Here is a 161,992-nt window from a genome sequence, read left to right as displayed (position 1 = left end):
ACTCTCCAATAAAGTGTTTGACTTGCTCATTTCTTAACTGACGAGAATTTGTTCAATTCTCTATTTCACCGTTCCACCGAAGTGGTCCGTTTTACTCACTCGTTGTTCAGTTTTCAAAGATCAACTTCTTCGTTCGCCGCTAACAATTCATCTCGTTAGCAACTCTTATATCTTATCACATCCGCTCGATCATCGCAAGCCTTTTTTGAATTTATTTTTCAAATTCATTTTGGCTTGTTGTCTCAAGCGTTTGTTTCGACCGTATTTCTTGGCCGGAAATATAATATACCATGGGCGGAACTAGAATACAAGTCTTTTTTTAAAAGTTTTTTTCATAGAATTGCTCTCTATCTAATATAAAGACCACTGAATATAGTATAGGCTGTGACACCCCTACAATAAAACCCACATTCTTATCGGATATACACATGTGTTCGTAATGAGCAGATGTCAATTACAGTCCCATAATGAAATAGAAAAGAAACTGAACCCTTTTTCGCTCCTGCTCTTGATGACATGTCTACTCGATGACGGAACCTTTCTATAATAATATGACTAACTTAGCCCCCAGCTTCCCAAAATCCTGTTATCTTAGTAAACAGCCGTTCATGCATTTGTAGACATGAAAAAAGCGAAAGCTCCGGATAGATACCCGAAGCCCTCGCTTTATTTGTTCATTAGAATAGAATTCCGAAACTATTCGGCACCGAGGAAAGCGTACCGGATCAAGATGATCACAAACAGGATCCACATTAGCCAGTGCACCTTGGTGTCTGTACGTCCAGTCAGCTTGCCGAATACCGCAAGAACCACATAAGCAATGATACCAGCAGAAATACCGTTAGCGATACCGCCAGTGAAAGGCATCAGGATGATAGTCAAGAATGCCGGGAATGCCTGCATGAAATCATCCCAGTCGATATCCCGTACCTGGCTCATCATCAGTACACCGACAATGACAAGCGCTGGAGCGGTAGCAGCCGAAGGAACAACCAGAGCAATCGGAGCCAAGAACAATGCCAGAATAAAGAGTATGCCCGTAGTAACAGCAGTCAAGCCTGTACGTCCACCCTCTGCAACACCGGAGGTACTTTCTACGAAAGCAGTGATTGTACTTGTTCCAAGGAATGCGCCCGCGCTTACGCCGCCGGCATCCACGAGCATCGCTTTACCAAGCTTCTTCTCGCCTTCCTCTTTGTTCTTCAGGAGTCCCGCACGGCCTGCGGTACCAACCAATGTACCGAACGTATCGAACAGTTCCACGAATGTAAAGATGAAAATAACTTCTAGAAGACCCATGCCAAGTGCGCCCTTCAAGTCCATCTGACCGACGGCCAGATTATCAAATGAAGGAATCCAGCTTGCAGTACTCAGACCTGACAGATCGGTTACTCCCATTGGAATACCAATCAGCGTTGTCAGCACGATACCGATAAGCAAAGCGCCCTTCAATTTGAGAACCATCAGGATGGCGATCAGGAACAGCCCGATTATTGCAAGCAGCGTATCTTTGTTCTGAATGAAATTCCCAAGACCTAGATTGAAGGCACCGCCTGGTACCGGATGAGTAATATCCGTTCCTGGGTTAATGGAAGCCGTCACGATGTTGCCCAGCTTAAGACCAACGATGGTAATGAACAAGCCGATACCGACCGTAATGGCAATCTTTAAATTGTTTGGAACCGCAGTCAGCAACATTTGGCGGACTTTGGTAACCGTAAGAATAATGAAGACAATACCGGAGATGAATACTGCACCGAGTGCGGCCTGCCAAGTAATCGCTCCGTTCGAGCTTAATACAACTGTCATGAAATATGCGTTCAAACCCATACCTGGTGCCAACGCAACCGGAATGTTAACGAAGAAGCCCATCGCCATCGTCACAAGGCCGGCACCTACTGCAGTAGCGAAAAATACGCCTTCCTGCGGAATACCTGCGCCATCAGGACCCAGGAACAGATTGTTGACCAGCAGGATGTAAGCCATGGTCATAAATGTCGTCAAGCCTGCGATAATCTCGGTTCTTACATTTGTTCCGTGTTCCTTTAGTTTAAAGAAACGCTCCATTGTAGAGATATCCCCCTTAAAATTAATGACCGGCAACATACAAAAAGACCCTAAGGATAAATCCCCAGGGCCGTCGCTTGAAAAAAGAGCCGCAAAACAATCTTTCGCATGCTGCCGGGCAGCATCCTTATCGAACAACCGGCTGCTGCTTTATGGAGCGCCGCTCCATAAACAGGCCGATATCTCGAATGCTGGACGAGTCCGCATCATTATATTGCCGCTCTTCTTTTCGTAGCGAGATCATTACGGTGACCTGTAGAGACTCCCGGGCCCATTCCCAGGATTATACGAAAAAGCTCGTTATTTGTAGTTGTCATGTCAGTTTCTACACATATTCTAGGACGAGAAGCCCAACCTTGTCAATAACAAAAGCGAATATTATGCTTGTAAATTTAAAGAAATGTTCGGAAATTGATACTCCGCCACCTATTGATTCTAGGACAACTGAACTACATACGACAAAATACATCATGGAATAATGCGCACATGATCACAGAAATCCGTTCGGGAGGTGTTTCATCGATGGTAGCAGAAGCGGTCGAAACCGAATTGTTTCCCACGCAGGGGGAAATTGGGATCGTGTGCTCCTTAGGAGAAACTTATTGCTATTTTACCGACGGCATGGTGGGTCTCACTTAATGCGTGGGCATCGTAGAGCCCTTTTTGCGAAAAAGGAAACGTAGCTCCCACTACTGATCTTACTTTTTTTTGCTCCAACAGGTTGGCTATTTCCTGAAGCTGCTGACCATTGGGATCCAGCCATATATTTTTGGCGGTTACGTCGTATTCTCTTACCAGCTCCTCATCAAAATCGCTGACAATCGATATGATTCGCCCGGTGTGTTTTTTCAACACTTTAAAGCTGTTCTTCTGAACGTCACCGCCCATCGTATCGAACACAACATCCACGTCCGATAATACATCTTGAAATGGGGTCGTGCGATAGTCAATTATCTGATCAGCTCCGAGTGAGGCCAGCAGTTCATGATTACGCTCACTGGCGGTCGTAATAACGTAGGCTCCCGCTTGTTTGGCAAACTGGATAGCGAACATCCCAACACCGCCTGCACCTGCGTGGATCAATACCTTCTCTCCTTTGGTCAGTTCACCATGTGTAAAAAGCGCCTGCCAAGCAGTCAGCCCTGCGAGCGGAACGGATGCGGCTTCCTCCCATGACATAGCAGGAGGCTTACGCGCCAGCAGATGATCATCCACCAAAGTATATTCGGCATAAGTGCCAAAATGAGTCGTTTCCGGACGGGCAAACACTTCGTCTCCCACTTTCCAATCCGTTACCTCGTGCCCAATTCCTGAGATTGTCCCGGCAACATCCCAACCTAAAATAATCGGAAACTCCCAATCCATCATTTGTTTTAAATAGCCTTCACGGAGCTTCCAGTCAATTGGATTTATCGAGGTGGCGGCCACCTTAACTAAGACCTGATGCGCTTGTGGTGTAGGGGTAGGTACTTCTCTTTCCTGTAGTTCCTCCTTGCCCCCGTAACGATCGATGACGATAGCTTTCATTATTTTCCCTCCTCGGTCTTGGTTCAACTTCCTTTTAGGACTTTGTTCAACCTCCTAAACGCTCGCACCTAACTTTTGCACCTTAACGTATTATTGATCTTATTACACAAAAGATGCATACAATAAAACCATGGGCATCTATCCGTCCATTGATTACAGGAAAAAGTTCGTGTGGTAAAACCACACATAAAAAAGCCTTCAATCCCACAGATGTGGATTGAAGGCTTTTGTTTTAGTACAGCAGTATAAAAACTACTCCCACTCGATCGTTGCTGGCGGTTTGGACGTCACGTCATACACGATACGGTTGACGTTCTCGACTTCGTTCACGATACGGACGGAGATCTTCTCAAGAATATCCCATGGGATTCGGGCCCAGTCCGCTGTCATGCCGTCAATGGAGGTTACGGCACGGATGCCTACGGTGTAGGAATACGTACGTGCATCACCCATTACGCCGACACTCTTCATGTTCGGAAGCGCCGTGAAATACTGCCAGATCTCGCGATCCAGTCCCGCTTTCGCGATTTCTTCGCGCAGGATGTAGTCGGAATCACGAACGATTTGCAGCTTGTCCTCCGTTACTTCACCCAATACGCGAATCGCAAGACCCGGACCAGGGAAAGGTTGACGGTGAACGATCTCATCCGGCAAACCAAGCTCCTCGCCGACTTTACGAACCTCATCCTTAAAGAGAGCTTTCAGCGGCTCGATCAGCGTGAATTTCATGTCTTCAGGCAGACCGCCGACATTGTGGTGGGATTTGATCGTATGTGCCGTGTCCGTACCGCTCTCCACGATATCGGTATACAGCGTGCCTTGAGCCAAGAATGCAAAATCATCAAACTTGCTGGACTCCTCATCGAATACGTAGATGAACTCGTTGCCGATGATTTTCCGTTTTTTCTCCGGATCGTCTACGCCTCTCAGCTTGGACAAAAAGCGTTCCTGAGCGTCAATCTTAACGACCTTCATATCAAACTTGCCGACGAAGGTTTCCATAACGCTCTCAGCCTCGCCCTTGCGCAGCAGTCCATGATCGATGAACATGCATGTCAGCTGATCGCCGATTGCCTTGTGAATCAACATGGCCACAACGGAGGAATCAACGCCGCCGCTCAGAGCGCACAGCACTTTTTGCTCGCCGACAACTTCGCGGATTTCGCGAACCTGGTCCTCGATAAAAGTCTCCATGCTCCAGTTGCCTTCACAACCACACACTTCGTACAAGAAATTCTTGATCATTTCGTTACCATGGACGGAGTGACGAACTTCCGGATGGAACTGCACGCCATACAGCTTCTTATCCTCGTTACTCATCGCAGCGATCGGAGCGGATTCCGTTCCTGCATCCAGCTTAAAGCCGGTAGGCAGCGATACCACGTGATCACCATGACTCATCCATACGGTTTGTTTTTGCTCAATCCCTTTGACAAGCGTCGAGTTCGGAGCAAATTCCAATTCGGCTTTACCGTATTCGCGCTTCGAAGCACGTTCTACTTTTCCGTCCAACTGTTGAGCCATCAGCTGCATGCCGTAGCAAATGCCGAAAATCGGCAGTCCCAGATCATAGATGGCCGGGTCCACATGCGGTGCATTCTCGGAATACACGCTGGAAGGACCTCCTGAGAAAACAATGCCGCGCGGGGAAAGTTCTTTGATTTTCTCAGCGGGCGTGTTGTATGGCAGAAGCTCACTATAAACGCCAAGATCGCGAATGCGTCGTGCTATAAGTTGGTTGTACTGTCCACCGAAGTCCAAAACGACGATGATTTCATTAGGCTTATTCATTACCGGGCCTCCCTTGATTAATGAAATTAATTATACGCAACCCGAATTCATACCGTCAAGAAAGAGGGCCTTTTGTTTTCATGCCAGTTTTTTGACAATTCGAATACATTGGCGTAAAAAGAGTACTTTTTCGGTACGGGACCACGGTTTATCATGGTATGCCGCCCGCTCCCAGCGCTGCGCAAACTGCTCCAGCTCCGCCCTGAATTCGACATCGGCAATCGACAAAGCATTGACGTATTGACGCATGGTCTGCCCTCTTTCCACATCTCCAAATCTTCGCTGGAGCTTGTCCCAAACCCACACCGAGGCCGATACGAGCCCCTCCCGCCTGCTTAACGCTATCGTTCTGGCCATCCTCATGAAGGCCAAGCTTTGGCGAACGGTCGGCATTTGATAAACAACTGCCACAAGGATGGGAAGAGCCAATAGAAGAACGCCCCCAAACATCACAGGACCGATTGCGGCTATCAGAAAGAGTACTTTAACGACGCCGTAAAGCATGGAATTCCACATGCTGTTCCAGTACTTAAGCCCGGCAGAACCGGAATCACCGGCAATCGGAGGTGTGGACATCTGCTCGATGCCAAAGCCTGGGGTCGGATCAAACATCACCCAGCCTTGTCCCGGAAAAAAAACCTCAACCCATGCATGCGCATTCTTTTGGGCCACCTCATAACGATCAACCGTACCTGCTACCCGCTCACCCGGTGCAAACCCGGTCACGTAGCGTGCGGGGATGCCTTCGGATCGGAGCAGGACGGTCATTGTCGTAGCAAAATGTACGCAGTACCCTTCCTTCGTATCAAACAAAAAGTGATCCGTAAAATCCCGGCCCTTCGGTGGCACGGATGTTTGCAGCGTATACGTATAGTTCTGCTCCAAATAGGATTCGATAGCTTTCGCCTTTTCATACCTGTTCACAGCGTCCAATGTGATCTTCTGCGCTAAATCCCTCACCCTCAGGGGCAGCTCCTCAGGAAGCTGCAGGTACATCTCCTTCATATATTCGGGATCGTTGTCATTAGCCCTGCGGAGCGATTGCTCCTCCGGCTGTCTATATAGAGTTTCTATGGTATAACCGGATACCGCCCTCTCACCTTGCAAGGATACCGTTTCGGACAGCCTGTCAACGGCAAGCCTCGGTGTACCTCTCTCTTTGGAGAAATGCATCTCCTTTACGCGGGTAATAATACCTCCGGACAGTAAAAATTGGACGGGGGTATCTTGTTCAAAAGTCAGCGACTGAACGATCGTCTCTCCAGAAGGACGCTCCCAATACGGCAGGATGCCGCTCAGATCTTCGGATAGTTTGACGGGCTTGCGGATGGAAGGATCTGCATCCCACTTCCGGCCGTCATACCGAGTATACGTCTCTCCCCGCCAATAAGTCGGTTCAGGCGATTGCGCGGTAAAATACATCGCATCGCTCAGCGTCAGCGGACCTCCCAGATCTTTTCCCTGGGAAGTGTATCCGGCAACCTGAGAGGCAGGAATCGACGGTTCCGCGTTTCCCCGGAGCCTGTCCCCCCATCCCGTCAGACGTTCCGCTAATTCGGATACCGTTAATCCCACACCTGCCGAAGGCTCGCTAAAAGCTCCTCCCACTCGGGTCATTCCGGCGATTAGACAGGAAGCAAGCACCACCACCATACTCCAGCGAAGCACAGGCAGCCCGGACAAGCGGCCGGATCGAACAGGCTCAGGAATGTCCGCTCCCCTATGGGTTCCCTCAACGGTTTCCTGCTTCAGCTTAAGAATCAGCATCATGCCCTGGGCCAGCAAAATATACAATACAGCTCGCAGCATATCACGGTATATGCTCTCCTCCATGGCGGATTCGAGCACCGCCAAATAAACCAGCGTCGAACCGCCAAACAACCACACGGTTCGGCGATACAAAGCCAGCATATGGACCGCGGACACCATGATAGCCCAGCCGACAAGCAGGATGATCGTTCTCGTCTCCTGGCTTAAGGCAGTAAACTCCCACGCATTTCCGAATATCGAAACGTCACCCGGAAGTATAGCCGAAGAATAATCGGATAACCATGCCAGCGGATCACTATATTCAAACAATCGGGCACACAGCCAGACCACCAGAACGGCGTTCAGCGGCAGCCATACCCAGCCCCGCAGCGTAAACAATCCTTGAAGCAGCAAGAATAAAGCCCAGATGAATAAGGTTTCCAGCATAAGATGGCCGCCCATATCCCCTGCATCTCGAAGCGGCAATAGCCACTCTGACAGCAGTCCCATAACCGGCAGCGTAATCAATATGCGATGAAGAAGCGTTCCGTGCGACAATCGGGAGACGAAAATATGGGGCACACTAAAGGCTCCGGAAAAACCGGTCTTCCGATAGCCTCCATCCCTAACGGGCGAGCTTCCCGGTTCGATCATGGCCGACACCTCCTATCTGCATTGGCTTCCCTTCTGTCGGCTGTTCATGCAAATAAACCAGTCTCCCGCCTTTGCTGAAAAACTCTCGTGCCCACTCCGGCTGCGCCTGATTCTCCATTGGACTATTTGGACTAACCCATGAGCTTGAATTCCCGGCCAGTTTCAAGCGATTTACACTTTGCGTACAGAAGATGGTAACCTTTCTGCTTCCTGCATTCAGCAGGTTGACCGCTGCAACAGCCGCTCCCTGATGAAAAACGCCTGTGATAATCGCCCAATCTGTATTCTTTTGTGAGGAAGAAAGAGACTTCTCGAAACTTCGGTTCCATATAGGATCCTTCCCGGTTAGCTGAACGGAGGCAAACGGTACTAACGTATCCTGGTGCGCCTTGAACACACCCTTGTATTCGATCCGCCGATCCTCCATCCCATCCTCATCCATACATAGTTGATAGGGAACTTTGTAGCGGATGAGCTGGGATACAAATCCTGCTGCAGCAGATACCGCGTCTTCAAATGCATCCTCCGGTTTCAAGGCACCAAGACCTGCATACCCTTGGAGCGATGTATCCAGTACAACTCCCTGCCTTGATCCATAGCCCTCATGCGGCATGAAGGATTGCAGGCGTCCGAGCTTCGCGGAATTCTTCCAATGAATCCGGTTCATAGGATCACCGGGAACATAGTCGCGCACACCCGATCCTCTCATTTCATTCCAAACCTTGAAGCGAACCCGTTCATCTTCCAGGTCCATATCGCTTCCATGCATGGGCACCTGGGCCTCCGGCCACGCGGCCGGCCTTGGCAGCACGATCATGCCACCCGTATCGCTTTGGACACTCCGGCTTATCCTAAACCAGCCGAACATATCGCCCCATTCCACCTCGCTATAGATCGAAGACCAGACTCCACGGGGAACCTGGTTCAGTCTGTAGGTATACTCGAGCCTTCGCTTCATGCCCGGGAACAGCAGCTTGCGATACTCCCTGCTGCCGATCCGGTCGGTTATGATAAGCCATGGCACGGGCAGAAGGGAACGATAGGTTACTTGAACCGTCATCTGAGCAGAATCACCCGCCTGTATGCACAAAGGAGAGCTTGTATGCGATATGGTGATTCGGGTTGGGCCCAGCAATCTCGTCAAAGCCCCGCCAAGCAATAGAATCGTGGATGCCCACCATACAAGCCGCAGCGATTCCCCGCCTAACCAAACATAAAGGCCCAACGAAACGGACCAGATGGCCACTCCTCTCGACCATTCCAGCAGACGGCGTCTCATGACGGATTTCCCTTACGACTTCGCTGGCGCGGCAGATCAAACCTCGTAATGATGGACTCCACCATTTCATAAGGAGTTACACCGGCAGCGCGTGCCTCATGAGACAGATGAATCCGGTGGGTCAGCACCGGTACGGCAACACGCAGGCAGTCATCCGGAATGACATACATTCGTCCTGTCAGAAACGCAGTCGCCTGTGAAGCGCGAAGCCACGCCAATGTCCCTCTCGGGCTAATCCCCAGGGTCACGCCCTGCTGTTTTCGGGAAGCATCGGCCACACTGACCATGTAACGTTTTATGGTGTCATCCACAAATACACGGGAAACCATCTGCTGCATCCGGATGAGCTCAGATCCCATCATAAGGGGCTTCAGATCGTCCAGTCTGGAACTGCCCATCCCCCGCTCCAGCAGCTCCAATTCGCCTTCTATATTGGGATATCCCAGCGATAATCTCATCAAAAAGCGGTCCAGCTGCGCCTCCGGCAGACGGCTTGTCCCTTCATATTCATAGGGATTTTGCGTTGCCAGCAGGAAGAAGGGGGCTGGCAGCGGATACGTATGGCCGTCCACGGTGACGCGCCCCTCTTCCATCGCCTCCAGCAGCGCGGATTGTGCCCGCGGCGATGCCCGGTTAATTTCATCGGCCAGCACAATATTGGACATCACGGGTCCGGGCCTAAATACGAATTCCCCCGTATGCGGATAATAGACCGATGCCCCAGTAATGTCGCCTGGCATCAAATCATACGTAAACTGAATGCGGCTGAAATCACAGCCAATTAACGCAGCCACCGACTTCACCAGCATGGTCTTCCCGACTCCCGGCACATCCTCCAGCAGCACATGTCCTCCGGCCAGTAAGGCCATCATCGTTAACGAGATTTGCTCCTCATGTCCGACAATGACACTCCCGATCCGTTTGGTAACCCTCTCCAAAAGCTCAGGTGCCCACTCCGGATGATTTGCTTCTTCAGCATGAACGGATGAACTAAACAAGAACATCAACCTCCAACCTATATTCATAGACTATTAGATAGCGGTAACTTGGAATCTTGAATCTATGAATAGGTTTTCCAAGAAAGCAAGAAGATAGACGTCATTTGCTAGAAAAGGATTGGTCTTTCCTCCATGATTTATAGCGTACGGTCCACCTAGCCTGATCGGCATCTACACGAAAAAGGCCAGCCCGTTGCTCACGGCTGGCCTCCAATTCATTCTACTTACATGCTGACTTTCATCGTTCACGTCCGATCATCATATTAACGATTCACAGCCTTAATCATTCCAATTCAAAATCCGGTCAAGGATAATCCAGTGACCCCTATCTACAGAACACAAATAACCCGTAAGCGGGTTCCTCATACAAGAAACCCCGCTTACGGGCTGCTTAAGCCCTCTTATCCCTTAATCCCGGATAAAGTAACGCCTTCAATAATATATTTCTGGCCGATGATATACACGATGAGGACCGGGATCAGCGCAATGGATGCTCCGGCCATCATGAGCGTCCAATCCGTTGAATACATGCCCCGGTACAAATTCAGCATCATCGGAACGGTAAACTTATCTGTACTGCTGAGAAAGATCAACGGGTTAAAGAAGTTGTTCCACATCCCGAGGAAGGTGAAAATCCCGAGTGCCGATAAAGCCGGTTTGATTAAAGGCAGCATAATCCGGGTGTATATCGTCCAGCGGTTCGCGCCGTCCACGATGGCCGCCTCCTCCATTTCCTTCGGAATGCCTCTGAAGAATTGCCGGAGCAGAAACACCCCGAAGGCGTTGAGAAGTGCCGAAGGAACGATAATCGCCAGATGCGTATCCAGCCATCCGATATTTTTCATGATCAGATAGAGCGGAATGATGGTCACTTGTCCCGGCACCATCATGGTAGCCAGAAACAGAATGAACAGCGGCTCCCGGAACGGGAACGTGATTTTGGCAAACGCATAGGCCGCCATGGAACAGGTAATCAGCTGTGAAACCACGACGATCATATTGATGTAGAAGCTGTTAAAATACGCGCGCCCGAAAGGCAGCGCCGTCAGCGAATCCTTGTAATTGGACCAGATGAACGGGTCCGGAATCCATTTGGGCGGCACGACGAATACTTGCGACAAATCCTTGAGCGAGCTGAGCACCATCCAGACAAACGGCAAGGCCATCATGCACGCGCCTATGATCAGCACGATATGCAGCACTACGGTGGACATCCTCAATCCCCGATGTATCATTCATTTTCCCTCCTTCCTAAAGGTTCGACCGTCAGTCTTCGTAATGCACCCACCGCTTGGACATCCTCATCTGGAACAAGGTGAGCGACAGGATCATCACGAACAGGATGACCGCCGACGCCGTGCTCTTGCCAAAGGTAAAGTCCGCGAAGGCCGTCTCATAGATGTGATAGACAAGCGTATAGCTGGCCTTCGCCGGTCCGCCGGAGGTCATGACAAACGACTGGTCAAACACCTGGAAGGAACCGATAATGGACATGATCGTTACGAAAAAGGTCGTCGGGGACAGCAGCGGAATCGTAATATGGATCAGTTGCTGCCATTTGCCGGCACCGTCAATCTCGGCCGCCTCGTAATAACTTCTCGATATGCCCTGAAGCCCGGCAAGGAACAGCACCATATTGCCACCCAGCCCCATCCAGACGCTCAGCAGGGCAATCGAAGGCATCACGTACCTGGAATCCGTCAGCCAGGAGGGGCCCGTTATCCCGAACCACTGCTGCAGGTACATGTTAATTAGGCCGAAGTCGGCGTTGAACAGCCACATAAACACGACGGCGACGGCAACGGACATCGTAATGTTCGGCATGAAGTAGATCAGCCGGTACAGAATCTTCCCGCGAACCCGGTTTAAGCCTACCGCCACCAGCATGGCCAGAACGATGCCTGTCGGTACCGAAAGAATCGTGTAATACACCGTGTTCACCAGTGCGATGTGGAACTCCTCATCCTGAAGCTGGGACACGAAATTTTGGAGACCGATAAACTTCTTGGCTCCCATGCCGTCCCAGTTCATCATGCTGATGACAAAAGCCGAGATGAGCGGGACCAATGAAAAAGCGATCAAGCCGATCATCTGGGGAAAGATAAAAAAGTAGCCCCATAAACCGTCGGACGTCTTGCTCTTCAAGGTCGTTCTCCTCTCCGGAAACCGCTCCGGAGAAGGAGCGGCGCCGGAGCTTCCTGCAGGCTGCGTGTTCATTTCATCTCACCGTTCCTCCCCAGAGCTGGATCAATTCTTGCCGCTCTTGTAATCTTGAATTTTCTTGTTGGCCATATCCTGAATGTCCTTCATCGAGCTTTCAAGATCCTGATCTTTCAGCCACAGTGCCTCGAACTTGGACGTAATATCCTGGCTAAGCCCGGGAATGCCGGCCTCGAACGGAGTCAGGGAGTACCCGATCTCACGCGCGTCCAGGAATAACTGGGCATGCTCCGGCAGATTCCCTTCCAGCACCACCTCATCCGTTCCCTGTACCGACGGGACAGCATTGCCGCCGCCCTGCAGGCGAAAGCGTTGACCCTCTTTACTCACGTACTCGGAGAAGAAGGTGTATGCCGCTTCCTTATTCTTCGATGCCTTGTTCATCACCATGTATGCGGTCGGGATACCGGCCGGCTCGATCTTATTGCCGGTATTGGTTGGCCATGTGACCACGTCATATTCAAGTCCTTGATTCTTCTTGAACAGCGGCAAGTACCAGCGGCCTGCAGCAACGAATCCAACTTGGTTGGACATAAACATGGCATCCCCGCCCTGCCCTTTGGGAAGCGTGCCGGAGAAGGTGATGTTTTTGGATTTCACGTTGTCGTACAGGAAGCGGAACGCCTCCATTGCCTTCGGATCCGAAGCCGCCACGAAGTTCCCTTCGTCGTCATACACCCGGCCGCCGTTGGAAGTAACCCAGCTGTGGTAGCTGTTCCAGGAGTTATCCAGCACGTAGCCGTACTTTTTGCTGTCCCGGATCTTGTCCGACATTTCCTTGAATTTGTCCCAGGTCCACTGTCCGCTCGCCTGAAGATCGGCCGGCATCTCGGTGATCCCTGCTTCCTTCAGCACCTTCTTGTTGTACCACAGCACCATCGGGTTACAGTCCACCGGTACCCCGAAGGTCTGATCATCCCGCACGGCTGCGCCCCACAAGCCTTCGAAATAATCCTCTTTCTTGATCACGCTTTCCGCTGCTTCCATATACGGCGTCAAATTCTCAATGCTATGATTCTCGATCAGTTTCACGACCAGGGCGTCCCCTGCATAGAAGATATCCGGGGCCGTCCCACCTGTTAATTGGGTTAATATTTTCTGATCATACTCGCCCGGAATCGGAATAAATTCGACCTCAATGTCCGAGTGATTCTTATTAAAGTCCTTCGTGAGCTCCTGAAAGCGGCTAAGCTCGCCGGGATTTCCCCAGGTCGCCCATTTAATCTTGACCTTCTCGCCGCTTCCGGGCTCCCCGCCTTCTGATGTTCCGCCGCCTCCACACGCTTGGAGTATGGATGATAGTAGAAGAATGATTGCAAGCAATGACCCTCTCACCTGTTTCCTTGTCATTTCATTTCCTCCATTCAAACCAGATTTGGACTCGCTGGCAAGCTCTTGTAAACGCTTTAATTATAAAATTTTGGCAAAAAGCTTTTGAACGGATTATGTTCCGAAAAAGTGGATTCTTTTCCGATCCTAAGAAATTCCCATTATTTTCGATGCTGTCCCTGGTACTCAGCAGGCGTCATGCCTACCAACTTCTTGAACAGCTTGCTAAAGTATTTCACGTCATTAAATCCGGAACGATCCGCCACTTCATACACTCGTAGCGATGTGGTGGAAAGCAGCTCCTTGGCCCGTTTCAGCCGCAGATCAATCACATAGTCAATGAAGTTGTGCCCCGTGACGCGCTTAAACAATTCGCTAAAATAGTTGCGGCTTACGGCCACCTCGTCCGCCACCTCCTGCAGGGAGATCGGCTCGGTGAAGTGCGCCTTAATATATTGGACGGCCTGCAGCACGATTCGCTCATGCAGCGTGGATTCCGGTACGGGGTGACGCATGGCTTCCTCCCGCAAAGTATGGAAGCCTTGGAGCACCAGCTCTTTCACTTCCTCTACCGAGCGAAGCTTGCCCACTTCCCCGATCTGCGGAAACGGCGGGCAGCCGGGAAGATGAAACATAGCGAGCAAGCTCAGAAGCTCCTCTGCTTCCCGGAGGACTGCCCGTTTCTTCATCCTTCCGGGCTGCCAGCGCAGCATAATGGACTGCAGACGCTCTTCGCTGATATCCATGTTCCCGACGGTCAGTGCGGCTCTTAGGGCATGCAACTCGGCGGCCGGCCTCTTCTGAGCCGAATCGGCCTCGGTCAGAGGGAGCTCCTCTGCCCGAAGAATCTGTTGATCTTTATGAAAGAAGAGGCCTTCCAGGCTCTCGCTAGCTTCTCGAAACGCTTCTTGCAGCTTATCCATGCCGTTATATCTCCTGCTGAGCCCCATCGCGCACCGGATCGGCAGACGGATGGCCGCTTCGTGCTCTGAAGCTGGCAGCCTTCCTGCATGCCGTAGGGGCACGTAGACTGCGATCCGATCCGTCTCCAGCCGAGCTGCCAGCGCCTCCGGCACCTGGTCATATAACTGTCCCATTAATCGCTCGATCTCGTCATGCCAATCCTTGTGCTGAACCCCGGCCGCGCCAGCCCCTGGATCAGAATTAAGCTGGAGCACGGCCAGCAGATAAGGACCGTTATGGTTCCATGCTTCCAGCTCTGCGAGCGCACCGGGCTCACCGGACAGCGCCTGAAAGAGGACTTTTTCCGCGGCCTTCTTCTGATTCAGACGCTGCTGCTGCTCATGCTCGGTCAAAATCCGCTGCATCTGCTTCTCCTCTTCCAGCTTCGAACGCATGTGATTAAGCACAGCACCCAAAGAGTCCGCATCCAGCGTCGGCTTGAGAATATAATCCGATGCGCCAAGCCTGATGCCTTCGCGCACGAACTCGAAATCGCTATGACAGCTGAGCAGCAGCACCTTCACCCAAGGACAAAGCTCCCTTGTCCGGCGGGTCAGCTCCAAACCATCCATGACCGGCATCGCGATATCCGTGATCAGAATGTCTAGATCCCCGTTCAGAATCCATTTCATGGCCCGTTGTCCATTGGAGGCCTCGCCCACAAGCCGGTAACCATATTTCTCCCAATCGAAGGTCGATCGAAGTCCTGTACGTGCGATCGCTTCGTCATCCACGAGCAGCACTCTGTACATAATCGTCACCCCTTTGCCTCGCAAATGTTATCGTGACCCGCGTTCCTCCGCCTTCCGGGCTTTCTACCCATACCCCGTAGCGACTGCCGTAATACAACTGGACCGTTTGGTGAACATGACGCAGCCCGATGTGGGTCATGCCTTGCTTGGAGTGATCCTGCTCATACGACAGCAGTGCCGCTATTCGTTCGGGCTTGATGCCGATTCCATTGTCCTCGATCCGAACCATGACATCCTGCTGGTGCGATGTTATGCGAATCGTGATAACGCCAGGATCATCAAGCGGGGCGATCCCATGAAAGATCGCATTCTCCACGATCGGCTGCAGCAGCATCCGGGGAACATAGAGATCCTCCATTTGCTCGAGGCAGTCGATCCTCAGCTCAATTTGATGGTCGTATCGGTAATTCTGGATGATCATATATTTCCGAAGCAGCTCCAGTTCATCTCCAAGGCGTATGAACACCCCATTTCGCTCCAGGCTCCCCTCCAGCAGGTGAACAAGGGCCGTAACCGATCGATCCACGTCATTCGTCCGGTTCAGCTTGGCCATCCAGCGGATCGAGTTCAGCGTATTGTAGAGAAAATGAGGGTTGATCTGATACCGCAGCGCGCGGATTTCCGCCTTTTTTTTCTCGGATTCCTCCGCGGCGATTCGCCGGATCAGCAGATCGATCTGCTCAATCATTTTGTTGAAGCTTCTGCCCAGCTGACCGATTTCACTGGGACCCACATTCTTGCTGCGGACCGATAAATCGCCTGCTTCGCTTCTGCGCATCAAGCGGCTTAAATGAACGAGCGGATTGCCGATCCTCCGCGTCATGAAATAACCGATCCCGATCGCTGCCAGAATCGATCCGAATACAATCCAGACCGTGAAACTCCGGATGCTGGCGGAATCGGCCGTCAATTCCTTAAGCGGCACCATGCCCACCACATGCCAGCCGTTGTTCAGGCGCGAAGGGATCATCAGCGTTTTGTTGTTGTTCAGGTTGTATTCCGTCAAACCCGAGGGCAGCTTGATCCGGGACGGCTTCCCGTACATGGAAGGATCGGGATGGTAAAAGTAACGATTCTCGTCATTGGCCACGTACATATACCCCGTGTCGCCGAATTGGACATGGTTTAATTCATCAATCAGGGCATCCCCCATAATCTCGATGAACATCACCCCGACGATCTCCCCCGTATCCCAGCTCCGGATTGCCCGGCCCAGCCCAAACACGGGAAATCCCATTCCCGTTTGCTTCAGGTAGGAGGTATCCGACAAGCCGAACCATACCGCCTGCCCGTTAGCCTCGAGTATCGCTCGATACCAAGGAGAATCCCACTGGTCCGGGATGGACATCAAAGAATCGGCGCTCAGGACCGAATTGTTCCGCTGCACGTCAAACACGTACACGTCCAATATCTCCGGCGAATTAATCATGATGGAGGTCAACAGATCCTTTCCCTCCTTCACCTTCAACGTCAGGTCGTATTTACTGATATCCTGATCCTCGAGGATGCCATGAACCACTTTGCTGTTCAGCACCATCATCGAGGAGTCATCCAGTTTCTTGAAGAACATATTCAGCTTGTCACTAACTTGGGTGATGGTGAGGGAAGCCACTTTACTGACCTGCTCCTCCACGATTGAGGCTGACTTGTGATACGACAGGAAACCCATGATGAGAACCGGGAGTGTGGTGCCGATGAAAAAAAACAAAAAAAGTTGAATGACAATGGAATGAAGACGTTGATATCCCCGCATACATGCTCCCTCCGTTTCATAAAATGAAAACTGCGAACCTTTTACGATAGCGCTTACATAACTGTTTAACCTTCTTTCTTCTTCCTTTTGGACTTTCACCTTTCAGTCTCTCCCTTACCTCCTTCTCTAACATCCCGCTCTGGAGCACGCGTGTGAAATCCCTTGGTATTCCTCGCTCCCGGGTGTAACCATCGTATTATGTTTTCATGTCGATGTCCCTAAGTCCATCTGCTTATGTTTGGGCTGCGAAATAAAAAAAAGATGGACCCGAAAACTCAGGGTCCATCTCTTTATATGTGAATATAATGCCGCCTTCTAGGCTTAGTAAGCCAGTGTAAACAAACCGTTGATGTGGGACAGGTAACGCATGTTACTTGCTTCTTTCATCAAGGTTGCAGGCAGACCCTTCAATTGGGTCTTGTTAGCACCAATGGTACCGATGGCATCTTTACGTCCCAAGCTGCCGAGCGTACCGGAGAATACCGGTGTGAACGAAGCTGGTACGCCGCCATTCAATTGAGCGAAGATGTTGTAGCCGATCAGCTCGCCCATTTGCCATGCCAGCTGTGCTGTTGGCGGGTATGGACGACCTTCCGGTCCCATAACAACCGCGCTGTCACCAGCAACGTATACGTCAGGGTGGGATGCGGATTGCAGGAATTCGTTAACAACCGCACGTCCACGGTTGACTTCGATGCCGCAGTTAGCCACAACGGAATTACCCTGTACGCCGCCAGTCCATATCAATGTGCTGGTTTCGATCGTGCTGCCGTCTTTCAGTTCAACGGTAGTGCCATCCATTTTGGTAATCGGCAATCCGGTCAGGAAGTTCACGCCGCGTTTTTGCAGGCTTGTTGTTGCGCGGTCAACCAGTTCTGCAGGGAAGCCTGGCAGAATGGAAGGAGCTGCTTCAACACAATAAAGCGTGATTTCTTGTGGATCGATACCGTATTTGCGAGCCAGCTCGCTTTTCATATCGGCATATTCACCAACAAGCTCAACGCCTGTCAAGCCGCCGCCGCCAACAACGATGGTAGCGTCCGCTTTGTTTTTCGTTTTGCTATATTCCGCAATGCGGGACTCCACATGAGCACGCAGACGGTTAGCATCGTTCACGGACTTCAGGATGAAGCTGTTCTCTTGCAGTCCTGGAATGCCGAAGAAGGCCGTTTCGCTGCCCAGTGCGATAACCAGGGCATCATATGTGAAGTTTCCGCCGTCATCGAGGGAAACCGAACGCTCATCCGGCTTGATTTCCTTAACGTTGCCGATGCGCAGGTCAACGTTCGCGCCGCGCAGAAGCTTATCGAGTGGCAAAGCTACTGCTTTCTCTGCGATGTTGCCTGCTGCCAGACGGTGCAATTCCGTAATGATCTGATGGGTTGGGAAACGGTTGATCAGCGTGATTTTTGCACCAGCACCAAAATGCTCGCGTGCAGAAAGCGCACTAAGCAAGCCGCCATAGCCTCCGCCCAAAATTAAAATATGTTTAGACATGACCATCCTCCGTTCTTCGTATGATTTATGGATTAACGCTTGTTTTGTTGGTCGCGCTCGTTAAGAACGTCCAAAAAAGCCTGAGCATAGCGAAGACCCTTTTGAACCTGAGGATCTTTCAGCATTTTCATCAGACCAAATACGCCAATCTGAGCTTGGTCGCCTTGAGCGTGTACACGGTCTCCGGCTTCGATAGCTGCAGATGCAACGCTTTTCGCTGCTGTCGTGACCGGCTTCGCGAATCCGCTAAGGGAAGCCATAGTGTCTTCCGCAAGCACGGGATCCGTAGCTACGGATTTACCGAAGTCATAAGCTTTAGTCATGACGGTCAGCATTTCTGCAAGTTTTGGAAGATTGTCCACGAGAGTTGTGAGGGATTCCTGAACCTCGGGCTTGAGCAGTTGTTCGAGCAGCACATCAGGACGGCTGGACGCCGCAGCTTCTTGGTTTCCTACAACATTTTCCGGAGTTTCGGACGGCTGTGGAGAAGATGTTTCTGTCATAAAGAATTGCCTCCTTTTCTTTAAGTGAATTCCCAAGATGGACTTGGCGACGATCGAACCGGTTAGCTTTAATTTTGGGGATAACCGGTATCTATTATGCATCACTTACAAAAGTGCGAACTTAAGGGTGACTCACTATCGCCAAAAATAAAGCAGGGGGAAGCTTCCCCCTCCTTTATTCTAAAACAATCTTAGGGATTGTGATAAATATCTCTAAGTACTAGTCTATAACTTGTGAAGCATAATTACAAACATAAAATGCAATTTTCGACTACAAAGTTAGAACGCGATACTCGCTTTCTTCATATGTCACTCTTGTAACAGGGCGGCCGGAAAAGTCAAGCGCTTCCCGAAGCGGAATCCAAGCGGTACCGCCGATTAAATGAACATCCGAAGACACCGGTTTGCCCCCTGTTTGCATGGGGAATAGCAAGCCGCCCACCGGGTCTGCTTCCCAGCGATTCCCTGCCAGCGTCACCTGCACGGTCTTGTTGTGAGACTTCCAGGACACGCTTCCGCCGAGCCGCTCCACCAGGGCGCGCAGCGGTACCATCAACCGGCCGTCCACCATTTTGTATTCCCCTGCCGCGAACGCAGTCTCCATTCCTCCGAATTCCACGGCCAGCGTTCGCCCAGTCTCGAATAGCGCGGCATTGGCTGCGACATGCTCCTCAATCCATTGCTTTGAAGGCTGCGAAACCTTACGTGCACTCTGCTGGGCACGAAATTGAACGGGCTGGATTTCCGGAGATAGTACATCAAAGGCATAGCCTTGCTTTTTATAATAAGAAATGATGTCCGGCAGAGCCTTTACGCTTTCGACATGCCCTCTACCGTCATGAAGAAGCACAATTGCCTCATTGCCGTTCACTTTCGTGGTTGCCCCTTTAACGATGTCTTTAACCGGGACGCCTCGATACCTGGAGTCGCCGCTGTCGACGTTCCAATCGAATACATGATAGCCCCCCTGCTTCATGAATTGAAAATAGGCTTCGTCAAAATGGCCGGCCGTTCCCCCGGGAGCTCTGACCAGCTGCGGTCGTTCCCCCGTAATTAAACGAATGATTTCCTCCGTTTTCTTAATCTGTCCCCAGAAATCCTGAAAATGCCCGTAGAGCTTGTCATAACGATGATCATATGTATGATTCCCGATCACATGGCCTTCCTCATAGATGCGGTTAATAATCTCGGGACGGGTCTCCGCTTCCTTACCCAGTACAAAAAACGTGCCTTTAATTCCTTCGCGCTTCAAAATATTGAGCACATCAAGCGTCAAATCCGATGGCCCGTCATCAAATGTCAGGTATACTGTTTTGTCACTTTGTTTCTTATATTGAACAGGTGCGGCGTTCACGGCCGATGTATTCTTGTATGCAGTCGTGACGATAGGCTTGCTTGCCTCTTCCGGCTTCACCTGTATATCCTGCCCAGTTACTGTCATGGGCGCTGCTGCCAGAGGAGCCTGTTCCATATATATGTCAGTCGGCTGCTGGATCTCAAGCCCCATACCGATCATGATGAGCACTGCCAATACGCCGAAAAATACCGCAATTGATGTTACCCGCACCATATTTTTCATAATCAACTCTACCTCCATCGTTTCTATGAGTTCGGCTTCCTGATAGATTATATGGAGGGTGTTTCAAAAAAAGACTAGGATTTGATATTTTCTTGTGCCCTTGATTTCTCTTCACATTACTAGTAAACTGAATTCAATTCCTTAATTCATTATCATGCTCAAATAGTTTTTTGGAGCTTCGCTATACGAATTACCCTCTTCACCCATTACACAATTGGAAGGGATGATAGAACATATGAATCACCCACCTCTCATCAAGCGTGATATTACGGAAGTCCAAGATGTCGTTCTTCGGCGTCACAGCCCTATCCATGCCGCGGGACCCGTCATCGAATTCGGAAACTGGAGCCAATCCGATCCGTTTCTCGGAATGATGGAAGATAAGTTCCAGGCCGGTTCATTCGACGACCACCCCCATCGGGGAATCGAGACCGTTACCTATGTTATCGATGGGACCATCGAGCATTATGACAGCGTCTCCGAGCAAGGCGGGATGCTGGGACCGGGAGACGTCCAGTGGATGACGGCCGGAAGCGGGGTCATTCACAACGAAGTGCCGTCAGAGGGGATAACGGCTCACACCCTGCAGCTCTGGATCAATCTGCCCCGCGAGCAGAAAATGACAACTCCCCGCTACCAAAACCTGAAGGGAACCGATATGCCGGTCAGACAAGAGGATGGTGCGCTCGTGCGAGTCTTCTCCGGTTCTTCCAGCGATGTCGTTTCCCCCACTAAAAATCATGTTCCGGTCACCATGGTTGAGGTGTCGATGGAATCTGGCGCTTCCATCACGCAAGACCTGCCCGGCAGTTATAACGGCTTCATCTATATCCTAGAGGGCAGCGGAACCTTTGGCAGCAACGGCGTGAACGCGGCCAAAAGCCAGGTGTTGTGGCTGGGCGCAGGAATCGATGGAGAGCTAAGCGAAATACAGGCAACGGCGACGGAGCCTCTTCGCTTTGTCCTATATGCGGGCGAACCGGTACGAGAGCCCGTAGCGGCCCGCGGTCCCTTCGTCATGAATACGGAGGAAGAAGTGAATGAAGCCTTTCGCGAGTATCGGAATGGCACGTTCTTGAAACATTAATTCATCTAGGCCGGCCTATTCCTCTGGTCTTATTTATTTAAAAAACGGTCCCTTATCATGCCTGTCCAGGCATGCTGAGGGACCGTTCTTCATATAGCTATGACAGCACGGCTGCGAGAACCGCTTCGACATGACCTTTCACTTTTACTTTCCGCCACTCGCCTTCAAGCTTTCCCTGCTCATCAATCAAGAAGGTAGAGCGTACAATACCCATATACTCGCGGCCGAACATCTTCTTCATCTGCCATACGCCAAACATTTCGCTTACGTTGTGCTCTTCATCAGACATGAGCAAATAGGGAAGGCTATGCTTATCAATGAATTTGGCATGGGATTTCAGTGGATCCGGGCTAATCCCGATCACCACTGCGCCAGCTTGCTCCAACGCACCATAGTTGTCCCGGAAGCTGCAAGCCTCCTCGGTACAGGTTGGGGTCATATTTTTCGGATAGAAGAACAGCACGACTTTACGTCCGCGAAAATCGCTTAATGCTACCTTCTCCCCGTTCGAAGCCGGAAGTGAAAAATCCGGCACCTGGCTTCCGACTGTCAACTGCGTTTGATCTACGATAAGGCTCAACTCCTACTATACGGACTTTAGTCCCGAAAATTGATTGTCTTTTCGAAAAAAATTATAATAGAATGAATGTCGAATGTTCAAATGTTCTATCGAATTTATTCATCAGCGTAATCCGAAAGGAAGAACACAATGACCAAAAAAACAAAGAAGACGATTATATGGAGTGTCAGCCTCATCCTCGCCGCTGTTATTGGTTACGGCATTTATTATGCGGCGTCGTTCTACGACGGCTTGCAAAGTCTTCAGAAATCAGGTGATTCCTCCCCTTTTCGCGAAATTGAAAAGGTAAATGCCAAGGTTCCTGCGCCACCCGAGTGGGAAGGAACGGAGACGGTTAACATTCTGCTGATGGGCGTTGATGCACGCGGTTTTGAGGAAGGCGAAATTCCTCGTTCCGACAGTATGCTTGTTGCCTCGATTGATCCGGTGAAGAAAAAAATGCACTTATTCTCTATTTTGCGCGATACTTACGTAGAAATACCCGGATATGACCGAAACCGAATCAATACGGCCATCACGCACGGCCCGAATACGGCCATGAAGGCTGTAGGCGATCTGCTGGGCATTCCGGTTCAATACTACGTCTATACGGATTTTCAGGGTTTCATGAAGCTGGTTGATTCCGTCGGCGGGGTTGATTTCTATGTTGAGAAGGACATGAATTATTCCAGTAAAGCAGACAAAAACGAATACGACATTGAATTGAAGCAAGGCATGCAGCATCTAGATGGCAACACGGCACTGCAATATGTCCGGTTCCGCTATGATGCGATGGGCGACTTTACCCGCACCGAGCGGCAGCGCGAGCTTTTGAAGGCCGTAGCCAAGAAAATGCAGACCACCACGTCCATCATGAAGCTTCCGGACATTCTGAAGTCCGTCAGCCCATATATTGATACCAATCTCGATGTCGAGGATATGTGGAAGCTTGCGAACGTTGCCTATAAGAGTAACATGAGCGGCAGCGAACAGGTTCCTCCGATGAAACTCCTGAAGGAAGAACATATCGGCGGTGCTGCCGTTCTAACGGTAGGCAATCCGGATACGCTGAAACAGTATATCCAGGACATAATAAATCCGCCAACGCCTGACACTGAGACAGAAGGCAGCGAAGGTACGGAAAACAATTCTGAGAACAGTGGTTCTGAGAATAAGGATTCTGAGAATGGTAATTCCGAAAGCTCCATAACTCCATCTGCAACAACGGATCGTAACTAATACACTTACAGCAAGCAGGACAGGACGCTACGTCATTTTAGCTTCCTGTCCTGCTTCATGAAGAAAGGAAGTTTTACTCTCATGTCAACATCAAGAAACCGTTCCGAAACTCTGTATCAAGAAGCGCTGCAGCATATCGTAGGCGGCGTAAACAGCCCCTCCCGTTCCTTTAAAGCCGTAGGCGGTGGTGCCCCCGTCTTTATGAAACGCGCAAGCGGAGCCCACTTCTGGGACGAGGACGGCAACCGTTATATCGATTACTTGGCGGCTTATGGCCCGATCATAACCGGACATGCCCATCCGCATATTACGGCTGCAATCACAACAGCAGCTCAAAACGGTACTCTTTACGGGACGCCAACAGAGCTTGAGATCACCTTGGCCAAAATGCTGAAGGCCGCCATCCCGTCCATGGATAAGGTGCGTTTTGTCAATTCCGGCACCGAGGCGGTCATGACCACGATCCGGGTCGCCCGCGCCTACACCAAGCGCAACAAAATCATCAAGTTCGCCGGCTGCTACCATGGACATTCCGATCTTGTCCTCGTGGCAGCAGGCTCCGGTCCTTCCACGCTCGGCATTCCGGACAGCGCCGGGATCCCGGCCAGCATTGCGACGGAAGTCATTACCGTTCCGTTCAACGACCTGGATGGCTTACGGGCCGCCCTCGACGCATGGGGCGATGATGTGGCTGCCGTTATGGTGGAGCCCATCGTCGGCAACTTCGGGATGGTCATGCCGAAACCGGGATTCCTCGAAGGCTTATGCCAGATGACGCACGACAACGGCTCGCTGGTCATCTATGACGAAGTCATCAGCGCTTTCCGCTTCCACTACGGATCTACCCAAACCTATGCGGGTCTGGCCAATCACGAAGCGATTCAGCCGGATCTTACGGCTCTTGGCAAAATCATCGGCGGCGGCCTGCCTATCGGCGCATATGGCGGCCGTAAACATGTGATGGAACAGGTCGCACCGCTCGGTCCTGCTTATCAGGCAGGAACGATGGCAGGTAATCCTGCCTCCATCGCCGCCGGAATCGCTTGCTTGGAGGTTCTGCAGGGTGAAGGCGTATATGAAGAAATGGAGCGCTTGACCATCAAGCTGACGGAAGGCTTGCAGGCATCCGCCGACCGCCACGGCATTCCGCTCACAATCAACCGCATCCGCGGCTCCTTCTCCACTCATTTCTGTGATCATCCGGTCACGAACTATGACGAAGCGCAGGACACCGACGGTGAAGCCTTCGCGGCATTCTTCCGCCATATGCTGGACCGCGGCGTGAACCTCGCTCCTTCCAAATACGAGGCCTGGTTCATGACCACCGCCCATACGGATGCCGACATCGAGGCTACGCTTGAGGCTGCGGAGGAATCTTTTAAGGCCATGAAGAATTAATTTAGATACATTCAAAATCGGAAAAGGAGATTTCCTCATGAAAAAGCGCTTGAACAAGTTATAACATGCTCCATATCCATGCCATGCTTCTACGGTCCGAATTCGTGGACCTCCTGACCTGTCCGATTCGAATCATCAATAATCTAAATATGAATACGGAGGCTGGATAACATGAGAAGCGAACAAGAAATGATGGATTTGGTATTGGGCTACGCAGCCCGCGACGAACGGGTTCGGGCGGTGACCCTGGAGGGCTCCCGAACGAATCCCAATGTGCCGAAGGATATTTTTCAGGATTACGATATCAGCTTTCATGTTACGGACATGGACAGCTTTATTCAGGATCCGAACTGGATTGACGTCTTCGGGGAACGGTTGATTCTGCAGACGCCGGAAGATATGGCCATGTTCCCTCCGGATCTTGGAGGCTGGTTTTCGTACCTGATGTTATTTACCGACGGCAACCGGATTGACATGACTCTGATTCCCATCGAGGAGAAGGAGAAATACTGCAAGGAAGACAAACTGATCCAGATCTTAATGGACAAAGATCAGACCTTTCCCAAGATTCCTGCCCCGTCCGACGAGGATTTCTGGGTACAGCGTCCGCCCGCAGCCTTCTTCGAGGATTGCTGCAATGAGTTCTGGTGGGTATCCACGTATGTAGCCAAGGGCTTGTGGCGGGAAGAAATACTGTATGCCCAAGACCACTTCCACAACATCATGCGGCCGATGCTGATGAAAATGCTGGAGTGGCAGGTGGGCACCCAGACCGATTTCTCGCTCAGCGTGGGCAAGAACGGCAAGTACTTGAAAAACTACCTGTCTGCGGACAGCTGGAACGAGCTGATGTCCACCTACCCTCGCGGAACCTACGAAGAGGTGTGGGAGGCGCTGTTTACGATGGGAGCGCTATTCCGCAGAACCGCGCTGGATGTCGCTGAGCAGCTGGGCTTTGAATACGATATGGGGCAGGATCGGCGTGTAACGGGCTTCCTGCAGCATGTCCGGCAGCTTCCAGCGGATGCGAAGGCGATTTATTAAGATTGCGGAAGCTGCGGTTCCCTTGATTCCAAATATGGAATCAGGCAGCCGTGCTCGAGGAGGACTGACCACGGGTCCAAATCAACTCCCGATTGCAAGGAAATGAATCAGCAAAGAGAGACGCCGCCCCGGCGTCTCTCTTTTTTGCGATGCAGAAGTCTCTCCAATCCCATCCGGGAGCGCTCCCTTACTCCAACCCGATTTTCGAATGCGCTCTCCTGCAAACAAGATTAATTGAATCGATTTGTCACATTTGTGCTCTGCCCAAGCGTAATACAAATTGTAAAGGGGTGAAACCACTTGGATGAACCAGCATTCCATCAGATCGTTGCTGATGTTTTGAAGGGAGAGATCGACAAATATGAGCTGATCATGAACCGTTGCCACAAAGCCATCTTCAACTATTGCTATCACATGCTTGGCGACTATGCCGAAGCCGAAGATTGCACCCAGGATGCTTTTTTGAAAGCTTATCGCAATCTATCTAAATTCGAATCGGACAAGCCCTTCGAAGCCTGGCTGTACCGCATCGCCTCCAACCAGTGCATCGACTACCTCCGCAAGCGAAAGCTATCCCGATACCTCCCCTTTCTGTATCAGAAGGATCAGGATAACAGGCATGTCGATCAGGTCATCGAGCACAAATACTACAATCCGTCCGTGCTCCGGGCGCTGGCCAGGCTGACCGCCGAGGAACGGAGCCTGCTCATCCTGCGCTGCGTCGAGGACAAGAGCTATCACGAGATCAGCCTTATTTTGCAACAAAGCACGACCTATCTTAGGAAAAAATTTCAGCGGGCCGCAGCCAAGTTCCGCAAACATTATGCCATGGCCGAGGGGGAAGAAACGAATGAGCATGGACAACGACCAGGACCTGAAACCACTCTTTCAAAGGGTTGAGCCGCTCGGGACGGCCCTCCAGGAACGCGTCATGAACCAAATTCGGGAAAAACATCTTAAAAGGGAGCGATTTTTCGTGAAAAACAAAGTAAGCATTCTCTTAATTACCGGCATGCTGCTTACCGCATCGACCGGTTTCGCAGCAGTAAAGTACCACTCTTTAACCAACGGCAAGGGAGAGGTTGTCTATGAGGAGAAATCGAAGGCAGAGTCGCCTTCGCCTAAGAACTATTCAAAAGAGGAACTGAACCGTATACATCTGATGAACACCATCTGGGACGAACAGATCAAGCCGGGCGAAGCCGCCATCATTTATGTCGTACCGGATAATCCGAAGCATGCCATCGACATCAAATCCACTCCACATGCCGTCAAGGATTTCGCCAAGCTGCAAAGCATGGTGAACGTGCCCGGTTTGCCGCTGGCCAAGGAGCTGTCCGGTTCGGGCACATACACGTTCAATAACGCCAGCGTGCACATGGAGCGCGAGACTGACGTGAACCCGCTGACCGAGCAGGAAAAAGCCGACATCGCCAAAAAGCTGCTTGAGAAAGCCAAAGCTTCCGGGAAAGACTACGCCCTGATGCCGGTGAAGTTCACCGATAATTTCTGGCTTTCAACGGTATATTATACCAGCGACAACAAGGAAGTCTCTCTTACCATCCTGAATAACGGGGACCACGGAAGCGTGACCTCCTACTGGGACGACAATAGTGACATGATCAACCGGAAGATCGAGATTAACGGGCAGGACGTGCTGCAAAAAACGTGGAACGGCGGAAGCTCGGCGCAGTTGGACTGGGCCTATGAAGAACCAACGACCGGGCACCACTACATGCTTAGGCTTAGCTCTTCCCAGGGAGAGATCGCTGCCGAAGAGCTGATCCGCATCGCCAATACGATCATTCCGAAGGCGGATTCCAAATAAGCAGCGTTATGTCTCTTGGCTTAAGGACATCATCATCGCCAATCATTATACCAATATGGCTCTTTTCTCGTAGAAACGCTGTAAAAATGATAGATAATACAGAAAAAGTCGCCTGTGGCGGTCTCGGGACCCGGACACAAATCTGGCGGCCATGCTTGGGAAGGGCTGACCTTTCGCCCGGCTTTAGCAACTATTACCAAGGATATGAAAAAGCAAAGAGAGACGCCGCTCCGGCGTCTCTCTTTGTTGTGCTGCCATGTTCCCCAATCCCATCCAGGCCATCCGCACCCTTACTTCTGTTCAATCTTATCGAAGAAATTCTCCTGAACCAACTTTGCCGTCTCGTCCAGCTGTTTCTTGGAATCCGTGCCTTCCTTTGAGAACGATTCCTGCACGACATTGGACATCGCAGCATAATAATCCTGCGTGCCGAATTGCGCTTCCGGTTTGCCTTCCAACAGGCTGAAGAGCTGCGGATCATATTTGTAGACGTTGTCGTACTTATCGTAGATGGCTTTCACCTTCGCGGCATACTCGGAATCATCGCTGAAATATTCCAGCGGCGTCGGTACAAAGTATTTACCTTCTGCTTTGCGAGCATTAATCGTATCTTCCACCGATTTCAGCGCATCATCCGTAAAATAATCAAACGTGATGTAACGGAATGCCATTTCCTGCTCTTCCTTCGTGGCATTCGGGTTGATGACCAAATAATTTCCGCCTAAAATGCCGTGATGCGCTCCGCCTTTCTCCATGGCAGGCATCGGATACGCAAGCACATCCTCAGGCTTCATACCGCCCTCATTCAATGCCGGCTGGATCACGTCAAATGCGCCTGCAATGACCATCGCCGTACGTCCCTGCTGGAACGAGCTGACGGCATCGCCCCAACCGAGGGCCCAGTCCTGCGGAATGGCATTCGCTTCCCATCTCAGCTTCTTGTAGAAGTCCAGCGCCTTCACGCCGGCTTCCGAGTTAAACACCGCTTTCACTTTACCGTCTTCGTTCACTTCAATGTCCCCGCCAGCTTCAAACAGGAAATTGGTCCAGTTCCAACCCGCCTCATTGCCTTTACCCATCGGCGCGATTCCGGATATACCGGCCTTCGGGTCTGCGGCGCCCTTCGCTGTGTTGTACATGTCGTCCCATGTCCAATCCATTGGCGGAACCGGTACGCCCTTCGCATCCAGCAGCTTCTTGTTCACGATCGTTGACGTGATGTATCCGTTCTGCGTAACGCCGTACACCTTGCCGTCCACGATGAATTGATCCTGCAGCACGGGATTCATGTCGTCCTTGTACTCCCAGTCGTTCCAGAACTCCGTAATGTCGGCCACCCAGCCCCGCTCCACGAGCAGCTGTGCTTCCGTAGCCCAAGTGTTATAAAACGTCGGTGCTTCGTTCGAAGCCATCTTGACCCCAATTTCGTTGACGCTGTACTGCCAGTCGTCCTTCACGATGGTCACGTTCGGATATTTCGCCTGGAAACGGGCGATTTTATCATCCTCCTGCTGACGCAGCGTCGTGTCGTCCGGCAGCGGATAGTGGATCTTAATCGTTATCTTTTGATCCGCGATATCCTCTTTTGGTTCCTCTGTCTGCGTTGTCGTCGTTCCGCCCGAATTGGCGGTCCCTCCATCTTTATTGCCGACCTCCGGCGCTGTTTTGCCGCCGCCGCATGCTGCGAGCAAGGAGCTGAACAGCATAAGGCAGATCAGTAGTGCTGAGAACTTGCGCATGGATACTCCCCTTTTCCTTTTTGAAATGATAATGTCCTTTCCTATCTCCATCATAAAATTGAAACCCCGAAAGGACGATGTGCATTCATATGACGATCATGTGCAGGGCTACGATGGTGTGGTATACAAGCTGCCCTACCCTTTAACGGCCGAGAGACTGACACTGCGCATAATGAATTTCTGGAAGACCAGAAATACGAAGATCGGCGGCACCATGACCATGAAGAGAATCGAGAATTTGATGCTGCTGTCCAGGCTCCTTGCGTTGATGACATACTTGTAGATGGCCGTAGCCAGCGTGTACTTGTCCTGCGTCTGCATAACAAGCGACGGCCAGAACCAGTCATTCCATGCCGTGGAGAAGATAAAGATCGCCAGCGTTGCGAAGATCGGAACGGACAGAGGAACGGCAATCCGCAGGAAGCTGCTCAACTCCGAAGCGCCGTCGATGCGCGCTGCCTCGAAGATTTCCGGATGAATGCCATCGAAAAAGTTTTTGATCAGCAGGAAGAAGTAAGCATTCGCTCCGGCCGGCAGCCAGAAGGCCCAATAGGAATTCAGCAACCCAAGCTCCTTCAAATTGACGAAGTTCGGAATCATGTAACTCGACGCCGGAATAAACAAGGTCATGAGAATGAAGAAATAGATGACGCGGTGATAGGGAACCCGGATACGGGAAATGCTGAAGGCCGCCAAGCCCAGTACCAGAATCGTCACCAGCAGATTGCCGCCAAAAATAAGCAGCGTATTCTTCAGAAACATCGGCAGATCGATGTATTCCCACCCCTTCGGGACGTTATCCCAATGCCATTCCGACGGGAAAAAGCGTGGCGGAAACGTGTTGATCTCCTGATTGCTCTTCAGCCCGTTAAACATCGTCATGCCGATCGGATACAGCATCGTAAAGACCATCACCGCGATGCACAGCACCATAAACCCGTATACCGCCTTGTTCCACGGTTTTCTCAAATCCGATGCGGACAGTATGCCTCTCTCTTTCATCCTAGTACTCCTCCCTGTTCATCTTGAATTGCAGGATGCCCAGCAAACTCAGCACCAGGAACATCAAAATGCCCATGGCGGTTCCTGCCCCGTAATCCAGCTGGTTAAACGCGTATTTTACGGTTAGAAGCGCATAGGTGAGCGTGGCCTTGTTCGGTCCGCCGTCCAGCATCGCAAGTTGCGACTGATACGCCTGCGAAGTGCCGATCAGCTGCAGAATCAGCATGAGCATAATCAAATTGCGCATCGAGGGGAGCGTAATGTATTTAATCCGGGCCCATACGCCCGCACCGTCGATTTCGGCGGCCTCATACCAATCCTTCGGTATGCTCAGCACGCCGGCCAGATAGATCAGCATCGCCGAGCCGAATTGCTGCCATGTCTCCATCACGACAAGCGACACCATGGAGAAACGGCTATCCGAAATAAACGATACCGATTCTGCCCCGAAGAAGCCGAACAGGGCGTTGATCGGACCTACCGGGTCATACATCCACCTCCACATACCGTAGAGCACAACGCCAGGTACGACAAACGGGAGATACGCCGCAATCCGGGCGAAGCCCTGGAACAGCTTCAGCTCCGAGATGGCGATGGAGGCGGCGATGGGTACCCAGAAGCCGATGACCAGCGTTAACAGCATGAAATATAAAGTATTTCGAACAGAAAGCAGCAGGTCCGGATTGCTCAGCACCTTGGCATAATTATCGAACCCGACGAAGGTGTTTCCTTTTACGAAATCGATATGATAAAAGCTGTAAAAGATCCCTTTAAAGATCGGCACCCACAAAAAGACGATAAAGATCGCAATGGCCGGAACGAGGAACAAATATCCCCATATGTACTTCTTCCACAGCGGCTTGCGCTTATGCTCTTTTCGGGTGGGATGACCAAGCTCTAACCGAGCCTGACCTTGCTGCATGGCCGTTTCTTCCATCTGACTCCCTCATTCCTTTATTAAATGTCCAGCTTTAATTGTAAAAAGGAAGGGAGTCTTACAACATGTCTAAAACTATGTGAAGTATAACCGTTCTTACTTCTTTAGCTCGCTTGGGCTGACACCGTAATATTTTTTGAAGATTTTGCTAAAATGCTCCGGGGATTCATAGCCGACTCGCTCGGCGATTTCGTAACGGCGGAGATCCGTGCTCAGGATCAGAGACCTGCTCTCCTCCATCCGCAGCTTTACGACATACTCCCACAGGCTGCTGCCGGTATATTTTTTGAACAGATAACTCAAATAGTTCGGACTCACGTGATTGTTCTTGGCTACCTCGTGAATCGTCAATCCCTTCTGGCGATAATGCTCATCGATATACTGCCTCGTATTCTCGACGATCCGGTTGCTCTGGCTCGAGAGCACCTCTTGCGACGTCTCCTGGGCATAGTTGTGCCAATTGAAATCCCCGTAATAAAACACGTGAAAATCATGCAGCTGCTCGCTCCACAGCATCGCTTTGTCCGCCTGACGGCTGAGCACACTCAAAAATTCAGGCCCTCTCAGTATTTGACTGATCCCCACGTTACAGCTACGTTTCAGGTACAGCTCCACATGGTGGTGCAGGCTCCGGCCAATCATCTCCAGATGGTGGATCTTGCTGCTCGCATTCTCCTCCATCTCCTGCTCGCTCCATTGGAGGATGATGTTGATATCCCGTTCCGGCGAATAGAACACGAAGGTGTGCGGCTCCTGCTCCAGCAGCTCCTTGGCGATATTCAGCGCGGCATATTGAATCAGATTTATATCTTGCCTGGAAAAAGAAGCGCTGCTGTCTTCCGTTAGGCCCAGCTTCATCTTGATGACCGCAAAATAAGGACCGATCAAGCCAAGTTCCGATTCGTCTAGACCGGCTAGGTCCGGCTGATCCGGCTCTGTGGAGAGCCGCTGGTTCAGCCGCTCTATTCGTTCAGACGGAGGCTCCTCCATCCGAAAATGCTCGTTATCGGCCATGAGAAACGACTCCACCTGAGGCACCGGTCGGTCCATCTTGAGCAGCACGCTGCGGACCGAATCCAGAAACTGCTCACTGTTCAGCGGTTTGATCAAATAATCCTTGGCTCCAAGCTGAAGCGCCCGCTGCGCATATTGAAATGTTTCATGGGCTGAAATAATGATCGTCTGAACCCACGGTTTCACAATCTTCGCCTGCTGCATCAGCTCAATGCCGTTCATCTCGCCCATCTGGATATCGGTGACCAGCAGATCGATATCCCCCATCCGTATGTAATCCAGCGCTTCCTGCCCGCTGTAAGCCGTGGTAATCCCATCGATGGCAAGGCCCGAGGACGTTAACAGCCCGGCTAAGCCCTTGCAGATCAAAGGTTCGTCATCTACCACCAAAATGTTATACATCAGGAGACCTCCTGTCCGGTTGTGGTAATGGTTGCAACTTCTGTTCGGGGAATCGTAATCGTCACACGGGTTCCCCCTTCTTCTCTTGGTTCATATTCCAGCCCATAGCAGTTTCCAAAATGCAGCCGGATCCGCTCCTGGATATTGCGAATGCCGTAGCCCAATGAAGGGTCCTGCACTTCATTATGGAGCAGTCTATGAATAGACTCGTAGTTTACGGGACGGAAGCCGTTATCTTCGATGACGATCCGGAAGCATTTATCCTCCAGATGTCCTGAAATCCGAATGATTCCGTCCTCGCCCATATTTTTAATGCCATGAATGATCGCGTTCTCCAGCAGCGGCTGCAGCGTAATCTTCGGCACATGGTTCACCAGCAAGGACTCGGGAACTTCCCAGCGGACGGTAAACTGATAGTCGTAACGGTTCAGCTGGAGATTAATATAAGCCCCCGCATGCTCGAGCTCTTCCCCAAGCGTGATGAGATCCCGACCCCGGCTGAGACTGATCTTCATTAATTTGGACAAATCCTTGATCATCTCCGCGGACTCGGTATTGCCCTCCATCGTGCTCTTCCAATAAATACTTTCCAAGGTGTTGTACAGCAGATGGGGGTTAATCTGCTGATAAAGCAGCTGCAGCTGTGCTTCCTTCTGCTTCAGATCCATATGGTATTTATAGTGGATCAGATCATTCAATCGGCGGGCCATATCATAAATCGTGGAGATGAGGACACTGACTTCATCTTTTCTGCGCCTATAGGGGGTTTCCGGCACGACGTTCCCCGGTTCGTACCTTCTCACGAAATGCGCCAGTTTCTGGAGCGGGGTCATCAGCGACTGCCAGAAGTAGAAAACGATAATGAGGCCCACGGCAAAGTAAGCGATGGAGATGACCTGAATGACGCGCTTCATTTCGCTTTGCTGGGCGAGCAGCGTTTTGACAGGCACCTTGTAGACCAACTTTTGCTGGAGCACGTAGTTATAATCGATGACATAGATAAAATCAGACGTGATCACGTCCATGACGCCGATCGTGGAATGGCCCGGATCCGCTTCGGGCGGCAATTCCAGCTTGCCCGCCATGCCCTGTACCGACGAGGTCAGAATATTATCGTTCCAATCCGTAAAATACAACTCCCCGTCCGGTATCGAAACCGTCGATAACGACTCGCCGATCCGCGCGTCCAAATTCGTGACCACCAGAACGCCGATGGTCCCGCCCCTATAAATATTGTTAACGGCCCTCACATAGCTTAAGGTCTCTTGATCCTGCCGCCCTTGTACCGGCGGGGACAGATTCGCTATCCGCTTGAGATATCCGTTCCCTTTCATCGCCACGGCCTCATCGAACCATGCCGGCTTCTCCTTCTCGTCGGAGAAAAAATACACCCCCGCTTTTCTGCGGTCAGGGTAATAGGGAGCAAAGAAGTAGCTGTTGTCCGGGTCATACACATAGAGCGAGTAATAGACTGGTTCGCGTTCATCCGTCTCTTGTGAGAAGGACAACAGCATTTTTTCCAGCTGCTCGTAGTTTTTGACGCGCGCAAGAACAGTGCCCTCCGCAAAGGGATCCAGCTGCTGGATCTGCGAGTTTTGGATGACCGTGGAGGTCACTTTGTTAACGGTTTCAATATCACGGTTAATCAGCTTGAAGTTCTGCTTGTTCAGTTCGATATAAGCATTAGTCACATGACGCTTCAGGATTTGACCGGCCATGGAATTCCCGTAGGCATTTAGCGCAAACAACGGGATGACCAGCACCAGAAACAGCAGAATCATCTGCTGTTTGATATTCATGCGGCCCAGCGGATTTTTGAAGCTGTTCTTCATCGGTCCTTGCACCTCCGGCTTTCTCAAGCATAGCAACAATCCAGCAGCACCAGCGTAGTCATTTCTACGGAAATGATGCGTATTTTTACGATGAGGCAGGAAGTTACAAATTCAACTATTAGCCTCGGGACAGGCGATTTCCTTCTTACTAAGGCTGGCCTGCCAATTGTTAACGGACTTACCATGAGCAAATTTGCCTGATAGGTAAGTACACTCCAATATGCATTATAGCCAAATAGAATAACACCCCCATGCTGGATCCTGACGGACCCAACATAGAGGTGTTCATATGCAAAATCCCTCTAGAACGGAAAGAACATCGGCAGTACCGCCATCATGACCAGGCCGATTACCAGTTGAAGCGGCAATCCAACCTTCACATAGTGACTGAATTTATAACGGCCTGCGGACATGACGAGTGCATTCGGCGGCGTAGAGAACGGAGAAGCAAAGCACATGCTTGCTCCAATGGAGACGGCGAACAGAAACGGATACGGGCTCGCCCCCATCTGAATGGCAGCCGATAGGGCAATCGGCGCAAATAATACGGCGCAGGCCGTATTGCTGATGAACATTGTCAACAGCGAGGTAGTGAAGTATACCCCTGCCAGCAGGGCAAGCGGTCCATAGCTGCCCAGTGAATGGACCAGCATATCCGAAATCAGCGTGGCAGCTCCCGTTTTCTCAATGGCAATGGACATCGGAATCATGCCGCCAATAAGCACAATGCTCTCCCAATTAACCGTCTTATAGGCCTCCTCCATGTTACGCACGCATCCAAACACAACCATCAATACCGCAGCAACCATCACGGAGGCGACCGCCGGAATCCATTCCGTCACCAGCAGGATCACCATCAAGAGCATGATCCCGGCCGCAATCGGCGCTTTATGGTCCATCGTCAATTTGCGCGACTCTTCCACTGGCTGCCCTACCACCACGACATCCGTTTGCTCGGCAGCCAGGAGGGCTATATCCTTCCAAGTGCCCTGAACGAGCAGGGCATCGCCAAAGCGCATTTTCTCTTCTTTCAGATGGTGCAGAAGATACTGTTCTTTTCGCTGGATGCCCAAAATGTTCACCCGATACTTCTCCCGGAAGCCCGAATGTTTAACGAGATGGCCAATCAGGCGCGAAGATGGAGTCAGCATCACCTCGGCAATGCCGACGTCACTCGTGGCGTACTGCGACTCTTCGGCACGTTTCCGAAGCTCGGGTGCACGCTGGTCCAGCATGATAAGCCCATACGTCTCCGCAAACTCCGCGGCCCGCTCGAACGGGCCGTTTACATACAGAATATCGTCTTCCTCAATCACAGTCTCAGGACCTGCGATCTCCTGGTTGATCGTCTTAAAGAATTGATTCTTGGCCGACATTTTACGGCGGATTTCAATGACGTTCACTTCGAACTTCGCCGGAATGTCCAGCTCTCGCAATGTCTTGGATCGAATGGAGGAATCGGCTCCAACCTGAATGCGATACAGGTTCTGGGTCAGCCGATACTGTTTGGCCAGTTCTCGAAGCGAGCGCCCGCTTTGTTTACCAGCTCCCCCTTCTTCATTGCTGGGAAGAAAACGGCGAAGAAACAGTATCGCGATGATCCCCGTTGCCAAACACACAAGTCCGATCGGCAAAAAAGCAAAGAACGACAGCCGTTCGTATCCTGCGTTGATCAGTGTCTCCTGAATCACGAGATTCGGCGGCGTACCGATTAACGTAAGCATGCCGCCCAGGCTGCTTGCAAAAGCAAGGGGCATCAGCAGCCGCCCCGGATTTATCTCGGCGCTGAACGCCAGACTGACAACGATGGGCAGCATCACCGCTACCGTGCCGGTATTGCTGACGAATCCGCCAATGAGCGACGTCACCAACATGATCATAATCAAGAGCCGGGTCTCGCTTCCGCCGCCAAGCTTCAGCAGCTTACCGCTGGCCATCTTGGCTAATCCGGTCTGAAAAATTCCACCGCCCACAACAAACAAACCGATCATCATAATGACAACCGAATTGGAAAAGCCTGAAAGGGCTTCAGACGGACTTAAAATGTCCGTTAACATAAGTACCATCAACACGCCGATCGCGACTAAATCCGACCGCACTTTTCCCGACATGAACAATGCAGATGCCACGGCCAAGACAGACAACGTAACGATCATCGGTCCATTCATTCCTTGTTCCCCCTAAAATGCCATATCTATGTTTCTTCCAAGATTCGACATTCAACAACTCTTTCCCTGCCGCTTTTACGCTTCTCCACCTTCCATCATGTCAGAATTAGGTTCAACTTCTGATCTGATGCAAACCATTCACGAAGGGAAATGATGTCGTATTGTACCACCTGCCCGGAGTTACTCATGTTAGAAACATCACACCGCTGTCAAGTACATCTCTAACCTAAATCCCAAGCATGTTGTTCGTTATCCCGCCGTCAACAAACGGGGAAGATCAACCGGTTTCTCTCATTGGCCATCACCACAATCGGTAATCACAACAAAAAAAGCTGCATCGACTCCTTCCAGCCGATGCAGCTTGCTTATGGGATTACAAGTTAATGAATGCGGTACGCAATTTGGTGCTGTATTGAACATCAAAACCAAGACCGGATGCAATCACCGCGAGCGGAACGTAAGTTTTATCTTCTTTCCCAACCTTTTGCAGGAAAGCCGGCGTATCGATCGGTACAGCCGTTCCGTTAACTTGAACGGTTTTGGCACCGATCTTCACCACCACCGTCTGATCTCCGAACGTAATCGTTGCACTGGACGTTTTATTTTCCCATGTGGTCGTCGCTCCCACTGCATTTACGATATCCTGTATCGCGACGTAATTCAGGTTATCGCGAAGGATCGGCTTATATGGCGTGTTCAGCTCCTGCCCCTTCACGATGATGCGCATCGGTTGCCCCTGTTCCTGAACAGCGGTATTCTTGTAGCTGCCCCAGATCGTCTCTGCGAACACGCCGGCCATGGTCTCGTATCCATATTGGTTCGGATGAATATCGTCTTTCAGGATATGGGTCATCGTCAGCTCGGAGCCCACGAATTTCTTCGCAACATGGGCTACCTTGATGTTTACGCCCTGAGTTGCAAAACTGTCAGCTACGCCTTCCACCAGCTTCGTGAACTCTCCAGATGCTGCAAGCAATTTGGCGTATGCGACCTCGTCAGCGACTTTGGGCACCGGATTGTACTGATCCGCCACCACGATAGAGGCATCAGGATTGATGGCATGCAAGTTGGTAATGACGGATGAGACATTATCCGTATAGGTCTTGAACAGTTCCTGCATCTTTGCTTTCAGCTCTTCGTCGCTTAATGTTTCCACGGTACTGACTAGACTCATCATGTCATTGCCGCCGATGGTAATGGTAATCAGATCCGCATTGGCGATGATCGGCTTGGCTTTCGCTGCGTCAGCGCCCATCTGCTTGGTGCGCGGATCAATGCCGCTGAGGCCTGGCTGCAGCTCCTCCGCCGTAATCGCGCGTTCATCCAAGACGGCCTTGACGTAATGGTTCAGCCCATCGGTTTTCAAGCCGCCGATCCCCAAATTCGTTACCTCGGTCCGGCCATGGAACAATCCCTGCTCATACAGCCGGTCAACAAAACCATAAGGCTTGCTGTTCAGATCCATTCCCGGCTCATACCCAACGGTCAGCGAGTCCCCCAGCGCTACAATATGATATGTATCCTTGGCTGTAACCTCATCGGCATAAGCCGGCGCAACACCCGGTCCAACCAGTGCCACCGCGAGCGTCAAGGTGCCGGTTACTGCCGCCAGCCCCTTCTTCCATTGTTTGAACATGCCTTCACTCCCTTAACGTCAATTATCTTAATACAGCCTTATTTTACCACCAGCAATCTGCGAATGGTACCGAATCAACCAAGACGATAGGGTTTCATGAGAACCCCCCCCTATGGACAAGGTCAAACCTCGTGACTCCAACTTGAGCCATCTTGAGAAAGTTTACCTTGGCTAGTGATCATAAAAAAATGGACAGCTCGCTCTATGCTGTCCATTCCTGGTTCGGGCCTTTAATAATTGGAGATGCTTCTGCTTCGTAAACATCCCTTAAAGCGCTATCAAGCTTCTTCACCTGAATCCTCAGGCTTATCCTTCTTAACTGTCTTATCCATATACTTGTCATAGCGATCATCCACTTCCTTCGCCATGCTGCGGTATTTCTGCGTCTCTTCCACGATGGGATCGAGCTGCGTCTGAATTCGGATCTCATATTTCGGAGAGAGAAGCCTGCGCTCCTCCTTCTCCCGATCCTTCTTCTCCATTTCACCGTCCGTTAACATCTCGCTGAGCTGGCGCTCCAAATCCTGATCCGACTTCTCATTCATCGTAAGCACACTCCTTTATCAAGCGGTTGTAAGTGACCTGTATTCCTCTGTTGTCCCGGGTCGTTAGCGAACCAAAGCTTCGCCCGCGTCTTTTAGTGTATCCAGAAAACGCTGATGAATCAGCCCATTGGTTGCCGCCAAATGACGCACCGACAGATCGTATGACTTTCCTTCCGTATCGGTTACTTTACCGCCGGACTCCTGAACCAATAGCGCGCCTGCGGCAACGTCCCAAACGCTCAAGCCATGCTCCCAATATCCGCTAAGCCGGCCGGCAGCCACATAAGCAAGATGAAGCGCAGCGGAGCCGCCGGCTCTTACATTGCGAACCATCGGCAGCAGCGCCTGCAGCTCAGCCATATTCAGCGGCAGGTTGACTGTGCTGTCCAGTGGGAAGCCCGTGGCCAGCAAGCTGTCCGACAATTGATCCTCCTTGGAAACATAGGTAGGGTTGCCGTGAACGTAGGCCCCTTTTCCTTTTTCCGCAACAAACAACTCGTCCCGGGAAGGATCGTAAATAACGCCGACAATGACTTCACCATGATGAGCCAGTGCAATCGACACGGAGTAAAACGGAAATCCGTGAACATAGTTCGTCGTTCCGTCCACAGGGTCGATAATCCAGAGATACTCTTCGTCCTTGGCGTCCTCGAGCGCCTTCACATAGGCATCGGTACCCGGGGCAACCCCTTCTTCTCCGAGAATTGCATGATCCGGAAAGTGCGTCAAGATCAGCTTGCGGATCATCTGCTCCGCGCCTTTGTCCACCTCGGTTACGATATCCTGTGCCGAAGACTTGGTGCTCAACTGCTTGACAGTACCGAGTTTGCTCTTAATCCACTCTCCCGCTTTGGCGGCGCAATTAATCGCAACGGCGGTGTAGCTCTTACTGCTGACAACATAAGGAATCTTTTCATTCTCGTTCAAAGCATTCACTCTACTTTCTATATCAATCTAGTGATTTTTGACAATCCCTACATCCTATTCAGTCATTGCTGTAATCGAAAGGGCAGCCACGCGAAAATTCCGCCTATTTCAATAAAAGTCCGTCCTATGCTGTGCACCTGAATGCTTGGCGAGAACGAACTTTTTATCCAATGTCATGTATTAAGGGGAATCTCTGTTTGGATACTTCCAACGTAACCCAAAATCCATCAACTTGCAAGTGTTAACAAGCTCATCTTGTCGGGTTAAGGGTTAACTTGGATGGAAGCACCGTCTAGAATGGTTATGCCCTCTTCCGTATAATCTCCCAAATCCTTCATCAGATCAAACAAGGCGCCGTCCTTCATCTTCGCTTCAATCATAACGTCCACCTTCGGCGTAGACCTCGCAATATTCCGTAAAAACGCCAGCAATGGCACAACATCCACCCCATCCGCATGACTGCGGATATCGGCCTTGCTCTTGGGACTGGATACATGAATCTTGGGCGGCAGCGGGTGCGCCCGGTCCGAATCCGCCTGCGCTAGCGGCGTCTCCCAGGTGCGAAGAATATCCGGCCACAGTTCCCAAGGTGCCTCGCCATCGTTATTGACCCACTGATGATGAATATCCAACACCATCGGCAGCCCCGTTTGCCGGCATACGGCCAGCGTTTCCTGCGCAGTAAAGGTTTTGTCGTCATTTTCAAGGGTCAGCCGTTCCTTGATATGCGGGTCAAGCCTATGAAAATGATCCACGAATCGGGCCGAGGCCGAAGGCTTGTCTCCATAAGCGCCGCCGATGTGAATGTTATTTTTCATAGAAGCAGGCAGCTCCATCGCCTGCAGCATATGGACGTGCGACTTCAGATCACGGATCGAGTTGACCAGCACCTCAGGACGCGGCGTGCTCAGCACCGTGAAATGATCCGGATGAAAAGATACCCGCATCCCGTGTTTTTTCACAAAATCCCCAATGGCCTGAAAGCCTTCTTGCAAAGCCGGGAACGGATCCCAATCCTGCATATCTTGATGTGTAGCCAGCGGAATCAGCTTGGACGAGAAGCGGTACAACTTGATATCGTGAGCCGCATTATGCTTTAGAAGCCGTAGGGTATTATGTAGATTCTCATTCGCGATCCGCTCCAGTTTGTGTATGCCGGCCTCACGGTCATTCAGCTTCATAAAGCTTTTCATGGTCATCGTCTTGGAAGGAGAAGCATTCTGCACAACCGTGGACATGGCTACATAACCGAAACGAACAATCATGCATGATCTCCAAAGAACATTTCGTGAGCGAGGGCTGTCTGTACGCGTGCCTCCTCTTCGGTCAATTTGCGGATCAGCTGCAGCTCGACCGAAGTGACCTCGCGGCCCTGGAAGTTAATCTCCGATACGCATGCGGTGATCAGAACGATTGCCACCGCCTGGTTATCCGGCGTATAAGCAATGACCTTCTGTCCTGTCGGAAATACCCGAAGCCCATCCTTCAGCATTTTACCGCGGCCGTATTCCAGCAGCTCATAGAGCTCCTGCTCACTCTTAAACTTACAAACGGAATTGAACTCGGTTTGAAATCCCATATTACGTATCTTCCTTTCATCCCAAAATATTAGAGTCAAGGGGAGCCGTAATGAATAGCGCGGACTCCCCCTGGTGTTTCATATCCTATTGTGACGGCTTACGCCTGGTTCTCATAAATTAGGGATTGCTTGCGGTTGTACCGCTCAAGACCCAGCTCGATCATCCGGTCAAGCAGCTCGCGGTAGGACACGCCCGTTTCCCGCCACAGAAGCGGGTACATGCTGTACGGTGTAAAGCCCGGCATCGTGTTCACTTCATTGATCAGAATCGCGCCGTCCGAACGGCGGACAAAGAAGTCGGCCCGAGTAATGCCGCCGCCTTCAATCGCTTTGAACGCGGTAATGGCAAGATCACGCAGACGATCAGCCGTATCCGGCTCGATCTCGGCCGGGATTTGTATCTGTGACTGTCCATCTGTATATTTGGCCGCATAGTCGTAGTATTCACTGGAAGAGACTATTTCACCCGGAACGGATGCCATCGGCTCATCATTGCCAAGCACGCTGACCTCCACTTCGCGCGCATCCACGAACTCTTCAACGATGATCTTGTCATCGAACCGGAGCGCGGATTCAATCGCCGTCTTAAGCTGCTCCCGGTTTTTTGCCTTGGATATCCCGACGCTTGAGCCTAGGTTAGCCGGCTTGACGAAGCTTGGGAATCCGAGTTTGTCCTCGATATCCTTCAGCACTTCATGCTGGCTCCGCTCCCACTGGGTACGATTGAAATAACAATACTCGCATTGCGGTAATCCCGCTTGGGCGAAGAGCTTCTTCATCACGACTTTATCCATCCCCGCAGCCGACGCAAGTACACCGGTTCCCACATAAGGAATGTCCGCCATTTCGAACAGCCCCTGAATCGTTCCGTCCTCCCCGAACGTCCCGTGAAGAAGCGGAAACATAATGTCCACCGCCTGAGTCTCTTGGCCATACAATCTGCTGAACACGGCGTTCAGCGCTGTTTGCGTGCCTTCCCCTTCAGCCAGCTTCAATTCCTCCAACTGGGCAAAAGGAGCCGACAGCTTGCTGCCGATTCTCCAGGTACCCTGCTTGGAAATATAAAACGGAACAATCTCATATTTATCATAATCAAAAGCGTTCATGACCGCGAATGCCGTGGATAGCGACACCTCATGCTCGCCGGATTTCCCCCCGTATATTAAACCAACCGTCAATTTATCCTGTCCCATGTTAACCTCTCTCTTGTCCGTATTGCAGCATGACATGCTGTCATCCTAAAAATAATCGGGGATATGGTAAAACCGGTATTCGGTGTTATCGTTCCAAGCGTAGGAATCCCGGTAGTCCCAATAGCGATGGCGGCTGGACACCGTATGTGCATTAACCAGCGGCATGCCGCCTGCGTCAAACGCCGTCACGATGGTGCTGTGCTGAAACGCACCATCACCATCCCAGTCGTACACGATGACATCCCCCAGCATCAGCTGTTCGGGACGCTCCACCCGCTCGGCCCGAAGCCCCGAGGTACTGGCGTTCAAATAATGCGCAAAGCTGTTCGATACCGCCCAGCTGTAACTCCACCATTCCCGCTTGTTTACGTACCCCTTGTACCACCATCCCGTTTCTCTTTTACCAGTATAGAGGATTGGGGCTTTGCCTGCAAAGAGGCACTGGGAGATATAATTCGTGCAATCCACGTCAAATTCCTCAAACTCCGGATTCCCGGAATCCCACCAACGATCGGCATAAGCAGCTGCGGCCTCACGCTCATACCGGCCGGACCGCGTGCTGCTGCCGGCGGCGTATACGCGGCCATTCATATAGGGGGTGGACGGCTCTCTTCCAGCCCCATCCGTGCCTGCTGCCGGGACATCGGTTCTTTGCAGGGGATGACGTTCATCCTGCAGACGTTCAATGCCAACGATCAACCAGGCATCCCCGTCTCGGATCAGCGTCAGCCGCTCCCTAAAAACCGTATCTTCCCGGTGCGTCATCCCTCTTTTTTCATAATAAAATACGCTGTGAAGCCGCACGTCCGCGACCACATCATCCTCCGTCTCCCTCAGGATGCGCAGGAGGCGGGCACGAGTCTCGCTCTTAAGCGGCGTTGCCTCCCGCTGCGCATACCACGTCTGCAGCCGAAACTGCCTTTCTCCTCTCTCTACCAGGAAATTCAGATCCGCTACAATCTGCTCTTTCAGGCCTGAAGAATAGTCCACGCGATTTTGGTTATATTGATTGACGTAAATATATAGAGCTTGCTTCCAAGGCTTCTCTGCTTGCTTCAGACTGTTCATCTACTCTCCTCCTCTAACCTTGCCTTTCACGCTGTTCCCTATCACAACTATATGAGGAAAATCTCCAGGCTATGAACTTCGGTCAAGAGAATACAGAAACACCGAGATTACACACGGCTGTATTCGGGTTAAAAACGGGCTTGTTTTCACCTTTTTGAAATACTTTTCTTCTATAAAAAATGCTTTACGCAGCGAGTTGAAAACGGTATACTTAAAGTAGATAATTTATGAAATTAGGTTTCACCTAGTGAAACCACAGAGGATTTGACTCACACTTTTATTCGATTTATGAAATGACTTAAGGAGGTTCATCAATGCCAGCAAAGGATCAATTCTCCATCTCCCGCAACCTCGAGGTGGGTGGTAAAAGTTACCGTTATTTCAGCCTGCAGGCGCTCGAAGAGCAAGGATACGGCAATGTATCCAAGCTTCCTTTCTCCATTCGGGTACTGCTGGAAGCTGCCGTACGTCAGTTCGACGGACGCGCAATTACCGAAGATCACGTAAAACTCTTGTCCAAGTGGAATGAAGGACGCGACAACAACAAGGAAATTCCGTTCATTCCTGCCCGTATCGTGTTGCAGGACTTCACCGGCGTTCCGGTTGTCGTTGACCTTGCAGCTATGCGTGACACCGTTAAAAAGTCCGGCGGCGACCCTAAACAGATCAACCCTCTCGTTCCGGTTGACCTCGTTATCGACCACTCCGTCATGGTTGACGCTTTTGGTACTGACCAAGCTCTTGAAACGAATATGAAGCTTGAATTTGAGCGTAACGAAGAGCGTTACCGCTTCCTTCGCTGGGCTCAAACGGCATTCAACAACTTCCGCGCAGTTCCTCCGGGAACGGGTATCGTTCACCAGGTTAACCTGGAATACCTTGCTTCCGTAGCAGCTACGAAGACGGTTGACGGTGAAACGCTTGTCTTCCCTGACTCCCTCGTAGGTACGGATTCCCATACAACCATGATCAACGGCCTTGGCGTTGTGGGCTGGGGCGTAGGCGGTATCGAGGCGGAAGCCGGTATGCTCGGCCAACCGCTGTATTTTGTAACACCTGAAGTTATCGGCTTCAAGCTGACAGGCAGCCTGGCGGAAGGCGCAACAGCGACCGACCTTGCCCTCACGGTAACCGAGCTTCTCCGTAAGAAAGGCGTTGTAGGCAAATTCGTAGAATTCTACGGACCGGGCCTTGCTAACATCAGCCTGGCTGACCGTGCAACGGTAGCCAACATGGCTCCAGAATACGGCGCTACCATCGGATTCTTCCCGGTTGATAGTGAAACCCTGGCTTATCTCCGCAATACGGGCCGCACCGACGAGCAGGTTGAACTCGTGGAGAGCTACTATAAAGCGCAAAACATGTTCCGTACGGCAGATACACCGGACCCTGAGTTCTCTGATGTAATCGAATTGGATCTCGCTTCGGTTGTACCAAGCTTGGCTGGACCAAAGCGTCCGCAAGACCGTATCGAGCTGACCAACATGAAACAAAACTTTAACGATATCATCCGTACGCCAATCGACAAAGGCGGATACGGCCTCAGCGATGAGAAAATCGCGGAAACCGTTAAAGTCAATCATAAAGACGGCTCTACCAGTGAAATGGGAACGGGTGCGGTTGTTATCGCAGCCATCACCAGCTGTACGAATACGTCAAACCCGAGCGTTATGCTCGGCGCAGGTCTCCTGGCGAAGAAAGCCGTTGAACGCGGCCTGACAAAGCCCGGCTATGTGAAGAGCAGCTTGACTCCAGGTTCCCTTGTCGTAACCGACTACCTCGAGAAGTCCGGTCTATTGCACTACCTTGAAGCTCTCGGCTTCTATGTTGCAGGCTATGGTTGCGCAACTTGTATCGGTAACTCCGGTCCTTTGCCGGATGAAGTGAGCGAAGCGATTACCGACAACGACATGACGGTAGCCGCCGTATTGTCGGGTAACCGTAACTTCGAAGGCCGCGTGCATGCTCAAGTCAAAGCCAACTACCTGGCTTCGCCGCCGCTGGTTGTGGCTTACGCCCTGGCAGGCACAGTGAACATCGACCTGCAGAACGAGCCGATCGGTTACGATCCGAACAATGAGCCTGTATATCTGAAAGACATCTGGCCAACGAGCGCGGAAATCCGCGAAGCGATCGGTCAAGCCGTTAGCCCTGACGCTTTCCGTGAAAAGTACGAGAATGTGTTCACCGCCAATGAGCGTTGGAACAAGATTCCTGTTCCTGAAGGCGAGCTGTACGAGTGGGACGATCAATCCACTTACATTCAGAACCCGCCATTCTTCGAAAGCCTCGGCAACGGCTTGAACGACATCCAGGACATCAAAGAAGCGCGCGTGCTTGCTCTCTTGGGCGATTCCGTTACAACGGACCATATCTCCCCAGCGGGTAACATTGCAACCAACAGCCCTGCCGGCAAATATCTGAGCGACCGCAACGTTGAACGCAAAGACTTCAACTCCTACGGCTCCCGCCGTGGTAACCACGAAGTCATGATGCGCGGTACCTTCGCTAACATCCGGATCCGTAACCAGGTAGCTCCAGGTACGGAAGGCGGCGTAACGACTTACCTGCCAACGGAAGAAGTGATGTCCATCTATGATGCTTCGATGAATTATCAAGCAGGCGGACAGAACCTCGTCGTTATCGCAGGTAAAGAATACGGTACAGGAAGCTCCCGTGACTGGGCGGCAAAAGGTACCTATCTCCTCGGTGTCAAAGCTGTACTGGCTGAAAGCTTCGAGCGTATTCACCGCTCCAACCTTGTGGGCATGGGCGTTCTTCCGCTCCAGTTCCAGGAAGGCCATGGCTGGAAGAGCCTTGGTCTGAACGGCCGCGAGACATTCGATATCCTGGGCCTCAGCAACGACGTGAAGCCAGGCCAGGAATTGACGGTTGTCGCTACGCGCGAAGACGGAACCCAATTCGAGTTCCAAGCTATCGCCCGTCTCGACAGCATGGTGGACGTGGATTACTACCATAATGGAGGTATCCTCCAAACGGTACTGCGTCAAATGATCGCATCGAACCAATAAGGCATTCTTATAGGTGATTTGGCCTTAGTAAAAAATCCCCATCATCCGCGCATGGATGATGGGGATTTTGTTATTTTCCGGTACTTCTTTCCTGAATATTGGAAACTCCGTTTCGAATGATGCCATGGAGGTTAATGGGTAAAAAACATTCGCGGAAATCCAGACCTAGGAGGAAGGTACCTATGATCAAAATACATACGATGACATCGCTCCATTATCAATACCAACGGCCGCAGCCGGTGGCTGCACCCAAAAGAGAGGAAGCAAAAGATAAGCCCCTCACCTTCCAAGAGATCCTCAATCAGAAAATAAAGGAAAAGAATATGAAGCTGACCTAAGAGACGCTTACCTATTATATCGTTGAGCCGTTACGACAAAAGGACCGTTTCCCCAATCGCCAAGATTGTAGGGAGCGGTCTTTTTGTTGGAATGAGGATTGAACCCCCTTTCCTTATATCCTTTGGCCTTGCCATGTAACGTATCGTTTCGTATATTTCGTCTCGTATCGTTTCGTTTCAATTCCCGTTTTCAAATGGTTGACCCCCGCATAAAAATAACCGGGCGGCTGTATCACATGGAGCCTCCCGGTCATTCAATAACTTATAGTGATGCTGTCCGCACTCCGGCAATAGAATGAATTAAATCATCATTCCCATTTCCCGTGCCGCCTCCATCAGGATTGGCGCATGTTCGCGGAGCGTTTCCGCTGACAGACGGGTGACTGGCCCTGACATCGACAGTGCTGCCGCCACTTGACCATTCCGGTCAAAGATCGGTACAGATACCGCAGCGGCCCCAGGCTCGCGCTCTTCGATGCTGATCGCGTATCCCTTCTCCAGTATTTCGGCCAGCTGCTGCCGGTAAACGATCCTATCAACTGACTCCGGCCAATCCGGCGCATTCAGCAGCTCCTCCTGATCGGCCGGTGGCGCAAAGGCCACCAGAACCTTGCTAGAGGCGCCAACCGACAACGGTAGTCGTACTCCGACCTGGGCGACCCGCCGAATGCCCTGGTTGCTCTGAACCGCTTGAATCCGAAGACGATCCGAACCGTCTCTTAAATACAAACTCACCGTTTCCCCAAGCCGATCCCGTAAGGCTTCCATCGCGGGCAAAAGGCGAATCGCCGGGTCGTCGCTTTGGGACAGATGCATAGACAGCTCCCATATTTTCAAGCCGAGCCGATATTTCTCCGTTTCTTTATTACGAACAACGAATCCTTTGTCTTCCAGCGTTGTTAACAGCCGATGTACAGTACTTTTATGTAATCCGATAAGGGTAGAAATCTCCGTGAGGGCAAGTTCACTGTCTTTCGTAAAACACATCAATATATCAAGTGCCCGCTCTACAGCACGCACCGTCAATTTACGGTCTTCCATCCCGACCAGCTCCTCTCCTGTTTCATTCTATGAAACCTGGTTACAAGAATTATATGAGAATTCTTCTCAAAAGTAAACCATGGAGACAGGGACTTTACAGTTGTCTTACAATCTATGGATTTGCATTGACTTTATAGGCATCCGGGCATACGATTATTATAATTTCAACTCTTTCATGTTAACGAAACATATCCAGACTATATGGTAAGGAGGGGCCACTTATGAGCACAACGACTGGTAGTAATGCCCCACTCTCCCAATTAAATGACACGCCAGCCGAACTGTCGACGGGCTTGGTTCGTTTAAAGCATATTATATTAGCGTTGTTATTATCTGTCGTTTTTTTCCTTGTTTTCTGTTTTATTGCGCTTCATGCTTATATTGCTTGGGTTTTGTCGAATCCAACGGTTGCTCCACTCTATTCCAACCCCAAGCTTGCTAAAGATATGAATTACGAGAATGTCACATTCCACTCCATTGACGGCAAACGAAATATAAATGGCTGGTATATACCGGCCGAGAATTCTTCGAAAACCATCGTGCTCAGCCATGGTTATGGCGCCAATCGGGAGGAAACCTGGGTACCGATGTACGATATCGCCCATTATGCGCATAACATGAATTTTAATGTGCTCATGTTTGATTACGGTTTTGCCTCCCAGACCAGCAAGGAAGTGGCGACCGGAGGCAAGGAAGAGAAACGCCAGCTACTTGGAGCCATTGAACATGTGAAGCAGCGCGGCGCGAAGCAAATTGTCGTCTGGGGCTTCTCCATGGGGGCCGGGACCGCACTGCAGGCAGGGCTTGAGACCAAGGATGTGGATGCCATGATTCTGGACAGCGCTTTTTTATTGGAGCCGGACACGCTTTACCATAATATTCACAACCAGATCAATCTCCCGCGTCATCCGTCCCTGGAGATTCTGGAGCTGCTCTTCCCGGTGCTCAACGGCACAAGCCTGGATCAGATCCCTTACAATGAGGTGAAGAAGCACGATTATCCGTTCCCGACCTTGTTCATCCACGGAACGAAAGACGATAAGGCACCTTACCCGATCGCCGAAAAGATTGCTTCCAATCAAACCCATACGGATTCGGATTCCTGGATTGTAGAGGATGCGCATCATGAGCTTATCTTCCGTGAGCACCCTAAAGAATACCTGCGCAGAGTATCCACCTTTCTAGGAAAACTCGAAACTCCGGATGAATCCTGATGCTTTTAACAAATGCACTTACTATAAATAGCCATTCATCATACGATCCATCTCCCCCCGCTGCTTTGATGCAGCGGGGGATTTTTAATTTCCCCCTCATAATACAGGCCGCTAACTGAATATAGTGTGTTTAGTGAACCTGATACTGGAGGGAACGGACATGTTATTTATTTACGGAGCGAAGCTCCCGATACGATTACTCGAAGAGATTCGCTATTGGAAGCATCAGGAAAGGAAGCATACCAGGCTCATCAAAGCTATTGTTCCGGATCTGGAGCCGGTCTATGTCAAGATGCTGGATCAATGGGCCGTGGTGTTCGCTGACACGGAAAAAGCGGCAGACGAACTTCTGCGTCACATTCTTCGTTATGACGGACCTCCTTCACCTCAAGTGCTGGCCCAGGTCGAGCAGCTGTTGCGCGCTTCCTGCGAGCAATCCAGAGAGTTCATCCGCCAGCTCCACGGATTGAAGGAGAATAGTGAGGCTGTTCAGAAAGTTCCGCTCGCCGCCACGGTCCTGCACCATGTGATTCGGGAGTCCGAATACTTCCTGAACACGCTGGAGACGCTCAACTCCGCCGGAGCGCTGGAAAGATTCATGGATGTGGATATGCCGATGCAGTCGATGACGCTACACGAGGCCACGTCTCCTCCGCCGTCCCCTCCCGAGGCCGAGCTATCCATTCAAGGCATGGGAGACAGCGGCGGCAAGGCTGTTCCGATTGGCGGGCACCGCCTTCCTCCACTGCCTTACGCTTATAATGCGCTGGAGCCTCATATTGACGAGAAAACCATGCGGATTCATCACGACATCCATCACCAAAGTTATGTCGACGGTCTGAACAAGGCGGAGAAGAAATTGGAGGAGGCCCGAAAAAGCGGTGATTTCGAGCTGGTGAAGCATTGGGAACGCGAGCTGGCTTTTCATGGTGCCGGCCACTATCTGCACACGATCTTCTGGAACATTATGAACCCGCGGGGCGGTGGCGAGCCTGGCGGGGAGCTAGCCCAACAGATCAAGAAGGATTTTGGAAGTTTCGACCGCTTTAAAAAGCACTTTAGCGAAGCTGCAGACAAAGTGGAGGGCGGCGGCTGGGCAATCCTCGTCTGGAGTCCGCGCAGCCATCGACTTGAAATTTTACAGGCCGAGAAACATCAGAATCTCTCCCAGTGGGATGTCGTCCCTCTCCTCGCTCTGGATGTATGGGAGCATTCCTACTACCTTAAACATCAAAATAAACGCAAGGATTACATCAACGATTGGTGGAACGTGGTCTACTGGCCGGAGGTTGCGGAGCGCTTCAAACATGCCAGTAAGCTGAAATGGAAGCCTTTCTAATTCAAAGCCTGGCTGGGCTGCTTCACATTGGTTAATATTGGGTATGATGTCTATAGCCCTCCTTACTTCATTATGGAGTTTAAGGAGGGCTTATCATTATTCAAGGGGGTGACTCATGAAACCGGGCACTTGGTCATGAGTCCAGAATTAGAAAAAGTAGTTCAAGCTAAGGAATAACCCGATCCTATTGTTAGGTCTTTTTTACCACATATCTGGTTATTTATTCGGTTGAATGCTACCATATGCTGGATTATGATATGACAGTGAGCTTGATATGCAGCTTCTACATTGCCTAGGCAAAAGGAAGAGAATCTTATGCGATCCATGCTAAGACTGCAAGATTCAGTTTGCCCGTAAGAGCAGAACATCACCACTGAAGGGATGGGTCAGTGTGAACAGTAGGTTCAAATCACGTGTTTTTATTTTTGCTTTTGTGCTTATCATTTTAATTGTTGGAGGATGCCAGCCAGTGAACAATAACCAAGCTACTACAGACGACAGCTCGGACGAAGTCATAACAAAGGCTAAAACCACAGCCGTTGAGTATTTTAAAGAGAAATACGACTTGGATGTAGAGATTACCAAAGAAGAGATGATGCCTTCGATCGTAGCGGACAAGGTCAACCTCGAAGGGTTTGTCGTAGATCATCCTGAACAAACCTTTAAAATATCCATTGATTTCAACACAGGCGAGACATCCAACTTCGTGATGAACCCGGAGCTCAGAAGAGCGATTAAGGGCGAGTGATGGTTGTGGCTGCCATTTGGCTGTAACTACAGGTTCTGATCCTGCTGAGTCATGTTAAGGAGGGAGTATATTTGAGTTCACCGCAAGTGGATGACGAGACATACCGATTGATGTCAGAAGCGGCTTATCTCGATCTAAAAAAAGAAGATACCGTTGAGGACTTGCCTGGATGGGAGGTCCTTGAGGACTATAAGAGCAACAGCGTATCAGGTTTTGATGCGGTAACTTTCTACAACAAGGAAACGAACCAGGCCGTTATCGCATACCGGGGCACCGAGGCAGGCAAAGATTTATCCCATGCTCTCCCCGATTATTTGGCTGATGCGGATATTGGCATTGAAGAGATCAAAAGAAAAATCCCGGAATTTCGGCCACCTTGGGCGGACCATGTGGACAAAGTCAAAGAAGTCACGGGGATTAACGATGTCACGGATTGGTTCGGTGAACAATCGAGGAAGATCGATAAAAAAACGGATATATGGGGAACCAACCAATTGTACCAAGCTGAGGATTATGCGCTGGAAATGAAGGAGAAATACAAGGGCGTTGATTTCACCCTCACGGGTCACTCCCTAGGGGGAGCTAACGCGCAATATGCTGCCGCCTATACGGGCATGTCCGCTGTCACCTTCAGTGCTCCATCGGTTATCGGAAGCCTCTCCCCTGAAGCCAGAAGAAAGGCAGAGAACGGGGAATTCGACTCTCAAATCATAAACTTCGCCCATCCTGGCGACATTATTGCCAGCGGTGCGCTCGGCGGCTTCGATGGCCACGTCGGTTCTACCTATTACATAGACTCCAGTTATAAAGACGCCAATGACGGGCTTAGTATAAAAGAAAAAATTGATAATACACTGGGCGGCCCCAATTATCATCAGCTTGACCGCTATCGATTCGAGGATGGCTACATCTCAAATCCTCTGTACGACGGCGCTACGGACAAAGCCGCTGATTCGCCCAGAATACCTGCCCATAGCAGTCTTTTGTTCGGCCTGGGTGGGCCGATGAGCCATTTAGGTTTAGGCGGCTCGCTGGCAGCTATAGCCGGTTCCGCAGGAGGCTCAGCTGGAACCATTCAGGTGACCCCTGCCGAGCTGCGAAGCGTAGCCGAGAAATGGAGAGCACACGCCCATCAAAGTGATGCCGAAATACAGGGAATCCGGCAGCGCCTCTCCAAATACATGTTCTCCAGCCACAGCAGGCGTCTGCAGCCGATTGTCCAGCAGCTGGATACATCCATCATGTCGATGAGTCAATGGCATCTGCAGCATACCACCGACATCGTTCAATATATTAAATTCAAGGCGGATTTATTTGAACGGACAGACAACAGCGGATAAACATCGATACGAAAACTACCGGGAGGGATGGAGATGAGTCGAGAGATTCTGCTGGAGCTTGATGATTTGCTTCAAGCCGAACGCGAGCTGTCAGGACTGCTGGCAGCCATTCGGGCCGACGAACAGGAGGCACGGGTCATGTACGCCCGTCTGCAGGATTGGAAGGGACAATCCGCCAATGTGCTGCGCGACCAGATTGAAACCTTCTTTATGGAGATGTCCCGCCGCATCCGGGATATCGAGGAGCAAAAACATGCACTCATCCAGTATGTGCAATATATGAAACAAGTGGATGGCGCTTCTTGAGGAACCCTTGCCCAACATCGATTATCATGAGCTCACATTCATTATTAAGCACAAAAAAAGGCTTCGCCTCCGTGGGCGAAGCCTTTTTCAATTGTCTGGATCATGGTTAGTCTTTAATCAAAGACAGAAATTCCGAACGCTGTGCAGAATCACTCTGGAAGCTACCACGTACAGCTGACGTGACCGTCTTGCTGCCCGGCTTCTTCACTCCGCGCGCGCACATGCACAGATGCTCGCCTTCCACAACGACCATTACGCCGTTTGGCTGCAGCGCCTCCACCATAATGTCCGCGATTTGCGAGGTAATACGCTCCTGTACCTGAAGACGGCGGGTAACCGCCTCTACCAGACGTGCCAGCTTGCTCAAGCCGGCGATTTTGCCGCTAGGGACATAACCGATATGGACTTTACCAAAGAACGGCGCCATATGGTGCTCGCACTGGCTGTAATATACGATATCCTTCACGATAACCAATTCCTCATGATTCTCGTCAAAGGTAACCCCGAGAACATCCTTGGGATCCACTTCGTATCCGGCAAAGATCTCCTCATACATCCGCGTCACACGGGCCGGTGTCTCAAGGAGTCCCTCACGCTGGGGATCTTCACCGATCAGTTTCAATATTTGCTCTACATGATACTCGATCTGCTCTCGGTTATCGCCGACTTTATTGTTTACATAATCCTTTACACCTGCCACAGTACATCCCCCTTTTTCGTTCCATATAAAAAGCAAACGGTTAACTTATAGCCGCTGTTAGCGGCCTTTTAAATAGAAATGCCCCTCCGTCATCCATTCAGACGGGAGTGGGCTTTCTTGCATTATGATTTGCGTTTACGGCCTTGTCCTTTACCCGGCACAGGCTGATTTTTCATCATTTGCTGTGCACGCTGCATCTGCTTGCTGTTCATGTTATACCCCATTTGTTTTGCCATCTTCTGCAGCATTTGCGGATCGTTCTGCATCTTTTCCAATTGCTTGCGCAAATAGAATACGCCGATGAAAAATCCGCCGACCAGACCCACGATCAATGTAATAATCGGAATGACAATATCCATCACTTGACCACCTTCTACTAATATCTGCCATTTAATGGCGCATACACGAACCTATCATAGCATGTCCTTTTCGTCACAGCAAATGAAAATAACAGATACATGGCAGCAGACAGGCCCGATGATACGCCTTGGTCAACTACGACCCTTTCCGGCCCGGCATGGCTCCTTCTATCGTTAACAAGGTGCGCTTGATTTCCGGACCGCCGGCATAGCCGATCAAGGCTCCATCGGCTCCTACCACCCGGTGGCACGGCACGATGATCGGAACGGGGTTCTTGTTGTTCGCCCCGCCAACGGCACGAACCGCTTTAGGACGCCCGATGGATTCGGCTACATCCTTATAGGAACAAACCGTTCCATAAGGAATGGACTTCAGCGCTTCCCATACCTGCAATTGGAATGAGGTGCCGCGCATGTCCAACTGTACGTCGAACGCCTTCAGCTCCCCTGCAAAATACTGCTTCAACTGCGTGATCGCAGGAGCTAATCTTGCCTCGTCACGCTGATAGCCGCCGTTACCGGCCCAGGTCCGTGACCACTGCTGGATGACCGCTTCTTTCACATAGAAGCTGCCAAATTCAATCAGACATAATCCCTTCTCCGTTGCGCAGACCGTCAGCGGTCCAATCGGAGATTGAAGTTCATCGTAATACAGCATTTCCGGTCCTCCCTCAGGGACGGCCATCGGCTCGACTCCCTGAATAACAGGACTTTCCTGTCCCGGCTTGTCCCCATTAGAGGAACCTGCAACAGGAGTGCTAGCGGAGGAAGCATCAGCTGCAGCCGCAGCTACGGCAGACGCTTCTTTCTCACTTGGTTCATTCAGTTTATTCAAGGCTTGCTGCAGCATATCTCGTACTTGGGAATCCCCTTCTGATTTCATGCTTTTCTCTAAGTTGTTCAACGCTTCTTCGCCTCCAATACGGCCCAGAGCCCATGCAGCGGTTCCCCGCAGCTCCGGGCGCGGGTCTTTCAGCAGTACTTCGCTCAGCTTCGGTACGGCTGAAATATCTTTAAAGTTGCCAAGCGCGATGACAGCATTGCGCTGAATCGGCTTTCGGCCGCGCCATGCGGCCGAAGTATCTCCGAATGCCTCCTTGAATTCCCGGTTACTCATATCCAGGATGGGCAGGAGCAGCGGCTTGGCTTTTTCAGGATCGGGCTTGAAGTCCTCTTGATGAGTCCAGTTCTTGCCCCGGTTCTTCGGACAAACAATTTGACAGGTATCGCATCCATACAGCCGGTTGCCGATCTTGCGCATGGCCTCTTCGTCCAGAAACCCTTTGGTCTGGGTCAGAAAAGAAACGCAGCGCTGGGCATTCAGCTGCCCGGGACCGACAAGGGCGCCGGTTGGGCAAGCATCGATGCATTTGGTGCACTCCCCGCAATCCTCAGTTACCGGCGTATCCGGAGGAAACGGGATGTTCGTTACCATTTCGCCAAGGAATATCCAGGAACCGAATTTCGGGGAGATGATGGAGCAGTTCTTGGCGCTAAAGCCAATCCCGGCTCGCTGCGAAACCGCCCGGTCGACAAGCGCGCCGGTGTCCACCATGCTTTCAAGCTTCGCATCCGGCACGCGTTCTTTAATGTATTCCTCGAGACGGCTCATGGCCTCCCGGAGCACCTGATGATAATCCCTTCCCCAAGCAGACCGCGCCATAATCCCCCTGTACTTGCCGGGCTCCGATTTGGGCGGGTTCTCCATCTTGGAGTGGTACGTTATTGCGATGGCGATCAGAGACTTCGGCTCCGTTCCGGGAAGGGCCGGAGTAACCCGCTTATCCAGATCCGACTCCTCAAAGCCCGATTCATACCCTTTATCCCGATGGTTTTGCAAAATTCCCTTCAGGGATTGGAACGGCTCCGCCGAAGCGAAGCCGATATCATCAATGCCGAGCTCCGGCGCAACGGCCTTGAGCTCCTGCTTGAGCTCCTCCCATACCGAAGGCGGAGGAGCGTACGAGCCGAGTGTGTAGGTCATTCTCCAGCGCCTCCTTTCCTGGGATGATGTTCTGTCTTTCAGTTACAGCTTTTTGATCTCAGACAACGGCCAGAAAATAAATTCGGCTCTGCCTACGATGTCGCTTTCCTTCACGCTGCCGAACATGCGGCTGTCCTTGCTCTTTCCAAGATGGCGGTTATCTCCCATAACGAAGTAGCGGCCCTCTTCCAGTACTATAGGCTCAAAGCCAGGATCCTCGATCGGGACATCGGTATATCCTTCCTGCTGTGCAACCCCGTTTACGTACAGCTTCTGGTCCTTTACCTCAATGGTATCTCCAGGTACGCCCACGACACGTTTTACCAGAAACTCCTTCTTATCCGGGCCATCACTCGGGTCCTTAAGAACAATAACATCGCCATGGCTCGGTGCTGAAAAGCGATATACCACTTTATTAATAAATAGCCGCTCCGATGCTACCAGTGTCGGCTGCATAGATTCACCTTTAACCATAGACAGGTTGAACACAAACATATTTAGAAGCACCATAATAACAAATGCAATCGCAATCGTCTTTACCCAATCCCAAAGCTCGGCAGCCCAGCCGTTTTTCTTGCCAGGTTGATTCTGAGGTTCGTTGTTCTCGCCATGCTCAGTTGAATCCGGAGAAATCACTTGTCCCATGCTACACCTACTTTACTTCGATTTCACCTCCGGAAAACGAAGGCGGCACCTTCAAAAAAGGTACATTAATAGAAAAGCATATCTCCCACCCATTTGCAACGGCTGAAAGATATGCTTCATATCGAAAAAATGTCGTTTCTTATCTCTGTCGAAGCTTAAAGCCGCCGTTTGCGTCGCTCGTATGTACCGCTTTTGTCATTACGACTATTGACCAAGGATACTGAGCTTCTGGAACGACCGCAGGATTTGGCTGGCACCGTATCCCATGGCTTCATAAAATGGCATGGCTGCGGCGTTGTGCTCGTCTCCGGCTACCATAATCCGACTGACTTTCCGTGATTGAAAACGCTGTTCCATTGCCGAAATCAAAGATTTGCCAATCCCTTTTCTACGATAGTCGGGATGAATGGCAATGCGGTAATAACAACCATGATTGCGTTCGATCGTACCGATTAAGGCACCAACGATTTCACCGTTTTCTTCAGCTACCATAATCAGATCGGAATCCCAAGCAAGCTGCCTGGAGAAGGGCTCCATCGTGTTTTCGTAGCATTCTTCCGATAAAGCAATCTGAAGTAGCTCGGTTACGGGGTTACAGTCACTCAACTGAAAGGAACGAACATGCATTTCAAAATCTCCCTTTTCGTTAGCATGATGCGGTTTACCCGGTTTACAAAAATCTAGTATTCCGTTTACGCAAACCTGACATTTATATTACTACAAAAAACCCGAAAATCCTCTTTCCTTGTCCATTAAACCACATCTTTCTCGTAAATTCACGAGTTTTCTTCTGAAAGCGCTTTATAGGAAGCGTTTTCATCATTTTAGCTGGATAAAATTCCATATTTTTGTTGAATGCTAGGTTTGTTTCCTGCTGCTAAACCATTAGCTCACTGTTAAAATAGGCCCATTAATTTCCAGGGGTTTTCTTTCTTATTTAAGATTTATACTTCGATAAAATAACCAAACTTCTCCCGTTCCACCGAGGATAAAGACAAGTAGTAAAAAACAACAGCGTCCTCTCGGCTATGTGCCTCTGAGGAACGCTGTGTTTTTTGATCATGATATTTACTTACTGGAGAACGACGGTGTCGCCCACTTTCAGCCCTGACAAAACCTCGACTTTATCCAGCGTCTGCAAGCCGGTCTCGATATCCTGCCGTTCAATCTGGCCGCCTCCCTTGTCCACCATGACATAGGAGGTGCCTCCGTCCGTCATAACGGCAAGTTTAGGAACTACAACCGCCTTATCCTTCCGTTTGGTTACAATGTCTCCGTTTAGCGTCAGCCCACCGATCAAACGCTCTTCCTTCGGCAGCGAGATGATCACCTTAAACTGCGGTGCCTGGGAAGTTTGCTTCTCCTGGGCCGTCGTCTCGGCGAATTTAGCTACTTCCAGCACCTTTCCCTTCAGCTTTAGATCCTTGATGGACGGCATCTTAACCTCAACCGCCATGTCCGGCTTAATGCTGAATATATCGTTTTCCCCGACAAATGCCACTAATCGAAGAGAATCCAGGTCGACGATTTTGCCGATATACTGGTTCGCCGTCATCGATTGCGGCCGCTGCTGCGTCGGGTCGAACAGAAACAGGCCTGTTGCAGGTGATAAGTATGTAGCTTTCTTCAGCCTGTCATTCAAGTCGGCCATCGTCTGGCGCTCAATATCGTTAGTAACCTCGTCCAGTTGACTGCTCAGCCGAGCATTTTCCTGATCTGCCAGCATTTTAAGGCGTTCGGCCTCCGTTGCTAAAGCCGGGGCGCTATCGAGGTCCTGATTTAACGTGAACTCCTTCAGCTCCTTCTCCAGCTTCCGCTTCTGCAGCTCGGCTTCCTTCTGCTGAAGCTGCTGGCGAATGGCCGTTTGCTCTAATTTAAAAAGCGCATCGCCTTTCTTGATCTGCTGACCGTTCTCAACGTTCCAGGACTCCACTTTCGCTTCAAAAGGTGCGTACACATTGGTCTCCCGCCCGTATTCGGACGTTCCCTTGACCTGCACGGTCGAGACGATGGTTTCCTCCGTTACGGGAAATGTGATGACCTGCGGCTCTTCCATCATGGGAATCTCGGGTTCTTTCGGTTTGACCTGTCCGTATCCCCAATATCCCACCAAGCCCAGCACGGCAACGATAACCGTCCATTTTATGATTTTTTTTATCATACCGATTTAGCTTCCTTTCCGATGCTCATTATCCTAATCCCGCTTGATGGCCAGAAGTGCATTCGTTCTTGCTGCGCTGATCGCCGGATAGATCCCCGAGAAGATTCCGGTCATCACAGCGAAAGCAATGCCGATGGGCAGCGTCTCCAGCGTAACCGCAATTTGCAGCCCTGACATGCCCGCCGAAGCCATGATGAATGAATTCAGTCCCTTGATGATCAAAAATGCGAATACGATGCCAAGCAATCCGCCAAGCAAACCGAGCAGGCTGGCTTCTACGATGAACATGTTGCGGATTTGCGGCATATTCGCCCCAAGGACCTTCATGATGCCGATTTGCCTACGCCGCTGATGCGTAGACATCGTCATGGCTACGATGATTGATATCGAGGCCAATAACAGGATAAATACGCCTATGCCGAGAGCGATCGCTTTGAATGTATCCAATTGGGAAGCGACTTGATCACGCATGGCCAGATTGTCGCTCGCATTCAGCGCAAGTTTTGAGATCAAATCCTCAAGCGGTTTAATACTCTGCAGATCATCCACTTTGATGGTTAGACTATCGTATACCCGCTGTTTCGAAGTTGTTCTATTTTGCAGGTTCAAACTGTTTGTTAGCCATTCCGCCGTATCAAAGGAAATATAGGCCTGACGATCGTAGAACGCAAACTGGGCATCTCTCCCCGTAGGCACGTCCAGCACGCCTCCAACATAAAGCTGTGGGCTAAGCTGTTTCTTGTCTGCGTCCATCGACTCCAGCTGAATATTTTTGCCGTTCATTTCCGAAACGGTGCTCTCATACATCTGATATTCTTCCCATAGCTTCGGGTTATTGGGATCGGTACTTATCATATTCATCAATCTTTCGCTCGTCTCTGCATCCTTCCATCCGGTTGTTGCTCCGTAATTGAGCACCATCGCACCGATCTGTTCAAGCGCGCCACCTTCCTTGAACCTGTTACCCTGCTCTTTGAGCTTTGACAGGTCCACGGCCACGACGTTGAAGCCGTCGTTTACCAGGTTGTCGGACGAAATGGCTCTAAAATACCCGAGCTGCTTGGAGGCTATAACGGATTTGACATGATCAAAGCCCTGAATCACCTGAACTTTATCATCCGTTAGCAATCCCCGGTCAGCTCCGGCCGCGGGGCCGCTGCCTTCTCCTTGCCCGCTTGAGCCCTGTGGAGTCACCGTAATTTCGTCAAGCTTCATGCCGCCTATAATTTCCGTCTCCAAATAATTCTGGGCGCCGTTGCCAATGCTGATCGCTACGATAATAGCCGCGCATCCAATCGAAATACCAGTCATGCACAGGGCTGTCACCACTTTACGACGTTTAATCTGTCCCCATGCCAGCCGTATGCTGTCTAAAATTATCAGCTGACCTCACCTGCCCCCTCCGTATGAACCGGGACCCCAGGCAGGGACGAGGGGCCGTTTGGCCCCCGTTGAACTGCTGCTGGCGTCGTATAGTCCTCCGGCTGAACCAGATAACCGTCACGGAGCATAATCGTTTTTTTCATTTGGGCAGCGACTTCCATCTCGTGAGTAACGATGACAAATGTCGTTTTCATGGACTCGTTTAGCGCCATCATAATTCGGATGATTTCCTCTTCCGTTTTGGTGTCCAGGTTACCCGTCGGCTCGTCCGCAAAAATAACGGAAGGCTCGGTAATCAACGAGCGCGCAATACTAACGCGCTGCTGCTGTCCGCCTGACAGTTGGGACGGGTACAGTGAAGCCTTATCACCGATCCCCGTCATCTCCAGAAGCTCCATCGCTTTCTTCCGGCGCTTGGACGGAGAAACGGATTGAAAGACGAGGGGAAGCTCCACGTTTTCACGAATCGTGAGCGTCGGGATCAGTTCATAGGCCTGAAAAATAAAGCCGATATGCTTGCGCCGGAAGACAGCAAGCTTGTTTTCCCCGTACTTGACAATATCCTGATCGGCAATATAAATATGGCCTTCCGTCGGCTTCATCAGTCCTGCCATCAAGTTGAGCAGCGTGGACTTGCCCGACCCGGAGCTGCCCAGCAGGGCAATCATCTCTCCCTTCTGGACTTCGAACTCGATATTATGGAGCACCTTTAACACTTCGTTACCGTTCTTAAAGCTGTGCGATACATTTTCCAAACGCAACATGTTCGCTATTCCTTTCCGGTTCTTAATTTAACTCTCCTCGTCAGGAACTGCTGTAGGCGTGAATATCAGATTGTAGCTTTGACTGCCTAGCGTGATCCGCTCATTCTGGAATTCATCCACCAGGGTCAAGTTAAACCAACCGCCTCGAAGTTTTTTGTATTGCTCATCCGACAGCTCGATCGACATCGACCGGGTGCCTGGGACCTGAATATCGGTTCCTGGCGTGAGCGTGCGCTCCTGTGTCTGCCCGAGGTTGTCCTTGATGATTAAAATCAGCTTGTGGCCGGAGTCCGCCGCAATGATGCTCTCGCTGCGTTTTACATCAATCGTGATATTCAGCGGAATAGATGAGCTGCCTTCCTGCAGATGTCCTACCGCTTTCGTAACCGAAACGTGGTAAGGATACCAATCAAGGTTTGTCAGTCCGGAGCTTATGGCAGGTCTGATCGGATTCAGCATCAATTTTTTCATGCCCATGACACCGGTAGCGTCTTTACCTGTTTCAGCAAGCTTGCCTCCGGTCATCGCCGTACCCAGAGCAAGCCCCAGTTCGCTTGCAGCCCCCTTCGGCACTCTGGCCCAAAAGACAATCGACTGCTTGGATCCTGGCTGAAGCGAGGCTTCAGGCTGAATGGTTTCCGCTTCATAGATCTTTCCATCCGTGCTTTGGAAATACCCCTTCAGCACCGCTGCTTGAACGCGGCGCTGCTCATTGCTGGTCAGCAAGAACTCGGAATAGACAATATCGGAGTCCACACCTTCATAGATGACCGTCCGCCGTTCCTGCGCCTCTGCGCGCTTACCAATCGCGGTAACGGTATACGGCTTCCCTTTCTCCAAAGTGCTGATCGACTGCGTCATGCCGGACGTGGTCATGGTAAGGAACGACGTTTTGGCCGTATCCTGCTGCGTAAACAGCTCGAAGCGAAGCGAACGGATATCCTTGGTATACGGGATCCGCGCCATGACATATACCTCGGTTGATGACCCCGGGGAAATCAGGGAACCCTGCTCCTCCGCAATAACCTCCGAACCAGCCAGACTTGTTTTTTCGTCCGCTGTGACGTTCACTTTAAGCTCAGGCAGCGGCAGCGATTTGGATTCCTGAGTATTCCGCAGACGCAGCTTCGCAACGATCAGATCCTGATCCTGCCATGGCAGGCGCTGGATGGATTCCAGCGTGTACGCAAATCCTTTGGCCGTCTGCGCGTCGTACTCCACACCGATAGATGATTTGCGTTCCGTTTGATAAGGGATGGCAAAGTATGCAATCGGCAGGGTCAATGACTCCTGGACCTCGGTGGTCGGCTCACCGGCCGGTTCACCCGAGCTCGCCGGCGGTTTAGATGAGCTGGCTGGTCCAGATGTCCCGATCATTTGCAGCTTCAATCGGTCCTGCTTGAGATCTAGCGGGAGCGTTATTTCCATCACCATCGTTTTCTCTTCCCCGGGACGCAGCGTCAAACCCGCTTTGTTATCCGGAGTGTAAGGATGGAAGGAGCCTTCGGATGCTTTAATCGCAAATTCGTAGGCCGGAACCTCCACCGATTTTTTCCCTTTATTCTTGAAGGCCATCTCGATATTCCATATGCCCTGCCCCCCTGAGGCACGCAGCGAAGCTTGGCGGATTCTGGCATCGACCGGAATCCCCTTGATGGTCAACTTCTTGGCCGCGCCCGCCGCAACATCCCACTTTGGAGCTGTTGCCGCAGGCAGCTTGAAGGATGCGACCGGCAACGACAGCTTCAGCGTTTCATCGTTTTCGGTCCACAGGAAATGCAAACCGGTCGTTTTAAGATAAGAGGGAACTTCTGTTATGTAATAAACCAGTTTCTTTTCTTTCGGCTGAACAGGCACACCCTCAGCCCCTGCCTCATGACGCAGAAGGAACGAACTGCCGCTTGCCGTCGCCAAATACGGTTCGAACCCCCGATCATTCCATACCTTTCCACCATGGTTCGTCATATACATCCCGACTTTGGCGATGACTTTGCCGTCATACTTGATGATCTCCAGTGATTCAGCCTGTACGGTAACCGGAGTGCCGCCCAGATTCAGCTTGGAGCTCGAACCAGATGGTACGGCTGCTGTATAATTGGCGGGCATTCTGTACGTTCCGACACGCTGCAGGTAACCTTTGACTTGCGGATTCCATACGTCCATCACCAGCTTCATGCCGGACAAGGAGCTGCTCTCGGTCTTCGCATAGTAGGTTACACTCAGGCTTTGCCCGGGCTCTACCTTCTTCTTGGCCAGATCCTTGGATATGGGATTGGCCGCCGTCACGGAACCGCCGGGAAGCACCACCTTGGGAAAATAAGATACCAGGCGCGCTGCGCTTTTCCCCCCGTTTTTATAAGTCAGTGTAAATACCGCCACATTCGTGCCGGTCTGCTGCCATACGTCGGCATGGTCAAGCTTTGCCGTGACGTTGTTGCCAAGCTGCACGCTCCAGGCCAGCGCTGCACCCTTCTGCGCAGTCGACTTCGTGATTTGCGATGGCTGTGTCTTAGTTGCTGCAGCTTCCACTTGCGGTGCCGCAGCCAGAATGGCAGCCATCAGAATGGCAGTCACTCTGAGCTTTGTACTATTCATGTTATGTACCGACTCCTTTCTACCTCGACATATCCCTTCTATATCGACGTTGAAATCATAGATTTTTTCAAGACTATATATATAACGACAAGTTTCACAGAAAAGTTTTCCAATTATTATTCTTTGCACTGAAACTACGTTCCTTCATGCAATAAATCAGCCCTCTCGGACTTTTCAAACATAAAAGTTGATTTAATCACCCAAAACGGTTTAATATATGTAGTGTAGCCGGATTACATATTACGTCTCCGGGATGATAAAGACTTCCTGATGAAGGAAGACCCTTTCATCATAACCAAAAACTAAATTTACAGGAGGTTTTTACTATGGCATTTCAATTACCAGCACTTCCTTACGCAAACGACGCGCTCGAGCCTCATATCGACGCACAAACGATGGAGATCCACCATGATCGCCACCATAATACCTACGTAACCAACCTGAACGCTGCTCTTGAGAACGCTCCTGAGCTTCAAGGCAAATCCCTTGAGGATCTGATCGCTAACCTTGACGCTGTACCGGAAAGCATCCGCACAGCGGTTCGCAACAACGGCGGCGGCCATGCTAACCACTCCCTGTTCTGGGAAGTTATCGGACCAAACGGCGGCGGAGAACCGACTGGCGCATTGGCTGATGCCATCAACAGCGAGCTGGGCGGCTTCGACAAATTCAAAGAAGATTTCGCAAAAGCGGCTACAACCCGTTTCGGCAGCGGCTGGGCTTGGCTCGTTGTTAAAGACGGCAAACTGGCAGTAACCAGCACACCGAACCAAGACAGCCCGATCATGGAAGGTCAAACCCCTCTCCTCGGCCTGGACGTTTGGGAGCATGCTTACTACCTGAAATATCAGAACAAACGCCCTGATTACATCTCCGCATTCTGGAATGTAGTGAACTGGGAAGAAGTCGGCAAACGTTACGATAACGCGAAATAATATCGCTTAACTAAAAACCGATATCATACTAAAAAGGCTGCTTTCAGCTGTAGACCCTGTCTACTACGAAAGCAGCCTTTTTCTATATCTATATTATGCTGTTACGTGTTATTTACCGCTGCTGCAGAGCCTGACTCATAATGGCGGACCTTGGATGGCGCATAGATGACCACCAGCAGGATGACCGAGATCAGGACGGCTGCACCTGCACCGATCAGGCATACGGCCTGCAGCGGCCAGGCAGCTGCGGCAAAACCGAGCAGAAGTGTTAAGAGAATCTGCAGCATCCCTTCCAGCAAGCGGGTCACGCTCGTAAAGCGCCCCATCAGATCAATAGGCACCTGATTTTGATAAAAAGTGGTATATCCCGCATTCGCATACGAAGAGAAGAAACCAAACACGATAAAGCCGATAACGGCCGTCAAGAGGCCGGATGCGGCATAGAAGATCATATACCCGGCACTCGACAGAAGTACACCCGCCCCGATAAACATGCGCAATGACAGCCATTTGACAGTTAGAGACGCAGCCGCTGAGCCGGCCAAATACCCTGCTCCGGCTACGCTGACGAGTAGTCCGTAATCCTCGTCGCCGAGGAGCAGCACCTGTTTAATGAAGGTGGCCTCTTGGGAATCGAGCGCGAAGCCGAGCAGCATGGCGGATTGAAATAACAGATATACGAGCATAAAATACTTCGCCGCTTTCCCGAAATCAATAACCGCAGCCCAGTCCCGAAGCAGTGTCTTCATTGTGATGGCATCCCGTCCATTGCCTGCGCTCTCCTCTCCATCCACATCGGGAAGGAAGTAAATGACAAGCGCGCAGATGAAGAAAGATACGGCATTGATGAAGATGCTGATCCGAATGTCCGTATAAGCGATCAATAGACCGGATATGGCGGGTCCAAGCAGCACCGCGCCGGATGTCGTAAAGCTGGACCATGCGTTGAACCGCTTCCGTTCCTCTACCGGGATCAGCTTCGTTATATAAGTCATAGACGTAGGCCCGAAGAAAGCCCCCACCACGTTAATCAGAAACATGATACAGTAGATGCCCCAAACCGAAGACATGAAGGGGATAAGGGCAATCAAAGCCCCCCGGATCACATCGGTGGTGATCATAAGCCTGCGCTTATTCGCCCGGTCAATAATACTGCCCGCCCAGGAGTTGGTTAACAGGGTTGCGAGCGGCCGGATGATAAACAATCCAGCCACTGCCGCAGGAGAACCAGTCATATGCAGCACAAGCAAATTAATCGCGACCAGATAGATCCAGTTCCCCAGATTGGAAACCCCGATGCCAAAAATGTAAAGAAGCGCATTCTTCCAGCTATGCAAAAGCTCCACTACTCCTTACGAGACCATTCTATCCCCATGGAAGGGAAATTACGGCTTTAAGATGAGAAATACGAGTTCAGAATCCGAATGAACACATTCGGAAATGCGTAGCGTTCCATGTCATGAACGTGAATCCAGCGAAAGTTCTCTTCGCCTGTCTCATATGCCACTGCACTTTCTGCTGCTTGCAGGGCTGCAGGTGGCACTTCCTGCCATTTACAGCGGTACACGCCCATACTCCATTGAATATGACTAAAGGTATGCTCGGCGTCCATCACATGGCCCATCGGCAGGATCGGAACTCCTTCCTCCAGCAAGGCATCACGCAAGCGGCTCATCGCCGTCTCCTCGGACATTACGGCCGGTACGCCTCTTCCCTCGGTCGATACGATCACATGCGGCAGCTCCCACATCCCTGCCAATAAACCGGTGGATGGACGCTTGCGGATCAGAATCTTCCCTTCGTGCACGCCAGTGCCCTCTACAATGGCCGTAAGGCGGTATTCAGGACGCGGCGGCTTGGCCTTCGTCTTAATAGGAAGGGACTCCTCTTTGCCCTCAAACCGCGCTGTACAATGCTCCATCACCGGGCATACCAGACATTTGGGGGACTTCGGCGTACAGATCAACGCCCCCAGCTCCATCAACGCCTGGGTGAAATCCGATGCTCGCCCATCCGGAACCAGCGTAAGCACCAGCTCCTCCATCTTGGTGCGGGTCTTCACTTTCATAATATCTTCTTCAATCAAAAAATAGCGGGACAGCACACGCATGACGTTACCGTCCACTGCTGCGGCAGGAATGTTGAAGGCGATGCTGCGAATGGCACCCGAGGTATAAGGACCAATGCCTTTAAGTCCCGACACTTCATCTTTGCCGCTCGGCATAACGCCCCCATACTGCTCTGTCACCTGCCTTGCGGCAGCCTGAAGGTTGCGTGCCCGGGAATAATAGCCAAGGCCCTCCCAGCACTTCAACACATCGTCCTCCGGCGCATCCGCAAGCGACTGAATCGTTGGAAACCGCTCGATAAACCGGTGGAAATATGGGATTACCGTGTCCACCCGGGTCTGCTGCAGCATAATTTCAGATACCCATATATAGTAGGGATCGCGATGCCTGCGCCATGGCAAATCCCTTTTGTTGATCTCATACCAATCCAGCAGCTCTTGGCTGAAGTATTGTTTGTGTTCCGTATTATGCATCTATAAGTAATCTCCTTCGTCAACCTTACTTTATCTTCTCAACCACGGCGAAAGCGGAAGCCAGCGTGGCCTGATGCGAAATCGTCAGATGAATCGCATAATGTGTCGACTCCTCTATTCCGAGGCGATCCCAGGCTTCCTGGGATAGTCGAGTCTCAGGCCTGCCAAGAGCACCCGGCAGCACTTCTATGTCACGGAACCCGATTATACCTCCGATTCCGGAGCCAAAGGCTTTGGATATCGCCTCTTTGGCAGCAAAGCGCCCGGCAACAAACTCCGTCCGATTCGCCCCCTTACTGGCGGCAATGACCTGCTCACCCTGCGTAAGCACGCGCTTCATGAATCTTTCTCCATGAGGACCTGTCATCAACATCTCCATTCGCTTCATGTCCAGCACATCATGTCCGATTCCGTAGATCACAATCGTCCGCTCTCCTTCATGGATCCAGTCTTCCTGTCCCAAAAATATACTCTTACTTATTGTATCAGTCGAAGTACGTCAACGCGAGACCAACGGCGTTACAACAACGTCAACAACTCATGACTGAAGTCACAAGCTTGTAACTGCCCGGAAGTGCGAACAATTCTTGCGAATCTCCTTCCTTAGTGTGGCGTTACATCAGGCAGGTTGACTACTACCCAACTACAAAAGACATGCTTAGGCAGTTACTTCAGCGATGTACTCAATTCCTTTTCGATGAAGATTCATTGCTCCTACACGATCATCATTTGATGTGTAGCAGCAGTTTTTACAGCAAAACACGTGTTTCGTTTTGTCTCGGTTAGCCTTCTCTGTGTGACCACATTTCGGGCAGGTTTGCGAAGTGTACCGTGGATCAACAGTGAGAACCTTAGACCCAGACATGACAGCTTTGTAAACTAGCATTTGACGAAACTCGAAGAATGACCAAGAAACGGTGACGTATCGATCCTTAACTCTTACCCTTTCGGTAGCATTACGTACTCCAGACAAGTCTTCAATCACAAACATGGTGTTGCTTCCATAATGGTCAACGAGTGCCTTACTGATCTGATGATTTACATCAGTCATCCAACGGGATTCTCGTTGTCCGATCCGCTTTAATTTTCGGCGTGAGGACGCAGTTCCTAGCTGCTGCAGTTGTTTGCGAAGAAACTTGTATTTAGAGCGCTTATGCTTGATGGGTCTTCCATTGAAGAAGAGAGTGTTGTCTTGTGAATCATAGGTGGTTGCAACAAAATTGATTCCCAAGTCAACTCCGACAACATTATTGATATTGTAGTCTAAAACATCTTCAACTTCTTTGGTCATTGGGATGTGTAGAAACCACTTCCCATACTTGTTTACTAACTTAGCTGTACCAAAAGACCACTCAGATTCGAAGTACTGCTCCATGCCCTTTGATTCATAGGGAACTTTAATTCTCCCTTCAACCGTGTTCAAAGAGAATACTTCCTTAGACAAAGAGTAATCTCTGTTCCACACAAGGTCATACTCTAGTCTTTTGAATGTGACAAGAGACCATTCATACCCATTACTCTTATTGGTCTTATATCTTGCAATGACGGTTTTCATGACAGACTGTGCCATTTGTGATCGCAATCCATACTGAGTACGAAGGGCTCCATATGTGACTTTATGCAAAGAAGCTTGTTTGAGATCTACAGACTCAAATACGATCCTTGAAACAAAATTACATCCTTGCCTGTAGGCAATCATTGTTTCGTTCAGCTGAGATACTTGATCTTCTGTAGGTTTGATCTTTATTTTAGCTGTAATCGTAATTTGCAAATAAACACCCCCTTCACTAAATACACTTTACGAGATAGTTAGTGAAAGCGTCAATTAAATAATAGTATAAAGGGAGGGAGAAGTGGGTGATGCGAGACAAACACCAGCGACACTGTTTCCTTACACGACTAAAGTCTCGTGTATCCACAGTGATTTAGATGAATCAAATAAATTTGTTGTATTTCAAATTTTATCCATATAGACTGTACAAAATGGCATGATGTAAGGGGGAATCATATTATGGGCTCATTGATTTATCACGTGGCCGTTTCGCTTGACTATTTTATCGCCGATCAAGCCATGATGGATGGAAGGATCGACCGCACTCTCTTTTTATTCGATGGGGAGCATGTTCCGGACTTCTTGACTGAAATTCAGGAGTTTGAGGCTGTGCTGATGGGTGGTAAAACGTATGAGTTTGGATTTAAGATGGGGGCTAAGCCCGGTGAGCCTGGTTACAAAGGACTCAAGCATTATATATTCTCACGCTCATTAGAATTCGAATCCAACGAAGAAGTTGAATTAGTCAAGGAGGACGCCATCCCGTACATCCATAATCTCAAACAACAGACAGACGGCAGGCTGTGGCTGTGCGGCGGCGGGGAATTGGCAGGAAGCCTGCTTCAGCATCAACTGATCGATCAGCTTGTATTAAAGGTAAACCCGGTAATGGTTGGTGACGGCGTTCCGTTGTTCGGCAGTGTCAAACCGCGGCTAAGACTCGAACTGGTTGATATGAAGCAGTATGCCAACGGCGTCCTCAAACCGACCTACAATATCATATATACCTAATGTCGCGCTAAATAAATAGCCTTCCGGAGGGTATTCCTCCCGGAAGGCTATTTGCCTGGATATTCGTATGTTAGATGCCTGGAATCGTATTGCGTTTGTGCGCGGTTCTGACGTAATAGCTCTCGAGTTTCTGCTGAACATCAGGGTCGATCGTCTTGCCTTCCAGATAATCGCTGTTATCCTCGTAGCTGATTCCGAGCTCTTTCTCGTCCGTCTGACCTTCCCAAAGGCCGGCAGAAGGGGCCTTGTCCAGAATCGATTGCGGAACCCCCAAATAGGATGCAAGCATACGTACCTGACGCTTGTTCAGGGAACTCAGCGGCGTAATGTCCACTGCTCCATCGCCCCACTTGGTATAGAAGCCGGTAATCGCCTCGGAAGCATGATCCGTGCCGACCACGATCAAATTCTGCTCGAATGCCAGCGCATATTGTACCACCATACGCACTCTGGCCTTCACATTGCCTTTACCGGGAATACTCATATGCTTATGGACACCGATATTTTTCAGGCCATGCTCAACCTCCAACGCTATTTCGTTCACCGTTTCCTCGATATTCGTCTCGACGGTATGTTTCAAATCGAAGGCCTTCGCTGTCGCATAGCTGTCTGAAATATCAGCCTGCTCGCCGTATGGCTGGAACACCCCGAGTGTCTTGTATTCCTTGCCATTCTCCTCCGTGAGCTCATCAGTAGCCCGCTTGCACAGACCGGCAGCCACGGCGGAATCAATCCCGCCGCTAATGGCGATCAGCAGTCCGGAAGTGCCCGAGTTCTTTACATAGTTTTTCAGAAAATCAACGCGCTTGCGTACCTCTTCCTCCACACTAATGGTAGGTTTGACACCCAGCTCTGCGATAATTTGTTCTTGTAGGCTCATGATATATGACTCCTTTCAGTATGTTCCCTCTTCTGAAGTACTTCCTTGATATAAGAAAAACATCTATCGACATACTTTCTCAGAAGACAGACCGCATTTAGCGGAAGTTTTTCTTGCGATATAGAATTTCATCAGCGTTGCTGATAACTTATAAATTCTATATCTATAAGAAAAACGTCTATCGACGTACTCTCTTAGAAGACAGACCGCATTTAGCGGAAGTTTTTCTTGCGATATAGAATTTCATCAGCGTAGCTGATAACTTATAAATTCTATATCTATAACAAAAGCCCCGCGGCTTCGGAATATGCCGAATGCTTCGGGGCCTATGTAACTGCCGGATTACTGGCAGTAGCGATTGAATGCGTCGGTCAAATCCGCCGCGATTTCTTCTGCAGAACGATTCTCCACTTGATGACGCTCAATAAAGTGCACCAATTCCCCGTCCTTCAACAGAGCAATCGATGGGGAGGATGGAGGATACGGAGCAAAATACTCACGGGCTTTAGCCGTTGCTTCCTTATCCTGTCCGGCGAACACGGTAAACAATTGATCCGGCTTCACCGTGTTCTCAAGCGCTATGGCTACACCAGGACGCGCTTGCCCTGCTGCGCAGCCGCATACGGAGTTTACAACGACCAGCGTTGTCCCTTTCGCTGTAGGAAGAACTTCCTCCACCTCTTCAGGTGTTGTCAGCTCCTTGATTCCCAAGCTGGTCAGCTCATCCCGCATCGGTTGAACCATATCGCGCATATATCGGTCAAAAGACATACCCATAACTTTTCACTCCTTATATAAACAAGATTGTTCGAATTATAACAGCTCATCGATATCTATATTATACAATCCTAAAGAGTGAAAGCAAGAAAATACAAAACGAGCAGCATCACAAAATAGGATACCGCCCGTTTTTCATTGTTCCATAGGTTGAACTAGGTAGCAGGATAGTTTACCCCATCTTTTTTCTTGTCAACGATGGGCTCGCCACGGCGATCTTTGTTTTCCCGCTCCTGCTGCTCCTGTTGCTTGGAATCATTTTTACTCATCCGAATCCCTCCTTTACCCTAAGCTCTGCCTTATGATGCCTAATTACCAATCTGTTTATTCGGAAGCGGCAGCGCTCTGGGATTCCGGCAACCCTTGCGGGTACGAGTGAAGAGGAAATGAAATAATGAAAACCGTTCCCTCGCCAAGCTTCGACTTCACATCAATGGTTCCATGATGACGCTGTACAATGCTCATGCACAGGGCGAGTCCAAGCCCCGTTCCCTTGCTCTTCGTCGTAAAGAATGGTTCAAACAAACGTTCCAGCTCATTCTCCGAGATGCCGATACCGGTATCCGCAACGTACAGCTGCGCCCGATCTCCTTCCATCCGAGTTTCAATCGTCAACGTTCCCTTATCGTCCATAGCCTCCATCCCGTTTCGGCATAAATTCAGAATCAGCTGTTTCATTTCCTTGGTATTCAGGTACAGATGGGGAATTTCGGTTCCGAGTTTCAGCTCAATGCTCTGTCCGCGCAAATTCGCGTCAGCCCACAAGAGCGGATTGAGCTCATGGATAATGTCATGAAGGTGACACTCTTCTTTTTCTGCCACCCTGTTTTGGGCGAGGGATAAAAAATCGCTGATGATACCGTTGGCCCGATCGAGCTCCTCCATGACGATCCGGTAATAATGGTCCAGCGTATCCGGACTCTTCTCCTGCATCAGCTGCAAGAATCCGCGCACGACAGCCATCGGATTGCGAATCTCATGGGTAATGCTTGCCGCCATTTGGCCAACCAAACTTAAACGCTCTACATTCATAAATTCCGTGCGAAGCCTTTCCAGCTCCGTAATGTCTTCCATAATACCTACCGCACCCAAAATGTCGCCGTTTCCGTTATGTATAAGCGGATAGATGTCGGTGGAATACACCCGGGTAGCGCTTCGCATAATCTCGCCTGTGCTTTCAATTCCATCTACGGCTCTCTGAAACCGGTTGCGCAGATGTTCCTTCTGAATCATGCCGTCCAATAAATCAAATAATGGTCTGCCGATGACATCCTTGGTCGTCAGATTAGGAAAGACGTTTCGAAAGCTGCGGATAAGCGGTTGATTAAAGGCGATGATATTGCCGCTTCGATCCACCGCAACCATGCCTAAAGGAATCATCTCCATCATTTTTGTTAAAGATGACCACTCTTTGACCTTCACATCGTATTGGCCTGCGCTCAGGCGCTCACATGTTAATTCGATCCAGTACACAATCATTCCAGAATAAAAAATACCGATCAGCATATACAGAATGGTTACCAGAATCGTATCCGGGTTCAGAACATCATGGTTAACCTTCCCTTCAATCGCGTGGGAGGCTACAATAATCAGCATAGCCGGAATAAGCGCACTCCACAGCCAACAAATCTTTTCGGTCATGGAGCCTTTCTTGAAATTGGAGGCAATCCAGGGTAATAGCGAGTACCCCAGAACCAGCATATACAGAATGAGGCCGATCGTGGACCAGCCGTTCATCAGCCCATGGCTTGTAATATATATAGCTGCAAGACATAGCCCTGAACGTCGACTTCCATATAATATGCCTAAAAATAACGGGATTACGCCAAGATGGATCGGAACGTAATAATCGTTCATGGCCGAGATCAAGACGCATAATACAGTGCTGATTCCGCATGCAATGACAATATGTTGGCGAAATCGAAGCAGATCATCCGGATTCTTCTTGTTCAGGCACTTTAGATGTCTGTCGAGGAGAAGCGGCAGATGAAAGATGAGTGTACCAGACAGCAAAACTTGCAGCAAAATATCTTTCCATAGGCTCAGCACAGCGATCGATCACCTCAATTGGACAACGCATCTAATATTTCTGATTAAAGCATAGGCGACATCATATTACAATATATTGTAATTTCTCATTCGAAGCCTGGGGAAACTCCATCCTATGTCCTATTCATGAGGTTTGGGATAATTCGCAAATATCCTATATAATAAGATTCATCTATTAATTGATATACCCCCAAAGGAGCTATGAGCAAACATGCTTGATTATGATATTATTGTCGTCGGCGGCGGACCTTCCGGATTGATGTCCTGCGTTGCTGCAGGGGAAAGAGGAGCTTCCGTTTTGCTAATCGACAAAGGAGATAAACTGGGCCGTAAACTTGGCATATCGGGCGGCGGAAGATGCAATGTGACGAATGCCAAAGAACAGGATGAATTAATTGCCAACATCCCGGGAAACGGCCGTTTTTTATATAGTGCTTTTCAGCATTGGAACAACAAGGATATCATGTCTTTTTTTGAAGGGCTTGGCATTCGCCTCAAAGAAGAGGACAACGGGCGCATGTTTCCTGTGACGGATAAAGCCTCGAGCGTTGTGAATGCCTTGATTGGCAAAGTGAAGGAGCTTGGTACTGACATTCGGACAAACAGTCCGGTGAAGAGCGTTCTCTATGCGAACGGCCGGACGGCCGGGGTCGAGCTGAAATCCGGGGAAGTAATCAAGTCCTCCTGCGTAATTATTGCAACGGGCGGACAATCCGTGCCTCAAACCGGTTCCACGGGGGACGGCTATCCATGGGCTGAGGCGGCAGGACATACCATCACGGAGCTGTATCCAACTGAAGTGCCTATCGTCTCCACCGAGCCTTTTATTGCCTCTAAAGAGCTGCAGGGCTTGTCACTGCGGGATGTTGAGCTGTCCGTCTGGAATCCGAAAGGAAAAAAAGTAATTGCTCACCGGGGAGATATGCTGTTCACCCATTTCGGAGTGTCCGGTCCGATCGCGCTGCGCTGCAGTCAGTTCATCCGCCAGGTGCAGCGGAAGTTTGATATCGTGAATGTGGACATGGGCATCGATATGTTCCCCGACCGTTCCCAAGCGGAGCTTGAGGCCGAGCTCAAAGGTCGACTGGAGGATGAGCCAAGAAAGAGCATCAAAAACGTGCTCAAAGGCATGCTCCCGGAACGAATGATCCCCCTGCTGCTATCCAAGTCGTCCATCGACAGCGAAATGATCTGCAGCGGTATCTCCAAAACGTCACTGACAACCCTTGCCTCCATTCTAAAAAAGTTCACGTTCCGCGCTTCGGGCACCCGTTCGCTGAAGGAGGCCTTCGTGACAGGCGGCGGCGTCAGCCTCAAGGAAGTCCAACCCAAAAGCATGGAATCCAAGCTGATGCCCGGCCTCTTCTTCTGTGGTGAAATTCTGGATATTCACGGATACACCGGCGGTTACAATATTACGGCCGCCTTTGCAACCGGTTATACGGCAGGAAAGCATGCAGCCGAAGCCGCAGTGATAAACAAATAATGAATAAAAGCGCGCTGTATGTCCCATCCATTGGAGCTTTCCAGCGCGCTTTTTATTATTCTTGTGGGTATCTCTCCTCCTTGTAGACCGGCCAAGACATGAGCGAGGGCGCGACCATGACAGCCAGCACAGTCAATACAAGCGCGGCGAGCCATCCCATTCCCCCTTGTAAAAGCGTTAGCCCTGTCATGAGCGAATAAAGAAAGGCGGGAAGTGCGAGTAAGGTTCGGACCGCGAGAACACCAGCCGAACGATGCTGCTGATTCGTAAACGGGAGCACCTGCATAAATTCGGCTTTGGCGAACAACGCCCACCTTGTATTCAGCCAATACGACATCATCAATACCAAAGCAAGATATACGATGATTTTGATGATCGGCGGCGGCAGCCAGACGGCCAGGATGCCGACCAGCGTAATCTGAATATATAATAACAAGCTCTCAGGGTGGCGCAAAATCGCCTTTAACCCCGCATCGGCAAGCCTCTTCTCTGCCGTACCTTTGAACAATCGGCCGGACTTGCGCATAAACCAGGTTTTACTTCGTACGCTGGGAGGTTTACCGACAGCTTGAATGAGCAGCTTCTCCGTCAACTGGATCCTTGTCTTCGCATCCTCACGCGCATCTGCGATGAAGGTCCCTTGCATAGCAAGACGCTTGCGGCTAAGAAGAAATAGCACCAAGAGCAGAATCAAGGAAGCTGCCCATAGTACAACGTAGGACTCAAGCCAAAATGTAACAAGCAACGCCAGCAGTCCGAATGATAGCCAGCGTACGATATAAGTGAGCACATGTTTCCGCCAGCCTTTATAGCTTGCACGAATCATAGCGGTTAATAGATTCGCGCACCAGGCGCATACAGCTGTAATCATCAGCAAGGTCACCAGAACAATACCGGTTATCCCATGTTCCCTGACCAAGATTGGGAGCGCAAGCACTGTAACGACCAATCCCTTGATTGCTGAGACCGTATGGCTGTATACCATGCCTCTGATCATTAAGCCCTTCATCCATCCCCCCTGCTGCCGAAGAAACAACACGTCAGCCTCTTCCAGGAACAGCAGCACTCTGCCGGAGAACATAAAGAGCAGGATGCCTACCACCGCCTGCAGCGGGAAGAACTGTGCCCATCCGGGAAGCGGGCTCGTCCATAACTCGCGGTAGAGCCCGCCTCCCAGCAGCAGACCCGGAACAATGATGTACAGCATCACGATCCAGTCGACCACGGTTGCCAGATTGTCTCGTTGATTCTTCCAATGTGCGGTTACCCTTCGCCAAAAGAGGGCGCCTGGATGGCTAAAATGATAGGATCGATCCATATCCATCACCTCCCTCATGTGAGCGCATCGAAGCAATCAAACAACGATGCGCCGGGAAGATCAGCAGCCTGGCGGATTTGATCCAACGTGCCCTCCGAAGCAATCCGGCCTCCGGATATGAGCACAAAGCGATCGCAAATCTTTTCTGCGGTATCCAGCACATGGGTAGACATCAATACACCGGCTCCCCGGCGTCTCTCCTCAAGCAGCAGATTCAAAAAATCTCGGGTGGCCCGGGGATCCAATCCGATAAACGGTTCATCTACAATATAGACGTCTGGCTTGGAGAGAAAGCCGATCATCAGCATCATCTTCTGCTTCATTCCTTTGGAGAAGCCTCCCGGCAGTTCATTGCGCACCGACTCCATTCCAAACTGACGGAGAAGCTGATCAGCCTGTGCTTCGAAATGTTCATCATTCATTCCAAATGCGGCAGCTGCCAAATCCAGATGCTCCCATAGCGTCAATTCCTCGTAAAACACCGGCTGCTCGGGAACGTAAGCATATCGAGGAGGATGGCCTGCAATAAAGACGTCGGCTTTACTATCTTTAAGCAACCCCAACACCGTCTTAATGGTCGTGCTTTTTCCGGCTCCATTCGGTCCGATCAACCCCAGCAGTTCGCCGGGTACCACTTGAAACGATATATCCCGTATGCGTGGGCGACCTGGTTCGTAACCCGACTGCTGAATATCCACCTTCAGCACCGGCTCGGGCTCAAGTCCATTTTCTTGAATCCTATGCATCTTAACACCCCATCCATTAATCCTATTCTCAGTATTACGCAGATGGATGGGGATTCGTTGCATTTAGTGAAACACTCTTCCATTACATCGTAGAAGTTTCAGGGACCCTATGGACTTCATCTCCTGTGGCAGAGGCTTCATCCTTCCGTTCGATTCTGCCTTTGAACAGCAGCAGCACGGCACCCACTGCAGCAGTTCCAAGCCCTGCAACGATATAAGTCGGCACAGGTCCCAGGCCTGTAACGAGGGCGCCGCCGAGCGTAGGCCCGATGATCGCCGCACCGCTGGTAAGACTATTGACCGTTCCGAATACGCGGCTCGTCATGTGCTCCGGGGTCCTCTTCATTAGCAGCATCTGGAACGGTACAAGCACGAACCCTCCGCCTGCACCCGCCAGAAAGAAGGATCCGAACAGAACTACGCTCTGCAGCAGATGGGGCATTTCGGTCACGACAACTACGGCACATACGGCAAACACCAAACCCGCTGCGGCAGCGCCTATTCCCATCTTGGCAAGCGTGCTCCAGCTCAGCTTGCGGACAAACATGGCTGCGATTAACGTACCAAAGCCGCTGGCAGAAATACAGTAACCAAGCAGATCTTCTGATACATTAGGAATCAACCGGAACAAGGTTACAATCTGAGAATCAGCCATTTGCAGCACCAGTACTACTGCGCATATCGTAACAACGCCTCCCAGCAGCAGCGGTATGCCATAGATCAGCTGCACTCCTTCCCCGATTTCCTTGAAGAAGGATTTTTTTCGTCCGTCATGCCCACCACGCCCTTCATTTGGCGACTCACCGGTCAGTCCTTTCTGCTTAAGCTGCTTCCCACCCGGCACGCCAAGCAGAAACAGCGCCGATATAACGAAGGCCCCGGCATCGATAATGAAGCATAACTGAATGCCGAACAACGCCATTAATAAACCGCCCAAGGACGGCCCGATGATCTTGGACAACTGCTCGATCGATGAACTGATCGTCACCGCCTGATCGATGTGCTTCGGCTCTACGATCTCTTTGATCTTGCCGCTCTTGGCAGGAGAGAACAGGACATCCATCAGGCCTTTAACGATCAGCAGTATATAAATTTGTATTAGATTGCCTGCAAACAAAACCCCAATCAAGATAAAAACTCTGACCACGTCCGATATCACCATGATTTTTTTGCGGTCATACCGGTCACCGATCCATCCTGCCACGGGGCCGCCAATCAAGACGGGAATGGCCATGCATAATGTCATCGCCGTTATTTCCCAGGGCGCGGCCTGCCATTTCAATCCGACAAGCGTCAAGAGCGCGATGATATACAGCCACTCTCCCATGTTGGACACCAGCTGAGATCCCATCAATAACATATAGTTCCGATTGCGCAGCAGCGGTTTTAATCCCTCTGATTCCACGCTTTGTGCTTGATTCATGTTCCCCACCCTTTTCATCCCATCTGAATAGTTTCATTATAAAATCGGCGTTCAGAAGGCGTATCGGGCTGGAGGTGTAGTTAATACGGAGCCGGAGAATGAAAATGTTTCGGCTGCATTGTGACAAATCACATGTTGAATTTATTCATTTCAGCGTAATCTTAGATTTGAAGTAATTCAGGACATGAGTCCATATCAAAGGCGGGAGAATGTATGAAGGTGTCACATGAACGCGATACACAGCTTGCTATGCACCTGTATCGGGTGTTTGCCAAGTCATTCAAGAGCGTCAACGAACATGTCGTGAATGGCAGTAAAATCGAAGGCTTTAATCCAACTTCATTTGCCGTAATGGAAGTACTGTTCTATAAAGGCCGCCAGCCCATCCAGCAGATCGGGGCACAGCTGCTCCTGCAGAGCGGAAACGTAACCTATGTGGTTGATAAGCTCGTCGAAAAAGGATATGTACGCCGCAAGCCCTGTCCCGAGGACAGAAGAGTGATTTACGCCGAGCTGACTCCGCCCGGAGAACAATTAATGCAGAAGCTTTACCCCCTGCATGAACGTCACATCCAGCATGCCCTGGGTGGATTGGATGAGGAAGAGAAGTATCAACTGATTGGACTTCTGAGTAAAATGGGCAAACATGCGGAACAGGTGCAAATCGTACGCCAGCAAGGCTGAAAAAGCAAAGAGAAGAACCCTTCCTCCTTCTCGGAATCAGGGTTCTTCTTATTAATAAGAGTCTATTATCATTTCATTGAAGTCTGCGCCTCTTCCGTTTCCGCCTCCGGTTCAGGAGGAGCATTGCGGAAGGCGGCCACGATAAACAAACAGATCACGGCCATGACGGCCATCACCACAAACAGCGAATTCAGACTGCCCTCCAGTATTCCGCTCAGCAGACCGCCTGACCCTTCAGGCAGTTCAGCCATTCCATGCGGAGAGAGTAATTTGTTAATGTCGTCGCTGGTAATACCTGCAGCATCCGGCTCCGCCGCAAGTCTGCCCGCAATTCCCGCGTTGACCCATAATCCGAACACCGCTACGCCCACGGTCTGACCGAACGTCCGAATGAAGGAGTTCAGCGCCGTGGACGCTCCCCGAACCTGATAACCCACCGAGGATTGTGCAATGATCTGAAACAAGGTGGAGATATATCCGAAGCCGACCCCATAAATGAACGTAAAGACCAGCAGCACGCCCAGCGCCGTATCCTTATGCATATAAGCCAACCCCACCGCTCCGATCATTAGGAATACGACGCCGATAATCGCTGTTTTCCGGGAGCCGGATTTAACGATCAAACGGCCGCTGATAATCGAACCGATGAGCCATCCGATCGACATCGGGGCCAATGTCAGTCCCGACAAGGTTGCGTTGCCACCTCGAACGCCTTGAATCCACAGCGGCAAATACGTGGTCAACCCGATGATAAGCGCACTGACCAGAATGTTGGCCACCGTCGATACCGTAATATCCCTGATCTTGAACAGATGAAGCGGCAGCATCGGCTCCTTCACCTTGCTTTCCACCACCAGGAACGCAAGAAGCAGCACCACGGAACCGATGATCAGACTGAGCATGAATGGAGAAGTCCAGGAATACGTCTCTCCGCCGCCTACCGCGAGTGCAAATAGCAGCGCCGTCATCCCTACGGTAAACAGGGCCGCTCCCCCGTAATCGATCGACACCTCGCGGGTGGTGCGTTCCTCTTTGAAATAACGGAAAATCAGCCATATCGATAACAGCGCAAACGGTACATTAAAGACAAAGATCCAGTGCCAGGACAGGTAGTCGACAAAATACCCGCCAAGCAGTGGGCCGATCAGAGAGGAGATTCCCCATACGGAGCTGATCATCCCCTGAATTTTTCCACGCTCCTCCAGATTGTAAATGTCCCCGACAATCGTGAAGGTCACGGGAATGACGGCGCCCGCCCCGATCCCTTGGATCGCCCTGAATATAATCAGCTGCGTCATGTTCTGCGACAGGCCGCACAGCAATGAGCCTACGAGAAAAATCAGCGAGCCGTATAAAAATACGGGCTTGCGTCCATATAAATCGCTTATTTTACCGAAGATCGGCGTTGTCACAGCCATCGTCAGCAGATAGGCCGTGAAGATCCAGCTCATCAGACTCACGCTGCCGAAGCTGCTGATAATCGCCGGGCCCGCCGGACCGACAACCGTTCCTTCAATCGCAGCCATAAAGGTGGATAACAGAATACCAACCAAGATATAACCGCGTTTGTTTTGTTTTAATACACCCACGTTCCTTCGTCCCCTTTACTCTAGACAGCCCCGGTATAATCCCAGCCCTGCTGCAACAGGTTTCTGGTATGTATCCTTTATAGAGATAGGGTTCAACCGGGGCCAACAGCATAAAAAGCGCCTCCCGATACCAGGAGCGCTTTCATATCATGTAATATTTCTATTATAAAGGTTACCTTGAAGGTTGCACAGTCACTTTTTCCCGCTCTTCAGATGAATGAACGATGTAGCATGTCTCTTCATGAGCTCGGGATCGTGCGTAATCATCAATATGGCCGAACCTTCCCCAATGACAAAATGGCACAGCTCGATCACCTTATCGATGGCGGCATAGTCCATCCCCGACGTCGGTTCGTCCAGGATGTACAGCGCTCTCTCCAGCATCAATTGGCTGATGATGCTCAGAAGGCGCTTCTCACCCTGACTGAGCAGGTAGGGTGACATCTGAAGCCGATCCGCAAGTCCCGCCTTCTCCAACAGGAACCTCGCTCGTTGCTGCTGGCTGGCAGACAGCTCCGGACGCTTCTTCACGGACACCCCTCCATGAAGACTGTAAATCAGTTCCTCCCACACATTCGGGGCGGTAAACATATATTCCGGCTGCTGGAACACATAGCCGATCATCTCGGCTCTGCGGTAGACGGCCATTCCCTTCGTATCTTCCCCTTGCCAGCGTATGCTGCCTGCCGGAGCCGGCAGCAGCCCCATGATCAGGCGGCTGAGGGTTGTTTTGCCGGAGCCGTTCTCCCCCGTTAACAGCACCCAGTCGCCGGGGTAAATGTTCGCATGGATATCGCACAGCGCCTCCCGGCCCCCGGGATAGGCAAATGTTAGCGAATCGATCTCAAGCAATGGGGAGGCGGCAGACTCCCTCCCGCCTTTTGCATGGGGTACCGCCGCAGGCATGGAACCTGCGGCGATCTGCTTGCCCGCATGGCGCTCAGCCAGATGCGGGGGAGTTGCCGCCGGGACAAGCTTGTCTCCGGCGGACGCGCTTGTTGCCTCGCCTGCGGGCCGAGGCAACAAGCCCAACTGCACCAGCTGCTCCCCGCAGCGGTGCAGCAGCTCCTCCGGCGGACCGTCAAGCACGACGGTCCCGCCGTCCAGGACGATGACGCGCTGCGCTGCGCGCGCGACATCGTCAAAGCGGCCGGACGCGGTGATGAGCGTCCGGCCCTCCGCCTGCAGCTTATGGCACAGCTGCAGGAAGTTCGCCTGCGCCGCGGCATCCAGGCTCGCGCAGGCGTCGTCGAAGACGAAGAGCCGCGGGCGCAGCGCCAGCACCGCGGCAATGGCCGTCCGCTGCCGCTGTCCGCCGGACAGGCTGCGCACCGGATCCATCCGGCGCTCCAGCAGCTCGACCGCCGTAAGGGAGTGCACCACCCGCTCCTCAATCTCAGCGGGTGAAACCCGCATATTTTCAGGACCGAAGGCCGCCTCGTCCTCTACGATGCCTTGAACGAGCTGCGCATCCGGATCCTGAAACAATACCCCTACCGCCTCGGCTACGTCGGCAATCGGCGCCGCTGCGGGATCAATGCCATCCAGCAGCACTTCCCCTGTTCTTGTACCTCCGCCGCTCCGCGGAAGAAGACCGCACAGCAGTTGGCAAAGCGTCGACTTCCCGCTGCCGCTTGCCCCAAGGATAGCGACCCACCCGTTCTGCTCGATCTCCAGATGGAGATCCTGTATAACCGTGCGCTCTTCTCCATCGTAGATAAACCCGAGTTCTCGGCATGTTACCGTTGTTCCCGACATGGTACCTATCCCTTCACGGCGATGGCAAACCGGCGAAGCAGGCCTGTCTTCACTAACGCCTCTCCTAACACTTTGGTTAACAGACCACAGAGGAGCACGCCGCTCAGAATGCGCACAACCAGCGCGATGCTAAGCACTTCAAGCGGCCAGGACGTATATCCGAACATGTTGGCCGCGAACAGGAACCATAACGGTACCATCGCGCCGCCAACCAGCATGAGCACGCCGGCACTCCACTTTTTGTGGCGGTAGATGGCAAAAATCGTCTCGGCCACGATCATATAACAGCCTGCGGCCACAAAACATGAAGCGATGCCGTATACCGTGCCCGTCAGAGCCTGAATCGTGCCGCCAATCGCAAACGTAACAACCGCCGTTCCCGGTTTACGAATGATGTAATAGGCCAAGAGCCCATATACCATATAGATGCCCGTCGTCGTCGAAGTCGCGATGGGTCCGCCAAGACTGTTCAGCAGTTTGTTAACCGGCCCTATGTATACAGTCAGAACGGCATTGACGGCAGCGAGCATCGCCATCAGGATAATTTCCTGCGTCGTAAAAACAAACCATTTTTTGGGGGATGATGATGAATTCAAATGTAGTCCTCCTTATTTCCAGCCATGGGCGGCTGTACTAGCGCTTTCGAATGCTTCATTTCATATTTTGCATGCTTCCGCCCTTAACGTCAACCTAATTTTTATTATTATTGGTTAACAATTCGGACAATCCACCACACGAAAACCGTTGCCAGTACATACAAGACAGCCGATATGACCGCCCAAGATGGAATGTTAACCTCCGTGCGGTACGTTCGGTCCGGATACGCGCCAAAGCCTTTGGACTCCATGGCACCCGCCGTTTGCTGCACACGCCGCAGCGCATTGAGCAGAACAGCCGATGCAAACTTCAAGCCGTAGCGGATGCGGTTACCGAGGCCCCTGGGCGGTCGATGGCCCCTTACTTGCTGAGCAGCCAGAATATGAGTTCCCTCTTCCTCCAACAGCGGGATGAAGGTTAGCGCAGCGGATATGCCAAACGCAAACCGGTAAGGGATTCGAAGACGTCGGGTCAATTCGGCTACCAGTTCTCTCGGATCTGTTGTCAAGATATAAGCCATCGAGGTTAGAAACAAGGTAAACATCCGGAGCGTCATGGCACCCGAAGCGTTCAGCGCCTCCACCGTCAGGGAGATAGGTCCCCACTGTAGCCATACCGTCTCTCCTTTGACCGTCAGGCTGGTCAGAATGAAATAGGGGACCGCAACCATCCCAATCAGCCGGATCCCACCCAGCAGCCGTTTGCCTGATACCTGGCCTGCAAATCGGGCTTGTCCGACGCATAGCAGGAGGAATACTGCCTGCTGCCAGGTCTGATCAAGCAGCATGGCTATCACAGCGGTACAAAATAATATCACCAGCTTGCTTAATGGATCATATCGATGAAGAAGCGTGTTACCCTTCTCATATTGAATCAGCATATTACAACTCCTGCCTCTCTATCGGCCTTTCCCAATCTTTTCTTAACCGTGAAAAAACGACGGCATCCACATAACCGCTTGGCGTATGGCGATAATCCCGTAATAGTCCTTCGCGCGTATAACCGATCCCCGTAAACCAACGGCATGCCCGTTCATTTCTCGGATCAACAAAAGCTTCGATCCGGTTTAGTCCCATGGATGTGTACCCAAATGCCGCAACCATTTCGGCCGCCTCCGACATGAAGCCCTGCCCCCAATAAGCGCTTGTGAGCTCACAGCCGAACTCGCCCTTGAATGCGCCCTCCAGCTGCCAAATATTAAACCCGCAGCTGCCGATCAATTGGCCGGTGTCGATGACTTCGATGCCCCAGCGGATGGCTTCGTCCTGCTCGGCAAGCAGATGCAGCCAATGAATCAATGCCTTTGCGTCCTCAGCCGAATGCATAGCAGGCAAATCCAGAAAAGCGCTCGTCTTCGGATCGGACCAACAGTGCAGCATCGCCTCCGCATCATCCGCTTCCATCCTTCGCAGGCGTATTCGCCCGCCTTTTATTTCCGGAATGATTCCCTCGCAAACATACATGGCTTTCGCACCTCCTTGCAAAAAAACTGACTTGTATGCGCTGTTTCCGGTGATACTATGTGCGTGTATAAAAGAGTATAGCGAATATTTAATCCGTGTCCTGGTCATCCATCTGCATCTTAGAACCTAGATGTATCTATATTGATGGATTCGGGAGGCTTACGTCAATATGCATGTTACGGCCCCCCTTGTACAGCACGGAAGAAGGAGGAAAGTCATCTGAGTATGTATATCGCGATTGTCTTGCTGTTCACCGTCGTTGTCATTGCCGCTGCCATTACACAAATCGGATATCTGCAAATTACGAGGATGCGAGTAAAGAACGATCTCAAGCTGTTCACCGTTCTGGAAAAAGCCGGACTATACAGCAGAAAGCAATATGAGTCACTTCAGAAGAACGAAGTGGTTATCACGAGTTTTGACGGATTGAAGCTGTGCGGCGCAGCCATTGAGAACAATCCCGGCTCCAAGCATTGGATGCTTCTCGCTCACGGCTATACCGGATCCCGAGCCGTATCCACTCAATTTATCGATTTGTTCACAGAAGAGGGCTACAATGTACTCCTCATCGATCAACGCCGGCATGGACGAAGCGAAGGACGTTATACTACCTACGGCTATTATGAGAAACATGATGTGCAAGCGTGGGTGCGCTGGCTTATTCGACAGTATGGCCAGGATGTGGCCATCGGGCTGCATGGTCAATCGCTGGGAGGCGGAACCGTGCTTGAATATTTGTCCATTGCCGAGCCGCAGGTCAAGCTTGTCATCGCCGATTGCCCGTATTCCGATTTGACGGATTTAATGCGGCATCAGCTTACGCGCATTAACAAAGTTCCTTCGGTGCCGTTCTTGTCTTGGGTCAACGCCAGAATTCGGCGCAAAGCCGGGTTCAGCCTCGATCAAGTCAGTCCGATCCGTGCTGTTCGGAACAGCACGCTGCCGGTTATGTTTATCCATGGCACCAAGGATAATTACGTGCCTACCCGGATGAGTATCGAGATGTTCGAGGCTAAACCGGACCCGAAAAAACTTCTTCTTATCGAAGGCGCTATCCATGCGAACGCTTATCATATTAATCCCAAGTTATATCGGGAAAGCGTGCACTCTTTCCTTCGTGAACATATTGATCAACCCGTGAAAGTACCGCAGTCGGAAGCTGAACGAGTATCTCAGCCGGAAACGGAGGCTGCGCCTGCCCCGCATCCTTTCCAGCTGGAGATGGACGGCTCACTTGAAACGATATAGTTCACTGGCTATAACCCTTTCTTATCTCTTCAAAAAAGCCCCCGCCTGCACGCATAAGAACCAGCGTGGGTCGGGGGCTTCTTCATAATGTTATGCTGTTAGCTAATTACGCCATGGAGTCTGCCTTCTTGGGATTCACCGGTTTAAGCACTTCATCGCAAAGCTCCTTAAGCCTGCTCTGAATTTCCTTGAATTCCTCGATCCCGGCTCCCGTGAGGCTGTATCCTTCACCGTGCGCCGTCAGGAAGTTCTCCTCGGTCAATCGTTCGAGCTCATGCTTAACCTCCCTATCGCCAACCTTATATCCATGGCGCTCCAGCTCGGGCTGCATCTCGCTGATCGTAAGGTCCCGCTCATGGGCGTGATAGAGCATATGAATACCAATAAACAAATTCTGTACGTCTGCCCGCATTAAGGTTCTCTCCCTCCACCTGATTAAATTGATACCTGGTCATGTCATACATTACCCTTGCGCCTAGGAGAGGAATCAGCTGGATTCACTTGGGGCTTTCTTCCTCTTGGCTTGTCTCTTGACGAATATCATATACTTATACTAAGGTGATGGAACCAACGCGAAAATAAGGAAAGGCGGATAATCACATGTTTCAAAACACACCCTACGAAGGCACCCGGAGCGAGCAATATGCCCAGGTCCTGAACCAGTTAAAAGCACTTATACACGATGAGCCCAATGCCATTGCCAATTTGTCCAATGCCTCGGCGCTGCTCAAGCAGTTTCTGTCTGATACGAATTGGGTCGGCTTCTATCTCTATGATGGCAAAGAACTGGTGCTCGGGCCGTTCCAAGGACTGCCCGCTTGCATTCGGATTCCGATGAATCGTGGCGTTTGCGGCACGGCTGCGGCTGAACAGACGACACTGCTAGTTGCCGATGTACATGAATTCCCCGGGCACATTGCCTGTGATGCAGCTTCGAACAGCGAGATTGTTGTTCCGGTAATGGTGGATGGCGCATTGTATGGCGTTCTCGATATCGATAGTCCGCTGAAGAACCGTTTCGACCAGGAGGATCAAGCTTTTCTGGAGGGGTTTGTCCATATATTGGAAGGGCAGCTCACTTTATAATCAGGATGTTTTTACGTATTCTTCCGTACACTAACCAAGGATTTGAAACCACAATTCTTAGGAGGAATACAAGCTATGTATCAAATGAATAACAACAACTCGCAAATTTCGCAGCAAATTCGTCAGTGCGAGCAAATTCTTCAGCAGTTGACCCAGCAAACACAGCAGGGTTCGGCTATGTACCAGCAGCTGATGCAGCAAGAGCAACAAAATGCAGCCCGCCTGGAGGAGCTCGCTCAACGTGAGCGTCAAGCGGCACAGATGATCCAGTCTGCCCTTCAAGGACATCAACAGGCGATGCAGCAGTATCAGCAAATCTCCCAAATCGTTAGACAAGTCGAGAATTCCGTGCAAGCTCACAACCAAACACAGCACATTCAGCCTTCGTTTGGCCAACAGGGTTTTCCTAACACACACCAAGGCCAAGGCTTCCAATAATAATCTAAAAGGGGTATCTCATAGATCGATAAGATCTGCGAGATACCCCTTCTATTATTATCTACTTCTTCTCTGCACTTACTTTGAATTCGATCTCGGCTTGTACCTTATACCTCTTTGGCTCTTCCCCGTTCGAACCGCCCTGATCCACGCCTTGCGACTGTGAATCCATCACGAAATCCGCGGATCCATAGACGACGTAGTCCCCATCTGGAAAGCCATTCTTCAGGGAACGGATAAAATCTTTGAACTTTTTATCGTCATTGCTGCCGTATCCGCTACGCATTTTATAATACTCGCGAAGGGGCTCGCCCTTTTTCAGCGTGGTTGTAATATAGGGCTCATTCATGGCATAACTGATGTTGTAGTCCCTTGTGAGCTCTTTCATCGGGAAATAAAAGGCGGAAGCCGCATGGCCAATCGTAACCTCATCCAACTCGCCGACATACTCCAGTTCCGCGTATACTCGAACCTGATCTCCATGCTCGTACTGCTCCTTCTCGCTAACGAGGCGATACACGAAGTCGCCGTCAGGAACTTCCGCATGATGTCCCTTGGCAGCTATATTCAATGGAGGATCAGACGGAGCCGCCCCTAGCGTCTCCTGCTTCACACAACCTGTTAGCATCAACATCAAGATAAATCCCATATAAAGGTATCTTTTCATCTTCATTTTCACCTCAACTTCCAGACGGATGGTCAGAGGGCAATGTTGCACAGAACTGCAAAAAAGCCGTATCCAAAACTCCTCAGAATTGCGAAGTTTTGGATCGACTTATAGTCAAACTGTTCTATTCATGGCAGCCTGAGTTTTTTGACGGCCACAGGACTGCTTCGAATTTCAAGACTCATAAATGTTCTTTATCCGTCCCACCTGGCCATCTTGAAGGCGTACTTTAATGCCATGCGGATGGTTCGGGGAATTGGTCAGAATATCCTTGACCACGCCGCGCGTTAATTTGCCCGTTCGCTGATCCTGCTTCAATACGATATCAACCTCAAGTCCCGGTTTGATATTGGAACGCTGCCCACCGTTCATCGTCGTCCCTCCTGTCCATTTCTTGATGCTGTCCATTCTCTATTGTCCACCTTACTGAAATCAAGGTTGAAAAGCAAATTCCAAACAACAAAGGACTGCCCGTTAAAAGATCATTCAGATCCTCGAATCGGACAGTCCTTCTATCTCATTCTAAGTACGGGTACATACCCAATGAAAAATTATGATGCGCTACAGGACGCTTCCTCCATGCATGAAGCGATTTTTCCAGGAATCACCGAAGGTACCTACAAGGACACCACCGGATTGTTTTGAGTACGTATGCAGCAGCTTATTGTCTCCCAAATAAATAGCTACATGGGTGATCCGCTGTTTGGACTTGTCCAATCCGGCATAAGCGGATGCCGATGAACCTCTGTAACTCATAAAGAATACGAGATCCCCGCGTTTTAATTGATTCACGTTATAAACAGCTGTGCCTTTGTCCTTGACGTATTGCCCTTGCGCACGGGAATCGCTTGGCAGCGTAATGTTGGCGCCTTCCATAAATGCGCGGCGGACAAAGGCCGAGCAGTCAAAGGTTTTCGTTGAATTACGGTTAGAACCGAACTCGTACGGCGTGCCCAGATACTTCATGCCTGCACTGATTACTTTTTCAACGCTGGCGCTGGTAGAAGGCGCAGTACTTCCCGAATTGCCGGAATTGTTAGAAGAGCCGCTGCTTTGGTTAATATATTTAGACGAAGCATATCCTTGCTTGCCGTCCGAGGTTTTGATCTTATACCAGCCTGAGCTGCTGCCCAGAATTTGAACGCGGTCACCCTTATGCACGCGGTCAACGACTTTACCCGAAGTCGAAGCCTTATTGCGCATATACACATTCGAGCTTGCTACACCTTTGGTTACTGACTGCACGCTGGCAGCAGCCACTTCATTCACAGACCCATATCCGTAAGAACCAAGAACCGCTGCTGATAGAAGCGCTCCGGCCATCAATTGTTTAAAGCTTTTTTTCGAGAAAATAATGATCTCCCCCATCTCGTTAGATTGCGGAATGACGAAATTGTCATTTTCGTCATCCCGCAATCATTATAGACAGGCCATGTCTCGGGACGCATGCTACCATCCTCACAAAAGCGCATGCCAACTATTGGTAAAGAGGGGGACTTTAGTCTCTATTTATACTTGAATTTAGTATAAATAGATTATTATAGAAATAAAACATGCCAAAATAACCCAACCAGCCCGGTATAACGAACGCCGGAATCCTCTGTTGGGTCTTTCTACTTACCATATATACGTATTTTTTCTTACTATTGTTGCATGAGAGAATATATTTCGATCCTTCCTACAGCTGAAAAAGCCTGCCCAGACGGGTATCCCCATCTGACAGACTCTAGTTTATCGTACATCCTAAATTTCATTCCACTACAATTTTGTAAACTTTTGACCTTATGGCCTCTTGGAATAGAGCGGATACCCAGGGTTTTCCGGTACGTCAATCAGGATAACCCTGACATTGTCTTGCGCCTTAAGGCTTAGCGTCTCGCCCAGCTTTGTATCCATTACCATAAAGTCCCGCTGACGAAATAGAAGACTTTCCTCTTCGGTACAAAAGCTGCCAGCTCCCCTTACGGCAAGCACAGCCGCTCTCCTGCCCGACTTCAGTTCATACTGAGCTCCATTACCAGCCAGAATCTGAATATCCAGCATCCTCACATCTACGGATAAATCGGTTGGTGCAGAACCGCCAATCATCGTTTTGACCAGTCCACCCTGTATGCGGGTTACCGGGAAGAAATCCGGTCGATACTGACGACAGGCAGGGTTCTGTTTCAATGAATCGCGAAGATACGGCTCGAACCAAATCTGAAATCCTTCTGCATCCGGCCCAGTCAGACGTTCTTCGTGCGTTAGTCCGGAACCGGCCCTCATCAATTGCAGGCCTCCAGGCCCCAACTCATTGAGCGTGCCATGCGAATCCTTATGGACGCCCTTTCCCTGAATCATATAAGTCACGATTTCAAAACCCTGATGGGGATGAGGCGCGATATAACCTTCGACGGGCGAACGAAACCAGGACCAATAGAAAAGCGGTCCCACCCGGGTCACGGCAGACCCTTCTCCGGAGAAACCGATCGGCTTCTGCTCCGTTATCCTTCCTCCATCGAGAGAGCCCTCGCTCTGATTCTCGGGTGGATATACATTTCCTATCATGTCCAGTCTCCTCCTTTCACCCATCCATGATGGACCCTGAACAGGTGCTGCATTGATTATCTCGGCTTTAAGATAGTATCAACGATAACAGAATATATATCAACATCCTTAAATTCCCTTATTGAGAATGCATATTTGCGAATCACTTTTCAGTTTATTTTCAGTTCACGTTCAGTCTTCATTCAGCTAGAGCACGTATGATAAAGTTGAAGGAATGAGATAAGGGGAGTTTTGTGCTATGGAATCAATGCATCGTATTCGCGTTTTGCTAGTGGATGACGAGCCGCATATCCTGCAGTTTCTGGAGCTTGGCCTCCAAAATGAAGGGTTTGAGGTACGAACGGTCCCTGATGGGGAACGTGCGATAATGGAAGCAAGCCGCTTCGAGCCGCATATCATCGTACTGGATGTGATGATGCCGGGAATGGACGGGCTTGCGGTATGCAGACGGTTGAAGGAGGAGGGCCGGGATGTCGCGATCATTATGCTTACCGCGAAGGACGAGATTGATGATCGTGTGAAGGGCCTTATGATTGGAGCGGATGATTACATGGCCAAGCCTTTCAGTTTCGAAGAGCTGCTTGCCCGAATTCAAGCAAGGATGCGCAACCAGTTCCCGAGCCTGCTGGGTGAAATCCAGCTTGGTCCATTCATCATCGATGACCGCAAGAAAGAAATTGCATACCAGGGGGAGGCTCTTGAGCTGTCGCCCACGGAGTATAAGCTGCTTAAACTGCTTGTGACCAAACACGGCAGCGTTTTGAGTAAAACGAACATTTTGAATATTGTGTGGGATTATGACTTTGGCGGAGAGGATAACATCGTGGAGGTTTATATCCGATCCCTGCGCGAGAAGCTCGGCGATAAGGAGCACCGGGTCATTCGCACGCTCCGCGGAGCCGGCTACCGGGTCGATTTGCCATGAGTTTGCGAAACCGTATACGTTCATCCGGGCCTACGTCTCTACGTACGCAGCTCCTGTCACGATCCCTCATTGTCTTGGCGCTTCTGCTCGTGCTGATCGGCGCATTACAATATGTGTTAATGAAAAATGCCCTGTTCCGCAATCAAGCCGAGGCACTTTCCCTTCAGGCTCGCTCGATCCCCGTGGAGTTATGGGGGCCTGATCGGGAGCCGCGTAACCGGCCTGCAGGGCGAAATAACGAAGCCCTTCCGGAAAACCCGCGTCAGGAAGACAGACCTATGTTCTTTCTGCCGAATATGTCGCTTGCCAAGATCGAAACCGACGGAAGCTACACCGACCTGGCCGCGGACAACGGTCTGTCCGCACCACAGCTGACAGCAGAAGCTTATTCAGCGATCCTAGAGAAATTCCAGGAGCGTCAGCCTATTCCGTATGAAGTAATCGACAATGCCGAGGGCACCGAGCAGATCATTGTCTTTCGCCCTTACGGCAATCCGAGCAGCCCCTCAGGTGTGCTGCAGCTTGGATTGGATACGCAGCCCCTGCATGCCGTTCTGCTGCGGCAGCTGCTGATTTTTGCCGTACTGGCTGTACTTGCCATGGCTGCGGGGGTTGCACTGTACCTGCCTTTGCTGCGCCGGACGCTCCACCCGCTGAACCGAATGGTCGAAACGGTAGAGCGGACAGACGCTGGAAACTTGGCGGAGCGTTTTCCAGCCGTACAGGGTCAACGGGAGATTGACCGTTTGGCCGAATCGTTTAACGGCATGCTGGAAAGGCTCGAAGATGCGTTTGAAACGGAACGCGAAGCCAAAGAGCAGATGCGGAGGTTTATTGCCGATGCTTCCCATGAGCTGCGAACGCCGCTCACTTCGATTCACGGCTTTCTGGAGGTGCTTGGCCGCGGCGCTGCCGACAACCCGGAGCAGCTGCATGCTGCACTATCCAGCATGCACGGGGAATCCAAGCGCATGAAGAAGTTGGTCGAGGATTTGCTTCTGTTAGCCAAGCTTGACCGCAAGCCGGAGCTTCATCTGCAGGAAACCCGGCTGGATCAGCTGCTGCTTGAGATGGAGCCCCATCTGAGGATGCTTGCCCAAGGCAGGAGTGTAACGATTCAAGCGGTACCGGTGCTGTGCCGGTGTGACCCCGATAAGATCAAACAGGTCATCTATAACCTGTTTCATAATGCGGTACAGCATACCGATTCTGCCACAGGGCGGATTACCCTTACGGTTAATAAAACCAAGGACCAGGCCGTACTACTGGTTAGCGATAATGGAGCCGGGATTCCGGAGGAGCATCTGCCCCATCTGTTCGAGCGGTTCTACCGCATCGATGAATCCCGGACCAGACAGCATGGTGGTGCGGGTCTTGGATTATCCATTACCCAATCCATCATTGCCGCACATGGCGGTCAAATGAGCATGGACAGCACGGTCAACCAAGGAACGGTTTTTCGTGCCGAGTGGCCGGGTATCATTCATTCCTTAGCCTGAAATCCCCTTCACAAGCCCCCGCAGGGCCACCACCAATGACGAGAACATCGGCCGTCAGTTTGAGTTCGTCATTTGCACGCAATCGATGATTCCCCCTCCTTGGTTGCTAAATAATATGAGATCATAACAATAAAAAAGGAGATCATGAAGGATGCTCATGATCTCCAGTAGACTGGTCGATTGAATTTATCACAGTTATTCGATTGGAATTATCAAGTATATTATCAGCAGATGACACAAGCGTCAAGTCATTTTTTAGGAGAAATCACGATGGGCGCAAGGCATAATTTCCCACCGCTCTCCCTAATGTCCCACTGTCTTTGCTAACGTATTTTTTTCCTTATATCCTGACAATTTGGTACAATACACTCGGTACTAGAAGAATGTAAAATGAAGGGACTATGATCGCTATGTTCAAAATCTTTATTGTCGAAGACGATACCGGGCTGGTCAACCTGCTGAAAGAGTATCTTCATAAATTCGGTTACATGACGCAGTCCGTTCATGATTTCGAGACGGTACGCGATCAATTTGAATCGTATGACCCCCACCTTGTGCTTCTGGATATCAATCTGCCAAAATACGACGGATATTACTGGTGCCGCCAGTTCCGAAGCCTCTCCACCTGCCCGATCATCTTCATCTCCGCCCGCGACGGGAAGATGGATCAGGTGATGGCGCTGGAGAACGGTGCCGATGATTATATAACCAAACCCTTTGACTACGAGATTGCCATGGCCAAAATCAAGAGCCAGCTCCGGCGTGCCTACGGCTCTTATGCTGTCGCTCAGAATGAGCGCGTGCTTAGCGTCACCGGACTCACGCTGGACGTTGAACGTCTCTCCCTGTCGCTTGGGCAGAACCAGACGGAGCTCAGCCATACTGAAGCCAAAATATTGGACGAGTTAATGAAGAAGCCCGAGCAGATCATCAGCAGGGACCGGCTTCTGGAGAAAATATGGGATGATCAGGCCTTCGTGGACGATAATACGCTGAACGTATACATCACCCGCGTCCGCAAGAAACTTGCTGCCCTCGGGATCGAGGATGGCCTTCAAACCGTGCGCGGTCGCGGCTATCGACTGGTACCGAACTGGGGGGACGAAGCATGAGGCTATTTCTGCAAGAACAGCGTCCCTTAATGATTATCTACATAGCCCAGCTTCTCGTAATAACACTCATTTACAGACTGGATGGCTATCGCAATTTGATGGTTAGTCTGTACGCAGGCATCATCAGCTTGCTGCTGCTTCTCGGCTATCTGGCCTTCCGATTTATTGCCAACCGTTCATTCTATAAACGATTAGAACAGCCGCTCCCGGGAGAATCCCTCACCGGCGAATCCTCGGCAGAATCCTCCCATACTCCGCTCGCCGAAGCGCTTCATCAACTGCTGAAAACCCAGTTCCGGCATTACACCACGGATCTGCATAACTATAAGCATAAGATTGAAGGCCATCTTCAGTTCATCAACCAATGGGCCCACCAGATGAAAACCCCGATTTCGGTCATTCACCTGATCCTTCAGGATGACGATGATCCCCGTTTTGCCGCGATCGGCGACGAGCTGGATCGACTCAAAAAAGGGCTTGATCTGGTGCTGTACACCGCCAGGCTTGATACGTTCGAGCATGACTTTCACGTGGAGAATCTGCCGCTTCAGCGAATCGTCCGTCATGTCACTTCCGAGCAAAAGCGTCTGTTCATCCGGCGGAGAATTTACCCGTCCATCCGGATCGATTCCGGACTAACGGTGGCCACGGACGAGAAATGGCTCTCTTTTGTGCTGACACAGCTGCTGACCAATGCGGTTCGCTATACGCTGAAGGAACAAGGCACCCTCTTTTTTAACGGCTACACCCGGGAGAATCAAGTTGTGCTTGAAATCCGGGACGAAGGCATCGGCATTCCCCAGAGCGACCTGCCGCGCGTGTTCGACCCCTATTTTACCGGAGAGAACGGGCGCAGGTTCCAAGAATCTACAGGCATGGGGCTGTTTCTTGTCAAACAAATATGCGATAAACTTGGACATGCCTTTGAGATCGAATCCAAGGTCGATGAAGGAACGACGGTCCGCATCATATTTACAGATTCTTCAGGCCAGATTGCACAATAATGTTCAACGGCAGGTAGGGCAGCACTTTTTGCCCATTAGGAAACGATAGCAGTGGCAGTTCCTGATCTAACTTACGGCAGTTAAAGAAACCTTACAAGGTTGTAAGGTAACTGTAAGTTACGAATATGGCATGAACGGGAACGAATCTTTTACAATGATATCATCGTTATAGAGGAGTGAAGATATGCCCATCCTGAGCGTCAAGCATCTATCTAAAATCTATGAGGGCAAAGTGGCGTTCCAAGCGCTGAACAATATTCACTTCAACGTCACCAAAGGGGAATTCGTCGGCATTATGGGTCCTTCCGGCAGCGGAAAAACCACGCTCCTCAATCTGATTGCAACCATTGATCAGCCCACGGCCGGAGAAGTGATCATAGGCGGGCGCAATCCTCATCTTCTCAGCAGAAGCGAGACCGCTCTGTTCCGGCGCCGGGAGCTGGGCTTCGTCTTCCAGCACTTCAATCTGCTGGATACGCTAACCGTTGAGGAAAATATCGTTCTCCCATTGACGCTGGAGGGCATGCCGCTTGACGAAATGGGCATCCGGCTAAGTCGAATCGCAGATCGACTCGGCATCGAGTCCATTCTGCACAAGCATACCTATGAAATTTCCGGCGGACAGATGCAGCGCACCGCCATTGCCAGGGCGCTCATTCAGGAGCCCTCTCTAATTCTCGCTGACGAGCCCACCGGCAACCTGGACTCCAAAGCCTCCAAAGAGGTGATGCAGACGCTTTCTGCTTCGAGTAAAGAGGCTTCCGCAACGATTCTCATGGTCACTCATGATCCGGTGGCAGCCAGCTACTGTGACCGCGTCTTGTTCATCAAAGACGGACAACTATATAATGAAATGTACTGCGGTGACAACCGCCAAGCCTTTTTCCAGAAAATCATCGATATGCTGGCTTTACTCGGAGGAGGCAGTCATGACCTTTCGACAATTCGCATTTAGGAATGTCCTGAGGAATAAGCGGACCTATGCTGCCTATTTCTTAAGCAGCGCATTCTCCGTCATGATTTTCTTTGTGTGCGCGCTGTTCCTGTTCCACCCTTCGATAGCGAACGAGATGTTCTACCCGGTTGTTATCCAGGCGATGCTCGGGGCCGAGCTGATCATGTATGTATTCTCGTTTTTCTTCGTGCTGTATTCCGTGGGGGCTTTTCTAAAGACACGTAAGCGCGAGTTCGGCATTCTGTTCATGCATGGTATGACGGATCGCCAATTTAACAAGATGTTGTTTCTCGAAAATATGATCATCGGCGTAAGCGCCATTGCTACAGGCATTCTGTTCGGCATCATTACAGGCAAGCTATTTCTGATGGCAGGCTCGGTCTTTCTTGGAATCCCGCCTCTGCCGTTTCGATTGCCCCTGTGTGCGCTTGGACTGACGGTTGCAAGTTATGTGCTGCTGTTTATCATTATCTCGCTGTGCACCTCTAGGCTGCTGCGTCCTAAAGCGTTGATCGATCTGTTCCAATCCGGACAGCGGCCGAAAACCGCGCCCAGGACATCGCCCTGGTTATCGATATTGGCAGCCGTGCTGCTGGTGGTCAGCTACAGCTTGGCCGCCACGACAAGCGCGTCGACCCTGGCGCTGCGCATGTTCCCGGTTACGTTAATGACGATGATCGGCACTTATCTGTTGTATACGCAGCTAGGGGTTGCTCTCGTGAGAAGGTTGAAGCAGAGCCGCCGGTTAGCCTGGAGAAAGACTAAGCTGATCTCGCTCTCCAGCCTGCATTACCGGCTTAGAGATCACGCACAGATGTTCTCGATGGTGACAATCGTACTGGCTGTTTCCTTTTGCTCGGTAGGCGTATTTGCCTCCATCCCGGTGCTCACGAAGCAGTTCAACGAGGATTTCCCTGCCGCCATCGGTTATCTTGCCAAAACGGGAGATACCTCCGAGAAGCAGCATTTACGCGAAATCCGACAGGAGCTTGAATCGAAGAAAATACCGTTTGAAACGCTATCGTTTCGCGTTAAATATACGGAAGCCCAGCCGGCTTCCGCACAGGTCGGGCAGTTGCAAAATCCGTTGGCACTGATCTCCTTCTCCGACTATAAGGCTGCGGTGCTAATGGCGGGACTGCCATTTGATGAACAGCCGCTGAGCGGTGAGGATGCGCTTGTCCTCATTGCTTCGCAAAATGACAGGGCTTATATCCGCGACCGGGAGCACGCTTCGTACCGGATCCATGATTCCGAAATCCTCCTGCATGAAATCGGTTATTCCGATCATGTCGGCGTACCGGAATATTTGCTGCCGGAAATGGACGACGATTCTCGCTTCGGCGGGCTTGTAGTCAGTGACGAAGCCTTCGCCGCCATCACGAATCCGGTCCGACTAGAGCGATACACCGGCTTCTATGTGGATGATTTCACAGAGACGGAGGGCATCGTCCCTCATCTGGCCCCGCGCGGGGCGGTGCGTTATGAAATGGACCAGCCTTATGCGCTGGCGGTCAGCGGCACGCTCTTTGCCCTTCGGGACAGCCTATACAATATGCTGCTCTTCGCAGCACTGCTTGTGGGCACGGTGTTTTTTATCGCGGCAGGAAGCTTCCTATACTTCCGCCTCTATGCCGATCTGGATTATGACCGCAGGCATTATGCCACGATATCCCGGCTTGGAATGACCGATAAGGAGTTCCGGCGGATCGTCACCGGACAGCTGGCGCTGCTGTTTTTTGTACCGATCAGCCTTGCGATTGTGCACAGCATCTTTGCCTTTGTCGCGCTGCAGAGCTACTTCTATTTATCCATTGCGGCTGAAATGGGCATCGTGCTGATCAGCTTCCTGATGATGCAGGTCCTGTATTTCTTCTTCATCCGCAGTCAATATCTGCGCAAGCTGAAGCAGACCCTTATATAAAGGATGAAAGCAGCATCCTTATCTTTGAAAGAGGTGTAACTTTTGGAAAACTGGATTACGGATATTATGGAGCAGTTCGGCTATATCGGCATCCTGCTGATGATTGCCCTGGAAAATGTGTTTCCTCCGATCCCCTCCGAGGTCATTCTTACCTTCGGCGGATTCATGACCACCTACACGAAACTGACGGTGCCCGGTGTCATTATTGCAGCTACCGTTGGGTCTGTGGTCGGTGCCGTCATTCTGTACGGGATTGGCCGTCTGCTCGATGTCGAGCGGCTTGAAAAAATCGTTGATCGCTGGGGTCATATCCTCCGTGTCAAAAAAGAAGACATCCGCAAGGCGGATGCGTGGTTTGATAAATACGGCTACTGGACCGTGCTGTTCTGCCGCATGATTCCGCTGATCCGAAGCTTGATCTCCATCCCGGCAGGGATGTCCAACATGAAGTTCGGTATGTTCCTCCTCTTCACGACCATCGGTACCCTGATCTGGAACATTATTCTGGTATGCGTGGGAGCCGCTGTCGGCGATTCATGGGAAAAAATCGTAGCCTTCATGGACGTCTATTCCAATATCGCTTATGCTGTAATAGCTGTGGCCGTAATTGCGTTCCTGTTCTTTTTCTTCCGCAAGCGGAGAAAGTCAGCTTAAATCACGCATGTCATGCCACTTATCATTCATATCATTATATTTCTCATTTTTTTGTAAGGGAGAGACTGTGGGTCATGGATTTTTTAACCATCCTCAAAGCAATTATTCTGGGTATCGTCGAGGGACTGACCGAGTTCGCTCCTGTATCCTCTACCGGTCATATGATCATCGTTGATGATATGTGGCTGAGATCCGAGGAGTTTCTGACGAAATACGTAGCCAACACCTTTAAGGTTGTCATTCAGCTTGGCTCCATTCTAGCCGTCCTCGTTGTGTTTAAGGACCGCTTCCTGGATCTCTTGGGCCTCAAGCGCAAAAAGCCTGAAGCCGGCGTACCGGCGGTTACGGGCAGACTGAAGCTCAGCCAGGTTATCGTCGGTTTGATTCCGGCCGGTGTTCTGGGCGTCTTGTTCGAAGACCTCATTGACGAGCATTTATTTTCTACCGAAACGGTGCTTATCGGCCTCGTGATCGGGGCCATCTTCATGATCGTTGCCGATAAAGTCAGCTCGAAAAGAGAGCCGAACGTGGTCACTGTCGACCAAATAACGTACAAACAGGCATTCAGCGTCGGATTGATTCAGTGTTTGTCGCTCTGGCCAGGCTTCTCCCGCTCCGGCTCCACCATCTCCGGAGGCGTCATGCTCGGTATGAGTCACCGTGCGGCGGCGGACTTCACCTTCATTATGGCGGTGCCGATCATGTTCGGAGCCAGCTTACTGTCGCTGCTGAAGAACTGGGAATACTTCACGCTGGAGGCTCTACCGTTCTTCATCGCCGGATTCGTGGCCGCCTTCGTCTTCGCCTTGATCTCCATCCGCTTCTTCCTGAAGCTGATTAACCGGATCAAGCTGGTGCCGTTTGCGATCTACCGGATCGTGCTCGCTGCTATTATTGCGTTGGTGCTTTATCTGTAATACCGTTCTACAAGTACCGTATATAGTCCTAGAGGCGCTCGCGCACGTAAAGGGGCTGTCCCAGAGTCATCTTTAATGACTTTTGGGACAGCCCCGTTTTATTAAAAGTGCGCGAATGCTACGGTACTAACGGACTATATAACAAATCTTTCCTCTATGCTTCTTTTGTTATAGAACTTCGTTTACCTCATCAGAGAACCATTTCGCGATGATTTGCGGCCTTGTTATGGCGCTGCCTACAACCACACAATGAGCCCCCATTTTGATCGCTTTTGCAGCCTGCTCCGGTGTGTTGAAGTTGCCTTCTGCAATGACTGGTTTCTTACACTGCTTAATCAGTTCTTCCAGCACGGTGAACTTCTCCACTTGCTGAGACTGCGGTGTATAACCAATGAGTGTCGTTCCAATGTAGTGGAACCCCAATCGATCTGCTCGCAACCCCTCTTCCGTGGTGGAGATATCCGCCATGAACTTCTGCGAAGGGTATTTTGTAAAGATCGATTTCAGGAATGCCTCATCCTGATCCATCGTTGCTTGCACAGCGATAATTTCAACCCCCGTACCAACAAGCGCATCCACTTCGGTCATGGTCGCTGTAATGAACGATTGCATACCCGGATATTCTTTTTTGATAATGCCAATAATGGGCAACTCAACTTGCTTCTTAATCTCTTCGATGTCTTCAACGCTATTCGCACGAATCCCCACCGCACCGGCTTCGGCAGCCGCAATGGCCATACGCCCCATAATAAATGAACTATGCAACGGTTCGCCTGGCAAAGCCTGACATGATACAATTAATCCTCGATTCACAATATGTTCCCTCCATGCCCTATCCTGATTTATTCTTCTCCAATAGTCTCATTTATCTTTTGTTTAATTAAGTCAGCTTTGGCGCCAAATACAGCCTGAATCCCACCTTTTACTTCCAATACTGCGGTAGCACCCAGTTCTTTGATTGTATCCTTATCTACTTTTGATACATCTTTGACGGCAACACGAAGTCTTGTAATACATGCATCGACATCTTCCAGGTTCTCCTTGCCGCCAAGCGCACTCAGCACTTTCATCGCCGTCTCTCCAATACTGTCCTTGGATTCAACCGATACGCTCTCCCCATCACTTTCACGTCCAGGTGTCGCCACATTGAATTTCGTAATTAAGAAGCGGAACACAAGGTAATAGATGATCGCCCAGAAGAGCCCCACAATGATGACATAGATCCAATTAGTCTTGGCATTCCCCTGCAGAACCCCGAAGAGCAAGAAGTCGATGGCCCCGCCAGAGAAGGTGTTCCCGAGACGAACGGATAACATATCCGCGATCATAAAGGATAGACCGTCTAGAGCCGCATGAATCACATATAACCAAGGAGCGACGAATAAGAACATAAACTCAATCGGCTCCGTAATCCCTGTCAGGAACGATGTAAGCGCTGCACTAAAGAACAAACCAAACACAAGTTTGCGACGGTTCTTCGGTACGCAATGATACATCGCAAGGCATGCCGCAGGAAGACCAAACATCATCGTAGCAAAACGTCCTGCAAAAAAACGGGTTCCTTCGGAGAACATTCCAACATGATTCGGATCAGCCAGTTCGGCAAAAAAGATTTTCTGCGCGCCCACCACTTGCTGACCTGCAACCGTGGCGACACCGCCCAGCTCAGTGAACCAGAACATCGGATAAATCATATGGTGTAAACCGACAGCACCTGTAAGACGAAGCAAGAATCCGTATAAATAGGTTCCGAAATATCCCATTCCGGCAATAGCAGTTCCTGCCGCTACCAGCCAGCCTTGAAACGTAGGCCAGATTAAGAAGAAGATCCCGCCTACAAAAATAGCACTAAACGATGAGACGATTGGAATAAACCGCGAGCCCCCAAAAAATCCTAAAAAGGAAGGTAATTGAATCCCCCGGTATCGATTATTCAAAAAAGTTACCAGGATACCAATGACAATAGCCCCTACAACCCCGGTGTCAATGGATTCAACGCTTGGATTGAATACCGTAATCATAGCACCAATCGATGCATTCATAACCATGAACGAGACGGCTGCTGCCAGCGCGGCAGTACCTTTATCTTTTTTCGCTAATCCCACGGCAAGACCAATACACATGATTAGCGCTAAGTTGGTAAACACAACGTTGCCGGCTGCTGACATAATTTGAAAAATAGCTTGTAAAAACCGCGTATTCAGAATCGGATATGCCGCAATCGTATTCGCATTCGATAAGGATCCGCCAATCCCAAGCAGCAAACCCGCAGCAGGTAGGATTGCAATCGGTAACATAAATGACTTACCAAGTTTTTGCAACTGTTTAAACATGGATTTTCCTCCTATTAGATCAAGCATTGTACTTCCATCGCGATATGTCGATTCTACATCATGAAATTATTTTAGTAAATATAATTTAATTAAAATAATTTTATTATCGCCTGGCAATTAAATCCATAACAACCCTTAATACGGACAAATACAATAAAAAAACCTGTGACCCTCCAGTAGACGAAAAGTACGTCAACTTCTGTGGTTCACAGGTACGATGAAAGCTTTATGGTTATTCCGTTCGATTATGATCAAGAATCGTATTCACTGTAATTTGCATACGACTATTCAAATCCGTATCCGCGAGTAAGATCATACATAAAATATCGATCGCATACATGACGGAAAATTGACTATTTACAAACCTTTCTTTATCAACAAACAATGTATTGGGAACCAGAATAAAAGAGTCCACTTGCTGCGCCAGCGTACTCTCGGAGAAGCTGGTCAGACAGATGACTTTGCACCGATTATTCTTTGCAATTCTGGTTGCGTCGACAATGACAGACGTTTCCCCTGAACTGGAAATCGCAATAACGAAATCATTCTCATTCACTATCGAACTATTGATCAGCATTAAATGCGAATCCGTAATACTCTGCACATTGAAGCCCATACGCAGCAAACGAAGCATCATTTCCTTCGCTGAAAGTCCCGAGCTTCCGATCCCGTATATGAAAATCCGTGCTGCACCCTTAATCGCTTCAGCAAGCCGATGCAAATATGTAATATCCAGTAATTGATTCGAACGCTCAATGACTGTCTGATAGAATTTAGATACTTGTATGAGAAGATCGTCCTCCACCGAAGGAGCCGTCGCAGTACGTAGCCTGCCTAACTGAACCTTTAATTCGGCAAAATTATTGCAACCAATCTTCTTGCAAAAATGCGTGATTGTTCCATTCGAGACACCAACATGGTTCGCGAGCACAGATATATTCATGTTATTAATCGATTGACCTTCTTGAAGAATATAATTCGCTACCAACTGTTCTTTCTTCGAGAAACTCGGATATAACTGCTGAATAACCATATAAATATCCATTGAATCCACCACCGCCATTTGGGAATTATAACAAAAAAAGCATACGGATTCAATATTATTGCTATGATAGGGAGCATTGCTCAAGACCAATCATAGGAATAGACATGATGCAGCGCAACCACCATCCATCCATGAAGAAAAAAGAAGAAGCCCTCCGCTTTTGGAGAGACTTCCAGGTTATAGTTGAATGAGAGCTTCCCCTATCCATCAGCACGCTAGGATCATTTCATTTCTATAATGGTGTGTGAAAGCCAGGAGCCCTACGCCTCACTCTTCAAACGATAAATTGGTAGGCTCCTCCAGCAGCTCATAGTGAAAATCGAAGTTCGTCGTCGGTACGCTAAGATCCACCTCTTCAAAGCGGAGGCTGTCCAGCCACACCTTGCCTGCCCCCATCAACAGAACACCGATCGAAATCGTGGCGCTGTCCTCGGGTACGTCGAGCACGATGGTATAGTGATTCCAATGCGTGCTGCCGACAATGCGCCGATCATTCATATTATCGAACTGAAGCACGTCTTCCGCACGATTGTCAACACGCATCCACAGCCCGCAGTATTCTTTGACGTTCTCGGTTTTGACAAATCCGGAGAACCGCATCCGTTTGCCCGCATACTTATCGGCTTTGAACTGCTGCATCATGGTCGCAAAAGCGTCTGCCTCCATTGGGGTAAGGGCTTTTAGGTAACCGGAAGTGCTTCCTTGGTGGACGGTGAACCGGTCGACGCCAATTTCATAATCATGCGGGTGACTTCCGCTCAGAAACCAGCCTTTTAATGCGGATTGAGATTGCTGCTGCATATGATCCTCTCCTTTTTGGTAATTTGAGTGATGAGCGTGAACCGCAAAGATTTTCCGGTAACGCCCCGGCGGCATGCCGTATAATTTTTTGAATGCTCTCGTAAACGACTCCTGACTCTCGAAGTGGCAGTGCAGGGAAATGTCGATAATCGCAGCCTCGGAGTGCAGTAGGAGCTGTGCTGCATAACAGAGTCTTCGTTTTCTAAGGTAATCCGCGATGTTCATACCGACCTCCTTCCGAAACAAGCGGTGGAAGTGATATGGCGAAAAACCGGCATAGGATGCAATATCCGCGAGGGTCAGCTGCTCCTCCAGATGCTGCTCCATGTACGCTATACTTTTTTGGATGATACGCTGGGTACTCAAGGTTAGGCCCTCCTTTGTTATTAAGAATACCAAAAGGGAGAAAAGCGTTTTTGATCTTTTTTGCCAACATCAAAAAAGCCCCTTCGATTACAAAGATCGAAGAGGCTTATGCCATGATACGATTCTCGTTATGGATCACAGGAAAGGCTCCCTGCCATGGAGAAGCTAAAACCCCATTACCCCAGCGGCTTCAGCTGAACGGTGCGCTTGGTGCTTGCGGATTCGTACGCTGCAATGGCAACACGGGCAGAGTAATAGCCGTCTTCCCCTGTTATTTCGACCGGCTTGCCATCGCGAATGCTGTCGATAAAGCTGTTGACGAGACCTTCGTCCATATCATCGCCCCAGAAGCTCCACGCCGCTTTCCCAGTTACATCGCTGTAGACATCGTTCTTCTGGGCAAAAGAATCAATATTCAGCACACCCTTGGTGCCGATGATCTCAAGCGTGACATCCCCCCAGGTCGGGAAGGTGCGATTACGGGACCAGCTTGGGTCCAGTACGGCAACAACGCCATTCGCGAACTTGACGTGGACCATGCCGGCATCGTCAATCTCCGTGTCATTGAAGAGCGTTTCCGCATGGGCGTATACTGCCTCTGCCTTGCTGCCGGTAAACCAGTGCATCAGATCCATCACATGGACCGTATGGTCCAATACGGCTCCGCCGCCCGATTTCTCCCGTTCGATAAACCAGCCGCCAGGCATGCTTCCCCGGTTGGTTCCCTTCATGGCCAAAATTTCGCCGATCTGTCCTGCGTCAATCGCTTCCTTCGCCTGACGAACGGACGTAATATAACGGCAAGGAAAAGCCGTCATAAGCTGCACGCCATGATCCTTGCACACTTGAATCATCTCCAGCATCTCGGACTCGGACAAACCTAACGGCTTCTCGCACAGCACATGCTTGCCCGCCGCAGCGGCAAGCTTGGTAAATTCCGCATGACGCGCATTTTCCGAGCAGATGACGACAGCATCCAGTTCCTGTGCCAGCAATTCATTGTAGTCCGCATAGTACGGGATACCTCGGTCCACAGAGTATGGACGCACACGCTCCGCGTTTTCATCGGCGACTCCGACCACCTCGACATCATCCCGCTTCAGCATGCCTAGGAGATAGCTCGCTGCATGCATATGGGCAAAGCTGATAAAGCCTACTTTAACTTTCTTCATGAAACCGTCCCTCCGATCATCACGGGCTGTCCAGTCTGAGCCGATTGCTCCGCTGCCTGAGCGATTTCAACGGCATAGCAAGCATCCTTAATACTTACGAGCGGCTCGCTGCCGTTTCGGATGCACTCGATAAAATGCTGCACCTCGTTATAATAAGGGTCATACAGACTTGGGCTTGAAGGAACCTGTACAGCTGCTCCCTCCCCTGCCTCCGCATTGACCAGTTTAATGTCCAAAGACTGCACCTGATTGCTATCAAATCTTATGATTCCCTGGTCACCCGAAATCTCGAACTGCGTCGTAAACGGTCCGGGATACCCCCAATAGCCGGTTAGACTGGCGATTGCGCTATTTTTAAAATGAAGCGTAAGCTGAGCATACTCCATCTCAGGCTCATCCCGCTTAACGATGGAAGCATATACCGACTCCACTTCCCCGAATAGCCAGCAGGCAAAATCGATATCGTGAATCATGAGATCCATGATAACACCGCCGCTCTTGCCCGGGTCGTTATACCATCCATCCATACCCTGCGGATACGAACCGTACCGCTTGAAGTGAGCCATCTTCGGTGTTCCGATGCTCCCGGCGTGGGCCTGCCGATAGGCATCATGATAGTTCGGGAAGAATCGGACGACATGTCCGATAAACAACCGGACTCCGTTCTTCTCGCAGGCCGCTTTCATCTCTTGTGCATCCTCCAGGGTCAATGCAGCCGGTTTTTCGCAGATGACGTGCAGCCCTTTTTCAGCTAGTTTCAATACAAACGGTTTATGGAGATAGGTGGGCAGACACACCGCAACCGTTTCCAAATCTTTTTGTTCAAACAGCGACTCTACATCCGTGTATGCCTTCGCCCCGGTCAAAGCTGCAGCCCGCTCAGCACGCCCGGCGTTAATATCGACCACACCCGTCACTGTTACTCCCGGCATTTTCGCCAAATTATGCGCATAGGCTGTCCCCATCGTTCCGCAGCCCAAAATCGCAATGTTCATGCTTATCCCTCCAGTATACCTATAATGACTTGGACCAAAAAGTGATGCCGTATCCGTTGTCCGCGAATACTACCCACCCTGTTACATTCTTCATATAACATAACATTCCTGCCTCTATTTCGCATGATTCGTGCTTTTTTGAACTTATGCCGCTAACTTGGTAAAGTGTATATAGAGAGTAGTATAAATCTTCTATTATCACGCCTCAGCCATTTATAAATAACATTCGGATAGGGTCGACAGCCATCCAAGCACGCCCCAGACCAAGCACCATGCGTACAAGGAGCAGAGCCAAGGTGTACATAGAAGCACCGCTGCAGATTCGAAGAATTTCGACATTCCAAGAAATATCCAGAGAGAAAGGGTGTAGAGAGAACATGTCAGAACTTGTCGTTCAAACGAAAGACGGGCGTATTCAAGGCAGTTCGGAAAACGGAGTACGTGTATGGAAGGGAATCCCTTATGCGAAGCCCCCGGTAGGCCCGCTTCGATTCCGTGCTCCTGTTCCCCCCGATTCATGGGACGGGATAAAAGATACCACCGCTTTCAGCCCCATGTGCCTTCAGCCACTAGAATCCACGTCAAGCATGCTTGGCGGAGGAGTGACCAAAACGGTGTCCGAGGATTGTCTCTACCTCAATGTGTGGGCACCCCTGAACACGCCAGCGGAGCCTCTACCCGTCATGGTATGGATTCACGGGGGCACTTTCATCACGGGCTCCGGCAGTTTGCCAAGCTATAACGGTACATCTTTCGTACTCCGAGGCGACGTGATTGTGGTAACCATCAATTACCGGCTGGGTCCGCTAGGCTTTCTCCATCTCTCCCCATACGGCGAATCCTTTTCCTCCAATATCGGTTTACTGGACCAGATTGCGGCCCTGCAATGGGTACGAGATCATATCGCGGCCTTCGGCGGCGACCCCAAACGGGTTACGGTATTCGGAGAGTCGGCCGGCAGCATGAGCATTGCAGCTTTACTTGCAATGCCGGCAGCCAAAGGGTTGTTTCAGCGAGCCATCATGGAAAGCGGTGCTGCCCAGGTGATGGCTCCGGAGCAGGCACAGATGATAACGGCTGGTTTGCTTAAAGAGCTGGACATAACCCCGGATAAGGCCCATCAGCTTGAATCCCTCACAGGTGAGCAAATATTTGAAGCCGGGGAACGGCTGAAGAAACGGATCGGTCCCGGCGTCAGCATGATCTTCCAACCAGTGCTGGAACCCCACACGCTGCCTCATGATCCGCTGCAGGCTATTCAATCGGGCTGGGCGAAGGACGTGCCAATCCTGATCGGAACGAATCTCGATGAAGGTGCCTTGTTCTTCCGGCCGGACATGCCGCTTGTGAAGGAGGACGATCTTGTCCGCACCGTTGAAATGATGACCGGCATCCAGGATGCTGCGCCTATCACCAAGGAATATCCGTACAGCATCGACGGACATGCCCAGATTATGACCGACCTGTATTTCTGGCGCTCGGCCCTGCAGTTCGCTTCCGCTCAGAGTAAGCACACGCCGGTATGGATGTACCGATTCGATTGGACGCTACCGAATCATCCGGTTCTCGGCAAAGCGATGCACGCCCTGGAAATACCGTTTGTATTCAACACGCTGGGGCTGTTTCAGAACATCGGTGTGCAAGTCGATGCCGCCACACAAGCCCTGTCCGACCGGATGCAGGAGGCTTGGATTGCATTTGCACGCAATGGCTCACCGGATACGGAGGCACTGCCGTGGCCTGCTTATGATTCAGCATCGCGTTCAACGATGATATTCAACAACGACAGCAGGATCATCGAGGACCCGGATGCGGAGAAGCGGGAAATGCTGCAATTATAATATGGACAAGCCATAAGCAAGGTGCCCTTTCGCCGGAGGGAACTCTTATGGCAGCAAAAAAGCTGTATTTCCAGGCATGACATCATGGATATCATGCTGGAATACAGCTTTTCGTTATTACGGACCGCACATACACGGCTAACCTCTGGCGTACTTCTATCCTATAGCGCCCGATCAGGCTCCGTCGAAAGAAACTGGGATCGGACCGGCCCTTCCTTATTTCGCAGATGATGAGCGGCAATTCCATGAACATAAAAAAACCAGCAGATCAGGGTCTTCGTCCTGATCTGCTGGCGAGGATCGGCTATCATTTCATAGCCCGATTCAACCTACTCCAACCATTTCTTATGAATGTCCGCAAACTTGCCTTGCAGCTTCATTTCATCAATCCACATTTCCAGATAGCTTGCATATTCAAAGTCACCGCGAGGAATCATGTAGCCTTTTTCGCTGTTAGTGAAAGGCTTATCCGTCAATGCAGCGTACAGTCTAGAGTCTGCTTTTGCATACGTAATCGCTTCGATCGTATCGGTAATCATCACGTCATACGTACCGTCCGCTACCAAATGCGGGATATCCAGATTATTTGGAACGACGGTCACATTAGCTTTCGTCAGATGCTCGCGTACGAACACTTCGTTCGTTCCGCCCGGATTGACGCCAATGCGTACCGAAGGTTTATTAATGTCTTCGATCGTCAGGTATTTGTCCTTGTCTTCAGCACGGATCAACGGTGCTTTACCGAAGGAAATGTACCCTTGGGACACATAAGCCGTTTTTTGTCTAGCCGTGTTACGGGTAACGCCGCCCACTGCGATGTCGAATTTATCAGCCTGCAGGTCCTTCAACATGTTGGACCAAGTGGTGTTGACGTAGCGAACTTCCACGCCAAGATCTTTACCAAGCTCTTCCATAGCGTCGACATCATAACCTTCATACTCTTTTGTAACAGGATTCAAATATGTAAACGGTTTGTAATCCCCTGTCATACCAACTCGGATGTAGCCTCTTTCGATAATTTCATCCAGCTGGGAAGCCGCTTGTTTCTTTAGTTGCCCGGGTGCATTGGTCGAAGCCGACTTAGCGGATACCTCCGGTGATGTGAGCACCTCGTTTGCAGCAAAACCCGTTGCTACCAATGATAAGCTGACTACCCCTGCTAGTAATACCTTTTTCCAATTCTTAGCCATGTTTTTGTTTCCTCCAGTTTTCTTCTAGTTGTACATCCTAATGCCTTGATCGGCGGTGGCATTGGTCTGCCTTCCCACTCTGAAAGACCTTAGCCTTTCCCTTGCTGCTTACTACCTCTTACTTCCTTGCCTTACACATCTAATGCTCGATCCTCATTCCTTCCAGGCCTCCCCCCTCTCAAGTACCCATACGTGCGGTCCATAAGATTTAGGGAATGCTACAGACTGAATTTGCCAAGCTCTTTGCTAAGCTCCTGAGCGACCGTCTCCAGATGTTTAACGGAGTTCGAAATTTCCTTGATGGTTGAAATTTGCTCTTCCACGGCAGCGGTCACATTCTGTGCGTCATTAGAAGTCAAATCCGCAATGGATTTCAGCTCTTCCACCGAAGCACTGACCTGTTCGGATCCCGCGGACATTTCCTCGGATGCCGCCGATACCTCCAGGATGTGATCAGCCACGTTGCGTGTCGCACTCAGAATGTTGTCGAATTTCTCGCGCACCTCTTCAATCAGCGCAATTCCATCCTGTACATCCTTCCGGCTGACGTCCATGACCTGTACGGCGTTAATCGTGTCTTCGCGTATTTCTGTAATCAGCTTCGCAATCTGATCAGTCGATACCTCGGACTGTCCAGCCAGTTTCTTGACTTCTTCAGCCACGACTGCAAAGCCGCGTCCATGCTCGCCAGCTCTGGCTGCTTCGATGGAGGCATTCAAGGACAGCAAGCGAATCCGGGAGGTCACTTCCGTGATGAAGCTCAGAATCTGCTCGATTTCGGAAGAACGCTCATTCAAGCGCTCAATCGCCGTTCCGACCTTGGTTGTGCCCACTCCGATGTTGCCGATCTGCTTCACGGCTTGTTCAACGACAACCGATCCGGTCTCTGCTTGACTTGCCGCTTCCTGTGCAGCTTCGGACACCATGGAGGACGTTTCAGCAATTTTGACGATCCCGCTGGCCATGTCACTCATGGATACTGCGATTTCGTTGGAGCTTGAGGCGTGAGCATTCGCGCCGCTTGCAATTTGACGAATGGAAGTGCCGATACGATCCACGCTGTCCGTAGCCGTCTCTACCCCGCTCGAAACGATTTCCGTGACGGACATGACCTGGCGGGAGGAATCGTTCACACCGAGGACCAGATGTTTCAGATGCGATACCGTCTGGTTAAAATCGCCGGAAAGGACGGCAACCTCATCCTTGCCGCTAACCTGAATGGTCTTGGTCAAATCGCCTGCCGCAACTTCCTTAACTGCCGTGTTGAGCCTGCGGATCGGTCGGACGATCTGGGCCGTGAACCAAACCGCTGCACAGGCGGAAACGACCAGCGCGGCAACCGAAATAATGACTAACGTAGCCGACATCTCCTCGATCGGAGCATTCAGCTCCTGGGTCGGTGCCGTCACGAATACCCCCCAGTTCAAGTTGGACGGTGCATAGGCAGCCGAGTACTCAACGTTATCCAGTGTATAGTCGAATTCTCCTAACTCGCCTTGACGAACCTTGTCAAAAGCCTGCGATAATTCCGCGCTTTCCACATCTTCGACTTTCTTCTGAAGGACGAATTCCTTGGTTGGATACCACATGAACGTTCCCGCTTTACTCAAAAGAAAAGCGTATCCGGTATCACCGAAGGTTTGGGAGGATACTTTTTTCTGCACCTCGTTGATCGGAAGGGTAGAGCCCATGTATCCGTACTGTTTCCCGTCCTTCATCAGCGGAATGATCATCGTTACGATGTTGTTGCCCGTACGCTTGGAAAGCACGGGCTCCGATACAACCAGCTTGCCTTCGCCCTTCCCGGCCTCCTGATAGTGAACGCGATCGGATACGTCGGTCACTTCGCCCAGAAAGTTAATGACATTCTTCCCTGTCAAATCGTACGAGAAGAAAAAGGTTTCAAATTCCGGGTTCACTTCCTGCGCCGCTTGTATCAATTGCAAATCTTGCTCTTTATTCCCTGTAACGAATTTGCCCACGCTTTCAACCTTGGCAATTTCCACGTCCAGAAATTGGTCGATCTGAAGCGCCAGCTTCTCCGCGCTAAGCTGTGCTTCCTTGTCTAAGCTCTCCTGCAGCAAGTCAGATGACCGGTTGTAAGTTACGGCAAAGACGGATCCAAGACTGACGAGCAAGAGCAAACAAATCATTGTAATCATTTTTTGCTTGAGACTCTTAAGCATGCTGTAAACCCTCCCCAAAAATAGTGCTCGGGTCCTATCTGATCATTCGTCCAAAAATTTTTGCAGGTGCTCTTTTTCCTGTAAGGACTTTCTCTCTACAAACAAAAATGAACAAATTACGTCGAAAAATTATGGTATAAAATGGTGAAATAAGACTCCACTTTATAGTTATCGGTGGGGTATGTTCGTTTTTTGAGAGGTTAATGAGACATTTTACACAATTCGCCATCATCGTGGAAACGCGAATTATTCAGGGGTTTATCTAGTCCAAAAGACATAAATGTATATCAATATTTTCATATATCTTTAGTCGTTGCTCACATGTTGCAGGAATTTCTTGAGTTTATATGGAATGTATCAGCACCCTAAGTAGGAGTGAGCCGCTTGTGACATTTACATTCAACGATAATATATCCCAGCTGTTACCCGACCTTAGGAGCTATTGCATGCAGCTTGCATCCGGTTCCAAGTGGGACGCTGAGGATATCGTGCAAGAATCGCTGATCAAGGTCCATCATGCTCTTGAACAGTCGCCTAATCGCAAGGTCACCAAAGCCTATCTATACCGGATAGCACAGACCACCTGGATTAATATGTACCGTAAGCAGAACAAAAAGCCCGTTCTACAGGCAGATGCTGGCGAACGCGAGGCATATCATGACCATCGCTTCTTGGTTAGGGAATCGCTGGAGCTGCTTGCATCCCAACTCACCGCCCTTCAGACCGTCCTTATCATCCTTGTCGATTTCTTCTCCTATACAGCCAAAGAAGCGGCCCAACTTATCCATAGTACGGAGGGGGCTTGGAACGGCTGGCCAACTCCAGAAGACCAGTCCGAATAAAAGCACAGCTGGATAGAAGCAAATAAGGCTGTCCCCTATCAAGCAGAATGATCTGCTTGAGGGAACAGCCTTATTTCATTGCATGTGGACCCTTAGTTTACGAATAGGGCTCCCTGTTCATTATAGGCATGGAGCAGCGTGTACCGACTGTTTCGAACCTTGTGGGCTTCACCCAGGCTCCGCTTCAGCAATTCGCTCTTGATCGGAAGCTCCGATACCCCGGCTGGTCCGCCAACCGAGCGCATCAGATCGGCCAGCTCTGCAGGTTGCGGGATTTGCATTATATGCGACCGGATTTCGTTCCAATGCTGCGTGATCCGAAGTGCAATGTCATTCGCACCTCCGGAGGCGCCTCTGTTCATCTCAAGCCCCTGTTCCCCAAGACGGTGATACAGCTTCGAGATTTCCACGCAAGCGGCACCCACCTTGGCTCCGTGCAGCAGCTGCTTCTCCCCTAGCCGAATAAACTCCATCTCCCAATAGTGGGACAGATGATGCTCCGAGCCTGAAGCCGGATGGGATTGACCGAACAGCAGCATGGCTAAGCCGGATTCGACGAGCGCCCCCATTAAGATGCGTACACCCTCCTCGGTTCGCTTCCCAATCTGCTCAACCCCGTTCACGCATTGGTTGAGCGCGGATCGCGTAATATCCGCCGAGATCTGCAAATAGGGTTCATCGGCCACCAGACTGCCGAATTTCCAGTCGAACAGGGACGTATACTTGCCCAGCATATCCCCGAACCCGGCCGCGGTAAGCTGCGGGGGAGCCGACATGAGAATATCGACATCCGCAAAAATCGCGCTCGGTCCAATAGCTGGAATCGTCTTCTTCTCGCCCCGTATAATGATGGGCGCTCCCTTGGAATTAAATCCATCCACCGAAGCGGCCGTGGGTACCGAGATGAACGGGATACCCGCAGTATAAGCGGCGTACCGGCTAATATCGTGAATCGTTCCCCCGCCTACCGCAAGCACCGCCTTCGCCCTGCTTTGCTGGATATCCAGGATGACCTGAATCAGGGAAACCTCATCCGCGATAACATCTCCCTTCCGATCAGGAAGAAGCTTGGTAACTTGGACCTGAATCGAGGATTTCGTGAGCAGGTTTGCAAGCGGCTGGCCCGCGACGTCATAAGTATCGCCGTCTACGACCATCACCACCGAGGTCCACTGTTTCGTCTCAAGGTAACCCGCGACCTCGCGTAGAGCTCCGGACTGGATCTGAATCGACTCCACTTCGTCCAGATTCGAAAGCTGCCTAGCAGGTAAATGCGCCGCCAAACTTCGGATATTCGATAAAATGGAGGTCATATCCGCGTGCCCTTCTTTCCGATCATCGCCAGCGCCGGAAGGGGGTTATTGCAGGTCATGCCGGTAACCCCGCATTCCAGCGAATAGCGGACACCCTCCTCATCGTCCGGGCAATAGCTCCAGACCAGCAGCCCCTGTTCCTGGAACCGGGCAACGAGCTCCGGCGTAAGCAGCGACATCTCTACGCCGATTGCCCACATCTTGGAGTAGGTTCCATCCTCCTCGAAGACAAATCGGGACATTTTCCCACCCGGGAAGCCCTGTGTCTTCAGACCATGCGTATCATGAATATGCGTCAGAACTTCTGCATCGAAACAGGTGAATACACAGCGCGGCAGGTACCCGTATTGGTTCAGCACATCAACCGCCAGGTCTGCGGCCTCTTTGGCATCAGGGCTTGGCTTAATCTCCACGTTGCACAGAACTTCGGGATATTCCCGGAGCAGCTCGCATAGCTCCGCAAGCGTCGGGATCTTCAATCCTTCAAACTCCCGAGCGAACCAGCCGCCCGCATCCAACGATTTCAGTTCCTCCAGCGTAAAATCCCTCACCTCGCCAGCGCCGCTCGTCGTACGCTGAACCGTTGCATCATGGATAACCACCACTTCCTTATCAAGCGTCAGCCGGAGATCAAACTCCAGCATATCTACGCCTAACTCCAGCGCCTTGCGAAAGGCCAGCAGCGTATTTTCCGGATAAGCTGATTTATACCCGCGGTGTGCAGCCACCATCGTACAGGATGGTTCCCGTAGTCGTTCGATCATATGTCCTGCCACTCCTTTACCAGTTGTTATTGGGCCAAAATCCGTTCCGTCTCTTTCTTGAAGGTATCCAGCGTAGCCGGAATATCCTTGCTGTCGTACATGATCGCTTCCATAGCCGAGAAGAACTCATGCATAATCTCCGGCCATGCCACGTCCTTATTGGTATCGACGGCAAATTCCAGCTGATCATAAGCGACTTTGCGGTTCGGTTCTTTGGCCCACAGCTCTTGGATCTGCTCCGACTCCACCATCTTCTTCGTGAATGGCAGGTAGCCAGATTGCAAAATAAATTCAAGACCGCCTTCCTCTTCCATCTCCATCCACCGGATGAATTCCCATGCCGCTTCCTTGTTCTTGGAAGAGGACAGCATCGTCACATTCGCGCCTCCGGTCGGATTCGCATACACTTCGTCCTTAGGCAAGAACGCTGTCACGTAATCAAAATCCACCGCGCTGGACAACCCGCCAATCGATCCCGTAGATTGATACATCATTCCGACCTTGCCTTCCACAAACATGCTGTTCACAATGTTGCCGGAATCCTGAGCCGGCGGATAATACAAGGCGCCTGTGCTCTGCAGTTCTTTAAGGTAAGCGAACATCTTGGCGCCGACACCGTTATCCCCAAAGCCGATCGACGTATTGTCATCATTGAAGAAAGTGCCGCCCGCCTGCGAGATCATGGCAATCGGATACCAAGTGTCATAGGGCATCGTAACGCCGTATCGCTTATACTCGCTGCCTTCCTTGACTACAAGCGCATTTGCGACCTCCTTCAGCTCCTCCCATGTGGTCGGAATTTGCAGCCCCTGCTCATCCAGCAATGTTTTGTTCACATGCAGAATCGGGGTGGAACGGTTCAGCGGCAGCGATACCAATTGATCATTGAAGACGGAGTGTCCCATCAGCCCCGGCGTAAAGTCATCGGCGCTGATACCAGAGCCTTCAAGATAAGGCGTCAGATCCTCAAGCACTTCGGAATCGGCGAACATCTGGACGTAGGCTCGCTCCAGCATGCTGACATCCGGACCGGTATCGGAGGCTATCGCTTGCTGCAGCTTGGTTACCGTCTCGTCATAACTTCCCTGAAAGGTGCCTACCACTTCGATGTCCTCATGGGATGCATTAAAACGCTGGATGAGCGCGTCCATGTATTCCCCGTTCTTGCCACCCAGCGAGTGCCAGAACTGAACTGTAGTTTTCCCTTTGTCTCCGGACGGGGCTTCGGTTCCCCCGCTTCCCGGCGCTTTGCCCGTATCACCGGAAGTTCCCCCACTACCACACGCGGCAAGCAAACTGAACAGCATAATGACGGACAGCAGTGTATACCATTTGGATTTCATATTGACTCATTCCTCCATTAATCATTCGATTATGACTTGCCGAACCCTGTTATTTCCTGTAATTATTTAATGCCTGAATAAACAAAAGCCTTCACGATGTGCTTCGAGCAGAATACATACACAAGCAGGATGGGCACCACCAGAATCACATTGCCGGCCATGATGATATGCCAGTTGCTGATGCCCTCGGTCTCCCTTAGCATGGCGATCCCCAGGGTCAGCGGCCGGACGGAAGCTGAATCGGTCATGACGAGCGGCCAGAAATAGTCATTCCAGTGACTGACAAAGCTGAACAGCGCAATGGTCGCAAGTGCCGGCTTCGACATGGGAACCATGATTTTCCGAATGATTTTGAATTCGCTCGCATTATCAAGACGGGCCGCTTCAATGATTTCCTCCGGAATCTGCATGAAGTACTGCCTCAGCAGGAAGATGCCGAAGGCATTCGAGATGAACGGGATGATCTGCGGCAGCAGGGTTTTGACTAATCCCCAATCTGCCATCATCAGATAGACCGGTATGAACGTAACCTGACCCGGGATCATGAATGCCAGAAGGATCATGCCGAACAGCAGCGTTTTTCCCGGAAACTTATACTTCGCAAATGCATACGCGGCCGGGATCATGATCAGAAACTGCAGAACGATGATGGATCCGGTAACGACAACCGAGTTCCTGAAATAGGTAAGAAAAGGACCTGCATTCATCGCCTCAGCGAAGTTGCCCCATTGCGGCGAGGCCGGAAACCACGTCGGTGGAAACGTCATCGTTTCCCGGAATGTCTGGAGGGATGTGGAGATCATCCACAGAAACGGAAAGATGAAAATCATGAGCACTGCGGCCTTCAGCAAATAGCCCAGCGCAGTCCATACGATTTTTAAGTCAAAGGTCTTCAAACTGTGCCTCCTTTCTGCATGGCCAAAGCCTTATTGATAATGGACCTTCTTGGACAGCAGCCGGAAATAGATGAACGTAAGCAATCCGATAATGGCCATGAGCACGACGCCTGTCGCAGCCGAATAACCGATGTTGGTCGTTCGGAAGCCGTATATGTAATACACAAGCGTGGTCGTTGCATTATTCGGTCCTCCGCCTGTCATCACCTGAACGGTATCGAATACTTTGAAGGAACCGATCGTCATGATGATCAGGATAAAAAACAGCTGCGGCGAAATCATCGGCAATGTGATTTTGTAAAACACCTTGAACCTGCTGGCATTATCCAGGGCCGCCGCTTCATAAATGCTTGGCGATATGCTCTGCAGGGCTGCCACAATGATCAGGGTGTAATAACCGATGGCCTGCCAGACCGATACGATAATGACGGATATCAATGCGGTCTTGGAGCTTTGCAGCCATGCGGACGGCGGGAGCCCCACCAGCTTGAACAGATAATTGAGAAGTCCTTGATTCGGCTCCATCAGCCACAGCCAGACCAGCGAGATCGATACAATGGAAACGACGTGCGGCGTGAAAATCCCGGCCTGAACGACCGAATTGAAACGGCCCTTCTTGTTCAGCCACACCGCAATCAACAGAGACAGCAGCATGGTTAGAATCACGACGCCGACTGTATAGATGGAAGTGTTCCATAACGCTTTGTAGAAATCCCCGCGACCCAGAATCTGGGTGAAATTGTCCAGTCCGACAAACTTGCTCTTGTCTTTGTTCATCAGGTTGTATTTGAACAGGCTTAAGTAAACCAGATAACCTACCGGATACATCACAAACAGCATAATACCCGCCATGGCCGGCGCGATTAGCACATAGGGCCTGATCCCTTCCCAAATCCGCTTCTTATCCATGAGCCAGCCCTCTCAGCCGCTCCATAAACTCCCTATAGCGGACGTCCTGCTCTTCGACCCGATTCTCATCCGCCCCGAAGAAAAACAATTTATCCGCCGGCACGCCGAGATATACCTCCTGATCGACATGGAATTTGTCATCCTGGCACTTCACCATGAAGGCCTGGCCCTCCGTCGTCCTTACCTGATAAATTGTCTCGGAGCCCAGCATTTCGCGCGTGATGACCTCACCCTTGGCCCTATAATGGAACGACTCCGGTTCTGTTCCGATCACAACGCTCTCCGGTCGGAATCCGAATGTGGTGCGATCGTCGCCCAGCGGCGCAATGTTCATGGGGGGAACCCCGATAAACTGGGCCGCAAACAGATTGCTAGGCTCGCGGTACACCACTTCAGGCGGAGCTTCCTGCTGAATGACGCCTTTGTTCATGAGCACGATGGTATCTGCCATCGACATCGCCTCGATTTGGTCATGAGTCACATAGACAAAGGTCGTTCCCAGCTTCTTGTGCAGCTCAATCAGCTCGATCCGCATCTGAACTCTCAGCTTGGCATCCAGATTGGACAGCGGCTCATCCATCAGGAATACGGACGGATTTTTAACCATCGCCCGGGCCAAAGCCACTCGTTGCCGTTGTCCGCCAGACAAGGTGGAAGGCTTACGATCCAAGTAATCGTTCAGTCCAACGGTTGCCCCTATGGTCTCCACCAAACGTGTACGCTCGGCTTTGGGAACTTTGTTGTTCACGAGACCAAACTCGATATTCTCGCGGACCGACATCGTCGGGTAAATCGCGTAATTCTGAAATACCATGGCCACGCCGCGCTTCCCCGGTGCAATGCGCGTAACATCCTTGCCATCGATAAGAACGGAACCGGAGGTTTGAGGGTCAATGCCCGCGATCATCCTTAAGAGCGTTGTTTTCCCGCAGCCTGACGGACCGACCAGCACGGTGAATTTTCCGTCTTCGATGGTAAGATCCAGGTCCTGGATGACGGTTTGACGATCAAACGACTTGCTTACTTTCACAAATTCAATGGATGCCAAGAGCGATCCCCCTCACGAAAGTGTAATGATGTTGTCATGACAAGCGAAAAATCAATGAATCCATAAAAATGAAATCCCTTACATGCACCTGATAATAAGTACGCATCAAATGCACATGTAATGATCACTTTTGTTCATTTTTATTTAATTTGATTGTAGATGTGCAATATTAGGAGAGTGTTAGACCTTCGTACGGATTTTGTAAATTCGCTTCGCATCAAGGGATTTAACATGGAATTAACATAATGGGAGTACACTATTAAGACATGGAATCCTTAAGCATAAAAGAGCAAAAGTGCGCATTGTATGTATAAACACACCTCTACAGCTCATTGTCCATTCAGGAAGGGAGAAATTATCGATTGCTGGCACATGAAAGAAAGAAAAGGATCATTGATTACGTAAGGCAATACCGAACAGCAACGGTTGCTGCGCTGGCATCGGAATTCGGTGTTCACACGGCCACCATTCGCCGTGATCTGGCGGAGATTGAACAGGAAGGCGCTTTGAAGCGCACACATGGCGGGGTCATCATGGAGCAATGGACGCATAACGAGCCATCCTTTAATGAGCGAACCAACTTTCACCGGGACGAGAAAATACGCATCGGTCAGCTTGCGGCTTCGCTTGTGGAAGACGGGGAGAATATCATCATTGATTCGGGAACAACCACCCTTCATATTGCGACGCATCTTGTGCACCGCTCGGACATTACGGTCATTACGAACGATATGAACGTCGCTGTTGAGCTTCGCGATGCTCCGGGAATCAAAGTCATTCTGACCGGCGGGGAGCTGTACCCATCGAGTTATATGCTAAACGGCATGTTTACCGACCATGTGCTGAAATCCCTGCATGTCGAGAAAGCGTTCATCGGTACCCCTGCCCTGCATCCTCAGCATGGCCTCATGCACCCGGAAGCGCTGCTCGTCCCGGCCAAACAGAACATGATTCAAGCCGCCGGCGAAATTGTCGTGGTCACCGACCACAGCAAGATTGGCAAGCTGTCACTGCACACGGTCGCTCCCAACAGCGCGATACATACCCTCGTCACCGGTACTGAGGCTTCCGACTCGGATATCAGGCCGTTTCAGGAACGGGGCATTACCGTGTACAGGGTTTGAGGCTTGCACTCTTTGTATACTTTTCATACTTTGCATACCTTTGCGCATCTTTGCGCACCTTGGCATACCTGGAAATACCTCTTACAGAAAACACAAAAGGCACCCTCGGGGTGCCCTGATCAAGCTGCTGCATGCTGGCAGCTTATTTATTTCTATTCCACTACTATGTTTACCATCCATACTCGCTCTTTTTTCGCGATCCCCCCGCTTAGACCAAAAGGGCAATAAGCAGAAATTCACTGTACGTCCAAAAATACGATCGCCATATCATTCAATATGTCCAAAACTCAACTTGTTCTTTGGTGTGAGGACTTCCTAACGGACTCAGAATACCTTATTTCATAGAAAACAGCCCTTTTAGTAACTTTAGCGGACCCAGCGGACCTTATTTGCTGTTTTAATCGGTATTTGCTCCCGTAATTCTCATAATAGCGGATCTGGAGTCCGGTACATTGTGAAAAATCGGGTTATGATCTTAAATAACGGAACTAGGGTCCGTTAAAGTTGACGAAGGCCATGAAATCATCGAATGAAGAACATCGACAGTCAGTGAACCCACAACATTTCGATAGGTAATTCCAAGAGCCACCAGGGTCAATGCGTAGCCGACGGAAGCTATTTCCTCTACACTTATTCATGAACCCCACTCTCTCATTCCCTGCCCAAAAAGCTGCTTAAAAAAAGATCCGGCAGTCATTAGACGCCGGATCTCTCACACTATTCGATTAAGGGATGACCTTCCAAACATCGGCAGATCCAGGAGTTTCGCCTTGAGTCCACCATTTTGCCTCATAGTTCACGCCGTTGTAGCTGACTTTGCTGCCACCTAAGTAAACGGCGGTTGCATTCCATGCCGGATAGGTCGTTGCGCTTCCGGATGTTGATACGGTGAGGGGAGCGGATGCTGAAGATTTGCTGCCCGTACTGCTTACAGCTACCACTGTATACGTATAGGACGTTCCTTCGGCTAACCCCGTATTGGTATAGGAGGTTGTAGTGGATGTACCCACAAGGGATCCGTCACGGTAGATTTCGTAACTGGAAGCACCTGTGGAAGCTGCCCATGCCAAGGAAACACTGTTGTTGGTTTGGGATGGGGAAGTAAGTCCTGTCGGTGCCGGTACGCCTGGGTTCGGAGTTCCGCCGCCACCGCCAAAGTCCACGTCGATAACGTTATAGAAAGCGTTAGGTGTGTCAGCTACTTCCCATACCGCCAGAATGACATGGTAACCGGATTTAGCAGGAACGTTACAAGTGGACGCATAGTTTGTCGGAGGTTTTACACCGCCGTAGTCAATGGAGCAGAAAGGCGTCAGATCAAACGAAGCTCTGCTCAGCGGAGCATTTTGATCCCAGCCGTCTTTCGTAATGTAGTATTTCCAGCTTGCCGTCACATGATTGGCTGTCAAATGCCATTGGAACGTTGTGGTTCCCGGGGAAATGCTTACTTTGCTCCAGCGAGTTGCGGATTGCTCGTCAAGTTTAGGGAACGCGCCGCCTGCACTGGCGATTTTGCCATCGGCAGGACCTGCATTCGGCCAGCCTTTAGGAGCTTCTAAGCTTTGAGGCTCATACACGATTGCGCCGCAATCGGTATTTTGCCCCTGCTTACACAGAATGGCGCGGCTGCCTGGAGAATCGACATACCCGTGGGCAAAAGCTTTATCCGCAAATAAAACCATGAATAAGGTCATCACTAACATCGTGGAACCGGCAATGATTAGATGCTTGAGCCAAGCTTTGTTCGGCAAACTTAAAGTCATACAATTAATCCTCCTTTAATATAAAAGATAATAAATAAAGCGTTTACACAACCTCCGGCTGTTCAGTCCACCTCCCTTTCTTCGATACAGTAGTTACCTCTTAACTTGACTAGATAACTTGACTGAACTTGGAAACCTTACACAACCATCGTCCAAGCTTTACCAGTGCTATCATTATTTTAAAGCATCTGGAAGCCATATCCCATAATACTAATCAACGATTTGTTACACATTTCAACGAAATTGGATAAATATGTAACATGAAATGTTATGAAAATACGTGGAGTTTGCTGAAAATAATCACAAAAAAAGCATAAATCCCCTGCAGGATTTATGCTTCATTCAAACATTTTATCCGTTCTGTTCGGCAGAACGACTCCTATTCCACGCCGTCCTTAAAATGCTTCTTATAATGTTTATCCCCTTTGTGCTCCAAATCCTCAATCGTCAGCTCCAGGGTATGCACAATTTGTTCCTTGACCTGATTCAAGGTGTCGAAATAAACATGTTCCTCCGTCCCCACAATGCGTGTACCGCTGAGTGCCTGAACGGCCTGGTAAACCCGGTGCTGTTCGGCCAAATCATCAACGGCTTTCAACGTATGTTTCATCTGAAGGAACAAATCCTTATGATGCTGGGTCGTCAACCGCTTTTCAAGCTCCTCGATTCTAGCATTCATGGCAGCTCTCTCCTTCACAATAAGATGCTTTCGATTATACTTCCCTGGCATTCGCATTTCCAATAAATTCTTCTTATATATATCACGGTTTATTTCCAATGAAACAGGAAATTGACCACTGCTCAGCGAACTATGATAACGTTAACATTTTGCACAGTTACATACACTCAGAAGGACGAAATCGATCAAACATTTGGAGGTAGCAATGGAAAACAACGGACTCGGAGGAAAAAGCATTATCCTCAGACTAGAAATGAATACACAAGAAATCAAATTCGGTCAAGTTGCATCCGCCATATTTGAGGCGGGGGGAGACATGGTCGCCATCGACGTCATTCAGGCGAGCGGCCACATTACCGTACGCGATATTACTATTACGGTTACGGACAGCGTGGATATCGGTAAAATTACTAATTCAGTGAAAAATCTAAAGGGCGTCCGGCTCGTCAACGTTTCGGACCGTACCTTCCTGCTGCATCTCGGCGGCAAGATCGAAACCCAGCCCAAAATCCCAATCCAAAACCGTGATGACCTGTCGCGCGTCTATACGCCAGATGTTGCCCGCGTATGTTCAGCCATCCAAGAAGACCCGAAAAAAGCCTTTACGCTTACAATTAAAAGAAATACGGTGGCCGTCATCTCGGACGGAAGCGCCGTACTCGGTTTGGGCAACATCGGTCCTTATGCGGCCATGCCGGTCATGGAAGGAAAGTCGATGCTCTTCAAACAGTTTGCAGGAGTAGACTCCTTTCCGATCTGCCTGGATACCCAGGATACCGAAGAGATTATTGCCTGCATCAAAGCAATGGCTCCGGCTTTTGGCGGCATTAACCTGGAGGATATCTCCTCCCCGCGCTGCTTCGAGATTGAACAACGACTGCGGGATGAGCTGGACATTCCCGTGTTTCACGATGACCAGCACGGCACGGCGGTGGTTCTGTATGCGGCACTGATCAATTCGTTGAAAATTGTCGGGAAATCGATCGATAACATTAGGGTCGTGGTGTGTGGAATCGGTGCTGCGGGCGTAGCATGCAGCAAAATCCTCCTGTCAGCCGGTGTCAAGGACATCATTGGCGTAGACCGCGAGGGTGCACTGGTTGGCGGACATGCATACAGCAATAGTATGTGGCAATGGTACGCAGAGCATACGAACCCGAATAAAGTCGAAGGTTCCTTGCGTGAAGTGATCCAAGGTGCCGACGTGTTCATCGGCCTCTCTGCCGGCGGCCTGCTCCGCCGTGAGGACGTACAAGCCATGGCCGATCAACCGATCGTGTTTGCAATGGCAAACCCTACGCCCGAGATTAAACCGGAAGAGGTCGAGGATATTGTAGGCGTTATTGCAACCGGACGTTCGGATTATCCGAACCAGATTAATAACGTCCTCTGTTTCCCGGGTATTTTCCGTGCGGCCTTGGACTGCAGAGCGACCACGATTAATGAGGAGATGAAGCTGGCTGCAGCCGAAGCCATTGCATCCGCCGTATCGGACGAAGAACGCAACCCGTCGTATATTATTCCAAGCGTGTTTAACCAGAACGTCGTGAAAGCCATTCGGGAGCTTGTCGTGAAAGCAGCAATCAAAACCGGCGTTGCCCGGAGAATTCCGCGTGAATAAGAAATCCCTCATTCGGAAGTTCAATAAACAGGCAGCGATATATGAAAGGAACACCAGGCAACGGAGGCTCGGTGAATGGAGACAGCGGCTGCTTCAGGATGTAGAGGGTGACGTGCTTGAGGTAGCTGTTGGCGCCGGCGCGAATTTCCCCTTTTATCATCGCGATAAGGTGAACGTAACGGCTGTGGATTTCAGTCCTGAGATGCTAAGCCGTGCGCGGCGGATGGCCTCCGAGCTTGGCATTCGGGCCAATTTCCTGGAACGGGATATCGAGACGCTGGAGCTGCCGGAACGTTCCTATGATTGCGTTGTATCTACCCTGTCGCTATGCGGCTATGAGGATCCGGTCAAAGCTTTGAATAAAATCAACCGCTGGGTCAAACCCGGCGGCCGCGTTTACTTGCTGGAGCATGGCATGAGCACGAACCGGCTCCTTGGCGCCATGCAGCATCTGATCAACCCCGCAGCACGGCGGATATCCGGCTGTCATTATAATAGGGACATGATCCAGATCGCGAATGCCTCGGAACTGAATATCATGAAGACGGAGCGCTATTGGAACGGCATCGTCCATCTAATCTGGGCACAAGCAACCGGATCCATTCATTGATTTTGACCTGTCTGCATAATTTTAATGTAAGCTCTTATAAATTGATCTGGAGGAACTTGTTATGAATACAAGGCCTGATTCTAATGAATATTTGCTCCTCGCCGAAAAATACGTCTCTCTTGTCCCCGAAGGCCATATTGCCGAGGTATTGCAGCGGCAGCATGATGAAACGTTGAGATCGCTCAGCGATCTGACGGAAGAACAAGCGAATGTTCGTTATGCGGAAGGGAAATGGAGTCTAAAACAGGTGGTCGGACACATCGCCGATGTAGAGCGCTTATGGAACTATCGCATTCTCTACATCGCGCGTGGGGATGCCCGTGAATTTTCGGGATACGACCGGGAGATTTTTGTCCAGAATTCTCCTTTCAGCCATCTCCCGTTACGGGAAGCCCTTAAGGATTATGCTGCCGTCAGGCAGTCTACCATTACACTGGTTGGAAGCTTGACGGAGGAAGCGCTGCTGCGTCAAGGCACATTCAATAATTACCCGCTCTCCGCCCGGGCAGCCGCCTATGTCATAGCTGGGCATGAGCTTCATCACCTGAATATTCTGCGGGATAAATATTTAACGTAGTTTATGAAAATGGCTTAGCAAAATGGTTTAATATCACTTCTCTTTACCAAAAAAAGGCCTCAGTCGAGGCCTTTTTTCTATCTAATATGTAGAGTTTCCGGAACATAAGCTGCCCTAACTCCAATTCCATACCTCGATGCGGCCCAAACGGAATCCCCAGAATTCCGACTCCTCCTTCAGCTTCTCCAGCTCCCGCACAGGTCCCGTAACGGTTGCTCCGTAAACTAGAACTCCATTTTTCTTCAAGTAGGCCAGCCGGTGTTTGTCATCATCCACACCGTTATATTTGATATTGTTAGTCATCCATTCAACGTCGGCGATCAGTTGCTGCTCATGATCCGTTATCCCGGCATCCAGTGAGAAGAAAGTATGCCAACTAGAAAGAAAATGATTATCGCTAAACTGAACCTTGGGCCTCAATGTAAGATGGGGGATCGTGTGACCAGCGCTACTAGAGCTATAATTACCCAGCTTGAAATCCTTCAGTTCGCCTGCAAAAACAGCCATACTGGTTGCTTTAACATCATAGTCCGACAAGAGCTCCAAAACCTCCTCCGGTGATCTAAGCGTTCGAAGCGAGAAGAATAATTCCGCTACGTTTCCGTCTTCAAGTCTCCCTAACTGGTTCATTGCACCAGTAGGGTGAGGATCGTCTTTAATCCCCCTACCCTCCAGCAGCGCAGAGTTCAGGATATAAGGATTTCTTTCCTCACGATTCAAATAAGGATTCAGTTCCTCAATAGAATACGTAAGTTTTCCCCCTAATTGCTTCTTCGCGTGAAGCTCTCCGACAATTACCTGCCATTCCCCCACATTCTTATACACTTTCAGATTTGTCTTCTGAGTGAGGAAGGGCGTCACTTCACCCAAAGACGAGCTTCGTTTATCTACTATAAGTCCACTTTCATGCAATTCAACCGTTGTTATGACGGTCCTTAGAAATTTATCATTTAGGCCGGTTTTATAATGGTAGATGTGGATAGCTGAGTTATATACGGCATAAATAAAAAACAATATTAATACAACTAACAAAGCATATATAAGCTCCTTCACCCTTGTCCGCCAGGTCATCCGATTAATCAATCCGTATCCATCTCCTCTCTACCTTCTCATGTAGACAACGGTTTAATCGCGCAAATGTTACGGTAAAATAAGAAAAATCGCTACAGCAGCTAAAAGCACGCAACTACTGTAACGATTCCATATCACATCAAATTCTACATTATTTCGCTTCAGTGGATGGGGTGTTGTGTCCATCCCAGCATTCCACATCCTGCAGCCCTTTGATGCTGTCCTTGGTGAAGACAGGGTTCACGCCAGCCCGCTTCTGCTTCAAATAATCCTGAAGCGCGGCGAAAGCCGTTCGGGAAAGCAGCGTGATGGCCACAAGATTCACAATCACCATCAATCCCATGAACAGGTCGGCCAAATCCCACACCAGCTTCACGCTGGTAACGGAGCCGAAAATGACCATAGCCAGCACAGAAGCCCGATAGACCCATATCCATGCCCGATTCGACTTCAAAAATTCGATATTGGTTTCCCCGTAGTAATAATTGCCGATCAGCGTGCTGAACGCAAACAGGAAGACCATGATCGCCAGGAAGTCGGACGCCCATGCCCCCATCTCCATGCCCAGCGCAGCCTGAGTCAGGGCGATTCCATCAAGTCCGGTCTGCTGGTAGGCACCGGTAAAAAGAATAATGAAGGCGGTGCTTGTACATATGACCAGCGTATCAATCATTACGCCCAGCGCCTGCACCAATCCTTGCTTGGCAGGATGGCTTGTTGTTGCGGTAGCTGCTGCGTTAGGCGCGCTCCCCATGCCGGCTTCGTTGGAGAACAGCCCTCTTTTGATCCCGTTCATGAGGGCGGCACCGATCGACCCGCCAACGACCTGCTCATAGCCGAACGCGCTTTTGACGATAAGAGCAAAAACTTCCGGCAGCTTGGTGATGTTGGCTAGTACGATAAACAGCGCGGCACCGACATACACCACAGCCAATACAACAACGATCAGTTCCGACATTTTGGCAATTCGCTTCACGCCGCCAAAGATGATAACCGCGAAGATAACCGCCATGATAATTCCGATAGTTAAACGATCGGTTCCGAATGAATTCTCGAAAGCAATCGTAATCGTATTGGACTGGACCGCATTAAAGACAAGCCCGAAGGACAAGGTGATCAGGATCGCAAACAACACGCCCATCCACCGTTTCTTTAATCCTTGCTGCATGTAATAAGCGGGACCGCCGCGATAACCGCCCGCCCCATCTTTTACTTTATAGATCTGGGCCAGCGTACTCTCGATAAAGCTGGATGCCGAACCGATAAGCGCAATAATCCACATCCAGAATACGGCCCCAGGTCCCCCAAGCGAGATGGCCAGAGCCACCCCGGTTATATTCCCTGTCCCGACACGGGCTGCCATACTGATGGCAAATGCCTGAAAAGGGGAAATGCTGCCCTTCGCTTTACTCTTGGGTTCGCGGATGACCCGGAACATCTCGCCGATCAGGCGAAACTGCAGAAACTTGGTCCCCACCGTGAAATACAGGCCAACGGCAATCAGCAATACGATGAGCAGTTTAGACCATAAAAAATCATTAAAGATATTCACTACCTGCTGTACAATTTGATCCATACTCTACCCTCGCTATATAAGTCATCACCCATGGTGTAGGTTTTGTGTAAAATAGTCCACGTTTCATCTAACCATTACTTCCCCTTCGGAAACAAGAGGTTAATTGTGGAAATTGGGGGACATGGTTTCGACGGGAACCCTCCTCCCGAAAGTCGAGACAATTGTTTAGGTACTCCCTACTCGGCAGCAGGGTGAGCAGAGCATGGACCTGCAAGGGATACCATATAAAAAAAGACCCTCTCCTCTGCGCGTTAAAGCGCAGGAAAAGGGTCCAGTCATCATGTTCAGGCTACCTACAACCAGCCTTTCTATGATGAAGGGTTCATGCCTGTGTAGATCAGAATCGCATCGCGGAGGAACACTGCCGTTCCGGGCTGCTTCGCATCGTAATGAGCGGTAAAACGCTCATCATCAACGTACATCTGAGCGAGGCCTGCATGGGCCTCTTTGCTGTAATCGTTCCAATAATAGGTGAGCCAACGCTTGTGAAGATCGGCCGCCTTCTGGGCCAGCTCACTGGCAGGATCGCCTTGCTTAAACGCTTCGGCCAGCGTCTCGTACAGCTCATCAGCCAGACGCGTTACTTCCTCATGCTGCGCTTGCGTCATATTTTTCAGCTTGGCATTGGATTTATTTACAGTCTCTTCGCCATACTTCTCGCGAATTTCTTTCCCGTATTTCTTCTCATTATCATCAATCAGCTTCTGCTTGAATCCTTCGAATTTCTCTTGGTCACTCATGGTCTTTCTCCCTTCGGCGGAGGCGATCGTGTTCTCCACATTGGTAATCAGCAAATCCAATTGCCTTCTTTTGTCTAGGAGCTGCGCATGGTGTTCCTGGAGCGCCTGGGCCCGGTTGAAGGATGGTGAGGTCATAATCTCTTTGATCCCGTCCAATGGAAGTCCGAGCTCCCGGTAAAACAAGATCTGCTGCAATTGATCGACCTCCTCCTGCCCATAAATCCGATATCCTGACGAGTTGATTCTGGCCGGCTTCAGAATGCCAATCTCATCGTAATAACGGAGCGTCCGGGTACTTATTCCTGCCAACTTTCCAAGCTTCTGCACCGTGTATTCCATGGTTTCACCTCCTGACAACATCAATGTACACCTTTACGTAACGTTAAGGTCAACACTATTCGCAAAAAAAATGATACCCGCCATCCTCAGCATACAAAATAAAAAAGAAACTGAATGTATTCTTAACAGAATATCACCCAGTCTCCCAAAACGATCCCATTCAGTATGTTAGTTCGCTTCCTCTTCCGTATCCGCTGCAGCGGCTGCGGATTTATCGGCATCTGTATGCTTCTCGTTAATCCACTGCTTCAAGGGCTCGGTCATTTGATCCTTCAGCTTCTGAACCAATTGCTCCTCTGCAATCCCCTTCGAGGTGGCTATCTCCGCTAGCGATTGCCCTTCCTTCATTTCCGCTTTCAACTCGTCCTCCGATAATCCGAGTAAAGCTGCAATTTCCTCCGGATTACCGAATTTGCCGAAACCTCGGCCGCCTTTGCCATGACCTTTTCCAAAACCGACTTCATTGCTCTCTACCATTTGCGTAAGGCGGGCACTCAGCCCCTCTTTCCACTCGGCTGCTTCGGTTTCCGTTATACCGCCTTCACTCAGGCGTTCATCGATCTTAGCGGTTTCCAGCTCGGTCAGCTTCTGCACGAACACGGATTGGGTCATTCCTTTGCCTTCGGCAATTTCGGCAAATGTGCTGCCCGCTTCAAGCGCCGTCCGGAACTCTGCCTCCGTGAGCCCAAGGACCTCGGCCGTCTCTTTGACGATGTTACCACCCCGAGGTCCACCCGCTTTACGATCCATCCACTTTCCAGCTCGGTTCTTCACTGCATCCGCAGCCGATGAGTCTGTCCCCGTCTGTCCATCCTCGGATACCGAGGTGGAAGCATCCGTGCTCGCCGCTGCAAAAACCTTGTTCTGAAGGTACCCGGCTCCCCCCAGCACAATCGTTGCTGCCATGCTGCTTACTAATACTTTTTTACTTATCGGATTCATCTTCATCTCTCCTTCTAGGGTTATGGTTTGTCTTACAATTTGAAGTATAGAGAGGGAATCTGAAAGTAAACTTAGGGGAACGTTATGCCAGGCTTAGGCTAAGCTGAAGGTTTGCTGAATGCTAGAGACAACATACCGTGTTCACCAGGATCGCGGACGCGGTTTATAGCTATTCCCAATCAAAAAGACAACGAAAAAAAACCGCCGGAGGCAGCCTCTTCAGCGGTTCCTGTCTGTTATTCCTTCACGATTCAATAAGCAACTATTCTCGAAATGGCCTCATCCCATCATATCGAGCTTTAGTTCCCCTACTCCTCCACTTCCGAAATGGCTCGACGGGCGAGATTCGTCAGCACGACATCGTCCATCGGCGGATTATGAAGACCCGCCCGGACATCCCTGTACATTCGTTCCAACGGGAGCTGCCGGGAGAGACTCAATCCTCCAACGATCCGCATGGCGTGATCAACAATCCGGACCGCTGCATTGGTCACGACATATTTGGCAAGACCCAGCTCAGGCTTGAGCGCAGCGCGGTTCTCCACTTCCTTGTCCCAGCGGTCGGCAGTTTGATACAAATAACTGCGGGCCGTAAGCAGATCCACTTCGATTTCGGCGATGTGTCTTTGGATATTCGGCAATTCGGCAATGGGGACCGTCAAGGAGTTCGGTTTATGATGACGGGCAAAATCGATGGCAAAATTACGCGCGGCATAAGCAATCCCCATATAACATGCCGGGATGTGAAGCAGAATGCCTTCCGTCGGCACGGGAAACTCAGGTTTCTCATAATCGAGTCCCCGAATCACTTCCGTCTCCGGAACGAAGACGTCCTCCAGAATCATGTCATGGCTTCCCGTTGCCCGCATGCCCATCGTATTCCAGGTTTCCTCGACCTTGACCCCGGGTCCGCTGCGAACGAGGAATGCACCAACCTTCTCGCTATCCTCGATACCGGCCGTAACCACAAATTGCTTCAAGATCGGGCTTAACGTGCTGAAGGTTTTGCGTCCGGTAATGCGCCAGCCGCCCGACACCCGCCGTGCCGTGGTCTCCGGCCTTCCGCCCCGGCTGGGACTCCCTGTCGCAGGTTCGCTCGCCAGTTCATTAATGAGCACGCCTTCAGCTACAACGTCCTTGCACAGCCTCTCAAATAAAGGCTCCGGCCAAGCCCCGGATAGGCGCAGCTGGAGTATTTGCCCGATATGCCAACCGACCGCCAGCGCCGTAGAGCCGTCGCCTCTGGCGAGTCTTTCCTGGGCAAGCACCATTTCGTATACGGAGGCTTCTTCTCCTCCAAAGGATGCCGGTACGGTCAGTTTCAGATAGCCCGACTCCTTCAGGTCATCAAAATTCTCGAACGGAAACGATCCCTCCAAGTCGTGCCGTGGAGCTCTTTCCGCGAATTTGGCCCCAAGCTTATCCGCCCGAGCTGCGATCATGGCTTCGCGTGCATTACGTATGAATGGATCTGTGGAACCGGATCGATTCAAGTTCGTCCCCTCCTTGCTAACCCTTGTATTCCGATAGATATATACTTGAAATTGTAGCAACCCTATTTTGGGGTGTCAATGAGGGGGCTCACCGATCGCCGCTCCCCCCTTTAGTTCGGATATATCCAGTGTATGAATTCCGAATCATAGAAGACAGACCGCGTTTAGATAAAGTTTTTCTTGCAAAAAAATCCGCGCTGCAGAAACAACGCGGATCCAAGACGCAAATAGAATAGTCTACATCGCGTTCTCTGTCAGAAATGAAGCGATGGCTTCATTGACTTCATCCGGGTTATCCAAATTCGTTGCATGGTGAGCGTTCCGGATGATTCTTAATCGCGAATCCGCAATTCTCTCCTGCATGTATTCCTGCTGCCTTCGGATCATCGTGTCGCTCTCTCCTTGGAGAAGCAAGGTTGGACAATGGATCTTATGCAGATCCTGCGTGCTCTCCATCCGGGTCACCGCATCCCATATCCGAACCCAGTTGGAATGCGGGATGGAACGAAAGGCTTTCTCTATATAAGCTTGATTGCTCTTATTGTACTTGGATAGCATTTTCCCTTGCATTTTTCCCGATAAGGACATCGGCATCAAGTAACTTGACCAGCGATTTAGCGGCACGAACATTCGCTCATACCAATTGAACGCATTCGTGAACGGAGTGCCGATCAGTACCAGGGCTGCGACCTTGTCAGGATAGCGAACGGCCGTCTGCAGCGAGATATGCCCACCCAGGGATAACCCGCAAAGGATCGCTTTCTCGATGCCCAGATGACTTAGCAGATCCGCCAAATCCCTGCTAAAATCCTCCGAATCCACCTTGCCGCCCGGCAAGGAAGACGAACCATGTCCCCGAACATCCCACACCACGGTTTGGTACTGGCGAGAGAAATAATCGACTTGCGGCCGCCATTGTTCATGATTCCATGAGGCCCCATGCGTAAAAACAAGCGGTTTTCCTTCTCCCTTTACTTCATAGTACAGATCGACTTCCCTTCCTTTGAAAATCGGCATATAACCATCCTCCTTGCTATATTTGAAATGATTGCGTACCGGCTTTCCATGACGGAGCAAATATCACCTGAAAGCACTCATCAAACAGTTCGTCCAACGTTCGGTTTGACTCTTTAATCCAGATCATCATGGCCCCGCTGATGGCGGCTTGCAGTACCCTGCTAACCATAGCTACGTCGCATTCAGCGATTTCTTTGTTCGTAATCGCCTGGCTGAGCATCTGCCGGGTAAACTCATCGATCAGCTGCAATCGGTACCGGGTCTTCTCCAACAAATCCGGATCATTCGTCCCTTCCAGATAGAAGGAAGTATGGTTAGCCAATTCAACAGGATCTTTCATATGTAAAACCGCATGTTTAAACACGGCCTTTAGTGCATCAAGTCTGGATTGATCGGATAGGCTGGCCTCCTGGAAGGCATGCCTGGTTAGTTCAATAACATAATCGCTATAGGCCAGGAACAAATTCTTCTTCGAACCGAATCGCTTCATTAAGGCTGCAGGCGAAATATTCACTTCATGCGTGATGTCGGTTAATGTTGCTTGACCGTATCCTTTTTTGGACAGTGCCTGGTAGACACCGTAGAAGATAGCCTCATCTTGAAATTCGCGAGGTCTTACCATACGTAATCGCCTCCCCACAGTTAGTGAATGACCATTTACTAACCATTGTTTCATAAACCTTTTCAAATGTAAACCGTGAAATGCCTGGAGGTGAACACGCACATTAAAATACGACCTGCCTCCTGCAAAAAGACTCTGTCCCCCTCTGCTGACCGCTCTAGTGCATAATCCGGCTGTCATTTTTAATAGAAAAACGCAACTTCTTTATACTCTTGGACCGAATTAACCTCTATACTGACAGTAGAAGGAAACCATAATCTAGGAGGAGCTGAGCACATTGCGTACCAAATTCATTTACCAAGCACCTGCAAACGGTTATCCCGAATGGAATAATAATCCGAATATTTTTCAGCTAAACCGTCACAAAGCCCATGCTTACATGATGATGTTCCCATCGGAGTCTGAGGCGCTAAGCCATGCCCACTCTCTGTCCCCCTGGTATCAGTCGTTGAACGGGATGTGGAAGTTTGCATTTGCCGAAACCCCTGACAAGCGCATCCAAAATTTCTACGAGGCCGATTATGATTCCGGCAGCTGGGCTGATATGCCTGTCCCTTCCCATTGGCAGCTTCAAGGCTATGACTATCCTCAATATACAAATGTTAGATACCCCTGGTCCGAATCGGAGCCTGAATTGAAAGCCCCCTTCGCGCCAACACGATACAATCCCGTGGGCTCCTACATTCGTGAATTCACGGTGCCGGACACATGGAAGGAACAGCCCGTTTATATTAGCTTCCAAGGTGTTGAATCCGCTTTCTATGTATGGGTGAACGGCGAAATGGTGGGGTATAGCGAAGATACGTTTACGCCGGCCGAGTTCGACATTACCCCCTATCTGATTGAAGGCGAGAATAAATTGGCTGTTGAAGTGTATCGCTGGTGTGATGCGAGTTGGCTCGAGGATCAGGATTTCTGGAGGCTTAGCGGGATCTTCCGCGAAGTCTACCTCTATTCCGTCCCTGCCATCCATATCTCCGATTTCTTCGTCCGGCCGGTTCTTGATGACGATTACCGGAATGCCGAGCTGCAGATCGATGCAACCGTTACGAATTATTTTAATGAAACCATCGATAAGGACAGGCTTCAGCTTGAGGCACTTCTATACGACCAGGATCGTCAGCTGGTTCGGAAACAAACGCTCACCATAGCAGATTACATTATGGTGGAGAGCACCTTCACCCTGATCATGAACGCACCCGAACCTAAAAAATGGAGCGCGGAATCGCCTTATCTGTATACCGTCGTTCTGGCATTAAAGGATACGGACGGAGCATGCCTCGGAGCCGTAAGCTGTCGCACCGGCTTCCGCCGCTTCGAGCTGAAGGGCGGATTGATGCGGATTAATGGTCAGCGCATTCTGTTCAAAGGCGTGAACCGGCATGAATTCTCTCCGGATACCGGACGGGCGCTTTCCCGCGAAGACATGATCACCGATATTGAGCTGATGAAGACGCATAACATCAATGCGGTACGGACTTCCCATTACCCGAATCAATCCGTATGGTATGACCTCTGCGATGAATACGGCTTATATGTGATCGATGAGACGAATCTGGAGACGCACGGAACGTGGGAGTACCGGCAGCAGGAACTGAAAGAAACGGTCCCCGGCAGCAAGCTCGAGTGGCGCGACAACGTGTTGGACCGCTGCAATTCGATGTTTCAACGAGACAAGAATCACCCTTCCGTCATCATCTGGTCGCTTGGCAACGAATCCTTCGGAGGCGACAACTTCATTGCGATGCACGATTTCCTGAAGGAGGCCGATCCGTCGCGGCTCGTTCATTATGAAGGGATTTTTCATTATAGGGCGTCCGAGGCTGCCAGCGATATGGAATCCACCATGTATGCAAAACCGCAGGAAGTGGAGAAGTATGCAACCAGCAACCCGAGCAAGCCTTACATCATTTGCGAATACAGTCACGCGATGGGCAATTCCTGCGGCGGGCTTCACCTGTATTGGGAGCTGTTTGAGAAATATGACATTTTACAGGGAGCTTTTATATGGGACTGGATCGATCAAGCGATCCGCACCCAAACGGCCGACGGTATCGAATATTTAGCGTATGGCGGGGACTTCAACGAAACGCCGCATGACGGCAATTTCAGCGGAAATGGCCTGATCTTCGCGGACCGCAGCAAAACCCCCAAGCTGGACGAAGTGAAAAAATGCTACCAGAACGTCAAGTTCGAATGTTTGGACCTTGCTGCAGGCCGGATTCGGGTCAGCAACCGTTTCTTGTTTACTAATCTCGATCAGTATCTTGTAAAATGGGAGATCCAACTGAACGGAGAAGAAAGCCAATCCGGCACGCTCCAGCTCTCGCTCCAGCCCGGTGACCATACCGAAATCAAGATTCCTTATTCTCCTATAGAGGACGATGGAAAAGAAGCGATTCTCACCGTCTCCCTGGTTCGGAAGGAGAGCGCCAAGTGGGCAACCGCAGGACATGAAGAGGCTTGGGAGCAGTTCGCGCTAACGCCTTATATAGCGAGCCAATCGGAAACAGACTCTCTTTCAAACGTGGAGATCCTGGAAGTTACCGAGTCGGATGAAGAGCTTCTCATCACGGGTCCTGCCGTTTCGTTACGCTTCGACCTTGGCACCGGCGATCTGACATCTTACGCGCGATCCGGCAAGGAATACCTGCTGGCACCGGTCAGACCGAATTTCTGGCGGGCCGTCACCGATAACGATCTGGGCAACCGGCTCCCTGAACGCTGCGGCGTATGGAGAACGGCCCACGACCGGCGGAAGCTGCTGGCTCTGCGCTGGCATACGGAGGGCCCTGCCGTCGTGGTCTCCAGTCAATATCAGATCGAGACAACTCCTATATCCGGACTGACCTTGGAGTATCGAATCTTCCCGGATGGAACCATCCGCGTGCAAGAAACCTTTGTTCCGGGCAGCGGCTTGCCTGACATTCCGGAAATCGGTATGCTGTTCTTGCTGGATGAAAGTCTCGATATGCTCAGCTGGTACGGCCGGGGGCCGCATGATAATTATTGGGACCGGAAGACAGGCGCCAAAATCGGTCGATACACGGGAAGAATAGCCGATCAGTTCGTTCCTTATCTGAGACCTCAAGAATGCGGGAACAAAACGGATGTACGCATCGCGAGCCTTACCGAAGGAAGCAGCGGGGAAGGTCTACGATTCGAAAGCTCCTCCCTCATGGAGTTATGCGCCCTGCCGTGGACGCCGGATGAACTGGAGGGGAGCGACCATGTATACAAGCTCCCGCCAAGCGATAAAACCGTCCTGCGCATCAACTACAAGCAAATGGGCGTAGGCGGCGACGACAGCTGGGGAGCGCCAATCCATGAAGCGTTCACGCTGCCCTCCAACCGTACGTATAGCTTCAGCTTTACGATGGGAAGAGCACGTTGAACCCATCTATAAAACAAATACAAAGAGCAGCTTCTAAGTTTAGAAGCTGCTTTTTGTGCTATGACTTTCTATCCGCCATCATGAATTCAGATCGACGGTTTTGTTAATATCCGAGTCACCCTCCGGCTGTTGGCCCACCATTTTTTTGAAGAAGGCTTTCACCGTTTTGGTTTTGTTCCCGGTTTCCCAATACTCCGCGGTATCCGTATCCACCTTGATCAAAATAATGTTGGGATTATCGTAGGACGTTTGCAGAAATTTCTCATATGCCGCATTCCAAAGCGCCTTTTTCCGTTCTAGGTCATCCACGACTTGGGCCGTTCCCCGAATCGATACATAGGAGTTGCCGACATAAGCGACATTGACGTTGGGATTGGCCATGATTTCTTGATATTTGCTGGTGTCCCTTTTCGTTAAAAACCACAAATCGCCGTCGAATTCGATATCCTGCGTTTGCATCGGTCTGGAATTGATCCCGCCCTCCGATATCGTGGAGAACATCGCTGTTTCAATATCCTTAATAATATCCTTCACGGTCTCGACCGCTTCTTGGTTCACTACAGTTCCGTTTGACATCTGAATCACCCCATCCTTGTATTTAGTCTGTATTTACACTTCCCATAATTAAGTTAAACGATGAATCCTTTATAATTCCGTTTTCCTTTGCTGAGTCATCTATCATGATCCAGGCAGAGCCTAAACCATCCGCCTGCACCAAAAAAAGCCGGAAACTGCCAGCGCAGTCCGACTTTTTATGAACAATTCGTTATGAAGCTTACTTTATTTCTTTGTACCTTGCGCGCCACTATACACGCGCTTTGAATTCAAGTGCGTAAACAGATGAAGGTCGTAACCGATGCCCCCGCTGCCATGCTTCTACCGGCACCTTGCTTTCCTTGCACACAATATGATCCGGCTGGAATACGGAGTTAATATCATCGTAAGAATTGCCGGTGATTTCATAAAGGATCGTTTCCCCCGAAGCCTCGAAGGCCTGCAAATCCAGGACGGCCGTTACCTCCTCCAGACTACGATTCACGATAAATACGGTGACTCGGCTACCGTCGTCATTCGTCCCGGCCACAATGTCCAGGTCCAAAAGCGCGTCAAGCTCCACAGGCGTCTTCTTGCTTGATGCCACGGAGAAAGTTCCGCATACCGCTTGGACGGGGAGAATACGCCGGACGTCCCGATTCGCGTAAAGTTTTAACACTTCGTAAGTCGGCGTCCCGTATATCGTGAGCGGAAGCCCGCTCCATCCGGGTTCCTTGCCGCAATACTGATCCGCATAGTAGTCCCCGACTCGTATGCATCCTCCGAGCCAACCATTCACAAGATCGGAGAAGCTGCCGATATGCACCATGTCGCTGCAGCGAATCATTTCGTTCAGGTTGGCGGCATTGGCCACCGCGGCTCCTAACGTATGCTCGTTCGGCAGCCCTTTTCGCACCGTATTCGGATAGTACATTGTGTTGTATTCGGTGATCGCCAGCTTCACGTGGCTGTGCTTCGCCTTGGACTCAATAAGCTCCGTCGTCTGCCGGATATGGTGCCGGGTCCACTCGGGATAAGAGGCAATCGCTTTATAGCGTTCCTCTGCCGGCGTATCCCCGTTCATGCCGAAGGGTCCGTAGCCATGATACAAATGCAGCGTCAAATAATCCATATACTCGCCTGCCAAATCCAGCACGGTTCGGTTCCATTCCTGCTCGTAATGCCCGCAGGCCAGCAACACGATGGAATCGTCCGCCTCCTTCATGGCCTTGGCAAACGAGATCGTCCGCTCCGCAAACCGGTCTGCCGTACAAGTGCCGACCTGCCATTGGCCCCATACTTCGTTGCCGATCTCCCAATACTTGACGTTATACGGCTCTGGGAAACCGTTTCGGGCTCGCAGAGCTCCCATCGGCGTATCGACGCTTCCATTGCAATACTCGACCCACTGGGCGGCTTCCTCTGGCGTACCGGATCCGTCATTCACGCAAATCAAAGGTTCCACCTGCAGCTCGCGGCAAAAGCGGATGAATTCGTCCGTTCCGAAATATTTGCTGGTCCATCCTCCCCAAGCCTCGTTGTACATGACCGGTCTCTCCAGAACCGGACCGATGCCGTGCTCCCAATGGTAAGCGCTGATGTAATTGCCTGCGAGTCTCATCATGCCCGCATTCAGCTCTCTCGTCATCTCGACCACTTCACGCTTCACCATGGCGATGCTATCGATCGGCAGCAGGGACACGTGATCGATCCAGAGCATCCCGGTGGATACGTGATCGATCCACCTTGGATGCTCGGCCGGAACATACACCCGGATCTCGGCATCGCTGCAAGCGCGTGATATGGACAGCTCTCCCTCGTATTCCTGCCAGTTGTGGCTGCCCAGCTCCACGCGAAGCTGACCAAGCATCTCCTCCGTGCGCCGGTCCACGGCTTCGACCCTCACGTATTGAAGCTCAATGGAAGCGCGGGCAACAAGCCGGACCGTATACTTCATCGGACCCTTTAATGCCGCTTTCTGCGCGATGCCGGCATAGGCTTCGTCATCGCTCAGGATGTGGATGCGCTGGGCGCGTCCCGAATGCCGGGGTGCCGGCGCTTCCATGGCGTATCTGGTGTTCCGCCCGTTGGTATAGGCGCGCCAGCTTCCCGATACCGGCGTCTTGGTCTCCGCCTCGCTTTCAAAATCCATGTCCATCAGCGGAAAAGCAAGCATCGCCTCCATATGGTCCCGAATATCCTCCACAAAATGCCCGAACAGATAAGGATTGATCGTATGCTCGCTCTTTCGACTGCAATCAATGGTAATCGTTGCGTTCGTATTCAACATAAAACCTCCCAAAGGAATTTTAGGCTGGCCCGTACGATCGGTATCGGAAATCAACCTTTAATCGAGCCAATCATGACGCCTTTAACGAAATGCCGCTGCACGAACGGATACATCAACAGCACAGGTAAACTTGAGACGATAATTACCGCGTATTTAATACTCTCGGCAAGTAAAATTTTATCCTCCAGTCCAACGCTGCCGTCCACGGAAGCGGATTGGCTGATCAGCAAAATTTCGCGCAGCACCAGCTGAAGCGGGTGCAAATTCTCGTTACGAATATAGATGAGCGCATTAAAGAATGAATTCCAGTGACCTACCGCATAAAACAAAACCATGACTGCCAGGATCGGCTTGGACAGAGGCAGAATGATACTGAAAAGCAGCCTCCAGTTGGAGCAGCCGTCGATATGGGCGGCCTCCTGCAGCTCCCAGGGAATGCTCGATTGGAAATAGGTCCTCATCACGATCAGATTGTAAGTAGCGATGGCGCCGGGAACAATCAGCGCCCACATCGTATCGACCATTCCCAAATCCTTGACCAGCAGATACGTTGGAATCAACCCTCCGCTGAAGAACATGGTCAGTGTGATAAACACCATGATGGCATTGCGCCCCGGAAGGTCAGGCCTCGATAGCGGGTAGGCAGCCAAGATCGTCATGATAATATTGATCACTGTACCGACGATCGTATAGAAGATCGTGTTGCGATATCCTATCCAAATCTTTTCGTTTTGCAAAATATTCGTATAGGCATCCAGCGTGACGCTTTTCGGCAGCAGCCAAACTTCGCCGTTCAATACCCTTGTCGGATCACTGAACGAAGCGCTGACAATAAAAATCAACGGGTACAGCACAATGACGATAATGATCGCGGCGATCACGTAAATAATGACATCGAATACCCGCTCATTCGCGGCTTCTTTTACTATCGACGGCTTGGGCATGGCGCGTCCCCTCCTTTACCATAAGCTTGTCTCTGACGTCTTACGCGCAATCCGGTTTACGAACAGCAACAGGATCAGATTGATGACCGAATTAAACAGCCCGATCGCTGCCGTGTAACTGTATTCTCCCTTTAAAATGCCTGTCGTGTAGACAAACGTGGAAATGACGTCGCTCGATTCCAGATTCAAGTTGTTCTGCATCAACAATATTTTCTCAAAACCAATGTTCATGAAATGGCCGATATCCAAAATAAGCAAAATGATAACGACAGGCGCGATTCCCGGCAAAGAGATGTGCCAAATGCGCCGCAGCCTCGACGCCCCGTCCATCTTGGCCGCCTCATAGAGCTGCGGGTTCACCCCGCTCAGCGCCGCAATATAGATGATGGACTGCCACCCCATGTTCTGCCAGATGTTAGATCCTATAAAGATGGTCTTGAACCAGCTAGCTTCCTCAAGAAAACGGATCGGCGTACCGCCGACGGCCTCAATCAACAGATTGATCGGACCGCTATTGGGCGAGAGGAACACGTTCAGAATGCCAACAATCACAACCACCGAAATAAAATGTGGAATGTACGTAATGTTTTGCAGCCATTTGCTGAAAGTCTTGTTGCGTATTTCATTGATGATCAGCGCCAGCAAGATCGGAATCGGGAAGGCGATTAACAAGGAAAACAAATTGATGGACAGTGTATTCCACAACAGCCGCCAAAAATAATACGAATCAAAGAAGCGTTCGAAATGCCCGAAGCCCTCCCAGCTGCTGCCGAGGATTCCTTTTGCCGGATTGAAATTTTTAAACGCGATCTGCAGCCCGTACAACGGACCATAATGAAAGACCAGATACCAGACAACCGGCAGAAGCAGCATGAGATACAGGTCATATCGCTTGGCCATTTGCCTTAAAAGGCGGGGACCCCGCCTCGAATCGCTTCGAGGCAGAGCCATCGATGTATCGGCTTTGACACGCTTCATGGGCATCCACTCCTTATCCATGATGTAGCAGCATTATTTCTGCATTTTGTCATAGGCACCCTGGTACAATTGCTCCAGCTCGCCTACTTTCATCTTCTTGAGCGTGGATTGGAATTCTCCCCACTTGTCGAAGCTAAGGGCGCCAACAATGAATTTCGTGCTTTGCTCTTCGTAATATTTGTCGATATCGTTGCGCAGAATGTTGACCTGCTGTGCGGTTTGTTCATCAAACATCGGAGCCGCATAACGAACCTCCGGCATGAACGGATCCAGCTTCTGCTGCGCTTCCTGCACCTGCGGCGGATTGATGAAAGAAGCAACCTGCTCGCTGATGAGATGAGGTGCCCCTCCCCCGGCGTAAGGCGTGATTTTGGCCTGATTGGTAATATCCTTCAGGAAATCCTCGGTATAGAACGGAATCCCGTCCTTAAGTTCATAATGCTCCCCTTCCCTGCCGAACCTCAGGAGCGTCGATCCTTCGTCACTATAGAAATAGTCGATCCAGCGCATCGTTACGTCCGGGTATTTATTAATGGATGTGATGGCAAAGGCTCCAAAATCCCGCGCAATCGGCAAGGCCTGGCTTTGCATCCGATCTCCGTTCGGGCCAGCCGGAGGCGCGATTCCGGTATACTGGTCCTGGATCGACAAGAAATTATTGTTAGTCTGGTCAAAGAAGAATCCCGCATTGCCCGACCCCTGCTTGGCCAAATATTGCGCTTCGGTGTGTGAGAATATCTCGGGATCCAGAAGCTTCTCCTTGTAAAGCTTGTTTAAGTACATGAGCATCTCTTTATTCTTGTCGCTGCCCATCCAGATACTAACTTTGTCATTCTCGATATTGACGTTATAGCCGAGCTGGGAATCCAGTCCGAATGATCCGCTCATTGCGGCCACAACCGGCAATCCGAGCCGAGCCGTCATCGGGATTTCGTCCTGTTTACCGTTGCCGTTCGGGTCCCCGTCACGGAAGGCCAGCAGCACTTCATACAATTCTTCCGTCGTCTCCGGCACCTCCAGATTCAGCTTCTCCAGCCACATCTGGTTGATCCATTTCTTATCCGTCCGTGCCGCGCCCAGTGTTACAATGCCCGGAATCGCATAGATATGCCCCTCCGGCGTCGTGATGCCCGAGCGAATTTCGGGATATTGCTCCATCAATTTTTTCAGATTCGGCGCATATTCATCGATAAGGCCTTCCAGCGGAATCAATTGCCCTGCCGATCCGTAGCGAACGGCCTCGAGCGGTGATAGGCCGGAACGGAACAAGGCATCAGGCAGCTCGTTGGAGGCGAACAACAGATTTTTCTTCTCCTGAAAACCATCCGTCGGCGCTTCAATAAATTCAACCTTCACATTGCTCAATTTCTCGTAGTCCTGAAATACCGGCATCTCTTTGAACGGACCGTTCACGGGTGCAATCCGGGTGAACATCTTGAGATCCACGGGCTGCCCTACAATCGGAAACCCTGTAGCATGAACCACATTCTCTGTACCTTCGGGTGCAGCTTCTTTCTTCGAACCTCCATCGGAACTGCATCCAGCCAGCATCAAGCTGGAAGCGATCATTGTGATGACCGCGTTTCTTCCCCAGCGTTTACGCATAAATAAGCGACCCCCATATCCCTTCATTCACCAAGCGCCATTTGTAAGCGTTTACTATTGGTGTGTGATTATTATAATTCACCCTTCAAGACGGCCCATTACAAAAATATGACCATTTACTCCACATATTTTACGGTTTGTGAGCGGCGTCCTCCCCGCACGGCTCTTCTGCCGATCTGAATACTTGGTTTTTGGCCTATTCTCTTCCCAAGCGGTTCAAATACTCCTGCGGGGTTACCCCCGTTATTTCCTTGAATACTTTAAAAAAATAGTTATGGGTCGTGAAACCCACTTGATTGCTGATTTCCTTGATCGAGTATTTGCCGCTTTCCAGCAGCTTCCGCCCTGCGTCGATTCGAACCCGATTCAGATACTCCGAGAACGTCCGCTGCGTCTCTTCCTTGAATATTCTGCTTAAATAAGAAGAGTTCAGGCCGATTGCACCGGCGGCAAGCTCCAGCGTGACATAACCCGGATACCTCTCCAGAATAAAATGAACGGCCTGCGTGACATGCCGGGAATACGGTCCCGCCGCACGGTGCTGCTTCAGCAGGCCAAGCAAGTCCGCATAGTAGGATTGCAGCCATTGCACCAACTCTCCAACAGTGCCGATTCTTCCGAGCTCGCTTCTTGAAGGAAGCTTCTCCTTCGCGGCTTCCGCAGATTGCATCCATGTCTTCCATGCCTTATCCCCGGTTTGCATGAGCTCGCTGACTATCATTTGGACCGTATGCGAATGGATTGGCAGATGACGGATTGAAGCAAAGATGGAGAAGATTAACCCGTGCACGTCTTCAATGTCCAGCCTTTCAATCGATAGCAGAAGCTGTTTGTGTTCCTCGATCGTCAAAGATACGCGCTGATGGTTTCCGCCCGCAAGTCCCCCGGCCCGGCCCGGTATCCTTGGAGCTGCACTGCTTCCGGACGGCTCTGCAGTGGAAGCGTCGAGCACCCGCTCAGCGGAGATATAACTTGAGCCGAGTTGTGACAAGCTGGTGCATACATGTCCGACGGAGACCACGCATTTTAAATTAAGGAACAGCTCAAGCGCATGCTGAAGCTTTCTCATCCGTCCGGCTATCTCGTTATTGATGGCATGCTCGCTCCGCTCCTTGAACGCAAACACGACAATAAACCGTCCATCCTCCACGTAAGCCGCCGTCCGCTCCTGAATATCACCCAAGCTCTGCTGCATCATATCGACCACCTGCTGAACCAGCCGGTTCGTTTGCACGTCGCTGTATGACTCCGTCAGCAGCAGGAACGGAACAATCTGCACGGCCGCTGCCGCATAGCTTAACGCGTGGGTGTACAGGCTGTTTTTTTGTGAGAAAGCCTTAACCTCCGTGGTTGCATCCTTCTGCCCGCTAACGAGGTAAACGATATAATCGCGGATCAGTGCGGGAATTAGAACTTCGGTCTCGACCTCGTGAGTCATGCGTACTTCCAGCAACCGATCTTCCTGCCGCAATTCCAGGACCGCTTTATTTAACAGGGTGACTAGCGCTGCACCGTCCAGCCGATGCTTCAACAGATAATCGATGGAGCCGTTCTTCAGGCACTCCCGCACGTAGTCATAATCATCAAAGCTGCTGAGCATAATCGTCTGAATGAACGGAAACCGTTCTTTAATCGCCCGGTTGAGCTCTACGCCGTTCATTTCGGGCATATTCACGTCAATGATCGCAATATGCGGGGGAGACTGCTCAATCATGGCCAAGGCCATCAATCCGTTATGCGCTTGGCCGCATAATTCGAATCCATGCTCATTCCAGTCCAATAACGTTCGCAGATCATGCCGCACGAGCGGCTCATCATCAACGAGCAGCACTTGAAACATGGCTCTATATCACCTCTTGTCGGGATTTGTCCGAACTCTCCATTTTTTTCGGCAGCCGGATCTCGGCCTTTGTATATAAACCCGGCTCACTGTACAGCTTGACGCCGTACGAATCGCCGTACATGTGAACGATCCGCTCATGCACATTACGCACGCCCATACCGCTAAAACGGGAGGTTTCTCCCTTCGTTCCCGTCCCACCCAGCAGGTGTGCCCTTTGCCCTTCCGTTATGCCCTTGCCATTGTCGATCACTTCAATCCTCAAATCGCTGCCCTCATCGCATACGCGTATCAGCACGAGTCCTTCCTGCTCCATCGCTCCGATTCCATGAATGATGGCATTCTCCACAAGGGGCTGCAGCATCAGCTTCAGCACCCGGCATTCCAGCAAAATGTCGTCCTCGATCTGGGTAACCATCCGGACCGGCTCCATATACCTGTACTTCACGATCGAGATATAGCGTTCAACATAATCCAGTTCCTCCCTCACCGTCAGAAATTCACTCGAATTGCCCAGAACACCGCGCATAAGCTCAATCAGCGATCCGGACACCTCTTCGATATTCGGCACGCCATTCATCTTGGCCAAATACTTGATCGTGTTCAGCGAGTTGTATAAAAAATGGGGATGAATTTGCGCCTGAAGCGCCGTTAACTCAGCCTCCCGCTTCTCCTTCTCGCTGACCCGGATCCCTTCCAGCAGTCGCTTCAATTCCTCCACCATGCTGATAAAGACGCGGTACAGCTGCCCGGTCTCGTCTTCGCTTGTTATCTCTTTTCTCGGAAACGTCAGATTCCCTTCCTTCACAAACATCATTAAGGACTTCAACCTCCGGATATTAAGGGTGATTCGGGAAGATACCTGCAGCGAACCGATCAGGACAACAATGAAGACGATAACCGATACCTCCGCCAACAGTTTACGGAGCTTTGTCGATTCGCTAAGCAACGAATCCATCGGTATCAAAGCTAGGGTAGTCCATCCCGTATAACCGGATTGGCGGCTGACAACGATGTAGTCTCTGCCGTCAATGGCTTGCTTGATGGCATCCCCATTCCCTGCGAGTTCTCCGTGGATGCTGAGAATCTTCTCGAACGACGGGGCAAAGGACGGCGCCGATTCGGCCTCATAGACAAACCCGCCCTGCTTGTCCAGTACATAGACCATGCTATCGGTGGTCGGCTTCACGCCATATGTTTTTTGGATGAAATCATAATTCAAATCCACCATGACAACCCCGATCGGTTCCCGGTTATATCGGATCTCCCGCCCGATCGTGATGGCATCCGACACCCCGGTCTGCTTGAAATACGCATGACGCGATCCATTCTGGAGCATGTAATCCATCATTCCGGTCCCCAAGACCGTCTTGTCCAGCCACGGACCACCCGAGAAAAACACCTTGCCGTTCAAACCGACCACGGCAATTCGTGAAATATAAGGCTTGTAATCAATCAGCACGGATAGAAACTCATCGATCCGTTTCTGCTCTTGAAACCATTCATAACTTATTTCTTCATGAGGGCTCAGCAGGGTGTCGATCACCGTGTTTTTGTTGGTCACCACGACGGTGTTCAGCCGGTCGATCTCTTCCAGCATCATATTCAGCGATTCATCCGCCTGCCTGATGCTGTCCGAAACCGAGGTGATCGCATTTTGCATGATCGTCTCGCGCATGCTCATATACACGATGACCGTAATGGAGACAATGGACACGAACGTAACCGCACTGAACGCAATAAAGATTTTCCCCTGAATACTTCGTCTGGGTGATATCCACCTTTGAATCGTAGAGAGTTTCATGGCGCGTGTCTCCTTTTTCCAGATCAGAAGAAATCGATAGTAAACGTTTACAAAAACATATTGCCGTCCGTACGGTCAGCATTGAGCTCCGCGCATGGTTATGGGAGGCACCTTATAATAGATCTTGAAAGCCCTGGTGAACGAATACAAATTCGGATAGCCGAGAGACAAGGCAATCTCGGTAATCGTTGCGTCCGTTTCTTGTAACAACCGTTTTGCCTTTTCCATTCGTATGCGCTGAAGGTATTTTAACGGCGGCATTCCTACCTGATGGGTGAACATATTGGAGAAGTACGACCGATGCACCCCCGCGAATTCGGCAACCTGTTGTACGGAAATCCCCTCGGTAGCATGCAGCTCCATATAATCCAAACACTCGTGAATCCATCCCGCTAGTTCCGTCGGCTGTGCGGAAGCCATATCCGGGACCATGCCGGCGAGCAGTCCATAAATCAAGCCGTGCAGCTCCAGCGATACCGCCGGTTTCCAGCGCTCGACACCGGCCAGGGCATCAATCACGCGTTCGGAGGATTCTTTGACTCTAGAGGATATCATTTGTTTGCCGAACGGGCTTTCCGGAAATAAGCCGGCCAGCTCCAACAATGGCTTGACCCTGTACCCGTCCACTGCCAACCAGCTCATCTGAAGCGGTGCTTCCGCGGGAAGCATGTGATAATAATAGGTCCGGCCCGGAAACAGGCAGAACAGATCATTCTTCTGCAGATCCACTCGCTTGTCATCGAACTCTAGCCGTACCATGCCTTCATGTACAAAATGCAGGCTATAACACTCGATTCGCTTCGGTCCGACTCTGTAATTGGGCTTGGCAATGCTTCGCCCAGCCCGGACAGGCCAGATCTGCTCCTCTTTATCCAAATATCCCGGCGTATAATAGATGAATTCCGCATATTCATATTCGTATTCCTGCATCATGACTCCCTCCTCTTCCTTCATTTTTCCATCAAGAATAACAAAATGACAACAAAAATATAACACCTCGCTATTTTTATAACCCGTTATTTTCAATATCATCATACTAGGAGGGGATTACACTTGTCGAGAAGACCTAACATTTTGCTAATCACAAGCGATCAGCAGCATTGGAATACAATCGGAGCCTTTCAGCCTGAAATCTCTACGCCCAATCTGGACCGTCTGGCGCGTCAAGGGACGACGTTCGATCGGGCGTATTGCCCCAATCCCACCTGCACGCCGAGTCGAGCTTCCATCATTACGGGGCAGTACCCGAGCCAGCATGGAGCATGGACCTTGGGGACGAAGCTGCTGGAAGACCGCCATACCGTGGGAGAAAGCTTCCAAGGCGCTGACTACCGGACCGCGCTGGTGGGAAAAGCGCATTTTCAGCCGTTGAAATCAACGGAAGATTACCCATCCGTAGAGGCCTACCCGATTCTTCAAGATTTGGAGTATTGGCGGAATTTTAACGGCCCTTTTTACGGATTCGATCACGTCGAGCTGGCCCGCAACCATACGAATGAGGCCCATGTCGGACAACATTATGCCTTATGGCTGGAGGAGCAAGGATGCGCCAATTGGCGGGAGTATTTCCTACCGCCTACGGGAACCATGGATCCTTCCCAAACATACACCTGGCCCATCCCGGAAAAATACCACTACAACACCTGGATCGCCGAGCGAACCAACTCTCTTTTGGAAGAATATAAGAAAGCGGATGACTCCTTCTTTATGTGGGCGAGCTTCTTCGACCCGCACCCGGAATACCTGGTGCCGGAACCATGGGCTTCCATGTACGATCCGGATAAACTCACGATCCCATCCCTGACGCGAGGTGAGCATGACCGCAATCCGCCGCACTTCCGCTTGACGCAGGAAGAAGACCCGGATTTTTCGCATCTCGCTGAAACCGGGTTCGGCATTCACGGCTACCGTTCCCATCATTATTACGAATACGGCTCGAAATCCAGGTTAACGGAGTACGACAAGAAGAAGCTGGTCGCCGTGTATTACGGCATGATCAGCATGATGGATAAATATATCGGCAGCATTCTCGATAAACTGGATGAACTGGGACTGACCGAGGATACAATCGTTGTCTTCACCACTGATCATGGACATTTCTTCGGCCAGCATGGCCTTCAAGCCAAGGGCGGGTTCCATTACGAGGATTTAATCAAGCTTCCATTCATTGCACGATATCCAGGGAGGGTGCCTGCCGGAAAAAGGACCACTGCAATGCAGTCCCTGGTCGACCTGGCCCCTACCTTCCTCTCCTTCTGCAATATACCGATACCGCCAGCGATGACGGGCATCGACCAAAAGGAAGTGTGGCTCGGTAACGCGAACGCCGCGCGGCAGCACGCGCTCTGCGAATTCCGGCATGAACCTTCGACGATTCATCAGAAAACGTACATCGAGCAGCGCTATAAGATCACCGTTTATTACAATCAAACCTACGGCGAGCTCTTTGACTTAGAAGCGGATCCCGGCGAGCTGCGCAATTTATGGGACGAACCGGGGTACGAGCCGCTGAAGGCGGAGCTTCTGCTCAAATACATCTGGGCCGAGCTTGGCAAGGAGCCGATGCCGATGCCGAGAATTCATCACGCTTAATGGAAAGGATAAACGCGTACTTTAGCAGTCTGAAAGAACGGTTAACGCTGCTGGCCCAGCTATTTTGGACCTTCTTTCGCATCGGGCCTTCCACCTTTGGAGGCGGATATGCGATGCTGCCCATTATTGAGCGCGAAGTGGTAAGCAAGAAAAAGTGGGTAAACGAGGAGGAGATCGGTGAGCTTATCTCGCTTGCCGGTTCCGCTCCCGGTGGAGTCGGCGTGAATGCGGCCGCGATGATCGGCCACCGGCAAGCCGGCATTGCCGGGGCTGTTTCGGCTGTGCTTGGCGTGACATGCCCTACGTTTTTGATCGTGATCCTGATCAGCATAGGCGCCATTTTTTTTCGGGATCAACCCAAGGTTGAAGCTGCTTTAAAGGGGATGCATGGCGCCGTTATTGCGTTGATCGCCGTCGCTGCTTACCGGATGGCCAAACATGCCGTCTTTGATGCAACGACAACGATATCCGCCCTAGCCACCGTATCCGTGATGCTGTTTACAAGCGTGCACCCCCTCTATCTTATTGCGCTAAGCTTACTATGCGGAATGGCTGTCATTCAGATCAAAAAACGGCTGGGCCTTCAAGCGAATACAGAGAAGAAAGCTGCGATCAACAGCTGCCCGGAACTGGAATATTACATTTGAGCGAAACGAATCGGGGCGATTGAAACATGTATTGGGACTTGTTCATGATGTTCATAAGTGTAGGCCTCGTGTCCTTTGGCGGCGGTTATGCGGTAATCCCGGTCATTCAGAAGGAGGTAACGGAAAAAGGGCTGCTGACTGCCGCGGAATTCCAGCAGACCGTGGCGCTGGCCGGCATGGCGCCCGGTTCGATCGCCACCAATGCCGCTACGCTGATTGGCTATCAGTCCGCCGGCTATATCGGAGCCGCCGTCGCAACTGCGGGCATCATCCTGCCGTCGCTGGTCGTCATCGTGCTGCTGTCCGCCCTCTTCTATCGCATGCGGGGCAATCCATATGTACAATCTTCTTTATACGGCCTGCGTCCCGTAACGACAGGACTCATTGTATATGCAGCTATTCATTTTGGGTATCCCGATGAGGGTGAAGGGCTCATTCAGGGCCTCATTCCTACGCTGCTGATTTGCGGAGCCTGTTTATTTCTCTTGCTGAAGTATAAACTTCACCCGTTGTTAATACTCCTCATGGCCGGCGCTGCCGGTATTGTTTTATTCTAATAAGTTGGATGGCTGTCGGCCGTGCGTGAAGGATTGGACAAGGTTTCCTTTCCAAAGCACGAATAACAAGCCGGCACCTTCATGGTCCGGCTTGTTTTGGTTTCTTTTTTTATGGTGTCATCCGTTCCGAAATCCTCTTGGCCATCCACTCGTTTACTTCCCATAGATCAGTAACAGGAGCTCCTGTGAAAGGCAGCGTATGCATGTAACCGGAATTGGCAGGCCCGAATTCAGGCGTTATGCTGGTATAGCTGAACCCTTGCTCTCTCCGGCATTGGACAATTCGTTTCCACCACGTTTCAAATGCGGCCAGTTCCCGGCTATATTCGGGCGCTCCGGGATGGGGAACCTGCGGGCCCTGAGCGTAACCTACGCGAGCGTGTATATGAACGGCGCGGCGAATAGCGATCTCCATGTCTTCCGCATAATCCTCCAGCATGGTCTCCGTCACACAGCACCAATGGCTGAAATCAGCCGTAATACTCAGCTCGGGGAACTCCTCCAGCAAGCGGCGCGTTGTCCATGGCGTAAACATCGCCCGCGATCGGTGGGTTTCATGGCCGATGGTAATGCCGACCTCTTGCTCAATCTTCAACGCGGCTTCGAAAAAACGCAACTGGTCCTCTATCTTCATGCCATCCCGGGCACTATGGGACACGATCAGTTTCGGATCGAAATCGGCAGCCCGGCGTACCTGCTCGGCGAAGGTTTCTTGATGGGGAACGGAAGTGACCACCTGGGCAATATAGTGAAGCTGCAGCTCAGCAAGCAGGTCTTTGAATTCGTGTTCCAATTCCCGAGGAGGCAGCGGGGCTTCAATCCCCGTGTAACCGGCCTGTGCAGCCCGCGTCAATTGGTCCCTGTAGCTTCCTTCCATGCCCCATAAGGCTTTATACAGCTGAATATTCAATTCGCGAATTCTCCTTTTCCCCTTCAGGTTATTCGTTGACGAATTTCGTTCCGGCTATATTCTTTCCGCGGGCCAGCCACACTTTAAAGCCCGGGTTCTTATCCGGGTAGACAAGCGCTTCCGTCGAGAAATACCGCATGGTGTAGCCGCAGCGACGGTACGGGCTAGTATTCGGCTCCGCGCCATGAATGATCCGCGAATCGTGAAGCGAGCATTCTCCCGCTTCCAACTCGAAGTAAACCGCTTGAGACTCATCGACGGAACCGCTCTTGATTTGGGTGTCGAACAAATTGCTCGCCCGGTCTACTTCCTCATAATCCGAGAAACCGTTACGATGCGTACCCGGAATGACCCGCATGCATCCGTTTTCCTTCCAACTGCGGTCGATCGCCAGCCATACGGTGATAATCTTGTCGAAGCTGCTTAATCTTCCGTTCCAGTAGGCCGAATCCTCATGCCACGGCGTAGCACGTCCGACAAGCGGATCTTTACAGATAAAGTGGCTGGACCACAACCCGATATTCGGACCAATGATCGGTTCAACCAGATCCAGTACCTCATCGGATAACAGAAAGTCGAGCAGCCTTTCGTCACGGAAATGCGGCGTATCCAGCTCGTCGGATAATTTGCTGCCCTTCTCCTCCAGCTGCTCTTCAAAGATGGATGTCAGAACCTGCATTTTTTCGTCACTAAAGAGCGGCTTCTTGTACAAGTAGTACCCATTTTCCTTATAAAACTCAACTTCTTGCTTCGAAAGGGCTTGCGTTGTCATCATCATAACCTCCAGTCAAGTAGGGATTTCGTTAACTGTGGTCATTATATCCCGGACGGTCAGAGCCATACTGCGCATTCGTTAGGATAAATGCTGCATATCTTCGGTTATCTCTGCCTTGTTGCGGTACTGTCGGGGGGACATTCCTTTTCGCTGACGAAACACCCTTTCAAAATGCCCCAATGTATTAAAGCCGGAGACATAACAAATTTCGGTAACAGGCAGCGAAGAGGCCTGAAGCAGCGATTCGGCGAATTGCATTCTGACATTTTGCAGATAACGTTGAAAAGACTGCCCCACGGATTTCGAGAAACACTCGCTGAAATAAGTAGCCGAGTATTGGGCCTGACCCGCTGCATCCTCCAATCTCAAATCCTCACGGAAATGATGATGAATGTAGATCAGAGCCTTTTGCAGGTTTAAGTTGAGCTGCCGATCTCTCGTCCCGTTCGTGGGCTGGATGCGATTTGCGGCGCTGCCACGATACAGATCCACCAACAGCCGCTGAAGCGTAGCCCGGATCACGATCTCGCTGCCTTCCCGCCAAGCTCCGTTTTCCTCCCTCATCCGTTCGTAGTCGGCGAATACCCCCGGGAGCTGCTTCTCCTCAAGCTGTGCTTGCAGCAGACGTTTCCCGCCGAATAACCAATGGTAGACGTTATCATCCATCATAGCCTCGGTGAAAATGACATTATAAATTTCAAGAGGTTCCTCTTTCAACGAAACCAGCTCATGAAAATCGGCTGGCGTCAGCAAGAAGATGGTTCCGGATGACAGCGGATACGAGGAACCGTTGAGCCTGTGCTCACCTTTCCCGGAAACCACATAACTCAGCTCGTAAAATTCATGCCAATGCAGCGGAATCGTCCCCGGATGGATGCCATGAAACACCTGAACAGGCGCGTGGGGCTGCAATTGGTAATCTTCATTGGTTAGCCTGGGAGGCTGCTTGGTTTCCACTTAAGACGCTCCTTTTCACTTTTGATTTCACAATAATTCCAACACGGATAAGGGCGAACAGGCTAGAATCCTCTTAGGCGATGTCCTGCCGGTGCGATTCGGCCAGACTTGCGAAGTATCGAATGATGAAATCCCGGAACAGTACTGCAGTATGCGTGAGGTATCGGTCCTCGGGCCAAGACAAGGAGATTGAGCGTTTGCACCAGCTTTCTTCGAGCCGCAGTTGGACGACATCAGGTCCGGTTGATCCGCCCCACGTAACGGCTGGCAGGAAGGCAACTCCCTGACCAGCTCGAATTAGCCCTCGGACGGTGGCGGGATCGTCGCTCTCAAATCGGATACGGGGGGTAAATCCGGCAAGGCGGCAAAAGGCATCGGTTGTTTCACGCAGCGATTTACCCGGAGGCAGGGTAATGAAGCTCTCTTCCTTGAGCTCCTGCAAGCTGACATGGTTCCGATCCGCAAGCGGGTGCTCGGCGGGAACGGCAACCACGATATCCTCTTCGAGCAAGCAGACCGACGCTGTTCCTTTTGGTGGTGTTGCGCCATCGGATAGGCACAGATCGAAGCTCGGCATACCTTCGAATGACGAAACATGCTGCTGCAATTGAAACTCTGCATTCGGCCATTCTTTGCGGAAATCGGCCAATAGATCCGGCAGTAAATGCGAGGAGACGCGAACATCAAGCGTGATGGCAGCGGGGGCGCTGCCATTAGCATCCTGCAGCTGCAGCTTTCCATCCTCCAGCGCTTGCAGCGCGATATTCACTTGATGGAGAAACAGCTTGCCGTGCTCGTTCAGCCGTATCGTTTTACGCTCCCGTTTGAACAGCTTGGTTCCCAGCTCGGCTTCAAGCGACGCGATCATTTTGCTTAGTGCCGGCTGAGAGATATGTAGGCTATGGGCTGCTTTCGTCATGTGCTGCATTCGGGCGGCAGTCTGAAAATACTTTAATTGCAACAGTTCCATTCCGATCCCCACTTTCTACAATACATAACCTAAAAGTTATAATTAATATAAATCAATATATATTAGGGTTCATAAAATATACAAGATATAATAGTCTCAAATCGTAAGGATAGGAGACGATCAACTTGATCGTACAGACATTATCAGGAAAAGTTGCAGGCGTAAAATTAAAAGGCTCGTATGTATTCCGGGGCATCCCTTATGCTGCCCCGCCAATCGGTAAGCGAAGATTCAAGCCTCCGGCACCTCCGCTCTCCTGGCCGGGCGTGAGGCAGTGCAATCAATTCGGACCTATCGCACCGCAGAAGCATAATCCGCATGGCTGCATGCCGGAGCTTGTGCAGTCCGAAGATTGCTTAAATTTAAATGTGTGGACATCAGACGCAAGTGAAAATTTAAAGCCTGTCATGGTCTATATTCATGGCGGCGGGTTCGTGTCGGGCATGGGGGCGGAGTGCGATGGATCTCGATATGCAGCAGAGAATGGAATCGTCTACGTATCGATCAACTATCGGCTTGGTGCTTTAGGTTTCTTGTATTTGGGAGGACTGCTGGGCAAAGATTATGAAACCTCGGGCAATAATGGAATGCTCGATATTGCAGCTGCGCTGCAATGGGTTCAGTTTAATATTACCGCTTTCGGCGGCGACCCGTCGCGAGTAACCGTCATCGGCAATTCTGCCGGGGCCAAATGCACGGCCGCACTTTACGTGATGAAGACGACACGTGGCCTTTTCCACCAGGCTATCGCCCAGAGCGGCGCGACGCAGTCGATACGAGATTGTCAAACCGCTAATGTAACGAGTCTTCAGTTGCTTGAAGAGCTGGGATTATCTCAAGCCCAGGCGCATCAGCTGCTTGAACTTCCTGCGGAGAAAATAATCGAAGCACAGTCAACGATCGGTTCCGATACCTCGCGCAGCCTGCACATGTTCGGTCCGGTATCCGATGGCCATGTTATCCCCGTAGATCCCCTGGCGAGCATAACCGGCAGCATCGATCTGCCGCCGCTGCTGATCGGAACGAATGAGGATGAAGCGGCCATCTTCATTCATGATGATCCCTTGCTTCAATCACCGGCCTCCGAGACGCTCGATCGATTCTTCGGAGCGAATGCCGCTGTCGTGTGGGATGCTTATGGTCGTTATAATCAATCGATGTCATCGAGTGATGCATGGAACAAAGCGTTAACCGAGCACCTATATACGATTGGAGCGATGCAGTTCGCAGAAGCCGTGGCATCGTCCGGAACATCGGTGTGGATGTATCGGCTTCAATGCGGCGGCACACTCGGCGCGATACACGGTTATGAAGGCAGTCTCATCCATGCGGCGTTACCCCACAATCCTATGTCCACATTGCCCACCAATGAGGATCCATATGCTGTAACAGCTGAGAGTTATGCACTGGCAGGCGCCATGCGGGAAGCATGGGTTGCATTTATACAAAGCGGAGATCCGAATATCCATGCGCTGCCGGCTTGGCCCGTCTATGGAAGCGGGTACGCCACTATGGTTCTGGACAAGATTTGCTGCGTTCGCGAAGACCTGCCGGTTCCGGCTGGGATCGGCGTTCCCCATCAGGTTTGGAGGATGGTCTGATGCAGTTGGTCGATATTGCCCTCGTTATGGTGCTGCTCGGACTCCTTCTCGGTTTCGTAGGTGCAGGCGGCTCAGGTTTCATTATATCCATCCTAACCGTCGTATTCGGTTATCCCATTCATACCGCGCTGGGTACCGCACTGGCGGCGATGTTCTTCTCGTCGCTTTCCGGTTCTGTCAGCCATTACCGGGAAGGGAACATGGTACTGAAGACGGGGGCCGTCGTCGGCTTGGCCGGTGCGGCAGGGGCATGGGTTAGCTCAGGCTGGTCCTCGCTTATTCCCGAGGATAAGCTGGGCTTCATGACATCCGGTATGCTGTTCGCCTCTGGACTAGCCTTATGGTTCAGGATGCTGTACGTCTCACGTCGGTCGAAGGATTCCGGGGACTCGATGCCATCCGTCGTCCATGACTTCCGATACTGGCTGCAGGCGCTGCTAATCGGACTCATCACCGGCGCCTTATCGGGGCTGTTCGGAATCGGCTCCACCCCTTTCATCCAGTTAGGGCTTATGCTGATCCTCGGCATGTCGATGCGTTTTGCCGCCGGCACGACCATGCTGGTCATTATACCAATCGCACTGGCCGGAGGAGCCGGGTACTTCTCGATCGGGTACCTGGATGTTCAACTGCTCGTCGCTGTTGTGATCGGTACGATGTCCGGCTCGTATGTGGGGGCAAAGTTTACGAAGCGGGTACCCGTTGTCTGGCTGAAAACCTGCATGGTCCTCACCCCAATGATTGGTGCTGCCATTCTATTGCTGTAGAGGTTGCCCAACCAGTTAGGGAGTTGAATGAGCAAACATGATCTCTAAGTTAATTGCTGCGCAATCTCCCAGACTTGTCCTGCCGGAACTGTGAAGGCAGCAGTGCTAGAGTAAAGGGCAGATAATTTTCTGCCCCTCCGGGTAGAAGGGCCACCCAACTGGTGGCCCGAACCCCCACAGAACCCGAATACCACTATTATAGCTTGATTTGATTTATCGGGAGAGCGGTATTTTGATGCTTATTTCCGGCATCCGAGGCAAACCTATTTATAGGAATTAAAGGGGATCCCCAAGCTTATATTGGGAATATGTGCGTTTCTTAATGAATTAATAGATTCAGATGGATTCAATTACATGGAGATATCCACGTCCACCCGCTCCGGTCGGATAGCAGATTCAATTTTTTTATAAGCGACAGCCGCTGTAAACATAAACAAACAAGTGAACACTGTTGCCAGCGGGAGTAGCAGCACGACATCATGCGTGAAGATGAACGGAAGCAGCGGGAAAGCATATATCGCGGGCATACGAATCTTAACTATCCACTGCAATAACAGCATCAGCATCATATCCAGTACCGTTATGATGACCAAAGAATCCAAAGCCAGAAACAGCAGTGTCCCAATCGTCGCGGATACAGTTAATGCAGCTCCCTGCTTCAATGCCAGCTTACCGCTGTACTCACTTTTTTGAATCGACTCATATACCACGACAATGATGGGCGGAATAACGGCCAGCTTCCCGAAGCCGGTGATCCAGCATATTCCGATCCACACAAAGATCAGACACAGGAAAAAGTACGTATATTTATAATGGATCTGCACCTTCTTCTCCAGGGATGCATTCATTCGAAAGAATATAACCACCAGCATTAATATCAAAGTGGCGAGGAAAATGATCAGGACAAGCTTCCAATCATGCGCGTTGGTGATCAGAGGGAGCAAGCCGGTCGCAAGGGACGGAGCGAAGTTGGATTGGATCAAACGCAAACAGGCCATAATCAAGATGAAATCGATACCTACTTTACAGAGATAAGCAGCATGGAGATGATTAATGGTAAAACCGATCACGGATGTGAGTGTGGGAGCAAGGCAAATCTGAAGCGGATGCCTGAGCCAATTCGGATCCCGGTAGACCCACATGGCGATCACCATGGCCGCGATTTCGGGCAGGATAAACTCATGATTATGACGAAGGTCCGAAGCCCCGGCCATCAGGATAATCGTGGCGAAAGCCATCGTGTAAGCCAAGAGAGCTTTCCTTTTCTTCGTGTTCATGCATCCTCCCTTTATTTCAGCAACACTTCTGCGCTTCCCTCGTAATGAGAGGTGTCCCCGTACAGCTCGATGAATGGATGAGAATCATGAAATACAATTTTGCTTAAGCTCGCTGAAGGAACATCCGGCAAATTCCCCATGTCACTCAACTCCATTCCGGAATAATGGTTCAATAACGTCTTTAAGGTCATACGGTGGGTTACGATCAGAACGGTTCCTCCCGGACAGCTTAGCAGGATTCTTTCCACAGCGATTACCGCCCGATCCAGCAGCTCCGGAAAGGTCTCTCCCTGTCCTGTTGGACGGTATAAATGAGGTTTATGCAAAAAATGATCAAACTCAGCGGTATGCTCATTCTGTATTGTTGGTACGCTTTGTCCTTCCCACAGCCCCATGTGAATTTCCTTCAGTTCATCTAATTTAATGATTCTTTCCGATTTGCTTCCGCAAATCATCTGGGCCGTTGTCAACGCTCTCGGACTGGTACTCGAAAAAATCGCATCAAACGTGACCGTCTGTAACCGGTCACGCAACCGTGCAGCTTGCCGTCTGCCTTCAGGTGTTAACGGTGAGTCCATATGCCCCTGCATCTTCTGTTCCACGTTCCACTGGGTCTGGCCGTGTCTTACGAAATAAATGGTGGTGGTCGTCATGTTGCTCCCTCCTTTGTTGGTAATTGAAGTATACGTCCACAATGTATAAAATAAAAATATATGTTTTATATTATGTATTAACAAAATGTATAGGAGGTGATGGGATTGTCTCTCAATCTGCATGCATTGATGCTGTTCTATAACGTTGCTCTTGCCGGAAGCGTTACCGAGGCCTCCAAGAGGCTGAATATCAGCCAGCCTGCCATCTCTGCCCAAATTCGGAATTTTGAAAAGCAGTACAACGTCATTTTATTTGAGAAAAAAGGAAGAAACCTGGTTCTGACCTCTTTTGGCCAAAAGCTGTTTAAACCCACCGAAAAGCTGTTTCTTCTCGAAGAACAAATCGAAACCATGATTGAAGACTATCATAAACATCCGCAGGGAAAACTTCGGCTCTCCGGAAATTACCTCGCGACCAGCGTTCTGATCCCCAAGTGGGCTTCCTTATTCAAGCAAAGATATCCGAAAGTGGAAGTGGAAATTACGACGGTGAATTCACAAGTTGCACTTGAAAGATTGACGAATTACGAGGCGGATATCGCCATCTTTGGAAATAGCGAAATTACAAATCAAAATGACCATTCCCTCCATTGCCTAGAATTATATCAAGACGAATTCAAATTTGTGGTTGCGCCGAATCATAAGTATGCCAACAGGCAAATTTCCATGGAAGACATGGTGAAAGAGCCGTTTATTATGCGGGAGGAAGGCAGCACGACCCGAAAGAGGCTCCTTGAGCTGTGCAGCGTTCAAGATGTCAGCCCACCAAAGATCGAACTGCAATTTAACGGCCTTAATGAAACCATCCAGGCTGTGGTCGCCGGATATGGCGTCAGCTTTGTATCCTCTCTTGTGGCCAGTCCATTCATCAAACGGGGAGAATTAGCTAAAGTGGATGTCATTGGCGTCCGTTTTACCAACAAAATCGTGCTCTGCTCTCATGATAAAGATAATCTGGAGGGATTCATCCGCGATTTTATTTCGATCGCAAAGAAAGGTTAGATCCACACTGTAATGGGTCAATGGTCGTCTATCGATTAAAAAAGGAAGCCGTTTTTTCCGGCTTCCTCCAAATGGTACTATCCATTAATAAGCGGTGATTCTTTAGCTCATCTCATCGTTTTGAACGACCAGTTTCTTTTCACTCGTCGTTACCGACGCCGCTCCATTTTTCACGTGGGCTTTGACGAAATACTCCCCGCCTTCAGAAAACAGCGTTTTAATCCGGTAATTCCCATCCTGGTCTGGAATGGCAGTGATCATATCATGTTCGGGACTGTCTTTTTTCCATATTTCGAATTCGACTTGCGCGGTATCGACGATTGGATCGCTTCCCTTTGTTATATGGGCATCTATGAGAATGGCACGGCCGGATACAAGGACGTCTTGAACAGGATTCACTTCAACTTGCAGTTTGTCCGATTCTTTGGCCTCTCCCCCGCCAACGCCGGAACAGGCGACAGAGATCAATAAACATACGGCTGCAATCAAGAGCAGCACACTTCTTCTCACACGAATCATCTCCATTTCCTGTATAGTCCAAATCTCGTGGTGCATCCTAAGTATACAGAGACAAGTCATTAAGAAATAATATATTATATGTCCGATATATAAATAATAAGTATATATGGTAATAGAAGGAAGATTTTAGTTGCAACAGTAACAAAAAAAAGAAGCCAGATTAATCGACTTCTTTTTGTACTTCCGATTATATTTCAAAAGCTAATTTGTATTCTATTAAACGCTAAATATAAAGGTTTTCTAAATCGAAACTATTAGTAGACGTGCTCCACAACCGTTCATGCTAACAGCACTCGTTCTATCCCTCTTCGCCGATCATTTGCAGCTCAATTTGTTTCATTTCATAAAAATATCCCTGTTGCTCCATCAGCTCTGAATACGTGCCTGCTTCAATGACCCTGCCTTGGTCCATGACCAAAATACGGTCCATCTCTTCCAAGCCGGTCAGCCGATGGCAAATCAGAAGAAGCGTATCGTTAACCGCTTGCGCCAACAGATGCCGAAAAACACGCTGCTCCGTAACGTAATCCAGTGAAGACGTCGGTTCGTCCAGAAGCCATAACCGCCCTTCTCGGAGCATCGCCCGGGCCAAGGCTAAGCGCTGCTTCTCTCCATCCGACAAGTTCTCCCCTTTTTCATACACCATATCGTCCAGGGTCTTATTCGGCAGCTGCACTTTATCCAGTATAATCGACAACGCTTGGTCAGAATGATGCTCCTCATTCAACAGCAGGTTGTCCCGAACGGTGCCCCGAAAGAAATGACTGTGTTGCAGTACTACCTTTGAGGCTTGCCAAATGCTCGCTTCATCCAGTTCCTTAATCGAAGTATCATTTAAACGAATCTGACCGTCTGTCGGTGTGCGCAGCTTGAGCAGCAATTCGATGAGGGTTGTTTTCCCTGATCCACTCGGACCGACAATGGCGGTTTTAGACCCCGGCGGAAGATAGAGGGAAATGTCCTTCAGCGCTGGTCGCCATTCATCTTCATATTGAAATGAAACACCGCTCAGCTCAATGGAAACGGCTTTCTCGATAGGGAGGACACCGCATGGCTGCGGCGGCTGCTTATCTGCTGCATGAACCGTTTCCGCAAGCCGAGCTGCCGCATGTTCGCTATCCAGCTTATAAGCAGGCAGTGTGGCCATTGGCGCAGCTTCTTCAAACACCGTAAGCGAAGCCATGATCAGCATGGCAAGAAATACGCCGGCAAGCGAGCCATCCATAATCAAATAGGCGCCAAGAATCAGTACGCCCCACGAAATCAGATACGTTACAAAAACATGCAGTGATTGCCCGCGCAGCAGATGCCGGGCTGCCGCTTGCTGTTCCGCTGCCAATGCGGCGGAGGTACGCTGCAGCTGCTGCTCGCGCTTTTTCATTTGCCCGTATACTTTCAAATCGCGGAAACCGTAAAGCAATTCGGTCACTTCTGTGGAAAGCGCCGCTCGCTCTTGGCGAACGCGGCCATATATCCTTCTCTGTCCAAGGAGAACAAGTCCCGGAACCACAAAAGCCGTTGCCAGCATCCCCAGCACAAACAAACAGGCAATCCAGAATGAAAAGGCGGAAGTAAACAAAACCGTAGCCAGAAAGACCATGACAACAATGACAGGCGGATAGGCGACACGCAGAAAGTAATGCTGTAAGCTCTCTACATCCCCGACGATCCGTGCGAGCAGTTCTCCGCTCCGCTTTTTGCCCAATATCCCTGGCGTCAAAGGAACAAGCTTGGCAAAAAAGGATGTACGCAAACGGCTGAGCAGAGAGAATGTCGCCCGATGGGAATACAAGCGTTCCGCGTAGCGGCTTGCCGCCCGCAGCAGACCAAGTAACTTTACCAGGGACGTCAGCACAATCAAGGTGTAGAGCGGCGGGGCAAATACAGTCTGGGAGATCAGATACCCGCTTGCGGCGAAGAGGCATACACCTGCGATGCCGGCAACGAATCCTCCGATGATGGCGATGGCAATATCCTTCCGTTCCTGAATCATCGCCTTGGTTAAAATAGCCAGCTCATTCATGCGAGTCCCCCTTTCCGCTGGGCATCCACCATTTCAGCATATTGGGGCAGACGCGTAAGAAGCTCATCATGGCACCCGCTGTCCAGCAGCACTCCGTTGTCCATAAACAATATCCGGTCGGCATGTCGTATCGTGTACAAGCGGTGCGCCACGGTAATCATGGTCGCCTTGCTTGCAAGCTCGGCAATGGACCGCTGTAAGACGCGTTCGGTGTGCAAGTCCAATCCGACGGTGGGTTCATCAAACAAAATAACGGCAGGCCGCTTCAAAAAAGCACGCGCCAGCGCTAGCCTCTGCTTCTCGCCGCCCGACAACCCCCGGCCTCCTTCGCCGACAAAGGTGTCATAGCCCTGCTCCAACTCGGCTGCAACCGCAGCTAGTCCGGCGGCCTCCGCCGCCTGCACGACTTCGTCCCTGGAGGCGGCCCTGCCCGCACCAATCGCAATATTGTCGGCAAACGTGCCGGCAAAAATATACGGATGCTGGGTAATGTAGCTAACATGATCAAACCAGTGAGCCTCATCGTATTGCGCAAGCGGACG

General features: G+C 50.7%; 139 protein-coding genes and 1 riboswitch (1 of these 140 running past the window's edge). Of the genes, 41 read left to right on the top strand and 98 right to left on the bottom strand.

Annotated elements, in window-relative coordinates; all coding sequences use genetic code 11:
* Positions 1–696: 696 nt before the first annotated feature.
* The 14 genes from CRG97_RS04630 to CRG97_RS04565 form a co-directional block, all read right to left on the bottom strand.
* Positions 697–2,067 (bottom strand): NCS2 family permease, encoded by a 1,371-nt coding sequence (locus tag CRG97_RS04630; RefSeq protein ID WP_098741967.1) that lies wholly within the window; start codon positions 2,065–2,067, stop codon positions 697–699.
* Positions 2,068–2,279: 212 nt separating this feature from the next.
* Positions 2,280–2,378: riboswitch (purine riboswitch) on the bottom strand.
* A gap of 277 nt (positions 2,379–2,655) precedes the next feature.
* Positions 2,656–3,594, bottom strand: coding sequence for an NADP-dependent oxidoreductase (locus tag CRG97_RS04625; protein WP_098741966.1), 939 nt, complete (start codon positions 3,592–3,594; stop codon positions 2,656–2,658).
* A gap of 252 nt (positions 3,595–3,846) precedes the next feature.
* A complete protein-coding gene (gene guaA, locus CRG97_RS04620) occupies positions 3,847–5,385 on the bottom strand; it encodes a glutamine-hydrolyzing GMP synthase (protein WP_098741965.1) in 1,539 nt (512 codons plus the stop codon).
* Between the two features lie 78 nt (positions 5,386–5,463).
* Positions 5,464–7,788 carry a transglutaminase TgpA family protein gene (locus CRG97_RS04615; RefSeq protein WP_098741964.1) on the bottom strand — a complete coding sequence of 775 codons (2,325 nt, stop codon included), beginning with the start codon at positions 7,786–7,788 and terminating at the stop codon, positions 5,464–5,466.
* Positions 7,760–9,067 carry a DUF58 domain-containing protein gene (locus CRG97_RS04610; RefSeq protein ID WP_098741963.1) on the bottom strand — a complete coding sequence of 436 codons (1,308 nt, stop codon included), beginning with the start codon at positions 9,065–9,067 and terminating at the stop codon, positions 7,760–7,762. Before CRG97_RS04610 ends, CRG97_RS04615 begins: the two co-directional genes overlap by 29 nt.
* Entirely contained in the window at positions 9,064–10,071 is a 1,008-nt protein-coding gene (locus tag CRG97_RS04605; RefSeq protein ID WP_098741962.1) for an AAA family ATPase, read from the bottom strand. Before CRG97_RS04605 ends, CRG97_RS04610 begins: the two co-directional genes overlap by 4 nt.
* A gap of 395 nt (positions 10,072–10,466) precedes the next feature.
* Entirely contained in the window at positions 10,467–11,300 is an 834-nt protein-coding gene (locus CRG97_RS04600) for a carbohydrate ABC transporter permease (protein ID WP_076325872.1), read from the bottom strand.
* A 31-nt stretch (positions 11,301–11,331) separates the two neighbouring features.
* On the bottom strand, positions 11,332–12,282 hold the full coding sequence (locus CRG97_RS04595) for a carbohydrate ABC transporter permease (protein ID WP_202618868.1): 951 nt from the start codon (positions 12,280–12,282) through the stop codon (positions 11,332–11,334).
* A 30-nt stretch (positions 12,283–12,312) separates the two neighbouring features.
* Positions 12,313–13,635, bottom strand: coding sequence for an ABC transporter substrate-binding protein (locus CRG97_RS04590; RefSeq protein WP_098741961.1), 1,323 nt, complete (start codon positions 13,633–13,635; stop codon positions 12,313–12,315).
* Positions 13,636–13,775: 140 nt separating this feature from the next.
* The gene (locus tag CRG97_RS04585; protein ID WP_098741960.1) at positions 13,776–15,329 is read right to left on the bottom strand and encodes a response regulator transcription factor; all 1,554 of its coding nucleotides are present in this window, start codon (positions 15,327–15,329) and stop codon (positions 13,776–13,778) included.
* Positions 15,304–17,082: a sensor histidine kinase gene (locus CRG97_RS04580; RefSeq protein WP_098741977.1), complete on the bottom strand. Its 1,779-nt coding sequence runs from the start codon at positions 17,080–17,082 to the stop codon at positions 15,304–15,306. The genes CRG97_RS04585 and CRG97_RS04580 overlap by 26 nt, the downstream gene beginning before the upstream one ends.
* 321 nt (positions 17,083–17,403) lie before the next feature.
* Positions 17,404–18,579: an NAD(P)/FAD-dependent oxidoreductase gene (locus CRG97_RS04575; protein WP_076325875.1), complete on the bottom strand. Its 1,176-nt coding sequence runs from the start codon at positions 18,577–18,579 to the stop codon at positions 17,404–17,406.
* Positions 18,580–18,611: 32 nt separating this feature from the next.
* Positions 18,612–19,082, bottom strand: coding sequence for a DUF1641 domain-containing protein (locus CRG97_RS04570; protein WP_076325876.1), 471 nt, complete (start codon positions 19,080–19,082; stop codon positions 18,612–18,614).
* 271 nt (positions 19,083–19,353) lie between these two features.
* The gene (locus tag CRG97_RS04565) at positions 19,354–20,661 is read right to left on the bottom strand and encodes a polysaccharide deacetylase family protein (RefSeq protein WP_098741959.1); all 1,308 of its coding nucleotides are present in this window, start codon (positions 20,659–20,661) and stop codon (positions 19,354–19,356) included.
* 235 nt (positions 20,662–20,896) lie between these two features.
* Here CRG97_RS04565 and CRG97_RS04560 point away from each other — a divergent pair, with 235 nt between their 5' ends.
* On the top strand, positions 20,897–21,748 hold the full coding sequence (locus tag CRG97_RS04560; protein WP_098741958.1) for a pirin family protein: 852 nt from the start codon (positions 20,897–20,899) through the stop codon (positions 21,746–21,748).
* Positions 21,749–21,845: 97 nt separating this feature from the next.
* Here the strand turns inward: CRG97_RS04560 and bcp are convergent, their stop codons facing one another.
* Entirely contained in the window at positions 21,846–22,328 is a 483-nt protein-coding gene (gene bcp / locus CRG97_RS04555; protein WP_098741957.1) for a thioredoxin-dependent thiol peroxidase, read from the bottom strand.
* 129 nt (positions 22,329–22,457) lie between these two features.
* Here bcp and CRG97_RS04550 point away from each other — a divergent pair, with 129 nt between their 5' ends.
* The 5 genes from CRG97_RS04550 (at position 22,458) to CRG97_RS04530 (ending at position 27,816) form a co-directional block, all read left to right on the top strand.
* Entirely contained in the window at positions 22,458–23,546 is a 1,089-nt protein-coding gene (locus tag CRG97_RS04550; protein ID WP_098741956.1) for an LCP family protein, read from the top strand.
* Positions 23,547–23,627: 81 nt separating this feature from the next.
* The gene (locus CRG97_RS04545) at positions 23,628–24,944 is read left to right on the top strand and encodes a glutamate-1-semialdehyde 2,1-aminomutase (RefSeq protein ID WP_098741955.1); all 1,317 of its coding nucleotides are present in this window, start codon (positions 23,628–23,630) and stop codon (positions 24,942–24,944) included.
* A gap of 171 nt (positions 24,945–25,115) precedes the next feature.
* Positions 25,116–25,988, top strand: a complete 873-nt coding sequence (locus tag CRG97_RS04540; protein ID WP_098741954.1) for an aminoglycoside 6-adenylyltransferase — start codon at positions 25,116–25,118, stop codon at positions 25,986–25,988.
* Positions 25,989–26,288: 300 nt separating this feature from the next.
* On the top strand, positions 26,289–26,888 hold the full coding sequence (locus tag CRG97_RS04535) for an RNA polymerase sigma factor (protein ID WP_098741953.1): 600 nt from the start codon (positions 26,289–26,291) through the stop codon (positions 26,886–26,888).
* Positions 26,839–27,816 (top strand): DUF4367 domain-containing protein, encoded by a 978-nt coding sequence (locus CRG97_RS04530; RefSeq protein WP_098741952.1) that lies wholly within the window; start codon positions 26,839–26,841, stop codon positions 27,814–27,816. The genes CRG97_RS04535 and CRG97_RS04530 overlap by 50 nt, the downstream gene beginning before the upstream one ends.
* Before the next feature lie 290 nt (positions 27,817–28,106).
* Here CRG97_RS04530 and CRG97_RS04525 read toward each other — a convergent pair whose 3' ends face one another.
* From CRG97_RS04525 to CRG97_RS04465, 13 genes are all read right to left on the bottom strand, one after another.
* Positions 28,107–29,555 carry an ABC transporter substrate-binding protein gene (locus CRG97_RS04525; RefSeq protein ID WP_098741951.1) on the bottom strand — a complete coding sequence of 483 codons (1,449 nt, stop codon included), beginning with the start codon at positions 29,553–29,555 and terminating at the stop codon, positions 28,107–28,109.
* A gap of 135 nt (positions 29,556–29,690) precedes the next feature.
* Positions 29,691–30,557, bottom strand: a complete 867-nt coding sequence (locus tag CRG97_RS04520) for a carbohydrate ABC transporter permease (protein WP_098741950.1) — start codon at positions 30,555–30,557, stop codon at positions 29,691–29,693.
* 1 nt (position 30,558) lies between these two features.
* Positions 30,559–31,494 carry a carbohydrate ABC transporter permease gene (locus CRG97_RS04515; protein ID WP_098741949.1) on the bottom strand — a complete coding sequence of 312 codons (936 nt, stop codon included), beginning with the start codon at positions 31,492–31,494 and terminating at the stop codon, positions 30,559–30,561.
* A 96-nt stretch (positions 31,495–31,590) separates the two neighbouring features.
* Complete coding sequence (locus CRG97_RS04510; protein WP_098741948.1) at positions 31,591–32,910, bottom strand: response regulator transcription factor; 1,320 nt, start codon at positions 32,908–32,910, stop codon at positions 31,591–31,593.
* Positions 32,910–34,742, bottom strand: a complete 1,833-nt coding sequence (locus tag CRG97_RS04505) for a cache domain-containing sensor histidine kinase (RefSeq protein WP_098741947.1) — start codon at positions 34,740–34,742, stop codon at positions 32,910–32,912. The genes CRG97_RS04510 and CRG97_RS04505 overlap by 1 nt, the downstream gene beginning before the upstream one ends.
* 302 nt (positions 34,743–35,044) lie before the next feature.
* Positions 35,045–36,910 (bottom strand): SLC13 family permease, encoded by a 1,866-nt coding sequence (locus CRG97_RS04500; protein WP_098741946.1) that lies wholly within the window; start codon positions 36,908–36,910, stop codon positions 35,045–35,047.
* 373 nt (positions 36,911–37,283) lie between these two features.
* Entirely contained in the window at positions 37,284–38,546 is a 1,263-nt protein-coding gene (locus CRG97_RS04495) for an SGNH/GDSL hydrolase family protein (protein WP_098741945.1), read from the bottom strand.
* Positions 38,547–38,824: 278 nt separating this feature from the next.
* Positions 38,825–39,091, bottom strand: coding sequence for a hypothetical protein (locus CRG97_RS04490; RefSeq protein ID WP_076325891.1), 267 nt, complete (start codon positions 39,089–39,091; stop codon positions 38,825–38,827).
* A 63-nt stretch (positions 39,092–39,154) separates the two neighbouring features.
* On the bottom strand, positions 39,155–40,018 hold the full coding sequence (locus CRG97_RS04485; protein WP_237566291.1) for an inositol monophosphatase family protein: 864 nt from the start codon (positions 40,016–40,018) through the stop codon (positions 39,155–39,157).
* 263 nt (positions 40,019–40,281) lie between these two features.
* Entirely contained in the window at positions 40,282–41,283 is a 1,002-nt protein-coding gene (gene uvsE, locus CRG97_RS04480) for a UV DNA damage repair endonuclease UvsE (RefSeq protein WP_098741943.1), read from the bottom strand.
* Complete coding sequence (locus CRG97_RS04475) at positions 41,280–41,597, bottom strand: hypothetical protein (protein ID WP_076325894.1); 318 nt, start codon at positions 41,595–41,597, stop codon at positions 41,280–41,282. Before CRG97_RS04475 ends, uvsE begins: the two co-directional genes overlap by 4 nt.
* A 98-nt stretch (positions 41,598–41,695) precedes the next feature.
* Complete coding sequence (locus tag CRG97_RS04470) at positions 41,696–42,790, bottom strand: D-alanine--D-alanine ligase (protein ID WP_098741942.1); 1,095 nt, start codon at positions 42,788–42,790, stop codon at positions 41,696–41,698.
* Positions 42,791–42,835: 45 nt separating this feature from the next.
* Positions 42,836–43,858, bottom strand: coding sequence for an amidase domain-containing protein (locus CRG97_RS04465; protein WP_098741941.1), 1,023 nt, complete (start codon positions 43,856–43,858; stop codon positions 42,836–42,838).
* Positions 43,859–44,172: 314 nt separating this feature from the next.
* Between CRG97_RS04465 and acnA the strand changes: the two genes are divergently transcribed.
* Positions 44,173–46,890: an aconitate hydratase AcnA gene (acnA, locus tag CRG97_RS04460; RefSeq protein WP_098741940.1), complete on the top strand. Its 2,718-nt coding sequence runs from the start codon at positions 44,173–44,175 to the stop codon at positions 46,888–46,890.
* Between the two features lie 182 nt (positions 46,891–47,072).
* Positions 47,073–47,228, top strand: coding sequence for a hypothetical protein (locus tag CRG97_RS33185; RefSeq protein WP_202618867.1), 156 nt, complete (start codon positions 47,073–47,075; stop codon positions 47,226–47,228).
* A gap of 300 nt (positions 47,229–47,528) precedes the next feature.
* Here the strand turns inward: CRG97_RS33185 and CRG97_RS04455 are convergent, their stop codons facing one another.
* Positions 47,529–48,269 carry an IclR family transcriptional regulator gene (locus CRG97_RS04455; protein WP_071220874.1) on the bottom strand — a complete coding sequence of 247 codons (741 nt, stop codon included), beginning with the start codon at positions 48,267–48,269 and terminating at the stop codon, positions 47,529–47,531.
* Between the two features lie 221 nt (positions 48,270–48,490).
* On the opposite strand from CRG97_RS04455, the gene CRG97_RS04450 reads away from it, so the two are divergent.
* The 5 genes from CRG97_RS04450 to CRG97_RS04430 all read left to right on the top strand — a co-directional run bounded on the left by CRG97_RS04450 (position 48,491) and on the right by CRG97_RS04430 (position 53,216).
* Positions 48,491–49,483: an alpha/beta fold hydrolase gene (locus tag CRG97_RS04450; protein WP_098741939.1), complete on the top strand. Its 993-nt coding sequence runs from the start codon at positions 48,491–48,493 to the stop codon at positions 49,481–49,483.
* A gap of 160 nt (positions 49,484–49,643) precedes the next feature.
* The gene (locus CRG97_RS04445) at positions 49,644–50,822 is read left to right on the top strand and encodes a Fe-Mn family superoxide dismutase (RefSeq protein WP_098741938.1); all 1,179 of its coding nucleotides are present in this window, start codon (positions 49,644–49,646) and stop codon (positions 50,820–50,822) included.
* Positions 50,823–51,291: 469 nt separating this feature from the next.
* A complete protein-coding gene (locus CRG97_RS04440; protein ID WP_098741937.1) occupies positions 51,292–51,570 on the top strand; it encodes a hypothetical protein in 279 nt (92 codons plus the stop codon).
* A gap of 71 nt (positions 51,571–51,641) precedes the next feature.
* Positions 51,642–52,910, top strand: coding sequence for a Tle-like phospholipase domain-containing protein (locus CRG97_RS04435; RefSeq protein ID WP_098741936.1), 1,269 nt, complete (start codon positions 51,642–51,644; stop codon positions 52,908–52,910).
* 33 nt (positions 52,911–52,943) lie between these two features.
* Positions 52,944–53,216, top strand: a complete 273-nt coding sequence (locus CRG97_RS04430; protein WP_076325903.1) for a hypothetical protein — start codon at positions 52,944–52,946, stop codon at positions 53,214–53,216.
* A 106-nt stretch (positions 53,217–53,322) separates the two neighbouring features.
* On the opposite strand, the gene folE is transcribed toward CRG97_RS04430, so the two are convergent.
* From folE to CRG97_RS04385, 9 genes are all read right to left on the bottom strand, one after another.
* Complete coding sequence (gene folE, locus CRG97_RS04425) at positions 53,323–53,916, bottom strand: GTP cyclohydrolase I FolE (RefSeq protein WP_098741935.1); 594 nt, start codon at positions 53,914–53,916, stop codon at positions 53,323–53,325.
* Between the two features lie 122 nt (positions 53,917–54,038).
* Complete coding sequence (locus CRG97_RS04420) at positions 54,039–54,275, bottom strand: YneF family protein (protein ID WP_098741934.1); 237 nt, start codon at positions 54,273–54,275, stop codon at positions 54,039–54,041.
* A gap of 136 nt (positions 54,276–54,411) precedes the next feature.
* Positions 54,412–56,259 (bottom strand): tRNA epoxyqueuosine(34) reductase QueG, encoded by a 1,848-nt coding sequence (queG, locus tag CRG97_RS04415; protein WP_098741933.1) that lies wholly within the window; start codon positions 56,257–56,259, stop codon positions 54,412–54,414.
* Positions 56,260–56,301: 42 nt separating this feature from the next.
* Positions 56,302–56,904: a signal peptidase I gene (lepB, locus tag CRG97_RS04410; RefSeq protein WP_098741932.1), complete on the bottom strand. Its 603-nt coding sequence runs from the start codon at positions 56,902–56,904 to the stop codon at positions 56,302–56,304.
* A 204-nt stretch (positions 56,905–57,108) separates the two neighbouring features.
* Positions 57,109–57,531 (bottom strand): GNAT family N-acetyltransferase, encoded by a 423-nt coding sequence (locus CRG97_RS04405; protein ID WP_076325907.1) that lies wholly within the window; start codon positions 57,529–57,531, stop codon positions 57,109–57,111.
* Between the two features lie 445 nt (positions 57,532–57,976).
* Positions 57,977–59,065: an efflux RND transporter periplasmic adaptor subunit gene (locus CRG97_RS04400; RefSeq protein WP_098741931.1), complete on the bottom strand. Its 1,089-nt coding sequence runs from the start codon at positions 59,063–59,065 to the stop codon at positions 57,977–57,979.
* 33 nt (positions 59,066–59,098) lie between these two features.
* Positions 59,099–60,376, bottom strand: a complete 1,278-nt coding sequence (locus CRG97_RS04395; protein ID WP_237566290.1) for an ABC transporter permease — start codon at positions 60,374–60,376, stop codon at positions 59,099–59,101.
* Positions 60,377–60,444: 68 nt separating this feature from the next.
* On the bottom strand, positions 60,445–61,212 hold the full coding sequence (locus CRG97_RS04390; protein WP_098741929.1) for an ABC transporter ATP-binding protein: 768 nt from the start codon (positions 61,210–61,212) through the stop codon (positions 60,445–60,447).
* 27 nt (positions 61,213–61,239) lie between these two features.
* Complete coding sequence (locus CRG97_RS04385; protein ID WP_098741928.1) at positions 61,240–63,807, bottom strand: hypothetical protein; 2,568 nt, start codon at positions 63,805–63,807, stop codon at positions 61,240–61,242.
* A gap of 326 nt (positions 63,808–64,133) precedes the next feature.
* Between CRG97_RS04385 and CRG97_RS04380 the strand changes: the two genes are divergently transcribed.
* On the top strand, positions 64,134–64,742 hold the full coding sequence (locus CRG97_RS04380) for a superoxide dismutase (RefSeq protein WP_098741927.1): 609 nt from the start codon (positions 64,134–64,136) through the stop codon (positions 64,740–64,742).
* A gap of 101 nt (positions 64,743–64,843) precedes the next feature.
* Here CRG97_RS04380 and CRG97_RS04375 read toward each other — a convergent pair whose 3' ends face one another.
* The 4 genes from CRG97_RS04375 to CRG97_RS04360 form a co-directional block, all read right to left on the bottom strand.
* The gene (locus CRG97_RS04375; RefSeq protein WP_098741926.1) at positions 64,844–66,079 is read right to left on the bottom strand and encodes an MFS transporter; all 1,236 of its coding nucleotides are present in this window, start codon (positions 66,077–66,079) and stop codon (positions 64,844–64,846) included.
* A 56-nt stretch (positions 66,080–66,135) separates the two neighbouring features.
* Positions 66,136–67,284, bottom strand: coding sequence for an A/G-specific adenine glycosylase (gene mutY / locus CRG97_RS04370; RefSeq protein ID WP_098741925.1), 1,149 nt, complete (start codon positions 67,282–67,284; stop codon positions 66,136–66,138).
* Positions 67,285–67,309: 25 nt separating this feature from the next.
* The gene (gene acpS / locus CRG97_RS04365) at positions 67,310–67,747 is read right to left on the bottom strand and encodes a holo-ACP synthase (protein WP_343225183.1); all 438 of its coding nucleotides are present in this window, start codon (positions 67,745–67,747) and stop codon (positions 67,310–67,312) included.
* A gap of 195 nt (positions 67,748–67,942) precedes the next feature.
* On the bottom strand, positions 67,943–69,055 hold the full coding sequence (locus CRG97_RS04360) for an RNA-guided endonuclease InsQ/TnpB family protein (RefSeq protein WP_098741924.1): 1,113 nt from the start codon (positions 69,053–69,055) through the stop codon (positions 67,943–67,945).
* 240 nt (positions 69,056–69,295) lie between these two features.
* Here CRG97_RS04360 and CRG97_RS04355 point away from each other — a divergent pair, with 240 nt between their 5' ends.
* Positions 69,296–69,847, top strand: coding sequence for a dihydrofolate reductase family protein (locus tag CRG97_RS04355; protein WP_098741923.1), 552 nt, complete (start codon positions 69,296–69,298; stop codon positions 69,845–69,847).
* 70 nt (positions 69,848–69,917) lie between these two features.
* On the opposite strand, the gene nadE is transcribed toward CRG97_RS04355, so the two are convergent.
* The 3 genes from nadE to CRG97_RS04340 form a co-directional block, all read right to left on the bottom strand.
* On the bottom strand, positions 69,918–70,727 hold the full coding sequence (nadE, locus tag CRG97_RS04350; RefSeq protein WP_098741922.1) for an ammonia-dependent NAD(+) synthetase: 810 nt from the start codon (positions 70,725–70,727) through the stop codon (positions 69,918–69,920).
* Positions 70,728–71,069: 342 nt separating this feature from the next.
* Positions 71,070–71,504, bottom strand: a complete 435-nt coding sequence (locus tag CRG97_RS04345; protein ID WP_098741921.1) for a BrxA/BrxB family bacilliredoxin — start codon at positions 71,502–71,504, stop codon at positions 71,070–71,072.
* A 324-nt stretch (positions 71,505–71,828) separates the two neighbouring features.
* Positions 71,829–73,553, bottom strand: coding sequence for a two-component system sensor histidine kinase NtrB (locus CRG97_RS04340; RefSeq protein ID WP_098741920.1), 1,725 nt, complete (start codon positions 73,551–73,553; stop codon positions 71,829–71,831).
* Positions 73,554–73,764: 211 nt separating this feature from the next.
* Here CRG97_RS04340 and CRG97_RS04335 point away from each other — a divergent pair, with 211 nt between their 5' ends.
* On the top strand, positions 73,765–75,039 hold the full coding sequence (locus CRG97_RS04335; RefSeq protein ID WP_098741919.1) for a BaiN/RdsA family NAD(P)/FAD-dependent oxidoreductase: 1,275 nt from the start codon (positions 73,765–73,767) through the stop codon (positions 75,037–75,039).
* Positions 75,040–75,094: 55 nt separating this feature from the next.
* Here the strand turns inward: CRG97_RS04335 and CRG97_RS04330 are convergent, their stop codons facing one another.
* The 3 genes from CRG97_RS04330 to CRG97_RS04320 all read right to left on the bottom strand — a co-directional run bounded on the left by CRG97_RS04330 (position 75,095) and on the right by CRG97_RS04320 (position 78,526).
* The gene (locus CRG97_RS04330; RefSeq protein WP_098741918.1) at positions 75,095–76,357 is read right to left on the bottom strand and encodes an ABC transporter permease; all 1,263 of its coding nucleotides are present in this window, start codon (positions 76,355–76,357) and stop codon (positions 75,095–75,097) included.
* Between the two features lie 14 nt (positions 76,358–76,371).
* The gene (locus CRG97_RS04325) at positions 76,372–77,103 is read right to left on the bottom strand and encodes an ABC transporter ATP-binding protein (RefSeq protein ID WP_098741917.1); all 732 of its coding nucleotides are present in this window, start codon (positions 77,101–77,103) and stop codon (positions 76,372–76,374) included.
* 82 nt (positions 77,104–77,185) lie between these two features.
* Entirely contained in the window at positions 77,186–78,526 is a 1,341-nt protein-coding gene (locus tag CRG97_RS04320) for an MFS transporter (RefSeq protein ID WP_098741916.1), read from the bottom strand.
* A 213-nt stretch (positions 78,527–78,739) separates the two neighbouring features.
* Between CRG97_RS04320 and CRG97_RS04315 the strand changes: the two genes are divergently transcribed.
* The gene (locus CRG97_RS04315) at positions 78,740–79,210 is read left to right on the top strand and encodes a MarR family winged helix-turn-helix transcriptional regulator (RefSeq protein ID WP_076325923.1); all 471 of its coding nucleotides are present in this window, start codon (positions 78,740–78,742) and stop codon (positions 79,208–79,210) included.
* Between the two features lie 68 nt (positions 79,211–79,278).
* Here CRG97_RS04315 and CRG97_RS04310 read toward each other — a convergent pair whose 3' ends face one another.
* From CRG97_RS04310 to CRG97_RS04290, 5 genes are all read right to left on the bottom strand, one after another.
* Positions 79,279–80,799, bottom strand: a complete 1,521-nt coding sequence (locus CRG97_RS04310) for an MDR family MFS transporter (RefSeq protein ID WP_098741915.1) — start codon at positions 80,797–80,799, stop codon at positions 79,279–79,281.
* A gap of 192 nt (positions 80,800–80,991) precedes the next feature.
* A complete protein-coding gene (locus CRG97_RS04305; protein WP_237566289.1) occupies positions 80,992–82,557 on the bottom strand; it encodes an ABC transporter ATP-binding protein in 1,566 nt (521 codons plus the stop codon).
* A 5-nt stretch (positions 82,558–82,562) separates the two neighbouring features.
* Positions 82,563–83,153, bottom strand: a complete 591-nt coding sequence (locus tag CRG97_RS04300; protein WP_481856178.1) for an ECF transporter S component — start codon at positions 83,151–83,153, stop codon at positions 82,563–82,565.
* A gap of 107 nt (positions 83,154–83,260) precedes the next feature.
* The gene (locus tag CRG97_RS04295) at positions 83,261–84,034 is read right to left on the bottom strand and encodes an energy-coupling factor transporter transmembrane component T family protein (RefSeq protein WP_098741914.1); all 774 of its coding nucleotides are present in this window, start codon (positions 84,032–84,034) and stop codon (positions 83,261–83,263) included.
* A gap of 1 nt (position 84,035) precedes the next feature.
* On the bottom strand, positions 84,036–84,617 hold the full coding sequence (locus tag CRG97_RS04290) for a GNAT family N-acetyltransferase (RefSeq protein ID WP_098741913.1): 582 nt from the start codon (positions 84,615–84,617) through the stop codon (positions 84,036–84,038).
* Between the two features lie 225 nt (positions 84,618–84,842).
* Here CRG97_RS04290 and CRG97_RS04285 point away from each other — a divergent pair, with 225 nt between their 5' ends.
* Positions 84,843–85,865 carry an alpha/beta hydrolase gene (locus CRG97_RS04285; RefSeq protein WP_098741912.1) on the top strand — a complete coding sequence of 341 codons (1,023 nt, stop codon included), beginning with the start codon at positions 84,843–84,845 and terminating at the stop codon, positions 85,863–85,865.
* Positions 85,866–85,971: 106 nt separating this feature from the next.
* Here CRG97_RS04285 and CRG97_RS04280 read toward each other — a convergent pair whose 3' ends face one another.
* Complete coding sequence (locus CRG97_RS04280; RefSeq protein ID WP_071221900.1) at positions 85,972–86,277, bottom strand: hypothetical protein; 306 nt, start codon at positions 86,275–86,277, stop codon at positions 85,972–85,974.
* A 188-nt stretch (positions 86,278–86,465) separates the two neighbouring features.
* On the opposite strand from CRG97_RS04280, the gene CRG97_RS04275 reads away from it, so the two are divergent.
* Both CRG97_RS04275 and CRG97_RS04270 read left to right on the top strand, forming a co-directional pair.
* A complete protein-coding gene (locus CRG97_RS04275; protein ID WP_098741911.1) occupies positions 86,466–86,951 on the top strand; it encodes a GAF domain-containing protein in 486 nt (161 codons plus the stop codon).
* Between the two features lie 75 nt (positions 86,952–87,026).
* Complete coding sequence (locus tag CRG97_RS04270; protein ID WP_098741910.1) at positions 87,027–87,389, top strand: AMP-dependent synthetase and ligase; 363 nt, start codon at positions 87,027–87,029, stop codon at positions 87,387–87,389.
* Positions 87,390–87,450: 61 nt separating this feature from the next.
* Here CRG97_RS04270 and CRG97_RS04265 read toward each other — a convergent pair whose 3' ends face one another.
* From CRG97_RS04265 to CRG97_RS04250, 4 genes are all read right to left on the bottom strand, one after another.
* Positions 87,451–88,056: a hypothetical protein gene (locus tag CRG97_RS04265; protein ID WP_237566288.1), complete on the bottom strand. Its 606-nt coding sequence runs from the start codon at positions 88,054–88,056 to the stop codon at positions 87,451–87,453.
* Positions 88,057–88,230: 174 nt separating this feature from the next.
* Complete coding sequence (locus CRG97_RS04260; RefSeq protein ID WP_076326037.1) at positions 88,231–88,428, bottom strand: YwbE family protein; 198 nt, start codon at positions 88,426–88,428, stop codon at positions 88,231–88,233.
* A 189-nt stretch (positions 88,429–88,617) separates the two neighbouring features.
* Complete coding sequence (locus tag CRG97_RS04255; protein WP_237566287.1) at positions 88,618–89,472, bottom strand: C40 family peptidase; 855 nt, start codon at positions 89,470–89,472, stop codon at positions 88,618–88,620.
* 366 nt (positions 89,473–89,838) lie between these two features.
* Positions 89,839–90,603 (bottom strand): pirin family protein, encoded by a 765-nt coding sequence (locus tag CRG97_RS04250; protein WP_098741909.1) that lies wholly within the window; start codon positions 90,601–90,603, stop codon positions 89,839–89,841.
* A 238-nt stretch (positions 90,604–90,841) separates the two neighbouring features.
* Between CRG97_RS04250 and CRG97_RS04245 the strand changes: the two genes are divergently transcribed.
* The 8 genes from CRG97_RS04245 (at position 90,842) to CRG97_RS04210 (ending at position 99,593) form a co-directional block, all read left to right on the top strand.
* Positions 90,842–91,528, top strand: coding sequence for a response regulator transcription factor (locus tag CRG97_RS04245; RefSeq protein ID WP_098741908.1), 687 nt, complete (start codon positions 90,842–90,844; stop codon positions 91,526–91,528).
* The gene (locus tag CRG97_RS04240; protein WP_098741907.1) at positions 91,525–93,027 is read left to right on the top strand and encodes a sensor histidine kinase; all 1,503 of its coding nucleotides are present in this window, start codon (positions 91,525–91,527) and stop codon (positions 93,025–93,027) included. The genes CRG97_RS04245 and CRG97_RS04240 overlap by 4 nt, the downstream gene beginning before the upstream one ends.
* A 410-nt stretch (positions 93,028–93,437) precedes the next feature.
* Entirely contained in the window at positions 93,438–94,139 is a 702-nt protein-coding gene (locus tag CRG97_RS04235; protein ID WP_098741972.1) for a response regulator transcription factor, read from the top strand.
* Positions 94,136–95,143, top strand: a complete 1,008-nt coding sequence (locus tag CRG97_RS04230) for a HAMP domain-containing histidine kinase (protein ID WP_098741906.1) — start codon at positions 94,136–94,138, stop codon at positions 95,141–95,143. Before CRG97_RS04235 ends, CRG97_RS04230 begins: the two co-directional genes overlap by 4 nt.
* A 184-nt stretch (positions 95,144–95,327) precedes the next feature.
* Positions 95,328–96,098 (top strand): ABC transporter ATP-binding protein, encoded by a 771-nt coding sequence (locus CRG97_RS04225; RefSeq protein WP_098741905.1) that lies wholly within the window; start codon positions 95,328–95,330, stop codon positions 96,096–96,098.
* Entirely contained in the window at positions 96,073–98,022 is a 1,950-nt protein-coding gene (locus CRG97_RS04220; protein WP_098741904.1) for an ABC transporter permease, read from the top strand. The genes CRG97_RS04225 and CRG97_RS04220 overlap by 26 nt, the downstream gene beginning before the upstream one ends.
* A 42-nt stretch (positions 98,023–98,064) precedes the next feature.
* Positions 98,065–98,676, top strand: coding sequence for a DedA family protein (locus CRG97_RS04215; RefSeq protein WP_098741903.1), 612 nt, complete (start codon positions 98,065–98,067; stop codon positions 98,674–98,676).
* 74 nt (positions 98,677–98,750) lie between these two features.
* Positions 98,751–99,593 (top strand): undecaprenyl-diphosphate phosphatase, encoded by an 843-nt coding sequence (locus CRG97_RS04210; RefSeq protein ID WP_098741902.1) that lies wholly within the window; start codon positions 98,751–98,753, stop codon positions 99,591–99,593.
* A 168-nt stretch (positions 99,594–99,761) separates the two neighbouring features.
* On the opposite strand, the gene CRG97_RS04205 is transcribed toward CRG97_RS04210, so the two are convergent.
* The 6 genes from CRG97_RS04205 to CRG97_RS04180 all read right to left on the bottom strand — a co-directional run bounded on the left by CRG97_RS04205 (position 99,762) and on the right by CRG97_RS04180 (position 106,305).
* Positions 99,762–100,406 (bottom strand): N-acetylmannosamine-6-phosphate 2-epimerase, encoded by a 645-nt coding sequence (locus CRG97_RS04205; RefSeq protein ID WP_098741901.1) that lies wholly within the window; start codon positions 100,404–100,406, stop codon positions 99,762–99,764.
* Between the two features lie 29 nt (positions 100,407–100,435).
* The gene (locus CRG97_RS04200; RefSeq protein WP_098741900.1) at positions 100,436–101,926 is read right to left on the bottom strand and encodes a PTS transporter subunit EIIC; all 1,491 of its coding nucleotides are present in this window, start codon (positions 101,924–101,926) and stop codon (positions 100,436–100,438) included.
* Positions 101,927–102,158: 232 nt separating this feature from the next.
* Positions 102,159–102,971, bottom strand: a complete 813-nt coding sequence (locus CRG97_RS04195; protein WP_237566286.1) for a MurR/RpiR family transcriptional regulator — start codon at positions 102,969–102,971, stop codon at positions 102,159–102,161.
* A gap of 267 nt (positions 102,972–103,238) precedes the next feature.
* Positions 103,239–104,138 carry a helix-turn-helix domain-containing protein gene (locus CRG97_RS04190; protein WP_098741898.1) on the bottom strand — a complete coding sequence of 300 codons (900 nt, stop codon included), beginning with the start codon at positions 104,136–104,138 and terminating at the stop codon, positions 103,239–103,241.
* 176 nt (positions 104,139–104,314) lie between these two features.
* The gene (locus tag CRG97_RS04185) at positions 104,315–105,310 is read right to left on the bottom strand and encodes a Gfo/Idh/MocA family protein (protein WP_098741897.1); all 996 of its coding nucleotides are present in this window, start codon (positions 105,308–105,310) and stop codon (positions 104,315–104,317) included.
* Positions 105,307–106,305 (bottom strand): Gfo/Idh/MocA family protein, encoded by a 999-nt coding sequence (locus tag CRG97_RS04180; protein ID WP_098741896.1) that lies wholly within the window; start codon positions 106,303–106,305, stop codon positions 105,307–105,309. Before CRG97_RS04180 ends, CRG97_RS04185 begins: the two co-directional genes overlap by 4 nt.
* A gap of 377 nt (positions 106,306–106,682) precedes the next feature.
* Here CRG97_RS04180 and CRG97_RS04175 point away from each other — a divergent pair, with 377 nt between their 5' ends.
* Positions 106,683–108,146: a carboxylesterase/lipase family protein gene (locus tag CRG97_RS04175; RefSeq protein WP_098741895.1), complete on the top strand. Its 1,464-nt coding sequence runs from the start codon at positions 106,683–106,685 to the stop codon at positions 108,144–108,146.
* Positions 108,147–108,475: 329 nt separating this feature from the next.
* Here CRG97_RS04175 and CRG97_RS04170 read toward each other — a convergent pair whose 3' ends face one another.
* Positions 108,476–109,336, bottom strand: coding sequence for a transporter substrate-binding domain-containing protein (locus CRG97_RS04170; RefSeq protein ID WP_098741894.1), 861 nt, complete (start codon positions 109,334–109,336; stop codon positions 108,476–108,478).
* Positions 109,337–109,554: 218 nt separating this feature from the next.
* The gene (locus CRG97_RS04165) at positions 109,555–111,522 is read right to left on the bottom strand and encodes a methyl-accepting chemotaxis protein (protein WP_098741893.1); all 1,968 of its coding nucleotides are present in this window, start codon (positions 111,520–111,522) and stop codon (positions 109,555–109,557) included.
* A gap of 347 nt (positions 111,523–111,869) precedes the next feature.
* On the opposite strand from CRG97_RS04165, the gene CRG97_RS04160 reads away from it, so the two are divergent.
* Positions 111,870–112,364, top strand: coding sequence for an RNA polymerase sigma factor (locus CRG97_RS04160; protein WP_272914352.1), 495 nt, complete (start codon positions 111,870–111,872; stop codon positions 112,362–112,364).
* Between the two features lie 92 nt (positions 112,365–112,456).
* On the opposite strand, the gene CRG97_RS04155 is transcribed toward CRG97_RS04160, so the two are convergent.
* From CRG97_RS04155 to CRG97_RS04130, 6 genes are all read right to left on the bottom strand, one after another.
* On the bottom strand, positions 112,457–113,677 hold the full coding sequence (locus CRG97_RS04155) for a sn-glycerol-1-phosphate dehydrogenase (protein WP_098741891.1): 1,221 nt from the start codon (positions 113,675–113,677) through the stop codon (positions 112,457–112,459).
* Positions 113,674–114,441, bottom strand: a complete 768-nt coding sequence (locus CRG97_RS04150; protein WP_098741890.1) for a glycerophosphodiester phosphodiesterase family protein — start codon at positions 114,439–114,441, stop codon at positions 113,674–113,676. Before CRG97_RS04150 ends, CRG97_RS04155 begins: the two co-directional genes overlap by 4 nt.
* A gap of 26 nt (positions 114,442–114,467) precedes the next feature.
* Entirely contained in the window at positions 114,468–115,784 is a 1,317-nt protein-coding gene (locus tag CRG97_RS04145; protein WP_098741889.1) for an ABC transporter substrate-binding protein, read from the bottom strand.
* A 62-nt stretch (positions 115,785–115,846) separates the two neighbouring features.
* Positions 115,847–116,680 carry a carbohydrate ABC transporter permease gene (locus tag CRG97_RS04140; protein ID WP_098741888.1) on the bottom strand — a complete coding sequence of 278 codons (834 nt, stop codon included), beginning with the start codon at positions 116,678–116,680 and terminating at the stop codon, positions 115,847–115,849.
* A 30-nt stretch (positions 116,681–116,710) separates the two neighbouring features.
* Positions 116,711–117,589, bottom strand: coding sequence for a carbohydrate ABC transporter permease (locus CRG97_RS04135; RefSeq protein ID WP_098741887.1), 879 nt, complete (start codon positions 117,587–117,589; stop codon positions 116,711–116,713).
* A complete protein-coding gene (locus CRG97_RS04130; protein ID WP_098741886.1) occupies positions 117,582–118,637 on the bottom strand; it encodes an ABC transporter ATP-binding protein in 1,056 nt (351 codons plus the stop codon). Before CRG97_RS04130 ends, CRG97_RS04135 begins: the two co-directional genes overlap by 8 nt.
* Positions 118,638–118,999: 362 nt before the next feature.
* Between CRG97_RS04130 and CRG97_RS04125 the strand changes: the two genes are divergently transcribed.
* Positions 119,000–119,761, top strand: a complete 762-nt coding sequence (locus tag CRG97_RS04125; protein ID WP_098741885.1) for a DeoR/GlpR family DNA-binding transcription regulator — start codon at positions 119,000–119,002, stop codon at positions 119,759–119,761.
* Positions 119,762–120,486: 725 nt separating this feature from the next.
* Here the strand turns inward: CRG97_RS04125 and CRG97_RS04120 are convergent.
* Both CRG97_RS04120 and CRG97_RS04115 read right to left on the bottom strand, forming a co-directional pair.
* Entirely contained in the window at positions 120,487–121,524 is a 1,038-nt protein-coding gene (locus CRG97_RS04120; RefSeq protein WP_098741884.1) for a lytic polysaccharide monooxygenase, read from the bottom strand.
* Positions 121,525–121,903: 379 nt separating this feature from the next.
* Positions 121,904–122,203, bottom strand: coding sequence for a hypothetical protein (locus CRG97_RS04115; RefSeq protein WP_098741883.1), 300 nt, complete (start codon positions 122,201–122,203; stop codon positions 121,904–121,906).
* Between the two features lie 205 nt (positions 122,204–122,408).
* Here CRG97_RS04115 and CRG97_RS04110 point away from each other — a divergent pair, with 205 nt between their 5' ends.
* The 3 genes from CRG97_RS04110 to CRG97_RS04100 all read left to right on the top strand — a co-directional run bounded on the left by CRG97_RS04110 (position 122,409) and on the right by CRG97_RS04100 (position 125,011).
* Positions 122,409–123,824, top strand: a complete 1,416-nt coding sequence (locus tag CRG97_RS04110; RefSeq protein ID WP_098741882.1) for an NAD-dependent malic enzyme — start codon at positions 122,409–122,411, stop codon at positions 123,822–123,824.
* Positions 123,817–124,434, top strand: coding sequence for a class I SAM-dependent methyltransferase (locus CRG97_RS04105; RefSeq protein ID WP_098741881.1), 618 nt, complete (start codon positions 123,817–123,819; stop codon positions 124,432–124,434). Before CRG97_RS04110 ends, CRG97_RS04105 begins: the two co-directional genes overlap by 8 nt.
* A gap of 61 nt (positions 124,435–124,495) precedes the next feature.
* Entirely contained in the window at positions 124,496–125,011 is a 516-nt protein-coding gene (locus tag CRG97_RS04100; RefSeq protein WP_076325955.1) for a DinB family protein, read from the top strand.
* A 114-nt stretch (positions 125,012–125,125) separates the two neighbouring features.
* Here CRG97_RS04100 and CRG97_RS04095 read toward each other — a convergent pair whose 3' ends face one another.
* The 7 genes from CRG97_RS04095 to CRG97_RS04065 all read right to left on the bottom strand — a co-directional run bounded on the left by CRG97_RS04095 (position 125,126) and on the right by CRG97_RS04065 (position 132,811).
* Positions 125,126–126,094: an anti sigma factor C-terminal domain-containing protein gene (locus CRG97_RS04095; protein WP_237566284.1), complete on the bottom strand. Its 969-nt coding sequence runs from the start codon at positions 126,092–126,094 to the stop codon at positions 125,126–125,128.
* Between the two features lie 139 nt (positions 126,095–126,233).
* On the bottom strand, positions 126,234–127,658 hold the full coding sequence (locus tag CRG97_RS04090; protein WP_098741880.1) for an alanine/glycine:cation symporter family protein: 1,425 nt from the start codon (positions 127,656–127,658) through the stop codon (positions 126,234–126,236).
* Between the two features lie 308 nt (positions 127,659–127,966).
* The gene (locus tag CRG97_RS04085; protein ID WP_098741879.1) at positions 127,967–128,737 is read right to left on the bottom strand and encodes a MerR family transcriptional regulator; all 771 of its coding nucleotides are present in this window, start codon (positions 128,735–128,737) and stop codon (positions 127,967–127,969) included.
* A gap of 168 nt (positions 128,738–128,905) precedes the next feature.
* Positions 128,906–129,679 (bottom strand): hypothetical protein, encoded by a 774-nt coding sequence (locus tag CRG97_RS04080; RefSeq protein WP_098741878.1) that lies wholly within the window; start codon positions 129,677–129,679, stop codon positions 128,906–128,908.
* A gap of 308 nt (positions 129,680–129,987) precedes the next feature.
* Entirely contained in the window at positions 129,988–131,172 is a 1,185-nt protein-coding gene (locus CRG97_RS04075; protein WP_202618866.1) for an acyl-CoA dehydrogenase family protein, read from the bottom strand.
* 237 nt (positions 131,173–131,409) lie between these two features.
* The gene (locus tag CRG97_RS04070; protein ID WP_098741877.1) at positions 131,410–132,189 is read right to left on the bottom strand and encodes an alpha/beta fold hydrolase; all 780 of its coding nucleotides are present in this window, start codon (positions 132,187–132,189) and stop codon (positions 131,410–131,412) included.
* A 16-nt stretch (positions 132,190–132,205) separates the two neighbouring features.
* Positions 132,206–132,811: a TetR/AcrR family transcriptional regulator gene (locus CRG97_RS04065; protein ID WP_098741876.1), complete on the bottom strand. Its 606-nt coding sequence runs from the start codon at positions 132,809–132,811 to the stop codon at positions 132,206–132,208.
* Between the two features lie 277 nt (positions 132,812–133,088).
* Here CRG97_RS04065 and lacZ point away from each other — a divergent pair, with 277 nt between their 5' ends.
* Entirely contained in the window at positions 133,089–136,205 is a 3,117-nt protein-coding gene (gene lacZ / locus CRG97_RS04060; protein ID WP_098741875.1) for a beta-galactosidase, LacZ type, read from the top strand.
* 78 nt (positions 136,206–136,283) lie between these two features.
* On the opposite strand, the gene CRG97_RS04055 is transcribed toward lacZ, so the two are convergent.
* The 8 genes from CRG97_RS04055 to CRG97_RS04020 form a co-directional block, all read right to left on the bottom strand.
* The gene (locus tag CRG97_RS04055) at positions 136,284–136,781 is read right to left on the bottom strand and encodes a pyridoxamine 5'-phosphate oxidase family protein (protein ID WP_098741874.1); all 498 of its coding nucleotides are present in this window, start codon (positions 136,779–136,781) and stop codon (positions 136,284–136,286) included.
* A gap of 229 nt (positions 136,782–137,010) precedes the next feature.
* Positions 137,011–139,026, bottom strand: a complete 2,016-nt coding sequence (locus CRG97_RS04050) for an alpha-L-arabinofuranosidase C-terminal domain-containing protein (protein ID WP_098741969.1) — start codon at positions 139,024–139,026, stop codon at positions 137,011–137,013.
* Positions 139,027–139,079: 53 nt separating this feature from the next.
* On the bottom strand, positions 139,080–139,973 hold the full coding sequence (locus CRG97_RS04045) for a carbohydrate ABC transporter permease (protein ID WP_098741873.1): 894 nt from the start codon (positions 139,971–139,973) through the stop codon (positions 139,080–139,082).
* Positions 139,974–139,988: 15 nt separating this feature from the next.
* Positions 139,989–140,951 carry an ABC transporter permease gene (locus CRG97_RS04040; protein WP_098741872.1) on the bottom strand — a complete coding sequence of 321 codons (963 nt, stop codon included), beginning with the start codon at positions 140,949–140,951 and terminating at the stop codon, positions 139,989–139,991.
* 33 nt (positions 140,952–140,984) lie between these two features.
* Entirely contained in the window at positions 140,985–142,556 is a 1,572-nt protein-coding gene (locus CRG97_RS04035; RefSeq protein ID WP_098741871.1) for an extracellular solute-binding protein, read from the bottom strand.
* A 196-nt stretch (positions 142,557–142,752) separates the two neighbouring features.
* Positions 142,753–144,396, bottom strand: a complete 1,644-nt coding sequence (locus tag CRG97_RS04030) for a response regulator (RefSeq protein ID WP_098741870.1) — start codon at positions 144,394–144,396, stop codon at positions 142,753–142,755.
* A gap of 4 nt (positions 144,397–144,400) precedes the next feature.
* Positions 144,401–146,200, bottom strand: a complete 1,800-nt coding sequence (locus tag CRG97_RS04025) for a sensor histidine kinase (RefSeq protein WP_098741869.1) — start codon at positions 146,198–146,200, stop codon at positions 144,401–144,403.
* Positions 146,201–146,275: 75 nt separating this feature from the next.
* Positions 146,276–147,130, bottom strand: coding sequence for an AraC family transcriptional regulator (locus tag CRG97_RS04020; protein ID WP_098741868.1), 855 nt, complete (start codon positions 147,128–147,130; stop codon positions 146,276–146,278).
* Between the two features lie 123 nt (positions 147,131–147,253).
* On the opposite strand from CRG97_RS04020, the gene CRG97_RS04015 reads away from it, so the two are divergent.
* The 3 genes from CRG97_RS04015 to CRG97_RS04005 are packed head-to-tail and all read left to right on the top strand — an operon-like array spanning position 147,254 to position 149,996.
* Positions 147,254–148,792 carry a sulfatase family protein gene (locus CRG97_RS04015; protein WP_098741867.1) on the top strand — a complete coding sequence of 513 codons (1,539 nt, stop codon included), beginning with the start codon at positions 147,254–147,256 and terminating at the stop codon, positions 148,790–148,792.
* Entirely contained in the window at positions 148,792–149,439 is a 648-nt protein-coding gene (locus tag CRG97_RS04010) for a chromate transporter (RefSeq protein ID WP_098741866.1), read from the top strand. The genes CRG97_RS04015 and CRG97_RS04010 overlap by 1 nt, the downstream gene beginning before the upstream one ends.
* A 26-nt stretch (positions 149,440–149,465) precedes the next feature.
* Positions 149,466–149,996, top strand: a complete 531-nt coding sequence (locus CRG97_RS04005; protein WP_098741865.1) for a chromate transporter — start codon at positions 149,466–149,468, stop codon at positions 149,994–149,996.
* A gap of 109 nt (positions 149,997–150,105) precedes the next feature.
* On the opposite strand, the gene CRG97_RS04000 is transcribed toward CRG97_RS04005, so the two are convergent.
* The 4 genes from CRG97_RS04000 to CRG97_RS03985 all read right to left on the bottom strand — a co-directional run bounded on the left by CRG97_RS04000 (position 150,106) and on the right by CRG97_RS03985 (position 153,608).
* Positions 150,106–150,906, bottom strand: coding sequence for a sugar phosphate isomerase/epimerase family protein (locus CRG97_RS04000; protein WP_098741864.1), 801 nt, complete (start codon positions 150,904–150,906; stop codon positions 150,106–150,108).
* A 28-nt stretch (positions 150,907–150,934) separates the two neighbouring features.
* The gene (locus tag CRG97_RS03995) at positions 150,935–151,681 is read right to left on the bottom strand and encodes a phytanoyl-CoA dioxygenase family protein (RefSeq protein WP_098741863.1); all 747 of its coding nucleotides are present in this window, start codon (positions 151,679–151,681) and stop codon (positions 150,935–150,937) included.
* A 78-nt stretch (positions 151,682–151,759) separates the two neighbouring features.
* On the bottom strand, positions 151,760–152,638 hold the full coding sequence (locus CRG97_RS03990) for an AraC family transcriptional regulator (RefSeq protein WP_098741862.1): 879 nt from the start codon (positions 152,636–152,638) through the stop codon (positions 151,760–151,762).
* A 73-nt stretch (positions 152,639–152,711) separates the two neighbouring features.
* Complete coding sequence (locus CRG97_RS03985; RefSeq protein ID WP_098741861.1) at positions 152,712–153,608, bottom strand: LysR family transcriptional regulator; 897 nt, start codon at positions 153,606–153,608, stop codon at positions 152,712–152,714.
* 125 nt (positions 153,609–153,733) lie between these two features.
* On the opposite strand from CRG97_RS03985, the gene CRG97_RS03980 reads away from it, so the two are divergent.
* Positions 153,734–155,209, top strand: coding sequence for a carboxylesterase/lipase family protein (locus tag CRG97_RS03980; RefSeq protein WP_098741860.1), 1,476 nt, complete (start codon positions 153,734–153,736; stop codon positions 155,207–155,209).
* Positions 155,209–155,976 (top strand): sulfite exporter TauE/SafE family protein, encoded by a 768-nt coding sequence (locus CRG97_RS03975; RefSeq protein ID WP_098741859.1) that lies wholly within the window; start codon positions 155,209–155,211, stop codon positions 155,974–155,976. The genes CRG97_RS03980 and CRG97_RS03975 overlap by 1 nt, the downstream gene beginning before the upstream one ends.
* 350 nt (positions 155,977–156,326) lie before the next feature.
* On the opposite strand, the gene CRG97_RS03970 is transcribed toward CRG97_RS03975, so the two are convergent.
* Positions 156,327–157,253: an HPP family protein gene (locus tag CRG97_RS03970; protein WP_098741858.1), complete on the bottom strand. Its 927-nt coding sequence runs from the start codon at positions 157,251–157,253 to the stop codon at positions 156,327–156,329.
* An 11-nt stretch (positions 157,254–157,264) separates the two neighbouring features.
* A complete protein-coding gene (locus CRG97_RS03965; protein ID WP_098741857.1) occupies positions 157,265–157,906 on the bottom strand; it encodes a histidine phosphatase family protein in 642 nt (213 codons plus the stop codon).
* 105 nt (positions 157,907–158,011) lie between these two features.
* Here CRG97_RS03965 and CRG97_RS03960 point away from each other — a divergent pair, with 105 nt between their 5' ends.
* Positions 158,012–158,908 (top strand): LysR family transcriptional regulator, encoded by an 897-nt coding sequence (locus CRG97_RS03960; protein ID WP_237566282.1) that lies wholly within the window; start codon positions 158,012–158,014, stop codon positions 158,906–158,908.
* Between the two features lie 102 nt (positions 158,909–159,010).
* Here CRG97_RS03960 and CRG97_RS03955 read toward each other — a convergent pair whose 3' ends face one another.
* From CRG97_RS03955 to cydD, 3 genes are all read right to left on the bottom strand, one after another.
* Positions 159,011–159,418 carry a FixH family protein gene (locus CRG97_RS03955; RefSeq protein WP_161952912.1) on the bottom strand — a complete coding sequence of 136 codons (408 nt, stop codon included), beginning with the start codon at positions 159,416–159,418 and terminating at the stop codon, positions 159,011–159,013.
* Positions 159,419–159,725: 307 nt separating this feature from the next.
* A complete protein-coding gene (cydC, locus tag CRG97_RS03950; RefSeq protein ID WP_098741854.1) occupies positions 159,726–161,450 on the bottom strand; it encodes a thiol reductant ABC exporter subunit CydC in 1,725 nt (574 codons plus the stop codon).
* On the bottom strand, positions 161,447–161,992 hold the 3' end of the coding sequence (gene cydD, locus CRG97_RS03945) for a thiol reductant ABC exporter subunit CydD (protein WP_098741853.1). Its footprint extends 1,275 nt past the window's final position; the window shows 546 of its 1,821 coding nt (coding positions 1,276–1,821); its start codon lies beyond the right edge, outside the window; the stop codon is at positions 161,447–161,449. Before cydD ends, cydC begins: the two co-directional genes overlap by 4 nt.

Origin of the sequence: Paenibacillus sp. EZ-K15 (assembly GCF_002573715.1) — a bacterium.
GTDB lineage: Bacteria > Bacillota > Bacilli > Paenibacillales > Paenibacillaceae > Paenibacillus_AQ.
Note: the sequence above shows the minus strand (reverse complement) of the source record. Positions and strands in the feature narration are given on the sequence as shown.

What these genes read in the sequence shown, in the direction of transcription:
- CRG97_RS04155 (WP_098741891.1), bottom strand. Translation starts at nt 113,677, where the DNA reads ATGACCTCCATTTTATCGAATATCCGAAGTTTGGCGGCGCATTTACCT.
- CRG97_RS04240 (WP_098741907.1), top strand. Translation starts at nt 91,525, where the DNA reads ATGAGTTTGCGAAACCGTATACGTTCATCCGGGCCTACGTCTCTACGT.
- CRG97_RS04455 (WP_071220874.1), bottom strand. Translation starts at nt 48,269, where the DNA reads ATGGAAGACCGTAAATTGACGGTGCGTGCTGTAGAGCGGGCACTTGAT.
- CRG97_RS04335 (WP_098741919.1), top strand. Translation starts at nt 73,765, where the DNA reads ATGCTTGATTATGATATTATTGTCGTCGGCGGCGGACCTTCCGGATTG.
- CRG97_RS04020 (WP_098741868.1), bottom strand. Translation starts at nt 147,130, where the DNA reads ATGCAGGAATACGAATATGAATATGCGGAATTCATCTATTATACGCCG.
- CRG97_RS04305 (WP_237566289.1), bottom strand. Translation starts at nt 82,557, where the DNA reads ATGTCGGGAACAACGGTAACATGCCGAGAACTCGGGTTTATCTACGAT.
- CRG97_RS04610 (WP_098741963.1), bottom strand. Translation starts at nt 9,067, where the DNA reads ATGAGACGCCGTCTGCTGGAATGGTCGAGAGGAGTGGCCATCTGGTCC.
- CRG97_RS04265 (WP_237566288.1), bottom strand. Translation starts at nt 88,056, where the DNA reads ATGAAAAGATACCTTTATATGGGATTTATCTTGATGTTGATGCTAACA.
- CRG97_RS03975 (WP_098741859.1), top strand. Translation starts at nt 155,209, where the DNA reads ATGCAGTTGGTCGATATTGCCCTCGTTATGGTGCTGCTCGGACTCCTT.
- nadE (WP_098741922.1), bottom strand. Translation starts at nt 70,727, where the DNA reads ATGAGCCTACAAGAACAAATTATCGCAGAGCTGGGTGTCAAACCTACC.
- CRG97_RS04085 (WP_098741879.1), bottom strand. Translation starts at nt 128,737, where the DNA reads ATGGAATACACGGTGCAGAAGCTTGGAAAGTTGGCAGGAATAAGTACC.
- CRG97_RS04530 (WP_098741952.1), top strand. Translation starts at nt 26,839, where the DNA reads ATGAGCATGGACAACGACCAGGACCTGAAACCACTCTTTCAAAGGGTT.
- CRG97_RS04590 (WP_098741961.1), bottom strand. Translation starts at nt 13,635, where the DNA reads ATGACAAGGAAACAGGTGAGAGGGTCATTGCTTGCAATCATTCTTCTA.
- CRG97_RS04210 (WP_098741902.1), top strand. Translation starts at nt 98,751, where the DNA reads ATGGATTTTTTAACCATCCTCAAAGCAATTATTCTGGGTATCGTCGAG.
- CRG97_RS04010 (WP_098741866.1), top strand. Translation starts at nt 148,792, where the DNA reads ATGGAAAGGATAAACGCGTACTTTAGCAGTCTGAAAGAACGGTTAACG.
- CRG97_RS04605 (WP_098741962.1), bottom strand. Translation starts at nt 10,071, where the DNA reads ATGTTCTTGTTTAGTTCATCCGTTCATGCTGAAGAAGCAAATCATCCG.
- CRG97_RS04160 (WP_272914352.1), top strand. Translation starts at nt 111,870, where the DNA reads ATGGAATGTATCAGCACCCTAAGTAGGAGTGAGCCGCTTGTGACATTT.
- CRG97_RS04115 (WP_098741883.1), bottom strand. Translation starts at nt 122,203, where the DNA reads ATGAATGCTAGAATCGAGGAGCTTGAAAAGCGGTTGACGACCCAGCAT.
- CRG97_RS04260 (WP_076326037.1), bottom strand. Translation starts at nt 88,428, where the DNA reads ATGAACGGTGGGCAGCGTTCCAATATCAAACCGGGACTTGAGGTTGAT.
- CRG97_RS04320 (WP_098741916.1), bottom strand. Translation starts at nt 78,526, where the DNA reads ATGAATCAAGCACAAAGCGTGGAATCAGAGGGATTAAAACCGCTGCTG.
- CRG97_RS04615 (WP_098741964.1), bottom strand. Translation starts at nt 7,788, where the DNA reads ATGATCGAACCGGGAAGCTCGCCCGTTAGGGATGGAGGCTATCGGAAG.
- CRG97_RS04330 (WP_098741918.1), bottom strand. Translation starts at nt 76,357, where the DNA reads ATGGATCGATCCTATCATTTTAGCCATCCAGGCGCCCTCTTTTGGCGA.
- CRG97_RS04465 (WP_098741941.1), bottom strand. Translation starts at nt 43,858, where the DNA reads ATGAACAGTCTGAAGCAAGCAGAGAAGCCTTGGAAGCAAGCTCTATAT.
- CRG97_RS04495 (WP_098741945.1), bottom strand. Translation starts at nt 38,546, where the DNA reads ATGTTCAAACAATGGAAGAAGGGGCTGGCGGCAGTAACCGGCACCTTG.
- CRG97_RS04030 (WP_098741870.1), bottom strand. Translation starts at nt 144,396, where the DNA reads ATGTTTCAAGTGCTGCTCGTTGATGATGAGCCGCTCGTGCGGCATGAT.
- CRG97_RS04325 (WP_098741917.1), bottom strand. Translation starts at nt 77,103, where the DNA reads ATGCATAGGATTCAAGAAAATGGACTTGAGCCCGAGCCGGTGCTGAAG.
- CRG97_RS04295 (WP_098741914.1), bottom strand. Translation starts at nt 84,034, where the DNA reads ATGCTGATTCAATATGAGAAGGGTAACACGCTTCTTCATCGATATGAT.
- CRG97_RS04565 (WP_098741959.1), bottom strand. Translation starts at nt 20,661, where the DNA reads ATGAAAAATATGGTGCGGGTAACATCAATTGCGGTATTTTTCGGCGTA.
- CRG97_RS04625 (WP_098741966.1), bottom strand. Translation starts at nt 3,594, where the DNA reads ATGAAAGCTATCGTCATCGATCGTTACGGGGGCAAGGAGGAACTACAG.
- CRG97_RS04500 (WP_098741946.1), bottom strand. Translation starts at nt 36,910, where the DNA reads ATGAATGGACCGATGATCGTTACGTTGTCTGTCTTGGCCGTGGCATCT.
- CRG97_RS04475 (WP_076325894.1), bottom strand. Translation starts at nt 41,597, where the DNA reads ATGGGATTTCAAACCGAGTTCAATTCCGTTTGTAAGTTTAAGAGTGAG.
- CRG97_RS04540 (WP_098741954.1), top strand. Translation starts at nt 25,116, where the DNA reads ATGAGAAGCGAACAAGAAATGATGGATTTGGTATTGGGCTACGCAGCC.
- CRG97_RS04290 (WP_098741913.1), bottom strand. Translation starts at nt 84,617, where the DNA reads ATGTATGTTTGCGAGGGAATCATTCCGGAAATAAAAGGCGGGCGAATA.
- CRG97_RS04380 (WP_098741927.1), top strand. Translation starts at nt 64,134, where the DNA reads ATGGCATTTCAATTACCAGCACTTCCTTACGCAAACGACGCGCTCGAG.
- CRG97_RS03970 (WP_098741858.1), bottom strand. Translation starts at nt 157,253, where the DNA reads ATGAACACGAAGAAAAGGAAAGCTCTCTTGGCTTACACGATGGCTTTC.
- CRG97_RS04175 (WP_098741895.1), top strand. Translation starts at nt 106,683, where the DNA reads ATGTCAGAACTTGTCGTTCAAACGAAAGACGGGCGTATTCAAGGCAGT.
- CRG97_RS04200 (WP_098741900.1), bottom strand. Translation starts at nt 101,926, where the DNA reads ATGTTTAAACAGTTGCAAAAACTTGGTAAGTCATTTATGTTACCGATT.
- CRG97_RS03985 (WP_098741861.1), bottom strand. Translation starts at nt 153,608, where the DNA reads ATGGAACTGTTGCAATTAAAGTATTTTCAGACTGCCGCCCGAATGCAG.
- mutY (WP_098741925.1), bottom strand. Translation starts at nt 67,284, where the DNA reads ATGCATAATACGGAACACAAACAATACTTCAGCCAAGAGCTGCTGGAT.
- CRG97_RS04185 (WP_098741897.1), bottom strand. Translation starts at nt 105,310, where the DNA reads ATGAAGAAAGTTAAAGTAGGCTTTATCAGCTTTGCCCATATGCATGCA.
- CRG97_RS04150 (WP_098741890.1), bottom strand. Translation starts at nt 114,441, where the DNA reads ATGATCGAACGACTACGGGAACCATCCTGTACGATGGTGGCTGCACAC.
- CRG97_RS04025 (WP_098741869.1), bottom strand. Translation starts at nt 146,200, where the DNA reads ATGAAACTCTCTACGATTCAAAGGTGGATATCACCCAGACGAAGTATT.
- CRG97_RS04400 (WP_098741931.1), bottom strand. Translation starts at nt 59,065, where the DNA reads ATGATAAAAAAAATCATAAAATGGACGGTTATCGTTGCCGTGCTGGGC.
- CRG97_RS04450 (WP_098741939.1), top strand. Translation starts at nt 48,491, where the DNA reads ATGAGCACAACGACTGGTAGTAATGCCCCACTCTCCCAATTAAATGAC.
- CRG97_RS04065 (WP_098741876.1), bottom strand. Translation starts at nt 132,811, where the DNA reads ATGGTAAGACCTCGCGAATTTCAAGATGAGGCTATCTTCTACGGTGTC.
- CRG97_RS04080 (WP_098741878.1), bottom strand. Translation starts at nt 129,679, where the DNA reads ATGAATCCGATAAGTAAAAAAGTATTAGTAAGCAGCATGGCAGCAACG.
- queG (WP_098741933.1), bottom strand. Translation starts at nt 56,259, where the DNA reads ATGACCTACACACTCGGCTCGTACGCTCCTCCGCCTTCGGTATGGGAG.
- lepB (WP_098741932.1), bottom strand. Translation starts at nt 56,904, where the DNA reads ATGGGACAAGTGATTTCTCCGGATTCAACTGAGCATGGCGAGAACAAC.
- CRG97_RS04520 (WP_098741950.1), bottom strand. Translation starts at nt 30,557, where the DNA reads ATGAAAGAGAGAGGCATACTGTCCGCATCGGATTTGAGAAAACCGTGG.
- CRG97_RS04040 (WP_098741872.1), bottom strand. Translation starts at nt 140,951, where the DNA reads ATGAAGCGTGTCAAAGCCGATACATCGATGGCTCTGCCTCGAAGCGAT.
- CRG97_RS04055 (WP_098741874.1), bottom strand. Translation starts at nt 136,781, where the DNA reads ATGTCAAACGGAACTGTAGTGAACCAAGAAGCGGTCGAGACCGTGAAG.
- CRG97_RS04575 (WP_076325875.1), bottom strand. Translation starts at nt 18,579, where the DNA reads ATGTCTAAACATATTTTAATTTTGGGCGGAGGCTATGGCGGCTTGCTT.
- CRG97_RS04505 (WP_098741947.1), bottom strand. Translation starts at nt 34,742, where the DNA reads ATGAAGAACAGCTTCAAAAATCCGCTGGGCCGCATGAATATCAAACAG.
- CRG97_RS04110 (WP_098741882.1), top strand. Translation starts at nt 122,409, where the DNA reads ATGGAAAACAACGGACTCGGAGGAAAAAGCATTATCCTCAGACTAGAA.
- CRG97_RS04490 (WP_076325891.1), bottom strand. Translation starts at nt 39,091, where the DNA reads ATGAATGAGAAGTCGGATCAGGATTTGGAGCGCCAGCTCAGCGAGATG.
- CRG97_RS04600 (WP_076325872.1), bottom strand. Translation starts at nt 11,300, where the DNA reads ATGATACATCGGGGATTGAGGATGTCCACCGTAGTGCTGCATATCGTG.
- CRG97_RS04235 (WP_098741972.1), top strand. Translation starts at nt 93,438, where the DNA reads ATGTTCAAAATCTTTATTGTCGAAGACGATACCGGGCTGGTCAACCTG.
- CRG97_RS04525 (WP_098741951.1), bottom strand. Translation starts at nt 29,555, where the DNA reads ATGCGCAAGTTCTCAGCACTACTGATCTGCCTTATGCTGTTCAGCTCC.
- CRG97_RS04135 (WP_098741887.1), bottom strand. Translation starts at nt 117,589, where the DNA reads ATGGATAAGAAGCGGATTTGGGAAGGGATCAGGCCCTATGTGCTAATC.
- CRG97_RS04355 (WP_098741923.1), top strand. Translation starts at nt 69,296, where the DNA reads ATGGGCTCATTGATTTATCACGTGGCCGTTTCGCTTGACTATTTTATC.
- CRG97_RS04550 (WP_098741956.1), top strand. Translation starts at nt 22,458, where the DNA reads ATGACCAAAAAAACAAAGAAGACGATTATATGGAGTGTCAGCCTCATC.
- CRG97_RS04035 (WP_098741871.1), bottom strand. Translation starts at nt 142,556, where the DNA reads ATGCGTAAACGCTGGGGAAGAAACGCGGTCATCACAATGATCGCTTCC.
- CRG97_RS04045 (WP_098741873.1), bottom strand. Translation starts at nt 139,973, where the DNA reads ATGCCCAAGCCGTCGATAGTAAAAGAAGCCGCGAATGAGCGGGTATTC.
- CRG97_RS04220 (WP_098741904.1), top strand. Translation starts at nt 96,073, where the DNA reads ATGACCTTTCGACAATTCGCATTTAGGAATGTCCTGAGGAATAAGCGG.
- CRG97_RS04545 (WP_098741955.1), top strand. Translation starts at nt 23,628, where the DNA reads ATGTCAACATCAAGAAACCGTTCCGAAACTCTGTATCAAGAAGCGCTG.
- CRG97_RS04580 (WP_098741977.1), bottom strand. Translation starts at nt 17,082, where the DNA reads ATGCGGGGATATCAACGTCTTCATTCCATTGTCATTCAACTTTTTTTG.
- CRG97_RS03965 (WP_098741857.1), bottom strand. Translation starts at nt 157,906, where the DNA reads ATGACGACCACCACCATTTATTTCGTAAGACACGGCCAGACCCAGTGG.
- guaA (WP_098741965.1), bottom strand. Translation starts at nt 5,385, where the DNA reads ATGAATAAGCCTAATGAAATCATCGTCGTTTTGGACTTCGGTGGACAG.
- CRG97_RS04285 (WP_098741912.1), top strand. Translation starts at nt 84,843, where the DNA reads ATGTATATCGCGATTGTCTTGCTGTTCACCGTCGTTGTCATTGCCGCT.
- cydC (WP_098741854.1), bottom strand. Translation starts at nt 161,450, where the DNA reads ATGAATGAGCTGGCTATTTTAACCAAGGCGATGATTCAGGAACGGAAG.
- CRG97_RS04345 (WP_098741921.1), bottom strand. Translation starts at nt 71,504, where the DNA reads ATGGGTATGTCTTTTGACCGATATATGCGCGATATGGTTCAACCGATG.
- CRG97_RS04275 (WP_098741911.1), top strand. Translation starts at nt 86,466, where the DNA reads ATGTTTCAAAACACACCCTACGAAGGCACCCGGAGCGAGCAATATGCC.
- uvsE (WP_098741943.1), bottom strand. Translation starts at nt 41,283, where the DNA reads ATGATTGTTCGTTTCGGTTATGTAGCCATGTCCACGGTTGTGCAGAAT.
- CRG97_RS04390 (WP_098741929.1), bottom strand. Translation starts at nt 61,212, where the DNA reads ATGTTGCGTTTGGAAAATGTATCGCACAGCTTTAAGAACGGTAACGAA.
- CRG97_RS04405 (WP_076325907.1), bottom strand. Translation starts at nt 57,531, where the DNA reads ATGCATGTTCGTTCCTTTCAGTTGAGTGACTGTAACCCCGTAACCGAG.
- CRG97_RS04385 (WP_098741928.1), bottom strand. Translation starts at nt 63,807, where the DNA reads ATGAATAGTACAAAGCTCAGAGTGACTGCCATTCTGATGGCTGCCATT.
- CRG97_RS04225 (WP_098741905.1), top strand. Translation starts at nt 95,328, where the DNA reads ATGCCCATCCTGAGCGTCAAGCATCTATCTAAAATCTATGAGGGCAAA.
- CRG97_RS04560 (WP_098741958.1), top strand. Translation starts at nt 20,897, where the DNA reads ATGAATCACCCACCTCTCATCAAGCGTGATATTACGGAAGTCCAAGAT.
- CRG97_RS04595 (WP_202618868.1), bottom strand. Translation starts at nt 12,282, where the DNA reads ATGAACACGCAGCCTGCAGGAAGCTCCGGCGCCGCTCCTTCTCCGGAG.
- CRG97_RS04395 (WP_237566290.1), bottom strand. Translation starts at nt 60,376, where the DNA reads ATGACTGGTATTTCGATTGGATGCGCGGCTATTATCGTAGCGATCAGC.
- CRG97_RS04120 (WP_098741884.1), bottom strand. Translation starts at nt 121,524, where the DNA reads ATGACTTTAAGTTTGCCGAACAAAGCTTGGCTCAAGCATCTAATCATT.
- CRG97_RS04430 (WP_076325903.1), top strand. Translation starts at nt 52,944, where the DNA reads ATGAGTCGAGAGATTCTGCTGGAGCTTGATGATTTGCTTCAAGCCGAA.
- CRG97_RS04270 (WP_098741910.1), top strand. Translation starts at nt 87,027, where the DNA reads ATGTATCAAATGAATAACAACAACTCGCAAATTTCGCAGCAAATTCGT.
- CRG97_RS04180 (WP_098741896.1), bottom strand. Translation starts at nt 106,305, where the DNA reads ATGAACATTGCGATTTTGGGCTGCGGAACGATGGGGACAGCCTATGCG.
- CRG97_RS04315 (WP_076325923.1), top strand. Translation starts at nt 78,740, where the DNA reads ATGAAGGTGTCACATGAACGCGATACACAGCTTGCTATGCACCTGTAT.
- CRG97_RS04170 (WP_098741894.1), bottom strand. Translation starts at nt 109,336, where the DNA reads ATGGCTAAGAATTGGAAAAAGGTATTACTAGCAGGGGTAGTCAGCTTA.
- CRG97_RS04570 (WP_076325876.1), bottom strand. Translation starts at nt 19,082, where the DNA reads ATGACAGAAACATCTTCTCCACAGCCGTCCGAAACTCCGGAAAATGTT.
- CRG97_RS04585 (WP_098741960.1), bottom strand. Translation starts at nt 15,329, where the DNA reads ATGTACAGAGTGCTGCTCGTGGATGACGAAGCGATCGCACGTACAGGA.
- CRG97_RS04250 (WP_098741909.1), bottom strand. Translation starts at nt 90,603, where the DNA reads ATGATAGGAAATGTATATCCACCCGAGAATCAGAGCGAGGGCTCTCTC.
- CRG97_RS04245 (WP_098741908.1), top strand. Translation starts at nt 90,842, where the DNA reads ATGGAATCAATGCATCGTATTCGCGTTTTGCTAGTGGATGACGAGCCG.
- CRG97_RS04005 (WP_098741865.1), top strand. Translation starts at nt 149,466, where the DNA reads ATGTATTGGGACTTGTTCATGATGTTCATAAGTGTAGGCCTCGTGTCC.
- acnA (WP_098741940.1), top strand. Translation starts at nt 44,173, where the DNA reads ATGCCAGCAAAGGATCAATTCTCCATCTCCCGCAACCTCGAGGTGGGT.
- CRG97_RS04280 (WP_071221900.1), bottom strand. Translation starts at nt 86,277, where the DNA reads ATGCGGGCAGACGTACAGAATTTGTTTATTGGTATTCATATGCTCTAT.
- CRG97_RS04165 (WP_098741893.1), bottom strand. Translation starts at nt 111,522, where the DNA reads ATGCTTAAGAGTCTCAAGCAAAAAATGATTACAATGATTTGTTTGCTC.
- CRG97_RS04195 (WP_237566286.1), bottom strand. Translation starts at nt 102,971, where the DNA reads ATGGATATTTATATGGTTATTCAGCAGTTATATCCGAGTTTCTCGAAG.
- CRG97_RS04070 (WP_098741877.1), bottom strand. Translation starts at nt 132,189, where the DNA reads ATGCCGATTTTCAAAGGAAGGGAAGTCGATCTGTACTATGAAGTAAAG.
- CRG97_RS04515 (WP_098741949.1), bottom strand. Translation starts at nt 31,494, where the DNA reads ATGGAAGAAACGGCCATGCAGCAAGGTCAGGCTCGGTTAGAGCTTGGT.
- CRG97_RS04090 (WP_098741880.1), bottom strand. Translation starts at nt 127,658, where the DNA reads ATGGATCAAATTGTACAGCAGGTAGTGAATATCTTTAATGATTTTTTA.
- CRG97_RS04470 (WP_098741942.1), bottom strand. Translation starts at nt 42,790, where the DNA reads ATGGGACAGGATAAATTGACGGTTGGTTTAATATACGGGGGGAAATCC.
- CRG97_RS04420 (WP_098741934.1), bottom strand. Translation starts at nt 54,275, where the DNA reads ATGGATATTGTCATTCCGATTATTACATTGATCGTGGGTCTGGTCGGC.
- CRG97_RS04630 (WP_098741967.1), bottom strand. Translation starts at nt 2,067, where the DNA reads ATGGAGCGTTTCTTTAAACTAAAGGAACACGGAACAAATGTAAGAACC.
- CRG97_RS04145 (WP_098741889.1), bottom strand. Translation starts at nt 115,784, where the DNA reads ATGAAATCCAAATGGTATACACTGCTGTCCGTCATTATGCTGTTCAGT.
- CRG97_RS04445 (WP_098741938.1), top strand. Translation starts at nt 49,644, where the DNA reads ATGTTATTTATTTACGGAGCGAAGCTCCCGATACGATTACTCGAAGAG.
- CRG97_RS04230 (WP_098741906.1), top strand. Translation starts at nt 94,136, where the DNA reads ATGAGGCTATTTCTGCAAGAACAGCGTCCCTTAATGATTATCTACATA.
- CRG97_RS33185 (WP_202618867.1), top strand. Translation starts at nt 47,073, where the DNA reads ATGATCAAAATACATACGATGACATCGCTCCATTATCAATACCAACGG.
- CRG97_RS04510 (WP_098741948.1), bottom strand. Translation starts at nt 32,910, where the DNA reads ATGTATAACATTTTGGTGGTAGATGACGAACCTTTGATCTGCAAGGGC.
- CRG97_RS04100 (WP_076325955.1), top strand. Translation starts at nt 124,496, where the DNA reads ATGAATACAAGGCCTGATTCTAATGAATATTTGCTCCTCGCCGAAAAA.
- CRG97_RS03995 (WP_098741863.1), bottom strand. Translation starts at nt 151,681, where the DNA reads ATGATGACAACGCAAGCCCTTTCGAAGCAAGAAGTTGAGTTTTATAAG.